Source organism: Mesorhizobium sp. WSM4311 (assembly GCF_002295115.1).
Taxonomy (GTDB): Bacteria; Pseudomonadota; Alphaproteobacteria; order Rhizobiales; family Rhizobiaceae; genus Mesorhizobium.
In genome coordinates, this window is record NZ_NSFV01000002.1 from 452,223 (window position 1) to 682,908 (window position 230,686).

Below are 230,686 nucleotides of genomic sequence, written 5' to 3' on the forward strand. Positions count from 1 at the left end.
GCAACCGCATCGTCGCGGCTGTCTGCCTTGCCTTCTTCACCGGCATGATCGGCATGGCCTATGCCGCCGTGCCGCTCTACAAGATGTTCTGCCAGGCGACCGGCTATGGCGGCACGACGCAACGTGTCGAGAAGCAATATGCCGGCCGTGTGCTCGATCGTGAGATCACCGTGCGCTTCGATGCCAACATTGCCGGCGTGCCGTGGGAATTCCAGCCGGTCCAGCGCTCGATGACGATGAAGATCGGCGAGACCGTGCAGGCGCATTATCAGGCGACCAACAAGTTCGATCGCGCCGTAACCGGCCGCGCCACCTTCAACGTGCAGCCGGAACTGGCGGGCCCGTATTTCAACAAGGTCGAGTGTTTCTGCTTCACCGATACGTCGCTGAAGCCGGGCGAGACGCTGGACATGCCGGTCCTGTTCTACGTGGACCCCGATATCGTGAATGTGCCGGAACTGAAGGACGTGAAGACGATCACGCTGTCCTATACGATGTTCCCGGTCGAGAAGAACAAGCCGGTTGCCTCTTCGGAGCCGGTCCAAGGCACTAGCAAGACAATTTCAGATACCGAAGCAAATCTCGGGGGTTGATATGGCAGACGCGCACGCAAAACCACAGCATGACTATCATCTCGTCAACCCGAGCCCATGGCCTTTCCTGGGCTCGATCGGGGCGCTCGTCATGGCCTTCGGCGGTGTCTGCCTCATGGAGTATTTGAAGGGCGGCTCCTTCCCGATCTTCGGCCACAACATCGCCAATCCGTGGCTGTTCTTCATCGGCCTGGTGATCGTGCTCTACACCATGTTCGCCTGGTGGTCGGACACGATCAAGGAAGCGCATGAGGGTCATCACACGCGCGTCGTGTCGCTGCATCTGCGCTACGGCATGATCATGTTCATCGCCTCGGAGGTGATGTTCTTCGTTGCCTGGTTCTGGGCCTATTTCGATGCCAGCCTTTTTGCAGGCGAGGTGCAGAACTATGCGCGCCACACATTTACCGGTGGTGTCTGGCCGCCGAAGGGCATGGAGGTTCTCGATCCCTTCCACCTGCCGCTCTACAACACCATCATCCTGCTCCTGTCGGGCACCACGGTCACCTGGGCGCACCATTCGCTGATCCATGGCGATCGCAAGGGCCTTGTCAACGGCCTGGTGCTGACCGTCGGCCTCGGCATGCTGTTCACCATGGTGCAGGCCTATGAGTACATACACGCTCCGTTCGGCTTCAAGGATTCCATCTACGGCGCTACCTTCTTCATGGCGACCGGCTTCCACGGCTTCCATGTCATCATCGGCACCATCTTCCTGCTGGTTTGCCTGATCCGCGCGATGAAGGGCGATTTCACCCCCAAGCAGCATTTCGGCTTCGAGGCGGCTGCCTGGTACTGGCACTTCGTCGACGTGGTCTGGCTGTTCCTGTTCTCGGCGATCTATGTCTGGGGATCGGCTGGTGCGGTGATCGAAGGCCACTGATCCGGCCTTTGCGATTTGGATTTCAGGGAGGGCGGCCGCGGCGACGTGGCCGCCTTCTTCTTTTCGGCGCAATGATTGCCGAATGGTGTCGGCTGATGGGGCTGGCTGCTTCAATTGGTCGACTGGACTGATGGCTGCATTGCCGTTACGGACTCCGACATGGACGAAATCTGGGCATTGGCGGCCGATGGGACACCGATAGAGATCGAGCGGTAGCGATGAGTGAAGACAAGGCGATCTGGCCTCCGATCGAACCGATTTCGGCCGGCCTGCACGGCCGCTGCCCGCGCTGCGGCGAAGGGCGGCTGTTTTCCGGTTTCCTCACCGTCGGCAAGCGCTGCGTCAATTGCGGCCTCGATTATTCCTTCGCCGATGCGGGCGATGGACCGGCGGTCTTCGTCATCCTGATCATCGGCTTCATCATCGTCGGCCTGGCGCTCTGGGTCGAGGTGACGCTGAGCCCGCCGCTTTGGCTGCATCTGCTGGTCTGGATCCCGCTGGCCCTGGTGCTGTGCCTGACGGCGCTGCGGCTGATCAAGGGTGTGCTGCTGACCCTGCAATACCGCAACAAGGCGGCCGAAGGCCGGCTGGACCGCGGCGAATGAGCGAAGCAACCATCAAAGGTGGCGGCCGTTCGCGGTCACGATCGGCATTGCTGCTCGGCCTTGGTCTGGTGCTGCTTTTGATCCTGCTGGCGCTCGGCACCTGGCAAGTCCAGCGCCTGCACTGGAAGGAAGGTCTCCTGCAGACCATCGACCAGCGCACGCATTCGGCGCCGCTGCCGCTGGCCGAAGTCGAGAAGGAATTCGCCTCGACCGGCGACGTCGACTACACGCCGGTCACGGTCTCCGGCACGTTCCTGCATTCGGGCGAACGACATTTCTACGCGACCTGGGAAGGTGACGCCGGCTTCAACGTCTACACGCCGCTTGCCCTCGACGATGGCCGCTTCGTGCTGATCAATCGTGGTTTCATACCCTATGATCTGAAAGACCCGGCCAAGCGCGCCAAGGGGCAGATCCCAGGCAAGGTGGCCATCACCGGGCTTGCCCGCAATCCGCTGCCCGCAAAGCCGTCGATGATGCTTCCCGACAATGACGTGGCGAAGAACATCTTCTACTGGAAGGACCGCGACGCCATGGCGGCGAGCGCCGGCCTGCCGGCCGGGTTCACGCTGGTGCCGATCTTCATCGATGCCGACAAGACGCCGAATCCCGGCGGTCTGCCGATCGGCGGCGTCACCATCATCGACCTGCCGAACAGTCATCTGCAATATGCTGTCACCTGGTATGGGCTTGCCGCGGCACTTGCCGCAGTGCTCATCCTGCGGCTTCGCCTTCCCGCGAAAGAAGAATGACCACGCGCGATGCCCCCTTTCTACCGACGCCCCCTTTCTACCGACGCCCTTGACAGGGCAGGGCTAGGCACCTCATTTCGGCGCTGACGAACCGGCCAGGATTTAATGCATAAGACAACCAACAAGCCTCCGCTGACGATCCGGCTCTGCCAGCCGCGCGGTTTCTGCGCCGGCGTTGACCGTGCCATCCAGATCGTTGTGCTGGCGCTGAAGAAATACGGCGCACCGGTCTATGTCCGCCACGAGATCGTGCACAACCGTTACGTTGTCGAAGGGCTGCAGAGCCTTGGCGCCGTCTTCATCGAAGAACTCTCCGAGATCCCGGCCGAACACCGGCAGTCGCCGGTCGTCTTCTCGGCGCATGGCGTGCCGAAATCGGTGCCGGCGGACGCGCAGGCGCGCAATCTGTTCTATCTCGACGCTACCTGCCCGCTGGTCTCCAAGGTCCACAAACAGGCGATGCGCCATCAGCGGCTTGGCCGCCATGTGCTGTTGATCGGTCACGCCGGGCACCCCGAGGTGATCGGCACGATGGGGCAATTGCCGGAGGGCGCTGTCACGCTGGTCGAGACCGAGGCCGATGCCGCCAGGCTCGTGCCCGCCGATCCGAAGGCGCTTGGCTTCGTCACCCAGACCACGCTGTCGGTCGAGGACACCGCCGGCATCATCCGTGCGTTGCGGGAGCGCTTTCCCGATCTGCAGGCGCCGGCGGCGGAATCGATCTGCTACGCCACCACCAACCGCCAGGAGGCGGTCAAGGACACCGCCCCGGGCGCTGATCTCTATCTGATCGTCGGCGCTCCCAATTCCTCCAATTCGCGGCGCCTTGTCGAAGTGGCCGAGCGTGCCGGCGCCACAATGTCGCTTCTCGTGCAGCGCGCCGCCGAAATTCCGTGGAATGACATCGGCACCATTTCAACGCTTGGCCTGTCGGCCGGGGCATCGGCGCCGGAGATCATCGTCGACGAGATCGTCGACGCGTTCCGCCAGCGTTTCGATGTCACCATCGACCTGGCCATCACGGCCACCGAAACAGAGGATTTTCCGGTCATGCGGGTATTGCGCGATGTCGAACTGACGCCGGCCGACATGGCCTTCGTCAATGGGGCCGCGTAAGGCAGATGGCGGTCTATACCGACGTTGCGGAGGGCGAACTCGGCGCTTTCCTGAAGCACTATCCGGTCGGCGATCTGCTGTCCTACAAGGGCATCGCCGAAGGCACTGAAAACTCCAACTTCCTGCTGCACACCTCCAGCGGCTCCTACATACTGACGCTCTATGAGAAGCGGGTCGAGAAGGCGGATCTGCCGTTTTTCCTCGGGCTGATGGGCCATCTCGCCCACAAGGGCGTGTCTTGCCCGCTGCCGGTGACCGCGCATGACGGCAGCGTCATTGGCACGCTGGCCGGCCGGCCGGCGGTCATCATCACCTTTCTCGAAGGGCTTTCGCTGCGGCGGCCGACGGCGACGCACTGCGCCGAGGTCGGCAAGGCGCTGGCCGCCTTGCACCTGGCCGGCGCCGATTTTCCGATGACCCGCCCGAATGCGCTCGCCATCGACGGTTGGCGCAAGCTGTGGAACGCGGCCCGCGACCGGGCCGACGAGGTCGAGCCAGGCCTGGCGGCCGAGGTCGACGCCGACTTCGCCGATTTCGAGCGCAACTGGCCCAAAGGCCTTCCGGCAGGCATCATCCATGCCGATCTTTTTCCGGACAACGTCTTCTTCCTGGGCGAAAAACTGTCCGGCCTGATCGACTTCTATTTCGCCTGTGACGACCTCTACGCCTACGACGTTGCCACCTGCCTCAACGCCTGGTGTTTCGAGAAGGATTTCTCCTTCAATCTCACCAAGGGCAAGGCACTGCTCGCCGGCTATCAGAGCGTGCGACCGCTGAGCGAAGAGGAAAAGGCGGCACTGCCCATGCTGGCTCGCGGTTCGGCGCTGCGTTTCATGCTGACCCGGCTCTACGACTGGCTGACCGTTCCCGATGGCGGCCTGGTCATGAAACGCGACCCGACCGAATATATCAGGCGGATGCGGTTCCATCGGGCGATCAAATCTGCTTCGGAATATGGATTGGCCTGATATGGGTGTCATGAGCAAACAGGTTGAAATCTTCACCGACGGCGCCTGTTCGGGCAATCCCGGCCCTGGTGGCTGGGGTGCCATCCTGCGCTTCAACGGCACCACCAAGGAGCTTTCCGGTGGCGAGGCCGAAACGACTAACAACCGCATGGAGTTGTTGGCGGCCATATCGGCGCTGAATGCGCTGAAGGAACCCTGCACGGTCGAGCTTCACACCGACAGCAAATATGTCATGGACGGCATTTCCAAATGGATCCATGGCTGGAAGAAGAACGGCTGGAAGACCGCCGACAAGAAGCCGGTCAAGAACGGTGAGCTGTGGCAGGCGCTGGATGAAGCCAACCGACGCCACAAGGTCACCTGGAACTGGGTGAAGGGCCATGCCGGCCACACCGAGAACGAGCGCGCCGACGAGCTCGCGCGGGAAGGCATGGCGCCGTTCAAGAAGGGCTCCTTCAAGCCGGCAGTATCAGCGCCGAAGCCGGATGCCCAGCCGAAGCAGCCGATGGCCGCGAGGGCGCGTCGGTCGACCCAGAGCTATTGAGTTCCGGCAGCCGGTCCACTTTCAGGCAGGAACCTCGATCGTGCCGATCCTCTACTATGTCACGCATCCCCAGGTTCAGATTGATGCCGCCATTCCCGTGCCGGAATGGGGGCTGTCCGACGTCGGGCGGGCGAGAGCCGTTGCCATGCTCGATCAGCCATGGGTCGGTGCAGTCCGGCGCATCGTGTCGTCGGGCGAACGCAAGGCAATAGAAACGGCCGAAATCCTGGCAAGCCATCGCCGCCTTGCGGTCGAGGTCAGGGAGCGGACGCATGAGAATGACCGGTCCGCGACCGGCTTCCTGCCGCCGCCGGAGTTCGAAGCGGTCGCCGACCAGTTCTTCGCCCACCCGCGCGAAAGCATTCGCGGGTGGGAGCGGGCCATCGATGCTCAGAACCGTATCGTGAGCGAGGTCGCGGTCGTGCTCGACGGCAATGACGCCGATGACATTGCGTTTGTGGGCCATGGAGGCGTTGGAACGCTCCTGCTGCTGTCTCTTAGCGGGCGGGAGATCAGCCGCGAGGCGGACCAACCGGCCGGCGGCGGCAACTATTTTGCCTACGATATCGGCGCCCGCCGCGTCATCCATGGATGGCGGCCGATCGACAGGCTGGAACAGCCCTAGACTCTCAGCGTATCAGCAGCGCCGTTCCCCAAAGTCCGAGCGCGAAGACCGTGTGCGCCACCAGGTTCAGCGCCCGGATCCGCATCGGATTGGGCCGCCTCGAGGCTGCCCATCCGGCACCCATGCCGGGCGCCAGCAGGAACCAGCCGGCGCCGACGGTGACGATCCCAAGGATAAAGGCCGGCAGGAAGGTCGGCGCGGCAAGCCAGTCCGTTCCAGCCAGCACTACCAGGATGATGGCGTAGACGATGCCGACGAAATAGTGAAACGCCCAGCCCAGCGCCACTTCGTGCGCGTAGGCTGCCGCGTCGCCGATATCATCGTGAAAGACCTTGTCGGTGAGATGCCAGACCCAGCGACCGACCGGTCCCCAGTTCGGCCGTGGCTGGCCAAACGCCTTGTGGAGCAGGATGGCCCAGAGATCCATCAGCACCGTGGCGCCGATGCCGATCACGACGGCGCGCCAGAAGACGTCAAACATCCTTGGGATCCCCCCGAAAGCCGGCAGTTCTGGGGTGCAAGCGGTCCTCGGGCGAGGTCAGCCTTGCGGCCCGCCCGACGCGACCGTTGAAGCCTAGAGCTGTCCGAGAATATGAGCCGCGCCCGACTCGTCGACGCCGGGCTTGGTCTCGACATTGATCGCGGTGACCTTGTCGTCGTCGACGATCATCGAAAACCGCTTCGAGCGCAGGCCCATGCCGGCGGCGGAAAGGTCGTTGTCGAGGCCGACCGCCTTGGCGAAATCGCCGCTGCCGTCGGCGAGGAACAGGATCTTGCCCTCACCGCCGGTGAAGCGCGCCCAGGCGCCCATGACATGGACGTCGTTGACTGACACGACGGCGATGGTGTCGACGCCGCGGGCCAGGATGGCGTCATGGTTTTCGAGATAGCCGGGCAGATGGTTGTTGCTGCAGGTCGGCGTGAAGGCGCCGGGAACACCGAACAGGACCACTTTCTTGCCCGGAAAAATCTCGGCTGAGGTGATCGTCTTGGCGCCGTCGTCGGTCATCGTCTTGAACGTTACCTCGGGCAGCTTGTCGCCGACGGAAATGGTCATGAGTTCCTCGCTTGGGGAATGGGAAGGATGCATGCTTGCGTAGCGAACTCGGCGGCGTCCTGCAACCGTTCGGGCAAGCTGGATCAAGGGAAAGGCAGCAGCCCTTCGACGGCACCGGCCGAGCTCGTCAGCGTGTAGTGAAGTCCGCCATCCGTTGGCGTTGCCGAGGGGCGGTCGAGGATCGGCACGGTGAAGATCAGCTTGCCGTCCTTTTCGCTGCGGGAAGGAGCGCCGAACATGTAATCCCGCTCGCCGGCGACGAAGAAATCCGCCGCGTCGGGGTCACCGGGAAAACTCGCCTCGACAACCAGCGTCTCATGATCGCCCGGCAGGACATTGATGCCGAAATCCGATCTCGCGGGCGCCGGCAACGCCGCGAAACTGGCCTTCACCAGCGCTGCATCGTCCGCATTGTCGGGGTCGGAACCAGGGTCGACCGTCAGCCGGGTCTGCACCGGTATGCAGATCGTTTCGCAAATGCCGAGGAAGACGTCGGCGTCGATGACGGCCGAATCCTTCGCTGCCGACAATTTGAACACCACCGGCAGCGAAACCGGATAGTTGTAGCCTGCCCATTTGCCATAACCATCGTCGTGGCGTTGCGGTGCCGGAAACGAGAGTGTGGCATCGGCAATATTGGTGCTGGCCGAAACATTGAGCTGCGGCGGCACGCCGGCGTCGCCCGGATCACGCCAATAGGTCTTCCAGCCCGGCTTGAGCGCGATGTCGAGAACGCCCTGGATGCGGCCGGCCTCGTCGGGTTTGCCTGATGTCACCAGCCGCACCTTGCCGCCTTCGCTGTTGTACCAGGCGGACGAGGAGGCGGTGGCGGGGAGAACGCTCGCCGACCCGATGGCGGTGCCGAGCAGCAGGATTTTCAAGCTTTGCATGGCGGTGATTTGATCGTCCGTTCGTGGCGGTGCAATGATTTCGTGGCCCTGCCGCCATCATATTTGCGTGACCCATGGTGGCAAGCCGTGGCGGCCTGGCACCATGGGCTTTGGTCGAATCCGGCGCGGCGCATCTTTTCGGCGCCCGGGAAACACGGTACCCTCCTGCCATGGATTTGTTGCGCCACAAAAAGACAGCTGCTGGACGCGGCTTTCTCGACGATCAGTTCCTGATTGCCATGCCTGGCATGAAGGACGACCGTTTCACGCGCTCGGTCATCTACATCTGCGCGCACAGCGACGAAGGCGCGATGGGCCTGATCATCAACCAGACACAGCAGATGCTGTTTCCGGATCTGTTGGTGCAGCTCGGCATCATGAACGAGCAGGAGGCGATCCGCCTGCCGGCGCAGGCGCGCGATTTCGTCGTGCGCAATGGCGGGCCTGTCGATCGCAGCCGGGGGTTCGTCCTGCATTCTGGCGACTACCGCGTGGAATCGTCGCTGACCGTTTCCGACGACATCTGCCTGACCGCGACGGTCGATATATTGCGCGCCATATCCTCGGGCCGCGGCCCGCGTCACGCGCTGATGGCGCTCGGCTATTCCGGATGGGGCGCCGGCCAACTGGAAACCGAGATCGCCGAGAATGGCTGGCTGACCTGTCAGGCCAGTCCCGAACTTCTCTTCGACGCCGACATCGAGCGCAAATACGATCGCATCCTCGCCTCGATCGGCATCGATCTCGCCCATCTCAGCCTGGCCGCAGGACACGCCTGAGCGCTTTTGCTGCCCGGGTCCTGTGGCTGGAAGCGGCGCAGCAGGACCAATGCATCGTAAACGCAGCAGTGCCATACGACGGCGCGCCGGAACTGTTCAGCCTGGAAGCGCGTAGACAGGCGAACCGGGTGTCCAGCTTGTCTATCCCCTATGCCGGCTCATAGCCGTATGCTTCGCCTTTACGCACGACGAGCCCGATACCTGGCCAACCAAGATGCGCTCCGGCAATCCACGTTCCAGCCTCGGCCGCGTCGTGGAAAACCTTCTGGCGTGTTGCACGTGCGGTCGATTGATCGTCGTCATAACCCCAACTCAATGCCGGATTGCCAAATTGCAAGACCGGCACATGAACGATGTCCCCGAAGAACAGGAAGCTGTCCTCGTTCGTGTCGAACGCGTAGCCGGTGTGACCGGGAGCATGGCCTGGCAGCGCAACTGCTCTCAACCGCTCAACCACCTGGTCGCCATCCCGCACAGGCTTCAGCAAGGATCGGAACCGCGCAAGACGTGTCTCGGCGAGAAAGCTTTTCATAGCTTCCTCGGCAATTGCGATCGCCTTCAAATTCGGGAAGAGCATCCGGTTGTCGCGGGTCAAAAGCCCGTACACATGATCCTGATGGGCATGGGTGAGCGCCAAGACCGTGATCGAGGCGGGATCGATGCCGGATTCGGTCAACGTCTGCTCGAGACGTCCTGTTGTTGGGGCCCAGCCTCCTCCGCCGCTGTCGATCAGAATGCCGTCAACGCCGGGACCTGCGAGGGCAAAGCAATTGACAGAGAGGCGTAGCGTCCCTGCCTGCGCGACTTGCGGTACCGGCTTGTTCTGCGAATCCCGCAGAAGGTCCGGCGGCATCTCAATATAGCCGTCCGAGAGCGACCAGACGCGCCAGGTGCCAGCCGTGCAGGCGAGGACGTTGTCGCCGCGGAATGTCACGATCATAAGGTACCTCAATCCACCGTTTCAGATCGAACCTAGGACAGAGCGGCTTATGAGGATAGGGCAGTTGCGTGACAAGGCCTCATGAGGGATATTCATAAATCATGAGAAATGAACTGAACGAACTCGCTACGTTCGCGATGGTCGCCCGGGAACGAAGCTTCACAATTGCCGCGGCAAAATTAGGCGTATCTCAATCTGCGCTGAGCCACACTATCCGCGGGCTTGAACAGCGGCTCGAGTTACGGCTTCTCGCTCGAACAACGAAGAGTGTCGCGCCAACCGCTGCAGGGGCCGCGCTTTTGAAAGATCTGTCTCCGGCGCTTGAGCAAATCGCTGCTGCCCTTGACGGGGCGCGAAGCCTCCGAAGCCGCCCCGCAGGCCGCCTTCGAATTATGATGTCACGCTCGGCTGCGGTAATGGTGTTGCTGCCGCGGTTCGCGGCATTCGCTGAGGCATACCCCGACATCGTTCTCGATGTGGTCACCGAAACAGGCCCTGTGGACCTCGTTGCCGACGAGTTCGATGCCGGAATCCAGCTTGGCGAATACATTCAGAAGGACATGATCGCGGTGCGCGTCACGCCGGAGTTGCGGCTGGCTGTGGTGGGGTCGCCTGACTATTTCTCGTCGCGAAGCATTCCGCAAAAGCCTAAGGATCTCAATGATCATCGATGCATAGCCCTGCGTCTTCCGGGCGGTCCACATCGGTGGGAGTTCGAGCGTGCACGAAAGTCAGTCACGATTAGCGTCAGCGGCCCGCTGATAATCGACGACACTCACTTGGTGATTCAGGCAGCGCTCGCTGGCGTTGGTCTCGGTCTCGCCTATGAAGAGCAGGTCGCGGAGCATATCGCACAGGGGCGGCTTATCCGTATCCTGGAGGAATGGACGCCACCAATTCCCGGCTTTTTCCTGTATTATCCCAGTCGTCAGCTCCAGCCGGCGGCGTTGTCCGCATTGGTCGACGCGTTGCGGCTCTCGCAGCAACAGTCGGTGCGCGACGGTCGAACCTCTCCATAACTTGCCTGAAAGCGGCCGGTCGTCACGAAGCGATGGACCTCTAAGCTTGAGTCAGCGGATACTGTTCCTTCAACGTCTTCAGCACCTGGTCGCCCGGCATCGGCGCGCCGAACATGAAGCTCTGCACATATTCGCAGCCCATCTGGCGCAGTTCCAGCGCATCGCGTTCGTCCGAGATGCCCTCCGCGACCACCGACAGGCCGAGCTCATGCGCCATGTTGACCATGGATTTGAGCAGCACGGCGCGCTTCGGCGTGCTGTCGTCGACAAAGCTCTTGTCGATCTTGATCGTGTCGAACGGGAACCGTGTCAGATAGGCGAGCGATGAATACCCCGTGCCGAAATCGTCCAGCGACAGGCCGATGCCGAGCTGTTTCAGCTTGGTCAGCACATGGGCGGTCTGCTCGGGATTGTCCATCACCAGCGACTCGGTGAGCTCGAGCCGGAAGCAACGCGGCTTCAGATTGGCCCGTGCGATGACCGAGCGGACATCGCTGACAAGGTCGCGGCGGATCAGCTGGCGGCTGGACAAATTGACCGAGACCGACAGTGGTGCGTCGCCGATCTGCTTCTGCCATCCGGCGAGGTCTTCCGCCGCCTGCTGCATGGCGAACAGGCCGAGCTGCACGATCAGCCCGCAGCTTTCGGCGACCGGAATGAAATCCGCCGGCGGGATCATGCCGCGGCGCGGATGGTCCCAGCGCAGCAAGGCCTCGAAGCCGGCGACGCTGCCGTCCTCCAGCCGCACGATCGGCTGGTAAGCCAGCGTGAATTCGCGCCGCTCGATGGCGCGCCGCAGGTCGGATTCGAACTGCAGCCGGTCGGTGCCGACGGTACGGAAGGCCGGGCGGAACGGCTCGATCCTGTCGCCACCAAAACGCTTGGCCTGGTGCATGGCAAGCTCGGCGTCCTTGACCATGTCCTCGGCCGAAGTCTGCGCCGAGGTCCATGTGATCAGGCCGATCGAGGCGGTCAGCACGATCTCGCGCTTGGCGAAGGTGATCGGGTTGTTGATCGCATGCTTGATGGCGTCCGCCACGCCGGCAATGCGGGCAGGGTCCTGTTCGGACAAAAGCATCAGCGCGAACTGGTCGCCGGCAAAGCGCGACAGCGAATCCTTCGGCTTCAACAGCCGGTGCAGGCGGCGCGCTATGGTGAGCAGGATGGTGTCGCCCGCCGAGATGCCGAGCCCGTCATTAACCTGCTTGAAGCGGTCGATGTCGATGACGAAGACGGTCGGACGCACCTTCTCTTCGGTGCGGGCGATCGAGATGATCGCTTCCAGCCGGTTCATGAACAGTTCGCGGTTCGGCAGGCCGGTCAGATTGTCGTGCACGGCGTCGTGCAGCAGCCGCTCCTCTGACTTCTTCTGCTCGGTGACGTCGACCATGGTGCCGACGCAGCGGATGACCTCGCCGTCCGATCCGATGACCGGCCGTGCCCGCAAGGCGAACCAGTGATAATGCCCGTCGGCGCCGCGCAGGCGGAAATTCTGCGCCACCCGGCCGCGTCGGTGCTCGAGCACCACATCGAGCGTCGTGCGGAACGTGTCGCGGTCGTCGGCATGCAGCACCGGCAGCCAGTTGCGCGCCGCACCACCAAGGCTGTTGGGCGCCAGGCCGAGCTGGATGCTCACGTCGGGTTTGGTGACGACGCGGTCGCGCAGCACGTCCCAGTCCCAAACCGTGTCGCCCGACCCGGCAACGGCCAGCGCCTGGCGTTCGAGGTCGGAGAACAGCCCCTGATGCAGTGCACCGCCGGCAAAGGCGTGCTGCATGACGGTGAAGCCGATCAGCAGGATGATCAGGATCAGGCCGCCGCCGAGCGCCGGCTGGGCGATGTCGTTGTCGAGCATGCCGGTGATCGCCATCCACGACCCGCATAGCCACAACAGCACCATGACCCAACTGGGCACCAGCATGATGGCGCGGTCATAACCACGAATGCCGAGGAAGATGATCAGGCCGAGCCCGGTCAACGCGGTGGCGGCAAAGGAGATGCGGGCGATGCCGGCGGCGACCGCCGGATCGACGATGGCCACGCCTGCAATCAGCACCAGCCCGAGGATCCAGACCAGCGCGCCGTAGCTGAAATGGCCGTGCCAGCGGTTGAGGTTGAGATAGGCGAACAGGAAGACCACGAAGGTCGCCGCAAGCGCCACCTCTGTTCCCGCCCGCCACATCTGCTCGTTGCCGGGCGAGATCTCGATGACCTTGTTGAGGAATCCGAAATCGACGCAGATATAGGCAAGCACCGCCCAGGCGAGGGCCGCGGTCGCCGGGAACATCGAGGTTCCCTTGACCACGAACAGGATGGTCAGGAACAGTGCCAGAAGGCCTGCAATGCCGATGACGATGCCGCGAAACAGCGTGTAGGAGTTGACCGAGTCCTTGTAGGCCTCGGGCTCCCACAGATAGACCTGCGGCAGCTTGGGCGAGGCGAGTTCGGCGATGAAGGTGATCACCGTTCCCGGGTTCAGCGTCACCCGGAACACATCGGCGTCGGGGCTGGTCTGGCGGTCGAGCGCGAAGCCCTCGCTGGGCGTGATCGCCGCAATGCGGGTGGCGCCGAGATCGGGCCAGAAGATGCCGGAATTGACCAGCCGGAAATGCGGCGCCACGATCAGCCTGTCGAGCTGCTGGTCCGTGGTGTTGGCCAGCGCGAACACCGCCCAGTCGCCGGTCGAGCGCGCGTCATTGGCCTCGACCTCGATGCGCCGCACGATGCCGTCAGGCCCGGGCGCGGTCGATACCTGGAAGTTCTCACCCTGGTTGCGGTAGATCTCGAAGGCGCGCGACAGGTCGAGCGCGACGTCGTCGCGGGCAATCTTGATCGGTTCGACGGCAAGGGCCGACGAAGCCGCGCACAGCGTCAGGATTGCCGCGAGGACAAAGGCGAACAGCGGCCCGTTTCGCAGGAAATTCGTCAAAAATCAGTCCTTCGTTCCTGCGTCCAGCGGATCGTCCGCGATCCGGGCGTAGAGGTAATGGTCCTGCCAGATGCCGTTGATCCTGAGATAGGATCTTAACAATCCTTCGCGCCGGAATCCGGCTTTTTCAAGCACGCGGATCGACCGGATGTTGTCGGGAATACAGGCCGCCTCGATCCGGTGCAACCTCAGCGTATCGAAGGCGAAGCGGGCCACGACCTTGACCGCGTCGGTCATCAGGCCACGCCCGCCGAAGCGCTCGCCGATCCAGTAGCCGACATGGCCGCTTTGCGAGACACCGTGGCGTATGTTGCCGAGCGTGATGCCGCCGGCCAGCTTGCCGCTCGACTTCTCGAAGATGAAGAAGGCGATCGCGGTTCCCTGCGCATAGTCTTCGCGATAGCGGCTGATGCGCAGCCGCCATGCCGTGCGGTCGAGCTCGTCGGGGGTCCAGCGCGGCTCCCACGGCTCCAGGAAGGCCCGGCTTTCGCCGCGCAATGTCGACCATTCCCGATAGTCGTTGGTGTATGGCACGCGCAGCGTGACGAGATTGCCCTTCAGCGCCGGCAGATCACGGCGAAAGAAAGCGAGCGCGAACACGGCGCTTTGGGGACTTAGACGGCGAGTCTGCGGGCCGTGGTCTGCGTGCCCGGAAGCGAATCGAGGATCGCCTCATATGGTGCCAGCGTACCCACGGGCCCGACAGCGGTAAGCGTCGGCTTGGTCGAGAACATCCGCGACGACAGGTCGGTCAGCCGCTCCACCGTCAGCGCCGACAGGCGCTCCATCAATTCCTCCTTGGCGATCGGCCTGCCGAACAAAAGCAGTTGCCTCGCGATCTGCGAGGCGCGGCTGGCCGGGCTTTCGGCGGACATGATCAGCCCGGCGCGATACTGGGCGCGAGCGCGGTCGAGTTCTTCCTGCAGGATGTTCTCGCCCGCCTTCTGCAACTCGTCGATGATGACAGGCACGAGTTCGGCGATGTCGCTCTGGCCGGTCGCGGCATGGACGCCGAAGACGCCGGTGTCGGAAAAGCCCCAGTGGAAGGCATAGACCGAATAACACAGGCCGCGTTTCTCGCGGACTTCCTGGAACAGGCGCGACGACATGCCGCCGCCGAGGATCATCGACAGCACCTGCGAAGCGTAGAAGTCGCGCACATGGTAGGCGCGGCCTTCGAAGCCCAGCACGATCTGTGCATCCATCAGGTCGCGGTCCTCACGAAAATCGCCGCCGACATATTGTGCATATTGCGGGATGGTGCTGTCGGCCTTGCTGCGGAAGCCGCCAAGCTGCTTCTCCACCTCGCGCACGAAATTGTCGTGCTTGATGTCGCCGGCGGCCACGATCACCATCCGCTCGGCGCCATATTGGCGTTCGATGAAATCGTGCAACTGCTTGGAAGTAAAGGATTTGACGGTTTCCGGCGTGCCCAGGATCGAGCGGCCGATGGTCTGGTGGCGAAAGGCCGTCTCGGTGAAACGGTCGAAGACGATATCGTCTGGCGTATCGTGCGCGGCGCCGATCTCCTGCAGGATGACGTGCTGCTCGCGCTCGAGCTCCTGCGGGTCGAATTCGGACTCCTGCAGGATGTCGGCGAGTATGTCGACGGCCAGCGGCACGTCGTCGGAGAGCACCCTGGCGTAGTAGGAGGTGGTCTCGACACTGGTGGCGGCGTTGATCTCACCGCCGACATCCTCGATTTCCGAGGCGATTTCGAAGGCCGTCCGCCGCTTCGTGCCCTTGAACGCCATGTGCTCGAGCAGATGGGCCATGCCATGCTCTTCATCACGCTCATTGCGGGCACCGGACTTGACCCAGGCACCCAAGGCAACCGACTCGATACTTGGAAGGGTTTCGGTGGCGACTGTCAGGCCGTTCGACAGACGGCTTACCTCAACACCCATATGGCTCGTACTCCCTAACGCGCCGCTCGCGCACGGCGGCTGACGTAATCTTCCACCATTTTCAGGTCGGATGGAAGTACCGTGTATTTTTCCTCAAATGTCATCAATCCACCTAGCCATGCGGGCAGGGCCGGCGAGACACCGCTGGCGGCCTCGACGGCGGCCGGAAATTTTGCCGGATGGGCGGTGCCCAGCACCACCATCGGCACGGCGCCCGATGCCTTGCCGGCCGCGACATGCATGGCCGCCGCGGTATGCGGATCCAGAAGATAATTGCTGGCCGCGAGCGTCGAACGGATGGTGGCGGCGACTTCGTCCATGGTGGCGCGGCCGGCGTCGAATTCGGACCGCATCCCATTGATTTCGCTGGCTTCTATGGTGAAGGCCCCGGACTGTTTCAGGCCGTCCATGTAGCGTCGCACGGTCGCCGCGTCGCGGTTGGAGGCTTCGAACAGCAGGCGTTCGAAATTCGACGAAACCTGGATGTCCATCGACGGTGAGGTGGTCGCAAAGACACCCTTGGTGCGGTACTCGCCGGTGGCGAAGGTGCGCGCCAATATGTCGTTGTCGTTGGTGGCGATGACCAGCCGTTCGATCGGCAGGCCCATCTTCTTGGCGGCATAGCCGGCGAAGATATCGCCGAAATTGCCCGTCGGCACGGTGAACGACACCGGCCTGTCCGGCGCGCCGAGCGACAGGGCCGAGGAGAAATAGTAGACGATCTGGGCCATGATGCGCGCCCAGTTGATCGAATTGACCCCCGACAGCGCCACCCGGTCGCGGAAAGCGTGGTCGTTGAACATGTCCTTGAGCAGGCCCTGGCAGTCGTCGAAATTGCCTTCGATCGCCAGCGCGTGGACGTTTTTGGCCTTCGACGTCGTCATCTGGCGCTGCTGCACCGGTGAAACGCGGCCATGCGGGAACAGGATGAAGATGTCGGTGCGGCTGCGCACGGCAAAGGCGTCGATCGCCGCGCCGCCGGTGTCGCCCGACGTGGCGCCGACGATGGTGGCATGCTGGTCGCGTTCGGCAAGCACATGGTCCATCAGCCGGGCGAGCAGCTGCATCGCCACATCCTTGAATGCCAGCGTCGGCCCATGGAAGAGTTCGAGGACAAACGTGTTGGGGCCGGTCTGGACAAGCGGGCAGACCGCCTCGTGGCGGAACGTGGCATAGGCTTCGCGCACCAGGCGCTCGAAAACCGGCGCCGGAATTTCGCCGTCAAGGAACGGCGACAGCACGCGGATCGCGAGATCGGGATAGGCAAGGCCACGCATGGCGCGGATCTCGGAAGCTGAAAACTGCGGCCACTCGCGCGGCACGTAAAGCCCGCCATCGCGCGCCAGCCCTGCCAGCACGGCATCGGAAAATCCAAGCGCGGGTGCTTCCCCGCGCGTACTCACATATTGCATGTCTCAGTCCCGTTGCCGCTTGGCTTTTGCGTTCACCACAAGGTGGTTAATTTCTGTGCCGGCTCCAGTCGCATTTTTGCCGCGCCGTTGATATACGTCACCAGCTTTACGAGAGGGAAGTGCAGTTTCATGGCGTTTCGTACATCACGTGGCCGCTTTTTGGCGGGTCTTGCGCTCACCGGCTTTATGCTCGCCGCCGCCGGCTGCCAATCGGGCGACAATGGCATCCTCAACCTCGGTTTCGGCAAGAAGGACCCGACGGCGCCTCCGCCTCCGCAGGATCCCAAGATTCTGGCCAGCCAGCTGAACGCCTATTGCCCGCGGGTGACGGTGCGCGACGGCACGGCCTTTTTCAACACCTATGCCAACGAGGTCAAGAAGGCCAAGCCGAAGCTCAAAAAGACCGGCGATGCCGCTGCAGATGCCGCAGCCCAGGCTGCGGCTGACGCCGCCGCCGCCACGCCGCCCGATGATTCCGCGAGGATCATCTACCAGGCGTCGATTTCCGACGTGACCCGCGATTGCAGCCGCGCCGACGGACAGCTGACGATGAAGATCGCGGTTGCCGGCAAGATCGTGCCGGGAGCGAAGTTTACGCCCGGCACCATCACCATGCCGATCCGCACCGCGGTGATGCACGGCACCGACGTGCTTTACTCGCAGATTCACCAGTACCAGGTCCAGGTAACCGATCCGTCGGTCGCCACCCAGTTCGTCTTCACCGATTCCAATGTCGTCGTGCCAGCACCGACGGCGCAGGATTATCAGGTCTATGCCGGCTATGACGAAACCGCGCCGAAGGCGACGACGGACAAGCCGAAGAAGACTCGCAGGAAGAAGGCCGCTGCGACGAACTGAGCGGTCATCGATACAGCGTGCGCCCGGCCGGGCGCGCGTCTCAGGCGTCGGCCGACCATTCCGACAGCGCCGCGATCACGCTTTTCAGCTCTGCCCAGCGGCGGATCACCGTTTCGGCGCCGGCCTCGGTCAGCGCGTCGGCATGGCCGGGATAGGTGTGACTGGCGCCGGTGAAGCCGATCACCCGCATGCCGGCTGCCCTGGCGCCAGCGACGCCGTGCACGGAATCCTCGATGACGAAAGTGTTGGCCGGGTTCGCGCCGAGTCTTTCCGCCGCGAACAGGAACACGTCCGGCGCAGGTTTGGTCTTTTTGCTCGGTATTTCCAGTGCCGAGAAGATGCGGCCGGCGAAGAACGGCAGCAGATGCACTTTCTCCAGCATGAATTCTATCCGCTCCGAGCGTGAGTTGGAGCAAATACAGCGTTGCGCAGTGACCGATACGACCGCTTCGCGCACGCCCTCGATGGCACGCACATCGCTGCGCAGTTTGCGGTCGACGAGTTCTTCGGCGCGGTCGATCAGCGACGCCTGGAACGGAATCTTGGACTTCTCCTCGATCCGCATCAGTATGTCCTTGAACGTCAGGCCCGCATAACTTTCGGCAATCTCCTCGGCCGAGATTTCATATCCGGCGAGCGTTATCAGCTCGGCCTCGACCCGCGCGGCGATGATTTCGGAATCGACGAGCACGCCGTCGCAATCGAAGATGACAAGGTCTGGCTGGGGCATGGTGATCCGGACAAGGAAAGGATGAAGCGGCCGTGAGGGCCTCGGGCGGCGCGGCATACACCAATGGCCCGGCCTTCGCAAACCTGGCAGGCCTATCCGCGAGCCTTCACCGAATATTTACGCTGATCGGTAACCATAACGGGGAGTAAACAGTAACGCGTGCCTTGGGTGTAAAAATGTCTGCCGTGCGTCTTCTCCACGAGTTGTCCCACGCTCCCCAGCAATCCGAATGGCTGGACACGATCCTCAAGGGCGACTGCGTGGCGGCCCTCGACCGGCTGCCGGAAAAGTCGGTCGACGTCATCTTCGCCGATCCCCCCTACAATCTGCAACTCGACGGCGATCTGCACCGGCCCGACCAGTCCAAGGTCGACGCGGTCGACGATCACTGGGACCAGTTCGAGAATTTCGAGGCCTACGATGCCTTCACCCGCGCCTGGCTTTTGGCGGCGCGCCGCGTGCTGAAGCCCAACGGCACGATCTGGGTCATCGGCTCCTATCACAACATCTTCCGGGTCGGCGCCAAGATGCAGGATCTGGGCTTCTGGATCCTCAACGACGTGGTCTGGCGCAAGACCAACCCGATGCCGAATTTCCGTGGTCGCCGTTTCCAGAATGCGCATGAAACGATGATCTGGGCTTCCCGGGACCAGAAGGGCAAGGGCTACACCTTCAACTACGAGGCGCTGAAGGCGTCCAACGACGATATCCAGATGCGTTCGGACTGGCTGTTCCCGATCTGCACCGGCGGCGAGCGGCTGAAGAACGACAATGGCGACAAATTGCACCCGACGCAGAAGCCTGAGGCGCTGCTCGCCCGCATCATGATGGCCTCGACCAAGCCGGGCGACATCGTGCTCGACCCTTTCTTCGGCTCCGGCACGACGGGTGCGGTCGCCAAACGCCTCGGTCGCCATTTCGTCGGCATCGAGCGCGAGCAGGCCTATATCGATGCCGCCAACGAACGCATCGATGCGGTGCGGCCGCTGGAGGATGCCGATTTGACGGTATTGACCGGCAAGCGCGCCGAGCCGCGCGTCGCCTTCGTCAGCCTCATCGATACCGGGCTGATGACGCCGGGCGCCACGCTTTACGACGCCAAGAAGCGCTGGGCGGCCAAGGTGCGCGCCGACGGCACGGTGGCGATCGGCGACAGCGCCGGCTCGATCCACAAGATCGGCGCCGAAGTGCAAGGCCTGGACGCCTGCAATGGCTGGACCTTCTGGCATTATGAGCGCAGCGGCGGGCTGACCCCGATCGACGAACTGCGCCGCATCGCCCGTCTCGGCATGGAGCGGGCAGGGGGCTGACCCCCTGCCGATTATCGCGTATCGCGTTGAATCAAAATCTCAGCGGATCGCCGCAAGCGATTCAGATCGCGCCTTGATTCCCAAGCGTTCAAGATCTGCTTGAAGCGTCCTGGCACCGGTGAACAGCACGGCTTGCCAGCCCGCGGCCTTGGCGCCGTCGACATTCTTCTGGCTGTCGTCGATGAACAGCGTTGCTGATGGTTCGAGGCCGAACGCAGCCACGTGATGGTCATAAATGTCCCGATCCGGCTTGATCTTGCCGATCTCGCCCGAGATGGTCACCCCGCGTGGCCGATTGAGGAAATCGAAGCGTTCGCGGGCTTCCGCCAAAGTGTCGGAGGCAAAATTGGTCAGCATGGTCACGTCGTGGCCGCTTTCGATCAGGCCAAGCATGATTGCGACGCTGTCGTCATAGGCGTGCGGCACCATGTCGTGCCAGTGGCGGCGGAAGTTGCGGATGTTTTCCGCATGGTCGGGATGCTCGGCAATCAGCAGCGCCTCTGCCTCCTCCCAGCTCCGGCCGCGATCCTGCTCGATGTTCCAGTCATGCGTGCAGACATTGTCGAAGAACCACTTCCTCTCTTCGGCATCGGGAATGAGGCGGCTGAACGGAATGTTCGGGTCGTAGTGGATCAGCACGCGGCCGATGTCGAACACGATGTGGCGGATCTCGGTCATGAAGCCTCTTTCAATGCGGGCGTTGCTTTTTCGTCGCGCCGGGTATCGCAGCCTCGATTGCCTTTTTCATGACAGTGGGCAGGGCCTCACTGGAAATTTCATGGGCCAGCGACCAGAAATGCCCAGCCGGCGCATCACCTTTGACGTGGGCGTGAAAGACTTCGAGCTCGAGCGCGAAATGGGTGAAGACATGCGTGATTTTTCCGGCGCGCAGCCAGTCGCCGGGAAAGGGCGCCGCCGCCTGCGTGGTGGCTCCGTCCACCCGCGCGGTCCAGCCCGTTGTCGGCACCTCGGTCATGCCGCCAAGCAAACCTTTCTCCGGCCGTTTGCGCAGAAGAATGGCACCATCCTCACGCATGGCGACGAAAGCAGCGCCGCGTCGCTGCGGTTTGTCGGCTTTGGGCAGCCGCACCGGGAAGTTTTCAGGGTCGCCCGAAACGACGGCACTACAGCTCTCGCGCAGCGGGCACAGCATGCAGCGCGGCCGGCGCGGGGTGCAGATCGTGGCGCCGAGATCCATCATCGCCTGGGCGAAATCGCCCGGCCTCGCCGTCGGCACCATGGCCTCGACATGGGCGCGTATCTCGGTCTTGGCTTCGCTGAGCGGCGTGGTGATCGAAAACAGCCTCGATATGACGCGTTCGACATTGCCGTCGACTACGGCGGCGGGGCAGTCGAAAGCGATCGCCATGATCGCCGCCGAGGTGTAGGCGCCGATGCCGGGCAGGTCTCTCAACCCGGCCTCGGTGTCGGGGAACCGGCCGCCACGCGCCGCCACCAGATCGGCGCAGGACTTGAGGTTGCGGGCGCGGGAGTAATAGCCGAGCCCCGCCCAGGCCTTCATGACGTCCTCGGTCGGTGCCGCTGCCAGTGCCTCGACATCGGGCCATTTCTCGACGAAGACGCGGAAATAGGATTTCACCGCCTCGACGGTGGTCTGCTGCAGCATGACTTCGGACAGCCAGATGCGGTAGGGGTCGGGCCGCACGCCGCGTGCATGCTCGCGCGGGCTCACCCGCCACGGCAATTCACGATGATGCACGTCGTACCAGGCAAGCAGGCGCGACGCGGTATCATCCGGCATTGCCTTGCGTGTCTGGGCCTTGCGGGTCTGGTCTGCTGGTGCCATTGATCGTGTATTGGCCTGGCCGGTAATCTGCTGGGGTCGTGGCTGGAGAACGTACATGGCAGGGAGAACGCCCTACGGCAATCCCGTCCCGGTGAGCGATCTTGCCACCAAAATCCTCGACCCGGTGCTGCGCAAGCGGGCAGGCATCTCGATTGGTCTCGTTCAGTCCTGGGAAGAGATCGCTGGACCGCGCCTCGCCAGCCGCTCGCGGCCGGAGAAAATTCAATGGCCGCGCCGCCTGCATGAGGACGATCCGTTCGAGCCGGCGGTATTGGTCATTGCCTGCGAAGGCATGGCGGCACTTCATCTGCAGCACGAGACCGGCGAGATCATCAACCGGGTCAACGCCTTCCTCGGCTTTACGGCGATAGGCCGCATCAGGATCGTGCAAAAACCGGTGACGACGGACAAGGGACGGCCTAAACCGACCTTCAGGCCGTTGACGGTGGCGGAGCAGACCAGATTGTCCAATACGGTCGAGCTGATCGAGGATGACGGCCTGCGTGCCTCGCTGGAAAGGCTTGGCGCAACCATTTTGGGTGAAAGGAAGCCAAAAACCCCTTGAAGACAGTCATGGATTTGTCGTCAACATCTCGCATTCGTGATCGCCTTTGTCAGGTTTCGCGATTGGATTGGGGATGGAGATGCCTTAATTCGCGCCAACTCTCGCCTTTTCGTGCCTTTGCATTGCAAAATTCAAACCTTGTCAGGTGATTCGTATGAACCGTCCTCCGTTCGGCAAAAGTCTGTCTCGCAGAAACGTCCTGTCTTCGCTGGCCGCCATTCCGGCGGTGGCCCTGCTCGCCGCCTGCAGCGACTCCGGCGAACAGGCCAAGGCGGCGGATGTGAAGCCCGCGGATCCGGCCGCCCCCGCAAAGCCGGCCACGCCGGCTGCCGCTCAGGTTCCCGAGTCCCAGGGCAATGTCGACATGGCGGAACTGCTGAAGCCGGGCGCACTGCCCGACAAGCAGCTTGGCAAGGATGACGCCAAGGTCACCATCGTTGAATACGCCTCGATGACCTGCCCGCATTGCGCGCATTTCGCCGAAACCACCTTCCCGGACCTGAAGACGAAGTACATCGACACCGGCAAGGCGCGCTATATCCTGCGCGAATTCCCGTTCGATCCGAGCGCGGAAGCCGGGTTCATGCTGGCGCGCTGCGCCAAGGATAACTATTTCCCGATGGTGGACGTGCTGTTCAGGCAGCAGGCGAACTGGGTTGGCGTGTCGAACACCAAGGATGCGCTGCTGCAAATCTCGAAGCTCGCCGGTTTTACACAGGAGTCCTTCGAGGCCTGCTTGACGGACCAGAAACTTCTGGACGATGTGAGATCGGTCCAGAAGCGCGGCGCCAATGAATTCAAGGTCGACTCGACACCGACCTTCTTCATCAACGGTAAGACCTACAAAGGGGCGATGTCGATTGAGGAAATGTCGGCCATCATCGACCCTCTGCTCTGACATCAGTTCAGCGCTGAAGCGGCAGTGCTCCGGCGCTGCCCTGCCTTTTGTCTTGCCGCGGGTTCTCTCCGCAAAGCCGCGGAACACTTTTGCTGAACACGCCTATGAGGCGCGCGAATGAGGTTTTCGCGCCTTCGCCTCCTCGGTTTCAAGTCCTTCGTCGAGCCCGGCGAGTTCGTCATCGAACGCGGCCTGACGGGTATTGTCGGGCCGAACGGCTGCGGCAAGTCGAACCTTGTCGAGGCGCTGCGCTGGGTGATGGGCGAAAGCTCCTACAAGAACATGCGCGCGTCTGGCATGGACGATGTCATCTTTTCCGGTTCAGGCACACGGCCCGCCCGCAACACCGCCGAAGTCACGCTTTTCCTCGACAACAGTGATCGTTCGGCGCCCGCTGCCTTCAACGACGCCGACGAGTTGCAGGTGTCGCGCCGCATCGAGCGCGAGGCGGGCTCGCTCTACCGTATCAACGGCAAGGAAGCGCGCGCCAAGGATGTGCAGCTTCTGTTCGCCGACCAGTCGACCGGCGCGCGCTCGCCCTCGATGGTCGGGCAGGGCCGTATCGGCGAACTGATCCAGGCCAAGCCGCAGGCGCGCCGCGCCCTGCTCGAAGAGGCGGCCGGCATTTCCGGCCTGCACACCCGCCGCCACGAGGCGGAACTTCGGCTGAAGGCGGCCGAACAGAATCTGGAACGCCTGGACGACGTCGTCGGTGAACTGGAAAGCCAGATCGAAAGCCTGAAGCGCCAGGCGCGCCAGGCCTCGCGCTTCAAGAACCTGTCGGCCGATATCCGCAAGGCCGAAGCGACGTTGCTGCATCTGCGCTGGACGCTGGCCAAGACGCAGGAAGGCGAGGCACGTTCTGCGCTGGCTGTTGCCACGGCACTGGTCGGCGACCGCGCCGCCGCGCAGATGAACGCGGCCAAGGAACAGGGCATCAGCGCTCATCGCCTGCCCGATCTGCGCGATGCGGAAGCCGCCGCCGCCGCCGCCTTCCAGCGCCTGTCGATCGCCAGGTCGCAGATCGAGGAGGAGGCCGGCCGCATTCGCAACCGCCAGGCTGAAATCGAGCGCCGCCTGCAGCAGCTCGACGGAGACATCGCCCGCGAAGAGCGGATGGTGCGCGACAATGCCGATGTCCTCGAACGGTTGCGCACCGAGGAAGCCACGCTGAATTCCGAAAACGCTGGTGCGGCCGAGCGCGAGGCCACCACCCGCGCGGTGTTCGAACAGGCGGCATCGACGCTGGCGCAAAGCGAAGCCAGGCTCGCCACGCTGACCGCCGAACGCGCCGAGGCCGCCGCTTCGCGCCATCAGATCGAGCGCACGCTGCGCGAGACCGCCGAGCGCCGCGATCGCTTCGCCCGCCAGCTCGCCGAGGTCGACCGCGAATTGTCGGATATCCTCTCCAAGGTCGCCGGCCTGCCGGATCCGGCTGAAAAGCGCGTCCTGGTCGAGCAGGCCATGGCACTGCTGGAAGAATCCGAGGCCGCCGTGGCGCAGGCCGAACAATCGGTCATCGATGCCCGCGCCGCCGAAAGTGCTGCCCGCCCGCCGCTTCAGGATGCAAGGGCCGACCTGGCGCGGATCGAGACCGAAGCACGCACGCTGGCCAAGATACTCAATGCCGCCAGTGGCGATCTCTTCCCTTCGGTGCTGGAGCAGATCAGCGTCGAGCGCGGCTTCGAGACGGCGCTGGGTGCTGCCCTTGGCGAAGACCTCGACGTGCCGCTCGACCGCAGCGCGCCGGCGCATTGGGGCGAAAGCCAGATCCAACCCGGCGACGCGGCCCTACCGGAAGGCATCAAGAGCCTCGCCAGCGTGGTTCGTGCCCCGGCGCAGCTTGCCCGCCGCCTGGCGCAGATCGGCATTGTCGAGGCCGCGGACGGCCGCCGGCTGCAGGCGCTGCTTGCGCCTGGCCAGAGGCTGGTCAGCCGCGAAGGCGCGCTGTGGCGCTGGGATGGCCTGACCGCCAGCGCCGATGCGCCGACGGCCGCCGCACAAAGGCTGGCGCAGAAGAACCGGCTTGCCGAACTCGACGCCGAAGCGGTGCAGGCGACGCTCGTCCTGCGCCAGGCCGAGGAAGCGCTGGCACGGGCCGAGCAGGCGCTTCGCCAGGCGAGCGAGGCCGAACGCAACACACGCCAGGCCGGACGCGATGCCCAGCACCGGCTGGACGCGGCCCGCAATGCGCTGGCCGAGGCCGAAAAGGCTGGTGGCGAGCTGGCGAGCCGGCGCGCGGCGCTGGATGAGGGGCGCGCGCGCATCGTCGACAGCCATGAGGAAACCTCGGCGGCTTTCGTCGAGGCCGAAATGCTGCTGCAGGACGCGCCGGATCTCGGCGACCTGCAATTGCAGCTCGAACAGTCCTCGGCCAATGTCTCCCGCGACCGCGCCACGCTTGCCGACGCGCGGGCCGTCCATGAAGGGCTGCGGCGCGAGGCCGAGGCGCGGACGCGCCGGCTCGATGCCATCGGCGCCGAGCGCAGCAACTGGCTGGTACGCGCCGAAAACGCCTCGACCCAGATCGCCTCGCTCGGTGAACGCAAGGCCGAGGCCGAGGCCGAGCGCGAACGACTGGCCGACGCGCCCGATGAGATCGACGCCAAGCGGCGCGCGCTGCTGTCGCAATTGACCGAGGCCGAGACCTTGCGCAAGGCGGCCGCCGACCGGCTGCAGGAAGCGGAAAACAGGCAGGCCGATCTGGACAAGGCGGCCACATCAGCCATCCAGTCACTGGCCGAGGCGCGCGAGACCCGTGCCCGTGCCGAGGAAAGGCTGACGGCGGCCGACGAGCGCCGGCTGGAGGTCGAGGCGCGTATCCAGGAAACGCTGAACACGCCGCCGCATCTGGTCATCCGCCACACCGGCCTGGAAGCCGACGACCCAATACCCGAAATGGCCGAAATCGAACGCCAGCTCGACCGGCTGAAGATCGAGCGCGAACGGCTCGGCGCCGTCAATCTGCGCGCCGAGGAAGAGCAGAAGGAGCTCTCCGACCGGCTCGAAGCGATCGTTACCGAGCGCGAGGACATCATCGAGGCGATCCGCAAGCTTCGGCAGGCGATCCAGAGCCTCAATCGCGAAGGCCGCGAGCGGCTTCTGGCCGCCTTCGACGTCGTCAACAGCCACTTCCAGCGTCTGTTCTCGCATCTGTTCGGCGGCGGCACGGCGGAATTGCAACTGATCGAATCCGACGATCCGCTCGAGGCAGGCCTCGAAATCCTTGCCCGCCCGCCCGGCAAGAAGCCGCAGACCATGACGCTGCTGTCCGGCGGCGAGCAGGCGCTGACGGCGATGTCGCTGATCTTCGCCGTCTTCCTGACCAACCCGGCGCCGATCTGCGTGCTCGACGAAGTCGACGCGCCGCTGGACGATCACAATGTCGAGCGCTTCTGCAATCTCATGGACGAGATGGCCAAGACCACCGAGACGCGATTCGTCATCATCACCCACAACCCGATCACCATGGCGCGCATGGACCGGCTGTTCGGCGTGACCATGGCCGAGCAGGGCGTCAGCCAGCTCGTTTCGGTCGACCTCCAGGCCGCCGAGGCGATGCGCGAGGCGAGCTGATCCATCCGGGCTGCCGGATCGCCGCTGGCAGGATTCGTCTGGCGACAAAAAAATCTCATCCTGCTCCAACGACAATCTGGAACCGCCGCACACGCGGCATGCCGGCCGCCTAGAAATAGGTTCTCGGCGCGATAAGGTTGTTCTGCTGGCGCAGATAGAAACAATAGAAGCCGAATGCGGCAGCAAACCACATGAAGGCCTCGCCCATCGCCAGCCGGTTGTTCGAATTGCTGAGGATGGTGAGGGCAAAGAAGACCAGCGTCGAGATATAGCAGGGCCAGGCGACCGGCGCGATGAGCCTGGCCCGCGCGGCCAGCAGGACCTGCCTGGCCGACCAGATGTAGAGAAAGGCAAAGAAGGCCAGCCCGACCACGCCATAGCGCACGGCTATCTCCAGATAACCGTTGTGGAAGACGTTAAAGATCATCGGATGATAGGTTCTGTTCTGCCATTCGGTGAGCCAGCTGGAACTGGCTCCGAAGATCGGGTGGCGTTTCCAGACCTCGATCGCGTCGTACCACAGCATGAGCCTTTCCCTGGCCGCGAGCGGGACCGTACTGCTTGCGATGGCGCGGTCGAAGGCCGGCAAGACGCCATGGCTCAAAACATCCGAAACCAGCCCCCTGACGAAGATCATGGTGTCGCCGGCCGTGGACCAGAAGATGTCGTGTGCGGCGACAACGCCGGCTGCCACGATTGCCAGCACACCGCCCCCGACCATCAGCTCGCGGCGATGGCCTCTCGTCAGCGTCATGACTGCCAACACGAGCAGGGCGAGCGCCAACGCGAGCCAGACCCCCTTTGATCGCAGCGCAATGATGTTGACGAGAGCAAACACAAGGACGGCTGTCGATAGCGCCCAGTGCAGGCTCCTGGTCACTTTGTCCAGGTCGGTTCTTTGGGCCGTGTAAGCCATGAACTGCAGCGTGCACAAGAAGATGAAACCAGCCGACACCGACGCATGGATGGGATTGTTGAAAAGCCACGGCTCCGGTCTGGTGCCGTGAAGCATGTCCGAATAGCCGGTGTCAGCCGCCAGGAAGACAAGGCTGAGGATCATGAACCAGAGGACGAGCCGCGCCGGCCGCCTGACAAACAGCAGGAGGGCGAAGCCGGTCGTCGCATAAAACAGCGGAAACAGATAGATGCCTTCGGCGCTGCCCAACTGGTGGGTGCCTAAATAGACGATCGCCAGTCGGATGAAGGCATAGAGCGACCAACCCATGCACAGACCGCCGACCCAACCGATCAGTGGCTTGCTGTAGGTCCACAAATCCACCCTGAACCAGCGGATGAGCGCGACCAAGGCCAGGGCCAGGCCCGCATAGCGATAGGTGTGGCCTTCGCGCCAGACCGCCGAGACCAAAGCCAGAATGGCGAGTGCCGCAAGCAACAGAAGCAGGGTGTTGCGCGGCGTGTCCTCCCTGGCGTAGTCCACGGTTTCCCGCGGCAAGGGCGGCCGCAGCAGCACGTGGTGCAGGCGGCGCAGCTCGTCGATGGCTCGCAATGCCCCGGCACTTAGCCGACTCGGCCCGCGAAGCCTTGCGGATTTATAGCTGCCCGAAGGGCCGGCTATGTCGGAAATCGCGCTGCTCCTGGCAAAGCCAAGCACGTTTTGGCGAGCCGAATAGACTTTCAGGCCGGTATCCCAAAATCGTTCGAGTGCGACGTCCCACGGCATTTTCATCACCGCGAGCGCCGACAACAGCCCCTGTGCCCCCTCCCGTGTCACCAGATAGGCGGCGGCCGAGCCTTGTGGGCCATGCAGCGCTCGACCAATCTCGTCGCCTTGCGTCGTCGCCACGGCACGCATGAAGAAGCTCATGCGATGGTTGGTCAGCTTTATGACGTCGAAATCCGGCACCGCGGCAATGATGGCCTCGATGCGCCGTATGGTGTTTTCGCCGAAGAAGACGTCGTCCTCGACAATCAGGCCATGGGCGCCGCCGCCGGCCAGGAACGTTTCCAGCGCTTGGATATGGCTGCGATAACAGGCATATTCGCCGGGCAGGATGTCGCGCCCGCTCAGCTTGCGCGCCGTTGGAAGATCGATCTCCGTCCAGTCCTCCTTGGCGAGCGCCCGGCCGTCGATGGCGGCAACGCGCTGCAAGGTGAGCCCGGCCGCCTCGGCGCTGGCGCACAATTCGCTCCAGCGACCGGTTTGGCGATCGAGGTTGATGGCGAAGATAGGAAGGTTCATTGAAATTCCACGTTGGACCGCCACCCCTTCGATGACCTTGTATGGAAAGGGGGAGATGTTCAAGGCGATACTGTTCAGGCCATGTGCAACATGGCGGCCCCGATTTGCCGGCCCTCATCTGTCCAGAACGGACCTTGTGCGCTTGGCTGGGGCGCCAGGATTCGAACCTGGGAATGTCGGTACCAAAAACCGATGCCTTACCACTTGGCGACGCCCCAATAGCCGTCAGAGTCGCTTGTGCGGCGCGTTATTAGCAGAGCAGCCGAAAAGCACAATGCTTATGCGAGGGCAGGAACGCCCCGATCGAGCAATCCACAAGGCAGCCGGATCCCATTCGGGTGGGCTATTGCCCCCAGACAGCCAGCTCATTTCCGGCCGGATCGACGAAGTGGAAGCGCCGGCCGCCGGGAAACGGGAAGATCGGCTTGATGATCGTGCCGCCTGCACTTTCGACGGCGCCGAGGGTTTCCTCGAGGTCGTCGCTATAGAGCACGGGCAGCGGCTTGGCTGGTGCTTCCGCGGCATCGGCCTGAAAACCGCCATCCAGGCCCTCGGCAAAGGCCGAATAGGTTGGCCCGTAATCGGTGAACGACCAGGCAAAGGCGGCACTGTAGAAAGCCTTCAACCGGTCCAGCGTGCCGCCGGTCGCCGGCATTTCCAGATAGTCGAGTTTTCCGGTCAGTTGCATGGAGCACCTTTGTTCTCTTTATGTTCTAGTCATCAAGTCGTGAGGTGGCAAGTCTTTTTGACGCATGCCCAAGCGAGGCTTTTTCTTAATCGATTGTAGCGGCGGGACGGCTCCGCCGGCGCTTGCCTTTCGCACTGCAGCATCATATCGGTCCAAAGTCGGACCAGGGTGGAACCTTCCGTTTCGCCAATCTTTCCAATCTCCTGCAACCGGAGAGCAAAGCATGACCAAATGGGTTTTCACCTTTGGCGATGGTGCGGCGGAAGGCCGTGCCGGCGACAAGAATCTGCTGGGCGGCAAGGGCGCCAACCTGGCCGAGATGTGCAGCCTGGGCCTGCCGGTGCCGCCAGGCTTCACCATCACCACCGAGGTCTGCAATGCCTACTATGCCAATGGGCGCGCCTATCCGGCGGGGCTGGAAGGCGACGTCGCGGTCGCGCTCGATCACATCGGCCGGCTGACCGGGCGCCGGTTCGGCGATCCGTCGAAGCTGCTGCTGGTGTCGGTGCGCTCCGGGGCTCGCGCCTCGATGCCGGGCATGATGGACACTGTGCTCAATCTTGGCCTCAACGACGAAACGGTCGAGGCGCTGGCCACCGATTCCGGCGATGCGCGCTTTGCCTATGACAGCTACCGCCGCTTCATCCAGATGTATTCCGATGTCGTCATGGGCCTCGATCACGAGGTGTTCGAGGAAATCCTCGAAGACCAGAAGGCAAGCCTCGGCCATGAGCTCGACACCGAGCTGACGGCCATCGAATGGCAAGGCGTGATCGCGCTCTACAAGGCCAAGGTCGAGGAAGAGCTCGGCAGGCCGTTCCCGCAGGATCCGCAGGAGCAGCTCTGGGGCGCCATCGGCGCGGTGTTCTCGAGCTGGATGAACAACCGCGCCATCACCTACCGGCGCCTGCACGACATCCCCGAAAGCTGGGGCACGGCGGTCAACGTCCAGGCCATGGTGTTCGGCAATATGGGCGAGACTTCGGCCACCGGCGTCGCCTTCACCCGCAACCCATCGACCGGCGAAAAGCAGCTCTATGGCGAATTCCTGGTGAACGCACAGGGTGAGGATGTCGTCGCCGGCATCCGCACGCCGCAGAACATCACCGAGGCCGCCCGCATCGCCGCCGGCTCCGACAAGCCGTCGCTGCAGAAGCTGATGCCGGATGCCTTCCAGTCCTTCGTCACCATCTCCGACAGCCTGGAAAAGCACTATCGCGACATGCAGGACCTCGAATTCACCATCGAGCGCGGCAAGTTGTGGATGTTGCAGACCCGCTCGGGCAAGCGCACCGCCAAGGCGGCACTGAAGATTGCCGTCGAAATGGCAAGGGACGGCCTGATCACGAAGGAGGAAGCCGTCGCCCGCATCGACCCGGCCTCGCTCGACCAATTGCTGCACCCGACCATCGACCCGAAGGCCGCGCGCGACGTCATCGGCGTCGGCCTGCCGGCATCGCCGGGCGCTGCCACCGGCGAGATCGTCTTTTCCTCCGGCGATGCGGAGGACCTGAAGGCACAGGGCCGCAAGGCGATCCTGGTGCGCATCGAGACCAGCCCCGAGGATATCCACGGCATGCATGCGGCCGAGGGCATCCTGACCACGCGCGGCGGCATGACAAGCCACGCCGCCGTCGTCGCGCGCGGCATGGGCAAGCCTTGCGTCTCGGGCGCCGGGTCCCTGCGCGTCGACTACAAGGGCGGCACGCTGCTCTCGATGGGACAGACCTTCCGCAAGGGCGACATCATCACCATCGACGGCGGCAACGGCCAGGTGTTGAAGGGCGCCGTGGCGATGCTGCAGCCCGAACTGTCGGGCGATTTCGCCGCGATCATGGAATGGGCCGACGCGGTGCGGCGCATGAAGGTGCGCACCAACGCCGAAACGCCGCTCGATGCCCGCATGGCGCGTTCCTTCGGCGCCGAGGGCATCGGACTTTGCCGCACCGAGCACATGTTCTTCGACGGTGCCCGCATCGTCGCCATGCGCGAGATGATCCTGGCCGACACCGAGAAGGACCGGCGTGCCGCCCTTGCCAAGCTTCTGCCCATGCAGCGCTCGGATTTCCTGGAACTGTTCGAGATCATGGCCGGCCTGCCGGTGACGATCCGCCTGCTCGATCCGCCGCTGCACGAATTCCTGCCCAAGACCGAGGCCGAAATCGCCGAGGTCGCGGCCATCATGAATGTGTCGCCCGACAAGCTCAGGCAGCGCACCGAGGCCTTGCACGAATTCAATCCGATGCTTGGCCATCGCGGCTGCAGGCTGGCCGTCTCCTATCCCGAGATCGCCGAGATGCAGGCACGCGCCATTTTCGAGGCTGCAGTCGAGGCCGGCCAGAAGGCCGGCGCGCTGGTTGTGCCCGAGATCATGGTGCCGCTGGTCGGCCTGGTGAAGGAACTCGACTACGTCAAGGCGCGCATCGATGCGGTCGCCAAGAGCGTCATGGATGAGAGCGGCGTCAAGATCGATTACCTGACCGGCACCATGATTGAGCTGCCGCGCGCGGCGATCCGCGCCCATGTCATTGCCGCTACAGCCGAGTTCTTCTCCTTCGGCACCAACGACCTCACGCAGACCACGTTCGGCATCTCTCGCGACGATGCGGCCTCGTTCCTGGAGACCTACCGCCAGAAAGGCATCATCGAGCAGGATCCGTTCGTCTCGCTCGACATCGATGGCGTCGGCGAACTGGTGCGCATGGCCGCGCAGAAGGGCAGGGCGACACGCCCCGACATCAAGCTCGGCATCTGCGGCGAACATGGCGGCGACCCGGCATCGATCCGCTTCTGCGAGGAGGTCGGGCTCGACTATGTGTCGTGCTCACCCTATCGCGTGCCGATCGCCAGGCTGGCGGCCGCGCAGGCCGCGGTACAGGTGGCGAAAGCGGAGCGCGGATAGGGAGATCAAGGCATTGCGCAATCGCACCGAGATGAAGCGGGAGCGTGCTGTCTGAAGGACGACTGATCATCAGGCTACCGAATGGCGCTTGCACCAGTGCGGTCAAATTGCCGCGCCATGCATTTTTCTGCTATCCATCGTCCGATTTCCGCCTTCATGCGGGTCTTTGGATGCCGGCTTGAAATCGCCAATCAGGAATTCGGTTGATGCGTCTGCTGCAAAGACATCTCTGCACGATCGCCATGTCGTTGGTGGCTGTATGCACCGCCCATGCCGCGACGCTGGTCGAGCCCACGCTGCACATCAAGCCCGCGGCGAGCGGAGCGGGCCGCGTTGCGCTCACGCTCGACGCCTGCGACGGACAGACCGACACGCGCATTCTCTCGGTGCTGGTGGAAAACAAGATCCCCGCCACCATTTTCGTCACCGGAATCTGGCTGAAGCGCAATGCGGCGGCCGTCGAGATCATGCGGGCGCATCCTGACCTTTTCGAACTGGAAAATCACGGCGGCCACCACATTCCGGCGGTCGACTCGCCGCAAAAAATCTATGGCATAAAGAGCGCCGGAAGCCCGGATGCCGTGCTGGCCGAAGTCGAGTCAGGGGCCGCGGCGCTTGCCAGGACCGGTGAGCCGGCGCCCAAATGGTTCCGCGGTGCAACCGCCGAATATAGCCCCTCGGCGATCGCGATGATCCGCAAGCTCGGCTTCAAGATTGCCGGCTTCTCGATCAATGGCGATGGCGGTTCGCTACTCGGCGCCAAGGAAACCGCCAGGCGCATCGCCGCGGCCAAGGACGGCGACGTCATCATCTCACACATCAACCAGCCGACCCACGCCGCCGGCGAGGGCGTGGTGCAGGGTCTGCTGGCGCTGAAGGCCAAAGGCGTGACCTTCGTGCGCCTCGACGACGCCGACGGCACGGGCAATCACGGTACCACGGACTGATCCCGCAGCACGTGCTGGAGCTGACTCTTGCTCAACCCGGCTTGGCTTCGATCGTGACCTTGCTGGCGTAGAACGCACCGTGGTCGCGGATTTCGGTCATTTCGTCGAAAGGCCGCTCGTAAGCCCACATCGCATTCTGACCGGTTTCGCCGGCAGGCAGCACGCTCCAATAGCTGGCATCGCCCTTGTAGGGGCAATGGGTCGAGTGTTCGGTGCCGCTCAGCCTGTCGAAATCGATGTCGGCGAACGGAATGTAGAAGACGGCGGGATAGGGCGCTTCGGTCAGCACCTTGGCCTTGGTGGACGACGCGATGACCGTATCGCCGGCGCGCACCGTGACGGTGCCGATATAGGGCTCGATGGTGATGATCTTGTCGGGGTTGCGCTGGAAGCCGGGGGCCGGATTGGCGATCTTGTCCATGCTGGTTCTCCTTGCGTGGCCCCTTAAAGTGTGGCGGGCACAGCTGTTGCGCAAGGTGGGTTCGGATCACGAAAACAGGCGCGCCAATCGCCGAGGCGTGGCACGACAGGGCTTTCGAGCGTCAGCCGAGGCTCAGGCGGCGGTCTTGAATGCGTCCATCAGTCCGGCATAGGCGGCCGCGATGCCCGCAACCGGGTTGCTGCTTCTGGAAACGGTCTCGACTTTCAGCGAGCCGCCGCCGGTCGGCAAGGTGAGCAGCAGGAACTGGCGATTGCCTCCAGCGCCGACGGATGCGGCCGCGACGTGCTGGCCTTCCCCTTCGTTCTGGACGCACATCTTGAACAGCAGCGTGCCGCCGACCGCTTCAAGCGCGCCGCCGACAACTTCAACAAATTCGTCTTCGGAAACAGTCTTTTCGTCCGGCACCAGATCGGCCAGGCTTTCGGCAAGTGTGCTCTCAAGGGCTTTTTCGTCGAGCTGCGTGTCCATGCGAACCTCTTTCAGTCGCCAATCGCCCCCTTTACCCGTTAACGAAGCTTAACGCCGACGATGGCCGGATTGTGGCGGATTTCCCGGTCATTTCGTGGGATAGGACACCGTCGCGGCTGACATGTTTTTGACCCTCCTGCCATCGCGGTGGCACGAATGCCCAGCAGTCCAAAATCCAAAACATGTCAAAATTCAACTGCTTGCCGTTGCGGCACGGGTCCCGAAATTCGTGTCCCGCGCGAGCGGGTGACTGGACAATCCGCCGGTTCGCTTCACAATGCGCCAAAGCTACGACGCAAAATGCGCGAGGGAGGAAACCGGATGCTGGGGCTGATGCAGGAATGGCCGCTGCTGTGCCACAAGCTTATCGACAACGCCGAACGGCAGCATGGAGTGCGCGAGATCGTGTCGCGCTCAATCGAGGGGCCGATCGTGCGCACCACCTATGCCGACCTCCATCGTCGTTCTCTCAAGGTCGCCCAGCGGCTGGAGCGGGACGGTTACGGGTTGGGCGACCGCATCGCCACACTGGCCTGGAACACGGCGCGCCACCTCGAGGCCTGGTACGGCATCATGGGGGTCGGCGCGATCTATCACACGCTCAATCCGCGCCTGTTTCCCGAGCAGATCGTCTGGATCATGAACCATGCCGAGGACAAGGCCGTCTTCGTCGACCTCACCTTCATACCGCTGCTGGAGAAGATCGCCGGTGCCGTCAAATCGCTGAAGAAGGTGATCGTGCTGACCGACAAGGCGCACATGCCGCAGACGACCTTGCCCAATGCCGTCGCCTATGAGGACTGGCTTGACGAGGTCGATGGCGACTTCGCCTGGAAGACTTTCGACGAAGGCACCGCAGCCGGCATGTGCTATACATCAGGCACCACAGGCGATCCCAAGGGCGTCGTCTACAGCCACCGCTCGAACGTGCTGCACGCCATGATCGCCGCCATGCCCGACGCGATGGGCCTGTCGTCGCGCGACACGATCCTGCCGGTTGTGCCGATGTTCCACGCCAATGCCTGGGGCCTTGGCCAGAGCGGGCCGATGATCGGCGCCAAGCTGGTCATGCCCGGCTGCAAGATGGACGGCGCCTCGATCTATGAATTGCTCGACACCGAGAAGGTGACCTTCAGCGCCGCCGTGCCGACCGTCTGGATGATGCTGCTGCAATATCTGGAGGAGACCGGCAAGAAGCTTCCCTATCTGAACAAGGTCGTCATCGGCGGTTCTGCCTGTCCACGCGCGATCATGACCAAGTTTCAGGAGAACTACGACGTCCAGGTCATCCACGCCTGGGGCATGACCGAAATGTCGCCGCTCGGCACATTGTGTACCTTGAAGCCGGACTATGCCGGTCTCCAGGGTGAAGCCCGGCTCGATGTGCAGCAGAAACAGGGCTACCCGCCCTTCGGCGTCGAAATGAAGGTGACCGACGACGACGGCAACGCGCAGCCCTGGGATGGAAAGACATTTGGCCGTTTGAAAGTGCGCGGACCGGCCGTTGCCCGCGCCTACTATGGCGGTGTTGGCTCCGAGCAGTTCGACGAGGACGGGTGGTTCGACACTGGCGACGTCGCTCACATCGACGCCGGCGGCTACATGCAGATCACCGATCGCGCCAAGGACGTCATCAAGTCCGGCGGCGAATGGATTTCGACCATCGAGCTCGAGAACCTGGCCGTCGGCCACCCGGACGTCGCGGAAGCCGCGGCCATCGGCGTCCATCATTCGAAATGGGGCGAGCGGCCCTTGCTGGTCGTCGTCGCCAAGCCGGGCAAGGAGCCGACCAAGGCGGATATTCTCGGCTTCATGGACGGCAAGGTGGCCAAGTGGTGGATGCCCGACGATGTCGCTTTCGTCGGCGAAATACCGCATACCGCGACCGGCAAGATCCAGAAGATCACCTTGCGCCAGCAGTTCAGGGACTACCGCCTGCCGACGGATTGAGGGGATGTTGCGTGTTTCGGCTTCAAGCCGCCGCGAAAAGGCACTAAACCTCCGTCCGGGCTGGGGCAACGCAGAGAACCATGGTTAGCATTCCCGAACGGCGAACGTCGAAGGCTGCCGGCTGGTCGCGCCGCACGGCCGCGTTTTCAGCGGTGCTTTTGCTGACCGACTTCGTCGGCCACCGCTTCGATCTCGTCGAAACGCCGGTGTTCCTGTGGGTGCTCGGCATCGTCGCGTTGCTGGCGGCGCTGGCGCTGCTGTTCGCCGCCTTCGCCTTTTCGAGACTATGGAAATTCGGCGATCGCGGCGGCCGCGACCTGACCGTCGGCGCCTTGCTGGCAATGCTGGTGCTGGTTCCCTATGGCGTTGCCGCCTACTGGGCGACGATCTACCCGCCGCTCAGGGACATTTCGACCGATTTCGATGAGCCGCCCGCGCTCGACGTCAGCGAGCGGACCAAGGACATGAATGTGCTGTCCCCATCGACGCCGGGCGAACAGAGGCTGCAGGCCGACAGCTATCCGCTGGTCACCGCGCGCAGCTACGACCTGCCATTCGAGACCATCGTCAATGCCGTCGAAACCGTGCTCGACCGGCGCAGCTGGGATCTTTCCGAACCCTATCCCGACCTTGCCGGGCAAAGCGACGTGACCATTACCGCTGTCGCCAAGGGCTTCGTGCTCGGACTTCCGGCCGATGTGGCGATCCGCGTGACGGACAATGGCGATAGCGTGATCGTCGATATGCGGTCGGCTTCGCGTTACGGCCGCTACGACCTCGGCGACAATGCCTCGCGCATCACCGATTTCCTGGCGGAACTGGATCAGGAAGTCGCCGGCCAGGTCGGGGCGGCGCCTGCCGAGTGAAGTCCAGAACATCTTGGGCCAGGCGGATTTGCGCCGTGCCGCACAAATGTGGCTTCAGTCTGCGAACGGACTATTCGGCCGGCTCGAACCTGCCTTGCAGCAAGATCGTCGCGACCGGACCAAGCGGATTGGCGATCCGGCTCTCGAGGACTTCGATAAGTTTGTGCCCGACGTCTGCCATGTCTACCGAATGAACGCCGATCTTCGCCGGCAGGAAGCGCGCAAGACGCGTGTTGTCTCGGGTAACGATGTGGACGTCGCGGCCAGGCTCAAGACCGCGCCTGCCGAGAGCGTGCAATGCTCCCAGCAGGCCCAGTTCGTTGGCGCATGCCAGGCCGGTCGGCGGATCTGACGACGCCAGCAGGTGATCGAACCATGCAGCGCTCGATTCCATCGTGAGCGTGCCATGACCGATCAGCGATGGGTCGAGCGGAATACCGGCCTCGGCCATCGCCCTTGCATAGCCTGCAAGACGCATGACACTCGCCTGATCCTCCGGAACGAGAAGCTGCAGCGCAATGCGTTGACAGCCCTTGTCCATGAGCCGTCGGGTGGCCTCGTAGGCAATCTGTTCATTGTCGATATCGACGTAGGGATACGCGATGTCCAGGTCGGTTCTTCCAAACGCCACGAACGGGATGCGTTCATCCAGCAGTAGCTTGACGCGCGGATCGTCCGAGACCATGCGCGTGATGATCAGGCCGTCCGCGCTGCGCGCCTGAAGCAGACGCTGCACGCTTTCGACGGGATCGTCGTCGGGCGTGGTGGAATAGATGGATAGACTATAACCCGCTCTCCTCGTCGCCAGCGTCATGCCCTCGATCAAGGGAAGCTTCGCCAGGTCGGAGAGGTAGTCGCGCGTTTCCATCGGCAGCACTGCCGTCAGCGTCAGGGTTCGTCCGGTTTTGAGCGCGCGACCGTGATGATTTGGGACATAGCCGACCCGCCTTGCCACCTCCTTGACGCGCGCCATGGTCGAGGGATGCACTTCCGGCCCGTCCTTGAGAGCGCGCGACACCGTGGTCACCGAAAGGGAAAGTTCCGCCGCGAGCTGTTTTAGATTGGCCATTGTCGCCTGACTTCATTTGCGAATGCGCCGGCTGATTTTGCTGACCGTCGCAACGTTACCGGATTCCACCTCACGGTCAATCCAAGCTCTTGCTAAAGCGCCTTGACTCTGGCGCCTTTGGATGCAATCGTAACGTTACGATTAAAAGAAAACAGCTCTTTTGAGCGACATTTCGATGAATCCTAGGAGGAGAACCTATGTCCTGGCTACGCATTTCCTTGGCCGCAATCGCAGTCACCGCTGCCTTGCCCGTCTGTGCTCAGACGGTAACCATCACGACCGCGGGCGGCGATTATGGCAACGCCGTGAAAACGGCTATGTGGGGCCCCGCTGCAAAGGAGCTTGGCTACGACGTCCGCGAGGAGACGCAGAGCGACGGCCTGGCTGCCCTGAAGATGCAGGTCACCTCGGGTGCGGTCTCGACAGACATCATTCACCTGGGCTCACCGGAAGGCGCGCAGGCGGCCGCACAGTCTCTGCTGGAGCCGCTCGACTACAAGATCATCGATCCAAAGTCCGTGCCGGACGGCGCAAAGTCCGACTACTGCTATCCGTTCGACTCCTATGGCACCGTCATGTCGTGGAGCACCAAGACCTATGGCCAGAATCCACCGAAGACCTGGGCTGAGTTCTGGGACGTCGCCAAATTCCCGGGCCGTCGCGCCCTGCGCGCCAACGCGCAAGACTTGATCGAGATCGCGCTGCTCTCCGATGGCGTGGCGCCGGCGGACGTCTATCCCACGCTCAGCACGCCAGAGGGCCTGGCGCGCGCCATCAAGCGGCTTGAGGCGATCAAACCGAATGTCTCGGTCTGGTGGACTTCGGGAGCCCAGTCAGCGCAATTGCTGAAAGACGGCGAGGCGGATCTGGTCGTGACCTGGAATGGGCGAGCCCAGACGGTGAAGGCGGATGGTGGCGCGGTCGACTATACATTCAAAGGTTCCGTAATCGGCACGGACTGCCTTGGGGTGCCGAAGGGAGCGCCCAACAAGGAAGCGGCCATGAAGCTGATCGCTGCGATGACGCAGCCCGCACGGGTGGCGAAGCTGACCGACTTCATAGCCTATGGTCCGGTCAATCCTGCGGGCTATGAGGGCGGTCTTATCCCCAAAGATCGTCTGAAGACCTTGGCGACGGCTCCTGAAAATGCCGGAACTTCGGTGTTCTCGAACGCGGATTGGTGGGTCAAGAACGGCGAGGCCGCCCAAAAAGCCTTCGATGAAATGATGAACCGCTGAGCCTCGAATTCGTCAACTCTAGGGTTGCAGCACATGATGAAGTCGCTCCCGATCACCATCGACAGCGTGCGCAAGGCCTATGGGTCTTACGTCGCGCTGGATGATGTCTCACTCGACATTCGGGCTGGCGAATTCCTCACATTGCTGGGGCCATCCGGGTCGGGCAAGACCACGCTGCTCATGGCTTTGGCCGGTTTTGTCCGACCCGATCGCGGTAAACTCTTGTTGGGGGATCGCGACATCACTCGCCTGGCCCCCAACAAGCGGGACATCGGCATAGTCTTTCAGAACTATGCCCTGTTTCCACACATGAACGTCCTGGCGAACGTCGAGTATCCGTTGGCACTGCGCAAGACACCGAAAGCGGAGGCGCGTCGGCGAGCGCTTGACGCCTTGGCCCGCGTCAAGCTGGACGGTCTGGCGGAGCGCGACATTGCCGCATTGTCCGGCGGCCAGCGCCAGCGGGTGGCGTTGGCGCGGGCGATCGTCTTTGAGCCACGCGTGATGCTGATGGACGAGCCGCTGTCGGCGCTCGACAAGAATCTGCGCGAAACCATGCAGTACGAAATCCGGCGTCTGCACGATGATCTGGGGATCACCACGATCTATGTGACGCACGACCAGCGCGAAGCACTGATCATGTCAGACCGGGTTGCGGTGATGAACTCCGGCCGCATTCAGCAGATCGATACGCCACAGCAGATTTATGATCGTCCATCGACCCGCTTCGTCGCGGAGTTCATGGGCGAGGCCAACATTGTGGGCCCAGGAGCAGCACGCAGAATCGACGGCGCCGATGCGTCGCACGAGACCCTGATGATCCGCGCGGAAAGCTTCCATCTTGATGCGAAAATCGTCGGACGAGACGGGGTGGCGCTTGAGGGAACGCTGCGTGCCAAGGCGTTTCGCGGCGAGAACTGGCTTTTGACTCTGGCGCTTGATGGCGGCCAGGAGATCCTGGTCTGCATACCGTCCGCACTTGCCGGCGGCTGCGCCGAACTCGCCACCGGTCAGCGGGTGACCGCCTATGCGCCAGCAGCGAAAGTTCACCCGATACCGGGAGCGGTAGCGTGACCGTCCTTGCCGATCCTGCGCTGGCGGCAGACGCTCGACGCGAGCGGCGGTTCTTCCTCTCGCTTTCACTGCCTGCGCTTTTCATCGTCGGACTGGCGGCGATACTGCCTATCCTATGGATCATCCGGCAATCCTTCCTGACCACGGGCGGCGACTATACCGTCGGCAATTACGAGAAGGTGCTGTCGAGCGGGTTGACATGGGCGGCACTCGTGACAACCGTTGAGCTGTCCTTTGGAACGCTGGCGTTCTGCATTCTTCTAGGCACCCCGCTGGCGCTCGCCCTCGCCAGCGTCAGGCCAAGGGTGGCCAATTTGCTGATGGCCTTCGTCATGCTGCCGTTGTGGACCTCCATTCTGGTGCGCACCTATGGCTGGCTCGTGCTGTTGCGGCGCGAAGGCCTGATCAACACGGCCTTGACAGGTTCGGGCCTGACAGCGGAGCCATTGCCGCTGGTCTACAATTTCACCGGAACGCTGATCGGCATGGTTCACTACATGCTGCCGCTCTTTCTGCTTCCCGTTTATGCCGCGATGCGCGATATCGACGCCAACCTTGTTCGCGCCTCGGCGAGCATGGGAGCCACACTTGCGCAAACGATCCGCACCGTCATCCTGCCCCTTTCGACCGGCGGCATCTTCTCGGGCTCATTGATCGTCTTCATCTACACCATAGGCTTCTTCATCACGCCGGCGGTGCTGGGCGGCGGCAAGGTAAATCCTCTCTCCATCCGCATCGAGCGCACGCTGTCGACCTTTCAGGACTGGGGGTCGGCGAGCGTCCTGGGCATTCTGCTCCTCGTTCTTATGGCGCTGATCGGCATGATGTTCCTGGTGGCGCGCCGACTGATGGCGCGCAACAAATTCGGTACGGCCCATGCTTGAAGCCTATCCAGACAACAGGCTGGCCCGCATTCTCCTATGGAGCTTTTGCGCGCTCGTATTGGCGTTCTTGATGCTGCCGACGCTGGTGGTAGTGCCGCTCTCCTTTTCAGCGTCCGATCTTCTCGAATTTCCGCCGCGCGCATACTCGTTGCGCTGGTACGGGAATTTCTTCGGTTCGGCGACATGGATGGCCGGGCTCAGGACGAGCCTGATCCTTGGGACATTGACGGCGATGGTCGCAGTGCCCCTGGCGCTGCTGGCCTGCATCTCGATCAACCGGCTCGGAGGAAGGACCGCCTTGGCCATTCAGGGCGCTCTGCTCACCCCGTCCATCGTGCCGGGCATCCTGCTTGCGATCGGTCTCTTCTTTGTGCTGGCGGCGCAACGTCTGGTCGGAACGCTGTTCGGCGTGCTGGTCGGGCATGTGGTGCTGGCCATTCCAGTCGCCTGCATTGTGTTGTTGCCCGCTCTGGCCCGCTTTGACTGGAACCAGGTTCAGGCGGCGCGCAGCCTCGGCGCAAACTGGGCGAGAGCTATTGGCGGGATAATCGTCCCGCAACTTCAGATCAGTCTGTTGTCGGCAACGTTGATGGCCTTCCTGACGTCACTCGACGAGTCCGTCATTTCGATCTTCGTCGCCAGCGGTCAAAACAGCACGCTGCCGAAGCTCATGTTCCTGTCGCTGCGCGACCAGATCGATCCGACCATTGCGGCAATCTCGACCTTGTGGACCGTCATCGTCCTGGTCGCCGTCCTGATCGTGAGCCTTCGCCAAAAATCCTGACAGAGACTGGAAACATGCCTGCAGATCGTCAAGCAGCCGGTGCTGCCGCGGATCAATCAACGGAAATCCCTCAGGTGGGGTTGGCCATCATCACCGGCTCGGCAAACTGGGGGCTTGCCTTCCCGGAAGATGTTGAATTCGAGGGTGTGCGCACCTTGCGGCGCGACATGAGTTTTGAAACGCCTTTCGGCCGCACCGACAATTGGAAGCTGCTCGAGTTCGATGCGTCGATCACCGTCGAAGGTGAAGCAAAACGTGCCTTGTGCATGTATTCGCACGGCAATCCCCGCGACCATATCGACCATTCCTGTCATCGCCGCGCGTTCTGGGTCTTGATGCAAGCGGGTGTAAGGCAAGTGCTGTCCTGCTCGACCATCGGCGCCGTCAACAAGGCGATCCAGCCCGGCGACATGGTGGTGAATGCCGATATCATCGAACTGACGCAGACCCCGTTCTCACTGCTTCCCGGCCGGCAGAGCTTCGACTGCTCGGGCAAGCAGATCGTATGTCCAAGATGTGCGGCGGTTCTGGTCGAAACAGCCCGCCGTCATTGGCCGGCCGAATGCCGCGTTCATGGCATCGAGCAGCAGTTGGTGGCTGGCCACTGTTACGGTCCGCGGCTGACCACCCCGGCCGAAGCCTTGGCGTTTCGAAGCATGGGGGCGGACGTGCTCAACCATTCGATCGCGCCTGAGGCAACCTTGTCGCGCGAGATTGGTGCGTGTTTCGTGCCTCTTGCGTTCGTGACGGCAGGTTTCAACGACTATATGGACCGCAATCGCCAGAAATTGCTGCAGGAGGACGTGTTGCCGAGCCTCTCCATGACAGCCTCGCGGGTCGCGCTGGAGACCGCGGCACGACTTCCGGTCAATCCGGAATGCTCTTGCCATGGTTTGAAGTCGCCTCAACCGGAAGAGCGCGCCAGCCGGTTCTGAGGCAGGGCAATTGCAAGGTCGTGGCGAGGTCTTGGATTAGCCAGCCGGCGTGAAAATACCGTCGATGGCGGGGGCGGCATCCGTCGACACCACGCCGCGCGCCACCAGGTCCTCGAGATGGGCAAGCACCGACAATCCTGCGGCGCCATGCAACCGGGGATCTGTATCCCTGTAGATCGCCTTGACCATGTCGGGAACCGTCCGGTCCCCGGCTCTGACCCGCTCCAATATGGCCCGCTCGCGCATTTTGCGATGCGTCTTCAATCCCCGCATGAAAGCGCGCGGCTTGGCGACCGGCCCGCCGTGCCCAGGCAGCAGCAGGCGGTCGTCGCGCTCGATCAGGCGGTCCAGCGATGCCATGTAGTCGGCCATGGCCCCGTCCGGCGGCGCGACAATCGATGTCGCCCACGCCATGACATGATCGGCCGAAAACAGGATGCCGGTTTCTTCCAGCGCGAACACCGCGTGATTGGCGGTGTGGCCGGGGGTCAGAACCGTACGGATCGCCCACCCGTCGCCGGCCACCAACGCGCCGTCCGGCAGTGCGATGTCGGGAATGAAAGCGGTGTCGGCGCTGGCGTCTAGCGCATTGGTCTCGCCGATATGCAGTGGCCTCGCCGGCCGGTGCGGCCCTTCCGCCATCACCAAGGCGCCGGTGCGCTCCTTCAGTCGGGCCGCCAGCGGGGAATGGTCGCGATGCGTGTGGCTGACGAAGATATGGCTGACCGGCCTGCCGGCGATCACGCCGAGCAAGGTCTGAAGATGCGCCTCGTCATCTGGCCCGGGATCGATTACCGCCAGCGTGTCGCGCCCGACGACATAGCTGTTGGTGCCATGAAAGGTGAAGGGGCTGGGGTTCCGGACCGTGACGCGCTGCACGTCCGGGCCGACGTTCACGCCCTGGCCGTAGTGCGGATCGAAGCTGGTATCGAATTTGAGAGCCATGTCGGCACATTGTTCCCGGAACGGCAAAACCGATTGCCGCATAGCACGCAAGCCAATATAGGAAAACGCAGGATCGCGATTATCGGATCGCGCTGGACCGGATTGGGGAAGACCATGGCAACTGCAACCACGATGCGCCCGCTTGTTTCTCTGGCTTTGCCGCAGGAAGGCGCGGCGCGGCTGGCAACACAGCTTTTCCTGGCGATCGCCGGAACGCTACTGCTGACCCTGTCGGCCAAGACCAAGGTTGTGCTGGGGCCGGTCGACATCTCGATGCAGACGCTGGCCGTCTTGCTGATCGCCGCCGCCTTCGGCCTGCGCCTCGGCGTCGCCACGCTGCTGCTCTATATGGCGGAGGGCGCGATGGGCTTCCCGGTCTTCCAGGGCACACCGGAGAAGGGCATTGGCCTTGCCTACATGGTTGGTCCGACGGGTGGCTATCTCGCGGGCTTTGTCGTCATGGCGGCGATTGTCGGCTGGGCCGCGGATCGCGGCTGGGATCGCCACCCGATCAAGCTTTTCAACGCTATGCTGGTTGCCGAAGTGGTGATGATGGCGATGGGCTTTGCCTGGCTGGCGCTGCTGATCGGCCCGGAAAAATCCTGGCAGTTCGGCGTCGTGCCGTTCATCGTTGGCGATCTGATCAAGGTCGCGCTGGCGGCAAGCCTTGTGCCGGCCGTCTGGTCGCTGCTGAAGCGCTCCTGAGGCCTGTAGGAAGATTGGCGTGCCATAGACGTCAGGGATCCATTCCCGAGGATGGGCGCTTCCGATGAAGGTTCTGGTCACCGGCGCCGCCGGCTTCATAGGCTATCATGTCGCCAGGCGGCTCCTGGAGCGTGGCGACGAGGTTGTCGGCATCGACAGCGTCAACGACTATTATGATCCGCGGATCAAGCAGGCGCGGCTGCGGCTGCTGGCCGAAGCCAGCCAAGGCACCAATGCCGGCTATCATTTCATCCATGGCAATCTTGCCGACAGAGAAATCGTGGACGGCTGCCTTGCCGATCATGGCTTCGACCGGGTGATCCATCTCGCCGCCCAGGCGGGAGTGCGATACAGCCTGGAAAACCCGCGCGCCTATGTCGAAAGCAACATCGTTGCTTTCACCAACATGCTGGAGGCCTGCCGCAATGCCGGCATTGCGCACCTGACCTATGCCAGCACCTCGAGCGTTTACGGCGCCAACACCGACATGCCGTTTTCCGAGCACCGCCCGGCCGATCATCCGCTGCAGTTCTACGCCGCGACCAAGCGCGCCAACGAACTGATGGCGCACAGTTACAGCCATCTGTTCGGATTGCCGACGAGCGGGCTGCGGTTCTTCACCGTGTACGGGCCTTGGGGGCGCCCCGACATGGCGCTGTTCCTGTTCACCAGGAGCATCCTGGCCGGCGAGCCGATCAAGCTGTTCAACAATGGTAACCACACGCGCGACTTCACCTATATCGACGACATCGCCGAAGGCGTGATCCGGACCAGCGACAGCCCTGCAGCCAGCAATCCCGCCTGGGATTCCGGCCATCCGGATCCGGCAACGAGCAGCGCGCCCTGGCGTATCTTCAACATCGGCAACAACAATCCGGTGAGGCTGACCGCCTATGTCGAGGCGCTGGAAAGCGCGCTTGGCCGCAAGGCCGTCATCGAGCTCTTGCCGCTGCAGGCCGGCGACGTGCCGGACACCTTCGCCGACACTTCCGCGCTGCAGGAGGCTGTTGGCTACCGCCCCGGCACGTCCGTGTCAGACGGGGTAGGGCGGTTCGTCGAGTGGTACCAGGCGTATTTTGGGTAAGGTGGCTGAGGTCATGTCCTGGCGTGCGGAACAGGCCTCTGCTGTGTCGCGTGCCGCATTGACAAGCCATTGAATGAAACCTAAGCACGGTCGATCAGGGCCGGGGGGCTTCGGCATGTCAAGGAGAGCTTCTTGAAAGGAATTATCCTTGCTGGAGGCAGTGGAACGCGTCTTTATCCACTGACATTAGCAGTCTCTAAGCAAATCCTTCCGATATACGACAAGCCGATGATTTATTATCCGCTGAGCGTACTGATGCTCGCGGGAATCCGTGAGATTCTGATTGTTTCGACACCGCGCGATCTGCCGGCTTTTCGTGATTTACTCGGCGACGGATCGGAGTTCGGGCTGGCGTTCTCCTACGCCGAGCAGCCGCAGCCCAATGGTCTTGCGGAAGCTTTCATTATCGGCCGGGATTTCATCGGCAAAGACAGCGTCGCGATGATTCTTGGCGACAACATCTATTTCGGTGACGGCCTGTCGCAGCTTTGCCGCGCCGCCGCTGCGCGCGAGGCGGGTGCTTCGGTGTTCGCCTACCATGTAGAGGATCCCGAGCGCTATGGTGTCGTGTCCTTCGACAAGGCGACCGGAACCGCGCTGACGATTGAGGAAAAGCCGCAGAAGCCGAAGTCGAACTGGGCTGTCACCGGTCTCTATTTCTACGACAATGACGTGGTCGACATCGCCCCGACGATCCTCCCCTCGGCGCGTGGCGAGCTCGAGATCACGGCGGTCAACAATGTCTATCTCGAGCGCGGCAAGCTGCACGTGCACCGTTTGGGGCGTGGCTATGCCTGGCTCGACACCGGCACGCATGACAGTTTGCACGAAGCCTCTTCTTTCGTGCGCACGATCGAACATCGGCAGGGCATCAAGGTTGCTTGCCCTGAGGAGATCGCCTTCGAGCAGGGCTGGCTGACGGCAGAGCAAGTGCTGCAACGCGCAACCCGGTTGGGCAAAAATGAATATGCCGCCTATCTGCGGCGGCGCGTCGCCGATCTGTTGGAGGGCTAAGCTTTGGAGATCAGGTCCCTCGGCATCGATGGCGTGCTGGAAATCGTCCCCAAGCGACATGGCGATGCACGCGGCTTCTTCATGGAAACCTACAATGCCGAGCGGTTTTCGCAGGCAGGCATCGACTTGGTTTTCGTGCAGGACAACCACTCCTATTCCGCGACGGCAGGCGTGTTGCGAGGGCTTCACTACCAGCTCGAGCCGCGGGCCCAGGACAAGCTGCTGCGCGTCATCAGGGGCGCGCTGCTGGACGTCGCGGTCGACATTCGCCGCAGCTCGCCGACTTTCGGAAAATGGGTTGCGCTCGAAATTACCGCCGAAAAGGGCAATCAGATCCTGGTGCCCAAGGGTTTCGCCCATGGCTTTGTGACGCTCGTGCCCGACACCGAGGTTCTCTATAAGGTTACCGACACCTATTCGCCCGAGCACGATCGGTCTGTCCGCTTCGACGATGCCGTCATCGGCATCGAATGGCCTTCGGTGGCTGGCGGATACCAGCTTTCGGACAAGGACCTCAAGGCGCCGGTGCTCGCCGAGGCCGAAGTGTTTGCCTGATGGGCATGAAGGATGGCGGCATGAATTTTCTGGTGACAGGCGGGGCTGGCTTCATCGGTTCGGCGGTGTGTCGGCATCTGTGCGCCAATCCGGCCTACAGGGTGACCAATCTCGACAAGCTCACCTATGCCGGCAACCTGGCCTCGCTGCGGCAAATCGAGAACGCGCACAATTATCGCTTCGCACAGGCCGATATATGCGACGAGAAAGCGGTGCTCGACATAATGCGCCGTGACGATATCGACATCGTCATGAACCTTGCCGCCGAGAGCCATGTCGACCGCTCGATCGATGGGCCTGGCGCCTTCATCGAGACCAACATCGTCGGCACCTACCGCATCCTCAATGCGGCGCTCGAATACTGGCGCGGCCTTGCCGACGACAGGAAAGGCCGGTTCCGCTTCCATCACGTGTCGACCGATGAAGTGTTCGGCGACCTGCCTTTCGATGGCGGCATGTTCGTCGAGGAGACGCCCTACGCGCCGTCCTCGCCCTATTCGGCTTCGAAGGCGGCCTCGGACCATCTGGTCCGCGCCTGGCACGAGACCTACGGCCTGCCGGTCGTGCTCTCCAACTGTTCGAACAATTACGGCCCCTATCATTTTCCCGAAAAACTGATCCCGCTCGTCATCCTCAACGCGCTCGACGAAAAGCCGCTGCCGGTCTATGGCGCCGGCGCCAATGTGCGCGACTGGCTGTTCGTCGAGGACCATGCGCGCGCGCTGGAGCTGGTTGCAACCAAAGGCACGCCGGGCGAGAGCTACAATGTCGGCGGCAATTCGGAGCGGACAAACCTCAGCGTCGTCGAGACGATCTGCGACCTGCTCGACAGCAGGCGCCCCCGGGCCGGAGGCAAGAGCTACCGCGACCTGATTTCCTTCGTCACCGACCGCCCCGGCCATGACCGCCGCTATGCCATCGACGCATCGAAGATAAGCCGGGACCTCGGCTGGGCGCCCAACGAGAATTTCGACAGCGGCCTGGCCAGAACCGTGGACTGGTACCTCGACAACAAATGGTGGTGGGGGCCGATCCGCGAGCAGAACTATGCCGGCGAAAGACTGGGCGAAGCCCGCAAGGGGGCCGCGTGAGGCTCGTCGTCACCGGACGCGAAGGCCAGGTTGTTTCGAGCCTTCTGGAAGCCGGCCAGCTTGCCGGCGTGGACGTCATCGCCATTGGCCGTCCGCAGCTCGACCTGGCAAACCCCGACACCGTGATCGAAGCCATTGCTGCGGCCAAGCCTGACATCGTCGTGTCGGCTGCCGCCTACACGGCCGTGGATCAGGCCGAGGATGAGCCCGATCTGGCATTCAGGGTGAATGCCGTCGGCGCCGGCAAGGTGGCGGAGGCCGCGGGCCGGCTTGGCGTTCCCGTAATCCACCTTTCGACCGACTATGTCTTCGACGGCAGCGCTTCCGGTGACTATGTCGAAACCGATGCAACCGCGCCGGCCAGCGTATACGGCGCCTCCAAGCTCGCCGGTGAACAGGCGGTGGCATCAGCCAATCCGCGCCACCTGATCCTCCGCACCGCCTGGGTCTACAGTCCGTTCGGCAAGAATTTCGTCAAAACCATGCTTCGGCTTGCGGCCGACCGCGACGAGATTGCAGTGGTGGCCGATCAATGGGGAAACCCCACATCAGCGCTGGATATCGCCGACGCTGTCCTGCATGCCGCGGCACAGCTGCATGGCAACAAGAGCTTTGCCGCTTTCGGTGTCTATCATCTGGCCGGCACCGGCGAGGCCAACTGGAGCGGCTTTGCCCGCCATATCCTGGACACAAGCCTGGCGTTTGGTGGTCCCTGGGCGCGGGTGAGGGACATTGCTACGATGGACTATCCGACCAAGGCACGCCGTCCGGCCAATTCCCGGCTATCGAGCGCGAAATTCGCCTCCGCCTTCGGCTGGAACGCGCCGGACTGGCGGCAATCGACGGAAGCGGTGGTGCGATCTCTTACTCGGCACCCTTGATGACGTCCTTGGCTTTCGTGAACCCCGCGTTTGCCTGGACCTGAGGGACGGCGATGGTTCCTTTTACTTCGACGGCGTTCCGATCCCCTGATCTGGAAGCTCCGTCCGCATGGATCGAACATGTTCCTTTCATGTTCTGGCTGATCGATTCGCTGCGGCCGCACCGGTTTGTCGAGCTTGGCACGCACACTGGAGTTTCCTATTGTGCCGCCTGCCAAGCCATTGAACTGCTGGGTCTCTCCTGCAGTTGCTACGCGATCGACACTTGGAAGGGTGATGAGCACGCGGGTTTTTACGATGAGGGCGTCTATGCCGGCCTTGCCACCTATCACGATGCAAAGTATTCGGCCTTTTCGCGTCTAGTACGGTCGACTTTCGACGAGGCAGTTGGCCATTTCGAGGATGAGAGCATCGACCTGCTGCATATTGACGGTATGCACACCTATGATGCCGTTCGCCATGACTTCGAGACGTGGCGACCGAAGTTGACGAAGAATGCAATTGTACTCTTTCACGACACGAATGTACGTGAGCGCGATTTCGGAGTCTTTCGCCTTTGGAGCGAGGTCTCGGCCGGCCGGCCGCATTTCGAGTTCCTTCATGGGCATGGCCTGGGCGTTCTAGCGATGGGCAACAGCTACCCGAAAGCGGTCGAGGCGCTTTTCACCAGCGGCGAACAAGATCATGGCCAGGAAGCTGTACGAACCATTTTCGCCCATCTTGGACAAGCAGTCGCCCAGCGTGGGAATACAGCCAATGCGATAAGGCAGGCGGAAGCGCGGTTTGCGCTGAGCCTTGAGGACTGGCGGCGACAGGTCGAGCAGCGCAACAGCGAGATCGAGGCACTGACAGCTAAGGGCGAACAGGCGGAAGCGCGGTTTGCACAGAGCCTTGAAGAACAGCGGCAACAGCACGAAAGCGAGATTGCAGCGCTTGAGAGCGAGCGTGCCGAGAAAGCAGAAGAATTCCGGGGGTTGCAGGGAGAAATATCGGCTGCCAACGCAACCGCGAGCGCACTGCGGACCGAGCGCGACAAAGAGATCGCACGAGCGCGAGCGCAGACGGCCGCGCTCCAGGCAAAAATAGAGCAAGGTCAGCGCGCTGTTCAAGAGTTCAAGGACTCAACAAGCTGGCGGATAACCAGTCCCCTGCGAGCGCTGTTGAATGGCAGGCGGTTACTGAAAAGGGTCGCCGCAAGGTTTCAACGGGTCGTCGCCGCAAAGTTTCGTTGAGAGCGAAATTGAATTGGGCATGGGCAGCCCTGCTCTTGTCCTCTCCATCAGATATCCGCTTCCCTGAGCGAATTCGCCTGAACGCCATGAACTCGGCGCCGCCCGGAGCCTCCTCGCGCCGTTGTTGGCAGCCACAAAAACAGCTTATTTTGCCGAAGCAGGTAGCGCGCGGAAGCAAAGTTCTTTAGGTCCATATGGAACACGGCAGCCGATCAGCCTTGCGGAAAGAAGAGGGTGGATTGTCAAAGCTTATTATTCAAATCCCATGCCTGAATGAGGAGGGGACGCTCGCCGTTACGCTGGCCGATCTGCCGCGTCAGGTCGCGGGTTTCAGCACGGTGGAATGGCTCGTAGTCGATGATGGCTCCACCGACCGAACAGTCGAGGTTGCCCGGGAAAACGGCGTCGATCACGTGGTCTCGCTGCCCCACAATCAGGGGCTTGCCAAAGCGTTCATGACCGGCATCGAAACCGCGCTGAAACTGGGCGCGGACGTCGTCGTCAACACCGATGCGGACAACCAGTACGATGCCTCCTGCATTCCCGATCTCGTCCGGCCCATACTGGAGAAAAAGGCTCAGATCGTCATCGGCGCAAGGCCGATCAGCGAGATAGAGCATTTTTCACCGGTCAAGAAATTTCTGCAGAAGCTTGGCAGCTTCGTCGTCAAGCTTGCCAGTGGCACGACGGTCCCTGACGCCCCGAGCGGTTTCCGGGCCATTCATCGCGACGCGGCGATACAGCTCAATGTCTTCAATCGCTATACCTATACGCTGGAAACGATCATCCAGGCGGGACGCAGGAACATCCCGATCACCTCGGTGCCGATCCGTGTCAACGGCGATCTTCGACCCTCGCGGCTGGTCAAGAGCATACCAAGCTATGTTCGGCGCTCGTTGATAACGGTCGTGAGGATTTTTGTCGTCTATAGCCCGCTGCGCTTCTTCTCGACATGTGCGGCAATCGTCGCCGCGCCGGGGTTGGTCGGGGTTGTCCGGTTCCTTGTCCACTATTTGTTGGGCGAAGGCAGTGGCAACATCCAGTCACTCGTTCTGTCCAGCGCCTTGCTCGCGCTTGCCGGCATTCTTGCGATGAGCGGCATCATTTCCGAGCTCATAGCGGTCAACAGGCAATTGCTTGAAGAAATAAGGATCAGGCAATTGCAGCAAGAGTATGGTGCAAGGGCCAGGATCCGGTCGTTTGCGATGGAGAGCAAAGAGTCAAAAATTGAGAAAATAGTGTAGGCGGCGGCAGTCATGTCAACCTGCGGCGCCCGCATCGACAATCTGCCAATAGATATTTTGGTGAATCCGGTCTCGCATATCCAGATGAACGGCGAGTTATTTTTATCCGCCATTGTTCTCTTTGGCGTTGCCGCCGAGTGTGCAGGTGGGAAGGTGGCAAGATTGCATTTCAAAGAACACCAAGATTGAGCATGGGGCGAACGCTGAAGGTTCTTTTGTGGGGCACCTATGATACCGGCAAGCCCAGAATCCGGATTTTGCGGAAAGGTCTTCGAGAGGCGGGAGTCAACGTCGACGAACTGCATTTCCACGTTTGGCGCGGCATCGAGGACAAGAGCCAAGTTTCCTCGGTGTGGTCTGCTTTTCGTCTGATAGGCACAGCTGCGATTTGGTACCCCATACTTCTGTTTCGGTACGTCTTCTCCGCTCGTCATGACTTTGTTGTCTGCGGCTACTTTGCTTATCTCGATTCCTTGCTTATCTGGCCGCTGGCGAAGCTGAGGCGTGAAAAGGTAGTCGTGGATGCGTTCCTTCCGATCTTCAACACGGTTGTTGAAGATCGGAAGTTGTTTAAGGTTGGCTCCCTCCCGTCGCGCCTCATTCATTGGTTGGAGAGAATATCGCTTAGATCGGCAGACGTTGTGCTGGTCGATACGGATGCACATGGCAGATACTACGCCGACACGTTTTTGGTTGATCCGAGGAAAATAGTTAGGGCCTTTGTTGGAGTGGAGAGCGAGAATTTTAGCCCAAAGGATGCAGTCGACTCCGGACCTATAGCCACCGTTTTGTTTTATGGGCAATTCATCCCACTTCATGGTATTGAAACCATAGTGGAAGCGGCTCGTTTGTTGTCTGATACGGCGATCAATTTTCGAATCGTCGGAACGGGTCAAGAGGCATCGAAAATTCGCGATATGATTGCAGAACGCAATCCTGGAAACCTGGATTGGACCGAGTGGGTCGAGTATGAAAAGCTCCAGATTGAAATCGAGAAAGCGACTGTCTGCCTTGGGATATTCGGGACGTCTGATAAATCGGGCAGGGTAATTCCAAACAAAGTCTTTCAGATAGTCAGTGCGGGCAAACCCCTTATCACTCGTGATTCTCCTGCCATTCGAGAGCTGTTTGGAGACAACCCGCCAAGAGGTGTAACTCTGATCGAGGCGGGCAAGCCGCAAGCGCTCGCGCAAGCCATCGTTCAAGCGATCGGCGCGACCGACACCGGGTATTCGGACAGGATCATTGCCGAAATTGCGCCTTCCAAAATCGGTCAGCGGTTGCGCGACGACCTATTGCAACGGATAGGAGTTTGAAACGTGTTCAAGCATTTTCTTTACGGGACCGCGGCCCCCGAACTGGGCTGGGTGCCGGCGCCAAGATACATATTGCGCCGGTCACGAGTCCTTCATCATTTGAAGATCGGTAAAGGTCGGCGTTCCCTGGATATCGGGTGCGGCGCCGGTGCGCTGCTGGTTGATCTTTATGACCGAGGATTCGAAGCTAGCGGTCTTGAATCTGGGCCAGACGCCGTGTCGGTTGCGAAGGCGCTGACTGTTCAAACAAGCGTCAATATCCTTTCTGATCCTGACCCTCAGTGGCGCAGCACTTTCGACGTGATTTCCGCCTTCGAGGTCCTGGAGCACATCAAAGAGGATCATGAGGCGCTCGGCCTCTGGGTCTCATGGCTAAAACCGGGCGGTCTGTTTCTCGCATCCGTGCCGTGTCTTATGAAGCGCTGGACTGTTTCCGACGACTGGGCTGGCCATGTGCGCCGCTACGAACGACAAGAACTAGAGGACCTTTTCGACAAGGCGGGCCTCGATATTGTTGCATTCGAATCCTACGGGTTTCCACTTGCAAATCTATTGTCTAGCCAGCGTATCAAGTACTATCAGGCGGAAATGGACAAGCGAAGCGCAGTCAAGGGCCTCGATCAAAGCACGGCATCTAGCGGCATCGATAGGAGTGGTCTTATTAGCGTATTCAACAAGATGTGCACTTGGCCGGGTCTCTTGGCCATGTGGCTATCAATCCAGTTGCAACGACCGTTCCTGCGCACGAACCTAGGCGATGGATATTTCGTGGTAGGGCGCTTTCGCGGTGACAAGTAGTTCGTGGGTCGCAATTGGAAAACGCGCTGCAGGTTACGTGGGTGCGGTACTCACGGTTGCGGCAATCGTTTACGTAGGCAGAGCCTTCTGGATCAACAGAAGCGTAGTTCTTTCGCAGCCGCCGTCATTCTATTTTGAACCGTCATTTCTAACGGCATTACTGATGTACATGCTGAGTGTGATGTCCGGTGCTCTGGCCTTTGGAATGTTTTCAAAGGCTTTTGGTGTGCGTCTTCCACCGTCTCGTCTCTTGTATATTTTCCTTGTCTCTCAAATCGGCAAGTATATCCCGGGCAATGTAGGTCAATATGTTGGCAGATTTTATCTGTCTGGGAAGCATGGCGTATTACATAGAGCGACGGCGTCCATAATAATAATGGAGATAATATCCATTGTCGTATCATCTCTAGGAATAATTACCTATTCATCACGGACCATTGACTTCACATTGCTGCCCGCGTGGATCAGAAATGACGAGGCCGCTGCAATTTATGAATACAGAATGCCTATCATGGCTGCCGTTCTGATAATTTTCGTCGGCGCAGGCTTGGCTTTCGGGGGATTAAGAGGGAAATTAGCTGCGTTTTTTGCATCAATATTATCTGGAGTTCCTTGTTTTATTTTTCTTGCACTTAGCTTGAGTTATTTGCTCAAGGCCCTCGGTGCGGATGCAGATTTTTCGAGCCTGGTTGTTTGGACATCGATCAGTTGGTTGCTGGGATTTGTTACCCCCGGCTCGCCCGCAGGCGTAGGCATTCGGGAGTATCTGCTTATACAGTTCCTGTCACCGGTATACGGGGCCGGTTCAGCTACTGCGGCAGCCTTGCTTTTTCGGATCATCTCTTGTGCCGGCGATTGCCTGTTGGCGTTGCTCGGCCTCTTGTTTGGCAGGTATGCCGCCACCCGCCATGCAGAAGATAAAAGTTAGCGCGTAGGTCACCAAAAGGGAAAAGTGTATGGACACGCAGATGACGGGAACGTCCGTGCAGGACAACCATGTACCGGAGCAGGCGCCATTTTTGCGGCACGTCATTTCGCTGGTGCTTCTTTTCGTTCTCGTCCTGGGGATTGTGGGCGTCAATCCTTTTCGGCAAACGCTGGCACCGATGGATCTGCTGTTGGCCTATCCGGGATGGGACAATGCCGGGATCGACACTCCACTTGTCAACATGGAGCGTTCCGACATATTGGATAGCCGGCTGCCAAACTGGCGGGAGTTCAGGCGAGAGTTGCGGGAAGGGCACATCCCGCTATGGAACCCACTCAATCAGCTGGGTACGGCCGGCATCCAGGCGCCGATTTACGAAGGCCTGTCGATACCCTTCCTGGTTTATGCCCTCACGCCCAATGAGGCCATGGGCTACACGTTCGCAATTTTATCAAATTATCTGCTGGCGGCTTTCGGTACCTATTGCCTGCTGTTTTTCATGTTTAGAAATCATGTGGCCGCGGTTTTCGGCGCCATTACATTTGCATTTTGCGGCTTCAACATCGCTTGGGCGCATTGGCCTCATCTGACCACGAGCGCTCTTATTCCATGGGTTCTGGCTACTCAGCTTCGTTATTGGCAGACAGGCCGTCTCGGTTGGGCTTTTGGGCTCATTTTCAGCGTCGCCCTGATGGGGCTGGGCGGATTTCCATTTGTCGCCCTGCTTGGGGCTATCGCGTCCCTTATGCTAGGGGCCGTACTGCTTTTTGTCGAGTTCCGGAGCGCGGGCATCAATCAGCTCGCGGTCAGGCGAACCATCGCGCTGGGCTGCGCCGGCGCTGCAGGGGCGCTGCTGGCTCTTCCAGGTCTTTTGCAGGTTAAAGACATTCTCGATTCAACCGATTTGTCGATTCGAGACGGTAGGGCGATCTTCACGCCCTATGACATCGTCAACATGTTCGGTTCGGACTTTGTGAATCATCTCGGCGTCGAGCGGACCTTTTCCGCTGGCGTACCCGCGGCCGTCCTGGCCCTTCTTGCGTTAGTTTTCGTTTTTAAAGCACCCAACCGGTTTGCCGCTTTTGGGTTGCTGCTGGCAGCGTTCACGCTGGCGACTGCGTTTGGCGCGGCTCCCGCCGACATCGTGAAAATGATTCCGGGATTTGGCATCAATGGATGGGGCAGGGTTGTAATATTATTTGGATTGTCCCTGGCGATATTGTCGGCCTATTCTATAAATTTTATATTGTCATTGAAATTTAAATCGGTAACGTCGCTGCATTCAATGTCAGATTACAAATTCTATATCGTTATATTTCTATGCGTATTGCAAACAATTAATCTTGGGTATTGGTTTAGGCAGTTCAATGCGCGTCCAGATATTGAAACTTTTTTTCCAAAAACGCCATCGATATCCTATGTATTATCTGAAATTCTGCCTGGGCAAAGTATTATTGCCGGAGATATATTCAACTTCTCGGGCGTCTTGTCAAACTATAGGTTGCCTGAGTTGTTTGCTCATGGATTTCGCACCGATGCTCAAAAGAAGATAGTCGATGACATAGCGCCTTCTCATGAGGTGTCCTATACGGCCTCTCTCATCCAATGCTCGGATATCAATTTCTCCAGCCCAGGGATTGTCTACGCTGCCGTCCGCTTCTTCATTGTCAGGGACTTTTGCATTGCTTACGAGACCGACGGCGTTGGCCAGCGGCCGACGGCTGCTCTTAATGGTGGTGCCCTCCAGGGTGGGCTGTCAATCGACAAGCCCATGGACGCCACGAACGTGCAGGTGCTGTTCGGAACCTATGATGAGGATTACGCCCCTTCGGCATTGACCTTCGATCTCTACCAAAATGAACGCCTCGTGGCTCACGCGGAATTGCCGCCGGAGGCGATACGCAACAACCTGTACGCTACCTTTGCTTTCAATCGGAACGTTCCACTCGATGCCGGCACGTATCGGTATGTCATTGCAATGACCAAGCCCGACAGCAAGAAGGCGATCAGTGCATGGGCCTTCGAAACCGCTGGTGGTGCGACCTATCAGATCGGGTCGAGGACATTTCCCGGCATGCCAAAGATGAAGATTGGGGCAAAGCCCCGGCTTCCGCAGAATTTCTCGGTCGCGTCGGTAGAGCCGGGCATCGACGTGATCGAAAATAACGCGGTTTCGGGGTCCGGCTATTATGTGAATGGGCTGAGCGGGCAACCGGAGGCGGATTATGGGCCGGTGCGCCTTGCGTCTTATCTTCCGGATGACCTGACGGTGGGCTATTCGGGCGCGACCCATGGATGGGTCGTTTTGCCTATCCGCGTCAATAAATACTGGCGAGCCACACTGGATGGAAAGCCAGTGAAACTAGACAAGTTTCTGGATTTCTTCCCTGCCGTAGAGGTGACCGGACCGAGCGAGATTCATTTCTACTACGACAGCAGTCACTTGTTGAAGACGCTGGAATTCTGCCTTGTCGGTTTCGCGGCGGCAACCATTCTCCTGATCGTGGCCAATGGCAGACGCCCGCGAACGGCCGCTGTCTGACGGGAAGGAACAGGATTTCTGCCGGCTTGCGGCCTTAGGTATAAGGGCGAAAAAGGGGCGGATATCGGCATGGGTTCAATGCCCGTAAATCAGAAATGCTGCGGCATCGCCGATTTGCCGCCACTTGTGCAGATGCAAGCTGGCTCGGGTGCCGAAGATCGCATCGGACCCGAAACCGAGCCCATTTATACCTATTCAAACGAGATTGACGCTGGTAACGAACAGCCAGCTGATGAAATGCAAATGGCTGCTTGATGTCCAAAACATGTATGGTGACTGGCGGAGCCGGATTCATTGGGTGCGCGTTGTCTCCCAGACTGGCAAACCGCTTCGAGCGGGTCATTGTCATTGACAATTTGCATCCGCAGATTCATGCCGGGCAAAAGCGTCCTGCCGAACTTGATCCTCGCGTTGAGCTCATGGTTGCGGATGTTGCCGAGCCTTCCACCTGGACGCAGTTGTTGGAAACCGCTCGACCTGAAGTCGTGATTCACCTGGCGGCCGAGACGGGAACGGGTCAATCGCTCACGGAAGGTTCCCGCCATGCGATGGCAAATGTCCTTGGTACGACCCGGATGTTGGATGCCTTCGCCACCGTATCGCATGTTCCCGACCGTTTTGTCCTGTCTTCGAGCCGCGCCGTCTACGGCGAAGGCGCATGGCGGTCGACGAACGCAGGAGAGGTCATATATCCGGGCCAGAGATCGAAGCAGCAGCTTGAACGCGCCGAGTGGAGTTTTCCCGGTTTAGAGCCTCTGCCGATGGACGCGGAAAAAACGATACCGAATCCAACCAGCATCTACGGCGCAACGAAGCTGACCCAGGAGCAGATATTGCGTGCCTGGGCTCTTTCGTTCGGAACCTCCGTCAACGTCCTTCGCCTTCAGAATGTCTACGGTCCCGGCCAGTCGCTGACGAACAGCTATACGGGTATCGTGTCACTGTTCATCAGGATGGCCAAGGAAGGCAAAAGTATCCCGATCTACGAGGATGGAGACATCGGCAGGGACTTCGTTTTCATCGACGACGTGGCTTCGGCGATCGACACGGCAACGCGAATAAATTTGTCGCAGTCGATCGCCTATGATGTCGGTACAGGGTCCAGAACAACGGTTCTTGAACTGGCGAGGATCGTTGCAAAAAGATACGAGGCACCGGAACCAAGCATCAACGGCATGTTCCGCAACGGCGACGTGCGCTCCGCGGTTGCCAGCATTGACAGGACGGTGCGCGATCTGGGATGGCGACCGCAGGTCGATGTCGAGCAGGGAATCGAGAAGCTTTGCAACTGGATCGACTCACGCCTTGGTTAGGACGACGAAGACAGTTTTTCAGCGAACTTGATATTTTAGTCAGGAGCACGAGGTGCATCGTATTGCGGTGTTTTCTTTCTACAACGAGCGTGGGATTGCGGATGACTATGTCATCTTTCTGCTCGAAAAACTGCGAGAGGTCGTCGACAAGGTCATTGTCGTTTCCAACGGTGATCTGTCCAAGCATTCGGAAATAGCGGTCAAGGCCAGTTGCGATCAGCTGCTGGTGCGGGAGAACAAGGGGTTCGACATCTGGGGTTATAAAGCCGGAATTGAAGCGATCGGCTATGATGCTCTGTCCGAGTACGACGAACTGATCCTGCTGAATGACACCTGTTACGGCCCGCTTTTTCCTTTCTCCGAAATGTTTTCTGAGATGGAAGGTCGCGAAAATGATTTCTGGGGCGCTGCCGCCCACAAGGAAATGACGCCAAATCCATTCACCGGAACGGGTCATCTGCCTTGGCATCTCCAGACGTATTTCATCGCCATCCGAAAGGACATACTGAAATCGGCTGACTTCAAGAAATATTGGGTGAATTTGCCGGAAATAAAAACGTATACGGATGCCGTTCTGCTTCATGAATCGCAGTTCACGAGGTATTTTACGGATCTCGGCTATTCGGCGGAAGCCTATATCGATCCAGAGAAATATGGTTCCCACTATCCAGCGTTTATCAATATCGATGAAGCTATAATCAACCGCTTTCCGTTGCTGAAGAGGCGGCTATTTTTTCATGACCCAACATTCCTTGAGCATAATGCTATCGATTTACCACGCGCTTTGCGTGTTCTGGAGGAAACATCCGATTACGATATGAATTTGATTTGGCGCAATGTTCTGCGCGTTTCGGAATTGCGCAGTCTCAACAGCAATGCGGCACTCATGAGTGTGCTGCCGGACAAGCGGATCAAGGGCGCTGGCGCCCCTGCCGACTACGGCAATGTCGCCGTTTGTGCGCATATCTACTACACCGATATGCTCGACGAGATGCTGGATCTGACCGGGAACATTCCCGTACCATATGATTTCATTGCCACCACGGATACGCCGGAAAAGAAGGCTGACATTGAAGCCGCCTTGGCGAAACGCGCTGGCATAAACAAGGCCATCGTCCGCGTCGTGGAGCAGAACCGCGGCCGGGACATGTCGGCGTTTTTCATATCCACGCGCGATCTGTTGGTTGACGATCGTTATGACCTTGTCTGCCGCGTTCACAGCAAAAAGACGCCTCAGGTGCAGGCATCGAAGGGTAACCTGTTCAAGCGCCACATGTTTGAGAACCTGCTGAACAGCCGTGGTTATGTTCACAACGTGCTGGACATGTTCCACGACAATCCTTCGATCGGGTTCGCCATCCCGCCGATGATTCATATCGCCTTTCCAACCATGGGGCACTCATGGTTTGGCAACAAGCCGAGGGTTGCGGAAACCGCGCGCCTGTTGAACATCGACGTCAAGTTCGACGACACCACTCCGGTGGCTGCCTATGGCGGCATGTTCTGGTTCCGGCCCCGCGCCCTTCGCAAAATATTCGCACACACTTGGAAGTGGGAAGAGTTCGATCCCGAACCGTACTTTGACGATGGCGATTTGGCTCATGCGCTCGAGCGCTTGATGGCCTACGCGGCCCAGGATGCTGGATACACCACACGGCATATTGCGTGCTCGCACCAGGCTGCGCACGCCTACGCCATGTTGGAATTCAAGATGCAAAAGCTTGCAAGCGTGATGCCGTCGGGCGACTTTCTCTGGCACGGCCATGTATTGTCCGAGTGGAAAAAGGCCGGCTATCCACTGGAGGCGCCGCCACCCCCAGCGCCACCACCGCCATCGGTAAAGCGTTCTTTGGCTGACCTCAATCTGGCGATCAAAAGCTCTTTGAAATTTAGAGTGCCAATCCTGTTTACGATATTGAGGCCGTTTTATCGAGGCACGAGGGCAGTTTTGCAGCCGGTTTCTCGGCGCAATGAACAGCGCACATCATGATTGCAGAAGCAGCGATGTTCACGGTCTAGTTAGCAGGAGCATCCAAGTGCGTCGTATTGCTGTGTTTTTTCTCATCAACGAGCGTGGCGTTGCGGATGACTATGTCATCTTTCTGCTCGAAAAGCTGCGAGAGGTCGTTGACAAGATTGTTGTCGTTTCCAATGGCGATCTGTCGAAGCCGTCGGAAAAAGCGGTCAAGGCAAGCTGTGATCAACTGCTAGTGCGCGAGAGAGAGGGATTGGACCTCTGGGGATATAAGGCTGGAATTGAAGCGATCGGCCATGACGCTCTTTCCCAGTACGACGAACTGATCCTGCTGAATGACACCTGTTACGGCCCGCTTTTTCCTTTCTCCGAAATGTTTTCAGAGATGGAAGGTCGCGAAAGTGATTTCTGGGGCGCCGCCGCCCACAAGGAAATCGCGGCAAATCCATTTACTGGAGCAGGTTATCTGCCTTGGCATCTCCAGACATGCTTTATCGCCATCCGGAACGACATGCTGAGATCGCAAACCTTCAAGAGATACTGGGCAAAATTGCCGGAAACAAAGAGTGACCCAGATGCCTTTCTGATTCACGCCTCGCAATTCACAAAACATTTTACAGGTCTGGGCTATTCGGCGGAAGCGTATATCGACCCGGAGAAATACGGCTCGCACGATCCCGCGTTCATCAATGTTGATGAAGCAGTCATCAATCGTTTTCCACTGCTGAAGCGAAGCTTGTTGTTGAACGAACCAACTGTCCTTGAGCACAATCCTGTCGATTTACCGCGCGCTTTGCGCGTTATCGAGGAAACGTCCGACTACGATATGAATTTGATTTGGCGCGATGTTCTGCGCGATTCCGAATTGCGCAATCTCAGCACCAACGCGGCTCTGACGAGTGTGCTGCCGAATGAGCGCATCAAGGACGATGATGCTCCTACCGACTACGGCAAAGTGGCGGTTTGCGCACATATTTACTACATCGATATGCTCGACGAGATGCTGGATCTGACCGAGAACATCCCTGTTCCCTATGATTTCATTGCCACGACGGACACGTCGGAAAAGCAGGCCAAGATCGAAGCCCTCTTGGCAAAGCGCCCCGGCATTAACAAGGCGATTGTCAGGATCGTGGAGCAGAACCGCGGTCGGGACATGTCTTCGCTGTTCATCTCCTTGCGTGACCTGCTGGTCGACGATCGTTATGACCTTGTCTGCCGCCTGCACACGAAAAAGTCACCTCAGGTGCAGTCATCGAGGAGCAACCTGTTCAAGCGGCATCTGCTCGAGAACCTGCTGAATACCCGTGGTTACGTTCACAACGTATTGGACCTGTTCCAGGACAACGCTTCGATCGGTCTCGTCATTCCACCGCTTATTCACATCTCCTATCCAACCATGGGGCGCGTCTGGTTCTCCAACAGGCCCAAGGTTGAGGAAACCGCGCGCCTATTGAACATTGATGTCAAATTCGATGACACCACTCCGGTGGCTGCCTATGGCACCATGTTCTGGTTCCGGCCCCGCGCCTTACGAAAATTATTCGAACATCGGTGGAAGTGGGAAGACTTTAATGCCGAACCACATCATGTCGATGGCGGCCTGGCTCATGCGCTTGAGCGCCTGACGGCCTACGCGGCCCAGGATGTGGGCTATATCACCCAGCACATCATGTGCGCTCATCAAGCGGCGCACAACTACGCCATGCTGGAATTCAAGATGCAAAAGCTTGTCGGCATGCTGCCGATGAACGACTTTCCATTGCACTATCAGATGCTGTCTACGTGGAAAAAAGCTGATTTTCCCCTGCTTGCACCAGCACCGCAATTGCCAGCGCCGCCACTGTCGGTGAAGCGCTCTCTGGCTGAACTCAATTTTGCCACTAAAAGCTCCCTGAAGTTCAGGGTACCTATCCTGTTCAAGATTCTAAGGCCGTTCTATCGCTGCGTCAGGGCGGTCTTAAAACCAAATTCTCGGCGTAATAGCGCATAACCTGGAATGACTCGTCTGAGGTCCCAACCCACTCATCCATCAGTGGAATTTTCAGCCTTAAGCGGCCGCTGCTGCAATGCCAAGCGCGCCACATGAAGCCGAACCAACCGAGGATTTTTACATGGATGCCGCTCCGCCAGAATTCAGCAGAAATGAGCTTGCCGCTCTTGTCGGTCGCAAATCAACCCTCGAACTGGGGCCTTTCACGAATCCAACCCTGCGTGGCCGAAATATTAAATATTTCGACGTCATGGACAAACACGGACTGATCAAGAGGGCGGATGCGATCGGCTATGCCTACTCCAGCCCCGTCGATATTCATTATGTCTCCAGCAATGGCGACTTGAGTATCGTCGACGAAAAGTTTGATTTTTGCCTGAGCGGTCACTGCATCGAGCATCAACCGGATCTGATCTATCATCTGAACCAGGTGGCGAGAATTCTCGTGCCGACGGGCAGATACCTCCTGATTATCCCGGACAAGCGCTACTGCTTCGATCATTTCATTCCAGAGAGCTCAATTGCGGATTTCATCGGCGCTCGGGGCAACAAGGTTCACACCGCAACGAGCGTTATCGAACACATAGCTCTAACCACGCATAATGACGCGGCACGCCATTGGGCTGGAGATCACGGGGTCGCAAAATTTCGGCAAGATATGACGACTGTCTCGCAGGCAATGAGCGGGTACGACAATTCCGGCGGGGCCTACATCGATGTGCACGCCTGGCAATTCACCCCGCAGAGTTTCCGCTCCGGAATAGAGGTACTTGCCAATCTCGGCCTCATTGGGCTTGACGTGGAGCAAGTCTATGCCACGCCGCACAACACTTTTGAATTCTGCGCGATTTTGAAGCGACGGCTGGGGACTAAAAGCTGACTGGATGTACCGCCGGGACAGATTTAACTGCTGCCAATCTGCTGCTAATCATAGCCCCCGCAGGGTCGATGGTGGTGCCAGCCTAAAGGTGGCGCCGTGCCGGAATGATGCCCTTTCAAAGCCGACAGGTTGCGTAACCGCGGTGTTCGAAGTAGGTGCTGCTAGAATTCCGTGAGGTACCAAATTGGCCGGCAGCTACAACGCAAGTCTGAACCGAGTGCCCTTCTTGGATGCCTTGCGTGGGCTGGCGGCCATTTGGGTCGTCGTTGTGCACGTGGCGATGCTTCCATCTCCGCGTCTTCCAGTTGCACCGTTTCTCGATCTGTTCGTCGTAAACGGCACCATGGGGGTGGATCTGTTTTTCGTGGTGAGTGCGTTTTCACTCTGCCTCAGCATGCCGGTTCATGATCGGGAAGTTCGCCCGATATTAGGGTTCGCACTGCGGAGATTTTTCAGGATAGCTCCGCTATTTTACCTAATTATCCTGGTCATGTGCATTCACAATTTCAGCGGTGTAAAGATCGATGGAAAATCGATCCTGTTGAATATGACATTTCTGTTTAATCTGGTTCCAGGTTACCAGACGTCCATCGTTCCGGCGGGTTGGACGGTTGGCGTGGAAATGGTATTTTACATGATATTCCCCTTTTTGTATCGATTTTCTAAAGGTGTAATTCTGTCGGTTTCGGTATTTTTTGCCTCTATATGCATAGCTGCCCTTTTCTTTATGAATATAAATTTATTTGTTGCTGATCCATTCAATTACTACCTGTATTCAATTCTTTATCGAGCTCCGATTTTTACCTTCGGCCTTATCGCTTTCTATTTGTTGCCGATATTGGAAAAGCATCCGGAAGGAAAGCGGATAGGTTTGGCTCTTCTGACGTTTGTGCCTGTGATGTTTTTTGCCATCACGGCAAATAAGGTTGCGATATTCGACAAATATTATTGGGAAGGGGTGATGTTTGGTGCGTTGGTGGTCGGGCTCGGCCTTCTCCCCGTTGCCGTGATCGTCAATCCTGTTTCGGCGTGGCTGGGGAGAATCAGTTACTCGGTCTATCTGCTTCACAGCCTTTTTATCGTCGTGCTCATTCCGACCATGAGGTCGATCCAGGGGATGGTCGAGAGTCCAACGATTGCTTTCATGCTCAGCCTGACGCTGACTCTAGCCTTGGTGATCCCGTCTGCCTTCCTGCTCAATTATTTCGTTGAAGATCCAGTCAACAAATGGGGCAAGCGCTTTTCGTCTCGGGTCGCCGGCCGCAAAAACGTCGGCGCGCTTGCGACGGGGGAACCGGTTCTCGCTGAGTCTTCAATGGGTTAGGCCGCTTGTTCATTCCCAAGGCTTCTTTCGGGGTAACTCTGGTTACCTTCTGCATGGCCAATGTGAGGGGTCAGTTGGCACGCCGCATGTCGGCACGGAACAGGATCGCGTCCCTCCGGCCTTTTTTATCGGCATCGAATGGTCTAATGCGTGCACCTGATGTGCTCTGCAGGATAGTGCCGATATCACGGACTTTGACGAGACGACCCGGAGACATCATCCCTCGATGACGTCTGGGTGGCAGGATGCGGCCAACGTCTCTTTCGATCCCGTATCGGGGCGCGCGCCAATTTTAAGTTCCATATGCACCAGAGAGAGATAGGCCGATGAGGCGCCTGGCAATCGCATTTTATTACGATCAAGATGGCAAGATAGATGAGTATTATTTTCACCTGATCGCATCGATAAAGCCTTTTGTTGAAAAACTGCTGGTGGTTTGCAACGGTCCGGTGGACGAAGCGGCCGAATCTCGCCTTTCCGAGGCCGCCGCCGACGTCCTGGTCAGGGAAAACAAGGGGTTCGATGTCTGGGCCTATCGGGCTGCCCTCGAACATATCGGGTGGGATGAACTTTCACACTTCGACGAGATATTGTTTTTCAACCACACTTTCTACGGGCCGATTTTCCCCTTCTCGGAAATGTTCTCGGAGATGGACCGGCGTCACTGCGACTTTTGGGGAATCTCCGCCCACAGGGCGTTAAGACCCCATCCGATCGACGTCACAAAATCCGAACTGCCTTTCCATCTCAACTCCCATTTCATCGCAGTGCGGCGGTCCTTGCATCAGTCGAAGGCGTTTCGTGACTATTGGACCCGGATGGTGTCCATCAACTCGTATATGGAGTCAGTTGCGAAGCACGAGATGGTGTTCACAGCGCATTTTCAGGCTTTGGGCTACACCTGTTCGGTATTGCTCGATCCGGAGCGATACAAGACGCCATACCCGGTTTTCATGGAGCCGGACAAAACGCTGGAGGACCGGAGCCCGATCCTGAAGCGTCGCCTCTTCTTTCATGACCCGCTGTTTCTCGAGCGCGAGGCGATCAATCTGCCGCGAGCCTTGGAGATAATCGAAGAGCGATCGGACTACGATTTGTCGCTGATATGGAGAAGCGTCGGTCGCCTGGGCCCACCCCGAACGCTCAATAGCAACGCCGCGCTGCTCTCCGTCCTGCCAGATGTGCATATTGGTGCTCGAAGAACCCGGTTTCGGGTAGCTGTTCTTGCCCATGTCTATCACGCCGACATGATCGATGAGATTCTGGGCTACACCGAAAACATCCCGAAGGGTTATGACCTCATCATTACGACCGACAATACCAACAAGCAGGCGTTGATCCAGCAGGCAATCACCAAAGCACCGAACTGCAGAAAGGCCGTGGTTCTGGTCGTCCAGTCGAATGACGGCCGGGATACTTCAGCCCTTCTCATCGGGTGCCGTGACTATGTGCTCGAGGACCGCTACGATTTGATATGCCGGATACATTCCAAGCGATCTTCCCAAGACGGCACAAAGGGAGATTTGTTCAAGCTTCACATGTTCGAGAACCTTCTCCACAGCCCTGATTATGTTCTAAATTTGCTTGATCTTTTCGCCAAGAACCCCGCACTTGGTCTCGTTATTCCTCCGATCATCCATATTGGATATCCGACCATGGGAAACTCATGGTTCGGCAACAAGCCCAATGTTGCAAAATTGGCCAAAAAACTGGGTCTGAATGCCCATCTGGATCACAGTACACCTGTCGCGCCTTACGGTGGGATGTACTGGTTTCGCCCTGCAGCTCTAAGGAAGCTTTTCGAAGAAGAGTGGGGCTGGAACGATTTTGCCAATATGGATTATCGGGATGGGAGTTTGGTCCATGCCATAGAGCGGCTCATAGCCTATGTCGCAATCGACGCCGGCTATAGCTTCCGGCACGTGATGACCACAAGGAATGCTGCTCACAACTACGTAATGTTGGAAACCAAATTGATATCATTGCTGGAGAATGCATCGCCGGCGGAATTCGGAAACCTCGGCGTGAAAAGATCCTTTCACGGCCTCCTCTTCTCGATCAAGAGGTCGATCGTGTTCAGATCGCCACTAGCGTTCAGGATTCTCAGGCCACTCTATCGCGGCCTGCGAAGAATAATCGCGTTTGGGGATTAGCCAGATGGCGATGCAACAAACAGAGCACTCTCACGTGGGCAAGTCGCTCGTGAGGGCGCCAACTGCCTCTCGCCGCGCGTTTGCTGTCCGCGCATGCATCAGCCACGGGCGAACAAGCGACGTATCAGCCGCAAAGGTGCGGTCAGCCGCCAACTGCGCGACGTGAGCAGCGCGTCGCGCTCATTGGCGATGCAGTTCATGTCCCGTAGGAGCGCATCGCGTTCGGCGATTAAGCTAGCTTGGGCATCTACGAGGGCATCCCGTTCAGCGATTGAGCTGGCTTGGGTATCTACGAGGGCATCCCGTTCAGCGATTAAGCTCGCTTGGGTATTTACGAGCGCATCCCGTTCAGCGATCAGAGTGTCGCGAAATCCGACGAGGGCATCACGTTCGTCAGCCAAGCCGCGGACTTGAACGGATTGCTGTTCCAAGAAGCTCGCAAGCTTCGAATTCTCTTGACGGACCCACTTTATCTCGGTGCTGCGCGCGCCAAGCTCACCATGCAATTGCGCAACCGCCAATTCCTCCGTCGCCATGGCCGCCGAAAATGTTTCGCAGGCTTCGTCGAATCTCGTCCGCATCATATCCAGCTGAGCAAGCAAGCCATCGTCTTCATCGCCGGCGGCGATTGCGGTCAGAATTTGATAGCTCTCACGGACCAGCGCCGTAACATCCGGATGATTACGCACATCTTCCAGCGTGGACCTTTCATGATAGAGGTCTGTCGTCAGAAACTGTTCGATCTTGACGTCCGAGTGGTCGGGCTGAGCTGGCCAGGCGACACCGGTTTTTTCAGCTGCGCGGTCCATATGCTTTCGCCAGTCGGCTAGGAACCCTTCATATGACAGAATATATCGCGGCATGTGTCGTGAATGATATTCAGCTTCGAGCACATGCCTGAGCCACAACAGCAGGGACGCTGGCAGCGCTAAATTATGTCGCCGGCGCAGCGAATATGCGACCTCAAGAGGATTGCGTACGGGCAGAAGGGCGACAGGGCTGACATTCATTTCGTCCAAGATCGACGACATGAACGGAACAAATCTGCATGTCCGTGGGTCTTTGATAACGATCAACGGTTCGTCGCCGAACTCATCGATGAGCAGCTGTTTTATTTTCTGGCGACACGGTTCTGTTGCCTTTGAGTTCATCCTTTGCTGATCGAGTTGACGCCAGTCAAGCCAGGACGAGCCTGCCGATGCGAGCAGTTCGTCGTGGGCAAGGGCAAGGGGCGCACTCTCGAAGAATCCGCGCGGATTGGCCGCGTGCGACGGCATCGGGGTCTTCGGGCCGGCTGCTCCCAATGCATTGATTACGCCCCCAAGCGCCGAGGTTCCGCTCCTGTGCATTCCCAGGATTAAGATGGCTTGACGCCTCGGTGCCTGTGGCAATCCGGCTGTTGGGGTTATCAAATTGAGGTGCTTTTCGGTCCGGTTGGTCAACTTTCAGTACGCTTAGACCAGCCTCTATCAAAACGTCAATCTATGAAGATCGCGACGGACGCAACTCTTGGTCGGGTTGCGGGGCTGACAGGGCGGGCCGATTTCTGTCGTTCGGCCGCGACTTCGCGAGTGGTTTTGGACCGTTGACGGCCTGCGGAAAAGGATGATGCTACGACTATCGAGCCCTTGCTCGATCTCGATATCGAATATCGCGAGACGCTTTAAGCCAGCGACTCCACCCGGCCACCTCTAAGTGTGAGTTTCTTCGTGCAAACGCGCTGGATGAGCGCATCGTCGTGGCTGGCCAGCACGATGATGCCGGCCTTTTCCGCCAGTTCGTCCATGCGTCGTTTGGCTTTTTCCTGGAACGACGCGTCGCCGGCGCCAATCCATTCATCCATTAGCAGAATTTCAGGCTCGAGAGTGGTCGCTGCTGCAAACGCCAAACGTGCCGCCATGCCTTGGCTGTACGCCTTGAACGGCAGGTCGATGAAGTCGCCCAGTTCGCTGAAATCGATTATTTCTTCCATCTTCTCTTCGATCTCGGCCGCCGTCCAACCGCTGATCAACCCTCTCAGCACGATGTTTCTGCGCCCGGTGGCCTCGGGACGAAACCCTATGTGGATGTTGAACAGGGCATCGACCTTGCCTGCGATCGATATCGTGCCACCCGATGGCTGGTAGATTCCGTATAGAACCTTGAGCAGGGTGGTCTTGCCGGCGCCATTCGGGCCGACAAGCCCTAACCGGTCGCCCGCCTTGAGCTCGAAGCTGACACCGTCGAGCGCCTGCACGACCTGTTTGGTGCCCGACTTGGCTATATTGCCGCCGAGAGCGCTCCGACGCCGGCCGGGCGCCGAAAGCGTCAACTTTTCAAACAGGCGATAGACGAGGCTGACATTGTTCAGGGTGATGGAGGTCATGGAACTCAGATCAGGAAAACGATGCGCTTGCGATAAAGGCCCAGCAGCAGCAGCGCAATAGCCCAGAGGCCGAGGCAGAAATAACCTGTCACCGCCAAGGAATGCCCCGGAAATATGCCCGCCGTGATCGGCTCGCGCACGCCCTCCAGGAAATAGGTGAACGGGTTCCAATGATAGGCATATTCTTGAACGCCCTCTTGCCCACTATAGACCCAGAAGACCGGCGTGAAGAACATGCCCACCCGCATCAGGTTGCCGACGATGAATTCGCTGTCGGGAAAGAATGCGCCCAGGAACGCAAAAACCACCACAAATGCAGGGGTTGCCAGGATGAGGAGCAACAATCCCAACAAGGACAGCAGCCAGTTCGTGTTGATGCCGTAACCGCTCAAAAGCAGAATGAGAACGCAACCCGCCAGCGAATAACCAGCCCGAATGATGCATTGCATCGTCAATCGCATCACATACACGAACAACGGCAGCGTCGTGCCCTGAATGAAGCTCGCTTCGCGCTGGAAGAGAGACACGCTCATGGTGATGGTCTCGGTAAGATAGAACCACACCAGCATGCCGATGGCCACATAGGCTATATAGCTGGGGTTGCTTGCGTCCTTGGTCACGAAAACAAAGGCAAATGTGCCGACGAAAGCGAAATAGTTGACCAGCATCCAAAGCGGGCCGAGCGTCGTGCGTCTGTGCTGGTCGCCGATGTCCTCATGGGCAAGCGCGATCCAGACCCGGTGTAATCTCATGGCTTTTGAGATGTCGTCAAAAGCGCCGTTTAGTGCCGCAATCATAGCTGGGAGTATCGCAATCCGTTGTTCTGGCGCATTGTCCTTCGCTGGCCATGGCGAACCACCACACCCATCTCTAATAGCCATTTCGACAGGCATATGGCAACGCATTGCGTCGTAACGAGGTCAAGAGCAGAGTCAACTGCGGCAAAACTGGACACGGGCTGATGCCATGCGGCTTTCTTCGTTAGCCGAGACTAATGTCAGGCTCGCGGCAATCTCCCAAGGATGATGCGCCACGCTTCTCTATTGACCGTCGGCTCTTCCCGAAAAAACCTCTGGCTATGACTTCGAGCCCACAGTATGCGATACAACGCGACGGGCCGGAAATCGCCCTTTGAGGAAAGAACGGCCATGAGCGATTTTCGTGTTCGCACTGTGCTGGTGTTCACGTCCACGAACCTGGAGCTGGTGCCATCCGATGAAGCTGGAATCTGTATTCGGACTTCGGCCACAGATGCACCTCGCCTTCATGAACTCAAGTAAGGTGTTCGACATTCGTGGATAGGGCAGATCTGCGCATAGCGGTGCTGATGGGCACGAAAGACGGCGCCGCGTTCATTGATGAGCAGTTGCAATCCCTGCTCGCACAGTCGCATCCGCTCATCGACCTCTGGATCTCCGACGATGGCTCCGTCGACGGCACGGTTCCCATCATCGAAGCCTGGAAGTCCCGCTGGACAAAGGGTCGAGTGACGTTGGTCGAGGGGCCGCACCGAGGGTTCGCGGCCAATTTCCGTTCGATGATACTCGACCGGCGTATCGATGCCGACTTCTATGCCTTCAGCGATCAGGACGATGTCTGGGAGCCGGACAGGCTGGAAAGTGCCATCCAATGGATGCAGGCGTTCGGCGCGGAAACGCCGTTGATGTTCTGCTCGCGAACCGCGACCATGACCGAAACGGGAAGCCTTGTCGGCCAGTCGCCATTGTTTCGGCGGCCGCCGTCCTTCCGCAACGCGCTCGTGCAAAGCATCGCCGGCGGCAACACCATCCTGCTCAACTGTGCGGCACGCGATCTGTTGGCAAGGGCTTCGGCACGCACGGGCTTCGTCAGCCACGACTGGTGGGCCTATCTGATTGTCACCGGCGCCGGCGGCGTTGTCCACTACGACCCGCGGCCGCTGGTGCACTACCGGCAGCACGCGGCGAACCTTGTCGGTGCCAACGTGTCATGGCGGGCAAGAGTCTCGCGGCTTGGGCGCCTGTTCAAGGGCGAGTTTGCCGACTGGACCGATGTCAACCTTGCCGGCCTGGCGGTCAATCGCGACCTCCTTACGCCGGATGCCGCGGCGTGCCTCGACCTGTTCGCAAGCGGTCGGCAGGGCAGTCTTTTCCAGCGTTTGCGCACTCTGCCCGCAAGCGGTGTCTATCGGCAGACCCTTGCCGGGACCTTGGGGCTCTATCTCGCATTCATCCTGGGTCGCATCTGAAATCGAATTGCTTCAAGGCGCGTGGTCGAGCGGTGCCTCCGTGCTCTATCGGCTGAGCGCTTCTTCGCCGGCACAATTTGACGGCGATACGTCGGGGAGTTCCCGCATGAGGCCAGCGAACGCAGTGACCCGTCGGAAGGGGGCTTGCGCCAGTGCGATAACCATCTTCATGAGACGGCCGCTGTTCAATCCGCGGACGTGATCGCCCGCGCCCTTTCAAGCGTCAATGCCACGATCGCGGCCGCTCTGTCCGCGTTTGCAGCCTCCGAATAGCAGCGAAGTTCAGGTGCGTTGCCGGAGGGCCGCAAATGGATGATCTCACCAGTTTGCATTCGCATCCTGAAGCCGTCGGTCTCGTCGACTTCGGCAACGGTCCCGAAAGGCGCCAGGAATTGCTGCAACGCATCCCGATCCGCGAGGCGGTGCATCAGGCTGTGCGAGCTTTCCACCGGGAAGTTTTCAAGTCGCTCGCTTGCGCAAACCGGAAGCTTCCAAACCGCGCGCAGCTGCGACAGCGTTTTTCCTGTCGATGCAACCAGACCCAGGACGGCGAGGATCGGGAGTAGGGAATCCCGTGTCGGCAATGCCGCCAGTGTCTTTCCGCGCAGGGAACAATCCGATCCCAGGAGAACGCCGCCATTGGCCTCGAAGCCGACGACGATGCGGCCGGCATGGTATGATGCTTCCATCCCTTCGATGACAAAGGGAGATCCGACTTTCGTTCTCACGACCTCGAAACCGAAAGCTTTCGAAATGCCCGAATTGGAAGTCACCGGCGTCACGACGACGTCTGCCCGCAAGAACAAGGCGGTGGCGAGGCCGATCAGGTCGCCGCGAAAAAGATCGCCATTCTCGTCGGCGATAAGCGGACGATCGGCATCGGCATCTGTCGACACGATGGCATCGAGGTTGAATTCCCCAGCCCAACGTTTGAATTTGGCAAGTGTGGTCGGGCTGACGGCTTCGGTGTCAACGGGCACAAAGGTACCGGATTTCCCGACAGGCGTCACATGAGCGCCAAGGGATTGGAGAATCTCGACCAGCAGATCCGCCGCCACCGAGCTGTGCTGATAAACGCCGACCCTCATGCCGGAAAGGGAATTGGGCTGCAATATGATCTCGGCGCGCGCGCGATAGGCGGCGATCGCCTGATCATGGCGTGTTGGCAAGGCCGTTCCTGGCGGAGGCGGAGGGCGATAGGCTCCCGATCTTCCAGCGGCGTATTGTGCCATGGCGGCTTCATCCGCCTTGCTGATCTCGCCGTGCGGGCCGTAAAATTTGATACCGTTGCGGTCAGCGGGAATATGCGAACCCGTCACCATAAGTGCCGCTGCGCCATGCTGCTGGCCGTACAGCGCCAAAGCCGGTGTTGGAATGGCGCCGCAATCGACCGGTTGAAGCCCGCTTGCCGCCAGGGCTGCCATGCAGTTGGCGGCAATGGTGGGGCTGCTGTCGCGTAAGTCACGACCCACCAGCACCATGGCATTCGGCTGAATCCCGCCGGCAGCCACGCGCCAGGCGAAAGCCTCAGTATAAAGCCCACTCGGGTTCCCGACCAATTCCGAAGCCAGGCCTCTGAGGCCACTCGATCCAAATTTCATCACTTCGCTTTGGCTGATGAGAGGGAAGGCTGTCATATCGAGGTAGGTTCCCCTGTTAACCGAAAAGCGCTTCGCCGCCCACCAGAGGTTTTCCCCGAGATCTTGAAAAATAGTGCGTCGCGATGAACGAACGGGTAACGGCAGCGCTGTGGAAAGTGCGTCAGACGCCAGCCAATCGCACCGCCTGACCTGCTCCTGGCAACAGCGTGAACCTTAAACCTCTCCGCCGGTTGCGCGATATCTGGTCGGCACTTGATCGCAATCGAACTGTCTGTGAAAAAATCTCTGGCGATGACCTCACGTCCACGCTATGCGGTAGCGATGGCGGGGGCCGAGGATTTGACGCTGAGAACAGGTGGCCGGTGACGGATGGTGTTCGATCTGACGCCGCATTAGTGTTGAAGTTCTCACGCCTGGAGTTCAATACTCGCCAATGACTTCCTTTGCAGAAGCCGTGTTCGGATTTCGACCGAAGATACGGCGCGTCATCATCATGGTCCAGGACCTGCTCATGGTCCTGGTTGCGGTGGCGCTTAGTCTCGTCCTCTCCCGGTCAGACCTTTCGTTCGATGCATTCTCCTACCAAGGCCTGGTCGCCTGGGCCGGGATCGTTCTCATCAGCCACCTGCTGTTCAGATATTGTGGTCTCTACACCACGATCTGGCGCTTTGCCTCGACCCCGGACTTTTTCAACATTCTGAAGAGCTGTGCGATTCTGACGGTCGTGCTTTATGCTGTTTCGCGGATGTTTCGTCTCATCCAGCCCGTGGCTGGCCTCAACGAACGCCAATTCATCGTCTTTTTCCTCGTTTCCTTCACCATCATATCGGCGCCGAGGCTGTTCTACCGATTTCTTCGCGACGGCGCGAGCTGGGGCATCCTCACCCTCAGGGTCGATAAGGTGCAGGCCAGGCGGGCGCTGTTCGTCGGTCGGCTTGGTGAGGCCGACCTGATCATTCGCTTCACGCGCACGGCAGAGCCGACCGACTATTCCATTGCCGGCATCATGGCGACCGAGCGCGGCGCACCGTTGGGCACACGGATTCAAGGTGTTCCCGTGGTGGCGTCCCGGCCACGCCTGATCGATGTCCTGGAGGACTACGCCGCCGGCACCAGGAGCATCGACCTGCTTATTTTCGGCAGCGGCGTCGAGCATGAGATCGAGGAATATTCCGAGCTTGTGCGTGTCGCCCGGCATGGCGGCATAACCGTCTTGCAGTTCTCGAGCCTTTCGCAGCTTGGGCAGGAGGGAAAGATCGTTCTCGACGAAGTCGAGATGGAAACGATCCTGCGCCGCCCGACCGTGCCATCCGATATCGCGCGTATTGGCGCCTTCGTCGGCGGCAAGCGCGTCCTGGTGACGGGAGGCGCCGGATCTATCGGCCGCACGCTGGTCAAGCGGTCGCTGGAGCTGGGAGCAGGGGCGGTGCTGGTCGCCGACAATTCCGAGTTCGGCATCTTCCAGTTGAGCCAGTATGTCGACGAAAAGCACCATGATCGCCTGAAGGTGCGCATTGTCGATGTCGCGGACCGGCGTCAGATGACTCGTGTCGTCACGGAATTCAAACCGGACATCATCTTTCATGCCGCGGCGCTGAAGCACGTTCCGCTGCTCGAGGAGAACTGGGAATCGGCTATCCAGACCAATGTTTTCGGTACGCTTGTCTGCGCTGAGGTTGCCGCCAAATGCGGTGTTCCGCAGTTCCTGCTCATATCGAGCGACAAGGCCGTGGATCCGACCTCGGTGCTTGGCATCACAAAGAGAGCCGCCGAGCAACTCGTCAGTTCCTTGCACGAAAGCCACGCAATCGCGCCGGACGGGCGCCGTACGGGCACCAAATTCATAGCCGTGCGGTTCGGCAACGTGTTTGGCTCCAATGGTTCGGTGGCGACCATCTTCCAGGCACAGATCGAAGCCGGCGGCCCGGTCACGATTACCGATCGACGCATGACCCGCTATTTCATGACGGTGGCGGAAGCCGTCGATCTCGTCATCATGGCGGCCGCCGACGCCCAGTCGCGTAACGGCAAGGACGACTATGCCATCTATATGCTGGACATGGGCAAACCCGTGCCGATTCTCGAGGTCGCGGAGACCATGATCCGCATGGCCGGCAAGACGCCCTATGCGGATATCCCGATCCGCTTCACCGGCATCAGGCCCGGCGAGAAGCTGCATGAGACGCTACAGGGCGCCAACGAAGAGATCATCATGCTCGACATCGCCAAGATCTTCGGTCTCAGGACCGATGTGGTGGCGTGGCCTACGGTTCAGGCTGCGCTGGCCGCGTTGCAGGCGGCAATGAAGAGCCAGGACAAGGCTTCCGCCCTTGCCGTGTTGGCGCAACTCCATCTGCCGGAGACGCCGGCGCCCGACACGCAGCAGGAAACTGGCCCGAGAAGGGTCGGGCAAGCAGGTTAGATACGTTGCGGCTGACGGTTGAATGGCGGGATTTTGCCTGGATATCGATTCCGCGGCCGGCGGTGTCGGAGCAATTTCCGCCGGGAAAGCGCTCCTGGCCTTTGCCGGGAAAACCGTTTCACACTCTTCCTGGAATGGCGCTAGCGATGAGGGGACGGCCGTGAAGGGACTGAAACGTGCCTTCGATCTCGTCGCGGCGGTCTTGCTGTTGTTGGTGACATCCCCTGTTCTATTGCTCTGCATGCTTGCGGTGCGGGCATCGTCGCCCGGTCCGGTGATTTTTTCCCAGACGCGGGTCGGCCGCGATGGTGTGTTGTTTCGCTGCCACAAATTGCGGACGATGTATCAGGGCACGCCGTCCTTGCCCTCGCACGAGGCGCCAGCAAATGCCGTGACCGCGGTCGGAAGGACCTTGCGGAAGTTCAAGCTCGATGAGCTGCCGCAATTCTGGAATGTTCTTCGGGGCGAGATGAGCCTGGTCGGGCCGCGCCCTTGCCTGCCGACACAGACGGAACTGATCGAGCGTCGCCGGCAGCTGGGGGTTTTGGCGGCACGTCCGGGCATTACCGGCATGGCCCAGATCAGGGGCATCGACATGTCCAACCCGCGGCTTCTGGCCGAAACGGATGCCGCCTATCTCAGGAGGGCGTCGTTCTGGCTCGACCTTCGCATCCTGTTTGGAACGCTCTATCGCAACTGAGGCGATTGAGCGTCTCCGAGCCGCGCTATTTCGGCCAACCGCTCCAGCGTCCCGGTCTCCGGCAGCCAGCCTTCGGATACGAGCAGGGAAGGGTCGCATATCTGTGTCGCGGTCAGACTGTCCCAGGACGCCCGCTTGCCCAACAGGATCGCGGCCGCCCGCAACGGCCTGGCCGGCACGTCCACAAGGCGCCTCGGCCGTCCGAAACCGTCGCGAAAGGCGCCGACAATGTCGGCGATCGAAACCGGCGGCACATCGCTGGCGACATAGATCGATCGCAGCCGCCCCGAAAGGCTGAGCAGATGCCATACCGCACCTGCCGTCGATTGCGATGACAGCAGCGAGCGGGTTCCCGTCAGGGCACCTGTCGGCAGCGGCAGGCCCGTATCGGCCAGGCGCATCAGCGCCGCCAGGTTTCCTTTCATGCCGGCTCCGTAGACTGGCGGCAGCCGCAGCACGGTGGCGTCGGAACGGCCATGCGACGCATAGGCATCCAGCACCCTGATCTCTGCTTCGCGCTTCGAGCGCCCATAGGCGCATTGCGGATCGGGAATCGTGTCCTCGTCGATCGTTGCACTGACGCGCGCGCCGATCACGGCCCGGATCGAGGAGAGCTGGATGAACCGTCCGCTTGCCTGTTCGGCCGCCGCCTGCGCCAGCCTTGCGCTCAATTCCGCATTGGCCGCCCGAAAATCGGCTTCGGCGGCGTTGCCTTCATCATTGTTCAGACCCGCGCAATGAACGACATCGGTAACACCCCCGGCAAGCGCCAGGAAGGCAGCCGTCGGCGCATCGACATCGGGCATCTGCATGGCCTCATGCCCCCGACCAAGCCTCTCCGGGTAGCGGGACGCGAGGCGAAGCTCGGCGCCCGCCTCATGAAGCCGATGCACCACTCGACGGCCGATGAAGCCTGTCGCGCCTGTGACCAGGACTTTCATTGGTCTTGCCCTAAACCGCTATTGCGTGAATCGAAGCGCCCGATCTTCATCCCTGGACGAAGGGCGTCTTCCGTCACCGGCGGAAGCACTCGCTCTTGCGTCTCGGGCGGAAACGCCTGGTCTTGCGGCAACGGAGCCTGGCGGCCCGAGGCGAGATACGTTCCCGACACCAGGAAGACCATCAGCACCGAGTCCAGAATGTCGTGGCCAATCAGGATGCCTGTCATCCCGGACGTGAGATAGGTGATCACCACGATGACAATCATGGTAGCGCCAAAACGCTCGATCGGATCGGTGCTATTTCGCAAAACCACGGCTGCGTTCCTGGCGGCAACGACGAAGATCGCGGCCAGCGTCAAGGCGCCCAGGAGTCCTGCCTGCACCAGGGCGGTCAGGAAGCCGTTGTGGAAATGATTGAAGCCTGCATCCATCCCGAACTGATCGTGGAAGCCCTGTTTTATCAGGGCCTGGGTGGCACCCACTCCATGTCCGAACAGCGGCATCCCACGAAACGCCTTCAGGCCAATATCCCACACGGCCAATCGCAATCCTGTAGCCGTCGTGTGGTCACCGTTGAGGGCGAGCGCGTCCAAGTCGGAACGCAGAAAGTCGACACGCCCGGATATTGTCTGGAAGCCGACAGCCGCGATGACGGCGCCGGCCGCCAGCAGCAGCACCAGCAGGCGAATGGCGTTCCTTCCCTTGAGCCTGTGCTGGTTGATCAGTAGAACGGCGATACCGGCAATCAGCAGTGCCAGCCAGACAATGCGGGTGCCGGAGTAGATGATGGCGATCGTCCCGCCAAGTGCCGCGCAAATGAGGGCGATCCTGTGTCTCTCTATATCCGACAGGGCGCCGGCCACGCAGACCGCCACGGCAAGGCAGAGGACCTCCGCGAACACAATTGCATTCCCGGCCCCCCCCTCGGCGCGGATACCAAGCCAATGTTGTTGGAAGACCGCCAGAAGCAGCGCGACAAAACAGGTCGCCATGCTGCTCAGCACGATGATACGGACAAGCGTCGTCTTCCGCGTAATGCTCCAGGTCGAATAGGAGATGGGGAAAAACAGGAAGGTGACTAGCGGGATCAGGTGCAATGCGTCCCTGGCGATCGCATGGTTGACGATGGACGCCACCAGATTGGCCGCGCAATAGGCATAGATCGCGATCGTCATCGCCATCATCGCCGGGTCGGTATTGAAGCGCCTTTTCTTGAGGGCGATCAACAGGACGGACGACAGAGCGCCGCCGTTGAATACGAAGCTGACCACCGATCCCAAAACCGGCGGAAAAAAGAAGCAAAGAATGGAGAAGTAGATATTGATCCGCGACGGCGTGAGTTGCTGACTTGCAGACGAAAGCCGGGTCAAGTTTCGGGCTCGCTATTCTCGAGTAGCTCTATGCGGCACATCCTGTTCGGCCGACCGAGTGTGCTCGCGTTGAAATTTGCCCGTGCCTGATGACGCATCTTGCCCGCTTCCGGGGGTTGTATAGCGGCTGGGCTGTCTTTTCGATAGTGCGGTGGAGCTTGTCGTCACCTAAAATCGGCGGCCGGTGCCCGACGATTGGGAATCGGCTCAAGGGGCGTCCGTCAACATGGTCTGCCGAGTAATTTTTTCCTAGCCTTTTCCCGGTTGCAAGCCTTGCGAACAGAAATTTCCGGGTTTTGGCGAAAACATGGAAAAATCATTCCCGAACTGACTGCTGCCGGGCTCGTCTTGCATTGTTTTGCCGTGCGCCGATCTGCTAGAACGCCCGCACGAAACACTTTGTCCAGAAGCGACGCTTGAACCGGGCACAAAAGCTCGATGATTTGACGCAAGGTCTTCTGTCGCAAGGCACGAGAGAACGCTCACAGTCTATGACAATCGCGCTTACGCATCTGCAGCGGCTTGAAGCCGAGTCCATCCACATTTTTCGCGAGGTTGCGGCCGCCTTTGCCAAGCCGGTCATGCTCTATTCGGTCGGCAAGGATTCATCCGTGCTGATGCATCTGGCGATGAAGGCGTTTTATCCCGCCAAGCCGCCTTTCCCGTTCCTGCATGTCGACACGACCTGGAAGTTCCGCGAGATGATCGCTTTCCGCGACCAGATGGCGCAGAGACTGGGCTTCGACCTTTTGGTTCATGTCAATGAAGACGGCGTGCGCGACAACATCAATCCGTTCGACCACGGCTCGAACACCCACACCCATGTCATGAAGACCGTGGCGCTGCGCCAGGCGCTCGACAAGTACGGTTTCGATGCCGCCTTTGGCGGCGCCCGCCGCGACGAGGAAAAGTCGCGCGCCAAGGAGCGCATATTCTCGTTCCGCAATGCCCAACATGTCTGGGATCCGAAGAACCAGCGCCCCGAAATGTGGAAGATCTTCAACACCCGCATCGCATCGGGTGAATCGATCCGCGTCTTCCCGCTGTCGAACTGGACCGAGCTCGATATCTGGCAGTACATCCTGCAGGAGAACATCCCGATCGTGCCGCTCTATTTCGCCAAGGAACGGCCGGTGGTGGAGCGTGACGGGATGCTGATCCTCAAGGACGACGACCGCATGAAACTGCGCCCCGGCGAGACAGTGGAGAACCGCGTGGTGCGGTTCCGCACTTTGGGCTGCTATCCGCTCACCGGCGCCATCGAATCCGATGCCGACACGCTCGAAGCCATCGTCGGCGAGATGCTGACTGCGCGTACATCCGAGCGGCAGGGCCGCCTGATCGACCGTGACGAAGCCGGCTCGATGGAAAAGAAGAAGCGCGAGGGATATTTCTGACCATGCGTCACATCATGGCAAAAAGCCTCGCCCCCACCGACAGCATCCGCGACTACCTGGCAGCGCAGGAGAAGAAGTCGCTGCTGCGCTTCCTGACCTGCGGTTCGGTCGACGACGGCAAGTCGACGCTGATCGGCCGCCTCCTGTCCGACACCAAGCAGATTTTCGAGGATCAGCTTGCGGCGCTCGAACGCGACTCGCGCAAACATGGCACCACGGGCGATGACATCGATTTCGCGCTGCTGGTCGACGGTCTCGAGGCAGAGCGCGAGCAAGGCATCACCATCGACGTCGCCTACCGCTTCTTCGCCACGCCGAAGCGCAAATTCATCGTCGCCGACACGCCCGGCCACGAGCAATACACCCGCAACATGGCGACAGGCGCCTCGACCGCCGATCTGGCGATTGTGCTGATCGACGCAAGGCAAGGGGTGCTGCGTCAGACAAGGCGCCATTCGATCATCGCCTCGCTGCTCGGCATCCGTCACATCGTGCTGGCCGTCAACAAGATCGATCTCGTCGATTTCGACCAGGCGGTCTTCGACCGGATCGTCCAAGACTATGCACAATTCTCGCGCGATCTCGGCTTCCAGACCATCGTGCCGATCCCGATGTCGGCCCGCTACGGCGACAATGTCAGCGGCCGCTCCGACAACATGCTATGGTATTCCGGTCCGACGCTGATCGAGCACCTCGAGATCGTGTCGGTCGAAGAAGCCGCCGTCGAGCAGCCGTTCCGTTTTCCGGTGCAGTACGTCAACCGCCCCAATCTCGATTTCCGCGGCTTTGCCGGCACGATCGCTTCCGGCGCCATCGCGCAAGGCGACGAGGTCGTCGTCGCCAAATCCGGCAAGTCCTCGCATGTCAAACGCATCGTCGCTCATGGCGGCGATCTCAAACAGGCAGTGGCCGGCCAGGCCATCACGCTTGTTCTCGACGACGAGGTCGAAGTCTCCAGGGGCAATATGCTGGTTTCGCCGGCCGCCAGGCCGCAGGTCGCCGATCAATTCGCCGCCAACATCGTCTGGTTTGACGAGCATGCGCTGCTGCCGGGCCGCTCCTATATCCTGCGCACCGAAACCGACCAGACCAGCGCCACCGTCACCGACCTGAAATACCGCATAAACGTCAACGACTTCGCCCATGAGGCGGCCAAGTCGCTTGAAATGAACGAAGTCGGCATCTGCAACATCTCGACACGGGCGCCGATCGCCTTCGATCCCTTCGCCGAAAACCGGACCACCGGCGCCTTCATCCTGATCGACCGCATATCGAACGCCACCGTCGGCGCGGGCATGATCGTGCACTCGCTGCGTCGTGCCGAGAACATCCATTGGCAATCGCTCGATGTCGGCAAGCGCGTGCGCGCCGACATGAAGAACCAGCGCCCTGCTGTGTTCTGGTTCACCGGGCTTTCCGGCTCCGGCAAGTCGACCATCGCCAACCTGTTCGAGAAGAAGCTGTTCGCCACCGGCCGTCACACCTATATTCTGGACGGCGACAATGTCCGTCACGGTCTCAACCGCGATCTCGGCTTCACCGATGCCGACCGCGTCGAGAACATCCGCCGGGTCGCCGAAGTGGCCAAACTAATGGCCGATGCCGGGTTGATCGTGATTGTCTCCTTCATTTCGCCGTTCAGCGCCGAACGGCGCGTGGCGCGCGAGTTGATGGCCGATGGCGAGTTCATCGAGGTGTTTGTCGACACGCCTTTCGAGGAGTGCGCCAGGCGCGATCCGAAGGGCCTTTATGCCCGCGCGCTGAATGGCGAGATCAAGAATTTCACCGGCGTGGATTCACCTTACGAAGCGCCGGAAAACCCGGAGATCCATCTGAAGACGCTCGGCAAATCGGCGGAAGAGATGGTAGATGCCCTGGAACATTGGCTGAATGAGCGCGACATTGCCGAAGACCAATATGAAAGTGGCGGCGGTATCTGACGACAGATCGATGCTCGACATCTTCGAGCGGCTGGCCCTGGCGGCTGGACGCGAGGTGATGCGCGTCTTCCACGCCGGCTGCGCCGTCGACCGGAAATCAGACGCCTCGCCGGTGACCGAGGCGGACCGCGAGAGCGAGAAGATCATTCTCTCCGGCCTGCGCGCCGCATTTCCCGAGATTCCCTGCGTGGCCGAAGAGGAAGCGGCGTCTGGAATCATGCCGACCGATCTTGGTGAGGCCTTTTTCCTTGTCGATCCGCTCGACGGCACCAAGGAATTCGTCAATCGCCGCACCGACTTCACCGTCAACATCGCGCTTGTCCGCCATGGTGTGCCGGAAGTCGGCGTCGTCTTCGCGCCTTGCACCGGCCGCTTCTTTTCGGGACGGCCGGGCCGCGCGGAAGCCCTGGAAATCGATGACGACTATCAGATCGTCGGCCGCCGGCCGATTTCGGTGAGAGCGGCGACATCACCACTTGCCGTGGTTGCCAGCCGCTCCCACAACACGCCTGAAACCGAAGCCTATATTCGCGACCTCGGCGCAGCCGAGATCGTTTCCGTTGGCTCTTCCTTGAAATTCTGTCTTCTCGCCAGCGCCGAGGCGGATGTCTATCCTCGCTTTGGACGAACCATGGAATGGGACACCGCCGCGGGGGACGCGGTGCTGCGCGCGGCGGGCGGTACGACACGAACGCTCGATGGCAAGCCCTTGGCTTACGGCAAACGCGATCAGGCCGATGACGAGGATTTCGCCAACCCGCATTTCATTGCCAGCGGCAGGGCAGGGGCGAGCCCCGCCTGAGAGCTGCTGCCGATTACTCGGCTGCGGCCTGCGCCGAGTTCGAGCCGATATAGTTGCGGATCGTCTCGATGATCCGGTCCTGGTCAGCTTCGCTGAGATAGGGGTGCATCGGCAGGCACAGGATGCGCTTCGGCAGTTCCTCCGAGACGGCAAGACCGGTCGGCGTGCGCGGGTAGTCGCTATAGGCGACCTGCGCATGTAGCGGCTTGACGTAGTAGATGACGGACGGAATGCCCTTTTCGCTCAGATGCACCTTCAGGCCGTCGCGCTTGGTCGTCTCGATGGCGTACTGCGCCCAGGCCGAACGGCTGCTGTCGAGGTTGCGGGCTGCGGTGACGATGTCGCCCAGCCCTTCGGCATAGCGGTTTGCCACCAACTGGCGCGCCACCATCTCGTCTTCGAGAATGGCGAGCTTTTCAATGAGGATCGCCGCCTGCAGCGTGTCGAGCCGCGAATTGATGCCGACGCGGATGTTGTCGTACTGCGTCTCGCCCTTGCCGTGGAAGGCAAAGGAACGCAGCTTGTCGGCCATCTCGTCGTCGTTGGTGAACATCGCGCCGCCGTCGCCATAGCAGCCAAGCGGCTTGGCGGGATAGAAGCTGGTCGAGCCGACATGGCCGAACGCACCGCACATCTTGCCGTCGAGGACGCCGCCCATCGACTGGGCGGCGTCCTCGATCACCAACAGCCCTTCGCGGTTGGCGATCGCCATGATCGCATCGTAGTCGGCGGCGAGGCCGAACAGGTCGACCGGGATGATCGCCTTCGGCTGCAGCCGGCCTTCTTTCTTGATCATGGCGATGGCCGCCTCGAGGCTGGCGATGTCGATGTTGTAGGTCACCGGATCGACATCGACGAACACAGGTTCCGCCTTGGCCAGCGCCACCACTTCGGCGGTGGCGGCAAAGGTGAAGCTCGGCACGAACACCGCGTCGCCCGGGCCGATCCCGGCGGCGAACAGCGGCAGCAGCAGCGCATCGGTGCCGTTGGCGCAGGCCACGACATGTTTGGTGCCGATATAGGCCGCAAGCTTCTTCTCGAACTCCGCGACCTGCGGGCCAAGGATATAACGGCCGTCCTCGACGACATGGTCGATCGCGGCCTTCAGCCGGTCGCGAATGCGTTCGCGCTGTGCGCCAAGATCGATGAACTGCATGTCAGCCTCAAAAACGATTTTTAACCAGGCGGTTTAGCCAAAGGACGGCCCGCTGGTACCAGAGTTGTGCTTGCCGAGAAAGCCGGACAGCCAGAGCCGCCAATTGCCTGGGTGTCGCAGTCTGTTACCTCCGATTTCCGGCGTATCTTCACAAGATGCCGGAAATCCGGGCTTCGTCAGGCGCGCTTGCGTCTTTATAGTCCCGCTGGGCGGCCCCGCGAAACATAAAGTGATCGGCTGGCTCAACTTAAATTGAGCGTTACTCAGGCGATTTCATGCCGCCATGGCGGATTGGCGCCCGCGCGCGACACGGTCACTGCCGCTGCCTTGGCACCAAGCGCCAATGCCTTGCGAATGGCGTCTTGCGGAAGGCCGCCGATGGCCGCCTTCGTCAGCAGGCCCTGTTCATGCAGCGAGGCGAGAATGCCGGCGTTGAACGTATCGCCCGCGCCGACCGTATCGACCACCTCGACCTTTTCCGGCATCACGGTGACGGTGTGGTCCTTGGTGTAACCGACGGCACCTTCGCTGCCATGGGTCACGACGATCAGCTTGGGTCCTCGATCGAGCCAGTTGCGGATGACATCCTCATGCGAGCCGGCTTCGCCGAACCAATGGAGGTCTTCGTCCGACAGTTTCACGATGTCGGCCATCGCCATCATCTCGCGGATGCGCTTGAGGTGCTTGGCCTTGTCCGGGATGAAGTTCGGCCTGATGTTGGGGTCGAGCATCATGACGCGGCTTGCGTGCTCGCGCCGCATGAACTCTTCATAGGCGCCGCCGGCGGGCTCCGAGATCAGGCTGATGGCGCCGAACAGCATGGCTTCGATCTCGTTGCCGAGCGACGGCAGGTCGTCGATCGTCAGCATGCGCCCCGCGGTGTTCTCGTCGTAGAACGTGTAGGTCGCCTGGCCATTGGTCAGCCGCACGAAGGCGAGCGTGGTCGGCCTGGGCGAGGTGTGGGCATAGGTGGAACTGACCTTGCTCGCGCCCAGCGCATCCCTGAACTGGCCGCCGAAAAGATCCGACGACAGGCCCGAAAAGAAGCCGGCCGGCGCACCCAATCGGCCAAGCGCGATCGCCGTGTTGAACACCGCGCCGCCGACATAGGGGGCAAAGGCCGGCTCGCCCTGCGTCGTGATGCGCGGCAGCATGTCGATCAGGGCTTCGCCGCAGCAGAGGATCATGGCGTCTTGGTCTCCGGCGGATAGATCACGCCCTTGCGGATGATGATGTTGGCGTAAAGCCTGGGCTCGCTTGTCGCGACGATGGCATGCGCCGACTTGACCCGTGCATAGAAGTCGGCGCCGGCCAGTGCAACCACCTTGCGGCCCGGCGCGTGCTTGGCGCAGATCGCCTCGATCTCGTGATGGACTGGATCGGCAATCGAGGGATTGCCTTTGACGGAGGCGCGAAACAGGGCTTCCGGAACGGCGTCGTCGACCGGCAGCACGCTCAAGATCGCATCAAGCACCGGAATGAGAAGATGACCATCGGCCCGGATCAGGCGCTTTGCCTGCTCCTCGGCCGGATAGTTTCCGTCGACCAGGGCGATCTCATCGCCATGGCCCATGGCGCGCAGCGTCGCCAGAAGGTCCGGACCGAGCAGCGCCGGGATTCCGATAAGCATTCAGGCGCTCCTGGAAATCGTCGTCGAGCCGATCAGGAAGCGCTCGGAAAGCGGCAGGCTGGCCCCGCCGAGCGCCCGGGCATGAATGCCGACGGTGCCCTCGCGAACGGCGGGAAGTTTCAGACCTTCGCCGTCGATTGTCGCAATGGCCGCGATGATGGCATCGACCAGCCTGCGGCGCACCGCCCGCGGCATCCAGCCGTCGACCACCGCCGCCTCGAAATCGATGACCGAGGACGCCGCGACGATGGCATAGGCGAGCGCCTGTGAAGCGCTGGCGATCCAGTCGTCGAGTTCGGAACCGATCTCGCCCCAATCCTCGGGCGACGTCCATAGGTGCGAGGCCTCGACGCCGCGGGCATTGAGCGCTTTTTCCAGCATGGCGATCGACGCCACGTCGATCAACTGGGTCGGCTTGCCGTCCGGCCCGGGCACCGGCATGGAGCCGAGCGCGCCGGCATTGCCGGTTGGCCCGCCGAACAGCCGGCCGTTGAGCACGATGCCGCCGCCGGCGAAGGCGCCGATATAGAAATAGACGAAGTCACGTGCGCCGCCCGCCTGGCCGAAGACGAGCTCGGCGCCGCAGGCCGAGGTGGCGTCGTTCTGCAGATAGACCGGAAAATCGCATTGCGACTGGATATCGGCCCTGATGTCGCGGTGGCGCCATTCGTCCATGACGTCGCGCGGCGCACCGGCGGTGTCGGCCCAGTTCCACAGTTCGAACGGCATGGCGATGCCGAGCCCGGCGATGCGCTTGTCCTGCGCCGGTGTCAGTTCGCCGCGCATCTTCTTCATCCCTGAAGTGACGAATTCAACCGTCTCGCGCGGTGCCGGATAGCGATAGGAGTGCTGCAGCATCGAGCGCACGTGCCCAAGAAAATCGATCAGCACCAGTTCCGCGCTGCGGCGGCCGATCTTGAGGCCGATGAAGAAGGCGCCCTCCGGATTGAGCGCCATGGGTATGGAAGGCTGGCCGATCTTGCCGCGCAGCGGCGCCTGGCGCACGAGCAGGCCTTCTTCCTCGAGTTCGCGCATGATGACCGAAACCGTCTGCGCCGAAAGTCCGGTCATGCGGGCGATGTCGGATTTCGCCAGGCTGCCTTGCTGGCGCACCAGCGAGAGCACCAGCCGCTCGTTGTGATCGCGCATGCCACTCTGGTTGGTGCCGCGGTGAATCAGGCTGTCATTCGCTTCGGGCGAACCGTGCCTCGCAGTGGCGGTCTCCACCCTGTTCCTCCCATCGTTTCCCCTCAAGGCTTTTGGGCCAGAATGAGTGAACGACGCAAGGCTGTCAATAATAAATAAGAGTGATTTAATTATTGACAGCAGCTGCGGTCTGGTGTCTGTTGAGGCGGCGTCCACGCTGGGAGAATTCGTAGGATGCGCCGTAGATGCCGGTGGCCGGCATCCGGAATGGTTCCACTGGGAGGAAGATCGTGACCAATACAAAATTGTTGAAATCGACCGTGTTTGCCGCGGCTGCCCTGGGTCTGATGGCGTTTGCGTCGTCCGCCTCCGCAGCCGGCGTCGGCGCTTGCCTGATCACCAAGACCGACACCAATCCCTTCTTCGTCAAGATGAAGGAAGGCGCGACCGCAAAGGCCAAGGAACTCGGCGTCGACCTCAAGACCTATGCCGGCAAGATCGACGGCGACAGCGAAAGCCAGGTGGCGGCGATCGAAAGCTGCATTGCCGACGGCGCCAAGGGCATCCTGATCACCGCATCCGACACCAAGGGCATCGTGCCGACCGTGAAGAAGGCGCGTGACGCCGGCCTGCTGGTGATCGCGCTCGACACGCCGCTCGACCCGATCGACGCGGCCGACGCGACCTTCGCCACCGACAATCTGGAGGCCGGCAAGCTGATCGGCGCCTGGGCCGCCGCGACCCTCGGCGACAAGGCCAAGGACGCCAAGATCGGCTTCCTCGACCTGACGCCGTCGCAGCCGACCGTGGACGTGCTGCGCGACCAGGGCTTCATGATGGGCTACGGCATCGACGTGAAGGATCCCAACAAGATCGGCGACGAAACCGATCCGCGCATCGTCGGCCACGACGTCACCAACGGCAATGAGGAGGGCGGCCGCAAGGCGATGGAGAACCTTCTGCAGAAGGACAACACCATCAACGTCATCCACACCATCAACGAGCCCGCCGCGGTCGGCGCCTACCAGGCGCTCAAGGCTGTCGGCCTTGAAAAACAGGTGCTGATCGTCTCCGTCGACGGCGGCTGCCCCGGCGTAAAGTCGGTGACGGAAGGTGTCATCGGCGCGACGTCGCAGCAGTACCCGCTGCAGATGGCGGCGCTCGGCATCGAGGCGATTGCCGCCTTCGCCAAGGATGGAACCAAGCCGAAGCCGACCGAAGGCAAGAATTTCTTCGACACCGGCGTCAACCTGGTGACCGACAAGCCGGCCAACGGCGTGAAGTCCATCGACACCAAGGAAGGCCTCGCCAAGTGCTGGGGCTGATGCCGGCCTGACCGGCAATTACCGAACTCGTGCGGTCGGGGGCTTGATCCCCGACCGCTTCGGGTGGACGATGGGTCGCGTGACCGCGAACAATCCCGGCGACAGACCGGAAAGACGTGGACGGGCGTCGGCGCTAGGCTGACCCCTCACGGGGAGGAAACATGGCTCAAACTCAGGAATTCGAGAAGGTTCTCTCGGGCAGCGACACCAGCGTTGCCGCGTTCGACGAACACAAATCCGCAGTCAGGCGCGTCCAGCATTTCCTGCATTCGACGCCGGCGGCGGTGCCGCTGATCGTGCTGGTCCTGTCGATCATCATCTTCGGCATCACCATTGGCGGGCGCTTCTTCTCGTCCTATACGCTGACGCTGATCCTGCAGCAGATCGCCATCGTCGGCATTCTGGGCGCTGCGCAGACACTGGTCATCCTGACTGCCGGCATCGACCTGTCGATTGGCGTCATCATGGTGATCTCAGCAGTGATCATGGGCAATTGCGCCGTCAGTTACGGCTTGCCGAGCGTAGTGGCAGTGGCGCTCGGGCTTGCCGCCGGTGCAGCCTGCGGGCTGCTCAACGGGTTGCTGGTGGCTTACATGAAGCTGCCGCCTTTCATCGTGACGCTGGGCACGTGGAACATCGTCATGGCCACGAACTTCATCTATTCGGCCAATGAAACGATCCGTGACACCGACGTCGACACCCAGGCGCCGCTGCTGCATCTGTTCGCCATGAGCTTCAAGGTCGGTACCGCGGTGCTGACGCTCGGCGTCATCGCCATGGTCGCGCTGGTGCTGCTGCTCTGGTACGTCCTCAACCACACCGCCTGGGGCCGCCATGTCTACGCCGTCGGCGACGATCAGGAGGCGGCCAAGCTGTCGGGCATCCAGACCAAGAAGGTGCTGGTGACGGTCTACACCCTTGCCGGGCTGATCGCCGCTTTCGCCGCCTGGGTCTCCATCGGCCGCAACGGTTCGATTTCGCCGTCGGCGGCCGTCACCGACTACAATCTGCAGGCGATCACCGCGACGGTGATCGGTGGTATTTCCCTCTTCGGCGGGCGCGGCTCGATCCTGGGCACGCTGTTTGGCGCGATGATCGTCGGCGTCGTCTCCATGGGCCTCAACATGCTGGGCGCCGACCCGCAGTGGAAAGTGCTGCTCACCGGTGTGTTGATCATCGGCGCCGTGGCGGTCGACCAATGGATCAGAAAGGTTTCGGCATGACCCAGGACCCCATTCTCACCGCGCGCGGCCTGGTCAAGCGCTATGGCCGCGTCACCGCCCTCGACAATGCCGACTTCGACCTCTATCCCGGCGAAATCCTCGCCGTCATCGGCGACAACGGTGCCGGCAAGTCGTCGCTCATCAAGGCGATTTCAGGCGCTGTCGTGCCCGACGAAGGCGAAATCCGGCTTGAAGGCAAGACCGTTGCCTTCAAGTCGCCGATGGAAGCCCGCGAGGCCGGTATCGAGACCGTCTACCAGAACCTCGCGCTGTCGCCGGCATTGTCGATCGCCGACAACATGTTCCTCGGCCGTGAGATCCGCAAACCCGGCTTGCTCGGACAATGGCTGCGCATGCTCGACCGCCCGGCGATGGAAAAGCGCGCCCGCGACAAGCTCACCGAACTCGGCCTTATGACCATCCAGAACATCGGCCAGGCGGTGGAAACGCTCTCGGGCGGCCAGCGCCAGGGTGTCGCGGTGGCGCGCGCCGCTGCCTTCGGCAGCCGCGTGGTGATCATGGACGAGCCGACGGCGGCCCTTGGTGTCAAGGAGAGCCGCCGTGTGCTCGAACTGATCCTGGACGTCAAGAAGCGCGGCCTGCCGATCGTGCTGATCTCGCACAACATGCCGCATGTCTTCGAGGTGGCCGACCGCGTCCACATTCATCGCCTCGGCCGTCGCCTCGCCGTCATCGATCCCAAGCAATATACGATGTCCGACGCCGTCGCCTTCATGACCGGCGCCAAGGCGCCTCCTGAGGCTGCGCTGGCCGCCTGATTGTCAAATTGCCGCAGGGTAAGCTGGCGGGCGTTCATCTAAATCGATTGAATATATGTTGCAACGCGGTAACATGGGCTGGGATGAATGGTGAAAGCCGGTATGATCGTTGCAACCGCACGAGAGGCAGCATGACGCGCGCAATGACATCCGAAACCCTTCCGCCCCTGCTCGAAAATCCTGATCCGAAGACGCTCGCAAGGGAAGTCTTGGTGGCCCTCAAATACCGGGTCGGCAAGGACACCACCGTTGCGACCCAGTACGACTGGCTGACTGCCTCGATCAAGGTCGTGCGCGACCGCATCGTCGATCGCTGGATGCAGGCAACCAAAGAGGCCTATGACCAGCAGGAAAAGCGCGTCTACTATTTGTCGCTGGAGTTCCTCATCGGCCGCCTGATGCGCGACTCCTTCTCCAATCTTGGCCTGATGGCCAATATGCGCGAGGCGCTGTCGTCGCTCGGCGTCGACCTCGATCTCATCGCGGCGCTGGAACCCGACGCGGCGCTCGGCAATGGCGGCCTTGGCCGGCTTGCCGCCTGCTTCATGGAAAGCATGGCGACCGTCGACATTCCCGCGCATGGCTACGGCATCCGCTACGCCAACGGCATGTTCCGTCAGGAGATCCACGACGGCTGGCAGGTGGAACTGCCCGAGACATGGCTCGATCACGGCAACCCCTGGGAGTTCGAACGGCGCGAACGCTCCTTCGAAGTCGGCTTCGGCGGTTCGGTGGAGTCCATCACGTCGAAGGACGGCCGGCTCGAGCGCCACGTCTGGAAGCCGACCGAACATGTCCTGGCTGTCGCCTACGACACGCCTGTCGTCGGCTGGCGGGGCAACCGCGTCAACACGCTGCGGCTGTGGTCGGGCATGCCGGTCGATCCGATCCTGCTCGACAAGTTCAATGCCGGCGACCACATCGGCGCGCTCGCCGAAAGCAACAAGGCGGACGCACTGTCGCGCGTGCTTTACCCCGCCGATTCCCACATGGCCGGGCAGGAGCTCAGGCTGCGGCAAGAGTATTTCTTCTCGACCGCCTCGCTGCAGGACATCGTGCAGCGCCATCTCAGCCAGTATGGCGACCTGAAGTCGCTGCCCGACAAGGCGGCGATCCACTTGAACGACACCCACCCGGCGATCGCCGTGCCGGAGCTGATGCGGCTCTTGATGGATGTCCACGGCATGGACTTCGACCTCGCCTGGGACATCACCAAACGCACCTTCGGCTACACAAACCACACGCTTCTTCCCGAAGCCCTGGAAAGCTGGCCGGTGCCGCTGTTCGAGCGGCTTCTGCCGCGCCATATGCAGATCGTCTACGCCATCAACGCGCAGGTGCTTCTGGAGGCACGCGCCACCGACCAGTTCTCGGGCGAGCAGATCAGCCGCATTTCGCTGATCCAGGAAAATGGCGACCGCCGCGTGCGCATGGGCAATCTGGCCTTTGTCGGCTCGCATTCGATCAACGGTGTGTCGGCGCTGCATACCGAGCTGATGAAGGAAACGGTGTTTGCCGACCTGCACAAGCTCTATCCCGATCGCATCAACAACAAGACCAACGGCATCACGCCGCGGCGCTGGCTGATCCAGTGCAACCCCGGCCTGACCTCGCTCGCCCGCGAGGCGATTGGTGACCGTTTTCTCGACGATATCGACGCCATCAAAGGGCTCGACGGCTTTGCCGATGACAGCGCGTTCCGGGAGAAATTCGCGGGCGTCAAGCGCCAGAACAAGGCGCGGCTGGCCAATCTCGTCGCCGACCGGCTCGGCATCAAGGTCGACCCGTCGGCGCTGTTCGACATCCAGGTCAAGCGCATCCACGAATACAAGCGCCAACTCCTCAACATCCTCGAGGCGATCGCGCTCTACGACCAGATCCGCTCGCATCCCGAGCGCGACTGGATGCCGCGCGTAAAATTCTTCGGCGGCAAGGCGGCGCCCAGCTACCACAACGCCAAGCTGATCATCAAACTCGCCAATGACGTCGCCAGGGTCATCAACCGCGATCCGGCGGTGCGCGGCTTGCTGAAGGTGGTGTTCGTGCCGAACTACAATGTCAGCCTGGCCGAAGTCTTGATGCCGGCCGCCGACCTGTCCGAGCAGATTTCGACCGCCGGCATGGAGGCGTCGGGAACCGGCAACATGAAGTTCGCGCTCAACGGCGCCCTGACCATCGGCACGCTCGACGGCGCCAATGTCGAGATCAAGGAATGCGTCGGCGACGACAACATCTTCATCTTCGGCCTGACCACGGCCGAGGTCGCTGAACGGCGCAGCAATGGCTACAACCCGCGTGCCGTGATCGAGGGCTCGCCCGAACTGTCACAGGCGGTCGCTGCCGTTTCCTCGGGCGTCTTTTCGCCGGACGATCCGGACCGTTACCGCGACCTCATCAACGGCCTCTACACCGGCGACTGGTTCATGGTCGCCGCCGATTTCGACGCCTACGCCGCCGCCCAGCGTGATGTCGACGCTGTCTGGCGCAACAGCCCGGACTGGTATGCCAGAGCAATCCGCAACGTCGCGCGCGTCGGCTGGTTCTCGTCCGATCGCACCATCCGCCAATACGCGAAAGAAATCTGGAACGTACCTGCCTGATGTGATTGCATGAGGCCACGAACAATGTGGTCCCGGTGATTTGGGTTGAATGCGAACTCACATCACCAGAAATAGACACCTGGTGCCCTGGGAGGGACACTGCCTGATGAGGAAGCCGCGCGTGACCGCTGCGACAAGCGGGCCGGACGGACTGGCGCCAGCCAGCGATGTTACGGCGATTGTCGCCGGCACGCACGGAGATCCGTTCGCGGTCCTCGGTGTCCATGAGGTCGGCAAAAGCCTCTTTGCCCGTTGCTTCGTTCCACATGCCGAGGCCGTCACTGCCTATACGCTGACGGGCATCGAGGCCGGTGCGTTGTCCAGGCGAGACGATGCCGGCTTCTTTGAAGGCAGGCTGTCGATTAAGAAGCGGCAGCCGCTGCGCTATCACGCGCGCAACGCCGGCGGTGACTGGTGGCTGACCGATCCTTATTCGTTCGGCCCGGTGCTGGGGCCGATGGACGACTACTATATCGCCGAAGGGTCGCATCTCAGGCTGTTCGACAAGCTTGGCGCGCACGTCATCGAGCACGAAGGCGCCACCGGCGTGCATTTCGCCGTCTGGGCTCCCAACGCAAGACGCGTCTCGGTGGTCGGCGATTTCAACGACTGGGATGGCCGCCGCCACACGATGCGCGATCGCCGCGACACCGGCATATGGGAGGTGTTCATCCCGGACATCGGTGCCGGGCGACCCTACAAATACGAGATCATTGGACCCGATGGCGTCAGGCTGCCGCTGAAGGCCGATCCGTTTGCGTTCAAATCCGAACTGCGTCCCGCCACCGCTTCGGTTGTTGCCGTGCCGCCGGCGCATGAGTGGGGCGACGAGGCGCATCGCAACTACTGGCGCAATGCCGATCCCCGGCGCGAGGCCGTCTCGATCTACGAAGTCCACGCCGGATCCTGGCAGCTTCACGACGACGGCACGTTCCTGTCATGGGACGAAATGGCCGACCGGCTGATCCCCTATGTGGTCGAGACCGGCTTCACCCACGTCGAGTTCATGCCGATTTCCGAGCATCCCTATGACCCGTCCTGGGGCTATCAGACGACCGGCCTCTACGCGCCGTCGGCCCGCTTCGGCGATCCGGACGGCTTTGCCCGTTTCGTCGATGGCGCGCATCGCGCCGGCGTCGGCGTCATCCTCGACTGGGTGCCGGCGCATTTCCCGGTCGACGCGCATGGCCTGGCCCATTTCGACGGCACCGCGCTCTACGAACATGCCGATCCGCGCAAGGGTTTTCATCCCGACTGGAACACAGCGATCTACAATTTCGGCCGCCGCGAGGTGGTGTCGTTTCTAGTCAACAATGCGCTGTTCTGGGCCGAGAAATATCATGTCGACGGTTTGCGCGTCGATGCGGTCGCCTCGATGCTCTACCTCGACTATTCGCGCAAGGCCGGCGAGTGGATCCCCAACGAGAAGGGCGGCCGCGAGAACCTCGAGGCGGTCTCTTTCCTGCAGAAGATGAACAAGGAGGTCTACGGCCACCATCCCGGCGTCATGACCATCGCCGAGGAATCGACCTCATGGCCGAAGGTTTCGGCGCCGGTGCATGAAGGCGGGCTGGGCTTCGGCTTCAAGTGGAACATGGGCTTCATGCATGACACGTTGGAGTATTTCTCCAAGGAGCCGATTTTCCGCAAGCACCACCACAACGACCTGACCTTCGGCCTGACCTACGCCTTCTCGGAGAATTTCGTGCTGCCGCTCTCGCATGATGAGGTCGTGCACGGCAAAGGCACGCTGCTGGGCAAGATGGCCGGTGACGACTGGCAGAAATTCGCGACCTTGCGCGCCTATTACGGTTTCATGTGGGGCTACCCCGGCAAGAAGCTCTTGTTCATGGGACAGGAATTCGCGCAGCGCCGCGAATGGAGCGAGGCGCGCGCTCTTGACTGGAATCTGCTCGATTTCCGCCCGCATCGCGGCGTCTGGCAGACCGTGCGCGATCTCAACTATCTCTATCGGTCGCGCCCGGCGCTGCACGGCCGCGACTGCGAACCGGAAGGGTTTTCCTGGCTGATCGTCGACGACAGCCAGAATTCGGTTTTCGCCTGGGTGCGCAACGCGCCGGGCGGCAGCCCGGTGGCCGTCATCTCCAACTTCACGCCGGTGCCGCGCGACAATTATCGCGTGCCGCTGCCGAAGGCCGGCAAGTGGCGCGAGATCATCAACACCGACGGATCCGAATATGGCGGGTCCGGCATGGGCAATGGGGGCATGGTCGAGGCAAGGGCGGAAGGCAAGAGCATCTCGGCGACGATGCTTCTGCCGCCGCTGTCGACAATCATGCTCGAACTCGTGGCCGAGGCCGACGAACAGGGCGAGACTTGAGTAAATTGGGAGGGTAGAAATGGCAGACTTGAAACGGACCCAGCCGCTGGCGCGCGATGCCATGGCCTATGTACTGGCCGGCGGCCGTGGCAGCCGCCTCAAGGAACTGACCGACCGTCGCGCCAAGCCGGCGGTCTATTTCGGCGGCAAGACGCGCATCATCGACTTCGCGCTCTCCAATGCGCTCAACTCCGGCATTCGCCGCCTCGGCGTCGCCACCCAGTACAAGGCGCATTCGCTGATCCGCCACCTGCAGCGCGGCTGGAACTTCCTGCGGCCGGAACGAAACGAAAGCTTCGACATCCTGCCGGCCAGCCAGCGCGTCTCGGAAACGCAGTGGTATGAAGGTACGGCTGACGCCGTCTACCAGAACATCGACATCATCGAGGCCTACGGCCCCGAATACATGGTCATCCTGGCTGGCGACCACATCTACAAGATGGACTACGAGATGATGCTGCGTCAGCATGTCGACGCCAATGCCGACGTCACCGTTGGCTGTCTCGAAGTGCCGCGCATGGAGGCGACGGGCTTTGGCGTCATGCATGTCGATGCCAAGGACAACATCATCGCCTTCGTCGAAAAGCCGGCCGATCCGCCCGGCATTCCGGGCAATCCGGACTTCGCCCTGGCCTCGATGGGCATCTACGTCTTCAGGACCAAGTTCCTGATGGAGCAGTTGCGCCGCGACGCCGCCGAGCCGGGCTCAAGCCGCGATTTCGGCAAGGACATCATCCCCTATATCGTCGAGCACGGTAAGGCGATCGCGCACCGTTTCACCAAATCTTGCGTGCGCTCGACCGCCGAGAACGAAGCCTATTGGCGCGATGTCGGAACGGTCGACGCCTATTGGGAAGCCAATATCGACCTGACCGACGTGACGCCGGAGCTCGACCTTTACGACCGTGACTGGCCGATCTGGACCTACGCCGAGTTGAAGCCACCGGCAAAATTCGTCCATGACGAGGATGGCCGGCGCGGCTCGGCCGTTTCCTCGCTGGTCTCGGGCGATTGCATCGTCTCCGGCGCGACGCTGAAGAAGAGCCTGATCTTCACCGGCGCGCGCATCAATTCCTATTCGACGCTGGAAGAGGTGGTCATGCTGCCCGACGTTCATGTCGGCCGGAACGCAAAGTTGAAGCGCGTCGTCATTGACCATGGTGTTAGGATACCGGAGGGGTTGGTCGTCGGCGAGGATCCCGTGCTCGACGCCAAGCGCTTCCGCGTTTCGGAGAAGGGCATCTGCCTGGTCACGCAGGACATGATCAACAAACTCGGGCTCTAGAGCAATTCCGCGAAAAGTGCGAAACGGGTTTCCGTGCGGGAATTGCCTGGAAACAAAGAATTGGACAGGATCGGGATAGACGCATGCAGGTTCTGTCGGTCACGCCCGAGATCTTCCCGCTGATCAAGACCGGCGGGCTTGCCGACGTGACCGGTGCGCTGCCCGTCGCGCTGGCGGCCAAGGGTGTGACCATGCGCACGCTCATTCCAGGCTTTCCCGCGGTGATGGAGGGCTTCAAGAAACGCAAGGCCGTCTACCAATATCCGCTGTTGCAAGGCGGCAAGGCCTCTATCCATGCCGTCGAGCTTGCCGGGCTCGACCTTTTCGTGCTCGACGCGCCGCATCTGTTCGACCGTCCCGGCGGTCCCTACGGCAATGCTTCGGGCGCCGACTGGCCGGACAATTGGCGGCGTTTCGCGGCCCTGAGCCAGGCCGGCGCCGATATCGCCGGCGGCGCCATCTCGGGCTACCTGCCCGACATCGTCCATGCCCATGACTGGCAGTCGGCGATGACGCTGGCCTATATGCGCTACGGCAAGGCGGTCGGCACGCCGTCGATGATGACCGTCCACAATCTCGCCTTCCAGGGACAGTTCGGCGCCGGCATCTTCGGCGAACTCGGCCTGCCGGCAGTGGCGATGGCGCTTGACGGCGTCGAATATTATGGTGGCGTCGGCTTCCTCAAGGCTGGCCTGCAGGCGGCCTGGGCGATCACCACGGTGAGCCCGACCTATGCGCAGGAGATCCGTTCGCCGGAATTCGGCATGGGACTCGACGGCCTGATCAACATGCGCTCCAGCGATCTCTATGGCATCGTCAATGGCATCGACACCGCCATCTGGGATCCGGAGACGGACAAGCATCTGGTGTCGAACTATACGGCCGCAACGCTCAAGGCACGGGCGCGGAACAGGGCGGCCGTGGAGGAGCGTTTCGGCCTCGACCGCGACGACAGCCCGATCGTCTGCGTCATCAGCCGGCTGACCTGGCAGAAGGGCATGGACATATTGGCGACGGTGATCGATGGCATCGTCGCGACTGGGGCGCGGCTGGCCATACTGGGCTCCGGTGACGCGGGCCTCGAAGGCGCGCTGCTTGCCGCCGCCGCACGCCACCGTGGCCGCATTGGCGTGGTCATCGGCTATGACGAAGGGCTGTCACACACCATGCAGGGCGGCTGCGACGCCATCATCATCCCGTCCCGCTTCGAACCCTGTGGACTGACGCAGCTCTACGGCCTGCGCTACGGCTGCGTGCCGGTGGTCGCCCGCACCGGCGGCCTTGCCGACACCATCATCGACGCCAACGAAGCGGCTATGGCGGCCAGCGTGGCGACTGGGTTCCAATTCGCTCCCAACAATGGCGGCGCGATGCTGCACGCCATACGCCGCCTGGTCGATGCCTACGCCGATCCCGCGGCCTTCGAGACCATCCAGCGCCAAGGTATGAAGGGCGATGTGTCATGGGACAAGAGCGCGGAAAAATATCTTGAACTCTATCGCCTGCTGCTTTCGAAAAGGGTTGCCTGAAGCATGATACGGACCGTCCCCACCAAGCCCTATTCAGACCAGAAGCCCGGCACGTCGGGCCTGCGCAAGAAAGTGCCCGTGTTCCAGCAGGAGCACTATGCCGAGAACTTCATCCAGTCGATCTTCGACGCGCTTGACGGCTTCAAGGGCAAGACGCTGGTGATCGGCGGCGACGGCCGCTTCTACAACCGCGAGGTCATCCAGACGGCAATCGCCATGGCGGCCGCCAACGGCTTCGGCAAGGTGATGGTCGGGCAGGGCGGCATATTGTCGACACCGGCCGCCTCGCATGTCATCCGCAAATACAAGACCTTCGGCGGCATCATCCTGTCGGCCAGCCACAATCCCGGCGGCCCGCATGAGGATTTCGGCATCAAGTACAATGCCGGCAATGGCGGCCCGGCGCCGGAAAAGCTGACCGATGCGATCTTTGCCAAGACCAAGGCGATTGCGAGCTTCAAGATATCGGACATCGATCCGATCGACATCGATACGATCGGCACCGTCACGGCCGCCGGCATGACGGTCGAGATCATCGATCCGGTCGCCGATTATGCCGAGCTGATGGAAAGCCTGTTCGATTTCGACGCGCTGCGCAGACTGTTCAAATCGGGCTTCCGCATGCGCTTCGACGCCATGCATGCGGTGACAGGTCCCTATGGCAAGGAAATCCTCGAGAACCGGCTTGGCGCGCCCAGCGGCACCTGCCGCAACTTCAAGCCGCTGCCGGATTTCGGCGGCCATCATCCGGATCCGAACCTGGTGCACGCCAAGCATCTCTATGACGAGATGATGGGGCCGGACGCGCCGGATTTTGGTGCCGCTTCCGACGGTGACGGCGACCGAAATCTGATCATCGGCAAGGGCATTTTCGTCACCCCGTCGGATTCGGTGGCGATGCTTGCCGCCAATGCCCGTCTGGCGCCCGGCTACAAGGACGGGCTGAAGGGCATCGCCCGCTCGATGCCGACCAGTGGCGCCGCCGACCGTGTCGCCGAAAAACTCGGCATCGCTATCTACGAGACGCCGACCGGCTGGAAGTTCTTCGGCAATCTGCTCGATGCCGGCATGGCGACGATCTGCGGCGAGGAGAGCGCCGGCACCGGCTCCAACCATGTGCGCGAAAAAGACGGCCTGTGGGCGGTGCTGCTCTGGCTCAATATCCTCGCCGCGCGGGGCGAAAGCTGCAAGCAGGTCGTCACCGAGCACTGGGCGGCCTATGGGCGCAACTACTATTCCCGCCACGACTATGAGGAGGTCGAGAGCGACCGCGCCAACGCTCTGGTCGATGAACTGCGTGGCAAGCTCGGCTCGCTGCCCGGCACCAGCGTGCGCGGCCTGAAGATCGCCAAGGCCGACGATTTCGCCTATCACGACCCGGTCGACGGTTCGACCAGCGAGCATCAGGGTATCAGAATCCTGTTCGAAGGTGGCTCGCGCGTCGTCTTCCGGCTTTCCGGCACCGGCACGTCCGGCGCGACTTTGCGCGTCTACATCGAGCGCTACGAGCCGGACAAGGCCAGGCACGATCTCGACACGCAGGCAGCCCTTGCCGACCTCATCGCGGCCGCCGACGACATTGCCGGGATCAAGAGCCGCACCGGCCGCAACAAGCCGAGCGTGATTACTTGAGGGTGGAGGCGGAGGCTCCCCCTTCTCCCCTTGTGGGAGAAGGTGGCCGAGCGAAGCTCGGACGGATGAGGGGTGCTCCAGCTTGGCGCAAACCGACGCCCAGAACACCGGCGCCTTATTCCTTCCAACACCCCTCATCCGTCTCGGCGCTGCGTGCCGATCCACCTTCTCCCACAAGGGGAGAAGGTGAGGCGCTCCCATGACCCAACTCGGCGCCACCGTCACCCGCGAGGGCATCCGCTTCGCAGTCTGGTCCTCGTCGGCGCGCCGCCTCTGGGTGTCGATCTTCGACGGGCAGGGAAACCGCGAACTCGACCGGTTGGAGTTGCAGCCGGAAGGCGAGGGGGTGCATGCGCTCTTCGTTCCCGGCCTTGCCTCGGGGACGCGGTATGGCTTCCGCGCCGACGGTGACTATGCGCCCGAGCGCGGGTTGTGGTTCGACCCCGACAAGCTGCTTACCGATCCCTATGCCGTCGAAATCGACCGGCCATACGCCTATCACTGGCGGCTCGCCGCGCGGCGCAACGAGGGCGCAGACACCGCGCCGCTGATGCCCAAGACCCTGGCGAGAGCCTTGCCCGAAGCGGTGTCTGTGTTGCCGCCGCTGTTTCGACCGGGCGGCCTGATCTACGAGGTGCCTGTGCGCGCCTTCACCAAGCTGCATCCCGACATTCCGCCAGCGCGGCGCGGTACGATCGCGGCACTTGCTCATCCTGTCGTCATCGAGCATCTGCAAAGGCTCGGCGTGTCGGCCGTTGAACTGATGCCGGTGACGGCGTCGATCGACGAGCGGCACCTGCCGCCGCTGGGCCTGAGCAATGCCTGGGGCTACAATCCCGTCACCTTCATGGCGCTCGACCCGCGTCTTGCGCCCGGCGGCCTCGGGGAATTGCGCGACACCGTGGCGGCGCTGCGCAAGGCCGGCATCGGCGCCATCCTCGACCTCGTCTTCAACCACACGGGCGAAAGCGACCGGCTGGGGCCGACGCTGTCGCTGCGCGGCCTCGACAACCAGGCCTACTATCGGCACCAGCCGGATGGCAGGCTGGTCAATGACACCGGCACAGGCAACACCGTCGCCTGCGATCATCCGGCGGTGCGGGACATGGTGCTCGACACCCTCCGGCATTTTGTCTGCAATGCCGGCGTCGACGGCTTCCGCTTCGATCTGGCGCCGGTGCTGGGCCGCGTCGACGGCGTGTTCGATCCCGCGGCGCCCTTGCTCGCGGTGATCGCCGGCGATCCCGTCCTTGCCGATCGCGTGTTGGTCGCCGAGCCCTGGGATATCGGCCCTGACGGCTACCAGCTCGGCAACTTCCCGCCGCGCTTCCTCGAATGGAACGACCGCTATCGCGACGACGCCAGGCGCTTCTGGCGAGGCGATGCCGGCGCGGTAGGAGCGCTGGCGACGCGGCTTGCCGGTTCGTCCGATGTTTTTGGCAAGGCCGGCCAGCCGGCCAGCCGCACGATCAATTTCATCGCCGCCCATGACGGCATGACGCTGGCCGACATCGTCGCCTATGAGCGCAAGCACAACGCGGCCAATGGCGAGCAGAACCGCGACGGCCACAACGACAATTTGTCCTGGAACAATGGCGCCGAGGGCGAGACGGACAGTACGGCGATCACCAGGGCGCGCTTCGACGACCAGTGCGCGCTGCTCGCCACGCTGTTTGCCTCGCGCGGCACCATCATGCTGACAGCAGGCGACGAGTTCGGCCGCTCCCAGAAGGGCAACAACAATGCCTATGCGCAGGACAATGCCATCACCTGGCTCGACTGGGCCGGCCGCGACCAGGCGCTGGAGCGCTACGCATCGGCGCTCGGCATGCTTCGCCGTACCGTCCCCGCTTTGTCGGATACCGATTTCCTGACGGGACAACCGGCCGATGCGACAGGCATCCCCGACGTCGCCTGGTTGACCGAAACCGGTATGCCGCTTGCCGAGGCGGACTGGAACGACCCCGCGCGACACCGCCTCGTCATGCTGTTGGGTGATGCAGGCGGCGACCACATTGCCGTCATGATCAATGGCGATCGTCGCCAATGCGTCTTCACCTTGCCCGCGCGGGAAGGTTTCCGATGGCAGCCGGCGATCGAGACGCAGGCGATCGACCTTGCGCGGCCGCTGCCGGGCCGCAGCGTCCATTTCATGGCAGAGCATCGGACCGAAAAGTGGCAGCCGGGATTCGGGCATTCCGATGCGAAAAAAACCAGTTCGCGCCCGACCGCCAAGGGTCGCCCCAGGAAGGGTTCGTGATGGCCGACAACAATGCCGACCCTCGGGCGGGGCAGGGGGCCGAATGGTGGCGCGGCTGCGTCATCTACCAGGTCTATCCGCGCTCCTTCCAGGACACGACCGGCGACGGCAGCGGCGATCTCAAGGGTATCACCGCGCGGCTTGCCCACATCGCCTCGCTCGGCGTCGATGCCGTCTGGCTCTCGCCCTTCTTCAAGTCGCCGATGGCCGACATGGGCTACGACGTGTCGGACTATCGTGACGTCGATCCGATGTTCGGGTCACTGGAGGATTTCGACGCTCTGGTCGCCGAGGCGCACCGGCTGGGCCTGAAAATCGTCATCGACCAGGTCTTGTCGCACTCATCCGACAAACACGAATGGTTCATCGAGAGCCGCGCCAGCCGCGACAATCCCAAGGCCGACTGGTACGTGTGGGCCGATACGAAACCCGACGGCAATGCGCCCAACAACTGGCTGTCCGTCTTCGGCGGCCCGGCCTGGGAGTGGGATTCGACCCGCCGGCAATATTACATGCACAATTTCCTCGCCTCGCAGCCCGATCTGAATTTCCACAATCCGGAGGTCCAGGACGCGCTGCTGGACACGGTGCGCTTCTGGCTGGAGCGCGGCGTCGACGGTTTCCGGCTCGACACCGTCAACTATTATGTCCACGACCGCTGGCTGCGCAGCAATCCACCCCTGGCGTCGAGCGTCGCCGGCACCAATGGCGAGACCAACACCTACCTCTACCAAGAGCATTTGTTCGACAAGACGCAGCCGGAGAACCTGGCTTTCCTCAGGCGTTTCCGGGCGCTGCTCGACGAATATCCAGAGCGCGCCGCCGTCGGCGAAATCGGCGATGAGAGCCGCTCGCTGCAGACGCTGGCCGCCTACACCTCCGGCGGCGACAAGCTGCAGATGTGCTACACCTTCGACCTGCTCGGTCCGCGGTTCTCGGCGGCGCATGTGCGCGGCTGCGTCGAGGCCTTCGAACATGCGGTTGCCGAAGGCTGGGTCTGCTGGGCGTTTTCCAACCATGACGTGGTGCGCCATGTCAGCCGCTGGACAGCGCCGGATGGCGATGCCGAGGCGGTGGCCAGATTCTCGATCATGCTGCTCGCCTGCCTGCGCGGTTCGATCTGCCTCTATCAGGGTGAGGAACTCGGCCTGGAGGAGGCGGAGCTTGCCTATGAGGATCTGCGCGATCCCGTCGGCATCCGTTTCTGGCCCGGTGTGAAGGGCAGGGATGGCTGCCGCACGCCGATGGTTTGGGAAGCCGGCGCCGACAATGCGGGTTTCTCGACGGGCAAACCCTGGCTGCCGGTCCCCGCCAGCCATCGCGCCCGCGCCGCCGATGTGCAGAACGGCAGCGAGCAATCGGTGTTGTCCGCCTACCGTTCGACGCTCGCCTTGCGCAGGCGCCATCCGGCGCTGGTCAACGGTTCGATCCGCTTTCTCGACGCCGAAGGCGACGTGCTGGCCTTCATCCGCGAAGGCGGCGGGCAGAGACTGCTCTGCGTCTTCAATTTCGCTGGAGAGCAGGCGAATTGGCCCTTGCCGCCGGATATTGGCGCTGTCGCCGCTGTCCTGGCTGGCAGCGCTGCCGGCGAGGAGGAAGCGCTTTCGCTGCCGGCTGTCGGTTGCTTCCTTGGCCGGCTCGACTGACTGGCCGTTCGACCGCGCCTTGGCCAGGCGACCCGCTTGGCCACGAAGACCTTACTGAACGAGCACCGCCCGACCGCAGGTCGCTCCGGTGACGCGTATGTCGGCCTGGCCGACGCCGACACCCAGCGCGGACAGCACATTGTAGAGCAAGTCGTCGACGGGCGCCGTTACGGTGTTGAGCAGGGTCACCACTGCCGGTTTGACCGTTCCGATCAGGGAGCTGAGATCGATACCGAGACCAAGCACATTGGCCGAAAGCGACAAGTTGTTGACCAGCGACGTGGTGAGCGACTGCGAGATGTTGCGCGTCGAAACGGTTTTGACGGTCTTGTTGGCGATGTCGGTCGCATTGAACGTCAAGGTCTGCGGATTGTTGTTGGTGATGGCGGTCGCGGCCGAACCCATCACCTGGATCAGCGGTATCAACAGCAGCTTCACATCGGCGATGTCCGCATCGGTGAAGGTCTGTGGCTGGCTGAAATCGGCGAAGCCGGAGGGATTGTTGCTGTTGGCCAGGTTAAGCTGGGCAACGCCCGGGTGCGCGGCGATCGAAACGCTGATGCTGGAAGGCCCTGTCGGACAGCTGATGTCGGTCAGCTTGGCTTCGGCATAGGCGACTTCGACATTGAGCGGCAGGTTGACGGCGAGCAGGCTGATGCCGCCGCCGAGGCCCGGCGTGCCGACACCGACGGAGGCCGTCAGTTTGATGCGCGTCTGGGCGGTGCGCACGACAGTGCCGATGCCGTCGACCGCGAGCCAGGGCGAGGATTGCGGCGGCTGCCCGATGGCGATGTTGAGCTTGGTCGAGAGCAATCCCGGAATGGTGGCGCCGAGATCGACCGCAGCCTGGTTGGTGCCGTTGGCGAGCACGGCGGCGTTGGTCAGCATTCCCATGGCGCTTGCATCGACGCCGAAGCCGGACGGCTGTTGCCCGAGGCCCAGGCTGCCGACGGAGCCGAGGTCGACAAGGCTGCTGAGCGGGATCTTGACCGTGCTGGTCGACTTGGAAGCGATGGTCTGCAGGGCGACCTTGGCCGTGTTGCCGAGGCCGGGGACGTTGGCGATGGCGGTGGCGATCTGGCCGACAGTCGCTTTCGAGGCCAGTACGTCCGAATAGGTGCCGGCCGTGATGTTCAATTGTATGGCGAGCGCACTGATGAAGGACAAGACGCTGACATCGGCCGAGATCAGCCCGTTATAGTCCATGACACTGAGCGAAATGTTGCCGCCGAGGAGCCCGCTCAGCAAAGCATTGAGGACGCCGCCATTGACGCCGAGCAGTCTCGACCCCACCGAGAATGCCGCCTGCGGCGTCATGCTGGCCGTGGCTTGGGTGCCGATGACCGGAGTGGGGATGAGCGAACTTGCAAAATAGCGGGTGGGGACTTTCGCCAGCGTGACACGTACCGCATTGTAGGGTGTCACGCCCGCCTGGAAGCGTTGGGTGACGTTGGTGGTCGTCGAGGCATATCGGCCCTGCGTGACCGTCACCACGGTCTTGCCGAGGGCCGCGGCAATGGTCTGGCCCGAGGCTTGAACGACGACACCCGGCATGCCGTTGTCGGTGAGCGTGGTGACGACCGCCGTGTTGACATTGTTGATGTTCGAGGCTGCGGTGATCGCCGCCAGATCGACCATCGCCTGGGCCTGCCGGCGCTCCGAGTAGATGGAGGCTTCATCGATGGCCACCGCGGCCAGCGCCAGGGCGACCGGCGCGCTCAGCGCGGTCATGACGGCGAAATTCGCCTTCCTGTCCTCCATCATAGACCGTGCAAGCCGGCCGATGCCCTTGCCCGCACGCTGCAGCATTCAGATACCCCCAACCCTGATCGTTGACTGACGCTTGATGGTGGTCCCTGGCATGGCTATGCCCGGGAAGAGATTCCAGATCGGCAGGTTGTGTGCATCGTACGAGACCGACACCACGAACTGGCTGCCGTCGGCCACGCTGTCATTGGCCTGGTAGGTCAGTTTGCTGGCGTCCACGAAGGGGTAACCACCGGCATTGTTGGCGAGGAAGGCGGCAACGAGCGTCTGCCGCTCGGTCTGATTCAACCCGGCTATAGCCGTCCGGGCGGCATCCGCCGCGATCTGCTGGATCGAGTTGGCAGCACCAAAATAGATACCGTACGCAACCATTCCGAGCAGAAGAAGGATAAAAATCGGCGACAGCAGGGCGAACTCGACCGCCGACGTTCCCGAATTGTCTGTTCGGAACGCACGTCTTCGGAGCCTGGAAATGAGGTTCTGTACCATGATACCAGCTTGCCAAAGTTCGCATGCAGAAAGCGAAAACTCTGGGTGCAACCTGGGGATGCGCGCGATTGAAAATGCCGTTCTAATTTAGCTGTTGCTTCTTCGTTTTTGAGGATTGACTTAGGGTCAATCAGTACTCGGTTGAAAAGAGCTTACCTCCTGTCTAGTCTCCTGCCACCAGCTGCCGGGGGGAACCGGCGGCACGCTCAAAGGAACCAGGCATCGGTTCCGGGGCGTCAACACTCAAAGGCGCGCCGCGGGCAGCGCCGACAGGGAGAACTTCATGCTGAAAAACATGCTGAAGGCGACGGTATTCGCCACCACCATGGCGGTAGCCGCCGGCGCATTCTACTCGCCGGCGTTCGCCGAGAGCGTCTATAACAGGGGCACCGCCGCCGAATCGGAGTCGGTCGACCCGCACAAGACCTCGACGGTGTATGAAGCCAACGTGCTGCGCGACCTGTTCCAGGGACTGGTCATGCAGGACGAGAAGGCAAACCTCATTCCGGGCGCCGCCGAAAGCTGGACGGTGTCGGATGACGGCACCGTCTACACCTTCAAGCTGCGCAAGGACGGCATGTGGTCGGACGGCAGCCCGGTGACGGCGGACGACTTTGTCTACGCCTTCCACCGGCTGGAAGATCCGGCGACTGGGGCCGAATACGCCTCGATGCTGTATCCGGTGAAGGGCGCCGAGGACGTCAACACCAAGAAAGGCAAGCCCGAGGACATGGGCGTCAAGGCCATCGACGCCAACACCCTGGAAGTGACCCTGAAGGCGCCGACGCCCTACTTCCTGGAGATGCTGACCCACCAGGCGACCTATCCGGTCAGCAAGGCTTCGATTGAGAAACTCGGCGCCGACTGGATCAAGCCCGGCAAGCTCGTCTCGAACGGCGCCTACACGCTGGCCGAATGGGTTCCCAACGACCACATGAAGCTGGTCAAGAATCCGAAATTCTGGGACGCCGCAACTGTCAAGTTCGACGTGGTCAACTATATCCCGACCGAAGACCGCTCATCGGCGATGAAGCGCTTCGAGGCAGGCGAACTCGACAGCTATGACGATCTGCCGACCGAACAGCTTGCCGACCTCAAGTCCAAGTTCGGCGACCAGATCCATGTCGGCCCCTATCTCGGCACCTATTATTACGCCATCAAGACCGACAAGGCGCCGTGGAACAACCCTGAACTGCGCAACGCCATCTCGATGGCGATCGACCGCGACTTCATCGCCGAAAAGGTCTGGCAGAACTCGATGCTGCCCGGCTATTCGATGGTGCCTCCCGGCATCGAGGGCTACACGCCCGCAATGGCCAAATATGCCGAGATGCCGCAGATAGACCGCGAGGACGCGGCCAAGAAAATCCTCGAGAAACTCGGCTACACGCCCGAACATCCGCTGAAGATGGAAATCCGCTACAACACCTCGGAAAATCACAAGAACACCGCGGTCGCCATCCAGGAGCAACTGAAGCCGCTTGGCGTCGACGTCACGCTGCTCAACACCGACACCAAGACGCACTACTCCTTCCTCGAGCAGAAGGGCGACTATGACGTGGCGCGTGCCGCCTGGATCGCCGACTACAAGGATCCGGAAACCTTCCTTGGCATCTCGCGCAAGGCGAGCGGCAACAACTACTCGAACTACAACAGCCCGGCCTATGAAGCAGCGATGGACAAGGCAGCCGCCGCCGGAGGCAAGCCCGAGGAGCGCATGAAGGAACTCTCCGAGGCCGAACGCATTCTCGTCGACGATGTTGGCCAGATCCCGCTGCTCTACTACAGCTACCACGACATCGTGTCCTCGAAGCTGCATGGCTTCGTCGACAATGTGATGGATGTCCATCCGTCGCGTTTCGTCAGCAAGGACTGATCCCTGGCCAAGCCGCCGCGCACTTCGTGCGCGGCGGTGCTGGTTTGCCATCGCATCGGCCGGGAAGCGCAATCGATTTTCGGAAAATCCGGTGCGAAGATTTGAAGGCTGGAGCACAATGGTCCCATCGGACAGGCGTGTTCCGGATCAAGTGGGGCACCGATGCTGCGATACGTATTCCGGCGGCTTTTGACCGCCATACCGACGCTGTTCGTCATCGTGACGATGGCGTTCTTCCTGATGCGCGTCGCGCCAGGCGGGCCATTCAACCAGGAGCGGGGGCTGAGCCCCGAGATCAAGGCCAACCTTGAAGCCCAGTTCGGCCTCAACGATCCGCTCTGGCTGCAATATGTCCACTATCTCGGCAATCTCTTGCGCGGCAATTTCGGCCCGAGCTACAACATGCCGGATTTCACCGTCACCGAACTGTTCGCAAAGGGCCTGCCCATTTCGATGCAGCTCGGCGCCTCGGCCCTGATCCTGGCGCTGCTGCTCGGTTCCGTGCTCGGCTCCATCGCCGCGCTCAACCAGAACAAGCTTGGCGACTATACGGTGATTGCGCTGGCCACGGCCGGCAGCACCATCCCCACCTTTGTCATCGCGCCGGTGATCCAGCTTCTCTTCGGCCTGACCTGGAAACTTCTGCCGATCGGCGGCTGGGGCGATGGCGCCTTCATCAACAAGGTCGGCCCGGTGCTGACGCTTGCCTTGCCGCAGATCGCCATCGTCGCCCGCCTGATGCGCGGCTCGATGATCGAATCGCTGCGATCCCATCACATCCGCACCGCCCGCGCGCTCGGCCTTTCCGACTGGTCGGTTGTGGTCAAACACGCCTTGCGCGGCGCCATCCTGCCGATCGTTTCCTTCACCGGCCCGGCGGCGGCGGCCCTTTTGACCGGCTCCGTCATAGTCGAGACGATCTTCTCCATTCCCGGCGTCGGCCGCTACTTCGTCGATGCCGCGCTCAACCGCGATTACACGCTGGTGATGGGAACGGTGGTGGTGATCGCCATCTTCACCATCGTCTTCAACCTGGTCGTCGACGTCATGTACGCGGTCGTCGACCCGAGGGTGCGCTATGACTGACATCGCAGCCACTGCTCCCGCTATCGTCGGCCGCTCGCTATGGGGCGATGCCTGGGCGCGTCTCAAGGCCAACCGCGCCGCCATGTTCAGCCTCTACTACCTCGCCTTGATCGGGCTCGTCAGCGTGTTTGGCCCCTGGTTCGTGCCGCATCAGTACACGACCATCTATGCCGACTATGTGCGCATGCCGCCAAGCCTGACAGCCTATCCGAAGCCCGACATGATCGAGTCCGCGCTCAATGATGCGATCAAGCGCATGCGGGTCGATATCAAGGAATGGCACCAGGAGGGCAATCAGGTCTTCGTCACAGTCAAGTCGACCAAGCCGATCGATGACCGCAACATCCGCTACCTCGACCGCTCCGATGCCTTTGACGACACCAAGATCGAGAGCAAGTCGCCCGACGGTCTGGAAGTGACGATGAGCGCGTCGGTCAAACAGCAATATTTTCTGTTCGGCACCGACAACACCGGCCGCGATCTGCTCTCGCGCACGCTGATGGCCGGTCGCATCTCACTGGCCATCGGCCTGCTCGCCGGCGTCGTCGCGGTGGTGATCGGGGTGGTCTATGGCGCCGCCGCGGGTTTCTCCGGCGGCAGGATCGACGAGGTGATGATGCGCATCGTCGATGTGCTCTATTCCTTGCCGTTCATCTTCTTCGTCATCATGCTGGTGGTGTTCTTCGGCCGCAACTTCGTGCTGATGTTCCTGGCGGTTGGCGCGGTGCTGTGGCTCGACATGGCGCGCATCGTGCGCGGCCAGGCGCTGTCGATCCGCCGCCAGGAATATGTCCAGGCGGCGGAAGCCATGGGCGTCGGCCAGCGCGGCATCCTGCTGCGACACGTCATCCCCAATCTGCTCGGCCCGGTCGTCATCTACATGACCTTGCTGGTGCCGCAGGTCATCATCCTGGAGAGTTTCCTGTCGTTCCTCGGCCTTGGCGTGCAGGAGCCGATGACCAGCTGGGGCGTGCTGATTTCGGTCGGCGCCAAGAACATCGGCACCGCCAACTGGCTGCTCCTGTTTCCTGCTTTCTTCCTCGTCTCGACGCTGTTTGCGCTGAACTTCGTCGGCGATGGCCTGCGCGACGCGCTCGACCCGAGAGATCGATAAAGATGGGCACCGCTGACATGGCCACTCCCGAAACGATCCTCAGCGTCAAGGACCTGCGTGTCCGCTTCCGCACGCTCGACGGCGCGGTCGAAGCGGTGAAGGGCATCAACATCCACGTCAATGCCGGCGAGACCGTCGCCGTGGTCGGCGAGTCCGGCTCCGGCAAGAGCCAGACCATGATGGCGGCGATGAGCCTGCTCGCCTCGAACGGCGAGGCCACGGGCAGCGTCGACTATCGCGGCCGCAACCTGCTGACGCTGAGTAAATCCGACCTGAACAAGGTGCGTGGCGCCAAGATCAGCATGATCTTCCAGGAGCCGATGACCTCGCTCGATCCGCTCTATTCGATCGGCAATCAGCTGATCGAACCGATCCGCCGGCATCGCGGCCTGAATGCCGCCGAGGCGCGCGAAGAGGCGCTCAAGCTCTTGCGGCTGGTGCACATTCCCGATCCCGAACGGCGGATGAAATCCTACCCGCACGAAATGTCCGGCGGCCAGCGCCAGCGTGTGATGATCGCCATGGCGCTCGCCAACGATCCCGACATCCTGATCGCCGACGAGCCGACCACGGCGCTCGACGTGACCATCCAGGCGCAGATCCTGATGCTGCTCGCCGAATTGCAGCGCAAGCTCGGCATGGCCATCGTCTTCATCACCCACGATCTCGGCATCGTCCGGCGCTTCGCCGATCGGGTCTATGTCATGCGCCAGGGCGAGGTGGTCGAGGAGGGCGAGGCGGGAGCGATCTTCGCCAACCCGCAGCACGCCTATACCAAGATGCTGCTGGCGGCAGAGCCGACGGGAAGCAAGGCGCCGCCGCCCGCCAATGCACCCGTGGTGCTCGAAGGCAGGCATGTCGAGGTCACATTCAGGATCGGCGGCGGGTTTCTGGCCGGCGAGCCGCTGATGCTGCGCGCCGTCGACGACATTTCGATCCGGCTGCAGCGTAACCAGACCATCGGCATTGTTGGCGAATCCGGCTCGGGAAAATCGACGCTTGGCCGCGCTCTGCTGCGGCTGCTGCCGAGCGACGGCTTGATTCGTTTTGGCGATCGCGACATTTCGACAGCCGACCGCCAGGCGATGCGGCCGCTGCGGCGCCAGATGCAACTCGTCTTCCAGGATCCTTTCGGCTCGCTGTCGCCGCGCATGACCGTCGGCCAGGTCATCACCGAAGGGCTGCTGGTGCATGAGCCCAATCTTTCGGGCAAGCAGCGCGACCAGCGCGCGGTCGAGGCCTTGCGTGAAGTCGGCCTCGATCCCAACGCCCGCAACCGCTACCCGCACGAATTCTCCGGCGGCCAGCGGCAGCGCATCGCCATTGCCCGCGCCATGATCCTGAAACCAAAGATGGTCGTGCTGGACGAACCGACCTCGGCGCTCGACCGCTCGGTGCAGAAACAGATCGTCGAACTCCTGCGCAAGCTGCAGGCGGACCATGAACTGTCCTACCTGTTCATCAGCCACGACCTCGCCGTGGTGCGCGCCATGGCCGACTACATCATCGTCATGAAACAGGGCAAGATCGTCGAGGAGGGGCCCACAGAGGCAATCTTCAGCAACCCGCAGCACGTCTACACGCAGACGCTGATGGCGGCGGCGATCGATGTCACCCGATTCCGGCTAAGCGCCTGAGACGTTTCAGGTAAGGCAATCATCTTGGCGGCGTCCGTTCGCTCAGCCCGCTGACTTGGGACAATTGCGCGCGCGCGCAGCGGCGATGGCGTCCTGCTGCTGTTTCAGCCGGTCGATCCGGGCAGTCTCACGGTTGGCGACAGCGGTCTTCACGCGCGAAACACCAAGCAGCCAACGCGGAACACTGGTGTTGACGACCTTGCCCCGGGTGATGGCGGTCTGTGAGATTTCGGTGGCCTTTTCGCCTAGCGCGCTGTTGAGTTCGGTGCAGCTCATTCTGTCGTACGTCGCCGGATCGGCGGTCCTGCCGATCGACGAGCAGCCGGTAACGAGAAGCGCCGCAATCACAAGAACCGGTGTCGAGGTCGTCGTCGCGATCAAATTCATGTCCACACCGGCTCACCGTTTCACTGGCTTCATCATATCCACCGAACTATCTGGAGCCGACGATTATTTCGTCAAAGATTGGGCTCGCGAAAGAGCCCTACGGGCATGGACCACAGAGGCCAGCCGATATGGGAACGTTCCCGGTCCCTCGAAGTTGGTGTCCGTCGCGTGTCTTGATGCAATCACTGGAAACGAAGAGGGGCCGCCTCGGCTGATGCCGGGGCGGCCTTCCGTCGATTCTTGGCCGACGGTGCGACCTCGGCGGCTCGCGCTGGTTGTGGCGCCCAGCCTTCGTGCCGCCGTTCGTTCAGCCTGCCTGAAATTCAGGCTGCTTCGGCGATGAATGCGGTGGGAGCGCAACCGTCCAGCACTGCCTGGGCGATGCCGGTCTCATTTTCATCGACATGCGCCGTCACCAAGACGATGCCCTCGGCAACGCTGCGATCATCCGACCTTGCCGCTGTGGTCATGAAGGCACCGAGCAGCCCGCCGGCACCGCCGCCACAGACCGCGCAAACCAGTGCTGTTGCCGGCAGTCCGGCCGGAGGAGAACTGACGCCGTAGACCGCGAGGGCGCTCACGCAAGCCAATGCCGCACCGACGGCACAAAGGATGACGCCTGGAGACCTTAGGACTGTTAGTTCGTCCTGGTAGGGCCCGATAATGGCAATCTGAACGCGCGGAACACCGACCGCCACCAGCTCTCCAGCAACCCGGGCGGCTTCGGCGTGGGAATCAAAAAGCTTGCTGATTGTCCGCATGGTTTCAGAGCGTTTTCTCGTCCAGGAATGTGTCCGCAACGAAGGACGCGGCGATCAAATCGTCGCCATCAATGCTGCCTCGTCCGCCGACCATCATGGCCGCGACCTTTTGGAAGGTCTTCATTTCGCTCATGGTAATCCGGGCCTGCCGCATTCTGGCCTCGAGGTCAGCTACGCGCACCCCCAAGACATCGGATTGTATGGCCTCGCTGTTAGACATGGTGACGTTCATCCAGTTTCGCTTCCTCGTTTGATCGTCCCCGCGCCCAACCACTCGAAACTGAGCCGCAGCGAAAACGTTCCCTGGCTGGGCTTCGGTCCGGCGGAGCGCCGGACCTTGGTCTGGCCGCAAAATGCAATGGTCCTGCCTGTGGTGCTGCTCGGAACGGCCACCGTTCGTAGCCGTTGTCGCCTACACGTTCGGGAGGAAGCTGATGGACAAGAGTGTTCGCCAGGCACGCTGGTTGCTTGCAGTGATCTTCGCCATGCCCATCACCTTCATGGCGATTGGAATAGCCTTTGGCTGACCATCCGACGAGTACGAATATTTGGCAGATTGGCGCAGCTACGTCCCTTCCTGCGCCGATAGGGTTCGTCCGCTGCGCTGGCGTGGTGGGCGAACCCAAATATCTGCAGGCGCCGGTAGCCGGCATCCCAGCCTACAAGGCGAGATTTCGCGAGGCCGAATGGCATCGTAATCGCGCGGCCGTTCGTCGATGATGCCTTGTGCGGCACGCAGATCGCCCAGCGGCATTTCAGATTTCATGCAGAAGGCCCGGCTGTAACGAGCCGGGCCTTAGGGCCGATCAATAGTCGTTGTTTTGGATCACCACGGGGCGACGGTGATGGTGCTTGGAGACCGAGCTCGTGACAATGACGGCATCTGGACGATGGTGCCGGCGGCCATGATCGTAGAACGCTACCGTACCGTGGTGGCGGTGATGCAGGCGCTGGCCGTACTCGTTGATGATCTTGACGTTGCTGTGGTGGCGATGGTGAGTCCTGATGATGACGTCGGCTTCGGCCGCCGAAGCGACAGCCGGCAATCCGATGGAAAGCGCCAAGGCGCACATGATAATTGATTTCATTGGAATTTCTCCATTGCCTTGATTAGCCCTTCGTTGGATAACTGCCGCTAGGCCCTTTGGTTCCGGGGTGTCCCAGGACAGTCGGACCGCCTCCAGCAAACCGAATGGGCCAGCCGTAGGGCTAAGGCTGAGAGGGGGCCGCCTCTCGCTGGCGGTACTTGCAAAGAACGAAGTGGCTCGATGCATCGGACGCGCTCGCGACGGGCAGCACGACGATCTGTGCCCAAAAATCGCAATACCTGGCTATCGCTTCCGGCACCTCTTTGGCGGTGACGCCGGCGATGGTGGCGATGTCGCCGTCTCTGCAGTTGGTCTTCCCGGAAAGCAGGGTTGCGGCTGCCATGATCTGGCATGACCGCTCATCGTCCGCCTGAGAGGGCGCGCAATGGCAGGCAAATGCAAACACCACCGCTGCGAAAACCAGTCTTTTCATATTGGCTCCGATGCCACCGGCATTCTGGCATTCCTCGGGAAAACATGCCGACGAGCTGTGAGCTTTCAGGAGGTTGTCCATTCGGACCGGACCGAGGAGACTGGAGTTACCAGGCTTCAGCACTCATCGGAGGGTCCGAATGAACATTCACAAGAATGCCCGTCTCACGCCGCTGCGTCGAGAGGAGATGGCGATTCGGACATGCGTTCCATCGAGCACGATCGTGTCGCCGTCCAGAACGACCGGCCAATTGGCGAGCAGCATCGCAGGAAGCAGGAAGGACATAGGGCTACGCTCCCGCTGCGCGTAAAACGCGATCCCAAACCGTGGGCATCGGGAGAACAGATATTTAAGTATCTGTTTTTTCTGGTCGGAGTGGCAGGATTTGAACCTGCGACCCCCTCGTCCCGAACGAGGTGCGCTACCAGGCTGCGCTACACTCCGTGACCAGACGGCGGGCTTATAGCCGCCACACTTCATTCCTGCAAGCGGCAATGGCAGCGCTTCTGTCGCATTTCATCAGCTTTCGCCGCGCAGGCCGCTGGCGCCCCAGTCGAACGCGTGCGCCCAGTCGGCAAAACCACGCCACCGCACCTCGGGAAATTGCCTGCGCAAGGCCGCGATATCGACAGCGTAGCCGACCCGGTCGAACCATTCGAACATCAGTGCCGCGTCGTCGCTCTGCTGTTGTCTGGAGCAAAATTAGGCTCTATCTCGTTGATAATTGCCTATAATTGGAAAAAATTGTCCCACAAATAAATACAATGATCGATCTCAACGATGTCGTCGTGTTTGCCCGCGTCGTCGAAGCCGGCAGCTTCACCGCTGCCGCGCGCCTGCTGGCTATGCCCAAGACGACCGTCAGCCGCCGTGTCGACAAGCTCTACCTGATCGAGGACGGCATCGACCTTGCCTTCCGCACCGGAAGGCTCGAGGATTCGACGCTCATCGCCCGCAAGCTGGGTTCCACCCACAGGCTGCTCTGCGCCAGCCATGATTATCTCGCACGCTACGGAATGCCGGAAGGCCCGGCCGATCTTGCCCGCCATCGATGCGTCATCGCGGGCCTGTCGGCCTCAGGCGCTCATTGGGTGCTGGATGGACCACAAGGCCAGGAAACTGTCGTGGTCGCCGGGCGCTTCGCCGCCAACGAGATGCAGGCGGTGGTGGCGGCCGCGCTCGCGGGTTTCGGCATCGCCCAATTGCCCCAGCCGCTGGCCGACGGGCTGATCAACGAGGGGCGGTTGCGGCGCGTTCTGGACGGCTACACGACGCCGGCCGGCGGCCTGCACGTTCTCTTTCCCAGCAGCCGGCACCTTTCACCCCCGGTTAAGGCCTTCATCGACCTGGCGGTCGAGCGGATTTCCAATCGGGCAAACACGGCTTAAGGCATGTCTGCTACTTCCGACCAACTTCTCAGCGAGACCCGAATGAGTCAGCGCATCGTCAGTTTTGTCATGAGCGGCGGCGTCGGCTCGCGGCTCTGGCCGTTGTCGCGCGAGGACAATCCGAAGCAGTTTCACGATTTTTCGGGTGATGGCTCCATGCTGGCCAAGACCTTGCGCCGCCTGGCGGTAAGGCCCGACGGTAAAACTCCGATCTTCCTGATTGCCTCGGAGCGCCACGCCGAACGCGTTCATGCCGATCTCGCCGGCCTCGATCTTGCCGGTGGCGGTCCGCTGTTCGAACCCACAGGGCGCAACACCGCCGCGGCGGTGGCCCTTGCAACGCTGCGCACCTTGTCCGAATTCGGCGACAGCCTGATGCTGGTGGTGCCGTCGGACCACGAAATATCGACGGCAGGGCAATTCTGGCAGAGCGTCGAGGCAGGCGCCGAGGCGGCGCGCGCCGGCCGGCTCGTTGTGTTCGGCATCAAGCCGACACAGCCCGAAACCGGCTATGGCTATATCGAGGTCTCCGCCGAGAAGGGCGGAGTGTTCGACGTTTCGCGCTTCGTCGAAAAGCCGGACCTGGCGACCGCGCAGGGCTATCTCGAAGCCGGAAATTTCTATTGGAACACCGGCATCTTTCTGTTTCGCGCCGGTGCCATGCGCGACGCTTTCGCTATGTTCCAGCCGGACATCTGGCAGTCGACCGAAGCGGCCTACACAGCGGCGACATCGGATCTGTCCGGCCTCTATATGCCGCTCGAGCTCTACGCAGCCATCCCGTCGAATTCGATCGACTATGCCATCATGGAGCGGGCGAGCGACATCGCGATGGTGCCGGCGGGCTTCCGCTGGAACGATCTCGGCTCCTGGCAGTCCCTGCTCGATGTCGGCCCTGCCGATGACCAGGGCAATGTCATTGTCGGCGATGTCGTCGCCATCGATTGCGAGAACTCCTACATCCGCAGCGACGGCCGCCTTTTGTCGGCGATCGGCATGAAAGATGTTGCCATCGTCTCGACATCGGACGCCACTTTCGTCGCTCCGGTAAGCCACAGCCAGCACGTCAAGAAGGTGGTCGAGCAGCTCGAGAAATCGGGCCGGCTGGAAACCAGATTCACCCCGGCGCATGATCGCGTCATCGAAAGCGGCGCCTGGCGGCGGCGCGTGCACCACTGGCTGTTCCAGGAAACCTTGCCGCTGTGGTCGACATCGGGCGTCGACGAGCGCTATGGCGGCTTCCATGAAGCGCTTGGCTTCGACGGCTCACCGCTGATAAAGCCGAAGCGCATGCGCACGCAGGCCCGCCAGGTCTATGCCTTCGCGGTTGCCAAGGAGCGCGGCTGGACTGGCCCGGCCGAGCGGCTGATCTCGCATGGCATCGACTTCATGGCAGGAAAGGGTCGCACCCAACGCGGCGGTTGGGTGCGCACGCTGAATGTCGACGGCGCTGTCGCCGACGCCACGGAAGACGCCTACGATCATTCCTGCGTGCTCTTGGCGCTGGCGCATGCGCATATGTCAGGCAATCCCGATGCCTTGCGGCTCGGTGAGGAAACCTTCGCCTTCCTCGACGCCCATCTCGAGGATCATCGCATGACTGGCTTCCTCGAGACATCGGACGGTGAGGGCGAGCGTCGCTCAAATCCGCATATGCATTTGCTGGAAGCCTTTCTCGCCTGGTATCAGGCGACCGGCGAGCGCGCCCATCTGCGCCGCGCGGCGCGCATCATCGACCTCTTCCGCAGCCATTTCTTCGATGCCGAGAGCTGGACGCTCGGCGAATATTTCGATGCCGAATGGAAGCCGGCCGCAGGCGAAAAAGGCGGCTGGACCGAGCCAGGCCATCACTTCGAATGGGCTTCGCTCCTGGTCGATTTCGCCGGACGCAGCGGCCAGGCCGAACTGAGCGGCTTCGCCCGGAAACTCTACGCCTCGGCCATCGCCAACGGCCTCAACCGGGCCACCGGCCTTGCCTATGGCGCCGTCTCCAGGCAAGGCCTGCCGCTCGACCTGATCTCGCGCAGCTGGCCGCAGGCCGAAGCCATCAAGGCGGCGATCGCGTTGGACGGCTCAGGCGGCCCCGACCTGAAGCCCGAGATCGAGGCCCGTGTCGGCCGGCTGTTCCGCTGGCACATCGACCCGGCCCCGCTCGGCCTGTGGATCGATCGCATCGACGAACGCGGCCGCTCGCTGGCGTCAGATGTTCCGGCCAGCATTTTTTATCATCTGGTCTGCGCACTGACGCAGTATCTGGATGGGACGGCGGCGGAGGCGGTCTAGGCTCGGCTCAATACGGGCTCGCCACGTCCCCGGTCTCGACATAGATCGACTTCAGTTGCGAGTAGAGCGCCAATGCCGCCAGAGAATTCTCGCGGCCGATGCCGGACTGCTTGAAGCCGCCGAAGGGGATTTCCACCGGCGTCAGATTGTAGGCGTTGATCCAGCAGGTGCCGGCCTGCAGCTCGGCGATGACACGGTGGGCGCGCGGCAGGTCGCGGGTGAAGACGCCGGCGGCAAGGCCGAATTCGGTGTCGTTGGCGCGGTCGATCACCTCGTCCTCGCCGTCGAATTTCAGCACGCTCATGACCGGTCCGAAAATCTCCTCGCGGGCGACGCGCATGGTGTCGGTGACACCGGTGAACACCGTCGGTTCGACGAAGAAGCCGCCCTGGAAACCCTGCAGCGACGGCACGTTGCCGCCACAGGCGAGAACAGCGCCATCCTGCTTGCCGACCGCGATATAGCCGACGACCTTGTCGTGCTGTGCCTTGGAGACCAGTGGTCCCATCTGCGTTTCGGGATCGAGCGGGTCGCCGATGCGGATTTTCTTCGTCCGCTCGACCAGCCGCTCGACGAAGCGGTCGTGGATGCCGCTCTGCACGAAGACCCGCGTGCCATTCGAGCAGATCTGGCCGGTGGAGTAGAAATTGCCGAGCATGGCGCCGCCAATGGCGTTTTCGATGTCGGCATCGTCGAAGACGATCAGCGGCGACTTGCCGCCGAGCTCCATCGTCGCATGCTTCATCTTCGAACCGGCAAGCGACAGCACCTTGCGCCCGGTCGGCACCGAGCCGGTGACCGAAACCTTGGCGACGACATCGTGGCCGACAAGGCCCGCGCCAACATCGCCATAGCCCTGAACGACGTTGAACAGCCCGTCGGGCAGGCCGGCCTCGCTGTAGATTTCGGCGAGCGCCAGTGCCGAAAGCGGCGTGTTTTCCGACGGCTTGAAGACCATGGCGTTGCCCATGGCGAGCGCCGGCGCGGATTTCCAGCCGGCGATCTGGATCGGATAATTCCAGGCGCCGATGCCGACGCAGACGCCAAGCGCCTCGCGCCGCGTGTAGGCGAAGGGCCCGCCGAGATCGACGGCCTCGCCATTGTAGGCGGCAATCGCGCCGCCGAAATATTCAAGGCAGTCAGCGGCGGAAGGCGCATCTGCCACCAGCGTCTCCTGGATCGCCTTACCGGTGTCGAGCGTCTCGATGCGGGCGAGGTCGGCATTGCGGGCACGCAGAATGTCGGCGGCGCGGCGCAGGATGCGGCCGCGCTCGACCGGCTTCAGCCGCGCCCAGGCCGGCTGCGCGGTGCGTGCGGCCTCGATGGCGAGTTCCAGCACATTCGGCGTCGCCGAGCGCAGCATGGCGATGGTCTCGCCGGTTGCCGGATAGATGACCGGCAGCGGCGCTCCTTGCTCGTCGTCGATATAGCGTCCGTTGACATAGTGCGATGCCGTCGGCTGGGCGCGCATGGGTAGTCTCCGAATGTCTGCGCCCCAAGAATGGGCGGCTCGATCTAGGGACGGTTCAATCTGTCGGGTGGATCATGCTCTATCTGTCCGACTGCTGCCAGCGCGGATTGATCCAGGGCTCCTGGTTGGACGGCGCCAGCGGCGTGCGGCCGAGAATGTGGTCGGACGCCTTCTCGCCGGTCATGATCGACGGCGCGTTGAGATTGCCGTTGGTGACGCGCGGGAAGATCGAGGAATCAGCGACCCGCAGCCCGTCGACGCCGATGACCCGGCATTCCGGATCGACAACACTCATCAGATCATCGGCGCGACCCATCTTGCAGGTGCCGCACGGGTGGTAGGCGCTCTCGGCATGGTCGCGAATGAAGACATCGAGATCGTCGTCCGACCGCACATGGCTGCCCGGCGAGATTTCCTGGCCGCGAAAGGCGTCGAACGCCGGCTGGCCGAAGATCTCGCGGGTCAGCCGGATGCAGTGGCGGAACTCCGCCCAGTCGTCCGGATGCGACATGTAGTTGAAGCGGATCACCGGCTTCGCTTTCGGGTCCGGCGAACGCAGCGTCACCGAGCCGCGCGACTTCGAGCGCATCGGCCCGACATGCGCCTGGAAGCCGTGCGACTTCGCCGCCGCCTTGCCGTCATAGCGCACCGCCGCCGGGATGAAGTGGTACTGGATGTCGGGATAATCGACGCCGGCGCGCGAGCGTACGAAGGCGGCGGCTTCGAAATGGTTTGTGGCGCCGAGGCCGGACTTGAAGAACAGCCACTGCGCGCCGATCAGTGCCTTGGAAAACGGGTTCAGCACGGAATTCAGCGTGATCGGCTTGGTCGATTCCTGCTGGATATAAAGCTCCATATGGTCCTGCAGATTGCGGCCCACGCCGGGCCGGTCGGCGACCACGGCAATGCCGTTTTCGCGCAAATGCTCGGCCGGCCCGATGCCGGACAGCATCAGGATCTTGGGTGAGTTGATCGAAGACGCGGCGACGATCACCTCACGTCGCGCCTTAACGACCTGAATCTGTTTGTGAGCCTCGATCTCGACGCCGACGGCCCGTTGATTCTCGATGATCACCCGACGGGCAAAGCCCTTGACCAGACTCACGTTTTTCCGGTTGAGCGCCGGCTTCAGATAGGCTGATGCCGCCGACCAGCGGCGGCCGCCGCGGATGGTCTGTTCCATCGGCCCGAAACCTTCCTGCTTCGAGCCGTTGTAGTCGTCGGTCAGTTCGAACCCGGCCTGGCGGCCCGCTTCGACGAAGGCGCCGTAGAGCGGATTTTTACGCGAACCGCGCTGCACATGCAGCGGCCCGCCGTGTCCGCGCCAGCCGTCCTCGCCGCCGTCATTGTCCTCCATGCGCTTGAAGTAGGGGAGCACGTCGGCAAAGGCCCAACCCGTTGCACCTTCTTCGGCCCAATGGTCGAAGTCGCGGGCATGGCCGCGCACATAGACCATGCCGTTGATCGAGGACGAACCACCGATCACCTTGCCGCGCGGCGTCGCCAGCACGCGGCCGCCGAGATGCGGTTCCGGCTCGCTGGCAAAACCCCAGTCGTAAAGGCTCATATTGAGCGGGATCGACAGCGCCGACGGCATCTGGATCAGCGGTCCGATATCGCTGCCGCCGAATTCGATGACGATGACCGAATGCTTGCCGTCTTCCGACAGGCGGTAGGCCATGGCCGAGCCGGCGGAGCCGGAGCCGATGATAACGAAATCCGCTTCAAGCATGGTTCATATGCGCCATAAAATCGGCGAGCGAGACATTGCCGCCGGTAGCCACAACAAGGACGGTTTTACCCGCCACATCCACCTTGCCGCCGAGCAGCGCCGCCAGCGACGCAGCCCCGGACGGCTCCAGCACCAGCTTCATCCTCTCGAAGGCGATCCGCATGGCACGCCGCACCGATTGGTCGTCGACGGTGATGCCGCGAACACCCGCGGTCCTGACCGCCGCGAACGGCGCGTCGCCCGGCCGCCGCGACATCAGCCCGTCGCAGATCGACTTCGGGCCGATCGGCATGGTCTCGATGCTGCCATGCGCCAGCGACGAGCCCATGCCATCAAAACCTTCCGGCTCGACGCCGATGATCTCTGTCGCCGGCGACAGATAGTGGAAGGCCAGCGAAACGCCGCCGATCAGCCCGCCGCCGCCGACCGCGCAGAACAACAGGTCGGCGCTGGCACCCTTGGCCTCAAGCTGGTCGAGCGCTTCGAGGCCGGCGCCAGCTTGGCCGGCGACGATCTCCGGATCGTCGAAGGGATGCAGCAGGGCCAGCCCTTCCGTCTCGGCGATCTCGCGCGCCTTGGCCGCGGCGACCTCTTCACGCGCGCGCTCGCCATGGTCGGTCAGCACCACGCGCGCACCATAGCCCGCGGTCGCGTCACGCTTGGCGGCCGGCGCATCGATCGGCATGACGATGGTGACGGGAATACCGAGCGCCTGGCCGGCGGCCGCCAGGCCTTGCGCGAAATTGCCGGAGGAATAGGCGACGACGCCCTTCCTCGCCTCGTCGGCCGACAGCCGCTTCAGCCGCCAATAGGCGCCGCGTATCTTGAAGGATCCGGCCCATTGCAGCGATTCCGGCTTGATGAAGACGCGCGCCGCACCGGTCTCCCGGGCCAGTGCGGTCGATTCCAGCAGCGGCGTGATCTGCGTCGCCCTGGAGGTGACGGCATAGGCCCGCTTGAGATGATCGAGGGAAGGGACGAGAAGGTCTGTCATCATTCGCCTCGCGGAAAGCGTTTCTGCTCTTCGAGCACGTTGAGATCCATGTGGTTGCGCATGTAGCGTTCCGAGGCCTTCTGCAGCGGCTGGAACTCCCAGGGGTAGTGCGTGCCGTTGCGCAGCGCCGGATAGACCACCCAGCGCCGCGCCTGGCTGGCCCGCACTGCCGCGTCGAAGGCCGCCATGTCCCAGCGTGCGCGCACCTTTTCAGTGAAAGCCGCCACCAGATCGGCATGCGCCGGATCGGCGGCGAGATTGCTCAATTCATGTGGGTCGGCTTCGATATCATAGAGTTGCGGCGGATCGATCTCGCAATGGACGAACTTGTAGCGGCCGTCGCGGATCGCCACCAACGGTGCGTTGGACCCCTCGGCCGCGTATTCCATCAGCACCGGCGCGGTGCGTGGCTTCCCATTCAGCAGCGGCAACAGCGACTGGCCGTCGGTCCATGGCGCGATCGCACTCATGTCGATGCCGGCGAGATCGCACAGCGTCGGCGTCACGTCGAGATTGGAGACCGGCGCTTCGATCATGCCGGCGGGAATGTCCTTGCCGGCGATCATCAGCGGCACCCGCGCCGAGCCCTCGAAGAAGCACATCTTGAACCACAGGCCACGCTCGCCGAGCATGTCGCCATGGTCCGAGCAGAACAGGATGATCGTGTCGTCGAGCATGCGTGTGCGCTCGAGCACGGACAGCAGCTCGCCGACCTTGTCGTCGAGATAGGAGATGTTGGCGAAATAGCCGCGCCGCGAGCGGCGGATTTGCTCTGCCGTGATGTCGAAACTGTCGTAGTCGGAAGCCTTGTAGAGCCGCTGCGAGTGCGGATCCTGGCCGTCGTAGGGGATGAAGCCCACTTCCGGTTCGAGCGCTGGGCAATCCTCATAGAGATCCCAGTACTGCCGCCGCGCCACATAGGGGTCGTGCGGATGGGTGAAGGAAACCGTCAGGCACCAGGGCCGGTGCGTCGCATCGTCGGAGATGCGCGCGAAGTCGTAGAGTTTTTGCACAGCGTGGAAGGCGACTTCGTCGTCATATTCCATCTGGTTCGAGGTTTCGGCGACGCCGGCGCCGGTCACCGAGCCCAGATTGTGATACCACCAGTCGATGCGCTCGGCGGGCTTGCGGTAGTCCGGCGTCCAGCCGAAATCGGCGGGATAGATGTCGGTGGTCAGCCGCTCCTCGAAGCCGTGCAACTGGTCCGGTCCGACGAAATGCATCTTGCCCGACAGCACGGTGTGATAGCCGTCGGCGCGCAGGTGATGGGCAAAGGTCGGGATCGACGAGGCGAATTCGGCGGCGTTGTCATAGACCTCGGTGCGCGACGGCAACTGGCCGCTCATGAACGAGGCGCGGCCCGGCGCGCAGAGCGGCGAGGCCGTGTAGTTATTCTTGAAACGGGCCGAACGCGCCGCGAGCGCCTTCAAATGCGGCGCACGCAGGAAGCCTGCCGGGCCATCGGCGAAAAAAGTGCCGTTGAGCTGATCGACCATGACGATCAGGAAATTGGGTCGCTTCGCCGTCACTGTTTTTGCCGCTCGCCGAGTTTGGTTTCGAGATAGTCCTCGACCAGCGCGATCGCGGTCGCGGCGTTGGGCACGCCATCCTTCAGCGCACGCCTGATGTAGAGCCCGTCGATCATCGCCGCTGTCGCTTCGGCGGCGCGGTCGGCCTCTGCCCTGGGCAGGATGCCGGTCAGCCCGCTCATCAGGTTCGAATGCAGCCGCCGCGCATAGATCTTGAGCAATCGGCGCAACGCCGATGATTTCTGCGCCTCGACATAGAAGGCAAGCCACGCCGCGATGGTTTCGGCCTGGAACTGGATGTCGGAGAAGTTGACGGCGACCACGGCGGCGACGCGTTCGCGCGGGGACCTGGCGGATTGCAGGGCGCGGCGCATGTCGATGGTCAGTTCGGCGAGGATGTGCCGCATCGTTGCGAACAGCAGTTCGTCCTTGGCGCCGAAATAGTGATGGGCAAGGGCCGAAGACACGCCGGCGCGCCCGGCGATCTCGGACATGGTCACGTCAAGCGAGCCGCGCTCGCCGATCGCCGAGATCGCAGCGTCGATGAGCGCCTTGCGGCGCAGTGGCTCCATTCCGACTTTTGGCATGCTGTTCCCGATTTTTGCCGGAGGTTATTTTTTATTGACGCGTCAATCAACAAAAAATCGACGTGAGCACGACCTGTACCAAGCGATTGTCCTGTTCCGGCCCTTCACGGTCCGGCTGAGAATGTTTATCTTTGAACAATAAAGGCGAAGTGCGCCATGAGCCCGGTATGCTAAGGTGTGTTGAGCTTCAGGTGAGGCCGAGCCGAAAACGGTGGTTTTCGAGAACCGGAGCGGAGCGGACATTCAAGTCCGTGAGCACCGGAAGCGCAGAAAGCCGCCGTTTGCAGGCCGGCATCATCTGAATCCCAATACACCGTTGGGTGGCGCCAAGGATGGAGATTGCCATGACCGCATGCATCGTTGGCTGGGCGCATTCGCGCTTCGGCAAGCTCGAGGGCGAGACGCTCGAAAACCTCATCGTCAAGGTCGCGACCGATGCGCTCGACCATGCCGGGATCGGCCCGGACGAGGTCGACGAGATCGTGCTCGGTCATTTCAACGCCGGCTTCTCGGCGCAGGATTTCACCGCGAGCCTGGTGCTTCAGGCCGACGACCGGCTGCGCTTCAAGCCGGCAACGCGTGTCGAGAACGCCTGCGCGACGGGATCGGCGGCGGTCCGGCAAGGCATCCGTGCCATCGACGCCAACGCCGCCCGCATCGTGCTGGTGGTCGGTGCCGAGCAGATGACGACGACGCCGGGACCGGAGATCGGCAAGAACCTGCTGAAAGCGTCCTATCTACCTGAAGACGGCGAGACACCGGCCGGCTTTGCCGGCGTCTTCGGCAAGATCGCGCAGGCCTATTTCCAGCGCTATGGCGACCAGTCGGACGCGCTGGCGATGATCGCCGCCAAGAACCACAAGAACGGCGTCGACAATCCCTATGCACAGATGCGCAAGGATTTCGGCTATGAATTCTGCCGGCAGGAAAGCGAGAAGAACCCCTTCGTCGCCGGTCCTCTCAAGCGCACCGACTGCTCGCTGGTCTCGGACGGCGCCGCCGCCCTTATCCTTGCCGACACGGCGACCGCCCTGAAGATGCGCCGCGCCGTCGCCTTCCGCGCCAACGAACATGTGCAGGACTTCCTGCCAATGTCGAAGCGCGACATCCTGGCCTTCGAGGGCTGCGAACAGGCCTGGACTCGCGCGCTGAAGAACGCCGGCGTGACACTCGACGACCTGTCCTTTGTCGAGACGCACGACTGCTTCACCATTGCCGAACTGATCGAATACGAGGCGATGGGCCTGGCCAAGCCCGGCGAGGGCGCGAAGCTGGCGCTTGATGGCACGACGGCCAAGGACGGCCGCCTGCCGGTCAATCCCTCCGGCGGGCTGAAGGCCAAGGGCCACCCGATCGGCGCCACCGGTGTCTCCATGCACGTCTTGACCGCCATGCAGCTTGTCGGCGAAGCCGGCGGCATCCAGGTCCCGGGTGCGAAGCTTGGCGGCATCTTCAACATGGGTGGCGCTGCGGTCGCCAACTACGTTTCCATTCTCGACCGGATCAGGTAAACCGCCCCGACACTACAGCGCCGCGCGCCTTTTGGGGCGTGCAAAGGACGCTGTAACACTTTGGTTTTGCGCATGACCCCGCGATCGATTTCGATTTTCGAGGTCATGCGCTGCGGGAGGTGGCATGGCAAATCCGGTTCTGATCGAGGTCCTGCGCGGCGCGATCGTCGAGAGCGCGCATCGCGGTGCAGTCGCGGTTTTCGACGCCGACGGCAAACCGGTGTTGGAGATCGGCGACACCTCGAAACCAGTGTTCCCGCGTTCGGCGGTCAAGGCCATCCAGGCCTTGCCGCTGGTCGAAACCGGTGCCGCCGATGCCTATGGCTTCGGCAACCGCGAGCTGGCGCTGGCCTGCGCCTCGCATTCGGGCGAACCGGAGCATGTCGAACTGGCGCGGTCCATGCTGGCCAGGGCCGGCCTCGACGGGTCCGCGCTCGAATGCGGCGCGCACTGGCCCTCGAGCCATGCCGCCGAGATTGCACTCGCGCGAGCCGGCGGTTCTCCAAATGCGCTGCACAACAATTGCTCCGGCAAACATTCCGGCTTTCTCTGCACCTGCGTGCATTCCGGCATTGCGCACAGTGGCTACGTCAAGGCGGGCCACGCCTTGCAGGAAATGGTGCGCGACGCGATGCAGTCGGTCACGGGTGCTATCCATGGCGCCGATGAGCGGGCGACCGACGGCTGCTCGATCCCGACCTATGCGGTGCCACTCAGGAGCTTCGCGCTCGGCTTTGCCCGCATGGCCACGGCAAATGGATTCGGCCCCGAGCGGGCCAAGGCGGCAAAGCGGCTGCTGGCTGCCTGCATGGCGGAGCCTTTCTTTGTCGCCGGCACAGGCCGCGAGGACGTCGCGCTGATGGAGGCAGCACCTGGGCGGATTTTTGCGAAAGGCGGCGCCGAAGGTGTCCACTGTGCGGCAATTCCGGAACTAGGCCTCGGTATTGCGCTCAAATGCGATGATGGCGCCCACCGCGCCAGTGAAGCCATGGTCGCCGCCGTCCTCGCCAAGCTGCTGGGTTCGGACAAGGCCCTGGCGGCGAAACTCATCGAACTGGCAAATGCGCCGATCCAAAGCCGGATCGGAGCCAAGGTAGGCGCGGTGAGGCCGACTGCCGCCCTCAACTGACGCGGTTGCGCTCAACGGTCAAATGCGCAAAGCCGCTGCTGCTTAGCTGGGTGAGGTCTGACGTCACCGGCTCGGCCCAGCGCTGGCCGATCACGGCGCCGTTCAACGCGCCGTCGATGACGTTGTCGGAGATGACGGCCGTGCCCGCACCCTCTACCACGCTGACGACGATGCCTGTGCCGGCCTTGCGGATGATGTTGCCCGTGGCCACGACATTGCGCAGATACGGTCCCCAGCCGATCGACATGCCGTAGAGCGGCGCGTTCTCGATGACGTTGTTGGAAGCGATGGTGTCTGCCTCGACGCCGATGCCGACGCCGAAGCCTGGCGGATCGGCGGTGTAGGGCCCGCTGGTCGACAGATTGCGCACGATGTTGCCTGAGCAGACACCCATGCGGCCGCCTTCGTTGAAGTTGACGATCGAGATGCCGTTGGCCGCGCCGTCGACGATGTTGTTGCTGATGACCGCACCCTCGAACGAGAATTCGGAATAGACCGCGGTCTCGCCCGAGCGCGAGCAGGTATTGCCGGAAATCTGCAGATTGCTGGAACTGTTGGCGCGGATCGCCGAGAAAGCGCAATCCGAGACGACATTGCCCGAAATGATGACGTTGCCGGCACGGAAGGCGTTGATGCCATTGCCGTTCTGGCCGGTCCCGCCGCTGCGCGCGCCGATGCGTTCGACACGGTTGCCCGTGACCATCGTGCCGTCTTCGGCCGCCTGCCAGCGATGCACGAGGATGCCGCCATTGGCACAGTCGGAGACCGTGTTGGCTGATATCGTCAGTCCAGCCGCCTCGACCGAATAGATGCCGGCGTCCGCCGCGCCCGATATGGCGGAGCGCTCGATGCGGCCTGTCGCATGTTCCAGCGCCAGCCCGTTCTTGCCGCTGCCGGTTATCTGGCAATTGTCGAAAACGAGATGGCCGACCCGTCGAAGATCGAGTAGTCCTTGCGCATAGTCGCCCATCGAGCGGTTCGAACCGTCGAAGACCAGCCCGCTCAGTTCGATATGGTCGGCCTGTTCGGCCATGAAGAGATGACCGTCGCCGCCATAGACGATCCGCGTCGCGCCCGGCACGCCGGAAAGGCGCACTCGGCTGGGCAGCGAGAGATTGGATACCACATAGGTGCCCGCCGGCAGGAACACCGGCATGTCCCGGTTGTTCGCGTCGCGCAGCAGCTTGGCGAAGGCCTTGCTCTGGTCGTCGAACGTGCCGGGCTGCACGCCCAGTTCGGTGGCATTGATGGAACCGCGCATCGAGGCTTTTTCGATACCGGTCAGGCCGGCGGCCGCCGCCTTGCCGAGCGCGAGGCCCACAACGGCAAAGCCGGCGGTTCCGGTTAGCAGCGTTCGTCTGTTCAACATCGGCACAGAATCCCAGCGTTCAACCTGACGTCGCAGGAATCGTGCCAAACGTTCTGTTCGTTTTCACAATGACTTGTAGAGCAGGCGCTCAAGGCCTAGGTTCAGCCAATGAGCAGAGCTTTTACCCGCGAAGAAGACAGCGAGAATGCCATCGCCGGCGTCGGCGAGCGGCCGATCAGCACGCATCGCAATCTTGTGACGGAACGCGGCCTGGCGCAGATCGAGGAGAATCTGGCCGATCTGCGCGACGTTCTGGCGAAAGCCGAGAAGAAAGCCGATCGCGAGCGCATCGCGGTGGTGTCACGCGATCTACGCTACTGGACGGCGCGGCGCGAAAACGCCGAGCTTTCCGTGCCGGAGCCCGGCAGCGACGTCGTCCGCTTCGGCATGGGCGTCACGCTGGAAGGCGACGATGGCAAGAAAGTGCATTGGAAGATTGTCGGCGAGGACGAGGCCGATCCTACCAAGGGAAGCATTTCGCATGTTTCGCCCATGGCCGTCGCGCTGTTCGGCAAGAAGGTCGGCGACGTGGCCGCGGTCAACGGCAAGGAATGGGAAATCGTCAAGCTTTCGGACAGTTAGGGCAGCATAGCCTAGTTGGCTGCCAGCAGCCTATCCATCAGCCGATCCGCTGCTTCCGGAATAACGGTTCCCGGCGGGAAGATTTCCGCGGCACCCGCCTGCAGCACCGCGTCATAGTCCTGCGGCGGGATGACGCCGCCGGCGACGATCAGCATGTCGTCGTGGCCGAGTTTCTTCAGCGCATCGCGCAATTGAGGGATCAGTGTCAGGTGTCCCGCCGCCAGCGATGAGGCGCCGATGATATGGACGTCATGCTGGACCGCCAGTTTGGCGATCTCTTCCGGTGTCTGGAACATCGCGCCGACAGTGACGTCGAAGCCGAGATCGGCGAAAGCGGTGGCGATCACCTTTTGCCCACGATCGTGGCCATCCTGTCCCATCTTGGCAACGAGGATGCGCGGCTTGCCGCCGTATTTCTTCTCGAAGGCGCTGATCTTGTCCTGCACCCCGTCGACCAAGGGATTGTCGCCAAGCGCCTTGCGATAGACGCCGGAAATGGTCTGCACCGTTGCGACGTGGCGGCCAAAGGCCCGTTCCAGCGCAAACGAGATTTCGCCGACCGTGGCATTGGCCCGCGCGGCGCGGACGGCGAACTCCAGGAGGTTCTCATTGCCTTGCGCGGCGCGGGTCAGCGCATCGAGCGCGCTTTCCACCGCAGCGACATCGCGCGTGCCCTTCAGCCGTTGCAGCTTCGACAGTTGCCGGGCCCTGACCTCGGCATTGTCGATCTTGAGCACATCGACCTCGATGTCGTTCTCGGGGCGATGCGCGTTGACGCCGACCAGCATCTGCTCGCCCGAATCGATGCGGGCCTGCGTGCGCGCCGCCGCTTCCTCGATGCGCAGCTTCGGAATGCCTTGTTCGGTCGCGGCGGCCATGCCACCGAGAGCCTCGACTTCCTCGATATGGCTCAGTGCGCGCGCTGCCAGATCATGCGTCAGCCGTTCCAGATAGGCCGAGCCGCCCCACGGATCGATGATGCGCGTGGTGCCGGACTCCTTTTGCAGGATGAGCTGCGTGTTGCGGGCGATGCGCGCCGAATGGTCGGTCGGCAGCGCCATCGCCTCGTCGAAGGAGTTGGTGTGCAGCGACTGGGTATGCCCCTGGGTCGCCGCCATCGCCTCGATCATGGTGCGGATGATGTTGTTGTAGGGGTCCTGCGCCGTCAGCGACCAGCCGGACGTCTGGCAATGGGTGCGCAGCGACAGCGAGCGCTCGTCCTTCGGCGCGAAATTCTTCTTCATCAGCGTCGCCCACAGCAGGCGCGCGGCCCTGAGCTTGGCCACTTCCATGAAGAAGTTCATGCCGATCGCCCAAAAAAAGGACAGGCGTGGCGCGAAGCGGTCGATGTCGAGGCCCGCCGCGACACCGGCGCGGGCATATTCGATGCCGTCGGCGATCGTATAGGCGAGCTCCAGGTCGGCTGTCGCACCGGCTTCCTGCATGTGATAGCCGGAGATCGATATCGAATTGAACTTCGGCATGTTCTTCGACGTGTAGGAGAAGATGTCCGACACGATCCGCATCGAGGGTTTTGGCGGATAGATGTAGGTGTTGCGGACCATGAACTCCTTCAGAATGTCGTTCTGAATGGTGCCTGCCAGATCCTTCTGCGCAACGCCCTGTTCTTCCGCCGCGACGATGTAAAGCGCCATGATTGGCAGCACAGCGCCGTTCATCGTCATCGACACCGTCATGTCGCCGAGCGGAATGCCGTCGAACAGCTGCCGCATGTCGAGGATGGAATCGATGGCGACGCCCGCCATGCCGACATCGCCGGCAACGCGCGGATGGTCGCTGTCATAGCCGCGATGCGTGGCGAGATCGAAGGCGACCGACAATCCTTTCTGGCCGGCGGCAAGATTGCGCCGGTAAAAGGCATTGGACTCTTCGGCCGTGGAGAAGCCGGCATATTGCCGGATCGTCCAGGGCTGCTGGACATACATGGTCGGGTAGGGGCCGCGAACGAAGGGCGGCAGGCCCGGATAGGTGTCGAGATGCGGCAGGCCCTTGAGGTCGCCCTGATTGTACAGATGCTTGACGACAAGCCCTTCCGGCGTTGTCCGCTGGCCCTTGACCTCGACAGGCGCGCGGCGCGGCGGCGCCCAGCCGATTTGACTGAAATCCGGAATCAAGAGGCGGCCCCGATGGATTGGTCGATGCGGACCGGAAACAGCGGTTCGCACAGCACGACGCCTTCGGTGAAGGCAGGCCGCTGCTTTGCATCCAGCGTCTCGACCGGGCGCTCGCTCTTCTGCGGATAAAGTGTGGTGCCGATGATGGCCCGCTCACCCGCCTTGAAGGCGGCGTCGCGCCGGGCGGCCGCGGCGTGAACGCGCTGTTGGATGTGTCCGTCCCGAAGGCTCGACAATACGCCTCCTTCGGCCTCGATCGCCTGCAGCTCCGCCCAGGCGGCTTCGCAAAGGTCTGCCGTAAGCGCTTCGACCGCGCCGGACCCATAGGCGGGATCGGCGACGTGATCGACATGGCTTTCATTGGCTATGATCAACTGGGCGTTGCGCGCGACGCGGCGGGCAAAAGGCGCCGGCAGGCCGTGCGCCATCGTGTGCGGCAGGATGGAGATCGAATCGGCTCCTCCAGCCGCCGCCGCGAAGCAGCTGATCGTCGTGCGCAGGATGTTGGTTTCGGGATCCAGCGCCGTCATCATGCGGAATGATGTCTCCGCATGGATGTTGGCCGTGGAGTTGGGGATCGAGCAGGTCTCCTGCACACGTGCCCACAGAACGCGCAAGGCCCGCACTTTGGCCATCGAGAGGAACTGGTCCTGGTCGACGCTGAGCGCGAAGCCGATATGCGGCGCGGCATAGACCAGCGGTTGCCGTGCCTTCTCGAACATTCTGAGATATGAGACCGCCGAAGCCAGCATGATGCCGAGTTCCTGCGCTTCCGTGGCGCCGGCATTGTGGAAGACGCGACCGTCCGCTTCCAGCAGCACGCCGGGAACGCCCATCGAGAAGAAATGCGCCAGCGACTGGGGCATCGATTCCTGCAGCGCCTCGATCGACATGCGCAGCCGGCCGGTGCCGGCAAGGATCGCCGCCGGATCGATGCCGAAGGACAGGTTGAGCTTTGCCGGATCGGAGCGGCGTTTGCTGAGGAACGCCACCAGCCAGTCGGCCATGGGGCGGCTCCACGGGTGCGTGTCGATGCGGATCTGGATCCGATTGAGAGGCACGCCCTCCAGCACTGTTTCCAGCGCCTGAGCAGTCCTCGGCAGGCCGTAGCCGAATGCGTTCGGGGCGCCTTCGAAGACGAGCGACAGTCCTGTCGCGCCCTGCGCGATATCGTCCAGAACCTGGGCCTTGGCGCGATCGACGTTGGGATCGTCGACGCGTTGGCTGACAATCCAGGGCGATCGGGGATTCGTGCGCACGAGCGGTTCGGCCCCGGTCGCGCGGTCATAAAGGGGCTCGATGCGGATGGCGTCGTCGGTGTGCGAAACCAGCTTTTCCTCGAAGGACGCGCCTGCCAGTGCCTTTTCCGCCAGGGCCAGCCATCGCTGGCGCTCGGCGCCAACTGGTTCAATATCCTTGGTCAAGGCTCCGGCGCCCATCCATCTTCCTCGTTCATATGGCCGCACCAGCCGGGCGGTTCAGTCTACGGTTCCCGGTCGGTTATCGCAATGCGCATCCCGAGCCTGAATTCGATCCACCTGATATAGGTCGGCTTGCATGGACGAACCATGAACGATTGCCAAACACCAGCAAAATCCGCAAGTTCCAAAATCCGATTTCGACGATAGGCCTGATCGGGACGGTTGGCCCCGCTCTGGACAATTGGCATTGTCGCTGTGCAACAGCCTCACTATACCTTCGGGCAAAGGCTGGCTTTTGACACATCAGTTTGCGGAGACCCGACATATGGCTGACGACACCAGTATTTTCATCGGCGCCAGCCGCAAGCCCGACGACAGCTATCAGCGCCCGGAGCAACTGCTGCTGCAATATGGGAATCGCCACGGCCTGGTGACCGGTGCCACCGGCACCGGCAAGACCGTCACCTTGCAGATCCTGGCCGAAGGTTTTTCGAATGCCGGCGTGCCGGTGTTTTGCGCTGACATCAAGGGCGACCTGTCCGGTATCGCGATGATGGGCACGGCGCAGGATTTCCTGGTCAAGCGGGCCGCGCAGGTCAAGCTCGACCCTTACGACTTCCAGGAATTCCCCGTCATCTTCTGGGACCTGTTCGGCGAGCAGGGCCACCCCATCCGCGCCACCATTTCGGAAATGGGACCGCTTCTCCTGTCGCGGCTGATGAACCTGACCGACGCGCAGGAGGGCATCATGAACATTGCCTTCCGCATTGCCGATGAAGAAGGCCTGCTGCTTCTCGATCTCAAGGACCTGCAGGCGTTGCTTGCCAACATCGCCGAGCGCGCCGAGGAGATCAGCGCGCGCTACGGCAATGTCACCAAGCCATCGGTGGGTGCCATCCAGCGCACGCTGCTGGTGCTGGAGCAACAGGGCGCGGCCAACTTCTTCGGCGAGCCGGCCCTGCGCATCTCCGACATCATGCGCACCACGCGTGACGGCAGGGGGGCCGTCAGCGTGCTGGCCGCCGACAAGCTGATGATGAACCCGCGCCTCTACGCGACCTTCCTGCTCTGGCTGATGTCGGAGCTGTTCGAGGAACTGCCCGAGGTCGGAGATCCCGACCAGCCGAAGCTGGTGTTCTTCTTCGACGAGGCGCATCTGCTGTTTGACGAGGCGCCGAAGGTGCTGATCGACCGCGTCGAGCAGGTGGTCCGCCTGATCCGCTCGAAAGGCGTCGGCGTCTATTTCGTCACGCAGAACCCCCTGGATATCCCGGAAAAGGTGTTGGCCCAGCTCGGCAACCGCGTCCAGCACGCGCTGCGCGCCTATACGCCGCGTGAGCAGCAGGCGGTTCGGACGGCGGCGGAAACGTTCCGCCCCAATCCGGATTTCGACTGTGCCATCACCATCACCCAGCTCGCCACCGGCGAGGCGCTGGTCTCGACGCTGGAGGCCAAGGGCGTGCCGTCCATGGTCCAGCGCACGCTGGTCCGGCCGCCATCCTCGCGGCTTGGACCCATAACCCCCGCCGAGCGGCAAAAGCTGATCGCGGAAAGTCCGGTCACTGGCCAGTATGATCAGGTCATCGACCGCGAATCGGCCTTCGAGATCCTGCAGAAAAAGGCCAAGGACGCACAGGACGCCGAGCAGCAGGCGCAGCAGGCAGGCACAGGCGGCTCGCGCTGGACCATACCGGGTTTCGGCAATGACGATCCCACGCCGCAGTCCGGTGGCCGACGCGCGCCGGCGCCGCGCCCCTCCAATCGCCAGACCGTGGCGGAGGCAGCGATCAAGTCGGTGGTGCGCTCGGTCGGCTCGTCGGTCGGACGCGCGATCGTGCGCGGGATTTTGGGAAGCCTATCGAGAGGCCGTTAGACCTTAGCGCCGCGCGTTCTCTTGAACGCGGGGCCCTAAGCATCTGTATAGGCGATGTCGGATCAGAAGATCGCGTCCGTCACCGCCTTGACCGGGCCGAGCAGCACCGATCCGTCCGGCACGCCGGCGTCGATCGGGATCGCCTTGTGGTTCGCCGTTGCCGCCGCCGCCATTGGCTGGCTGGCATCGCTGGTCACGATCACAGGGGTTTTCGAGGGCACGCGGTCATAGAGGTCGATGATGTCCTGGTTTATCAGGCGCACGCAGCCCGACGACACCGACTTGCCGATCGACTTCCATTCCGGCGAGCCGTGTAGGCGGTAAAGCGTGTCCACATTGCCCTGGAAGAGATAGAGCGCGCGCGCGCCGAGCGGGTTCTTCAGCCCGCCAGGCATGCCGCCATTGTCGGCGCTGTATGGCTTCAATTCCGGCTGCCGGGCGATCATCTCATCCGGCGGCGTCCATTTCGGCCATTTCTGCTTCCACTGGACGACGGCGTCGCCCGACCATTCGAAGCCGGCACGGCCGAGACCGACGCCGTAGCGGATGGCCTGGCCGCCCGGACGAACCAGATAGAGGAAATGGCCCGTCGTATCGACGACGATGGTTCCCGGCTTCTGCCCGGTCGGGTCGGGAACGATCTGGCGCAGGAACTGCGGATCGATCCTGTCGAAGGGGATGGCCGGCAGGTCGAAGCCGCCATCGCTGACGGCCGCGTACATCGACGCATAGTCGGCGAGCGGCGGCTCGACATAGGTTGGCGGCGGAGGCTCGACCGGTCCCGGCCCGGTGGTGGCGCATGCAGAAACCGCGATCGATGCGGCGCCCAATGCTGCGGCGTTGAGAAAGCCGCGACGGCTCAGGCGATAGGATTCGATTTCGGTTATGGACATGGCTGCCTTCTTTAGGACTCAAATTGCAACAAAGCGTGAATACGCTTGCCGCCACGCGGGTGCCTGACAACACCTGAGGCGATAGGCGGTTCCGATTCTGGCCCGAACGTGGACAAACAAAGGCGAAGCTGTGACTGCGCCGCCACTGTGGCGCCTGGGTCACAGCTCGACAGCTCAGGCGGTGACCAACGCCTCGAGGGTCGGCAGGATCAGGGCCGGCGGAAAATCCCGGTATTCCTCGGGCTGGTTGGAGCGGTTGATCCATACGGTGCGGAAGCCGAATTTGGTGGCGCCGGCAATGTCCCAGCGATTGGAGGACTGGAAGGACACCGCGCCGGGATAGAGGCGCCAGCCTGTGGCAACCATGTCATAGACCGCCGGGTCGGTCTTGAAGCGCCGCACCGTATCGACCGAATAGATGTCGTCCAGAACCTGATCGAGCGCGGCCGATTTGACCGCCGCTTCCAGCATTTCGGGCGAGCCGTTCGAGAGGATCGCCAGTCTGGCTCCGGAGGCCTTGAGTGCCTTCAGCACTGCCGGTACCTCCGGGTAGCAGTCCAGCCGCCAGTAGGCTTCCAGCAGTTTTGTCCTGAGGCCGGGATCGGCGGAGGGGACCTTGCGCAAGGCGAAGTCGAGCGCCTGCTCGGTCAGCTGCCAGAAATCGGCATAGGCGCCCATCAGCGAGCGCACCCAGGAATATTCGAGCTGTTTGGCGCGCCAGATTTCGGACAGCAATTGGCCGTCCGGGCCGATCCGGTCGGCATGCCGGCGCACGGCGGCATGCACGTCGAACAACGTGCCGTAGGCGTCGAAAACATAGGCGGCGTATTGCATGGCGACAGTTTTGAGGCGAGGCGAGGCAAGGTGCAAGCCTTGATTGCACCGCTGCGCCGCTGGCATCAACAAAACTCCCCAATGCCCGTTGACGGCGACGGCCAAAGCATCATCCAATGTTGTCACACAAGATTGATCGGAACGGGATAACGCGATGACACTGGCGGCAGCGGCGCAATCCGCGACATGGACTTTCGTCGACGGCGACTGGTACGAGGGCAATGTCGCCATTCTGGGCCCGCGCAGCCACGCCATGTGGCTCGGCACCAGCGTGTTCGACGGGGCACGCTGGTTCGAGGGCGTGGCGCCCGACCTCGACCTCCATGCCAGGCGGGTGAACGCCTCGGCGATCGCGCTCGGCCTCAAGCCGAACATGTCGCCCGAACAGATCGTCGGGCTGACCTGGGACGGATTGAAGAAGTTCGACGGCAAGACGGCGGTCTATATCAGGCCGATGTATTGGGCCGAGCATGGCGGCTACATGGGCGTGCCGGCCGATCCCGCTTCGACCCGTTTTTGCCTCTGCCTCTATGAATCGCCGATGATCTCGCCGACCGGGTTTTCGGTGACGGTGTCGCCGTTCCGGCGCCCGACGATCGAAACCATGCCGACCAACGCCAAGGCCGGGTGCCTCTATCCCAACAATGGCCGCGCCATCCTCGAAGCCAAGATGCGCGGCTTCGACAATGCTTTGGTGTTGGACATGCTGGGCAACGTCGCCGAGACCGGAAGCTCCAACATCTTCCTGGTCAAGGATGGACACGTGCTGACGCCGGCGCCGAATGGCACCTTCCTGTCCGGCATCACACGCTCGCGCACGATGACGCTGCTGGGCGAGTACGGATTCAAGACGACGGAAAAGACGCTGTCGGTGCGCGATTTCCTTGAAGCGGACGAAATCTTTTCGACCGGCAACCACTCCAAGGTGGTGCCGATCACCCGCATCGAGGATCGCAATCTGCAACCCGGCCCGGTGGCCAAGAAGGCGCGCGAGCTTTATTGGGATTGGGCGCATTCGCCGTCGGCCGGCTGACGCGCTGGTTCGGCCTTTTTGTGGCTGCGCGCTTCGCCGCAGGAAAACCGTGTGACAGTTTTCCGGAACCCGCCTAGAAAGGGAACCGGCGCTTCACTTCCGGAGTTGTTCCAGCTCAATCCAGTCCTATCTTAATCCGGTATCCACACCGGATTTTTTCCACGAGGGAGTACTACCCATGGCTTTTGAATTGCCCGCTCTGCCCTACGACTATGAGGCCTTGCAGCCTTACATGTCGAAAGAGACGCTGGAATATCACCACGACAAGCATCACAAAGCCTATGTCGACAATGGCAACAAGCTGGCTGCCGAGGCCGGAATGGGCGATCTGTCGGTCGAAGAGGTGGTCAAGCAGTCGTTCGGCAAGAATGCCGGTCTCTTCAACAATGCCGCGCAGCACTACAATCACATCCATTTCTGGAAGTGGATGAAGAAGGGCGGCGGCGGCAACAAGCTGCCGGGCGCGCTGCAGAAGGCTTTCGACAGCGATCTCGGCGGCTACGACAAGTTCAAGGCTGATTTCATCGCAGCCGGCACGACGCAGTTCGGTTCGGGCTGGGCCTGGGTTTCGGTCAAGGACGGCAAGCTGGCGATCTCGAAGACCCCGAACGGCGAAAACCCGCTCGTTCATGGCGCGTCGCCGATCCTCGGCGTCGACGTCTGGGAACACTCCTATTACATCGACTACCGCAACGCCCGCCCGAAATATCTCGAGGCATTCGTCGACAGCCTGATCAACTGGGATCATGTGCTGGAGCTCTACGAAAAGGCGAAGTAGTCGACAATCAGAAAGGCCCCGGCAATCCCGGGGCTTTTCTTTTTCTGTGCCGATATCAGTGGCTGCGAAGGCCCGGAAAAACCATCCAAGCAGAGGGAATATTCCCTCCGCCGCATCCGTTAACGTCGTGTCCCAAATACCTTCATCACGGAGCCAAATGAATGAGAAAGCTTGTCATCGCCATCTCAATGCTCGCCTTCGCCGGTTCGGCGGCCTTTGCCGATCCGATCATCGACCGGCAGGCTCTGATGAAGGAACGCGGAAAGATCGTCGGCGGCTTGGCGAAGGTCGCCAAGGGCGAGGACTCCTTTGATGCCGGCGCCGTGCTGACGCAGCTGCAGGCGTTGCAGGCGAATGCCGAGAAGTTCGACGTCGATGCGTTGTTCCCGAAAGGCAGCGATGCCGGCGACACCACGGCGGGGCCGAAAATCTGGGAAGACACGGCCGGCTTCAAGGCCGCCGAGGACAAGTATCTGTCCAACGTCAAGGCTGCGGTCGCGGCGGCTCCCGCCGATGTCGACGCGCTGAAGGCGCAAGTCGGCGCCATCGGTTCGGATTGCGGCACCTGCCATCAGGGCTACAGGGTCAAGAAGGGCTGATTGCCTGATATGGCATGGCTGAAGAAGCTCGTCGGCACGGCCATCATTCTGGGCGGCGTCGGCGCGGTCGGCGGTTGGCTGCTGTCGGCGTCGGTCAAGCTCGATGCCGCGGCCCTGGCGCAACTCGGGCCGGGCGACGCGATCAAGGGCAAGCGCATTTTCTATGCCGGCGGCTGCACCTCCTGCCATGCGAAGCCGGGCTCGCAGGGCGATGCCCGGCTTCAGCTGGTCGGCGGCCTCCAACTCAAGACGCCGTTCGGCACCTTTGTCCCGCCCAACATTTCGCAAGACCCCAAAGATGGCATCGGTGCGTGGTCGGTCGACGATCTCGCCAACGCCATGCTCAAGGGCGTTTCGCCGTCCGGCGAGCATTTCTATCCGGCCTTTCCCTACGCGTCCTATGCCCGCATGAAACCGTCGGACATTGCCGATCTCTATGCCTTCCTGAAGACGCTGCCCGCCGTCGCCGGCAAGGCGCCGGACAATTCGCTCAGTTTCCCCTTCAACATCCGTCGCGGCATCGGCCTGTGGAAACGGCTCTATCTCAACAACCAGCCTGTTGTTGCGTTGGCCAGTAGCGCACCTGATCCGGTGGTAGCCGGCCGCTATCTGGTCGAGGGGCCGGGTCATTGCGGCGAATGCCACACGCCGCGTGACTTCGCAGGCGGGACGAAGAAAGGCGACTGGCTGGCGGGTGCCGTGGCGGCCGAGGGCTCAGGCATCGTGCCCAACATCACATCGGGCAAGGGCGGCCTCGCCAATTGGTCGGAAGCCGACATCGCCAACTACCTCGAAACCGGCTTCACGCCCAATTTCGATTCCGTCGGCGGCGCGATGGTCGACGTCCAGCGCAACATGGCCGAGCTGACAGCAGGGGACCGGGCCGCGATCGCCGCCTACCTCAAGGCTGTGCCGCCGCATCCAAACGGTTATCCCGCGCGCAAGCCGGCGAGTTGATTGTCGATTAGAGGTGCCGATCGCCGAGGAAATCGAATCCCGTCTCGAAGAAGTGGTTGTAGTTGCAGGTCAGTTCCTCGCCGGGTGCGATGTCGCGCAAGGCATAGGTCTCCTCGGGTGAGGAGACATCGCAATTCGGCTCGTCGTCATGGTTCATGTAGCGGGCGTCGTCGGCTTCGAAGACGATATAGGCCGGATCGCGCCGGTCCGGGTAGGAATAGCGGTCGAGATAGTTCTTCACCGGCCCGCTCTCGCCCTCATAGGTTTCGACGTCGATGATCCGGTCGAAGCGGGGGTCGAGCTTCCAGATCAGCGTGCCCTTGGGGATGGGGTGCTTGGCAAAGACGCCGATGCCCTGGATCGGCGATTTGTCGAGATAGACGTCGACGAGCAGCATAATGGACCCTTGTGCGAGTGCGGGCTTCGTCGCCCGGGAAAGTCGTACCTTGGGTTAACGCGCGACCATCGCAATTGCGAGTGGAAATGAGCAATGCGGAATTCAAAAAGTCATGATTGCCAAATCCAAAAGTGAACGTGCTATCCGGAGCCTCAGCGTTGCTGCAAGGCCAGGCGGACGCCCAAGGCACAGTAGATGCCGCCGACAACCTTGCCCTGCCATTTCAGCACGGTCGGATTTCTTCGCAGGAAACTGCCGAGGCGCCCGGCGCTCACGGCAAAGGCGACCGTGCTGAAAAGACCCAGCACAACAAAGATAATTCCCAATACGGCCATTTGAAGCATCACCGTTCCGTTTTCGGGCCGCACGAACTGAGGCAGGAATGCCAGGAAAAACAGCGCGGTCTTGGGGTTGAGCACTTCGGTCAGGACAGCCTGCCGAAACGCCTTGCCGGCCGAGATCGCGAGCGCGCCGGCGGAGGGGTCGGTCGGCGTTTTCTCGATGATGGCGCGAATGCCGAGGTAAACGAGGTAGGCCGCGCCGATGTATTTTACGATGCTGAAAAGCGTCGCCGACGTGGCGATGATCGCCGAAATGCCGACCATCGCCATGACAGTGTGAAATATGTCGCCAGCGGCGATCCCGGCGCCGGTCGCGATCCCGACCTTCGTTCCCAAACTCGTCGCCCGGGCGATCGTCAACAGCGTGGCCGGACCCGGGATAAAGACAAAGCCGAGCACGACGGCGATATAGGCAATCAACGTGGACAGATCGATCATTTGAGCGTCTCCTCGGCAAGCCGCGCCTTTCCCGTCACCTTCAGCGCGAAGGAATAGGTATAGGCGATTTCTTCCAGGCGTGAGAACCGGCCGGACGCGCCGGCATGGCCGGAATCCATGTTGATCTTGAACAGCACCGGATTTTCGCCGCTCTTGCGGTCGCGCAGCCGCGCCACCCATTTGGCCGGTTCCCAATAGGTGACGCGCGGATCGGTGAGGCCGGCGAGCGCCAGGATCGGCGGATAGTCGAGCGCCGCGACATTGTCGTAGGGCGAGTAGGCGGCGATGGTGCGGTAGTCATCGGCCGACGCGATCGGATTGCCCCATTCCGGCCATTCCGGCGGCGTCAGCGGCAAGGTCGCGTCGAGCATGGTGGTGAGCACGTCGACGAAGGGAACTTCGGCGACGATGCCGCCAAAACAGTCCGGCGCCATATTGGCGATGGCACCCATCAGCATGCCGCCGGCCGAGCCGCCTTGCGCGACCATGCGGTCATGCGCGGTATAGCGCTCGGCAACGAGATGGCGCGCACAGGCGATGAAATCCGTAAACGTGTTCATCTTGTGCGCCCGCTTGCCGTCATCATACCAGCCGTAACCCTTGTCCTTGCCGCCGCGGACATGAGCGATGGCGTAGACGAAGCCGCGGTCGACCAGCGACAGGCAGTTGGTGTTGAAGGCGGCCGGCACGGTGATGCCGTAGGAGCCGTAGCCGTAAAGCAGGCAAGGTGCCGATCCATCGAGCGGCGTGTCGCGATGATGCAGAAGCGAGATCGGCACCAACTCGCCATCGGCGGCGGGCGCCATCAGCCGCCTGGTGACATAATGGTCCGCATCATGGCCGGATGGGACTTCCTGGGTCTTGAGCAAGGCCCGTTCGCGGGTGCGCATATTGTAGTCGAACACCTGCGCCGGCGTCGTCATCGACGAATAGGAAAAGCGCATGATCTCGGTGTCGTATTCATAGGAGCCCGACAGGCCGAGCGAGAAAGCCTCCTCATCGAGAGACAGAAGATGCTCTTCGCCACTGGTGCGGTCGCGCACGACAATGCGCGGCAGTCCCTCTTTGCGCTCGAGCCGGACCATATGGTCCTTGAAGCCGATCACCGACAGGATCAGCCGGCCCGGTTCATGCGGCACCAGCTCCCGCCAGTTGGCGCGGACCGGATCGCTTGCTGGCGCCGTCATGATCTTGAAGTCCTTGGCGCCGTCCGCATTGGTCAGGATGAAGAAGATGTCGCCGCCTTCCTCCATCTCATATTGAAGGCCGGTCTCACGCGCCGCAACCAGTCTGGGTTCGGCAAACGGATCGCTGGCGCTCAACAGGCGATATTCCGAGGTCTCGTGATCGTTGATACCGATCATGATCCATTGGTTGTCGCGGGTGCCGTCAACATTCATGAAGAAGCCCGGATCGGTTTCCTCATAGATCAGGCGGTCGGCTTCAGGGTCTTGTCCAAGCGCGTGGAACAGCACCTTCGAGGGCCGGTGGTTGGGGTCGAGGCGCGTATAGAAGAACCCGTCATTGCCAGCGTCCCACACGCCCGAGCCGCCTGTCGCGGGAATCCGGTCCGCCAGGTCCTTGCCATCGGCAAGGTCGCGCACGCGCAGCGTGTAGAACTCGGAACCCTTGTCGTCGAAGGCCCACAACAGCCTGCGGTGATCGGCCGAATGGTCGACACCGCCGAGCCGGAAATAGGGCTTGCCTTGCGCCTCGAGGTCGCCGTCGAGCAGGATCTGCTCGGTTCCGCCCGCGCGCGGCATGCGGAAATAGCGCGGCTGCTCGCCGCCGAGCTTGAAGGAAGACCCATAGGCATAGGCCCCGTCCTTCATCGGAACGGAAGAATCGTCTTCCTTGATGCGGCCCTTCATCTCCTTGAAAAGCTGCTTCTGCAGGTCTGAAGTATCGGCCATCAACTTTGACTGGTAGGCATTCTCGGCTTCGAGTTCGGCGCGGATGCCGGCATCGAGCAGGGAAGGGTCCCGAAACATCTCCTGCCAGTTGTCGGCCCGCAGCCAGGCATATTCATCGGTTCGCGTGATGCCGTGATGCGTGTCGTAAACCGGCCGCTTCTGCGGTGTCGGCGGGCTGACGATCGGAAATCGGGAAGTCTCGGTCATTGCGTCTCGCTTGGGAGCTATCTTGAATGATGAATGAACACGCCGATCAGCGTGGGTTCAAGGGTCCGTAACGTGGAGGTGTGTCGGCTCCATGAGGTGGGCCGGGAGGAAGGATGATGACTATTCGATCTCGGATCGCTGCGACTTTCGCCGTTGCTTCGCTGACTCTGGTCTTTGCCGGCCAGTCTCATGCGACCGTATTCGCGGCTTGGCAAGTGGCCAATGTGCCGTTCGGCGACACGCTCAACGTGCGCAAATATCCCTCCGGCATCTCCCAGAAGCAGGCCGCATACCCGAACGGGGTCATCCTGCAGATGACCGGGCGATGCACCGGCGGCGTAAACCTGCTCGACATCGCCAATCAACCGGCATGGAAGCCACCAGACGGTTCGCTATCGCTGGTGCGAGGTCTGGCACGACCCGGCCAAGAACGGCGCTTTCGTCATCGGCTGGGCCTATGGCAAGTACATCGCCCCGTATTGATCGACGGTCGTCGATTGATCGTGATGCGGCCGGCGGGACATGTCGCCTGGTTGTCCGCGAAAAAGATGAGAGGCAACCTATGGTTTTGTGGACAGATGTGAACAACCAAGATTGACGGCGCCCTGGCAAAGCAAACCAGAGCATTGAAAATTGCTTTGTGAGTTATCGCGAATGTAACGCTCAGCTGACGTAACGTCAGGCGGAACCGGTTTGGCGAACGAAATATCGAAAAATTACATGATGCACGAAAGATTGAAGCTGACTGGCGAATAGTTGATCAACTTTCCTAAATATAATGCAAAGGGAGAATTGACTTACTTGCTCCATGGTCGCATTGATGTGCCCACGACACGAATCGTAGAAACACTACCTGCTCAAAATTCGTGCGATGCCCTGCCTGTAAAAAAGGGCGCATACCGACGTAACTCTTGTTGGGGCCTGAAGATCATGGATATTGTCGAAACACCTTCCAGAAACAACGATGCGCTGATCGAGCTGACCGCCGATGTGGTGGCCGCTTATGTCAGCAACAACCCCGTGCCGGTCGGCGAATTGCCGAACCTCATATCCGATGTCCATGCCGCTCTCGGGCGTGTGGGCGGAATCGCCGAACAGCCCCCTGCCGACAAGCAGAAGCCGGCAGTCAACCCGAAGCGCTCGGTTCATGACGATTACATTGTCTGCCTTGAAGACGGCAAGAAATTCAAGTCGCTCAAGCGTCACCTGATGACCCACTATGATCTGACGCCGGAGCAGTATCGCGAAAAGTGGAATCTCGACCCGAGCTATCCGATGGTTGCTCCGAACTATGCGGCAGCCCGCTCGCAGCTCGCCAAGAAGATGGGCCTTGGCCGCAAGCGCAAGGCGCGGTAGTCGCTGTTCCCTCAGGTCGAACCGACATCGACGGCGCCTTCGGGCGCCGTTTGATTTTGCGGAACAGGCTGGCCGGAGGGCGTCAGGCGGTCTGCTTGAGTGCCATCTCGGCATCGCGCTTGATGCGCTTGACCATCGAGCGAAGGCCATTGGCGCGCTGCGGCGACAGGTGCTCGTCCAGGCCAAGTGCCTTCAGCGTCGCTTCCGCATCGGTTTTCTGGATTTCGCTGGCGGTCCGTCCGGAAAACAGCGCCAGCATGATGGCGACCAGACCGCGCACGATATGAGCGTCCGAATCCCCCGTGAAGGTGATGACCGGATCGCTGCCCGGTCCCTGTTCGGTGGTCAACCAGACCTGGCTGACGCAACCCGGGACCTTGTTGGCGGCATTGCGCTCCTCATCGGGAAAGGGAGGCAGCGCCTCGCCGAGCTCGATGACGTAGCGATAGCGGTCCTCCCACTCGTCAAGGAAGGAGAAGTCGTCGCGGATCGTCTGGATCGTGGTCGTCATAACCCGGATATAGTCACGCGGCGGCCCCGCGTCACGGAAAAAACAAGGACACCGCGGGCGTCGAGAGGGCAGACGGCCCGCGGTGCGCCGCCAAGACGGCTTAATTCTTGACCGGCAGGTTGACGGTCTCGGGCAGGACGATTTCTTCCGCCACGCTGCCCGTCATTGTCGAGGTATCGGGGCCGGTGGACTTGTCGTCCAGCATGGCTGCCGCGATCTTGGCGGTTTCCTTGGCACGCGCGGTGATGGTGTGCATCGCCGACTTGCCCGTCTCACAGACGTCGGGCTTGCGCTCGCAGATGCCGGCAATGTCGCCCACCGCGTCGCGTGCCGCGAACAGGGCCTGGATCGGCCCGACGCTTTCCTGCCCCGGCTCGTCGGAACCGACACTCAGCGGCAGCGCCAGCAGCACCAGTGAAAACCAGAAAGCCATTCTTATCAGGAAGAACATGCCTTGCCTCTCGTCGTGACCGGATCATGCATCATATGGCATGACCTCTTTTATGGGCAGGATGTTGGCACACAGGCGCAAAGGACGGCTTGCGCGCACAGCGACAATTTTCCTCAAATTTTAGGCAAATTCGAAACGAAGCGTTTTGCCATGGATTTGTTTCATATCGGGACGATTTTGGTTACCTCTTGATAACTATGTATCCTGCTGTTTCCATTGGATTCTTTTGGAATTCGGCCGGTTCTCTTCTAGTCCATGATCCGGTGACGGCAGGCGTTCGCAGATAACCCTCCATTTACTATGGCGGCATTTGCCCGGGTTTTCGGCCGCCGCGATCCCGATATTTGCCACGGGCCGGGCTTTGGTCGGCCCTGCCTTATCCATTCCTTAAACGCTGGATGAGAGTTTCGGAGCCAATCAAAACAATCTGCATAAGCAGAGCTGTTCACGACGAGTGCGAGTGCGTTGAGTTGATGCCGATCAAGGCCAGATACGCTGAATTGCCTGGCGCGATTGCCGCCGGTTGCGAACGTATGGTCCATCCCTCCATTCTCGGGCAGAGCGGCCGCGAGCGCCAACGCCGTTTCATCGGTGTCATGCTGGCAGCGCCATTCTTCGCCGCCGGTGCCGCTGTCACGCTGGTCACATCAGGCATGGGCGCCGCTGTGACCATGGCCGCCATCTTCGCCGCCTTCGGTCTGTGCTGGTTCGTCGCCTTGCTGGTGGCGGCTACCGGCAAGATGCCCGTGGCGGCACCGATCGTCCTGGCGATGGCGGCTGTTGCCCTTGGCGGTCTGATCGCGGCCGCCGGCGGGTTGAGTTCTCCCGTCGCCGTGCTTGCCGTGGCGCTGCCCTTCGAAGCTTGGTGGATCGGCGCTTCGCGGCGTGCGGCCCTGTGGGGAGCGGTCTCGGCCATTGCCGCCATTGCCCTTCAGCCTCTGGCTGCGGCCTTCTTGCCCTTCGCGGGCGCGCAGATCGCGGCCTGGCACTGGCTGGTGCCGCTGGCCTGGGCGCTGACGCTGATCCCGCGCCTGTCGCCGTTTCGCGATGGCGCCGGTGCGGCCGATACACTCGATACCGGCGATCGGCTGGAAGACATCATCGACGCGGTGATCCTGCGGGTCGCCCGCCATGGCGAGGTGCTCGATGCGTCCGCCAAGGCACGCACGCTTTTGAAACTGCCGCCGGAACTGCTTTCCGGAACCGGCTTCTTCGACCGTGTCCATCTGTCGGACCGTGTCTCCTATCTCAGCGCCCTGGCCGACATGCGCGATGGTGCTGCTGCGCGCCGCCTCGAGTTGCGCGTCAGGCTGCCCCAGAACGGCAATGGCCAGAATGACACGCGCTCGATGGCCGACAATTACCGGCCATTCCTGCTCGAACTGCTGCGTGGCGAGGAGCAGAGCGACGTCTTCACGCTGGTGCTGCGGGAGAATGACGAGACTGCCCGGCTGCGTGAGGAACTGGCGCAGGCCAATGAGGCGGCGGCCGCCGCGGAAGTGGCCAAGGGCCGGTTCCTGGCGGTGGTCAGCCATGAGTTGCGCACGCCGCTGAACGCCATCATAGGCTTCTCGGACATGCTGCTGCATGAGATGTTCGGCGCCTTCAAGGATCCGCGCCAGAAGGAATATGTCACCCTGGTGCGGGATTCAGGGCAGCATCTTCTGGCCGTCGTGACATCCATACTCGATGTCTCGAGGATCGAATCGGGTGCCTACACGGCGGACCCGGAGCCATTCCGGTTCATGGAAGCCGTCGACATGTGCCAGTCGATGATGCGGCTGCAGGCGCAGGCCAAGAACATCGACCTGCAGACGCAGATCGCTCCCGACGCCGGCGACATCAATGCCGATCGCCGCGCCGTGCAGCAGATGCTGATCAATCTCGTCTCCAATGCGATCAAGTTCACGCCCGACGGCGGCAATGTCGTCGTTGGCGCCAAGCGGATCGGTTCGCGCCTGCATTTCTGGGTCAGGGACACCGGCATCGGCATTGCCGAGGAGGATTTCGCCAATCTCGGCAAGCCCTTCACGCAGATCCAGAACGACTATACGCGCCGTTTCGAGGGGACCGGGCTTGGCCTTTCACTGGTGAAGGGGCTGGTGGCGCTGCACGAAGGCACCATGTCGATCGAAAGCATGCCGGGCGAGGGCACCACGGTGACCATCAGCCTGCCGGTCAACGGGCCGAAGGGTCGCCCGGCGAACGAGGCAGGGGTGCTGACGATGCCGGTGACGAGGGCGAAAGGGGACAGAAATGGCTCGCTCCGCAAAACAGCCTAAACCGGTCAAACGCCGCAGCAACGCCTTCCAGGACGGCGCCATAGCCGTCGGCGGGATGATTTCGCGCAACCCCGTCCTGGTGGGCGGATCGACGGCATTCCTGGTGACGCTGTTCTATGTCTCGGCGAATGCGCTGTGGTATCAGCCTTTCCCGCATGCCGGGGCGTTCTTCGCCACCCGCAATTTCCAGGGGTTTCCGCACACTGCCTCCGACGAGCCGGAGACGACGATCAACATCGTGCGGCCCAATGCGGTGCCCGCACCGATGAAGGGCGATCCGGTGGTCGAGCAGGTGCAGGGCATATTGAAGGACCTCGACTTCTATTCCGGCACGGTCGACGGCATTTCCGGCCCCAACACGCGCAAGGCCATACAGGCCTACCAGCAGAAGGTCGGTCTCAACGCTTCGGGCGAGATCGATGCCCTGTTGCTCGATCAGCTTGGTGCAACGCCGAAGACCGCCTCCGTGCCCAAACCGCAGCCGCGCCCCGATACGCAGGCCGCCGTTCCGGTGTCCCTGCAGACAAATTCTGGACAAACGAATTCCGGGCAGGCGAATTCCGGGCAGACGGATGCCGCCCAGGCCCAGGGACCGGACCCGCGCATCGTCAAGATCCAGGCCGGGCTCAAGGCGTTCGGCAATGACGACATGCGGCTGGATGGTGTCGTCGGCGCGCGCACCAAGGCGGCGATCAAGGAATTCCAGTCGCTGTTCGGCCTGCCGCAGACCGGCGAGCCCGACGAGATCGTCTACGTCAAGATGCGCGAGATCGGTCTGACCAATTGAGGTCCGACCAACGAGGCCGAAACGACGGCTCGCCGAGCGGCGGAATTATCGCTAGATAGCCCGCACGCTTTCGGAGCTTTCTCATGCGCGTCACATCGGATCTGTGGGTTTCTGCCTTGCTGCGCCGCGTTTTCGGCGCCGGCGGATTTGCCGCCGTGGTCAACCGCGGCGCGACCGAGGCCGGTGCTGTTTTCGTGCTGACGCGGGGTAGGCTGGGTGACGTCGCCCTCTACGGGCCGGCGCCGCAGACAAGCTACGATTCGGCCAAGCCCGACGACCGTTTCTTCAGCCTTCTCACCGCCGGCGATGATCCGGCCGTGCTCGATGCCCGGCTTGAAAGGGAAAAGAAATTCGATCCCGATATCTGGGTGGTGGAGATCGAGGCCGGCACCGTTCCCGTCGAGGAGCTTATTTCCGTGAAGACGCCCTGAGGGTGGGAGCGGTGGCATCGTCGCTGTACGACGCCTGGCGGCTGTCGCTGTTTGCGGGCGACGCATCACGAACCATTCTGGAGAGGGCCTCGGCCTTCCATCCCCGTACCCGGTCCAGAGCCACATCGCGATGTAGCAGGCGATAGCGGTCGAGATAGGTACGGATGGCCTGGGGATGCGGGAACAGGCTGGGATAGATGGCAACCGTGATCAGGAAGGCCCTGTCTTCGCTGAAGTCGAGCGAGCGCAGCGCCGCGAGCAATGATGCATAGTTCTGGCCGGCAGTCAGCGAGCGTGCGGTCGAGAAATCAATGTCGAGTGCGTCCGCAAGCGCGGTCTGGAAAAACGCGGCGTTTCCCGTCAGCGCCGTCTCGCGCAGTTTGACATAGGTATCCGAGCCGGGAAACGCATCGACCCTCGCCGCCGATGCTTCGTCGCCGGTGCGCATCATCGAGCGCAGCCTGCGCCGCGCATTCTCGGCGGCAATGCCGGGAGACTGTTGGCTTGAAGCATTGTCCTCGGCAGCTTCCGCATCCGCGGCTGCGACGGTTGGCGGCGTCGAGGCTTGCACGTCCGGTTCTCGCACCCGCACCAGTGTCGGCCGTTCGAGCGCCCTGATCAGGTCGGCAATGGTCGGGTTCAGGCCCTTGCGGCGCGCTATGGCGCGCGCATGCGGCAGGCCGTGCCTGCCGATCAGCGCGATGAGGTCGATATCGCTGACGGCGCGTGAGCGGATCAGCAGCGGCGCGGCAATGTCGACCGGTTCCTCGCAGAGGCGCCGCACGAGTGCTGCGGGCGCATATTCGCATTCGGAAAGGGCGGCGGCGACGTACCGTCGCGATTCGACGGACACATCGTCGAACAGCGGCAGCGTCAGGTCTTCGAGCTGGCCGATCTCGCGCCGTGACGGGCGGGTCAGCGAGCAGAACGCCGACACCGCGGCGCGGAACAGCCTCTCGGCCTTGCCCGATTCCGTCCGTATCGCGATTTGCCTGAAGTCCGAAGATGACACGAAGGATACCCGATACTCGATACACAGCCTTGGCCACGCTCAACCGGGACCGTGTCGGTTTCGCGATTGCTCCGGTCAGAACCGCCTGACCTCAAGACAAAGTTCAAGTTAGCGGTGATCCGTTAGCGCTCCGTTAACCCTCTGCCGGCCTTAATGATATTTGGAGGCGTTGCGTTGTGCTCCGGGGAAACCGAGAGGAATGCGCGAATCATGGGCATGGTACTGTCTTTCGTGCCGCGTGCGGCACCGACCAATCGAGCCAAGCAAACCACCGAAATACCGGCGGCGGTGATCATCTTTCCCGGCATCCGTTATGAGCGGTCCAGCACCGGCGAAGTTCGGCCCGCCGGCCCCGACAAGCCGGGATCGCCACGGACGCCGGTGCCGCACCACTGAAGCCGCGGCCTAGTCCGTCAGGCCGTCAGTTCTGCGCCTCTGGCCAGAGCAATTCCAGGAAAAGTGTGAAGCGGTTTTCCCGGGAAAAGCGCGCAGTGCTTCCCTGGGGAATTGCGCCAAAGACAAAGGGTCTAGAAATCCTGCAGCTCGCAGGAACTCTGGTCGAGAAAGCGTGACACGATCGGCTTCCAGCTGTCGTCCGGAACGAAGCTTCGGATGACGAAGATGCCCTCGTCGATCGGCGCTTCGACGAAGATCGCTCCCTGTAGGTCCTCGGGCAAATCCTTGCGCACATCGATCATCTGCGCCGGCGTCAGCACCACGGCATCAAGCTTGCCGTCGCTCGCCGTATGATCGTTGAAGGAATAGATGTTGTGGCCGTTGCGGTCATAGACCGACACCGACCAGAAGGGGACGTTCCCCGGCGCCTTGATCCGGACCATGCCTTCCTCGAGATCGAACCGGCAGGCCGCGGCGTAGAACAGCGGGTCGACCGATTTCACCACCGGCGCGCCGCCCGCCTCGGCATCGAGCCGGTTCATCCGGTAGAGGTCGGATGCCATGGACAGTCGCGACCAGGCATCGCGTTCCGAAAATTCCGGCACCAGAAGCAGCACCACGATGTGGACGATGCCGGCACCGACCAGACCGAGCAGGACGGCGTGAAAAAGACGGCGCAGCGCGGCCAGGACATTACGCATCGCAGCCGGCCTTCACGATCCTGGGCAGCGAGACGTCCGACAGGCCGGTGCTGCTGGCGATCGGCGTGTCGTAGAAGGTCAGGACGAAATACATCCGTCCGGAACCATTGGTCAGAAGCCAGTTGCCGGGCATGGGGTGATGGCCGACCGAGATGGTCACCGAATTGTCGGCCTGGCGCAGTACCTCGTAGGATTGAAGCGCGGCAAGCCGCGGCTTGCCGGTTTCGACGACGCCGAGCGATTGATCGGCGGCATAGAGCGTCCAGAAGCGGGCGGTCGGGAATCCACCCTCTATCCTGTAGCTGCATTCCCGCTTGAGCTGGTCGCCGGCAGCGTCATTTTCCGCGACGAAGGACAGGCCTTCGGCGCGGCCGAGCGCAAGCACGCCCTCGCGCGCCACGCGAGCCTTCGAATAGGGATCGGCTGCTGGCGTGCCGATGTCGGGGAAGGCCGTCCATTGGCCGATGCGGATGGCGCCGACACCGTCCTGGATCTTCAGCGCATACCAGACGCTGGCGCCGCCGCCGCCAATGGCTATGGCAAGCGAAAGCAGCATCAGGAAGGCGTTCTTGAGCATGAAGGGCCGCGTGCGCGAAGGATTGCCGTTCGGGGATATCGCGGCGCGGGGCCTCGTGGCAAGCGGGCGCGATGGATTTGCCTGTTGGCTTGCTCTGCGCCGAGGCCGAAGTCACAGCGCCGAGAGCGTTTCGGGCGAGGCGGCGTCGAGTTTGGGCGCGGATTGGAACAACTGCGTCATGTCCCTCAGCGTCTGCGTGGTCCGGCTGGACAGCACCGCCGGGCGTTCGGCGGCCGCGTCGGCCGCGGCCTGTTCCTCGCCCTTCTTCTGCGCTTCGGCCGCCTTGGCCGCGATCTCCTCGTCGATGAACGGCTTGTCGATGCCGGGGATCGGCTTCAGGTCGATGTTCTGGTGCGCGTAGACCATCAGGCGCTGCCACACCATCGCCGGCAGCGAGCCGCCCGTCATGTTCTTGGTCGGGGTGAAATCGTCGTTGCCCAGCCACACGGCCGCCGTGTAGTTGCCGGTGAAGCCGACGAACCAGGCATCACGATAGGATTGCGTCGTGCCGGTCTTGCCGGCGACGACGATGTTGGGAATTTGCGCGCGCCGCGCCGTGCCCATCACCGGCACGGCCGCCAGCATGGTGTTCATGGATTTCAGCGCCTGCTCGGACAGCACCCGGTGCGGGGGCGGCGCATCCTTGGTCCAATCATACACCACGTCGCCGGTGCGGGTGACAAGCTGGGTGATGCCATGCCTGGAACCGACGAAGCCGTTCTGGGCGAACACGCTGTAGCCCGTCGCCTGGTCCATCACGGTCATGCCCGAAGTGCCGAGCACCATCGTCTTGTGCGCCTCGAGCGGCGATTCCACGCCCATCGCCTCGGCCATCGCCTTGATCGGCGCGATGCCGAGATGGTCCTTGGCCAGCCGCACCGGTACGGTGTTGATCGACTTGGCCATCGCCATGATCAGCGTGATGTTGCCGGCCGATTCGCCGCTGTAATTGTGCGGTGACCAGTTGCCCCAGCTGATTGGCCCGCCTGAAATGATAGAATTGGGCGTAAAGCCGTGTTCCATCGCCGTGGCGTAGACATAGGGTTTGAAGGACGAGCCGGTCTGACGCAGCGCCTTGGTGGCGCGGTTGAACTGGCTGGCGCCGTAGTCGCGGCCGCCGACGATGGCGCGGACCGCGCCATTGGTCTCGATGACCACCACGGCACCTTCGGTGACGTTGTACTCCTTGCCGAACTGGCGCAGGTGGAACTCGACGGACTCTTCCGCGGCCTTCTGGATGTTGGCGTCGAAGGTGGTGTGGGCAACCAGCGAATGCTGGCCGGGCTTGGCGATCTTCTTGACCTCGTCGAAGGCCCAGTCGAGGAAATAGTCGGGGCTTTTCTGTTCGCCGCGGTCGACGACGTCGGCCGGATGCAGCCTTGCCTGCAGCACCTGGCCCTCGGTCATGAAGCCGGAATCGACGAGGTTCGACAGCACCACATTGGCGCGTGCGCGCGCCGCCGGCAGGTTGATGTGTGGCGCGTATTTGGTCGGCGCCTTGAACAGGCCGGCCAGCATCGCCGCCTCGGCGAGATTAAGATCCTTGACGCTCTTGCCGAAATAGAAGTCCGCCGCCGCCTCGATGCCGAACGTGCCGCCGCCCATATAGGCGCGGTCGAGATAGAGCTGCAGGATTTCCTTTTTCGACAGATTGGCTTCGAGCCACAGCGACAGGAAGGCTTCCTTGATCTTGCGCTCGAAGGTGCGCTCATTGGTCAGGAACAGGTTCTTGGCCAGCTGCTGGGTGATACTTGAGCCACCCTGGACGACCGAATTCGCCCGCACATTCTCGAAGATCGCGCGTGACAGGCCGAGTACGTCGATGCCGTAGTGGTCGAAGAAGCGCCGGTCCTCGGTGGCCAGCACCGCCTTGATGACATGGTCCGGCATCTCGTCGACCGGCACGGAATCGCGCTGGATGATGCCGCGCTGGCCGATCTCATTGCCATAGCGGTCGAGGAAGGTGACGGCGAAGTCGCCTTGGGCGCGCCAGTCGCCGGCCGTGTCCTGGAACGCCGGAATGGCCAGCGCCAGCATCACCACCACGCCGCCGGCGCCGAGCGTGAAACCCTCACTCAAGATCTCGATGATGCCGCGCCGCCAGCCCTTGAGACGGAAGCGCCGCGAGAAGATCGTCGCCGCTTCCCAGAACTGCCGCGCCTTGAACCCGATCTCGTAGAGCGAGGAATCGATCCAGGCGTCCAGCGCCAGAAGGCGCGACGCGATCGGACCTCTTCTCTTGCGCGGTTCAGGGCTGACCATTCAAAAACCCGGCTCGGCTGTGGCGTGACCTGAAAACCGCAAGCCGGCAATTTCAGGGCAGCGCCCTGTCCCGACTATTCATCCATTTTGTGGGTGCCACAAGGGCTGCGAGGACACAGCTGCGAGGTTTGTCGACGAGAGGGCAGGGCAGCCATGATTGGCGACGGTCGCCACCTCGAAACCGCGTTTGGTCGACTGACTGCGATCAGCCTGTCAGAGACGGGTGCTATGAATGGTCATCGCGGCGAGGCGGCCATGATGGCCGTCCGCAGCAGGACGTGCGCGCCGATCACTGCGTCGCCAGGTTCCACATACTCCGCCTCGTTGTGGCTAAGCCCGTCACGGCACGGCACGAATATCATTGCGGCGGGCGCGACGCGGGCGAGGAACAGCGCATCATGGAAAGCGCCCGATATCATCTGCTTGTACTGAAGCTGCAGGGACCTGGCGGCCTCCTCGACGGTGTTGACCATATCCGGCGAGAAGGCCGCCCCGGGCATATCGAACGATCGCTTGATCACTGCCGTGCAATGCTGGGCCTCTGCTTCCGCCGCGCAGACCTGGCGGACCTCGGCTTCTATGACATTGAGCTGCTCTGCCCGCGGATGCCTGATATCGACGGTGAAGGCCACCGATTGCGGTATGGCGTTGATCGATCCCGGCCTGGCGGCGATCCGGCCCACCGTCAGCCGCGCGCTGCTGTCGAGCGGCATGATTGTCGTTTGCAGCCTGTGTATCGCGGCAATCGCGGCGACCATCGGATCCCTGCGGTAGGCAAGGTCTGTCGTGCCCGCATGACCGGAAGTGCCCTGGATGGAGACTTCCAGCCAGCGCGTACCCTGGACGGCGGTCACGACACCGATCGGCAACTGCTCCTTTTCCAGTGATGGGCCCTGTTCGATATGCAGCTCGACATAGCCTGATATCGGCATGCCGGTTGGACGAAGGGCAGCCTCCGGCAAGGCGGTGATCGTCGCCTCCAACTCAGCTGCGAGGAGTGCACCGTCGGCGCCGACAATGGATTTCCACGCGGCGGTATCCGCACCGGTGAAGGCCATGGAGCCCATGACGCCCGGCGCGAAGCGGCTGCCTTCTTCATTGGCCCAGGCGACGACCTCGACCGGCATTCGGGTTTCAGCCCGTGCGTCCTCCAGCGCCTCGAGCACCTCGAAGGCGGAAAGCGTGCCGAGCGCACCGTCGAAGCGCCCGCCTGTCGGCTGGCTGTCGAGATGGCTGCCGATCAGGAACGGTGGCAGCGTGGCATCCGTGCCCTCGCGGCGAATGAAGAGGTTCGCGATACCGTCCTGAAAGACCGTGAAGCCGCGCTCCAGGGCCAGCTCCGCCAGGAGGCGCCGGGCCCTGCGATCCTCGACGCTGAACGCCTGCCGGTTGACACCGCCGGCTGGTGTCGCCCCGATCCTGGCGAAAGCGTCAAGCCGCCCGAGCAGTCTGTCGCCGTCAATCCGAGGCGTCAAACTCATCGCTTGAGGCCGCTGATGAAGGCCTTCACCCGCAGCGGATCGACTTGGTTCCACCAGACGCCATCATGTTTCAGCGAGCTGGCGACGATGACGCCGTCGACAATGTCGAGAATGTCGTTGGCATTTTCGGGCGTCACGCCGCTGCCGACAAGCGTCGGCAGCCCGGCCGCGTCCTTGATCATCCTGATGTAGCCGAGGTCGGCGGCGTGGCCGGTGCGCTGGCCGGTGGCGATCACCGCATCGGCATCGAAGAACACCAGGTCCTTGACCTGTTCCTCGACCGGCCGGTCGCCGACGATCGCATGGGCGCCATGCTTGACATGCGCATCGGCGAAGATGCGGATGCCGTTGGCGCGAAGCCTGGCACGGAAGCGCATGGCGCGCGCCGCCTCGCCTTCGATAAAGCCCTCATTGGCGACATAGGCATTCGCCCACTGATTGACGCGCACGAAGGAGGCACCCGAGGCGCTGGCGATCGACAGCGCGGGGATGGAGGCATTGGCGAGCACATTGATGCCGATCGGCCGGCCGAGTTCCCTGCGGATGCGGTCGGAGACGACGGACATGTAAGCGGAGGTCTCGGGGCCGATATCGTCCGGCTTGGCAAAGGGCACGTCGCCATGGTTCTCGACGATCACGCCGTCGCAACCGCCATCGAGATAGGCTTTGGCATCGTCGAGGCCGCACTGGTAGATGGCCTCGACCGCCTCGCCATCGTAGCGCGGCGCGCCCGGCAGGGGCGCCAGATGCACGACGCCGATCACCACTTTCTTTCGACCGAAGATCGATTGCAGCGCGTCATCGGCGACCTGCTTGGAGCCGATGGAGTTGGGGGATCTTGTCATGCGGTTTCCGCTTCCGTCGTTTCCATGAGTATCTTCATCTCTTGCCTGTCGGGGCAGGAGCCGAGCGTGCCGGGGCGACCGACCGAAATGGCCGCGGCTCGTACCGCGATCCGCGCTGCCGCGGCGAGGCCGATCCCGGCCGCAAGGCAGCCTGAGAGGCAGCCGCAAAAGACATCGCCCGCGCCGCTGGTGTCCACCACGTCCGTCTTGGGCGCCGCGAACCGGTCGATCCGTCCTTCACGGTCGGCAACCAGGCAGCCGGCCGCGCCAAGTGTCACGATCGCGCTGTCGGCGCCTTGACGGATCAATTCGCGGGTCGCCGCGGCTGCATCGCCGGTTCCGGTCAGTTGCTCTGCTTCGCCTGCGTTGACGATAGCGAGGCTGACGGCACCCAGACACGGTGTCGAACCGACCGCAAGCGGGCTCGGATTGAGGATTGTCATGGCGCCCGCGCTGCGCGCCGCTTGCAGGCAGGCTGTCGTTATATCGGGAAGAAGATTGCCTTGCATCACCACGATGTCGCCGCGTTCGATCGACGTCGCGAAACCGCTGTCGGCCAGCGGATCGAAGGCGGCGGCGCAGCTGGCGCCGGTGACGATGAGGTTTTCGCCCCGCTCATCGACGATGATCGTCGACCGGTCGCTCGGCAGCGCCAGCATTGTCAGATGGCTGGCGTCGAGGTCGCGGCTCAGCTGTTCCCGTATCCAAAGGCCGGCGGCATCGTCGCCGATCGCCGCATGGAAACGGACATCGGCTCCGGTGCGGGCGGCGGCCACTGCCTGGTTCGCCCCTTTGCCGCCAAGTCCGTCAACATGACTGGACGCGTTCAACGTCTCGCCAGGCCGCGGAAAGCGGCCCAGCTGAAACGTCGTATCGACGCAGGCATTGCCGACGACATGGACGCGCATGGCTAATCCCTGGCTGTCGCCCAGCCCAGCATCTGTTCGAAGAGTGTCTTGTAGCCATTCCAGGCGATGAAGCCCGGCGGCAGCCAGTGCGGCCCGACATCCGATGTCCAGGCGACGGTGCGGCCCTTGCCATATTTGCCGGTCACCAGCAGGGGCATGGATTGGTAGTCGGAAGACACGGTGGCGAGGATTTCGGCGCCCTCCTTGACCGTGACCTCGTTGAAGCCGAGCAGGATCGGCCAATCCTTGCCCAGGCCCTTCAGGATCGGATGGCTTTGAGGGCCGACAACGACCGGCGCATAGCCCTCGGGCACCTCGACGCGATCGTCCACCGGCAGGCAGGTCACCGGCAGAACATCCTCGACCGGCGTCTTGTGGTAGCGTGCGCCGCCATTGATGCCCTGGAAGCTGTAATAGCCGCCGAACATCAGGAGGCCGCCGCCATTGCCGACATAGTCGCGCAGCAGCCGCAGCCGGTTCGGCGTCGGCTTGGAGTGGACCCAGGTGTCGGGGTGAAGCAACAGCGTATTGGCGCCAAGGTCGGAAAGCACCACGGCGTCATAGGCCGAAAGCGTCTCCATGGTCTGGGGAAAATTCCGCTGCGCTTCGTGCGCCGGCATGAAGGTGACGTCGAACGGACCATCCTTCAGCGCCGCCAGCAGTTCATCGGCGCCGGTGTGATAGGTCACGGTCGGGAACTGGTCGAAGCCTTTGATGTGGGTCGCGGTCGAGACCCAGGACTCGCCGGCGAGAAGAACTTTCTTCCTGGACATGTAAACTCCCTGTTTTTTGCTGTGGCCGGCAGCTCAGAGGCTCGCGGCGAACACGGTCTTTGGGTTGTCGATGAGCATGCGGTCGATTGCCGATTGCTCGACACCATGGCGTTTCAGCCTTGGCACGAAATGCTTGAGGATGAAGCCGTAGCCGAAGCCGCCGAAGCGCGTCAGCATGATCTTCAGGAAGACGTCCTGCGACAGCAGGATCCTGTCGACCAGCCCCATGTCGATCAACGAACGGATCGCCTGCGCATTCTGCTCGTCGGAAGGCGATTGCGCATCCTGGTCGGCATAATAGAAATCCATGCCGATCATGTCGTATTCCAGGAAGGCGCCACGCGCGGCGAGGCTTGTCTGATAGCCAAGATCATTGTGGCTCGGATTCATATGGCAAAGGACCGTGTGTCTCAGATCCGCGCCTTCGGCCTCGACCACGTCGAGCACGTCATGCGCCAGCCGTTCCCAGCCGGGCAGATGGATGGTCAGCGGTACGCCGGTGATCCTGGCCGCGCGCGCTGAAGCCCGCAGCGACTTGCGTTCCTCTTCGGTGAAATCCTTGCTGACGCCGACTTCGCCGATGATGCCGGCCATGATTTCGGGCTGCGTCGAGCCGCCGCCGACATCGTTGACGAGAAATTCCGTGACGGCATCGACGTCCATCGCCTTCAGCCAGTCGGGATGGGTGTGCTGCAGGTAGAAGCCTGTGCCCATGACGATGCGCAATCCGGACGCGCGGGCAATACGCGCCAGTTTCACCGGATCGCGGCCGATGCCGATATTGGTCGCGTCGACAACCGTGTGGCCGCCCAGCGCCCGGTACCTGGCGAGCTCGGAAAGCGCCAGGTCGCTGTCGTCGAGCGAGACATTGTCGCGGTTCATGTAGGGGTTCATCCGCAACTCGCCGATGATCTCCATGCTGACCGGCTGCTCGGCGATCTTCCTGTCGTCGGGATGGCAGGGGCATTTCCAGGATGTCGAGCCATCGAGCAGGATATGCTCGTGCATCAGCGTCACGCCCATGTCGGCGATCGCGACCGGGCCGGTAACGGTCATCACGGTCCCGGAGCGAACACCGATCGGCACCCTTTGCCTTGGCGTGTTGTCGAACAAATGATCCATGTCAGCGGCTCCGCGTCGCGCCCTTGAACAGGCGGAAATTCAGCCAGATGGCAACGAGGATGATAGTGCCGGTGACAATCGGCGTCAGGAAGGGCGACATGTGCGCCAGGATCAGGCCGTTGCCGATGACCGCGACGGTCAATGCACCGAGCACGGTGCCGATGATCGTACCGCGCCCGCCGAACAGGCTGGTGCCGCCAAGCACCACGGCGGCGATGACATCGAGCTCGAAACCCTGGCCGGAATTGGACGAGCCGGAGCCCAGCCGCGCGGCCAGAATGACGCCGGCCGACGCTGCCGCCATGCCCGATAGGACATAGACGAAGAGCGTCATGAAGCGCGTATCGACGCCGGCGCGGCGCACAGCCTCGGCGTTGGCCCCGATGCCGGTCACATAGCGGCCGAACGGCGTCTGGTTGAAGGCGAGATAGGCGATGGCCAGGACGACAAGGGCGAGCAAGGCGGGCACAGGCACACCGAGGAACCAGGCCCTGCCGATGTTGACGAAGAAGCTCGTCGGCTCGACCGGGATCGAATAGCCGCCGGTGATCAGCAGCGCCACGCCACGGATGACCGAGAGCCCGGCAAGCGTGACGATGAAGGCCGGGATGCGCTCATAGGCTATGAAGAAACCCTGCAAGGCGCCGATCGCCGCGCCAAGCGCCAGCATGCCGACAACGACCAGCGGCCATGGCAAGCCGGCCTGCAGCGCAACGGCCGAAAGTGTCGCCGTCAGTGCCAGCACGGACCCAACCGAAAGATCGATGCCTCCGGTGGTGATGACGAAGGTCATCGCCGCCGCAACGATCAGCAGCGGCGCCGATTGGCGCACGATGTTGAGCAGATTGGGCGTGGTCAGGAAGGATCCGGTGACCAGCGAGAAGACCACGCAGACGACGATGAAGAACAGCGCGATGGAAACGACGCTGCCATTGGCTGCCGCCACATCCTTCCAGGTGCTGTTGTGGGCGCGTTTGGGCGGCGAGGCGCCAACACCGGCGGAGGTGACGTTCATGGCTGTACCCCCTCGTCGCGGCTGGCACGCGCCGATCGTGCGGTGAATTTCCGGCCGACGATCAGGTTGACGACCTCCTCGATGCTGGTGTCGCCGATCCTGCGTTCGGCGACGTTGCGGCCCTCATACATGACCTGGATGCGGTCGCAGACCAGGAACAGGTCTTGCAACCGGTGCGTGATGAGGATGACGCTGACGCCGCGGGCGCTGACGGCGCGGATGAGGTCCAGCACCGCCTCGACTTCCGCCACCGCGAGGGCGGCTGTCGGTTCGTCCATGATCAGCACCGATGGATCGAAGGAGGCGGCGCGGCCGATGGCGATCGACTGGCGCTGGCCGCCGGACAGGTTCTCGACCTTGAGCCTGGTATCGGCGATGACGATGCCGAGCCGGTCGAGCATCTCGCGCGTCTGTTCATGCATGCGCCTGTTGTCGAGAAAGGGGACGCCGAGCACGTGGCGGCGAGGCTCGCGGCCGAGGAAGAGATTGCCGGCCACATCCACCGTGTCGCAGAGCGAAAGGTCCTGGTAGACCATCTCCACCCGTGCCGCGCGGGCATCGGCCGGCGAGGAAAAGGACACGGCCTTGCCATCGATCTCGATCGTGCCGGAATCCGGAATGACCGCGCCGGACAGAACCTTGCTCAAGGTGGATTTGCCGGCGCCATTGTCGCCGACCAGGCCGAGCACCTCGCCAGGTTTCAGGTTCAGCGAAACATCATCCAGCGTCTGGATCGGGCCGTATCGTTTGGAAATACCGGTCATCCTGACGCGGCAGGTTTCGCCATCGCTCATCATGGTTCCAGTTCTCATGCGGCATGTTCAATCGGTCGCCGGGCTGCGCGACGACCACAAAGTCGATGCGCGGCCCGGCGGTCTGGGGAGGATCTTACTTGAACATGTCCTTGAACTGGCCGACATTTTCCTTGGTTACGATGGTGATCGGAACGTTGATGATCGGATCGATCTTCTCGCCCTTCTTGAGTTTGCCGAAGGCTTCGATGGCAGCCTTGCCTTCACCGGCCGGATCCTGCTGGACGACGGCGATTACCCAGCCCTCTTCGAGGCCTTGCACCGCGGATTTGGTCAGGTCCCAGCCGAACACCTTGACGTCGCCGGTACGGCCCTGGCTGGTGACGGCCGAAACGGCGCCGAGCAAGGCCGGCTCGCCGGTCGCATAAAGCGTCGTCATGTCGGCATTGGCCGTCATCAGGTTTTCGGAGGCCGACAGCGCCACGTCCTGCACGTTCTGGCCATCGACCGTGTCGAGGAAAGTCACCTTCTGGCCGCTCTCGGTGACAGCCTTCTTGAAGCCGTCCAGGCGCTGATTCTGGATGAACGAATTGAGCGCGCCGACAACGCCGATCTTTGCGGTTCCGTTCAGCTTGGTCTTGACGTATTCGGCGTAGAACTTGCCGATATCCTCGCCGGCCTTGGTGTTGTCGACGCCGACGAAGGCGACATTGTCGCCATTCGGGATCTGCGCGTCGATGGCAATCACTGGAATACCGGCGGCCTTGGCCGCGGTGATCGCGGGCTTCACGCCGTTGACATCGATGGCGACGAGAATGATGCCGTCGACCTTCTGGGTAATGTAGTTCTCGATCGCGTCGTTTTGCGCGCTCGGCACATTGTTGGCGTTGAAGATGACGAGGTCGACGCCGGCGGCCTTTGCCGCGGCCTTGGCACCGTCATTGATCTGGTTGAAGAACAGGGCCTGCTGGTTGATGGTGACCAGCGCATAGGTTTCGGCCATGGCCGAGGCGGAGCCAAGCGCGAGGGTCATGGCGATGGCTGCGGCGCAGCCTGAAAGGATCTTGGTAAGACGCATTCCGGTTCCCCTTGGTTTTGCGGAAAAGGCCCTTGATCGGGCTCATCTGGCGCTGGGCGCAGACGCATAATTCAAGATACTTGATTTCTTGTCAAGTGACTTGAATTGGCGCTGCCGAAAGGAGATGGGGGCCGGCGAGATCAGAATGTCGCCGGCGTATTTACCCAGAAAATGCTGGCGCGTTCGTCGCCGACATTGCGGTACCAGTGCGGCAGTTCGGAGTTGAAAACGAAGGAATCGCCGGCGGACAGGCGAAACGTCTTTTCACCGACCATCAGTTCAATGGCGCCTTCCAGGAGATAGCCGACTTCCTCGCCGGCGTGCTGGATCGGGCCGGCGCTTTCACCGCCCACCTCGATATGATGGATATTGCACTGCAGAAGGTGGCCCGGCGAATAGGGAATGACGCGCTCCAGCGATATGCCTTCGCCGCGCCTGAGCGGATCGAGCGCGATCAGCGGCCGTGCTCCGGCGCGAAAGACAATGCCTTCCTCGCCATCGGCTTCCTCGAACATCCAGCCGATGTTGGTGCCGAGCACCTCGACCAGCCGGTGAAGCATGGGCAGCGAGGGTGAGACCTTGCCGTTCTCGACCTTGGAAAGCAGGCTTTCAGAGCAGTTGGCGGCAGCCGCGAGCGCCTTCAGGGTCAGGCCACGCGTCTGCCGGGAGAGCTTCAACCTTGTGCCGAGCCGCAGCAGGCTGGTTGCGGTAGAGCGCTCGTCGGCGCCCTTGCTGTTGTGGCTATCGATCTTGTTCATTGGGGGGCGCGAACATCTCCGCTGGTTGGGCTGACTCGTAAAACCGATCCCGGGCGTTGTCCATCCTGTGAAAACGGACGATGCATCGGATCGAGCCTAGAACCCGTCCAGGGCAGTCTCCGCGCCCCGCCGTATAACACCGGCGGGGCGGTGATCTCCTACGCTGCTTCGCGCTTCAAGGCCTGCGCCATGCAGTGGATGCCGCCGCCGGTCTTGGAGATCTCGCTCATGTCGACGGCCGCGACCTCGAAGCCGCGCGCCTTGAGCTGGCCGATCAGCGTCTGGCTGGAGGTCGGCGCGATCACCCGGTCCTTGCCGAGCGACATGAAGTTGCAGCCGAGCGCCATCGTGTCCTGGAAGGGAACATCGATGATCTCGTGGCCCTTGCCCTTCAGCCAGTCGACGATGCCGGGCTCTGTGCAGGCGAGGCACACTGCAGTGAGCTTTTCGGCGATCGGCACCACCATCAGGTCGATATGGACATAATATTCGTCGATGAAGGCGATGCGGGTTTCCCAGCCCTCCTTCTCGAACCAGGCCTGCACCTGGCGGGCGCCTTCTTCCTGGGTGCGGGCGCCGCCGCAGCCGATCAACACCACGCCGTCCTCGATGACGTTGAAGTCGCCGCCCTCGAATGTGCCTGCCGTGACCATGTCGTAGATCGGGATGCCGAGCTTCTCGTAGGTGCGGATGGCGGCATAATTTTCGCCGCGCCGCCACCAATTGGCCATGGCGGTAATGATCGCACCGTAGGGCGTCATGACGCTGGAATCGCGGGAATAGACCTGCATCGGCAGTTCCGGCGTCGGCTCGTGCCAGTGGATGTTGACGCCGAAATGCTCGTAGGCGGCGACCAGGTCCTTATGCTGCGCCTGCGCGATCTGGATGTTGCAGGGCGCCTCGCGCAGGTGCTTGCGCGACAGCGAGCTGGTCGACAGATGCCGCAGGAAATTCGGCGATCCCAGCAGCACGTCGGTCAACATGTCGGTTTCGTTGGCGAAGCCCCACGATGTCAGCGGCTTGGTGCCGCCGGCCGGATTGCGGCGCTGCAGCGAAAACGGCTCGGCGACGATGCGATCATGAACGGTCATGCGGTTCTCCTCGTGGGCTTGTTCTCAAGAGTTGGTCGGGACCTGTCTTGCTTGGGATCCACCAGTCGCGGCCGCGCGCCGTGGTGACATATTCCGGCCAGCGGAAGTTGATTGGCGGTTCGTAGTCGCAGAGCGGTGCGATCCAGTTGGTGCCGCCAATGCCGCCTCCGGTGCGGGTGACGAACTCGTCCATCGCCGCATCGCGGGCTTTTTCGTCCTCGAGCAGGCGCAGCGCCGCCAGCGCGACCGTCTTGGCCGCACAGGCAACCATCGGATCGATCGTCGCTGAAATGCCGCCCAGCGCATTCATCACCCAGGAGGGATAGGCATGGCCTTTGGCCGAACGCAGCGCCGGACGGGCGACGTAAAAGCGTGCTGTCGGCGCGTGCCAGCTCATGTCGGTGTAGTCGTCGGAGGTCGAATTCAGCTGCGAAGGCGGCAGGTCGCGGCGCAGGATCGCTTCCGCCTCCTGTGGTGCGATCAGCCGCTCCAGCTCGTCGATGAACGGGTTCTCGGTCGCGGTACCACCGGCATTGACCTGGATTTCGCGCCCGATCGCCCTGGCGGCCTCGTCCCAGCATGGCGGCCCGACCGTCGACAGCGCTTCATAGGCGATCTCGGCCATGGCGTGATTGGCCAGCCCGGGCCGCGACTTCGATACCCAGTGGCGCTCATAACGGCAGCCGCCGATCGCGGCCGCCGCCGCCGCATTTCGGTCCAGCACGGCGGTGACCTGCTCGGCCATCCGAAGCGTCGGCACGCGGATCATGTACTGGATCTCGGCCAGCCCTGCCGGCAGATTGTCGGCCGTGGCCTGGCCCGCCGTCAGGATCGCCTCGCTGATCGACCAGCCGCCCTGATGCGGCAGCATGGAATCGCGCAGCGCCTTGGACGCCATGTACATCGTCATCAGCGCGTCGTTGGCGCCCGGCGCGCGGACCGCCGAATGCGCCTGCGGGATCGGTGCGCCATCGCCTGCGCGAACCCAGTTTTCGGGTTCGTCGCAAACAAAGCGGTAGATCATGGCGTAGGCTGCTCCACAATGCGTGTCCCAGCGCGCGGTGTTGCAGAGCGGCAGCATGTAGAAGGGATGGAAGGAGATCATGCCGGCAAGGCCGTCATAATAACCCTTGGCCGCATGGATAGGTTTCGAGCCGCGCACCTTTTCGGCCGGCTCGCCGGTAAAGCGCAACGTGCCTGGAATGCCATGGTGCTGCATCGCCGCCTTGGTGGCCAGCAGGCCGCCGAGGCTTGCCATGCCGAGCCCCGAATGCGGGTCGGTGTGGCCGCCGGCCTCGACGCCAAGGCCGGGCCGCGGCTGCTTGACCGTGACCGCGTCCTGGCAGTTGCCGGGAACCGCGTCATATTCGGCATACAGGCCGACCGTCGGCCCGGCGCCATTCGTCCAGTGGGCGCAGAAGGCGGTCGGCATGCCGCCGGAACCTTCCTCGACGGCAAAGCCTTCCCGCTTCAGTCGCTCCACATACCACGCGGCGGACTGATACTCGCGCCAGGCGGTCTCGCCGAAATCGAAGATGGTGCGCGTCCACGCCGACAGCAGCGGCTGGATGCCGTCGAGGCAGGCAAGGGCGGTCTCTTGCGCCGATGTCGTCACCGGTTTGTCCATGCATCAAAGAAAGCAGTGAAGCGGCTCGCCAAAAAGTGATATGTTTTCCCGGTTCATGCAAATTCGGTTCACCTCTTGAGAATTCCATCCACACAGGCGCTGCGCGCCCTCGACAGTTTCGCCCGCCACGGCAGCGTCTGGCGTGCCGCCGACGAACTGCACCTTACCCGCAGCGCGGTAAGCCACCAGCTGCGGCTTTTGGAACGCGATCTCGGCTTCGATCTGCTGCAGCGCATCGGCAAGGGGGTGGCGCTGACGCCGCGTGGCCAGCGCTACGCAGCCGATGTTAGGAAGGCGCTGACCGTGCTCGGCGACGCGGGAGCGCAGACGAACGGCGCCGGCGTCGGCGGCTCCTTTGCCATCTCCTGTCCGCCCGGCTTCGCCTCCATGTTCCTGTGCACCCATATCGGCGAGTTCCAGCAGATGTACCCTGACGTGGCGCTCTCGGTGCTGACGCCGCGCCGGCTCGATGACGTCTCGAACCCGGACGCCGACGCCTTCATCGCCTTCGGCGTCGGCAACTGGCCGAACCGGGTGGTGGAGCTGCTCTGCGAAGTCCACTTCACGCCGCTCTGCAGCCCGACATTGCTCAACAAGGTCGGCGGCTTTTCCAAACCGGCGGACGTCCTGCGCGCCAACCTGCTGCATCTCTCCGACACCGAGGACTGGGCGCGCTGGCTGGCGCTGTCCAAGGTGGAAAACCCGGATACCGAAGGCGGTATCTTCTTTTCCGACATGAACCTCGTCTTCTCGGCGGCGGTCGCCGGCCAGGGAATTGCCATGGGCGACGAGCTGACCGGCCGCCGGGCGCTGAGCGAAGGCCGGCTGGTCAAGCCGTTTGAAGCGTCAGTGCCCTCGCCACGCTCCTATTTCCTTGTTTTCGAGCACGCCAAGGCCGGTCATCCCGTGCTCAACGCCTTCAGCGACTGGCTCAGGGCGAAGCTGTCGGAGAACAGACTCTGATCTGTCCCTCTTAAGGGACCCTCGATGCGGAGATTTGGCGCGTCCCGACTGCCAGACGTGAATCAAATTTGCCGATCAGGCGAAAACTATTCGGTTGCGGTGAGCCGCCAGCCTGCCTACGATTTCACCTGGGACTGAGGAAGAGGCAGGATGCAGCAACCCGGCCGGGCCGCAGAGATCAAGGCAATTGGAATCGGCAAGAGCTTCGGCTCGTTCCGTGCGTTGGACAATCTGTCGCTCAATATCGGCCGCGGCGAATTCCTGACGCTGCTCGGCCCTTCCGGTTCGGGCAAGACCACCTTCCTGATGATCCTGGCCGGCTTCGTGCAGCCGACAGACGGCAAGCTTTTCAGCGACGGCACCGACATCACCGACCGCCCGGCCGAGCAGCGCGCCGCCGGCATGGTGTTCCAGGGCTATGCGCTGTTCCCGCATATGAGCGTCGAGGCCAACATCGCCTTCCCGCTCAAAGTGCGCAAGAAATCGGCCGCAGACATCAAGAAGCGCGTCGGCGAGATGATCGAGCGCGTCGGCCTGATCGGCCATGAGAAGAAACTGCCCTCGCAGCTCTCCGGTGGCCAGCAGCAACGCGTGGCGCTCGCGCGCGCACTGGTGTTCGAGCCGGGGGTGCTTCTGCTCGACGAGCCGTTCTCGGCGCTGGACAAGAGCCTGCGCGGCCAGATGCAGGCCGAGATGAAGCGCCTGCACCAGGAAACCGGCACCACTTTCGTCTTCGTCACCCACGACCAGAGCGAGGCGCTGGCGCTGTCTTCCCGCGTCGCCATCTTCAACCACGGCAAATTGCTGCAGGTCGGGGCGCCGGATGAAGTCTACGACCGGCCGGACAACCGCTTCGTCGCCGAATTCCTTGGCGAGATCAACATGCTGCCGCTGAAGGGGGTCAAGCCTGCCGACAATGGCTCGACGGGCCTTTGCGAAGACCGCGCGGTCAATATGCACTGCAAGGCCGAGAAGGTCCGTGGCGACGCCATCCTGGCGATCCGGCCCGAGCATATGTCGATCGCGCGCGAAGCGGCCGCCGGTGAAAACGGCATCGCGGCGACCGCCATTGCCTCGACTTATCTGGGCGCCGCCACAAAGCTCGATCTGACCACGCGCCAAGGCGCGAAGGTGACCGTCTCGGTGCCGAACGAGGTTGCCGCTGCGGCACTGAGCAAAGGCAATTCCGTCTGGCTGACCTGGCCGGCGGAAAAGGGTTTCCTCCTTCCGGACGGAGGACAATGAGCACCGGCGCGGCCTGATCCGCCGCACCGGCTTCCGGACTGAAATCAACGAAAAACAAAGGGGAACTGACATGAACGACACCAAGAAACACGCCATCGAGACGCTGTCCGAAAGGACCAGACGCGGCGAGATCTCGCGCCGCCAGTTCACGCAGCTGGCAGCCCTCGTGCTTGCCGGCACGCCGATGCTGCTGCGCTCGACCGGAGCCTTTGCCGCGGCCAAGGAACTGGTGCTGGTCAATTGGGGTGGCGACGCCATCACCGCCTATGATGCGGCCTATGGTCAGGCTTTCACCAAGGACACCGGCATCACCGTCAAGATGGACGGCTCGGGCCCGACCGAAGGCGCCATTTCGGCGCAGTTCAAGAGCGGCGCGCCGACCTGGGACCTGGTCGACGTCGATCCGTTCTCGGCAATCACCCTCGGCGCCCAGGGTGCGCTCGAGCCGATCGACTACAACATTGTCGACAAGAAGAAGATGCGCCCCGGCTTCGGCTGGGAATATGCCGCCTCGACCTATTTCTTCTCCTACGTCATCGCCTATGATTCCGAGAAATACGGCAAGGACGCCCCGACCGGCATGGCCGATTTCTTCGACGTGAAGAAGTTCCCCGGCAAGCGCTCGCTCTACAAATGGGGCGTGTCGAGCTGGGAAGCGGCGCTTTTGGCCGACGGCATCGCGCCGGCTTCGCTCTACCCGCTCGACCTCAAGCGGGCGCATGACAAGATCGCCGCCTTCAAGGAAAACGTCGTCGCCTACTGGGGTGGCGGCGCCGAGAGCCAGAGCGTGCTGCTCAACGGCGAAGCTTCGATGGCCATCGTCTGGTCAACCCGCGCGTCGCTGATCGAGCAGGATTCCGGCGGCAAGATCAAGTTCATCTGGGACCAGGGCCTGATCTCGCCCGGTGCGCTGGCCGTGCTCAAGAACAATCCCGGCGGCAAGGACGCGGCGATGAAGTTCATCGCCAGCGCGCAGGATCCGCAAAAGCAGCTCGTCATGTTCGACAAGCTCGGCCAGGGTCCGGCCAACCCGGCGGCCGACGCGCTGATCCCGGCCGACAAGAAGCGCATCAACCCCGTCGATCCCGAAAACATGAAGAAGCAGATCGCGCTCGACATGGACTGGTACGCCAAGAACTACGGCGCGGCGCTCGACGAATACACCAAGATCATCTCCGCCTGATCGGCAGCGATGATCTGAGATGAGAGGCGTTCTCTCAGACAGGATGGGCGCGGCGCTGTTGATGGCGCCGCTGCTCCTGTTCCTCGTCCTGGCCTATGCCTGGCCGTTTCTCGGCGTGGTGAAGTGGAGCTTTACTCTGCCGACGCCGGGGCTTGGCCAGTATGATGCCTTGCTTACCGACGATCTGGTGCAGTCGGTGTTCATCCGCACGCTGCGCATCGCGGCGATCGTCACGGTTGTGTCGGTCGCCGCCGCCTACGCCATCACGGTCGTCTGGGTGCGCGGCAGCCCGGCGCAGCGTCTCATCGCCGAATTCTGCATCCTGGTCCCGTTCTGGATCTCTGTGCTGACGCGCGCCTTCGGCTGGGTGGCGCTTTTGTCCAATCGCGGCCTGATCAACACCTGGCTGCAGTCGATCGGTTTCATTTCCGAACCGCTGACCCTGGTGCGCAATGAGTTCGGCGTCGTCGTCGGCATGACGCATTTCCTCATTCCTTTCGCTGTCTTTCCGCTGGCGTCCGCCATGCGCAGTCTCGACGACCGCGTGCTGCTTGCGGCGCGTGGGCTTGGCTCCAGCCGCACGCGCACATTCTGGACGGTGTTCGTGCCGATGACACGCTCCGGCATCATCGGTTCGGCGCTGATCGTGTTCGTCTTCTCGCTCGGCTTCTTCGTCACGCCGGCGATCCTTGGCGGCGGCCGCAGCGTGATGATCGCCGAACTGATCTATCTCAGGATCTTCCAGAGCCCGGACTGGGGGCTGGGAGCTGCGATCAGCGTCGTGCTGGTGGTGTTCGTCGGGGCGCTGATGGGGCTGCTGTTCCGCTATGTCAGACCCAAGCAGTTGATCTGATGCCGACCTATCGCCCCGGACCCGTCTCGCTGATCCTCGCCGCCCTTGTGGCGCTTTTCCTGCTGATGCCGCTGCTTGCGGTCATCCCGGTGTCGCTGACGCCGAGCCGCATGCTGGCGATGCCGACAGGCGAACTGTCGCTGCGCCACTATCGCTCGCTGATCGAGGATCCTCGCTGGCTCCAGTCGATCCTGTTGTCGATCCGCATCGGTATCGTCAGCAGTGCGATTTCCACGGTGCTGGCGCTTTGCTTCAGCCTCGGTGTCTGGATGTTCCAACCGCGCTTTACCGCAGCACTGGTCGGTTTCGTGCTGTTGCCGATGGTTGTGCCGCCGGTGGTCTCGGCGATCACGCTTTACTTCCTGCTGACCTCGATCTCCGGCTTCAGCTCGTTCTTCGGCTACGACACCTGGCTCGGCGTCGCCATGGCCCATTCGGTCATGACGGTGCCTTTCGCCACGGTGCTGATCCTGGTCTCGCTCAGCCAGCTCGACCGCCGCATCGACCTTGCCGCGCGCGGCCTTGGCGCAACTGTCTGGGAGCGCGCCACCCGCATCATCATGCCCAACATCAAGTTCGGCATCATCACAGCAGCGCTTTTGTCCTTCGTGCTGTCATGGGAAGAAATCGGCGTCACCCTGTTCATCACCTCGGTCAACGCCATCACGCTGCCCCGCCTGATGTGGATGGGCCTGCGCGACAATATCGACCCGGCGATCGCCGCCCTCTCGGTGATCCTGATCATCATCACGGTGCTGGTGCTGGCGGTGCGCAGTGTGATGACCAGGCAGAGTGCAGGGCACTAGACAAACCGCACTGAGGCGCAGCCGAGCCTGGCTCGTCTCCTCGACTTCATTCACGATGCGGCGCTAAATATACAAAGCACTGGCGTTTTCGTGGGAGGTGATGATGTCGGTGACGTATGATTTTGCGGGCCGAACAGCAATCGTCACAGGCGGCGCCCGTGGTATCGGCCGAGCGATAGCCCACAAGCTCACTTTGAGTGGAGCGGACGTCTGGATCTGGGATATTGAGCCCGTCGAGCTTAAAGGCACACGCTCTCTTTCAGTGGACGTGACGAAACGCGAGAGCATCATCCAAGCGCTGACCATCATGGGTGAAGTCGGGGTCGACATTCTCGTCAACAATGCGGGGTGGCTGGGTGGCTATAAGCCGTTCGAGGAATTCGAACCGGCGGAATGGCAGAGAATCCTGCAGGTCAACCTTCTTGGTACGTTCGAGGTAACGCATTGCGTGCTCCCGCTTATGCGACAAGCGGGCAAGGGTCGTATCGTCAACATGGGATCCCTTGCCGGGAAAGAGGGACTGCCGAGCCTTGCGGCCTATTCCGCGGCCAGTGCCGGTGTCATCGCTTTTACCAAAGCACTGTCGCGTGAGGTCAGCGATACCGATATTCGCGTGAACTGCATCGCCCCGGGTCCGATCGATACGCGCCTTATCCGGGACCTCGGAAATGAGACCGTCGACGCGATAATATCGGCAAGTCCGCTGAAGCGGCTCGGCGATCCGAACGAGGTAGCGGCGCTCGTGGTGTGGCTTTGCTCGGATGCCTGTGTGTTCAACACCGGCGCTGTTTTCGATATGTCGGGCGGCCGAGCTCGATACTGACAGAGATTGCGGAAATCAAAGTCTTATTTTCGAGATCATCGGCGTTCATCATCGCGCCGGGGCGAATCATGCGATATGGCGCAGGCTTGACGAGCGGGTACGCCTCGCGTGAATTTGCCAGTATGACGAAACGCTTGCACAAGGCATAACAGGCGAGGGGGGACGATAAATGACCGCGCCCGGCGATTTGCTGCAGGCACTTTTTCTAAGGCTCAAAAGCGATAAGGCGCTGTCTGCCCTGCTTGGTGGCGCCGGGCTGCTCGAACGGGCGACGGAAAATGCCGCTTTTCCCTACGTGACCTTTGGTCAGACCACCGCCTTCGACTGGGACACCGGCGCCGAGAACGACGACGATCAGTTGATTACGCTGCATGTCTGGTCGAAAGCCCATGGTGACGACGAAACCCTTGCCATCATGGCCGCCATCAAGGCCCGCCTTGCGAACGCCGCACTGGTGGTCGGCCGGCGCGGCAAGACGCGGCTGTCGCTTGAATTCACCGAGGCCCGTTACGACGAGGATCTCCTCGTGCATCACGGGCTGCTGCGGTTTCGCGCGCTGACGCAGGAAAATGCCTGACACGCTTTCAATCCGGCCGAAACGGAGTCTAGACTGGCGTCTGCGGGATTTCGTCGCGTCGGGGCGTCGAAATCACGGTCGGTCGTTTCGCGTTCATGGGGTGTAGCGGCATGGTTTTCGCATCGATCACCGTTCATTTCACGTTCAGCACCGATGCGTTACAACGCGGACCATGAAAACGCTTCGCTCCCACTTTCGAACCGCGACCCTGGCGCTCTGTGCTGCCGGGCTGTTTGCGTCGCAGGCGACGGCGATGTCGGTGATCGCGCCCGAACAGTCCAGCCCGATCGTCCTGGCCGCATCCGACTGCTACGCGATCGGCCAGCAGGTGGCCGAGCAGAATGGCGGGACGTTGGCCAAGGCCTCGCAGTCGACACGCGGTGGCCAGCCGGTCTGTGTCATCGTCGTGCTGGTGCCTGGCAAGGACGGGCAGCGTCCGCGCCGTTCCGAAATCGTCGTTCCGCAGAACTGACCCACCGTTTCCCAGGCTGCCGGAATCGGCCTATATCTGAACCAGTCCTTCAAAAGGTATCGATCTCCGCATGCGCGTACTCGTCGTCGAGGATGACAAGGATCTCAACCGGCAGATAGCGGACGCGCTGGTCGACGCCGGTTATGTCGTCGACCGTGCCTTCGACGGCGAGGAAGGCCATTTCCTCGGCGACACCGAACCCTACGACGCCGTCGTGCTCGATATCGGCCTGCCGCAGATGGACGGCATCAGCGTGGTCGAGCGCTGGCGCCGCGGTGGCCGCAAGATGCCGGTGCTGATCCTGACGGCGCGCGACCGCTGGAGCGACAAGGTCTCCGGCATCGATGCCGGCGCCGACGACTATGTCACCAAGCCGTTCCACATCGAGGAAGTGCTGGCGCGGCTCAGGGCGCTGATCCGCCGCGCCGCCGGCCATGCCTCGTCGGAACTCACCTGCGGGCCGCTGCGCCTCGACACCAAGGCCTCGAAGGCCGATGTCGACGGCGTGCCGCTGAAGCTGACGTCACACGAATTCCGCCTGCTTGCCTATCTGATGCACCATATGGGCGAGGTGGTCTCGCGCACCGAACTGGTCGAGCATCTCTACGATCAGGATTTCGACCGCGATTCCAACACCATCGAGGTCTTTGTCGGGCGGCTGCGCAAGAAGATGGGCATCGACATGATCGAAACCGTACGTGGCATGGGCTACCGCATGCGCGAGCCGGAGGCGTAACTCGGAACCGCTCAAACCAACCGCAAGGGCGCCGCTTTCGCTGCGTTTGTGGCCGCGTTCGCTGACGTTCCGCGTGATCGCTTTTTCCACTGTGTGGGCGATCCTGACCCTTGTCGTCATTTTCACCCTGATCACCACGCTCTACCGCCAGGCCAGCGAGCGCGGCTTCGACAGCCTGCTTTCAGCGCATCTGTTCAACCTGATCGGGTCCGTTGGCATTTCCGACACGGGTGCGCTTACCGGCGCCCCGGACCTTGGCGACCTCCGCTTCTCCGAGCCGAATTCCGGTTGGTACTGGTCGGTCGAGCCTGCCTCGGAGGGCGTGCATGGTGACCTTCATTCGTCGTCGATGACGAGCAAAATTCCGTCGCCAAGCGTCGCCGAGGTGCCCTTCAATGCCAGCTTCCAGCGCAGCTATTCGGCCGAAGGCATAGACGGCGAGCAGCTCGAAGTGTTCGAGAGCGAATTCGTGCTCGATGCCAAGAACCGCGCCGCGCGTTTTCGGGTGATGGGCAACCAGAGCGAACTCGAACAGGAAATCGCCACCTTCCAGCGCCGCCTGCTGACTTATCTCAGCCTGTTCGGCGTCGGCATGATCGCCATCAACGCCATTGCCATCCTGCTCGGCCTGCAGCCGCTGCGCCGGGTGCGCAACGCCCTTGCCATGGTGCGCGAAGGCACCGCGCAGCGGCTCGACGGCCGCTTTCCTGCCGAGATCGAGCCGTTAGCCAACGAAACCAACGCCTTGATCGAAAACAACAAACGCATCGTCGAGCGCTCGCGGACCCAGGTCGGCAATCTCGCCCATTCGCTGAAGACGCCGCTTGCGGTGCTGCTCAACGAAGGCAGGGCGCTTGGCGGCGCCAAGGGACAATTGATCGCCGAGCAGGCCGCCTCGATGCAGAAGCAGGTCGACCATTATTTGCAGCGCGCCCGCGTCGCGGCGCAGCGCGACAGCGTCGTCTACCGTACGCCGGTGGCGCCGCTGGTGCAGCGCATGGTGCGGGTCCTGCAGAAGCTCAATCCGCAGACCAGCCTGTCGCTGTCCCTGCCGGCCACCGAGATCGTCTTTGCCGGAGAGCGCGAGGACCTCGAGGAACTGCTCGGCAATCTTCTCGAAAATGCGATGAAATGGGCAAAAAGCGCGGTCTCGGTCACGGTGGCCCCCCTGGCCGGCAAGGACGACAATCTTTTCGAGATCAGCATCGACGACGACGGTCCCGGCATTCCCGAGGACAAGGCGCGCGACGCGCTGAAGCGTGGAAGGCGCCTGGACGAGACAAAACCGGGAACAGGTCTGGGACTTGCCATTGTCGCCGACCTCGTCAACGAGTATGGAGGCGTTCTCGCGCTCGAACGGTCCGGCCTGGGTGGATTGAAGGCAGTGGTGCGCTTGCGGAGCCTTCAGTGACGCTTCCCCGGACCAACCGACAGCGATGGAAGGCGTTTGTTATGGCGGCATATGGATTGATCCCGGAGCAACGCCGATTGCTCTCGAACTTGCCGGCAGCGGCCAAATTTCCGACAAATATCAATACTATGGCCACGCCTACTTCTCCGATGACGCGGCCCCCGGCGCATCCATGGCAGGCTCCAACTCAAGAAAACCGGTTGTTGGCATGAAGATTCGCGTCGCGCTCGTTTCCGCATTGCTGGCCGTCTCCGGCTGCACCACCTTGAGCGGCAAAGGTCCCACCGTGACGCCGACACCGGCCTCGACGCCTCCGACAAGCGGTAAGGTCACTAAGTCGATCATTTCGGCAATGGACGGCGGCCTCATCGGCGGCTCGATCGGCAATGGCCTCAGCGACGCCGAGAAGCACAGCGCGCTCGAGGCTGAATACAAGGCGCTCGAATATACGACGAGCGGTCAGAAGGTGGCGTGGAAGGGCGATCAGGCTTCGCACTATGGCGAGGTGGTTCCGGCCCAGCCTTATCGCGTCGGTTCGCAGGACTGCCGCCAGTACACGCAGACGGTGTTCACCGGCGGCGCCGGGGTGACGGCGCGCGGAACCGCTTGCCGCAATGCCGATGGCAGCTGGACGCCGCTGACCTGACAGCTCGCATGTCGCCCAAACTGCGCAGCGGTTTTGGGACAACGACATGCACAAACAAAGACCGAACCGGCTTCGATTGGAATCCGGCCGGTTGATGTCGATCAAGGACGTCAGGCGCGCTGACCGTCAAAGCGTCGCAGGATGCCTGTGTTGGCAGGGCAGGGCTCTGTCGTTATTGGAAGAACCATGCTGTTCTGGGTCATAGCCGCGATACTGACGCTCGGCGCGAGCCTGGCGGTGCTGCTGCCGCTGGCCGCGGGAGCCAAGGGCGCGTCATCGAGTGGCGATCACGATCTGGAAGTCTATCGCGACCAGTTGTCCGAGCTTGACCGCGACGCCGGGCGCGGCTTGATCCAGCCGGCCGAAGCAGCCGAGGCGCGCGCTGAAATCGCGCGCCGCATCCTGCGCCTCGACAATGCCGATACGGCCGGCAAGGCATCGGCGCGGCAGGCGTCGGTCACAGCGCGGCTTGTCGCGACCGTGGCCGTGCTGGCGGTGCCGTTGGTCAGCTGGGGTGTTTACAGCCAGATTGGCTCGCCTGACTTGCCGGCGCAGCCGCTCAGCCAACGGCTGGCCAAGAACCCGGCCGACAGTTCGGTCGACGAATTGGTTGCACGGGCCGAGGCTCATCTTGCCGCCAACCCGTCCGACGGCAGGGGATGGGACGTGCTGGCCCCGGTCTATCTGCGCATGCAGCGCTTCTCCGACGCGGTCGCCGCGTACCGCAATGCCATCCGCCTCGACGGCGACAGCGCTGTTCGCCAGGCCGGCCTCGGCGAGGCGATTGCCGGTGCGGCGGGCGGCATTGTCTCCGCCGATGCGCAGGATGCCTTCGAGGCGGCGCTGAAGCTCGATCCCGCCAACGCAAAAGCCAGCTTCTACCTGGCCATGGCCTTGGCGCAGGAGGGACGCAACAAGGACGCGACCACGGCCTGGCAGGCGATGCTGGGCACTTTGCCGCCGGATTCGCCATGGCGCAGCGCCGTCGAGCAGGCACTGGCCAAATCCGCCAATCCCGAAGTCGCTTCCGGTGCGGCCGCGAAGGGCCCCGATGCCGCGGATATCGACGCCGCATCCTCCATGTCGCCGCAGGATCGCGAAGCCATGATCAACACCATGGTCGCGGCTCTCGACGAAAAACTGCGGCAAAATCCGCGCGACGCGGAAGGATGGATGCGGCTCGTTCGTTCCTATGTCGTGCTGGGCAAGGCCGATCAGGCGCGCGAGGCGCTCGGTCGCGCCATTGCCGTCTTTGGCCCGGGCAGCGACGAAGCCAAGAAATTCACCGCCCTCGCCGCCTCGCTCGGCCTGACGGCGACGGAGTAAACGTGTCATGACACGCAAGCAGAAGCGATTGTCGGTCATCGTGGGCGGATTGGCCTTCCTGGGTGCCGCCACCGGGCTGACCTTCTACGCGCTTGGCCAGAAGGCTTCCTATTTCTACATGCCGGCCGACCTCACCACGGCGAGTGTCCAGCCCGGCCAGCGCATCAGGCTCGGCGGTTTGGTCGAGAAAGGCACCATCCAGCGCGGGCAGGGCGCGACGGTCGCCTTTTCGGTCACCGACACGCACAAATCGGTCAAGGTCACCTATACCGGCATCCTGCCCGACCTCTTTCGCGAGGAGCAGGGCGTCATCACCGAAGGCAGTTTCGGTCCGGGCGGCGTCTTTGTTGCCGACAGCGTGCTTGCCAAGCATGATGAGCGCTACATGCCCAAGGAAGTGGCCGACGGGCTGAAGGCCAAAGGTGTCTGGCAGGAGAGCAAAAGTGAGTGAGGGGCATGGTTGAAACTGGACATTTCGCCCTAGTCCTGGCGTTCGCGCTTTCGCTGGTGCAGACGATCGTGCCGCTGTTCGGCGCGCGCCTCGACAACCAGCGCCTGATGGCTGTCGGCGGTCCTGTCGCCGTGACTGGTTTCGCCTTGACGGCGCTGTCCTTTGTCGCTTTGGCGAGCGCCTATGCGAACTCCGATTTCTCCGTGGCGAGCGTCTGGGAAAACTCGCATTCGCTGCAGCCGATGATCTACAAGATCACCGGAACCTGGGGCAACCACGAAGGCTCGATGCTGCTCTGGGTGCTGATCCTGACCTTCTTTGGCGCGCTTGTCGCCGCTTTCGGCTCCAATCTGCCGGCGACCCTGCGCGCCAATGTGCTGGCCGTGCAGGGCGCCATCGGCGCTGCCTTCTTTCTGTTCATCCTGGCGACGTCCAATCCTTTCATCCGGCTCAACCCGGCGCCGATCGAGGGCCGCGACCTCAATCCGGTCCTGCAGGATCTCGGCCTCGCCATTCATCCGCCGCTGCTCTATCTCGGCTATGTCGGCTTCTCGATCTGTTTTTCCTTCTCGGTCGCCGCCCTTATCGAGGGGCGCATCGACGCCTCCTGGGCGCGCTGGGTGCGGCCATGGACGCTGGTCGCCTGGATGTTTCTGACTGGCGGCATCGCCATGGGGTCGTACTGGGCCTATTACGAACTCGGCTGGGGTGGCTTCTGGTTCTGGGATCCGGTCGAGAACGCCTCCTTCATGCCGTGGCTGGCGGGCACCGCGCTGCTGCATTCGGCGATCGTCATGGAAAAGCGCTCGGCGCTGAAGATCTGGACGCTGCTGCTCGCCATCCTCACCTTTTCGCTGTCGCTGCTCGGCACCTTCCTGGTCCGCTCGGGCGTGCTCACCTCGGTGCATGCCTTCGCCACCGACCCGGCGCGGGGCGTCTTCATCCTGTGCATCCTGACGCTGTTCATCGGCGGCTCGCTGGCGCTGTTTGCGCTGCGCGCCTCGCGACTGACGGCCGGCGGCCTGTTCCATCCAATCTCGCGCGAAGGTGCGCTCGTTCTCAACAATCTGTTCCTGACCACGGCGACCGCCACGGTGCTCGTCGGCACGCTCTATCCGCTGGCGCTGGAGGCGCTCACCGGCGACAAGATCTCGGTCGGGGCGCCGTTCTTCGACCTGACCTTCGGCCCGTTGATGCTGCCGCTTCTGGTCCTCGTGCCGTTCGGCCCGCTGCTGGCCTGGAAGCGCGGCGACGTCATCGCCGCGTCGCAGCGCCTGATGGCGGCCTTTGCCACGGCGCTGGCGGCAATGCTTGTCACCGGCCTGTTTATCGACGGCGCGTCGGTGTTCGCGGCCCTCGGTATCGGCCTGGCTGTCTGGCTGGTCGCCGGTGCGCTGACCGACCTTGCCGTCAAGTCCGGCGTCGGATCGGTCGCGCCTTCCGTCATGCTCAGGCGCTTCGCCGGACTGCCGCGCTCGGTCTTCGGCACGGCCCTGGCCCATCTCGGCCTTGGCCTGACCTTGCTCGGCATCGTCGCCACGCTCTCTTTCGGTACCGAGAAGATCCTCACCATGCGCGCCGGCGAGACGGTGGAATTGTCTGGCCATACGCTGCGTTTCGTCGGGCTCTATCCGGCGCAGGGGCCAAACTACAGCGAGGACCGTGGCCGCTTCGAGCTGATCGGTGTCAGCGGCAGTCCTGTCGGCGAAATCAGTTCCGCCAAGCGTTTCTATCCAGTGCGGCAGACGACGACGACGGAGTCCGGCATCAAGACCCTTGGTCTTTCCCAACTCTACATCTCGCTTGGCGACGAAGCCAAGGACGGCTCGGTCGTGGTGCGCTTGTGGTGGAAACCGCTGGTGACACTGATCTGGGGCGGCGGTCTGGTGATGATGGCGGGTGCGGCCATGTCGCTGATGGACAGGCGTCTGCGTGTCGGCGCGCCGTCGCGTCGGCGCAAGCAGGCGAGCGCAGAGGCGCCCGCGGTCCTGCCATGAAGGCCAGGTTCTACGCCGCGTTGCTCGTCCTGATGCTGGCGCTCGGCTTTGCCGGCACGGCACTGGCGGTGAAGCCTGACGAGATGCTGGCCGATCCGGCGCTCGAGGCGCGGGCGCGGGCGCTGTCGGAAGGCCTGCGCTGCATGGTCTGCCAGAACCAGTCGATCGACGAATCCGACGCCGACCTTGCCCGCGACCTGCGCATCCTGGTGCGCCAGCGCCTCGTCGCCGGCGATACCGACCAGCAGGTCATGGACTATGTGGTTTCGCGCTACGGCGAATTCGTGCTGCTGAGGCCGCGCTTCGACCTGCGCAACGCGCTGCTTTGGGGCACGCCTGTGCTGTTGCTGCTGGTCGGAGGCGTGTTCATCGTGCTGACCGCGCGCTCGCGCCGGACCCTGGCGACAAAGACCCTGTCGGCCGACGAGCAGGCGGCATTGGACGCTATCCTGCACCGCGACTGACGGCTGCCGTCGCCGCCAACATTACCAAAGTTTCATGTGTCGGAAATGGCGCGGTAATGTGCGTCGCTCTAATTCTCCTTGCCTGAGGATGCCGATCAAGGCGCGTCCCTTTGAAAGAGGATACGAGACCCCATGAATATTGCCCCCAATTCATATTCCCGCACCCGCAAGCGTCTCCTGGCTGCCGCCGCTTCCGTCGCCGTTGCCGGCGTGATCGGCGTTGGCGCGCTGACCAGCGGAACCAGCCCCGTTCTGGCCGATGCCGTACGCGTCGAGGCGCCGCAGGTGCAGGGTTTCGCCGATGTCGTCGAGCGCGTTTCGCCCGCCGTGGTCAGCGTCAAGGTGAAGGCCAAGATCCAGCCGACCGCCGATGATGGCTCCGATGGCCAGGACGGCTTCGACAATCTGCCCAACAATCCGCAACTGCGCCGCTTCTTCAAGGAATTCCGCGGCTTTGGCGACCAGGGCGGCCAGGATGACGAAGGCCATCGCCGCTTCGGTCACCGCGACCGCGGCAATGACCAGCCGCGCCCGGTGGCGCAGGGCTCCGGCTTCTTCATTTCCGAGGACGGCTACCTCGTCACCAACAACCACGTCGTCGAAGAAGGCACCGCCTTCACCGTGGTGACCAATGACGGCAAGGAACTCGACGCCAAGCTGGTCGGCACCGACCCGCGCACCGATCTCGCCGTCCTCAAGGTCGAAGGCGGTGGCAAGTTCACCTATGTCGACTTCGCCGATGATTCCAAGGTCCGCGTCGGCGACTGGGTCGTTGCCGTCGGCAATCCGTTCGGCCTCGGCGGCACCGTCACCGCCGGCATCGTGTCGGCGCGCGGCCGTGATATCGGCGCCGGCCCCTACGACGATTTCCTGCAGATCGACGCCTCGGTCAACCGCGGCAATTCGGGTGGCCCGACCTTCAACCTCAATGGCCAGGTCGTAGGCATCAACACGGCGATCTTCTCGCCCTCGGGCGGCAGTGTCGGCATCGCCTTCGACATCCCTGCCTCGACCGCCAAGCAGGTTGTCGAGGACCTGATGAAGAGCGGCGCGGTGCAGCGCGGCTGGCTCGGCGTCGAAATCCAGCCGGTCACCTCCGACATCGCCGAATCGCTCGGGCTGAAGTCCAACAATGGTGCGTTGGTGTCGAGCGCCCAGGACGATGGCCCCGGCAAGAGAGCCGGCATCACGGCTGGCGACGTCATCACCCAGGTCGACGGCAAGGATGTTGCCTCGCCGAAGGAACTCGCCCGCCTGATCGGCGCCTATTCGCCCGGCAAGTCGGTTGATGTCACCGTCTGGCGCGACGGCAAGAGCCAGGCGATCAAGGTCGATCTCGGCAAGCTGCCGGCCAGCGACAAGCAGGCCTCGAACGACCAGCAGCAGCAGCCCGCGGCTCCGGCAAAGCCTGATACGCTGGCCGATCTCGGCCTCACCGTCACCAAGTCCGAAAACGGCAAGGGCCTTGTGGTGACCGATGTCGATCCCGACAGCGCCGCGGCCGACCGCGGCATCCAGCCGGGAGACATCATCACCGCGGTCAATTCGAACGAAGTGAATGGCACCGAGGATGTCACCAAGGCGATGACCGACGCGGTGAAGTCCGGCCGCAAGGCGGTGCTGATGCAGGTCACCCGCGACAACAACAACCGTTTCGTCGCGCTGCCCGTCGCCAAGGGCTGACAACGACTTTTCCGGTGCGGCGGTGTCAAACACCCCCGAGCCGCCGCATGGGAAAGCATGGAGCCGGGTACGTTAGTCAGTCATCGTGCTCTCCTCCAGCGGCAGCGGGCCTCCCATCGCCCGCTGCCGCACATTTTGAAAGCCGCCCGAAAACGCTGCCTCGGGCATGGGCCGTGAGAATGTGATGATTTGCCCGATCATGCCCCGAAGCAGGCATGTTCGGGATGAAGACAACCAGAGAACAAGATTTTATCGCGCGAGACCTCGATCATCTTGATCGCGGCGCGCTTTGGCAAAGGCTAAAATGCAGATGCCGGCTACTCAACCTTCCAGCGAAATCGCGTATAACGGCCCCATGAAGATTCTCGTCATAGAAGACGATCGCGAGGCTGCCGATTATCTGCAGAAAGCCTTCACCGAGGCTGGTCATACCGCTCATGTCGCTGGTGACGGCGAGACCGGTTTCGCGCTTGCGGATGCCGGCGACTATGATGTGATGGTCATCGACCGGATGATGCCGCGCCGCGACGGTTTGTCTGTGATTGCCGGTCTTCGCTCAAGGGGCAACACCACGCCCGTGCTGATCCTGTCGGCGCTGGGCGAGGTGGATGACCGGGTCACCGGCCTGCGCGCCGGCGGCGACGATTATCTGACCAAGCCCTATGCGTTTTCCGAACTTCTGGCTCGCGTCGAGGTGTTGAACCGCCGTGCTAGTGCCAAGGAAGCCGAAACCGTCTACCGGGTTGGCGACCTTGAACTCGACAGGCTGTCGCATTCGGTGCGCCGGGCGGCGCGCGAGATCACCCTGCAGCCGCGCGAGTTCCGCTTGCTCGAATATCTGATGCGCCATGCCGGCCAGGTGGTGACGCGCACCATGCTGCTTGAAAATGTCTGGGATTATCATTTCGACCCGCAGACCAATGTCATCGACGTCCACGTCTCGCGGTTGCGCGGCAAGATCGAAAAGGGCTTCGACAAGCCGATCCTGCATACGGTTCGCGGCGCGGGCTACATGTTGAAGGGCGGCTAGAGCATGATCCCGAAAAGTGGGAACCGGTGTTCTCGGACAAACGGTTTCCGTTTGTCCAGAGATCATGCTCCAACAAAGAGCTGGATCAGCGTGACGATTCGACTAATCGTCACGCTGATCTAGGCGACAGCATGGCTCTTTCCGTGCCGGCCATCATGAAGACGACGGCAGCGCGACTTTCGGCGCTCTACCTTCTGCTCTTCGCGCTTTGCGCCGTGCTGCTTGTCTTCTATATGACCTCGCTGTCGGCGCGCATGCTGACGGCGCAGACGCAGGAGACCATCAACGACGAAGTGCTGGGCCTCGCCCGCGCCTATCAGCGCGGCGGCCTGCCCGTGCTGGTGCGCGTGGTCGAAAACCGCTCCCGCCAGCCCGGTGCCAACCTCTATCTTATCGCCGATGCCAACGGCCAGATCCTGACCGGCAACGTGCAGAGCCTCGAACCGGGGGTGATCGACACGGAGGGCTGGACGACAGAGCCGTTCTCCTACAAGCGCTTCGGAGAAGGCGAGCTTGACCGCCTGCGCAGCGGAACGTCCGACCAGACGACAGCTCCTGCAACTGGCGACAACGCGGCACGGCAATCCGAAGGCGAGCAGGGCCACAACGCCATTGCGCTGGTGCTGCGGCTGCCCAACCAGATGATCATGCTGGTCGGCCGCGATCTTGGCGAACCGGAGCGCTTTCGTGCCGTCATCCGCCGTGCGTTGACGCTGGCGCTCGGCATGATGGGGCTCGGCGGACTGCTAATCTGGTTCTTTGTTGGCCGCGCCGCGCTGAAGCGCATCGACAGCGTGTCGGAGGCCAGCCGCCGCATCATGGGCGGCGATCTCTCGGGCCGGCTGCCGGTGACCGGAGCCGGCGACGAATTCGACCGGCTTTCGGAAAATCTCAACTCCATGCTGGCCAGGATCGCCACGCTCAACGAAGGCCTGAAGCAGGTTTCCGACAACATCGCGCATGATCTGAAGACGCCGCTGACCCGGCTGCGCAACCGCGCCGAAGCGACACTTTCGGGCAAGCACAAGCCCGCCGATTACCGCCAGGCACTGGAAGGCACCATCGCCGAGTCCGACCAGCTCATAAAGACCTTCAACGCCATCCTGATGATCTCCAGGCTCGAGGCTGGATATTCGTCAGAGCACACCAACCGCGTCGATCTGGCGGCGGCCGTGCGTGATGTCGCCGAGCTCTACGAGCCGGTGGCGGAAGAGGCCGGCGTTTCGCTCCAAGCCGAAGTGAATGGTGCTTTTCTCGTCGACGGCAACCGCGAGCTGATCGGCCAGGCGCTGTCCAACATCGTCGACAACGCGATCAAATATTCGACGGACTCCACGTCCAAGCCGGCCGTTCGCGTGACGCTCGAGCGGACCCATGGCGAGATCAGGCTTTGTGTCGCCGACAACGGCCAGGGCATTCCGGACGATGCCGACCGGGCCCGGGCGACCGAACGTTTCGTTCGACTGGAGAAAAGCCGTTCTCAGCCGGGCTCCGGCCTTGGCCTCAGCCTCGCCAAGGCAGTCATGACTTTCCACTATGGGCAGCTTGATCTCCTGCCTGGCAATCCGGGACTATCCGTGGTCATGAGTTTCCCCGCACGGGAGGATCACTGATGGCTGCGGTTGCGAAACGGACGGCCACGGACTGGTTATTGAAGCCGGTGGTTGGGCTCGCCCCTCTCGACGAAGGCCGGTCGCGGCGGGAACTGGCCGAAATCGCCGCGGCGGCACGCGAAGAAGGGTTGACGCGGCTGGCCAAATTCCTGGCCGGCAAGGGGGAGGGGCAGGATTTCCTGGCCGCCGTCTTCGACCTCTCGCCGTTTTTGCGCGACACGGCGCGTCGCAGGCCTCGTATCCTGGATGCTCTTTTCGAACAACCGGTCGAGGCGCGCCTGGAGGCGATCACCGCCGCGATCGAACAGGCGCCGTTGGCCGACACGGTCTCCGAATCCAGCGTGATGATGGAGCTGCGCCAGTGCAAGGCCGAGGCACATTTCCTGATCGCGCTGGCCGATCTCGCCGGTGAAGCGGAAACGTCGCTGAGCGTGCGGCGGCTGAGCGATCTTGCCGATGCCTGCACGCGTGCGGCCGTCGACTTCCTGCTGCGCGACGCGCATGGCCAGGGCAAGCTCAAACTGCGGGATCTCGACAACCCGTCGCTGCAATCGGGCTGGATCCTGCTCGGCATGGGCAAGCTTGGCGCGCATGAGCTGAATTTCTCCTCCGACATCGATCTTGTCGTCTTCTTCGATCCGGATGCGCCCGCCGTGGTCGACCCCCTCGACGCCACGGAGCTGTTCTCGCGGCTGACGCGCCGCTTGGTGCGCATCCTGCAGGACCGCACCGAGCACGGCTATGTCTTCCGCACCGATCTCCGGCTGCGTCCCGATCCCGGTTCGACGCCGCTGGCGATCCCGGTTGAAGCGGCTCTGCGCTATTACGAAGCGCGCGGCCAGAACTGGGAACGCGCGGCGATGATCAAGGCGCGTCCGGTGGCCGGCGATCTCGCCGCGGGCGCCGCCTTTCTCAAGGAATTGCAGCCCTATATCTGGCGAAAATACATGGACTACGCGGCGATTGCCGACGTCCATTCGATCAAGCGCCAGATCCACGCCCACAAGGGCCATGGCGAGATCGCCGTGAAGGGCCACAACGTCAAGCTCGGCCGTGGCGGCATCCGCGAAATCGAGTTCTTCGTCCAGACCCAGCAGCTCATCGCCGGCGGCCGCTTCCCCGAACTGCGCGGCCGCGAGACCGTGCCGATGCTCGGCCAGCTCGCCGCGCGCGGCTGGATCACCGCCGATGCGCGTGACGCACTCGCCCGCCAATATTGGTTCCTGCGCCGCGTCGAGCATGCCGTTCAGATGGTGGCGGACGAGCAGACGCACACGCTGCCGGAAGACGATGAAGGGCTGGAGCGGATCGCCCGCATGCTTGGCTTTGCCGATGCGGCGGCGTTTTCCCTGGCATTCCGCGCCTCGCTGCAGCAGGTCGAGCGCCATTATGCAGCGCTGTTCGAAACGGCCCCGGAGCTTTCGGCGGGCATCGGCAATCTGGTCTTCACCGGCGATGTCGATGACCCCAACACGCTGCAGACCTTGCACGGCCTCGGCTTCCAGCGGCCGAGCGACATCTGCCGCGTCATCCGCGGCTGGCATTTCGGCCGCTATCGCGTCACCCAGTCGGCGGAGGCGCGTGAGCGGCTGACGGAGTTGACGCCGGCGCTGCTCAAGGCCTTCGGCCAGACGCGCCGGGCGGACGAAGCCTTGATCCGTTTCGACGAATTCCTTGCTGGCCTGCCTGCCGGCATCCAGCTGTTCTCGCTGCTGCAGTCCAACCCGGCGCTGCTCAAGCTGATGGCGACGATCATGGGCGCCGCGCCCCGGCTGGCGGCGATCATCACGCGCCGGCCGCATGTTTTCGACGGCCTGCTCGACCCGGCCCTGCTGACTGAACTCCCCGACCGCGCCTATCTCTCGGCACGGCTTTCCGCCTTCCTGGAAGGCGACAGGGCCTATGAGGAGGTGCTCGACCGGCTGCGCATCTTTGCCTCTGAGCAAAAGTTTCTGATCGGCGTGCGGCTGCTTGCCGGTTCGATCGATCCGGCCCGCGCCGGCCGCGCCTTTTCCGATCTCGCCGATCTCACCATCGAGGCGGCGCTGCAAGCCGTGACCGCCGAATTCGCGGCGCGCCACGGCATGATCGCCGGCGGCGTGGTTTCGCTGCTCGGCATGGGCAAGCTCGGCAGCCGCGAATTGACCGCGGGGTCGGACGTCGATCTCATCCTGCTTTACGACCATGACGCGGACGCCGAAGACTCCGACGGCGACAAGCCGCTGGCGCCGTCCCACTACTACACCCGCATGACGCAGCGGCTGATCTCGGCCGTATCGGCGCCGACGGCGGAGGGAGTGCTCTACGAACTCGACCTGCGGCTTAGGCCGTCCGGCAACAAGGGGCCGGTGGCCACCCACATCGATGCCTTCAAGAAATACCAGCGCCAGGAGGCCTGGACGTGGGAACACATGGCGCTGTCGCGGGCACGCGCCATTGGCGGCGATGCCGGCCTGTGCGCCGAGGTCGAAGCGGAAGTCGCAGCCGTGCTTGGCCAGCCGCGCGACGCGGCAAAGGTCAAGACCGAGGCTTCGGACATGCGCGCCATGATCGAGAAGGAAAAGCCGCCGCGCGATCTCTGGGACATCAAGCTGATCCCCGGCGGGCTGATCGACCTTGAGTTCATCGCCCAGGTGGCTGTCATCACCGGGCAGGCCGAGGCCGGGCCGCGTGTCACCGGTACGGCCGAGATTTTGTCCCGCCTCGCGCCTGGCTTCGCTGGTGCCGGCGTCAGGCAGGAGCTTGGTGCCGCCTTCGCACTCTATCTGGCGCTGACCCAGATGACCCGGCTGTGCCTCACCGGCCCGTTCGAGCGCGACGACGTTCCGCCTGGGCTTTCGGATCTGCTTCTGGCGGTCACCGACCTGCCGGATTTCGGTGTACTGGAAGCACATCTCAAGGAGACGTCGCAAAAGGTCAGGAAGGACTTTGATCTTTTGCTTCGTGCCGGACGACCATGAAACAGCTGTCGAAGCATCGGACCCAAAAGTGGAAGCCGGTTTTGGGAAAATCCGATCCTCGAACAAAGAGATAGAGCGGCAACAGGATCGAAGATCCGCCGCTCTCGCATCGGGGGTGACGATGCAACAGGAGAAGACCATGAGAAAGTCAACCAAGCTTGCCCTTGCCTTCGCAGCACTTGCCGGCGCCGTCGGCACCACCGCCTATGCCGAAAACAATGCCAGCGCGAAAATGCGCGACGGCATGATGGCCCGCCTCGACAAGGCAATGACCGCGTCAGACGGCGCCATCACCTTCGACCAGTTTTCCGACGCCATGAACGCGCGGCTGAAGAAGCTCGTTGCCGACAATGGCGGCAAGCTGACCGTCGCCCAACTCGCCGACGCACTGGAGAAGGCGCGCTTCGAGCGGATGGCCAGGCGCATCATCGCCCGCTATGACACCAAGGGCGACGGCACGCTGACCACGGATGACATCACCGGTCGCGAGAAGAAGGTGTTCGCCATGCTCGACAAGAACAATGACGGCAAGATCGAGAAGAGCGAACTGCCGAAGGGCCATCGCTTTGGCCATCACGGCCAACCGGATGATGACGACAGCGTCCAATGAGATTGTTTGATCCAGGCTCCGGCGATATCGCTCGGAGCCTGCCGCTCAAGCGGCCGCCTTGACCGCCGGCGGCGCCTTCTTCACCGGAATGCGCACCGACACGATCGTGCCGACACCTTCGGTCGAACGGATCTTCAGCGCGCCGCCCTGGAGCTCGGCCAGCGAGCGTGAGATGGCAAGGCCGAGGCCTGATCCGGCATGGTTCTTGGAGAACTGGTTCTGAACCTGTTCGAAGGGTCGGCCGAGCTTGCCCAGCGCCTCTTTCGGGATGCCGCAGCCATTGTCCTCAATGGTCAGCACCAGCGCGCCGGACGTGTTGCGGGCCCTGACCGATATATGGCCGCCCTGGCCGGTGAACTTCACCGCATTGGACAGGAGGTTGATGACGATCTGCTTGATCGCCCGGCGATCGGCGAACAGACTCAGCGCGTCGGCGATGCGCGTTTCCACGGTGATCGCCTTTTGCGCGGCCTGCAGCGAGACGACGCGCACCGTCTCGCTGATCAGCGGACCGAGGTCGATCTGCTCCTGGTCCAGCGAGAATTGGCCGGCCTCGATCTTGGACATGTCGAGAATATCGTTGATGACGCCGAGCAGGTATTTGCCGCTGCTGTTGATATCCGTGGCGTACTCCTCGTAGCGCGACGAGCCCAGCGGGCCGAACAACCCCTGTTCCATCAGCTCGGAAAAGCCGATGATGGCGTTCAATGGCGTGCGTAGTTCATGCGACATGTTGGCCAGGAATTCGGATTTGGCCCGGTTCGCCGCCTCGGCGCGCTCGGTTTCCTTCATGTATTTGCGATTGAGATCGACCAGTTCGCGCGACCGTTCCTCTTCGGCGCGCCGCGCGAGGCTGAGATCATGGATCGTCGCCATCAGCCGGCGCTCGCTGTCGACCAGCTTCTCCTGGTGCAGCTTGATCTGGGTGATGTCGGAGCCGACCGAGACGATGCCACCATCCCTTGTCTTGAGTTCATTGACCTGCAGCCAGCGGCCGTCGGACAGCTGCCGCTCGAAAGTGGCGCCGCCTTGCGGACCATTGGTGTTGGCAAGCCGGCGTTCGGACGCAAAGGCCAGCATCCGCCCTTCCAGCGAAGCGCGTGTCATACCCGGCATCACGTCGCGATCCGACAGCCCGTTGTCCTGCTGGTATTTGGAGTTGCACATGATCAGCCGCTGCGCCGAATCCCACAGCACGAAGGATTCGTTGATGTTCTCGATCGCCGTCCTGAGGCGAAGGTCGGCAGCCTCGGACCGCAGCGCCAGATGGCGCTGCTCGGTGACGTCGACGGCGATGCCGATCAGCTGGATTTCCGGCGCCTCCGGATCCATGACCTGCGCGCGAGCACGCATCCACACCCATTGGCCATCGGCATGCCGCATCCGGAACACCTGGTCGATGTGGTCGATTTCGCGGGCGACAATTCTGTTGGCGAGCTCGAACAGGTCGCCGTCTTCGGGATGGATGATCTCGTCGACCTCGCCGAAGGACAGCATCGTATCGCAGGGCTCGTAGCCCAGCATATCGTACATGGAACGCGACCAGTACATCTTGCCGCGCACCATATCCCAGTCCCACAGGCCGCAGCGGCCGCGCACCAGCGCCATATCGATGCGCTGATGCGCCTCGAGGTAGATGCGGTCGGCGGCCTGGGCGCGCGCCGCCTGTCCGAAATAGGCGTAGAGGATGATGATCAGCACGCCCGCCGTCAGCACGAACAGGGTGACGTTGAGCGAGACAGTCTTGCGCCACGTGTCGAACACTGCCTCCTGCGGCACCAGCGCCGCTGCGGCTCCCTTCCGATCCTTGGCCACGCTGACCGCGGCGTACCAGTCCCGGCCGCCGATGTTGACCTCCATGACGCCGGCGCGGTCGCCGAACATGAACAGCGGCTGGCCGCCCTGGACGAGGCCGTCGAGCGAATGGCCTTGCCAGGGCATCGAGCGCGGCGTCACCGCGGTGATCCTGAAAGCGCTGTCGGTGATGACGAGCACATGGCTGCGGCCCATCGCGCCCTGGCGGCTGGTGGTCTCCAGCAGGTCCTGGACGGCGCCGGGCACGGTGTCCGAGGTGGTGGCCAACGAACTGGCCAGTTGACCCGCCGCCAGCGTCAGGATTGCCTTGGCGTCGCGTTCGACATCGTCACGCTCATTCATGAGCGACAGCACGCGCAGCGCCGCGATGACGAGCAGGAAGATGATGATCAGGGCCGGTATCGACCGGCGCAGCAGCGGTTCGGCGGCCAGAAGCCGCTTGTAGGCCGGTTCGGCAATGAGCCGCGTATTCCCGGCAAGGCCGTCGCTGCGCGCCTCGCGACGCGCAAAAACCATCCCACCGGGCGCGCCCCACGCGTCCGCCTTTGCCATAAATGGCACTCCCGAATTTGCCTATGCTGCTTTGTGATCCGGCAAACGCCGCACTTCCGAATCGTCAGTAAAGAATCAAACGTGATTCGCCTTGTCCAGTGGCCCGGCGAAAAAAGATTAAAAATCGACTAAAATAATGCGCGTCTGGAGGTGCGGCGGCTGTACCTTCTCCCACACGGGAGAAGGTAAGGCGCGTTTAGGCCAGCGTACGCTCGACAATATCGCGCAGGTCCGCCGACAGGTTTTCGGCATTGGCGATCGAAAGCAGCGCTTCCCTGGCCTTGGCCTGCCGGCCCGGTTCGAGCGAACGCCACGACCGCAATGCCGTCGCCAGCCTTGCCGCCACTTGCGGATTGCGCTTCTCGACCTCGAGCACCGTCTGCGCGAAGAACCTATAACCCTCGCCGTCGGCGCGGTGGAAGCCGGTCTGGTTGGCGCTGGAGAATGTGCCGATCAGCGAACGCACCCGGTTCGGATTGGCCATCGAGAAGGCAGGATGGGCGGTTAGCGCGCGGACCGTGTCCACAGCCTGCGGCCCTGGCACGCTGGCCTGGATCTGGAACCATTTGTCCATGACCAGCGGGTCGGACGCATAGGTCTTTTCAAAAGCCGCCAGCGCCTTGTTTGCCTCCGGCGAAGCATGGTGGCGATGCGCGAGCACGGCAAGGGCGGCCGCGCGGTCGGTCATGTTGGTCGCGGACTGGAAATGCCTGGCCGCCAACGCCGCTCCGCCTTGCAGCAGCGAGAGATAGTCCAGCAAAATGTTGCGCAGGGCGCGTCGTCCTGCGCTCGCCGCGTCGGGACTGAAGGCCGCCTTGTCGGCGAGCCTGTGGTAGAGGCTGGAAAACGCCTCGGCATTGGTCGTGGCGATCGCCAGCGCAAAGCCCTGCCGGGCTGCATGAATGGCATCGGGGTCGATGTTCTTGCCGATGTCGCGGGCGATGTCGGCATCGCCCGGCAGTGCCAGCGCAAGCGCCCGGTAGGCAGGCTCCAGCGTCTCGTCGCCGGCGATGCTGCCGGCGAGTTCGGTCAGCCGTGTGGCGAAGACCGGCTGCCTGCCGCCAAGGAACTCGCGGAAGGCAGCGATCAGCGCATCGGTGAGCAGCGTGTTGAAGGCTTGCCAGCGCGAGAAGGCATCGCTGTCATGGCGGGCAAGGAAGAACTGGTCGTCGGCCTTCTGCTCGACCGACAGCGTCACCGGCGCCGAAAAGCCGCGGTTGAGCGACACCGCCGGACGCTCAATCACACCCGAAAAGCGCACCATATGGCGGCGCTTGCGCAGATGGATGACGCCGTCCTCGACGCTGGCGCCCTCGACGCCGCTATAAGCGACAGGCTTGCCGCCGGCGCCGATCAGCCCGAAGGCGAGCGGAATATGCATCAGCCGCTTGCGGCTTTCGGAGGGTGTCGGCGGCACCGACTGCTCGATTTCGAGCGTGAATTCCCGCGCGGACTGATTGTGCGTCGAACTGACCGTCAGATTGGGCGTGCCAGCCTGATGATACCAGAGCGCGAACTGCGACAGGTCGCGGCCCGAGGCATCCTCGAACACTTTGATGAAATCCTCGATGGTCGCCGCTTCGCCGTCATGCCGTTCGAAATAGAGGTCCATGCCGGCGCGGAAGGCATCTGCCCCCAGGATGGTGCGGATCATGCGCACCACTTCGGAGCCCTTTTCGTAGACCGTCGCCGTGTAGAAATTGTTGATCTCGCGGTAGCGGCGCGGCCGCACCGGATGCGCCAGCGGACCCTGGTCCTCGGGAAACTGGTGGGCGCGCAGCGTGCGCACCTCGGCAATGCGCTTGACCGCGCGCGAGCGTTGGTCGGCGGAGAATTCATGGTCGCGGAACACAGTCAGGCCTTCCTTCAGGCAAAGCTGGAACCAGTCGCGGCAAGTGATTCTGTTGCCTGTCCAATTGTGGAAATACTCATGTGCGATGATCGCCTCGATATTGGCGAAATCGGCGTCCGTCGCCGTCTCCTCGTCGGCCAGCACATATTTGTCGTTGAAGATGTTGAGGCCCTTGTTCTCCATCGCGCCCATGTTGAAGTCGGACACGGCGACGATGTTGAAGACGTCGAGGTCGTATTCGCGGCCAAACGCCTCCTCGTCCCATCGCATCGACCGCTTCAGCGCGTCCATGGCGTAGCCGGCCAGCTTCTCCTTGCCGCGCTCGACATAGATGCCGAGTTCGACCTTGCGGCCGGACATTGTGACGAAACTGTCGGCGACCCGACCGAGATTGCCGGCCACCAGCGCGAACAGGTAGGATGGCTTGGGGAAGGGGTCATGCCAGACGGCATAGTGCCAGCCGTCCCTGATATTACCTTTGTCCCCCGGATTGCCATTGGACAGGAGCAGCGGCGCCTCGTCGCGCAGCGCCTCGATCCGCACGGTGTAGACGGACAGGATGTCCGGGCGATCGAGGAAATAGGTGATGCGGCGGAAGCCCTCGGCCTCGCATTGCGTGCAATAGACATCGTTCGAGCGATAGAGACCCATCAGGGCCTCGTTGCCCGCCGGGGCCAGTTCGGTCTCGATCAGCAGTTGGAAGCGGCGCGCGGGCGGCTTGAGAATGGTGAGCTGGTCAGGTGTCACCAGCAGGTCCGCCGGTTTTGCCTTCTTGCCGTCGATCTCGACGCGCTTGAGCGTCAGCCCGTCGCCGTCGAGCACCAATGGCGCCGCCGCGGCTACGCCGTCGCGACGTTCGACAGTCAGTATCGCGGTGACGATCGTGGCCTCGGGCGAAAGGCGGAAGGTGAGGTTGGTCCGCGGAATGAGATAATCGTTGGGGCGATAGTCTTCGAGCTTGAAGACCTGGCCGGTGTCCGTGCGCATTCCGTTGTTTTTCCTGTCGATCGCGTTGGACGCGGAGTTCCCGCTGGTCCAAGAAATTTGAAGTCCGCGCTCTTTACACGAAATGGTCCCTCGACAAAACTCGGACGATGCCTATTTCAGGCATTCGTTCTCCACATCCCGCGAGGCAGCCATGACCGTCGTCACACCGAAATTCGGCATGGGCGCTTCCGTGCTGCGGGGCGAGGATACCGCCTTCATCCAGGGGCAGGGCCGCTACACCGACGATATCCAGCCAGACGGCGTCCTGCACGGCTATGTCCTGCGCTCGCCGATCGCCAAGGCGAGCTTCACCATCGGCTCGACCGAGGCGGCGAAGGCGGCACCTGGCGTCCATCTGGTGCTGACCGGCAAGGATCTCACCCATCTGCGCGATCTCAAGTCCGGCGTCATGCAGGCACAGCCGGACGGCACCAAAGCGCCGACGCGCGACATTCCGATCCTGTGCCGGGATCGAGTCAACCATGTCGGCGATGCGGTTGCCTTTGTCGTCGCCGACAGCCGCGCCTTGGCGCAGGATGCCGCCGAACTGATCGAGGTCGATTATGACGGCGAGGACGCTGCCTCCGGCACCGCGACGGCGCTTGCCGAGGGCACGCCGCTGGTCTGGCCGGAACTCGGCTCCAACCGTGCCTTCACCTATCATATCGGCGACAAGAAGAAGACGGACGCGGCTTTCGCGGGGGCCGCTCACGTCACGCGCATCGAATTCGTCAACAATCGGCTGGTCTGCAACTACATGGAGCCGCGCTCGGCGATCGGCGAATGGAATGTCGGGGAAAACCGCTTCGTGCTGACCACAGGGTCGCAGGGCGTGCATTCCATGCAGTACATCCTGGCCAGCGTGTTCAAGATCAAAAAGGACCAGCTGCGCGTCATCACGCCCGATGTTGGCGGCGGGTTCGGGCCGAAGAGCTTCGTCTACCGCGAATATCCGCTGGTGCTCGAGGCGGCGAAGCGGCTCGGCCGTCCGGTGAAATGGGCCGGCGACCGCACGGAACATTTCCTCACCGACGCCCAAGGCCGCGACAATGCGGTGACGGCCGAGATGGCGCTCGACAAGGATGGCCGATTCCTCGGCATGCGGGTCGACCTGCTTGCCAATATCGGCGCCTATGTCTCGCAATATGGCCCTTTCATCCCCTATATCGGCGTCACCATGTCGACCGGCGTCTATGATATCAGGGCGCTCGATGTCTCGGTGACCGGCCTCTACACCAACACCTGCCCGGTCGACGCCTATCGCGGCGCCGGGCGACCCGAGGCTGCGTTCCTGTTGGAAAAGCTGGTCGATGCCTGCGCGCATGATCTTGGCCGGCCCGTCGAAGAGATCCGCCGCCGCAATTTCATCCGGCCCGAGCAGTTTCCTTATCGCACGCAGACAGGCCGGCTCTACGACAATGGCGAATTCGAAGGGCATATGGACCGCGCCATCGAACGGTCGCAGTGGAAGGCGTTTCCGCAGCGGCTGGAACAGTCCAAAGCCGGTGGCAAGATCCGCGGCATCGGCATGGCGACCTATATCGAGGCCTGCGCCTTTCCGGGCTCCGAACCGGCCTTTGTCGAGCTCAATGGCGACGGCACGGTGACGCTGAAGATCGGCACCCAGACCAACGGCCAGGGGCATGCTACCGCCTATGCGCAGTTCCTGTCGGAAAAACTCAATCTCGACATCGACAAGATCCATGTCCGCCAGGGCGACACCGACGAATTGAAGGCGGGCGGCGGCACCGGCGGCTCGCGGTCCATTCCGCTGGGAGGTGTGTCAGCTTCCCGCGCGGGCGAGGATCTGGCCAACAAGATCAAGCGCATCGCCGCCGACGAGCTTGAGGCCTCGGCCGGCGATATCGAATTGTCCGATGGCGTTGCGCGCATCGTCGGCACAGACCGGAGCATCGATTTCTCGAGCATCGCCAAGGCCGCGAGGACGCCGGATGACCTTAAGGGGTTCGGCGAGTTCGTGCAGGACGAGTGCACCTATCCGAACGGCACCCACATCTGCGAGGTCGAGATCGATCCCGACACCGGCGCGACCGAGATCGTCCGCTACACCATCGTCGACGATTTCGGCGTCACCGTTAATCCGATCCTGCTCGCCGGCCAGGTCCATGGCGGCGTCGTGCAAGGCATCGGCCAGGCGCTGACCGAGAACACCATCCATGGCGAAGATGGGCAGCTCTTGACGGCGAGCTTCATGGACTACGCCATGCCGCGCGCCGACAATTTTCCGTTCTTCCATTTCGAGACCCGCAACGTGCCTTCGACCACCAATGCGCTGGGCATCAAGGGCGCGGGCGAGGCCGGCACGATCGGCTCGACACCGGCGGCGCTCAATGCCGTCACCGATGCGCTGTGGCGCGCCTATGGCATCAGGCATATCGAGATGCCGGCGACGCCGGCGCGGATCTGGGCCGCGATCAGGGGCGCATCGCCGACGTGACATCAGGGGCGGAACCAGGAACGACGGCAGGCCACGGCACGCTGAGGGGCATCGCGCTGAAGATCGTGTCCGTCGCGGTCTTTGTCGGCATGCAAACCTGCATCAAGGCGGCCGGCGACGTGCCGGCAGGGCAGATCGTCTTCTTCCGCTCCTTCTTCGCCATCTTCCCGATCATCGCCTTCCTGGCGGTGAAGGGACAGCTGCCGACGGCATTCGTCACCAAACGCCCCTTCAACCACGTCGCGCGCGGCGTCGTCGGCGTTGGCGCCATGGGGCTGGGCTTCTTCGCGCTCACCAGGCTGCCGTTGCCGGAGGCGATCACCCTGAACTATGCGCAGCCGCTGCTGGTCGTGGTGTTCTCCTCGGTCTTCCTTGGCGAGTCGATCCGCGTCTATCGCTGGAGCGCGGTCGCCGTTGGTCTTGTCGGCGTGCTCATCATTTCCTGGCCGGAGCTGACGCTGCTCAACTCGGATGAAGGGCTCGACGACCAGGAGGTCCTGGGCGTCATGGCCGCGCTGGTGGCCGCGGCGATCTCGGCGGTCGCCATGCTGCTCGTGCGCAATCTCGTGCAGACGGAGAAGACGGCGACCATCGTCCTGTGGTTCTCGTCGACCGCCAGCGTGCTCTCGCTGCTGACACTGCCTTTCGGCTGGCAAGCTCTGACGCCGACGCAAGCCGCGCTGCTCGTCATGGCCGGCTTCTGCGGCGGCCTCGGCCAGATCCTGATGACCTCCGCCTATCGCCATGCCGAGGCCTCGGTGGTTGCGCCCTTCGAATACACCTCGATGATCCTCGGCGTCGTCGTCGGCTATTTCATTTTCGGCGACGTGACCTCGCTCAACACGCTGGTCGGCGGCGTGATCGTGGTCGCCGCCGGCATCTTCATCATCTGGCGCGAGCGGCAGCTCGGCCTGGAGCGCACGCGCACCAGAACGGCCGCGCCGCCGCAGGGGTGATCAGGACCGTTCCAACCGCTCCCTCGCCAGCCGCACCAGTACCGCACGAGTCTGCTCGTCGGCGGGGAAGAAGGACTCGATCGCCAGTTCCGACAAGGTCACGTCGAGCGGCGTGCCGAAAACGGTGATTGTGCTGATGAACGACAGCACCTGATCGCCATGCGCGAGGCGCAGCGGATGCACGATGGCATTCGGCTCGACGGGCGTTGGCCTGCTGCCCTTCAGCCCGGACGGATAGGCGCGCAGCTCGCCCTCCAGTTCGACCAGCACCGGATCGCCGCTGGCATCGTTCTGGTGCTTGAGACGCTCAAGCAGGTGCGTGCGCCATTCCGCGAGATTGACGATGCGCGGTGCGATGCCGCCGGGATGCAGGGAAAGGCGAAGCACGTTGACCGGTGGCGCCAGCAGCGAAGCCTCGGTGACATCGGCGAGGAAGGGAGCAATCGCGGCATTCGCCGAAACCAGGTTCCAGTGCCGGTCCACGGCCAGCGCCGGGAAGGGCTCATGTCCCTTGAGCACGATCTCCACCGCCGCCATCGCTGGCGCCAGCGTCGTGTCGCTGAGCGGCCGTTCGCTGAAGCTCGGTGCAAAGCCAGCAGCGAGCAGCAGCTGGTTGCGCTGCCTTAGCGGGATCGAAAGCTGCTCTGCAAGATGCAGCACCATGTCGCGCGAGGGCGCGGCGCGCCCGCTCTCGACAAAACTCAGATGCCGCTGGGAGATTTCGGCCTCCATGGCGAGGTCGAGCTGGCTCATGCGGCGGCGCGTGCGCCATTCGCGGATCAGACTGCCGGCGGAGGTTTGGGCGGATGTCATGGCAGGATGGTTAGGCTGACAGGGGCGGCATTTCAATTACCTGCGGGGTTATGGCGATCTACGAGAGTGCCCGCAGCTTCGCCTTCACCTCGAGAAAATCCCGCCATGCCAGCTTCTTGTGCGCCGGCGTGCGCAGGAGATAGGCCGGATGCAGCGTCGGCATGGCCGGGATGGCGATGCCGGAGGCCGTGGTGTGGACGCGCCAGTTGCCGCGCAGCCGCAAAATGCCTTCCGAGGTGTTGAGCAAGGTCTTGGCCGACGGGCCGCCGAGGTTGACCAGCACCTTGGGATTGACCAGTTCGATCTGCCGCTCGATGAACGGCCGGCAGATCTCGGTCTCGTGCGGCGTCGGCGTGCGGTTGCCCGGCGGCCGCCACGGGATGACATTGGCAATGTAGACCGAAGTGCGGTCGAGCCCGATTGCGGCCAGCATGCGGTCGAGCAGCCGGCCCGAGCGGCCGACGAAGGGCAGCCCCTCAATGTCCTCGTCGCGGCCCGGTGCTTCGCCCACCAGCATCACCTCGGCGTCCGGGTTTCCGTCGGCGAAGACCAGGTTCTTGGCGGTGGCCTTGAGATTGCAGCCGTCGAAGGCAGCCATGTGCTGGCGCAACTCCTCCAGGGTCGTTGCCGTTGTCGCCAACTGGCGCGCAAGCGCCGCCTGGGCTTCGTCTGGCACCGCGGCGACCGATGAACGCGCCGGGGGCGCATCAGGCACCTTGCTTGCATCCAGTCCGGGCGGTGCCGCTGGCCGCTCCGGCGCCTTCTCTTCGGGAGGTGGCGCCACCAGCGCCGGCGCGCGCTCGACAGGTCTCGGCGCCGCCTCGGCGAAGCGATTTACCGGGGCGTCTTCCAGCGCCTCGTCGACGCCGGCGCTGGCATAGAAGGCCAGGATGTCGGCAATATCGGTCGGGCTGTTGGGGGACGCGGCAGTCATGGCGCGCACATTCGTCCGCATGACTGCATTTTGCAAGACCGGCCGCTTGCCCTATCCGGTCGGGATGCGCGGATCCTGCACCAGATAGAAGGTCCATCGCGGCGTGTAATCGGTCATCAGGAACTCGAAGCTGACGGTCTTCAGCGGGTCGACCTTGCCGTCCTTGAACAGCAGCCGGTCGTAAGGCTCGAACTCCCGGTCGAAATCGGCGAAATTGCTCGACCAGATATTGTCCGGCGTCTTGTTGCGTTGGTCGAAGGAAAGCCCGTCTCCAAACACGCTCGGCTGATCCAATACCTCCTGGAGCTCGAACTGGAATTCGATCCAGGCCTGGCCGCTGTTGTTGAGCACGTTGATGCGCATATACATGATGCCATTGGCGAATTCGCCCGCCTTGCCGAATGTCTGGATCGGCTTTGTCGTGCGGATGGTCAGCGTCACCGGTGTTGCCGAATTCAGCTCTTCGGTGATGACCAGCGGATCGTCCTTGGTTCCGATGCCGGAAGCTCCGGTGATGCGGAAGCCGCCGAGCTCGTCGGAGAAGGAATAGGCACCTGTCGCCCAGACCTTCACCTCGTTCGCGGCGGCGTGACCCGGTGCCGCCACCAGAAGGGCCAGAAGAATCGCCCGGCGGACCCGGCCGGGCGGGAAAAGAAAGCGCGTCGAAGAAAAGCCCGCTGGCCCAGGAATGCGCATGGCCGGAAGTATGGCCGATAAGCAAGCCGCCGAACAATCAAAAAACGCAGGCGTGGCCGGTCTTGCCGGGCGCAAATGGTTGCCCTGCCGCAAGATGCGCGACTTTTTGGCCAAATCCGCATTGTCACGTCTGCGCCGGTTTCCTGTCGCCAATTGATGCGCTATGCAGCGCAAGAGCCAGCAAGATACGCGACAGCGGCAAGCCAGTGCGGAGGGGTTGATGAGCGATATCGAACGCGAAAGCATGGAATTCGACGTGGTCATCGTCGGTGCCGGTCCGGCCGGCCTTGCCGCGGCCATCCGCCTCAAGCAGGTCAATCCCGAGCTTTCCGTCGTCGTGCTGGAAAAGGGCGGCGAGGTCGGCGCCCATATCCTCTCCGGCGCCGTCGTCGATCCGATCGGCATCGACCGGCTGCTGCCCGGTTGGCGCGAGGAAGAAGGTCACCCGTTCAAGACGCCGGTCACTGCGGATCATTTCCTGGTGCTCGGCCCTGCCGGCTCGTTCCGCCTGCCCAACATATTGATGCCGCCGCTGATGAACAATCACGGCAACTACATCGTCTCGCTCGGCAATGTCTGCCGCTGGCTGGCTGGCAAGGCCGAGGCGCTCGGCGTCGAGATCTATCCGGGCTTTGCCGCTGCCGGCCTGCTCTACAATGAGGAGGGCGCCGTCACCGGCGTCGTCACCGGCGACATGGGCGTCGAGAAGGACGGCACGCATGGCCCGGGCTTCGCGCCGGGCATGGCGCTGATGGGCAAGTACGTGCTGATCGGCGAAGGCGCGCGCGGCTCGCTCGCCAAGCAGTTGATCGCCAAGTACAAGCTTTCCGACGGCCGCGAGCCAGGCAAATACGGCATCGGTCTCAAGGAACTCTGGCAGGTCAAGCCGGAGAACCATCGGCCGGGCCTGGTCCAGCATTCCTTCGGCTGGCCGCTCGACATGAAGACCGGCGGTGGCTCCTTCCTCTACCATCTCGAGGACAACCAGGTGGCGGTCGGCTTCGTCCTCCACCTCAACTACAAGAACCCGTATCTGTCGCCCTTCGAGGAATTCCAGCGTTTCAAGACCCATCCGGCGATCGCGGGCACGTTCGAGGGCGCCAAGCGGATCGGCTATGGCGCGCGCGCCATCACCGAGGGCGGCTGGCAATCGGTGCCGAAACTGTCCTTCCCGGGCGGCGCGCTGATGGGTTGCGCTGCCGGTTTCGTCAACGTGCCGCGCATCAAGGGCTCCCACAATGCCGTCCTGTCGGGCATGCTGGCGGCCGATCATGTCGCCGAGGCAATCGGCGCCGGCCGTGCCAATGACGAACTCACTTCCTACGAGCAAGCCTGGCGCGCGACCGATATCGGCAAGGATTTGAAGAAGGTTCGCAACGTCAAGCCGCTGTGGTCGCGCTTCGGCACCATCGTCGGCGTCGGTCTTGGCGGCCTCGACATGTGGCTGAACACGCTGTTCGGCATCTCGCCCTTCGGCACGCTGAAGCACGGCAAGGCCGACTATGCCACGCTCGAGCCCGCCGCCCAGCACAAGAAGATCGCCTATCCGAAGCCCGACGGCGTGCTGACCTTCGACCGCTTGTCCTCGGTGTTCCTGTCCAACACCAATCACGAAGAGAACGAGCCGGTCCATCTGCTGGTCGGCGATATGGAACTGCAGAAGCGGTCCGAGCACGATGTCTTCGCCGGGCCTTCGACACGCTATTGCCCGGCCGGCGTCTATGAATGGGTCGACAAGGACGGCAACGCCGTCGCCGATCCGGCGGCGAAAGACGTCCGCTTCGTCATCAACGCGCAGAACTGCGTCCACTGCAAGACTTGCGATATCAAGGATCCGAACCAGAACATCAACTGGGTGCCGCCGCAAGGCGGCGAGGGTCCGGTCTACCAGGGCATGTGACGTCGCGCGGCCGGCGGTTTCGGCCTCGGCGGCAGAAAATGTGGGTGGGGGGCCGGCTGCGAGGGCATGCAGGTCAGCAGACCGTTGAAACGGCCGCCGGTCTATGGTTCCCTTCTCCGGGGATAGGGAGAAGGCCGATGCGCCGCATAGTTCTGACATGCCTCGTCGCCATTGGGACGCTGTGTGCGCCTCAGGCCTCGGCCGGCACCAGGGCAGTCATCCAGACGCGGACCTACGACGTCACGGGAGGCTCGGGCGCCGCCCTCATCGACGCGATGGACAGACAAGGCCCCCGGCACGGCTTCATGACGCACGCCATCGCCACAACCTCCTATACCGTCGACTGGGATCTCGACGCCGGCCAGGGCAACGGCTTCTGTCGGATGCGAGGGGGCAATGGCACGCTGAATCTTTCCTACACCTTCCCGCGCCTTGCCTCACCCGCGACGCCGGCCCTGAGGAGGCGCTGGAACAGGTTTTTCGCAGGTGTTCGCGCCCATGAGGAAACACATGGGCGCATCGCCAGGGAGATGATGCGCGCTACGGAAAGGTCGATAACCGGCCTGCGGGTCGCCAACGACCCGTCCTGCCACAAGACGCGCCGCGAGGCGCGGCTGCGCATCCAGGCGATCTATGCCGAATATGAGGCCAAACAAAACGCCTTCGATCGGCGTGAACACCGCAATGGCGGCCATGTCGAGCATCTGATCGCTGCCTTGACCGGAAAACCTTGAACCAGGGCAATTCCAGGAAAAGTGTAAAGCGGTTTTCCCGGGAAAGCGCCGCAGCGGTTTCCCTTCGGAATTGCGTTGGAACAAGGGACCAGAGCCCTCGCCATCGCGGGACCTTGCCGCCAGCCCCGCTCGATTGGCGTGTCAGCTTTGCGGCTTCACCGACAAGTCGCTCGCCGCGAGCGCGGTGGCGTGGTCATTCTCAGGCTGCTTGTCGTCTGGCCTTAGCGTGAACTCGACAAGCACCGGCAGATGATCGGAGCCGGTGTCCTCCAGCCGCTTCGAAGATAGGATCGTCAAGCCGCCCTTGCTGAACACCTGGTCGATCGGCAGGCCCGCATAGCGGCGCAGGACGTCGGGCAGTGTCCGGTGGATCCAGGTCGGCCCGGCCGAAGGCATAAGAGTCAGCCCGCCGAAAGCCGCGACCCGCCGCACCGCCGCACTCCACGGCACGGCGTTGCAATCGCCGGCCATGATCGCGGTCTCGCCCAACCCGGCCAATGTCTGCGCCAGTTCGCCGATCTGCCAGTATTGCTCCTTCGGCCACGGCCAGCTCAAATGGATCGCGGCGACATCGACGTCGATCCCGCCGAAGTCGATGGTGGCGGTTGCCATCGCGCCGCGCGGCTCGCAGCGCGGTGTGGTGCCGGCCACGAACGGCCGGCGCGACAGCAACGCCACCCCGAACATGCCGTTCGGGTAGGGGCACAGGATACGGTAGGGATAGGCGCTGGCGATGTAGCCAAGCTCGGTCGTCCACATCTGCGACACCTCATCGAGGGTGATCACGTCCGGGTTGGCGCGGCCGATCAGGGAGAGCACTTTCTTCGGCGTCGGGTTGTTGAAGCGCAAATTCATCTGCAGCAGGCTGTAGACAGCCTGATCGGCGGGCTTGGCAACCGCCGGCTGCGGCCAGAGCCTCGGCAGGGCGCTTGCCGTCGTGGCCAGGCAGGCGATGGCAAACAGCAGCCCCGCTGCCGCTTGCAGCCGAAACGAGCTGGCAAGCAGCGGCAGTGCCAGAAGCGCCATGAGCACGCTGAAGTGAATGCGGAAATGCGAGAAGGAATCGAAGGCCGGATGCAGCGTGCCGAAGAATCCGGCCAACAGCGCGGCCGATAGCGCGGTCATCGCCAGGAATGCCAACCCAGCCATCATTTTCAAGCGCGCGCCTGTCATCATCGAGGTCGTGTCTGCCGAATGCCGCCTGACGATCCGTTCCATCTGCTTATCGGCCCAATTGTCGCCCGGGCAAGACGACGAAATGCATCGCCCAGGCGCTGCGGCGGCCTATTGGAACGCTGTCTCCGAAAAGCTCCGGAGCTTGCGCGAATGCAGCCGCTCCATCGGCATCTCGGCCAGCTTCTCCATCGCCCTGATGCCGATGGTAAGGTGCTGCGCCACCTGGCGCTTGTAGAACTCGGTCGCCATGCCAGGCAGCTTCAACTCGCCATGCAGCGGTTTGTCGGAAACGCACAGCAGCGTGCCATAGGGGACGCGGAAGCGGAAGCCATTGGCGGCGATCGTCGCCGATTCCATGTCGAGCGCGATGGCGCGCGACTGCGACAGGCGCTGCACCGGTCCACGCTGGTCACGCAGTTCCCAGTTGCGGTTGTCGATGGTGGCGACCGTGCCGGTGCGCATGATGCGCTTCAGATCGTAGCCGGACAGGCCGGTGACTTCGGCGACCGCTTCCTGCAGGGCAACCTGGATTTCCGCCAACGGCGGAATCGGCACCCAGACCGGAAGGTCGTCGTCCAGCACGTGATCTTCGCGCACATAGGCATGCGCCAGCACATAGTCGCCGAGCGCCTGGGTGTTGCGCAGCCCGGCGCAATGGCCAAGCATCACCCAGGCATGCGGCCGCAGCACGGCGATATGGTCGGTGATCGTCTTGGCATTGGAAGGGCCGACGCCGATGTTGACCATTGTGATGCCGCCATGGTTCGGCTTTTTCAGGTGATAGGCCGGCATTTGCGGCAGGCGCTGCGGCCCAACGCCTTCGCTGGGCGCGTTCTGCCCGGCTTTGGTCACGACATTGCCCGGCTCGACGAATTCCGCGTAACCGCCGCCGCCCTTCTCCATCAGGTCGCGGGCGCGGGCGACGAACTCGTCGATGTAGAACTGGTAGTTGGTGAACAGCACGAAGTTCTGGAAATGCTGCGGGCTGGTGGCCGTATAGTGGGTCATGCGGTGCAGCGAATAGTCGATGCGCTGCGCCGTGAACGGCGCCAGCGGCCTTGGTTCGCCGAAGGCCACTTCGAACGTGCCGTTGGCGATCTGGTCGTCGGTGCCGTCGAGATCCGGCACGTCGAACAGGTCGCGGATCGGCCGCTCGATGCGCTCCGCGGCGGCTCCGTCGACGTAAGTTCCCTCCAGGAAGGCGAAATGCAGCGGAATGGGCGTGGTCGATTCCGAGACCGTGACCGAGACACCGTGGTTGCGCATGATCAGGCGCAGCTGTTCGACCAGATAGCTCTCGAACAGGTGCGGCTGCGTGATCGTGGTGGCGAAATGGCCGGGTGTCGGCATATGGCCGTAGGCTTGGCGCGAGTCGACCTGGGTAAAGGAACTCGTGGTGACGCCGATCTCGGGATAGAAGGCGCGGTAGCGCTTGCTGCTGTCGCCGCCGGCGGCCGCCAGGGCCGCGAAGGCGTCGCGCAGGAACTTGGTGTTGCGGTCGTAAAGCAGCTGCAGTGCGGCAACTGCTTTTTCGGCGCTGTCGAAGCTTTGCCGGCCAAAAGGCTCCGGCATGACGACAGATTCGATGGCTTGGGGGTAGATTCGCTTTTCCATGGCTCAATATAGAGACTTGGACGAGCGGTTGGGAGGGGTGTCGCTGCCGAAGGCGCTCAAAGCGGAATTTTTCTTTATCCCCGCTGCAGGCTGACCAGCAGAACGAAACCCACGCCGGACTTCCTCAGGGCCGGCGCCTCGATCGTCGAGCCGGTGCCGCTACGCATCATCGGCACCGCCAGGACCGGCGCGGCCAGGAGCACCAGGATAAGCGCCGCCCGCGGCAGGAGCCGAAGGGTCTTGAGAGTGTTGGCGGCGATGCGGGTCATGATGTCTGAGCTTTCGAGGTCCGGGTTTCTTTGTTTCAGTGGCGAAGGTTGGTCGGGCAGGCGAGGCGGCATAGTCTGGTGGCTTCATCCCAGGAGCGGGGCGAACGGCCCGCTTCGGCGACGAGGATGGCGAAGAACATTCCAAACAGGCTCATCAGCAGGCAGACGATGGCGAAGCGGCGAGCAAGCATTGGGTCGTGTCTCCTTCAACGCGCTGGAGAATGCCCCAATGCCTCTGAACCGGCTCTGATGCCGGTGTTCATCTGCGGTTCAAATTGATTGACGGGATCTGGGCGGGTCGCCGGCGTGCGCGGCTACCGGCAGCGGGGGGCAAGAGCCCAGGGCTTGACGTGCCGGTGAAACGAAAACGGGGCCCGTCGGGCCCCGTCAGGATGTCACAAGGATAGGCTGATCAGAGCCTGTGCCAGGTCTGGCTCTTGCAGATCAGTCCGCCAAGCACGCAGCCGCTCATCTTGAGCGCGGTGCCCGACAATGTCGCCTTGCCCGAATAGGTCTTGTCGTTTGCAGGATCGGTGATGCTGCCGGCATATTTGTTGTCGCCCGCCGCCTTGAGCGAGCCGATCGTCTTGCCGGCATATTTGCCCGATTTGAGCGTGATGGAAAACGAGTCGCTGCCTGAAATGGCAGCGGTATCCCCGGCTTGCGTTTTCCAATTGCCCTCGATCGGATCGGCCGACGCCGCACCCGCCATGATCAATGTGGCTGCAAGAGCCAGGCTCACTTTTCGAAACATATCTTGCTCCCTTTGGATAGCCGGCCGAATTCTCCGCCTCGCCGGTCTGCCGCTTACGCAAACGTAAGCTAATCCAGCTCCTGGCAAAACAAAAGCGGTGCCGCTGCGGAAGATCTTGGCATTTCAAAGCCCCCTGAATTGACGCCGTCGGCGAGGAAATGAAAACGACCGGCGCGTCCTGTTTGTTTCCCGTGGTTAGCGGAGTGTTGATCGAGGCTCGGAAAATTTTCGTCGAATTTGACGAAAATCGGCTGAATTGCTGGCTTCGTATCCTTAACGAATTTCCACGTTTACCTATTGTTTTAGCTTTGTTTTCCTCAAATTAAGCACGCCATTTAACGGCGGATTCAAGCCTGATCGGCATTCTCGAAAGCATCGAAAGAGCGGCCCGGACAAGACGAACGGAGGCAGCTCTCGGGAGCCAAACAGGGGACTAAAATGGCACGTTTTGAAATGCTTGAAGCAGGTTTCGGCGCCATGGGAGCAACTGCCCAGGCCGACATTCTTTTCGAACTGGGCATGATGTATGCGACCGGTCGCGATTGCGAAACCGACGTCGTTGCCGCCCACAAATGGTTCAACATCGCCGCCATCAAGGGCTCGGCCCGTGCCGCGGAACTGCGCTCGGAACTGTCGGCCGCCATGTCGAAGGTCGAGATCGCCAAGGCGCTGCGCGAAGCCCGCGAATGGATGACCATGCACTAGATTTCCGGCAGGCGGGGACGCTCCGGCCAAGACCGCTCCAAGACGGTCGGGCCAAAACAGGGACAAGGCTGCGCAGACAGCCAGGCCACAGGCCATGAACGACAAGAATGCGGCAGCCGGACAGGCCCAAGCCGTGCGACGGACCATGATCCCGAAAAGAATCCGTTTCTTCGGATCATGGCAGGGACGACAGGGAAGGCCACGTTGGGGTTCGCGGCGCGGGGGCGCTGGGGAAACAGCCCGATAGGCAAACAGCCACGACCAGCCGGAACAAGGCTGGCGTGGCTTTTTGCGTCGATGAGGGTCCGCAGGCCCAATCGAGTGGCGCCAATGCGCCTAGACAGGCCCAATGAAGGATGAAATTGTCCCGCCTCTGGAAGAAGCGCGGCCGGGGCGGCCGCGCGTGAGTGGAGGAGTTCTATTGCCATGAAAAAAATGAGTATTTTGAGCGCGGCCATTTTCGGCCTGATGATGAGTGCGCCGGTGGCATTCGCCGACGACATCACCGTTTCGGTGGTCGGCCCGATGACCGGACAGCTCGCCACCATCGGCGACCAGTTCAAGCAGGGCGCACAGGCCGCCGCCGACGCCATCAACGCCGCCGGCGGCGTCAACGGCTCGATGATCAAGCTCGACATCGAGGACGACCAGTGCGATCCCAAGCAGGCCGTGTCGGTCGCCAACCGCATCGTCGCCAACGGCGTCAAGTTCATCGACGGCCATGCCTGCTCGGGCTCGAGCATTCCCGCTTCGGCCGTCTATGCCGAGGCCGGTGCGCTGATGATGAGCCCGGCTTCCTCGAACCCGGTGCTGACCGACGCGGCCGCCAAGGCCGGCTGGCCGACCATCATGCGCCTCTATACGCGTGACGATGCACAGGGCGCCTTCATCGGCCCGTGGATCGCCAAGAAATATGCCGGCAAGAATGTCGTCATCCTGCACGACAAGAGCGCTTACGGTCAGGGCGTGGCCGATGCCGTCAGGGCGACCATGAACACTGGCGGCCTCAAGGAAGTCTATTATGACGCCATCAATCCCGGCGAGAAGGACTATTCGGCGCTCGTCACCAAGCTGAAGGATCTCAAGGCCGACGTCGTCTATTTCGGCGGCTACCATCCTGAAGCCGGCCTGATCCTGCGTCAGTCGGCCGAACAAAACCTGAAGTTCCAGCTGATCATGCCGGACTCCATCGCCTCGCCGGAATTCTGGCAGGTTGCCGGCCCGGCTGGCGAAGGCACCATGTTCGTCTTCCCGTCGGACCCGCAGGCAAAGCCGGAAGCCAAGGCCGCTGTCGAGAAGATCAAGGCCGGCGGCTTCGTGCCGGAAGGCTTCACGCTGTTCTCCTACGCCGTGGTCCAGGCTTTCGCCGAAGGCATCAAGCGTGCCGGCAGCGACGATCCGGCCAAGGTTGCCGAGGCGTTGAAGAACGGCACGCCGATCAGCACCGTTGTCGGCGACGTCACCTTCGACGAGAAGGGCGACCTCAAGAACGCCAGCTACGACATCAACCAGTGGCATGACGGCAAGTACGCGCCGATCGCGCAGTAATCTCGGGTAATGATGTAATCCAAGGAAATGGCCGGGGTTTCCACCCCGGCCATTTTGTTGCCATTCGCGAAGCGTTCCGCTTATCGGCCCGCGGCAGCGGTCTGGGCGCTCTGTTCCTCTACGAACCGCACCAGCACAGTCCCGTCGGTGACCTGCGCCCCTTCCGCGGCGATCTCGGCAACCACCGCGTCATGCGGGGCGGCAATGGTGTGCTCCATCTTCATCGCCTCGAGGATCAGCAACGGTTGCCCCTTGATCACCGCGTCGCCCTTAGCCACGCGCACCAGCTTGACCAGCCCGGGCATCGGCGCGCGCAGGCTGCCGGAAGCGGCGGCCGCGTCGTCGCTCCGTGCCAACGGGTCCGTCACCGCGAATGTGTAGCCGACGGCGCCTTCGAACACCGTGATGTGGCCAGGCCAGCGGGCAAGGCGCGGAGCGGCGCGAAAATCATGCGAATTGGTGCTGTCATAGGGCGCATCGAGCGCCACCTGGAAGCGCCCGTCCGGCCGCACTGAAACCTTTGCCAGTATATCGGCCTCGCCGAACTTCAGCCGCGTGCGCCGCGCCACGCCGTGGAAATGCGCGTAGCCGGAAAGCGACGACCATGGGTCGTTCGATGGCGGCAAGGCTGCTGCGCCGGAGGCGGCAAGGGCTGCTGCCGAGACAATTTCGCCGGTCGGCAGCGCGACGCCGGTCAGTGCCGCCTGATGTCTGCCGATCAGGCCGGTGTCGACATCACCAGCACAAAAGTCGGGATCGGCGGCAAGGGCGGCAAGGAAACCGGTGTTGACGGTGGAACCGGCGATTTCGGTCCGCGACAGCGCCGCGCCGAGCGCTTCCAGCGCTGCTTGCCTGTCCTTTGCATGAACCACCAGCTTGGCGATCATCGGATCGTAATAGGGCGAGATGGCATCGCCGGCCCGCACGCCGGTCTCGACGCGCATCGTGGCGCCCTCGCAGGCCGCCTCAGGGAACTTCAGATGATGCAGCGTGCCCGTTGCGGGCAGGAACCCCTTTGCCGCATCCTCGGCATAGATGCGCGCCTCCAGGGCATGACCGCTCAGCGCGATCTCGCTCTGCGTCTTCGGCAGCTTTTCGCCGCTGGCAACCCGCAGCTGCCACTCGACCAGATCGGTGCCGGTGACCATTTCGGTGACGGGATGCTCGACCTGCAGGCGGGTGTTCATCTCCATGAACCAGAAGCGGTCGGGCTTGAGGCCTTGCGAGGCATCGACGATGAATTCGATGGTGCCGGCGCCTGAGTAGCCGATCGCCTTGGCGGCCTTCACTGCCGCTTCCGTCATCGCCTTGCGCAGCGCCGGCGTCATGCCGGGGGCAGGGGCTTCCTCGATCACCTTCTGGTGGCGGCGCTGCGCCGAGCAGTCGCGTTCGTAGAGATGCACCGCGTTGCCGAAATTGTCGCCGAACACCTGCACTTCTATGTGCCGTGGCTTGTCGACATATTTTTCGACAAGCACGCGGTCGTCGCCGAAAGCAGCCTTTGCCTCGCGCCGGGCGCTGGACAGCGCCTCGGAGAAATCATCGGGATGCTCGACGCGCCGCATGCCCTTGCCGCCGCCGCCGGCGCGCGCCTTGATCAGCACGGGATAGCCGATCTCGCGTGCCTTGGAGGCGAGCAGCACGATCTCCTGCGCTTCGCCATGATAGCCTGGAACGACGGGAACGCCGGCTTTCTCCATCAGCCGCTTGGCGGCGTCCTTCAGCCCCATGGCGCGGATCGAGGCCGCCGATGGGCCGATGAAGGTGAGCCCCGCCGCCACCACCTGGTCGACGAAATCAGGATTTTCCGACAGGAAGCCGTAACCGGGATGGATGGCCTGCGTCCCCGTCGAAAGCGCCGCCGCAACAATCCGGTCCCCCCGCAAGTAACTCTCACCGACCGGCGAGGGGCCGATGTGAACGGCCTCGTCGGCCATCTCGACATGCAGGGATTTCGCGTCGGCGTCAGAATAGACGGCGACGGTGTGCACGCCCATCTTGCGGGCCGTGCGGATGACACGGCAGGCGATCTCGCCCCGATTGGCGATCAGGATCTTGCTGAACATGGAGCCTCCGTAGCCAGGCCTTGCTGAAAGCGACGCAGGCGTTCCTTCGCGCCCCCTCTGGGTCGCAAACCTATATGGATAGGCTTTCCGTTTGCCGGATGCTGCCTTGCAGTTCGGCACTTGATATAGAGCGCCCCCTTACCAAGGGAGCGCTCTACGAGCGAAGCGCATGTGCCTATTTCGATGCCGAGATCGCGCAGCCGCCACTTGCGGTCTTTAGCTTCCAACGCGTCAATCCAGCCTGGCAGTTGCGCAGCGCCATCTCCTCCGCGGCCTTCTGGGAAGGTGCGTTGAGCTTCGTCCCGCAGATGATGTAGAGGTCGACGACTCGCGAATAAAAGGTCGCGGCGTAGGCCGAATGACCGCTCGCCGCAACGTAGCCCTTGTAGGCAACGTTGCATTCGCCCGAGCCCACGGTCGGCGGAAAACGCACGTCTCCCTTGCTTCCTGCGAGTGATCCGGCCTGGCCGGCGCCAGCTGTGGTGAATATTAGTATGGATGCAAGTATCGAGGCAGCCATCCCCCGGCAATATTTCAGTTCCATTCCCACCCTGTCCCCATTGCATTGCACGGGACAAGCAGTAGCGAATATTTTGTCTCGACGCCAGTTCGCCAGCGGAGATTCGACGCTGCCTATGCTGATGAATCGATTGGTCCATACAGTTCAACCCTTCCGGAGCGCAGCAACGGTTCGCCGGTATAGTTCCGCCGTATGCTCGTCGAAGCAGCAGAAGATGACGGTTTCGGGCATGGGTTTCTCTTCAATGATCATGCTGACAGTACCGACGGCGATTTCGGTCGCCTCAGCCCTGGGGTAGCGGTAAACACCGGTCGAGATCGCGGGAAACGCCACCGAATGGCAATCATTGGCGGTCGCGAGTTCCAGCGACCTGCGATAGCAAGAGGCCAGCAGTTCGGCTTCGCCCTTGCCGCCGCCCTGCCAGACCGGCCCGACCGTGTGGATGACATGTCGAGCCGGCAGCTTGTAACCCTTGGTGATCTTGGCGTCGCCGACCCTGCATCCGTTCAACATCCGGCATTCGACCTCGAGCTCACGACCCGCCGCGCGGTGGATGGCGCCATCGACTCCACCGCCGCCGAGAAGCGAGGTGTTGGCGGCATTGACGATGGCGTCGACATCCAGCTTCGTGATGTCCCCGGTGTGAATGCGGATCCTGTCCAACGCCTTGCTCATCTCACATCCTGAACACGCCGAAGCGCGTGTCCTCGATCTCGGCGTTGAGCGACGCGGAAAGGCTGAGCGCCAGCACCTCGCGCGTCTTCGCCGGATCGATGATGCCGTCGTCCCAGAGGCGGGCCGACGAGTAGAGCGGATGGCCCTCATGCTCGTATTTCATCAGGATCGGCTTCTTGAATTTCGCTTCCTCCTCGGCGCTCCACTCGCCGCCCTTGCGCTCGATGCCTTCGCGCTTGACCATGGCGAGCACGGTTGCCGCCTGTTCGCCGCCCATCACCGAGATGCGCGCATTCGGCCACATCCACAGGAAGCGCGGCGAGTAAGCGCGGCCGCACATGCCGTAATTGCCGGCGCCGAACGAGCCGCCGATGATCACGGTCACCTTCGGCACCCTGGCGGTGGCAACCGCCATCACCAGCTTGGCGCCATCCTTGGCAATGCCGCCGGCCTCGTATTTCCGGCCGACCATGAAGCCGGTGATGTTCTGCAGAAAGACCAGCGGGATCCCGCGCTGGCAGCACAGCTCGATGAAATGCGCGCCCTTCAGCGCGCTTTCGGAAAACAGCACGCCATTGTTGGCGATGATGCCGACCGGCATGCCGTGGAGATGGGCAAAACCGGTGATCAGCGTCGTGCCGTAATTCTGCTTGAACTCGTCGAACTCGGAACCGTCGACGAGGCGCGCGATCACCTCGCGCACGTCATAGGGCTGGCGCAAATCGGTCGGCACGACGCCGTAGAGTTCATCCGCCGGATGAAGCGGCGGAATCGATCTCTGTAAGTTCAGGCTTACGGTCTTGTTCCGATTCAGGTTTTTGACTATGCGCCGGCAGATGGCGAGCGCATGTTCGTCGTCCATCGCATAGTGGTCGGCAACGCCGGAGAGCCGCGTATGCACATCCGCGCCCCCCAGATCCTCGGCGCTGACGTCCTCGCCGGTGGCCGCCTTCACCAGCGGTGGGCCGCCGAGAAAAATGGTTGCCTGGTTGCGCACCATGATCGTCTCGTCCGACATCGCCGGCACATAGGCGCCTCCGGCCGTGCAGGACCCCATGACACAGGCGATCTGCGGGATGCCGGCAGCCGACATGTTGGCCTGGTTGTAGAAGATGCGGCCGAAATGCTCGCGGTCGGGAAACACCTCGTCCTGGTTGGGCAGATTGGCGCCGCCGCTGTCGACCAGATAGATGCAGGGCAGATTGTTCTGCAGCGCGATTTCCTGCGCGCGCAGATGCTTTTTCACCGTCAATGGATAGTAGGTGCCGCCCTTCACCGTGGCATCGTTGACGACGACCATCACCTCGGTGCCCTCGACCCGGCCGACGCCGGCGATCATGCCGGCCGAGGAAATCTCCTCGCCATACATCGACCACGCCGCGAACTGGCCGATCTCGAGGAAGGGCGAACCAGTGTCGAGCAATTGTGCCAGGCGTTCGCGCGGCAGCAGCTTGCCACGCGAAATATGGCGCTCGCGCGCCTCCTCCGAGCCGCCGCGCTCGACGGTCACGGCCTTTTCGGCGATGTCGGCGACCAGCGCGCGCATGCGATCGGCATTGGCGCGGAAGATGTCGGAGGAGGGGGAGATCTGAGTCTGCAGGACGGCCATGCTCACACCCCCTCCGCCATGATCTCGCGGCCGATGAGCCAGCGCCGGATTTCGCTGGTGCCGGCGCCGATCTCGTAAAGCTTGGCGTCGCGCAGCAGCCGGCCGGTCGGATAATCGTTGATGTAGCCGTTGCCGCCCAGCAGCTGGATGGCGTCCAACGCCATCTGCGTCGCCTTTTCGGCGGCGAACAAAACACAGCCGGCGGCGTCCTTGCGGGTGGTCTGGCCGCGGTCGCAGGCGGCCGCGACGGCGTAGACGTAGGCGCGCGCGGCGTTCATCACCGTGTACATGTCGGCAAGCTTGCCTTGCACCAGCTGAAACTCGCCGATCGGCTGGCCGAACTGCTTGCGTTCGTGCACATAGGGAATCACCACGTCGAGGCAGGCTGCCATCAGGCCGATCGGGCCGCCGGCGAGCACCGTGCGCTCATAGTCTAGGCCCGACATCAGCACCTCGACGCCGCGTCCTTCCTCATGCAGCAAATTGTCGAACGGCACCTCGACATTTTCAAACACCAGTTCGCCGGTGCTGGAACCGCGCATGCCGAGCTTGTCGAGTTTCTGCGCCACGGAAAACCCTGCAAAAGCCTTTTCGACGATGAAGGCGGTGATGCCGCGCGATTTCCGCTCCGGATCGGTCTTGGCATAGACAACCAGCGTATCCGCGTCCGGGCCGTTGGTGATCCACATCTTGGTGCCGTTGAGCACATAGCGGTCATTGCGCTTTTCGGCGCGCAGTTTGAGCGAGACGACGTCCGAGCCGGCGCCGGATTCAGACATCGCCAACGCGCCGACACGCTCGCCCGAACACAGCGGCGGCAGGAACTTTTCCTTCTGCGCCGGCGTCGCCCAGCGGTTGATCTGGTTGACGCAGAGGTTGGAGTGGGCGCCGTAGGAAAGACCGACCGAAGCCGACGCGCGGGAGATTTCCTCCACCGCAATCACATGGGCGAGATAACCCATGCCGCTGCCGCCGAAATCGGGATCGGCGGTGATGCCGAGCAGGCCGAGTTCGCCGAGCTCGCGCCACAGATGCACCGGAAATTCGTTCTGGCGGTCGATATCGCCGGCGATCGGGGCGATCCTGTCCTGGGCGAAGCGCCGCACCATATCGCGCAGCGCCTCGATGTCCTCGTCATGCCCGAAGCTGAGCGTGTTGGTGTACATGGCGTTCCTCCCGCCGCATGACCTCGAAAATCGACTTCGATTTTCGGAAAGGATCATGCGCAAAATTCAAGTGCTACAGCGTCCTTTGCACGTCCGAGGGACGTGCGGCGCTGTCGGTATCCATCCTCGCGCCAACCAGGCGCATTGTCATCGAAAGATATGTCGCCGTCACTTCAGTGACCGACAGCCGCTCGCCCGGGCGAAACCAGACGATGACGCCGGTCATCATCTGGATCAGCGCCATGGCCGTCAGACCGGTGTCCTCGATGCTGAAGTCGCCGGCCTCGGCGCCTTCGCGCAGGATGCTGCGCAGTTCCTTTTCGTAGGCTGTGCGCATGCGCAGGATCTGTGTCAGCCTGTCGGGCGACAGGCTGCGCAGTTCCATGTTCGACACATGCGTGGCATGCCGGCGCTCGATGTGGAAGGCGATGTGGTTGCGCACATAGGCCGCAAGCTGCTCCGCCGGATCTGCATCGGTTGGCCTCGCGTGTTCCCAGGCCTGGCGAAGCCCCTCCATGTGCTCGCGCATCAGCGTGAACAGCAGGTCTTCCTTGGTCGGGAAATAGCGGTAGAGCGCGGCCGCCTGCACGCCGACCTCGGCCGCCAGCCGCCGCATCGACATCGCCTCGTAGCCATGGCGTGCGATCAGGTTGACCGCCGCTTCGCGGACTGCCGCCTCGGTTCGCTCGCCGTCGGATCCCGTGGTGCGCGCCATGTTCGCCTCGTCAAGCCGACAATAATAAAACGAACGTTCAATTAATTCAAGAGTGTCGGGCTAGTCAAGTAATGCGCATGCGCCTATGCGACGATTTTGAAATCTCCAGGCGCGGTCCAGGTCTCGATCTCCTCGACATCGACCCGCGAGACTGAAGCGCCCACCGGGCCCTGCCAAAGCCGTTCGATCATGGACGAAACCGCCGTTTCGGCGCCGGCGAGCCATGCCGTTACCGTGCCGTCTCTTTCGTTGCGCACCCAGCCCACCAGCCCAAGCCCTGCCGCTTCGCCTCTCGCCCAGATCCTGTAGCCGACGCCTTGCACCCTGCCGTGTACGCGGGCCTGCACGGCCCTTTTCCGATCGTTCATCGTGCGCTCCCTTGCATAGAGTCTGGCGCAGGATCGAGCGAAGGCAACTGGCTTGAGGGGGACTATCGAACAGAAGCCGAGGCTTGCTCGCAAGATGGATGACTTGATCCAATAAAAAGTTGACTTGATCAACTTTTACGCAATGATCCATCGATGTGGAATCTCAGGGAGGGCGCATGACATGCCAGCCGATCGGAGTGCCTTGGTCCGCGATCTCAGATGCTTCAACCGGTTCTATACCGGCCTGGTCGGGCTGCTCGACGAAACCTTGACGCACAGCGCCTTTACGCTGACCGAGGCGCGGGTGCTGTTCGAACTGGGCCGTCGACCTGGCCGTATTGCTGCCGCCCCTGGCGGCAAGGCAGGCTTTCTGGCACGGGCGTTTCAAACCGATTTCGGGCCAGCAGCGTCCGGCATTGCCAGGGAACTCCAACTGGATCCGGCCTATGTCACGAGAATCCTTAGAAAACTCTTTGCCGCGGGCTTCACCGAAATGCGCACCGGCCCTGGGGCTCTGCGCGGTCGCGTCCTCTCGCTCACCGTTCGCGGCCAGGCCGCGCTTGCCACACTCCAGGCAGCCGCGGATCGCGATCTCACCCGCCTGACCGTGGACCTGGGCGACGAGGAAGCGGCCGAGTTGTCGGATATATTGGCACGCGTCAGGCATCTGCTAAGCGCAGCGCCAGCATCCGAACGCAGCTGAATTGCCTAGTTCCCCCGCGCCGCCGCCAGCGCGCCCGGCAATTCCTCGGCAAAGATATCCAGTTCGTGGTCGAGGCCGACGCTGACGCGAATGCAGCGGTCGAGTCCTGGCGCCATCGGCTTGCGGATGAACACATCACGTGACAGCAGACCTTGCAGCACTTTCAGCGCGAAGGGGCCGTCATGGCCGCAGTCGATGGTGACGAAATTGGTCGCCGAGGCCAGCGGCTTCAACCCGTTCTGCTCGGCGATATCAGCGATGCGCCGGCGCCCGGCAGACACCCGCGCCACCACCGTCTCGAGATAGGGCTGGTCGGCGAGTGCCTCGACGCCGGCGATCTGCGCCATGCGGCTGACGCCGTAATGGTTGCGGATCTTCTCGAAGTCGCGGATCACCTGCGCCTCCGCAATCGCATAGCCGCAGCGTATCCCGGCAAGCCCATAAGCCTTTGAAAAGGTTCGCATGCGGATGACATTTGGTCGCGAGATATCGATCGGCGGCAGGGCCGAGGCCGGCCCCAATTCGCCATAGGCCTCGTCGAGCACCAGCATGGTGGTCTCAGGCAATGCCTCGATGAAGCGGATCACCTCGTCCGCTTCCCACCAACTGCCCATCGGATTGTCCGGGTTGGACAGATAGACCAGCGGGGCCTTCTCCTTGACGACCGCCTTAAGCAAACCATCCAGGCTTTCGCGGTCGTTCTCGTAAGGGACTGTCACCAGCCGCCCGCCGACGCCGGCAATATGGAAGTTGAAGGTTGGATAAGCGCCGAGCGAGGTGACCACGGCATCGCCAGCCGCCACATACATGCGCGCCACCAGGCTGAGCAGCCCGTCGATGCCTTCGCCGACAACGACGTTCTCGATCGCCACGTCATGATGCGCGGCAGCCGCGACCTTCAGCTCGTAATTGTCGGGATCGCAATACATCCACTGATCGCGCGCCACGCGCTCCATGCGGGCGATGACGCGTGGCGATGGGCCAAAACTGCTCTCATTGGCGCCGATGCGGGCACGAAAAGCCCGCCCGCGTTCACGCTCCTGCGCTTCCGGGCCGACAAAAGGCACGGTCGAGGGAAGTGCTGCGATAAGCGGCGAAAGGGCAGGGCGCAGACGCATGGGGGAAGCTCGCTTGGAAAGGGCCTCCTTGCTAGCGTGACCAGCCTGGCCGTGCAAGCACCCTGCGATCTGCAGCCGTAACGCCGGATTCCGTCGCCTCTTTTTGCTAGCGAAGGACCATGAACAATCGTCTGCCGCCCGCCTGGTCGAAGCATCAGAAAATTTCGTCCGGACCGAAATCACCCATCCGAAAGCAAGCCCACTACCCGTGCACAGGCTGATGATGCATTGCTCAGGCAGGCTGTCGAATTGCATCGGGCAAATCGGTTGCTGGATGCGGAGGCACTTTGTCAGCGCGTATTGGCTCATAAACTGGACATCCTTTGCGCTCGGCCTAGACCAAATGGCCATTCGGTTTGTTGAGCGAGTGGTAAAAGAGGTCCCTCAAAATCTGCACTACCATTTGACACTGGGTGAGACCTATTTGAAGGTCGGCGAGCATGTGCATGCGATGAGGCATTTGAACGTGCTTGCGAGCTGAATGCCGACTGGGTTGAGGCGCTTTGCGCGCTGGTCGCGCCTACGCCGAATTCGGCAAGGCCGACATCGTGGCGCCGCCTTATGAGAAAGCGCTCAAGATCGACGGCGGCCGTCCCGCTATCCGGATGGGGCTGGCCAATGCGCTTGTGAGTCTCGGCCGGATGGTTGAGGCGACATGGCCTGATTGATGTGATTCGAAGTCTGCAGGGCATAGGGTGGCGGAGAGGATGGGATTCGAACCCACGAGAAGCTTTTGACCTCTACTCCCTTAGCAGGGGAGCGCCTTCGACCACTCGGCCACCTCTCCGTTGCGCCGCTGGATAAAGAAAAGCGCCGGCACAATCAACAAGCCCCGGCCATTATCTCGGAAAAAGAAGTCATTCTGTCGAAAAATAATCGCATGCCGCGCCGTGGCTTTCCCAGCGGCGGCGGTTCTGCGGCGAATCCCTGGCACGTGATTCGTCGCCTCGCCTTGATTCCGTCAGCCGGTTGCCGGATGTGCCCGTGAATATGGGGGTTAGGGCGGCCCTGATGGTTAACGAGTGCTTTCTGAGTTGGGCCAAGTCGCGTCATTTGTGCAACAACGCTGGGGGATAGCAGCCGAACAGCCCTTTCGTCCGTAGGCCAGGCTGTTCGCCGCCATCAGGAGCCGCAGCGAGGATGCCTACAGGCTTTCAGTCTTCCTGGTCGACAGCGGCTGCCGTCTCGGCGGGGCGCTCGGACTGATCTTGAACGACATCCAGGAACATCGCGTTTCCTTCTGGATCACCAAATCCGGCCTCAGCCGCGCCATTCCGATGACCGAACGGGGTCAGGCCGGCGCGGCGAAGCCAGCGAAAGCGTCAGGGAAAAGCTCAAAGGCCAAATAGTTCCAAAGGCCTGTATATACTGTCATGGTGACCTCAGGACCAGATCTGGTCTTAGGGTTTACTTTGTTTGGTGTCTGCGCTCAGCCCGATCGAGGAAGGTCGCTATATCGCCGGGCAAGCTGCCAGTTTCGAGGAAAGGGGCGTGGCCCTGGCCCTCGACCGCGATCGCTTCGATCATCGGATGGCGCTGGCGCATCTGCTCCAGAGTTTCAGGCGACAACAGCCTGGAATTGGCGCCACGGATAGCGAGCAGGGGAATGGCTACCAACGCCTCGAACTGCGGCCACAGCGCCGGCAATGGCTGTGACAGGTCAAGATTGGCGACCATATCGACCAGTTTCGGATCAAAATCCGGCAACAGCCCTTGATCCGTCTCACGGTAGAGCGCTCCCACCATCCGCGTCCAGTCGGCGTCGGTGAGCTTGGAAAAATCCTTGCCGTGAACGCTGCGCTGGGCATCCATCGCCTCGGTGAAGGTTTTCGGCTTCGACGTGCGTTCGAGATAGGACTGGATGTGGGCGAGGCCGGCCGGCTCGATCACCGGCCCGATGTCGTTGAAAACAATGGCTTTCAGCACGGCCGGGCGCAGCGCGCCAAGCACATGGATGATCAGCCCGCCGCGTGAGGTGCCGATGAAGGCCGCCCCCTCAATGCCAAGCGCGGCCAGCCCGGCAAGGATGTCGCTGGCCTCGACGCCGACATTGTAGTGGCTGACATCGGGATCGTAGGCCGACTGTCCGCGTCCGCGATAGTCGAAGGCAACCACTTGGCGCGGTACCGGCGATCGCGTCGAAAGATAAAGTGCCAGCTCATGAAAATCCCGCGCGTTGCGGGTCAGGCCGGGCAGGCAGATGACCGGCCAATGTCCGGGCTTCGCTTCGCCATAGAGGCGGGCATGAAGTCTCAGCCCGTCTGGCGCTACGTAGAAGAAGTCGGGAAAACCTCCGGTGCTCGACATCTGAAAGGACTCCCTGTCTGGATCGTCTGCGACTGCTACAGACGAGGGCAGGGATGGTCAAATAGAAGGAGCGACGCTCGGTCGCCTCTCAAGCCGTCAGCGTCCTCAGTTGCGCCCGTTCACGAGGTCGCCGACAATGTCGTATTTGCCGGAAATACGCATCTTGTAGACCTCGTAATTCTCCATCACGCGCTGCACGTAACTTCTTGTTTCCGTGTAGGGAATCCGCTCGATCCAGTCCACCACCGCATCGATGTCCTTGCCGCGCGGGTCGCCGTATTTCGCCACCCACTGGCTGGCCCGGTTGGGGCCGGCATTGTAGCCGGCGAAGGTCAGCACGTAGGAGCCGTTGAAGCGATCGAGCTGCTCGCCGAGGAAGGCCGAGCCGAGTGTGGCGTTGTAGCCGGCGTCGGTGGTCAGCCGTGCCTGCGAAAACTGCAACCCGGCCTTCTTCGCCAGTTGCTTGGCGGTTCCCGGCATCAGCTGCAGCAGCCCGCGCGCGCCGGCGCTGGATACGGCACCGATGTTGAATTCGCTCTCCTGGCGGGCAATCGCATAGGCAAGCGCCTTGCCCGAGCCGGAAATATTGGCCGAATCAGGAATGACGCCGAGCGGATGCGACAGCGCGCCGACATCGATGCTGCGCGCGCCGGCGATCTTGCCGACCTTCAGCGCCATGAAATGGTTGCCCTGCTTCTCGGCAAGGACAGCAAGCAGCGCCAGTTCGCCTGGGCTGGTCAACTGGCCGGCGAGGTCGCGATAGAGCGTTTCGGCATAGCGATCATAGCCTGCCTCCTGCAGCCGCTTGATCGCGCTGACCGCCTCGCGGCCGGCAAAATTCTGCCGGTCGGCGGCACTGGGCATGGGATAGACGATGTTGAGCGCCTGCCGGCCGACACGTTCGGCGGCAAGCTGCCCGTAAAAGGTCGTCCCATAATTGGCGGCGCGCCCAAAATAGTCCTTGGCGCTGCCGGGACCGCCGACTTCCGCGGCACGGCCGAGCCAGTAATAGGCGCGCGACAGGGTCATCGGCCCTTGGGCAAGGTCGGCGATGCGCGAAAAATGCGTCGCGGCAAGCTTGGGGTCGTTGAGGCCACGCAGCGCATACCAGCCGGCATGGAACTCGGCCTCGGCCGCATTGGCTGCACTTTCGGCGGCATGCGTGGCGACAATCGTGTACGCCGTCTTCATGTCGCCTTGGTCAACCAGTTCGCGCGACAGCACCCGGCGCTCGACCCACCAGGCGTCCGGGTCGACCAGAGCCTCGCGGTCCGTCGGCGCCTTCATCACCACGGCGGCGGCGCCAGCAAAATCCTCCTGCTTGCGCAGATACTCGGCCTGCGCGAAGAAATAGCCGGCAGAACGCTGGGATGCCGGGACCGCCTTCAACAGCTTCAACGCATTCCTGTCGCCTCTGTCGGCCGCGGCCCAGGCCTCGGCAAACTGCTGGGCGCCGGCAAGACCGGCAATGCGCAGCGCGGAATTCACCCGGTCGGCATAAAACATACGGTCCATGCGAAAACGGTGGTCGGCGGCAGGGATAAGACCGCCGAATTCCTTGATCAGCGACGTCTCGTCCTTGGCTTCCAGGACCGTGGTGCGCCAAAACGGCGACAGCACCGAGCGTGCCGCCTTGAGATTGCCCGTCGCCACATAGGCGCGGGCGAGAACCATGACGCCTTCGAATGTCTGCGGCTGGCTGCCATCGAACGCCGCAATGACGATGTCGGAAGCGGGGTTTTCTCGATAGAGCGCCCGCTCGCTGTTCTTGCGCAAGGCAATGGTGCCCGGCCAGTTGGGCAGCATCTTCGCGGCGGCGGCGATGTCGCCGCTCGGAACCTTGTCGCCGCCGTATAGTGCGATCGCCCAGGCCAGTATGTGCTGGTCGAGCGATTGAGCGGGAAGCGCATCGCGAACACCGCGAGCGCCGGGAATATCACCGGCCGCCAGCGCGTCCAGCCCGCTCTTCAGCAGCAAGACGCTGGGCGAGGGGCCCTGCTGCGCGCTGTCCTGCGGGCTCGGCATCGGGATCGCCGCGGTGGCCCGCGCATCCACGCTGCCGCTGATCGCCACACCGGGCATCAGCGCGGCGATGGCGCCAAGCAGCGCGAAGAGGTGAGGCCGACGGGTCGGCATGGTCTCGTGTCTTCCTTGGTTCAGCATTCTACCAGCAGGCGAAGATACCTCGAAGCCTAGACTTAGGTCGTGAAGGGCTCGTAAACAAAGAGTTATCAAGGCTGTTCGAATTGCGCTTGCTGGCACCATGGCAATGCTTGCCGCGCAACCATGTCGAGACTATGGTGCGCCGCTTCGCTTTCGGTTAGAAGGCGCGCACGACAAACTGATCGACAAACACCGATGCATGTCGCCCAAAAGTGGATACCGGTTTTGGGACAGCGACATGCATAAACAAACAAGTCCCAAGGAGTTGGACGACATGCTGAGAGGCTCGCTTACTGCGCTCGTGACACCGTTCGAAAAGAGCGGACGTTTCGACGAGAAAGCCTTTCGCGCCTTTGTCGAATGGCAGCTCGCGGAAGGCACGACGGGTCTGGTTCCCGTTGGCACCACTGGCGAGTCGCCGACACTGTCGCACGATGAGCATCGCAATGTCGTCAAGGTCTGCATCGAGGTGGCCAAGGGCCGTGCTCCGGTCGTCGCCGGCGCCGGTTCCAACAACACGGCGGAAGCCGTCGGCCTCGTGCAGTATGCCGAAAAGGTTGGCGCCGATGCCGCCCTGGTCGTCACGCCCTATTACAACAAGCCGACGCAGCGCGGCCTCTACGAGCATTTCGCCGCCGTCGCCAGGGCGACCAAGCTGCCGATCATCATCTACAACATCCCGCCGCGTTCGGTGATTGACATGATGCCGGAGACGATGGGGCGGCTGGCTCACGACTTCAAGAACATCGTCGGCGTCAAGGACGCGACCGGCAAGGTCGAGCGTGTGTCCGAGCAGCGCATGACCTGCGGCAAGGATTTCATCCAGCTTTCTGGCGAGGACGCCTCGGCGCTCGGCTTCAACGCCCATGGCGGTGTCGGCTGCATTTCGGTGACTTCGAACGTCGCGCCGCGGCTGTGCGCCGAATTCCAGGAGGCGACGCTTTCCGGCGACAGCGCCAAGGCGCTGGAATTGCAGGATCGTCTCTTGCCCCTGCACAAGGCGATCTTCCTGGAGCCCGGCGTGTCCGGCGCCAAATACGCGCTGTCGAAGCTGGGCAAGGTCGAGAATGTGCTGCGGTCGCCGCTGGTCACGGTCGAGGAATCGACCGCGGCGAAGATCGATGCGGCCATGAAGCACGCCGGCTTGATTAATTGAGGATGAGGCGCCACCTCTCCACATCATGAATCAAGTCAGAAAAGCCGATCCCAACAACAAGACCGTTGCGGAAAACCGCAAGGCACGGTTTTCCTATGAGGTGCTCGACACGATCGAGGCCGGCTTGGTCCTGACCGGCACCGAGGTCAAGTCCCTGCGCCAGGGCCAGGCCAATATCCAGGACAGCTATGCCTCGGTCGAAGGCGGCGAGATCTGGCTGATCAATTCCTATCTGCCCGAATATCTGCAGGCCAACCGCTTCAACCACGAGCCCAGGCGGCGGCGCAAACTCCTGCTCAACAAGCGCGAGATGGCCAAGCTGTCGCAGAGCGTCGACCGCGAAGGCATGACGCTGGTGCCGCTGAAAATCTATTTCAACGACCAGGGCCGCGCCAAGCTGCTGCTCGCCGTCGGCCGCGGCAAGAAATTGCACGACAAGCGCGAGACCGAGAAACAGCGCGACTGGTCGCGTGAGAAGGGCCGGCTCTTGAAGGAGCGTGGGTGAGAGACATCAGGCGGTAGCCCTCGAAAAGCCAGTTTGGCTTCCAAATTTCGGGCAAGCGCAATCGGCAGATACCAGAGGGGATCGCTTTGAAGAACCGGATCATCCTCTGGGGATTGATGAGCCTGGCGTTTGCAGCGATGGCGGTGGCCGGCGGCTTCTTCTACTTCCACACCTATTCTCCCGACCGTAGCAAATATCCGGTCAGAGGCATCGACGTCTCGCATCATCAAGGCCAGATCGACTGGCGGCGCGTTGCCGCCGACGATGTCGCCTTCGCCGTCATCAAGGCGACCGAGGGCGGCGATCATGTCGATCGTGCTTTTGCCACCAATCTACGTGAGGCCCGCGCGGCCGGCCTTGCCGTAGGCGCCTATCATTTCTTCACCTTCTGCCGGCCCGGCGCCGACCAGGCGAAGAATTTCATCTCGGTGGTACCGCACGATCAGCCCTTGCTGCCGCCGGTCGTCGATGTCGAGTTCGGCGGCAACTGTCCGCAGCGCCCATCGCCCGAGCAACTGAATGCTGAACTCCAGGCTTTCCTCGGACCTGTCGAGCAGGCATTCGGCAAGACGGCGATCGTCTATCTGACCGATGAGGCCGAGGCTGCCTATGCCGGGCAGATCGCCGCTCGCCCGCTCTGGCTTCGCTCGCTGCTGGTGGAACCTGACCGCCACGACTGGATCTACTGGCAGTACCACAATCGCGGGCGCATAGACGGTATCGAGGGTGACGTCGACCTGAACGTTCTGCAGGGCGGGCCGGAGAAATTGGCGGCGCTGCTTGCGCCGGCGCATTGAGGAGTGAATCTATATCTTCAGGAACGCCGCGATCTCGCTGAAAACGCTGACGAACATCGCCTCGGTCAGCACGCCCGTATTGGTGTTGTAGCGTGAGCAGTGATAGCTGGAAAACAGCGTGATGCCAGCGGCCGGCAACTGCCCGCCATGCCTGAATGGATAGGCGGCGACGCGCTCGCCGAGCGCCCGCACGGTCGACTGGTGCGCGATCGATCCGAGCGCCAGCACCGCGCGTAGCTTGGGAAAGCGTGCAATCGTCGGCACCAGGAAGCTGCGGCAGGTCGAGATTTCGGCGCCGACAGGCTTGTTCTCCGGCGGCACGCAGCGCACGGCATTGGTGATCGCCGTGCCGACAAGCTCCAGCCCGTCATCGGGCCGCGCCTTGAACTCACCGCGTGCAAAGCCGTGCGCGATCAGCGTCGAGTAGAGCAGGTCGCCGGCATAGTCGCCGGTGAAGGGGCGGCCGGTGCGGTTGGCGCCGCGCAGACCAGGCGCCAGCCCGACGATCAGAAGTTGGACGGTGTCCTCACCCTGCGGCGGCAGGAAGGTCGGCACCGGCGCGTTGAACCATGACGGCTCGCGTTGCCGCCACTCGGCGATGAAGTCATGCAGCCGCGGGCAGAGCGGGCAGTCGCGGCTGGGTTCGGAAGCGGCGAGGGCGGTCAAGGTGCCCGGCCTCAGTAGTCGTCCTCATCGACTTCCGCCGGTTCGGGCCGGCGCACGGGCCGCTCGGAAGGATCGCGGCCGACTTCGTTCTTCAGCGTCGTCAGGTCGATGAAATGGTCGGCCTGGCGGCGCAGATCATCCGAGATCATCGGCGGTTGCGAGGCCATGGTCGAGACGATCGACACCTTGCGGCCGCGCCGCTGCAGCGCCTCGACCAGCGTGCGGAAGTCGCCGTCGCCGGAGAAAATGACATAGTGGTCGACGACATCGGCGAGCTCCAGCGCATCGACCGTCAGTTCGATGTCCATATTGCCCTTGATCTTGCGGCGGCCGGTCGAGTCGGTGAACTCCTTGGCCGGCTTGGTCACCACCTTGAAGCCGTTATAATCGAGCCAGTCGATCAGCGGGCGGATCGAGGAGTATTCCTGATCCTCGACCAGCGCCGTGTAATAATAGGCGCGCAAGAGATAGCCGCGCTTCTGGAAACTCGACAACAGCTTGCGATAGTCGATGTCGAAGCCGAGCGCCCGCGACGTAGCGTAGAGATTGGCACCGTCGATGAACAAGGCGATTTTTTCACGTGGGTCGAACATGGAAAATATTCCTTTTCGAAAAATGCGGCCGTCTAAACGAAATGCGGTAGCGACTATCGGTCGGGCTCATAATAAACCGGCTGACCTTGTCCATCCGAGATAACGCCAGTTTGGTGGCAATCCAAGGCGTGATGGGGCAATGCAAGCAATTGTGATCGCGGCGTCGAGCGAACGACGCGGGCGGTTTGCCAAATCCGGTGTTTAGGCAGGGATTGGGCGCCAACAGTCCCGCCAATGCCATGATGCTTGTATTTTGGCGGCGTTCGGGTTATGGACCGCGCCTGTTTTCCATCAAATCCAGGCATGAAAGGGGCAGTCCATGGCCCGCGTAACCGTTGAAGATTGCATCGACAAGGTCGACAACCGCTTCGAGCTGGTGCTTTTGGCCGGCCATCGTGCTCGCCAGATCAGCCAGGGCGCGCAGATCACCGTTCCTCGCGACAACGACAAGAACCCGGTCATTGCCTTGCGCGAGATCGCCGACGAGACACTGTCGCCCGACGACCTCAAGGAAGATCTGATCCATTCGCTGCAGAAGCATGTCGAGGTCGACGAGCCCGAGGCCGATGGCGAGGTGATCGCCGACCAGACCGGCGGCGCTGTCGCGGCCACCGAAACCGACGAAGCCGAGGACAACATCACCTTCGATCGCATGACCGAGGAAGACCTGCTGGCCGGCATCGAAGGTCTGGTACCGCCGGAAAAGAGCGACGACTACTAAGAGAGTTTTCTGGACCTGCCCGGAACACGTTTCCGGCACTTCCGTCCCGGCAGTTTCGTGGCTATCTATGACATGCGCCGTACAGCAGTGCGGCGCATGATTCATTTCATCGCTGAGAGATTCCGCCCATGATGCGTCAGTATGAGCTTGTCGAGCGCGTCCAGCGCTACAAGCCTGACGTCAACGAGGCGTTGCTCAACAAGGCCTATGTCTATGCCATGCAGAAGCATGGCCACCAGAAGCGCGCTTCCGGCGATCCCTATTTCTCGCATCCGCTCGAAGTCGCCGCCATCCTCACCGAAATGCACATGGACGAGGCGACGATCGCCGTCGCTTTGCTGCACGACACGATCGAGGACACCACGGCGACGCGGGCCGAGATCGACGATCTGTTCGGCCCCGAAATGGGCAAGCTGGTCGAGGGCCTGACCAAGCTGAAGAAGCTTGATCTCGTTTCCAAGAAGGCAGAGCAGGCGGAGAACCTGCGCAAGCTGCTGCTGGCGATCTCGGAAGACGTCCGCGTGCTGCTGGTCAAGCTCGCCGACCGGCTGCACAACATGCGCACCCTCGACCACGTGCCGGAAGCCAAGCGCCTGCGCATCGCCGAGGAGACGATGGACATCTATGCGCCGCTGGCCGGGCGCATGGGCATGCAAGGCATGCGCGAGGAACTGGAGGAGATCGCCTTCCGCTACATCAATCCGGAAGCCTACCGTGCCGTCACCGCGCGGCTCGCCGAGATCTTCGAGCGCAACAAGGGCGTGCTGACCGATATTGAAAAGGCGCTGTCGGCGCTGTTTGAAAAGCATGCCATCAACGCCGGCGTGAAGAGCCGCCAGAAGAAGCCCTGGTCGGTGTTCCGCAAGATGGAAGCCAAGGCGCTGTCCTTCGAGCAGCTGTCCGACATTTTCGGCTTCCGCGTCGTCGTCGATACGGTCGAGGACTGCTACCGCGCGCTCGGTGCCATCCATACCACATGGTCGATGGTGCCCGGCCGCTTCAAGGACTACATCTCGACGCCGAAGCAGAACGACTACCGCTCGATCCACACCACCATCGTCGGCCCCTCGCGCCAGCGCGTCGAGCTGCAGATCCGCACCCGCGAAATGAACAAGATCGCCGAATACGGCGTCGCGGCGCACTCGATCTACAAGGACACCGGCGGCAAGACGAACGGCGCCGGCCATGCGATCTCGAAGGAGACCAATGCCTATGCCTGGCTGCGGCGCACCATCGAGCAGCTTGCGGAAGGTGACAATCCCGAGGACTTCCTCGAAAACACCAAGCTGGAACTGTTCCAGGACCAGGTGTTCTGCTTCACGCCCAAAGGCATGCTGATTGCCTTGCCGCGCGGCGCCACGCCCATCGATTTCGCCTATGCGGTGCACACCGATGTCGGCGACACCTGCGTCGGCGCCAAGGTCAATGGCCGCATCATGCCGCTGATGACGGAACTGAAGAATGGCGACGAGGTCGAGATCATCCGCTCCAAGGCGCAGGTGCCGCCGGCGGCGTGGGAATCGGTCGTCGTCACCGGCAAGGCGCGCGCCGCCATCCGCCGGGCCACCAAGAACGCCATCCGCAAGCAGTATTCCGGTCTCGGCGCGCGCATTCTCGAACGCGCCTTCGAACGGGCCGGCAAGAATTTCACCAAGGAAAGCCTGAAGCCGGTCCTGCACCGGCTGGCACGCAAGGACATCGAGGACGTGCTGGCGTCCGTCGGCCGTGGCGAACTGGCTTCCACCGACGTCATGAAGGCGGTCTTCCCCGACTATAAGGACGAGCGTGTCACGCCGGCAGCGCCCAAGCAGCGCGAGGAGGGCTGGTCGAAGATCCGCAACGCCGCCGGCATGCTGTTCCAGATTCCGGGCCGGGCCGCGCGCAAGGACAAGGACCAGCCGCGCGACGGCGCCGTGCCGATCCGCGGCGTGCGCGGCGACCTGCCAGTGCGCTTCGCGCCGGAAGGCGCGGTGCCGGGCGATCGCATCGTTGGCATCGTCCAGCCGGGCACCGGCATCACCATCTATCCGATCCAGTCGCCGGCACTGCAGGCTTTCGATGACCAGCCCGAGCGCTGGATCGACGTGCGCTGGGACATTGACGAGCGCACCAAGGAGCGCTTCCCCGCGCGTGTCTCGGTCACCGCCATCAATGCGCCGGGCTCGCTCGCCGATATCGCCCAGGTCGTTGCGTCCAACGACGCCAACATCCATACGCTGTCGATGGTGCGCACCGCGCCCGACTTCACCGAAATGCTGATCGATCTAGAAGTCTGGGATCTGAAGCATCTCAACCGGCTGCTGTCGCAGCTCAAGGACAATTCGAGCGTCAGCGACGCACGGCGTGTGAATGGCTGACATGGCTGATCTATCTGGGGGCAGGCGCAGATGAAGACCGATGAAGTGCTGGGCATTTTCCGCGAGGCGGGTGCTGTTCTGGAGGGGCATTTCATCCTGACGTCGGGCCTGCGCAGTCCAGTCTTCCTGCAGAAGGCGCGGGTGTTCATGCATGCCGACAAGACCGAGCGGCTTTGCAAGGCGCTGGCCGAAAAGATCCGGACAGCGGTGCCAGGCAAGATCGACTATGTCGTCGGCCCGGCGATCGGCGGCCTGATCCCGGCCTACGAAACCTCGCGCCATCTCGGCGTGCCGGCGATCTGGGTCGAGCGGGAAGGGGGCGAGTTCCGCCTGCGCCGCTTCGAGATCGCCAGGGGCGCGCGCGTCGTCATCGTCGAGGACATCGTCACCACCGGCCTGTCGATCCGCGAAACCATCGAGTGCCTGCGCGAGCTTGGCGCCGAGGTGGTGGCTGCCGCCTGCATCATCGACCGTTCAGCTGGCAAGACCCATGTCGGCGTGCCGTTGATCGCGCTCGCCGAATACGAGGTTCCGGCCTATCCGCCCGACCGGCTGCCGCCGGAGCTTGCGGCGATACCGGCGGTCAAGCCCGGCAGCCGCAATATCTGACGATGCCTGTCGCCCAAAAGTGCGCGGCGGTTTTGGGAGTGACGACATGCGTGAAGGCAAATTCGAAATGATCGTCGGGATCGATCATTTCGTGCTGACGGTGGCGTCGCTCGAAGCGACCTGCGCCTTTTACCAGCGCGTGCTGGGTTTCGAGCGCATCGACACGCCGGGCCGGCCGACGGCGCTGGCTTTTGGCGGCCAGAAGATCAATGTCCACGAGATCAGCCGCACCTTCGAGCCCAAGGCGAAGGCGCCGACGCCAGGGTCAGGCGATTTCTGCCTGATCACCGAACGACCGCTCGACGAAATCCGCGCCCGTCTTGAAGCCAATGGCGTTGTGCTCGAACTGGGGCCGGTCGAACGCATCGGGGCGCGCGGTCCGATGATGTCTGTCTATTTCCGCGATCCGGACGGCAATCTTGTCGAAGTCAGCCGGTACTTGCGGTGATGTCTCAGGCATCCGGCTGCGACCATAGGCCGAAGCCATTCTCAAATTCGCCGCGATTGTCAGGTGTTGAAGACGTGGACCTTACCAAAGATCATGGCGGCGCGGCCGCTGTACAGGTACCGTTCGGTTGTTGTCGGGCTTGCGGATCGCTATATCAAAGTCGCGATTGCCTTCGGGTGACCGTAAAGCGCAAGATGTGGCGGTTGAAGCCCGGCTGAAGATGGCCGGCACGCAAGCTGTAAAGTATCGGGAATAGGAAGAGAGTGCTTTTTCGTCGCCGCAAGCCTGATGGCCTTTTGGAGCGGGTGCGCACCTATCTGTGGCCGCGCCGGTCGTTCACGCGCTCGCTGCAGTATTTCTCCAAGCGCATCCTGCGGCTGAAGGCCACGCCGCACGCGGTGGCAGCCGGTGTGGCGGCTGGTGTCTTCGCTTCGTTCTTTCCCGTGGGCTTCCATTTCATCATTGCCGCCGTTCTGTGTTGGGTGATCGCCGGCAATCTGGTGGCGGCGGCACTCGGCGCTGTTTTCTTCGGCAATCCGCTGACTTTTCCCATTCTGTGGGGCGCATCCTGGGAAACCGGCAAGCTCATCCTGCACGATCGCCTGCCGGCGCATGGTCCGCCGGCGCATCTGGGCGAGATGCTGCACACGCTTTCCTTCGCGAAACTATGGCATCCCGTGCTGGAACCCATGCTGATCGGCGCGGTGCCGCTCGGGCTGGTGTTTGGCCTCCTGTTCTACGGCGTCACGCGCTGGGGCATGAATGTCTTTCGCGAGCAGAGGCGCAAGCGGCTGGCCGAGCGCGCAAGCCGCCGCGAGCAACCGCCTCATCCCGGAGCAAGCATCGGTTCCGCTACGCGATGATCATCGGCATCGGCAGCGATCTGATCGATATCAGGCGCATTGAGAAATCGCTGGAGCGTCACGGTCGGCGTTTCATCGAGAGAATCTACACCGAGGTCGAACAGGCGCGTTCGGAGAACCGCCGTGCCCGCGCCGCTTCCTACGCCAAGCGCTTCGCCGCCAAGGAGGCCTGCGCCAAGGCCCTCGGCACGGGTCTGGCGCAAGGTGTGTTCTGGCGCGACATGGGCGTCGTCAACCTGCCCAGCGGCGCGCCGACCATGGCACTGACCGGCGGGGCGCTGGCACGGCTCGAAAAAATCCTGCCGCCGGCGCACAAGGCGGCGATCCACCTCACCATCACCGATGATTTCCCGCTCGCTCAAGCCTTTGTGATCATCGAGGCGCTGCCCGTCGAACAAGCGCCACATTGATTGCATCTGACGGACCGGCATTGACGTTGCCCAGCGCGCGCCGAGACTCTATACATCCAACGCACAATCGAGGACGACATGAGCGTGGCTGAAAAATCCCAGAAGAAATCCGGCGGGCTTGGCGAAACCGTCAGCGTCATCGTCCAGGCGCTTTTGCTCGCGCTGGTCATCCGCACGCTGCTGTTTCAGCCCTTTTCGATCCCGTCGGGATCGATGCGGCCGACACTCCTGGAAGGCGACTATCTGTTCGTCACCAAATGGTCCTACGGCTATTCGCGCTATTCGCTGCCGTTCGGGCCCGATCTCTTCTCGGGCCGCATCTGGGGCTCCGAGCCCAAGCGCGGCGACGTTGTGGTGTTCAAGTTCCCGCCGGATCCGTCCGTCGACTACATCAAGCGCGTGGTCGGCCTGCCCGGCGACAAGATCCAGATGAAGAATGGCCAGCTGTTCATCAACGGCGTCGGCGTGCCGCGCGTGAAGACCGGCCAGATCGACAATCCCGATATCACTGAAATGCCTCAGCCGATCGACGTCTACCGGGAAACCCTGCCCAACGGCGTCAGCTACGACACGCTCGACCTCAATCCGAATTCGATCGGCGACAACACGCGCGAATTCGACGTGCCGCCCGGTCACTATTTCATGATGGGCGACAACAGGGACAATTCCGCCGACAGCCGGTTCACCGTCGGCTACGTTCCGGCCGAAAACCTGGTTGGCCGCGCCAACCTTGTCTTCTTCTCGATCGCCGGCAAGGCCAGCCCTCTCGAAATCTGGAAATGGCCGTCGCTGATGCGCGTTTCGCGCCTGTTCCATTTCGTCAACTAGGGTCATGGCGGCAACAAAACGGTTGACCGCCGATGCGCTCGCGCAAGCGCTGGTGGAACGCACGGGCCATGCTTTTGCCGACCGCCAACGCTTGCAGCGCGCGCTGACCCACGCCAGCGCCCGCGGCGCCAATGCCGGCACCGATTACGAGCGTTTCGAATTTCTCGGCGACCGGGTTCTCGGCCTGGTCGTTGCCGATATGCTGCTGGCGGCGTTTCCTGACGCGGCGGAAGGCGAATTGTCGCTGCGGCTCAATGCGCTGGTCAATGCCGAGGCGCTTTCCGAGATCGCCGAACATATCGGGCTGCCGGATCTGATCCGCGCCGGATCGGATGTGCGCGGGCTCGAGGGGCGCAAGCGCGTCAATCTGCGCGCCGATGCCTTGGAATCGCTGATCGCCGTGCTCTACCTCGACGGAGGGCTGGAGGCGGCACGCGCCTTCATTCACAAATACTGGCAGCCGCGTTCGCAGGCTTCCGGTGCGGCGCGCCGCGACGCCAAGACCGAATTGCAGGAATGGGCGCATCAGGCGGCAAGTGCGGTTCCCGCCTACCAGATCGACAGCCGCGAGGGGCCGGACCACGATCCATTGTTCACCGTCAGCGTCAGGGTCGGTGCATTTCAACCGGCGACCGGCAGTGGCCGTTCCAAACGTGAAGCGGAGCAGGCAGCCGCGGCTGCCCTTCTGCTGCGCGAAGGTGTATGGAACGCGGCATGACCGATATTGAAACTGCCGAAACCCCCACCACGCATTCCGGCTTCGTCGCGCTGATCGGCGCGCCGAATGCCGGCAAGTCGACCCTGGTCAACCAGTTGGTCGGCGCCAAGGTGTCGATCGTCACCCACAAGGTGCAGACGACGCGTGCCATCGTGCGTGGCATCGCCACCCATGACAATGCGCAGATCGTCTTCGTCGACACGCCCGGCATCTTCAAACCCAAGCGGCGCCTCGACACCGCGATG

Annotated in this window: 207 protein-coding genes, 3 tRNA genes and 4 pseudogenes (2 of these 214 only partly in view); 123 read left to right on the forward strand and 91 right to left on the reverse strand. The window is 62.3% G+C overall.

What is annotated here, in order from left to right:
• The 9 genes and pseudogenes from CK226_RS05970 to CK226_RS06010 form a co-directional block, all read left to right on the forward strand.
• Positions 1-593, forward strand: the 3' portion of a protein-coding gene (locus CK226_RS05970; protein ID WP_095771028.1) for a cytochrome c oxidase assembly protein. Its footprint begins 40 nt before the window's first position; 593 of the gene's 633 nt are visible here — the last part of the coding sequence; the start codon falls outside the window, past its left edge; its stop codon occupies positions 591-593.
• Between the two features lies 1 nt (position 594).
• A complete protein-coding gene (locus CK226_RS05975) occupies positions 595-1,476 on the forward strand; it encodes a cytochrome c oxidase subunit 3 (RefSeq protein WP_095771027.1) in 882 nt (293 codons plus the stop codon).
• Between the two features lie 78 nt (positions 1,477-1,554).
• Positions 1,555-1,692 (forward strand): annotated as a pseudogene (locus tag CK226_RS36150) (L,D-transpeptidase family protein); the annotation flags it as partial.
• Positions 1,693-1,694: 2 nt separating this feature from the next.
• Positions 1,695-2,081, forward strand: coding sequence for a DUF983 domain-containing protein (locus CK226_RS05985; RefSeq protein ID WP_095786606.1), 387 nt, complete (start codon positions 1,695-1,697; stop codon positions 2,079-2,081).
• Positions 2,078-2,833: an SURF1 family protein gene (locus CK226_RS05990; protein WP_179300973.1), complete on the forward strand. Its 756-nt coding sequence runs from the start codon at positions 2,078-2,080 to the stop codon at positions 2,831-2,833. Before CK226_RS05985 ends, CK226_RS05990 begins: the two co-directional genes overlap by 4 nt.
• A gap of 105 nt (positions 2,834-2,938) precedes the next feature.
• Positions 2,939-3,949, forward strand: a complete 1,011-nt coding sequence (gene ispH, locus CK226_RS05995; RefSeq protein WP_095771025.1) for a 4-hydroxy-3-methylbut-2-enyl diphosphate reductase — start codon at positions 2,939-2,941, stop codon at positions 3,947-3,949.
• 5 nt (positions 3,950-3,954) lie between these two features.
• Complete coding sequence (locus tag CK226_RS06000; RefSeq protein WP_095791313.1) at positions 3,955-4,917, forward strand: homoserine kinase; 963 nt, start codon at positions 3,955-3,957, stop codon at positions 4,915-4,917.
• A gap of 10 nt (positions 4,918-4,927) precedes the next feature.
• A complete protein-coding gene (gene rnhA / locus CK226_RS06005) occupies positions 4,928-5,461 on the forward strand; it encodes a ribonuclease HI (RefSeq protein ID WP_095786884.1) in 534 nt (177 codons plus the stop codon).
• A 40-nt stretch (positions 5,462-5,501) separates the two neighbouring features.
• Positions 5,502-6,086 (forward strand): histidine phosphatase family protein, encoded by a 585-nt coding sequence (locus tag CK226_RS06010; RefSeq protein WP_095771023.1) that lies wholly within the window; start codon positions 5,502-5,504, stop codon positions 6,084-6,086.
• A gap of 4 nt (positions 6,087-6,090) precedes the next feature.
• On the opposite strand, the gene CK226_RS06015 is transcribed toward CK226_RS06010, so the two are convergent.
• The 3 genes from CK226_RS06015 to CK226_RS06025 form a co-directional block, all read right to left on the reverse strand.
• Positions 6,091-6,567: a DUF2938 domain-containing protein gene (locus CK226_RS06015; RefSeq protein ID WP_095786602.1), complete on the reverse strand. Its 477-nt coding sequence runs from the start codon at positions 6,565-6,567 to the stop codon at positions 6,091-6,093.
• A 93-nt stretch (positions 6,568-6,660) separates the two neighbouring features.
• The gene (locus tag CK226_RS06020; RefSeq protein ID WP_095791314.1) at positions 6,661-7,143 is read right to left on the reverse strand and encodes a peroxiredoxin; all 483 of its coding nucleotides are present in this window, start codon (positions 7,141-7,143) and stop codon (positions 6,661-6,663) included.
• An 83-nt stretch (positions 7,144-7,226) separates the two neighbouring features.
• Entirely contained in the window at positions 7,227-8,033 is an 807-nt protein-coding gene (locus tag CK226_RS06025; protein WP_095791315.1) for a protein-disulfide reductase DsbD domain-containing protein, read from the reverse strand.
• Between the two features lie 170 nt (positions 8,034-8,203).
• Between CK226_RS06025 and CK226_RS06030 the strand changes: the two genes are divergently transcribed.
• The gene (locus CK226_RS06030; RefSeq protein ID WP_095791448.1) at positions 8,204-8,812 is read left to right on the forward strand and encodes a YqgE/AlgH family protein; all 609 of its coding nucleotides are present in this window, start codon (positions 8,204-8,206) and stop codon (positions 8,810-8,812) included.
• 148 nt (positions 8,813-8,960) lie between these two features.
• Here the strand turns inward: CK226_RS06030 and CK226_RS06035 are convergent, their stop codons facing one another.
• Positions 8,961-9,752, reverse strand: coding sequence for an MBL fold metallo-hydrolase (locus tag CK226_RS06035; protein ID WP_095791316.1), 792 nt, complete (start codon positions 9,750-9,752; stop codon positions 8,961-8,963).
• Between the two features lie 98 nt (positions 9,753-9,850).
• Here CK226_RS06035 and CK226_RS06040 point away from each other — a divergent pair, with 98 nt between their 5' ends.
• Complete coding sequence (locus CK226_RS06040; RefSeq protein WP_210202226.1) at positions 9,851-10,771, forward strand: LysR family transcriptional regulator; 921 nt, start codon at positions 9,851-9,853, stop codon at positions 10,769-10,771.
• Positions 10,772-10,811: 40 nt separating this feature from the next.
• Here CK226_RS06040 and CK226_RS06045 read toward each other — a convergent pair whose 3' ends face one another.
• Genes CK226_RS06045 through thrC form a run of 4 tightly spaced genes read right to left on the reverse strand, consistent with a single transcriptional unit; the run spans position 10,812 to position 17,019 of the window.
• Entirely contained in the window at positions 10,812-13,700 is a 2,889-nt protein-coding gene (locus tag CK226_RS06045) for an EAL domain-containing protein (protein WP_095771018.1), read from the reverse strand.
• Between the two features lie 3 nt (positions 13,701-13,703).
• Positions 13,704-14,300: a GNAT family protein gene (locus CK226_RS06050; protein ID WP_095771017.1), complete on the reverse strand. Its 597-nt coding sequence runs from the start codon at positions 14,298-14,300 to the stop codon at positions 13,704-13,706.
• A 14-nt stretch (positions 14,301-14,314) separates the two neighbouring features.
• Entirely contained in the window at positions 14,315-15,607 is a 1,293-nt protein-coding gene (locus CK226_RS06055) for a pitrilysin family protein (protein ID WP_095771016.1), read from the reverse strand.
• A gap of 14 nt (positions 15,608-15,621) precedes the next feature.
• Positions 15,622-17,019: a threonine synthase gene (gene thrC, locus CK226_RS06060; RefSeq protein ID WP_095791318.1), complete on the reverse strand. Its 1,398-nt coding sequence runs from the start codon at positions 17,017-17,019 to the stop codon at positions 15,622-15,624.
• A 129-nt stretch (positions 17,020-17,148) separates the two neighbouring features.
• On the opposite strand from thrC, the gene CK226_RS06065 reads away from it, so the two are divergent.
• Entirely contained in the window at positions 17,149-17,877 is a 729-nt protein-coding gene (locus tag CK226_RS06065; RefSeq protein WP_095771014.1) for a hypothetical protein, read from the forward strand.
• 40 nt (positions 17,878-17,917) lie between these two features.
• On the opposite strand, the gene CK226_RS06070 is transcribed toward CK226_RS06065, so the two are convergent.
• A complete protein-coding gene (locus CK226_RS06070; RefSeq protein ID WP_095771425.1) occupies positions 17,918-18,607 on the reverse strand; it encodes an HAD family phosphatase in 690 nt (229 codons plus the stop codon).
• Between the two features lie 176 nt (positions 18,608-18,783).
• Between CK226_RS06070 and CK226_RS06075 the strand changes: the two genes are divergently transcribed.
• Positions 18,784-19,917, forward strand: coding sequence for a site-specific DNA-methyltransferase (locus CK226_RS06075; RefSeq protein ID WP_095771013.1), 1,134 nt, complete (start codon positions 18,784-18,786; stop codon positions 19,915-19,917).
• A 39-nt stretch (positions 19,918-19,956) separates the two neighbouring features.
• On the opposite strand, the gene CK226_RS06080 is transcribed toward CK226_RS06075, so the two are convergent.
• Positions 19,957-20,595, reverse strand: a complete 639-nt coding sequence (locus CK226_RS06080; protein ID WP_095791319.1) for an HAD family phosphatase — start codon at positions 20,593-20,595, stop codon at positions 19,957-19,959.
• Positions 20,596-20,605: 10 nt separating this feature from the next.
• Positions 20,606-21,724 (reverse strand): A/G-specific adenine glycosylase, encoded by a 1,119-nt coding sequence (gene mutY / locus CK226_RS06085; protein ID WP_179300974.1) that lies wholly within the window; start codon positions 21,722-21,724, stop codon positions 20,606-20,608.
• A 55-nt stretch (positions 21,725-21,779) separates the two neighbouring features.
• Here mutY and CK226_RS06090 point away from each other — a divergent pair, with 55 nt between their 5' ends.
• The 3 genes from CK226_RS06090 to smc all read left to right on the forward strand — a co-directional run bounded on the left by CK226_RS06090 (position 21,780) and on the right by smc (position 26,763).
• Positions 21,780-22,289, forward strand: coding sequence for a DUF721 domain-containing protein (locus CK226_RS06090; protein ID WP_095791321.1), 510 nt, complete (start codon positions 21,780-21,782; stop codon positions 22,287-22,289).
• 154 nt (positions 22,290-22,443) lie between these two features.
• Complete coding sequence (locus tag CK226_RS06095) at positions 22,444-23,187, forward strand: DsbA family protein (RefSeq protein ID WP_095786596.1); 744 nt, start codon at positions 22,444-22,446, stop codon at positions 23,185-23,187.
• 117 nt (positions 23,188-23,304) lie between these two features.
• Positions 23,305-26,763, forward strand: coding sequence for a chromosome segregation protein SMC (gene smc / locus CK226_RS06100; RefSeq protein WP_095791322.1), 3,459 nt, complete (start codon positions 23,305-23,307; stop codon positions 26,761-26,763).
• Positions 26,764-26,872: 109 nt separating this feature from the next.
• On the opposite strand, the gene CK226_RS06105 is transcribed toward smc, so the two are convergent.
• The 3 genes from CK226_RS06105 to CK226_RS06115 form a co-directional block, all read right to left on the reverse strand.
• Positions 26,873-28,963 carry an O-antigen ligase family protein gene (locus CK226_RS06105; protein WP_095791323.1) on the reverse strand — a complete coding sequence of 697 codons (2,091 nt, stop codon included), beginning with the start codon at positions 28,961-28,963 and terminating at the stop codon, positions 26,873-26,875.
• A 143-nt stretch (positions 28,964-29,106) separates the two neighbouring features.
• Positions 29,107-29,181: transfer RNA gene (locus CK226_RS06110), tRNA-Gln, on the reverse strand.
• A gap of 125 nt (positions 29,182-29,306) precedes the next feature.
• Positions 29,307-29,651 carry a VOC family protein gene (locus CK226_RS06115; protein WP_095770963.1) on the reverse strand — a complete coding sequence of 115 codons (345 nt, stop codon included), beginning with the start codon at positions 29,649-29,651 and terminating at the stop codon, positions 29,307-29,309.
• 223 nt (positions 29,652-29,874) lie between these two features.
• Between CK226_RS06115 and ppdK the strand changes: the two genes are divergently transcribed.
• Positions 29,875-32,553, forward strand: a complete 2,679-nt coding sequence (gene ppdK / locus CK226_RS06120) for a pyruvate, phosphate dikinase (protein WP_095791324.1) — start codon at positions 29,875-29,877, stop codon at positions 32,551-32,553.
• A 206-nt stretch (positions 32,554-32,759) separates the two neighbouring features.
• Positions 32,760-33,500, forward strand: coding sequence for a polysaccharide deacetylase family protein (locus CK226_RS06125; protein ID WP_095791325.1), 741 nt, complete (start codon positions 32,760-32,762; stop codon positions 33,498-33,500).
• A 31-nt stretch (positions 33,501-33,531) separates the two neighbouring features.
• Here CK226_RS06125 and CK226_RS06130 read toward each other — a convergent pair whose 3' ends face one another.
• Both CK226_RS06130 and CK226_RS06135 read right to left on the reverse strand, forming a co-directional pair.
• Positions 33,532-33,921, reverse strand: coding sequence for a DUF427 domain-containing protein (locus CK226_RS06130; RefSeq protein WP_095770961.1), 390 nt, complete (start codon positions 33,919-33,921; stop codon positions 33,532-33,534).
• A gap of 132 nt (positions 33,922-34,053) precedes the next feature.
• On the reverse strand, positions 34,054-34,410 hold the full coding sequence (locus tag CK226_RS06135) for a hypothetical protein (RefSeq protein WP_095770960.1): 357 nt from the start codon (positions 34,408-34,410) through the stop codon (positions 34,054-34,056).
• A 321-nt stretch (positions 34,411-34,731) separates the two neighbouring features.
• On the opposite strand from CK226_RS06135, the gene CK226_RS06140 reads away from it, so the two are divergent.
• Positions 34,732-36,360, forward strand: a complete 1,629-nt coding sequence (locus CK226_RS06140) for a fatty-acid--CoA ligase (protein ID WP_095791326.1) — start codon at positions 34,732-34,734, stop codon at positions 36,358-36,360.
• 80 nt (positions 36,361-36,440) lie between these two features.
• A complete protein-coding gene (locus CK226_RS06145) occupies positions 36,441-37,226 on the forward strand; it encodes a DUF1499 domain-containing protein (protein ID WP_095786592.1) in 786 nt (261 codons plus the stop codon).
• Positions 37,227-37,296: 70 nt separating this feature from the next.
• Here the strand turns inward: CK226_RS06145 and CK226_RS06150 are convergent, their stop codons facing one another.
• A complete protein-coding gene (locus tag CK226_RS06150; RefSeq protein WP_245437668.1) occupies positions 37,297-38,253 on the reverse strand; it encodes a LacI family DNA-binding transcriptional regulator in 957 nt (318 codons plus the stop codon).
• Positions 38,254-38,492: 239 nt separating this feature from the next.
• On the opposite strand from CK226_RS06150, the gene CK226_RS06155 reads away from it, so the two are divergent.
• The 5 genes from CK226_RS06155 to CK226_RS06175 all read left to right on the forward strand — a co-directional run bounded on the left by CK226_RS06155 (position 38,493) and on the right by CK226_RS06175 (position 43,210).
• Positions 38,493-39,533: an ABC transporter substrate-binding protein gene (locus tag CK226_RS06155; RefSeq protein WP_095770956.1), complete on the forward strand. Its 1,041-nt coding sequence runs from the start codon at positions 38,493-38,495 to the stop codon at positions 39,531-39,533.
• Between the two features lie 36 nt (positions 39,534-39,569).
• On the forward strand, positions 39,570-40,607 hold the full coding sequence (locus CK226_RS06160) for an ABC transporter ATP-binding protein (RefSeq protein WP_095771417.1): 1,038 nt from the start codon (positions 39,570-39,572) through the stop codon (positions 40,605-40,607).
• Positions 40,604-41,491, forward strand: coding sequence for an ABC transporter permease (locus CK226_RS06165; RefSeq protein ID WP_095791327.1), 888 nt, complete (start codon positions 40,604-40,606; stop codon positions 41,489-41,491). Before CK226_RS06160 ends, CK226_RS06165 begins: the two co-directional genes overlap by 4 nt.
• A gap of 70 nt (positions 41,492-41,561) precedes the next feature.
• Positions 41,562-42,275 carry an ABC transporter permease gene (locus CK226_RS06170; protein ID WP_245437669.1) on the forward strand — a complete coding sequence of 238 codons (714 nt, stop codon included), beginning with the start codon at positions 41,562-41,564 and terminating at the stop codon, positions 42,273-42,275.
• The gene (locus CK226_RS06175; protein ID WP_245437670.1) at positions 42,218-43,210 is read left to right on the forward strand and encodes a 5'-methylthioadenosine phosphorylase; all 993 of its coding nucleotides are present in this window, start codon (positions 42,218-42,220) and stop codon (positions 43,208-43,210) included. Before CK226_RS06170 ends, CK226_RS06175 begins: the two co-directional genes overlap by 58 nt.
• 36 nt (positions 43,211-43,246) lie before the next feature.
• Here the strand turns inward: CK226_RS06175 and CK226_RS06180 are convergent, their stop codons facing one another.
• Positions 43,247-44,155, reverse strand: a complete 909-nt coding sequence (locus CK226_RS06180) for an MBL fold metallo-hydrolase (RefSeq protein ID WP_095786586.1) — start codon at positions 44,153-44,155, stop codon at positions 43,247-43,249.
• Positions 44,156-44,269: 114 nt separating this feature from the next.
• Here CK226_RS06180 and CK226_RS06185 point away from each other — a divergent pair, with 114 nt between their 5' ends.
• From CK226_RS06185 to CK226_RS06270, 20 genes are all read left to right on the forward strand, one after another.
• Entirely contained in the window at positions 44,270-44,860 is a 591-nt protein-coding gene (locus tag CK226_RS06185) for a biotin transporter BioY (protein WP_027046626.1), read from the forward strand.
• Positions 44,861-44,924: 64 nt separating this feature from the next.
• Positions 44,925-45,944, forward strand: coding sequence for an NAD-dependent epimerase (locus tag CK226_RS06190; RefSeq protein WP_095791330.1), 1,020 nt, complete (start codon positions 44,925-44,927; stop codon positions 45,942-45,944).
• 132 nt (positions 45,945-46,076) lie between these two features.
• Entirely contained in the window at positions 46,077-46,958 is an 882-nt protein-coding gene (gene rfbA, locus CK226_RS06195; RefSeq protein ID WP_095791331.1) for a glucose-1-phosphate thymidylyltransferase RfbA, read from the forward strand.
• A 3-nt stretch (positions 46,959-46,961) separates the two neighbouring features.
• On the forward strand, positions 46,962-47,513 hold the full coding sequence (gene rfbC / locus CK226_RS06200) for a dTDP-4-dehydrorhamnose 3,5-epimerase (RefSeq protein ID WP_095770851.1): 552 nt from the start codon (positions 46,962-46,964) through the stop codon (positions 47,511-47,513).
• Positions 47,514-47,533: 20 nt separating this feature from the next.
• Positions 47,534-48,604, forward strand: coding sequence for a dTDP-glucose 4,6-dehydratase (gene rfbB / locus CK226_RS06205; protein WP_095770953.1), 1,071 nt, complete (start codon positions 47,534-47,536; stop codon positions 48,602-48,604).
• Positions 48,601-49,485: a dTDP-4-dehydrorhamnose reductase gene (gene rfbD, locus CK226_RS06210; RefSeq protein ID WP_095791332.1), complete on the forward strand. Its 885-nt coding sequence runs from the start codon at positions 48,601-48,603 to the stop codon at positions 49,483-49,485. The genes rfbB and rfbD overlap by 4 nt, the downstream gene beginning before the upstream one ends.
• Before the next feature lie 131 nt (positions 49,486-49,616).
• A complete protein-coding gene (locus CK226_RS06215; RefSeq protein WP_245318020.1) occupies positions 49,617-50,717 on the forward strand; it encodes a class I SAM-dependent methyltransferase in 1,101 nt (366 codons plus the stop codon).
• 239 nt (positions 50,718-50,956) lie between these two features.
• Entirely contained in the window at positions 50,957-51,961 is a 1,005-nt protein-coding gene (locus CK226_RS06220; protein WP_348628937.1) for a glycosyltransferase family 2 protein, read from the forward strand.
• A gap of 12 nt (positions 51,962-51,973) precedes the next feature.
• Positions 51,974-52,150 carry a hypothetical protein gene (locus tag CK226_RS34750; RefSeq protein WP_179295762.1) on the forward strand — a complete coding sequence of 59 codons (177 nt, stop codon included), beginning with the start codon at positions 51,974-51,976 and terminating at the stop codon, positions 52,148-52,150.
• A gap of 2 nt (positions 52,151-52,152) precedes the next feature.
• Positions 52,153-53,277 carry a glycosyltransferase gene (locus tag CK226_RS06225; protein ID WP_095791333.1) on the forward strand — a complete coding sequence of 375 codons (1,125 nt, stop codon included), beginning with the start codon at positions 52,153-52,155 and terminating at the stop codon, positions 53,275-53,277.
• A gap of 3 nt (positions 53,278-53,280) precedes the next feature.
• Positions 53,281-54,075, forward strand: a complete 795-nt coding sequence (locus tag CK226_RS06230) for a class I SAM-dependent methyltransferase (protein ID WP_095770847.1) — start codon at positions 53,281-53,283, stop codon at positions 54,073-54,075.
• 37 nt (positions 54,076-54,112) lie between these two features.
• The gene (locus CK226_RS06235) at positions 54,113-55,003 is read left to right on the forward strand and encodes a lysylphosphatidylglycerol synthase domain-containing protein (RefSeq protein ID WP_142887632.1); all 891 of its coding nucleotides are present in this window, start codon (positions 54,113-54,115) and stop codon (positions 55,001-55,003) included.
• A 28-nt stretch (positions 55,004-55,031) separates the two neighbouring features.
• The gene (locus CK226_RS06240) at positions 55,032-57,545 is read left to right on the forward strand and encodes a hypothetical protein (RefSeq protein WP_142887631.1); all 2,514 of its coding nucleotides are present in this window, start codon (positions 55,032-55,034) and stop codon (positions 57,543-57,545) included.
• Between the two features lie 69 nt (positions 57,546-57,614).
• Complete coding sequence (locus CK226_RS34310; protein WP_142875425.1) at positions 57,615-57,800, forward strand: hypothetical protein; 186 nt, start codon at positions 57,615-57,617, stop codon at positions 57,798-57,800.
• A 14-nt stretch (positions 57,801-57,814) separates the two neighbouring features.
• Entirely contained in the window at positions 57,815-58,858 is a 1,044-nt protein-coding gene (locus CK226_RS06245) for an NAD-dependent epimerase/dehydratase family protein (protein ID WP_280951471.1), read from the forward strand.
• Between the two features lie 52 nt (positions 58,859-58,910).
• A complete protein-coding gene (locus CK226_RS06250; protein WP_095791337.1) occupies positions 58,911-60,848 on the forward strand; it encodes a rhamnan synthesis F family protein in 1,938 nt (645 codons plus the stop codon).
• Positions 60,849-60,894: 46 nt separating this feature from the next.
• Positions 60,895-62,826, forward strand: coding sequence for a rhamnan synthesis F family protein (locus CK226_RS06255; RefSeq protein WP_095791338.1), 1,932 nt, complete (start codon positions 60,895-60,897; stop codon positions 62,824-62,826).
• Between the two features lie 121 nt (positions 62,827-62,947).
• Complete coding sequence (locus tag CK226_RS06260) at positions 62,948-63,706, forward strand: methyltransferase domain-containing protein (protein ID WP_095791449.1); 759 nt, start codon at positions 62,948-62,950, stop codon at positions 63,704-63,706.
• A 184-nt stretch (positions 63,707-63,890) separates the two neighbouring features.
• Positions 63,891-65,030 (forward strand): acyltransferase, encoded by a 1,140-nt coding sequence (locus tag CK226_RS06265; RefSeq protein WP_095791339.1) that lies wholly within the window; start codon positions 63,891-63,893, stop codon positions 65,028-65,030.
• A 326-nt stretch (positions 65,031-65,356) separates the two neighbouring features.
• The gene (locus CK226_RS06270; protein ID WP_095786574.1) at positions 65,357-67,183 is read left to right on the forward strand and encodes a rhamnan synthesis F family protein; all 1,827 of its coding nucleotides are present in this window, start codon (positions 65,357-65,359) and stop codon (positions 67,181-67,183) included.
• A gap of 98 nt (positions 67,184-67,281) precedes the next feature.
• Here the strand turns inward: CK226_RS06270 and CK226_RS06275 are convergent, their stop codons facing one another.
• The 3 genes from CK226_RS06275 to CK226_RS06285 all read right to left on the reverse strand — a co-directional run bounded on the left by CK226_RS06275 (position 67,282) and on the right by CK226_RS06285 (position 70,345).
• The gene (locus tag CK226_RS06275; RefSeq protein ID WP_245437671.1) at positions 67,282-68,460 is read right to left on the reverse strand and encodes a sulfotransferase family protein; all 1,179 of its coding nucleotides are present in this window, start codon (positions 68,458-68,460) and stop codon (positions 67,282-67,284) included.
• Between the two features lie 386 nt (positions 68,461-68,846).
• Positions 68,847-69,548 carry an ATP-binding cassette domain-containing protein gene (locus CK226_RS06280; protein ID WP_095770837.1) on the reverse strand — a complete coding sequence of 234 codons (702 nt, stop codon included), beginning with the start codon at positions 69,546-69,548 and terminating at the stop codon, positions 68,847-68,849.
• A 5-nt stretch (positions 69,549-69,553) separates the two neighbouring features.
• Positions 69,554-70,345: an ABC transporter permease gene (locus CK226_RS06285; protein ID WP_095770836.1), complete on the reverse strand. Its 792-nt coding sequence runs from the start codon at positions 70,343-70,345 to the stop codon at positions 69,554-69,556.
• 497 nt (positions 70,346-70,842) lie between these two features.
• Between CK226_RS06285 and CK226_RS06290 the strand changes: the two genes are divergently transcribed.
• A complete protein-coding gene (locus tag CK226_RS06290; protein WP_095791341.1) occupies positions 70,843-71,775 on the forward strand; it encodes a glycosyltransferase family 2 protein in 933 nt (310 codons plus the stop codon).
• 185 nt (positions 71,776-71,960) lie between these two features.
• Here CK226_RS06290 and CK226_RS06295 read toward each other — a convergent pair whose 3' ends face one another.
• The gene (locus CK226_RS06295) at positions 71,961-73,412 is read right to left on the reverse strand and encodes a phosphomannomutase (RefSeq protein WP_095791342.1); all 1,452 of its coding nucleotides are present in this window, start codon (positions 73,410-73,412) and stop codon (positions 71,961-71,963) included.
• A 397-nt stretch (positions 73,413-73,809) separates the two neighbouring features.
• Here CK226_RS06295 and CK226_RS06300 point away from each other — a divergent pair, with 397 nt between their 5' ends.
• Positions 73,810-75,798 carry a nucleoside-diphosphate sugar epimerase/dehydratase gene (locus CK226_RS06300; protein WP_095791343.1) on the forward strand — a complete coding sequence of 663 codons (1,989 nt, stop codon included), beginning with the start codon at positions 73,810-73,812 and terminating at the stop codon, positions 75,796-75,798.
• Positions 75,799-75,958: 160 nt separating this feature from the next.
• Positions 75,959-76,498, forward strand: a complete 540-nt coding sequence (locus tag CK226_RS06305) for a sugar transferase (RefSeq protein ID WP_095791344.1) — start codon at positions 75,959-75,961, stop codon at positions 76,496-76,498.
• On the opposite strand, the gene CK226_RS06310 is transcribed toward CK226_RS06305, so the two are convergent.
• Positions 76,486-77,439 carry an SDR family oxidoreductase gene (locus CK226_RS06310; RefSeq protein ID WP_095791345.1) on the reverse strand — a complete coding sequence of 318 codons (954 nt, stop codon included), beginning with the start codon at positions 77,437-77,439 and terminating at the stop codon, positions 76,486-76,488. The two genes, CK226_RS06305 and CK226_RS06310, sit on opposite strands and share 13 nt — an antisense overlap.
• Positions 77,436-78,809 (reverse strand): O-antigen ligase, encoded by a 1,374-nt coding sequence (locus CK226_RS06315; RefSeq protein WP_245437672.1) that lies wholly within the window; start codon positions 78,807-78,809, stop codon positions 77,436-77,438. Before CK226_RS06315 ends, CK226_RS06310 begins: the two co-directional genes overlap by 4 nt.
• A gap of 491 nt (positions 78,810-79,300) precedes the next feature.
• Between CK226_RS06315 and cysD the strand changes: the two genes are divergently transcribed.
• The 3 genes from cysD to cysQ are packed head-to-tail and all read left to right on the forward strand — an operon-like array spanning position 79,301 to position 82,948.
• Positions 79,301-80,206: a sulfate adenylyltransferase subunit CysD gene (cysD, locus tag CK226_RS06320; protein ID WP_095791346.1), complete on the forward strand. Its 906-nt coding sequence runs from the start codon at positions 79,301-79,303 to the stop codon at positions 80,204-80,206.
• Positions 80,207-80,208: 2 nt separating this feature from the next.
• Entirely contained in the window at positions 80,209-82,146 is a 1,938-nt protein-coding gene (gene cysN, locus CK226_RS06325) for a sulfate adenylyltransferase subunit CysN (protein ID WP_179300975.1), read from the forward strand.
• A 10-nt stretch (positions 82,147-82,156) separates the two neighbouring features.
• Positions 82,157-82,948: a 3'(2'),5'-bisphosphate nucleotidase CysQ gene (cysQ, locus tag CK226_RS06330; protein WP_179300989.1), complete on the forward strand. Its 792-nt coding sequence runs from the start codon at positions 82,157-82,159 to the stop codon at positions 82,946-82,948.
• A gap of 13 nt (positions 82,949-82,961) precedes the next feature.
• Here cysQ and CK226_RS06335 read toward each other — a convergent pair whose 3' ends face one another.
• The 4 genes from CK226_RS06335 to CK226_RS06350 all read right to left on the reverse strand — a co-directional run bounded on the left by CK226_RS06335 (position 82,962) and on the right by CK226_RS06350 (position 86,961).
• Complete coding sequence (locus tag CK226_RS06335) at positions 82,962-84,104, reverse strand: DegT/DnrJ/EryC1/StrS aminotransferase family protein (RefSeq protein ID WP_095791348.1); 1,143 nt, start codon at positions 84,102-84,104, stop codon at positions 82,962-82,964.
• Positions 84,105-84,367: 263 nt separating this feature from the next.
• A complete protein-coding gene (locus tag CK226_RS06340) occupies positions 84,368-85,291 on the reverse strand; it encodes a carbohydrate kinase (protein ID WP_095786565.1) in 924 nt (307 codons plus the stop codon).
• On the reverse strand, positions 85,288-85,734 hold the full coding sequence (locus tag CK226_RS06345) for an RbsD/FucU domain-containing protein (RefSeq protein ID WP_095791349.1): 447 nt from the start codon (positions 85,732-85,734) through the stop codon (positions 85,288-85,290). The genes CK226_RS06340 and CK226_RS06345 overlap by 4 nt, the downstream gene beginning before the upstream one ends.
• Entirely contained in the window at positions 85,735-86,961 is a 1,227-nt protein-coding gene (locus CK226_RS06350) for an ROK family transcriptional regulator (protein ID WP_095786564.1), read from the reverse strand. It abuts the gene before it with no gap.
• Positions 86,962-87,188: 227 nt separating this feature from the next.
• On the opposite strand from CK226_RS06350, the gene CK226_RS06355 reads away from it, so the two are divergent.
• The 10 genes from CK226_RS06355 to CK226_RS06400 all read left to right on the forward strand — a co-directional run bounded on the left by CK226_RS06355 (position 87,189) and on the right by CK226_RS06400 (position 103,500).
• Positions 87,189-88,205: a sugar ABC transporter substrate-binding protein gene (locus CK226_RS06355; protein ID WP_179295792.1), complete on the forward strand. Its 1,017-nt coding sequence runs from the start codon at positions 87,189-87,191 to the stop codon at positions 88,203-88,205.
• Between the two features lie 161 nt (positions 88,206-88,366).
• The gene (locus tag CK226_RS06360; protein ID WP_095791350.1) at positions 88,367-89,428 is read left to right on the forward strand and encodes an ABC transporter permease; all 1,062 of its coding nucleotides are present in this window, start codon (positions 88,367-88,369) and stop codon (positions 89,426-89,428) included.
• Positions 89,404-90,207 carry an ATP-binding cassette domain-containing protein gene (locus CK226_RS06365; RefSeq protein ID WP_245437673.1) on the forward strand — a complete coding sequence of 268 codons (804 nt, stop codon included), beginning with the start codon at positions 89,404-89,406 and terminating at the stop codon, positions 90,205-90,207. The genes CK226_RS06360 and CK226_RS06365 overlap by 25 nt, the downstream gene beginning before the upstream one ends.
• A 131-nt stretch (positions 90,208-90,338) precedes the next feature.
• Entirely contained in the window at positions 90,339-92,807 is a 2,469-nt protein-coding gene (locus CK226_RS06370; protein WP_095791351.1) for a glycogen/starch/alpha-glucan phosphorylase, read from the forward strand.
• A 106-nt stretch (positions 92,808-92,913) separates the two neighbouring features.
• Complete coding sequence (gene glgB / locus CK226_RS06375; RefSeq protein ID WP_095791352.1) at positions 92,914-95,148, forward strand: 1,4-alpha-glucan branching protein GlgB; 2,235 nt, start codon at positions 92,914-92,916, stop codon at positions 95,146-95,148.
• A 19-nt stretch (positions 95,149-95,167) separates the two neighbouring features.
• On the forward strand, positions 95,168-96,433 hold the full coding sequence (glgC, locus tag CK226_RS06380) for a glucose-1-phosphate adenylyltransferase (protein ID WP_095770822.1): 1,266 nt from the start codon (positions 95,168-95,170) through the stop codon (positions 96,431-96,433).
• 83 nt (positions 96,434-96,516) lie between these two features.
• A complete protein-coding gene (gene glgA / locus CK226_RS06385; protein WP_095791353.1) occupies positions 96,517-97,962 on the forward strand; it encodes a glycogen synthase GlgA in 1,446 nt (481 codons plus the stop codon).
• A gap of 3 nt (positions 97,963-97,965) precedes the next feature.
• Positions 97,966-99,594, forward strand: coding sequence for an alpha-D-glucose phosphate-specific phosphoglucomutase (locus tag CK226_RS06390; protein WP_095791354.1), 1,629 nt, complete (start codon positions 97,966-97,968; stop codon positions 99,592-99,594).
• Positions 99,595-99,793: 199 nt separating this feature from the next.
• Entirely contained in the window at positions 99,794-101,854 is a 2,061-nt protein-coding gene (gene glgX, locus CK226_RS06395; protein WP_095791355.1) for a glycogen debranching protein GlgX, read from the forward strand.
• Positions 101,854-103,500, forward strand: a complete 1,647-nt coding sequence (locus tag CK226_RS06400) for an alpha-glucosidase family protein (protein WP_095791356.1) — start codon at positions 101,854-101,856, stop codon at positions 103,498-103,500. Before glgX ends, CK226_RS06400 begins: the two co-directional genes overlap by 1 nt.
• Before the next feature lie 51 nt (positions 103,501-103,551).
• Here CK226_RS06400 and CK226_RS06405 read toward each other — a convergent pair whose 3' ends face one another.
• Positions 103,552-105,309, reverse strand: coding sequence for a TadG family pilus assembly protein (locus CK226_RS06405; protein WP_095791357.1), 1,758 nt, complete (start codon positions 105,307-105,309; stop codon positions 103,552-103,554).
• A complete protein-coding gene (locus tag CK226_RS06410; protein WP_095770816.1) occupies positions 105,310-105,756 on the reverse strand; it encodes a TadE/TadG family type IV pilus assembly protein in 447 nt (148 codons plus the stop codon). It lies immediately after the preceding gene.
• Between the two features lie 283 nt (positions 105,757-106,039).
• Between CK226_RS06410 and CK226_RS06415 the strand changes: the two genes are divergently transcribed.
• The 4 genes from CK226_RS06415 (at position 106,040) to CK226_RS06430 (ending at position 111,469) form a co-directional block, all read left to right on the forward strand.
• Positions 106,040-107,632 carry a peptide ABC transporter substrate-binding protein gene (locus CK226_RS06415; RefSeq protein ID WP_095791358.1) on the forward strand — a complete coding sequence of 531 codons (1,593 nt, stop codon included), beginning with the start codon at positions 106,040-106,042 and terminating at the stop codon, positions 107,630-107,632.
• A gap of 162 nt (positions 107,633-107,794) precedes the next feature.
• Entirely contained in the window at positions 107,795-108,718 is a 924-nt protein-coding gene (locus CK226_RS06420; RefSeq protein WP_095791359.1) for an ABC transporter permease subunit, read from the forward strand.
• The gene (locus CK226_RS06425) at positions 108,711-109,832 is read left to right on the forward strand and encodes an ABC transporter permease subunit (RefSeq protein WP_095770813.1); all 1,122 of its coding nucleotides are present in this window, start codon (positions 108,711-108,713) and stop codon (positions 109,830-109,832) included. The genes CK226_RS06420 and CK226_RS06425 overlap by 8 nt, the downstream gene beginning before the upstream one ends.
• Before the next feature lie 17 nt (positions 109,833-109,849).
• A complete protein-coding gene (locus CK226_RS06430; protein ID WP_095770949.1) occupies positions 109,850-111,469 on the forward strand; it encodes an ABC transporter ATP-binding protein in 1,620 nt (539 codons plus the stop codon).
• A gap of 42 nt (positions 111,470-111,511) precedes the next feature.
• On the opposite strand, the gene CK226_RS06435 is transcribed toward CK226_RS06430, so the two are convergent.
• The 8 genes and pseudogenes from CK226_RS06435 to CK226_RS06465 form a co-directional block, all read right to left on the reverse strand.
• Positions 111,512-111,856, reverse strand: coding sequence for a hypothetical protein (locus CK226_RS06435; RefSeq protein ID WP_095770812.1), 345 nt, complete (start codon positions 111,854-111,856; stop codon positions 111,512-111,514).
• A 323-nt stretch (positions 111,857-112,179) separates the two neighbouring features.
• Positions 112,180-112,617 (reverse strand): hypothetical protein, encoded by a 438-nt coding sequence (locus CK226_RS34755; RefSeq protein ID WP_179300976.1) that lies wholly within the window; start codon positions 112,615-112,617, stop codon positions 112,180-112,182.
• A gap of 4 nt (positions 112,618-112,621) precedes the next feature.
• A complete protein-coding gene (locus CK226_RS06445; RefSeq protein ID WP_095770948.1) occupies positions 112,622-112,837 on the reverse strand; it encodes a hypothetical protein in 216 nt (71 codons plus the stop codon).
• A 586-nt stretch (positions 112,838-113,423) separates the two neighbouring features.
• Positions 113,424-113,705, reverse strand: a complete 282-nt coding sequence (locus CK226_RS35330; protein WP_095770810.1) for a hypothetical protein — start codon at positions 113,703-113,705, stop codon at positions 113,424-113,426.
• A gap of 121 nt (positions 113,706-113,826) precedes the next feature.
• Positions 113,827-114,219: a hypothetical protein gene (locus CK226_RS06455; RefSeq protein ID WP_142887630.1), complete on the reverse strand. Its 393-nt coding sequence runs from the start codon at positions 114,217-114,219 to the stop codon at positions 113,827-113,829.
• A gap of 66 nt (positions 114,220-114,285) precedes the next feature.
• On the reverse strand, positions 114,286-114,423 hold the full coding sequence (locus tag CK226_RS34765; protein WP_179300978.1) for a hypothetical protein: 138 nt from the start codon (positions 114,421-114,423) through the stop codon (positions 114,286-114,288).
• A gap of 82 nt (positions 114,424-114,505) precedes the next feature.
• A tRNA-Pro gene (locus tag CK226_RS06460) sits at positions 114,506-114,582 on the reverse strand.
• A 75-nt stretch (positions 114,583-114,657) separates the two neighbouring features.
• Positions 114,658-114,834, reverse strand: a pseudogene (locus CK226_RS06465) (NmrA/HSCARG family protein); the annotation flags it as partial.
• A 68-nt stretch (positions 114,835-114,902) separates the two neighbouring features.
• Between CK226_RS06465 and CK226_RS06470 the strand changes: the two are divergent.
• Entirely contained in the window at positions 114,903-115,526 is a 624-nt protein-coding gene (locus CK226_RS06470; protein ID WP_095791361.1) for a LysR family transcriptional regulator, read from the forward strand.
• Positions 115,527-115,568: 42 nt separating this feature from the next.
• The gene (locus CK226_RS06475) at positions 115,569-117,809 is read left to right on the forward strand and encodes a mannose-1-phosphate guanylyltransferase/mannose-6-phosphate isomerase (RefSeq protein WP_095791362.1); all 2,241 of its coding nucleotides are present in this window, start codon (positions 115,569-115,571) and stop codon (positions 117,807-117,809) included.
• 7 nt (positions 117,810-117,816) lie between these two features.
• Here the strand turns inward: CK226_RS06475 and betB are convergent, their stop codons facing one another.
• From betB to betI, 5 genes are all read right to left on the reverse strand, one after another.
• The gene (gene betB / locus CK226_RS06480; protein WP_095791363.1) at positions 117,817-119,280 is read right to left on the reverse strand and encodes a betaine-aldehyde dehydrogenase; all 1,464 of its coding nucleotides are present in this window, start codon (positions 119,278-119,280) and stop codon (positions 117,817-117,819) included.
• A gap of 79 nt (positions 119,281-119,359) precedes the next feature.
• Positions 119,360-121,012: a choline dehydrogenase gene (gene betA / locus CK226_RS06485; RefSeq protein WP_095791364.1), complete on the reverse strand. Its 1,653-nt coding sequence runs from the start codon at positions 121,010-121,012 to the stop codon at positions 119,360-119,362.
• On the reverse strand, positions 121,005-122,009 hold the full coding sequence (locus tag CK226_RS06490) for a threonine/serine dehydratase (protein WP_179300979.1): 1,005 nt from the start codon (positions 122,007-122,009) through the stop codon (positions 121,005-121,007). The genes betA and CK226_RS06490 overlap by 8 nt, the downstream gene beginning before the upstream one ends.
• Complete coding sequence (gene betC / locus CK226_RS06495) at positions 122,006-123,535, reverse strand: choline-sulfatase (protein ID WP_095791365.1); 1,530 nt, start codon at positions 123,533-123,535, stop codon at positions 122,006-122,008. The genes CK226_RS06490 and betC overlap by 4 nt, the downstream gene beginning before the upstream one ends.
• Positions 123,532-124,122, reverse strand: a complete 591-nt coding sequence (gene betI / locus CK226_RS06500) for a transcriptional regulator BetI (RefSeq protein WP_095791366.1) — start codon at positions 124,120-124,122, stop codon at positions 123,532-123,534. The genes betC and betI overlap by 4 nt, the downstream gene beginning before the upstream one ends.
• A gap of 344 nt (positions 124,123-124,466) precedes the next feature.
• Here betI and CK226_RS06505 point away from each other — a divergent pair, with 344 nt between their 5' ends.
• Complete coding sequence (locus CK226_RS06505) at positions 124,467-125,633, forward strand: acetyl-CoA acetyltransferase (protein WP_095791453.1); 1,167 nt, start codon at positions 124,467-124,469, stop codon at positions 125,631-125,633.
• A gap of 124 nt (positions 125,634-125,757) precedes the next feature.
• Complete coding sequence (locus CK226_RS06510) at positions 125,758-126,762, forward strand: asparaginase (RefSeq protein WP_095791367.1); 1,005 nt, start codon at positions 125,758-125,760, stop codon at positions 126,760-126,762.
• Here the strand turns inward: CK226_RS06510 and CK226_RS06515 are convergent.
• Entirely contained in the window at positions 126,755-128,131 is a 1,377-nt protein-coding gene (locus tag CK226_RS06515) for a TIGR03808 family TAT-translocated repetitive protein (RefSeq protein ID WP_095791368.1), read from the reverse strand. The two genes, CK226_RS06510 and CK226_RS06515, sit on opposite strands and share 8 nt — an antisense overlap.
• 108 nt (positions 128,132-128,239) lie before the next feature.
• Between CK226_RS06515 and greA the strand changes: the two genes are divergently transcribed.
• Entirely contained in the window at positions 128,240-128,713 is a 474-nt protein-coding gene (gene greA, locus CK226_RS06520; RefSeq protein WP_064982947.1) for a transcription elongation factor GreA, read from the forward strand.
• An 11-nt stretch (positions 128,714-128,724) separates the two neighbouring features.
• On the opposite strand, the gene scpA is transcribed toward greA, so the two are convergent.
• Together scpA and CK226_RS06530 are read right to left on the reverse strand one after the other, a co-directional pair.
• Positions 128,725-130,848, reverse strand: a complete 2,124-nt coding sequence (scpA, locus tag CK226_RS06525) for a methylmalonyl-CoA mutase (RefSeq protein WP_095791369.1) — start codon at positions 130,846-130,848, stop codon at positions 128,725-128,727.
• Complete coding sequence (locus tag CK226_RS06530; protein ID WP_095791370.1) at positions 130,845-132,287, reverse strand: methylmalonyl-CoA mutase; 1,443 nt, start codon at positions 132,285-132,287, stop codon at positions 130,845-130,847. The genes scpA and CK226_RS06530 overlap by 4 nt, the downstream gene beginning before the upstream one ends.
• A 307-nt stretch (positions 132,288-132,594) precedes the next feature.
• On the opposite strand from CK226_RS06530, the gene CK226_RS06535 reads away from it, so the two are divergent.
• A complete protein-coding gene (locus CK226_RS06535; RefSeq protein ID WP_095791371.1) occupies positions 132,595-134,142 on the forward strand; it encodes a helicase HerA-like C-terminal domain-containing protein in 1,548 nt (515 codons plus the stop codon).
• A 62-nt stretch (positions 134,143-134,204) separates the two neighbouring features.
• Here CK226_RS06535 and CK226_RS06540 read toward each other — a convergent pair whose 3' ends face one another.
• The gene (locus tag CK226_RS06540) at positions 134,205-135,035 is read right to left on the reverse strand and encodes a L,D-transpeptidase (protein ID WP_095770796.1); all 831 of its coding nucleotides are present in this window, start codon (positions 135,033-135,035) and stop codon (positions 134,205-134,207) included.
• 174 nt (positions 135,036-135,209) lie between these two features.
• On the reverse strand, positions 135,210-135,869 hold the full coding sequence (locus CK226_RS06545; RefSeq protein ID WP_095770795.1) for a haloacid dehalogenase type II: 660 nt from the start codon (positions 135,867-135,869) through the stop codon (positions 135,210-135,212).
• Between the two features lie 154 nt (positions 135,870-136,023).
• Here CK226_RS06545 and CK226_RS06550 point away from each other — a divergent pair, with 154 nt between their 5' ends.
• The 4 genes from CK226_RS06550 to CK226_RS06565 all read left to right on the forward strand — a co-directional run bounded on the left by CK226_RS06550 (position 136,024) and on the right by CK226_RS06565 (position 139,236).
• A complete protein-coding gene (locus CK226_RS06550; RefSeq protein ID WP_095770794.1) occupies positions 136,024-136,902 on the forward strand; it encodes a branched-chain amino acid aminotransferase in 879 nt (292 codons plus the stop codon).
• A 178-nt stretch (positions 136,903-137,080) separates the two neighbouring features.
• A complete protein-coding gene (locus CK226_RS06555; protein ID WP_095786539.1) occupies positions 137,081-137,680 on the forward strand; it encodes a superoxide dismutase in 600 nt (199 codons plus the stop codon).
• Between the two features lie 161 nt (positions 137,681-137,841).
• Positions 137,842-138,279 carry a cytochrome c gene (locus CK226_RS06560; protein WP_095770792.1) on the forward strand — a complete coding sequence of 146 codons (438 nt, stop codon included), beginning with the start codon at positions 137,842-137,844 and terminating at the stop codon, positions 138,277-138,279.
• Between the two features lie 9 nt (positions 138,280-138,288).
• Positions 138,289-139,236, forward strand: coding sequence for a cytochrome c (locus CK226_RS06565; protein ID WP_095791372.1), 948 nt, complete (start codon positions 138,289-138,291; stop codon positions 139,234-139,236).
• Positions 139,237-139,243: 7 nt separating this feature from the next.
• Here CK226_RS06565 and CK226_RS06570 read toward each other — a convergent pair whose 3' ends face one another.
• The 3 genes from CK226_RS06570 to CK226_RS06580 form a co-directional block, all read right to left on the reverse strand.
• A complete protein-coding gene (locus CK226_RS06570; protein WP_095791373.1) occupies positions 139,244-139,633 on the reverse strand; it encodes an SET domain-containing protein-lysine N-methyltransferase in 390 nt (129 codons plus the stop codon).
• A 152-nt stretch (positions 139,634-139,785) separates the two neighbouring features.
• Positions 139,786-140,412, reverse strand: a complete 627-nt coding sequence (locus CK226_RS06575) for a LysE family translocator (RefSeq protein ID WP_095791374.1) — start codon at positions 140,410-140,412, stop codon at positions 139,786-139,788.
• Complete coding sequence (locus tag CK226_RS06580) at positions 140,409-142,532, reverse strand: S9 family peptidase (protein WP_095786535.1); 2,124 nt, start codon at positions 142,530-142,532, stop codon at positions 140,409-140,411. Before CK226_RS06580 ends, CK226_RS06575 begins: the two co-directional genes overlap by 4 nt.
• A 116-nt stretch (positions 142,533-142,648) precedes the next feature.
• On the opposite strand from CK226_RS06580, the pseudogene CK226_RS06585 reads away from it, so the two are divergent.
• Positions 142,649-143,015, forward strand: a pseudogene (locus CK226_RS06585) (SH3 domain-containing protein).
• Between the two features lie 447 nt (positions 143,016-143,462).
• Complete coding sequence (locus CK226_RS06590; protein WP_095791375.1) at positions 143,463-143,888, forward strand: MucR family transcriptional regulator; 426 nt, start codon at positions 143,463-143,465, stop codon at positions 143,886-143,888.
• Positions 143,889-143,970: 82 nt separating this feature from the next.
• On the opposite strand, the gene CK226_RS06595 is transcribed toward CK226_RS06590, so the two are convergent.
• Entirely contained in the window at positions 143,971-144,399 is a 429-nt protein-coding gene (locus tag CK226_RS06595) for a SufE family protein (RefSeq protein ID WP_095770788.1), read from the reverse strand.
• Between the two features lie 100 nt (positions 144,400-144,499).
• Entirely contained in the window at positions 144,500-144,850 is a 351-nt protein-coding gene (locus CK226_RS06600; protein WP_095791376.1) for a DUF5330 domain-containing protein, read from the reverse strand.
• A 533-nt stretch (positions 144,851-145,383) separates the two neighbouring features.
• On the opposite strand from CK226_RS06600, the gene CK226_RS06605 reads away from it, so the two are divergent.
• The 3 genes from CK226_RS06605 (at position 145,384) to CK226_RS06615 (ending at position 148,350) form a co-directional block, all read left to right on the forward strand.
• Positions 145,384-147,132, forward strand: coding sequence for a HAMP domain-containing sensor histidine kinase (locus CK226_RS06605; RefSeq protein ID WP_095791377.1), 1,749 nt, complete (start codon positions 145,384-145,386; stop codon positions 147,130-147,132).
• Positions 147,107-147,919: a peptidoglycan-binding protein gene (locus tag CK226_RS06610; protein ID WP_095791378.1), complete on the forward strand. Its 813-nt coding sequence runs from the start codon at positions 147,107-147,109 to the stop codon at positions 147,917-147,919. The genes CK226_RS06605 and CK226_RS06610 overlap by 26 nt, the downstream gene beginning before the upstream one ends.
• Before the next feature lie 83 nt (positions 147,920-148,002).
• Positions 148,003-148,350, forward strand: coding sequence for a DUF1491 family protein (locus CK226_RS06615; RefSeq protein ID WP_095770784.1), 348 nt, complete (start codon positions 148,003-148,005; stop codon positions 148,348-148,350).
• On the opposite strand, the gene CK226_RS06620 is transcribed toward CK226_RS06615, so the two are convergent.
• Entirely contained in the window at positions 148,328-149,362 is a 1,035-nt protein-coding gene (locus CK226_RS06620) for a hypothetical protein (protein ID WP_095770783.1), read from the reverse strand. The two genes, CK226_RS06615 and CK226_RS06620, sit on opposite strands and share 23 nt — an antisense overlap.
• A 210-nt stretch (positions 149,363-149,572) precedes the next feature.
• Here CK226_RS06620 and CK226_RS06625 point away from each other — a divergent pair, with 210 nt between their 5' ends.
• On the forward strand, positions 149,573-149,758 hold the full coding sequence (locus tag CK226_RS06625) for a hypothetical protein (RefSeq protein ID WP_095770782.1): 186 nt from the start codon (positions 149,573-149,575) through the stop codon (positions 149,756-149,758).
• A gap of 131 nt (positions 149,759-149,889) precedes the next feature.
• Here the strand turns inward: CK226_RS06625 and CK226_RS06630 are convergent, their stop codons facing one another.
• From CK226_RS06630 to CK226_RS06695, 14 genes are all read right to left on the reverse strand, one after another.
• Positions 149,890-150,459, reverse strand: a complete 570-nt coding sequence (locus CK226_RS06630; protein ID WP_095786531.1) for a DUF1254 domain-containing protein — start codon at positions 150,457-150,459, stop codon at positions 149,890-149,892.
• The gene (locus CK226_RS06635; RefSeq protein ID WP_095770780.1) at positions 150,452-151,036 is read right to left on the reverse strand and encodes a DUF1214 domain-containing protein; all 585 of its coding nucleotides are present in this window, start codon (positions 151,034-151,036) and stop codon (positions 150,452-150,454) included. Before CK226_RS06635 ends, CK226_RS06630 begins: the two co-directional genes overlap by 8 nt.
• A 111-nt stretch (positions 151,037-151,147) precedes the next feature.
• On the reverse strand, positions 151,148-153,298 hold the full coding sequence (locus CK226_RS06640) for a penicillin-binding protein 1A (RefSeq protein WP_095770779.1): 2,151 nt from the start codon (positions 153,296-153,298) through the stop codon (positions 151,148-151,150).
• Positions 153,299-153,534: 236 nt separating this feature from the next.
• The gene (locus CK226_RS06645; protein WP_095791379.1) at positions 153,535-154,779 is read right to left on the reverse strand and encodes a Zn-dependent hydrolase; all 1,245 of its coding nucleotides are present in this window, start codon (positions 154,777-154,779) and stop codon (positions 153,535-153,537) included.
• Entirely contained in the window at positions 154,776-155,624 is an 849-nt protein-coding gene (locus tag CK226_RS06650; protein WP_095791380.1) for a BtpA/SgcQ family protein, read from the reverse strand. Before CK226_RS06650 ends, CK226_RS06645 begins: the two co-directional genes overlap by 4 nt.
• Positions 155,621-156,532: a ribokinase gene (locus CK226_RS06655; RefSeq protein WP_095791381.1), complete on the reverse strand. Its 912-nt coding sequence runs from the start codon at positions 156,530-156,532 to the stop codon at positions 155,621-155,623. The genes CK226_RS06650 and CK226_RS06655 overlap by 4 nt, the downstream gene beginning before the upstream one ends.
• A gap of 2 nt (positions 156,533-156,534) precedes the next feature.
• Entirely contained in the window at positions 156,535-157,305 is a 771-nt protein-coding gene (locus CK226_RS06660; RefSeq protein WP_095791382.1) for a glutamine amidotransferase, read from the reverse strand.
• A gap of 33 nt (positions 157,306-157,338) precedes the next feature.
• Positions 157,339-158,427 carry a phosphotriesterase gene (locus CK226_RS06665; RefSeq protein ID WP_095770774.1) on the reverse strand — a complete coding sequence of 363 codons (1,089 nt, stop codon included), beginning with the start codon at positions 158,425-158,427 and terminating at the stop codon, positions 157,339-157,341.
• Position 158,428: 1 nt separating this feature from the next.
• Positions 158,429-159,442, reverse strand: a complete 1,014-nt coding sequence (locus CK226_RS06670) for an ABC transporter permease (RefSeq protein WP_095791383.1) — start codon at positions 159,440-159,442, stop codon at positions 158,429-158,431.
• Positions 159,439-160,236, reverse strand: coding sequence for an ATP-binding cassette domain-containing protein (locus CK226_RS06675; protein ID WP_095786876.1), 798 nt, complete (start codon positions 160,234-160,236; stop codon positions 159,439-159,441). Before CK226_RS06675 ends, CK226_RS06670 begins: the two co-directional genes overlap by 4 nt.
• Before the next feature lie 94 nt (positions 160,237-160,330).
• Positions 160,331-161,272: a substrate-binding domain-containing protein gene (locus tag CK226_RS06680; protein WP_095770772.1), complete on the reverse strand. Its 942-nt coding sequence runs from the start codon at positions 161,270-161,272 to the stop codon at positions 160,331-160,333.
• Between the two features lie 140 nt (positions 161,273-161,412).
• Positions 161,413-162,030: a cupin domain-containing protein gene (locus CK226_RS06685; protein WP_095786523.1), complete on the reverse strand. Its 618-nt coding sequence runs from the start codon at positions 162,028-162,030 to the stop codon at positions 161,413-161,415.
• A 158-nt stretch (positions 162,031-162,188) separates the two neighbouring features.
• A complete protein-coding gene (locus CK226_RS06690; RefSeq protein WP_095791384.1) occupies positions 162,189-163,121 on the reverse strand; it encodes a dimethylarginine dimethylaminohydrolase family protein in 933 nt (310 codons plus the stop codon).
• Positions 163,108-164,748 (reverse strand): amidohydrolase, encoded by a 1,641-nt coding sequence (locus CK226_RS06695; protein ID WP_245437674.1) that lies wholly within the window; start codon positions 164,746-164,748, stop codon positions 163,108-163,110. The genes CK226_RS06690 and CK226_RS06695 overlap by 14 nt, the downstream gene beginning before the upstream one ends.
• Before the next feature lie 75 nt (positions 164,749-164,823).
• Here CK226_RS06695 and CK226_RS06700 point away from each other — a divergent pair, with 75 nt between their 5' ends.
• From CK226_RS06700 to CK226_RS06795, 20 genes are all read left to right on the forward strand, one after another.
• Positions 164,824-165,711, forward strand: a complete 888-nt coding sequence (locus tag CK226_RS06700) for a LysR substrate-binding domain-containing protein (RefSeq protein WP_095770769.1) — start codon at positions 164,824-164,826, stop codon at positions 165,709-165,711.
• A gap of 150 nt (positions 165,712-165,861) precedes the next feature.
• A complete protein-coding gene (locus tag CK226_RS06705; RefSeq protein ID WP_095786521.1) occupies positions 165,862-166,956 on the forward strand; it encodes an ABC transporter ATP-binding protein in 1,095 nt (364 codons plus the stop codon).
• 70 nt (positions 166,957-167,026) lie between these two features.
• Complete coding sequence (locus CK226_RS06710; RefSeq protein WP_095770767.1) at positions 167,027-168,139, forward strand: ABC transporter substrate-binding protein; 1,113 nt, start codon at positions 167,027-167,029, stop codon at positions 168,137-168,139.
• A 19-nt stretch (positions 168,140-168,158) separates the two neighbouring features.
• Positions 168,159-168,992 (forward strand): ABC transporter permease, encoded by an 834-nt coding sequence (locus CK226_RS06715; protein ID WP_095786520.1) that lies wholly within the window; start codon positions 168,159-168,161, stop codon positions 168,990-168,992.
• On the forward strand, positions 168,992-169,798 hold the full coding sequence (locus tag CK226_RS06720) for an ABC transporter permease (RefSeq protein WP_095770765.1): 807 nt from the start codon (positions 168,992-168,994) through the stop codon (positions 169,796-169,798). The genes CK226_RS06715 and CK226_RS06720 overlap by 1 nt, the downstream gene beginning before the upstream one ends.
• Positions 169,799-169,901: 103 nt before the next feature.
• Positions 169,902-170,621 carry an SDR family NAD(P)-dependent oxidoreductase gene (locus CK226_RS06725; RefSeq protein WP_245437675.1) on the forward strand — a complete coding sequence of 240 codons (720 nt, stop codon included), beginning with the start codon at positions 169,902-169,904 and terminating at the stop codon, positions 170,619-170,621.
• 169 nt (positions 170,622-170,790) lie between these two features.
• Positions 170,791-171,198, forward strand: a complete 408-nt coding sequence (locus tag CK226_RS06730) for a DUF3168 domain-containing protein (protein ID WP_095791386.1) — start codon at positions 170,791-170,793, stop codon at positions 171,196-171,198.
• Between the two features lie 172 nt (positions 171,199-171,370).
• Entirely contained in the window at positions 171,371-171,670 is a 300-nt protein-coding gene (locus CK226_RS06735) for a hypothetical protein (RefSeq protein ID WP_095770762.1), read from the forward strand.
• 70 nt (positions 171,671-171,740) lie between these two features.
• Positions 171,741-172,406, forward strand: a complete 666-nt coding sequence (locus tag CK226_RS06740; protein ID WP_019857144.1) for a response regulator transcription factor — start codon at positions 171,741-171,743, stop codon at positions 172,404-172,406.
• A gap of 40 nt (positions 172,407-172,446) precedes the next feature.
• Positions 172,447-173,817 (forward strand): ATP-binding protein, encoded by a 1,371-nt coding sequence (locus CK226_RS06745; protein ID WP_179300990.1) that lies wholly within the window; start codon positions 172,447-172,449, stop codon positions 173,815-173,817.
• A gap of 208 nt (positions 173,818-174,025) precedes the next feature.
• Positions 174,026-174,463, forward strand: coding sequence for a hypothetical protein (locus tag CK226_RS06750; RefSeq protein ID WP_095786875.1), 438 nt, complete (start codon positions 174,026-174,028; stop codon positions 174,461-174,463).
• A 186-nt stretch (positions 174,464-174,649) separates the two neighbouring features.
• A complete protein-coding gene (gene ccmI, locus CK226_RS06755; protein ID WP_095770760.1) occupies positions 174,650-175,789 on the forward strand; it encodes a c-type cytochrome biogenesis protein CcmI in 1,140 nt (379 codons plus the stop codon).
• Between the two features lie 7 nt (positions 175,790-175,796).
• The gene (ccmE, locus tag CK226_RS06760) at positions 175,797-176,240 is read left to right on the forward strand and encodes a cytochrome c maturation protein CcmE (protein ID WP_095791388.1); all 444 of its coding nucleotides are present in this window, start codon (positions 175,797-175,799) and stop codon (positions 176,238-176,240) included.
• 5 nt (positions 176,241-176,245) lie between these two features.
• On the forward strand, positions 176,246-178,237 hold the full coding sequence (locus CK226_RS06765; protein ID WP_095770759.1) for a heme lyase CcmF/NrfE family subunit: 1,992 nt from the start codon (positions 176,246-176,248) through the stop codon (positions 178,235-178,237).
• Positions 178,234-178,701: a cytochrome c-type biogenesis protein gene (locus CK226_RS06770; protein WP_095791389.1), complete on the forward strand. Its 468-nt coding sequence runs from the start codon at positions 178,234-178,236 to the stop codon at positions 178,699-178,701. Before CK226_RS06765 ends, CK226_RS06770 begins: the two co-directional genes overlap by 4 nt.
• 132 nt (positions 178,702-178,833) lie before the next feature.
• Entirely contained in the window at positions 178,834-180,384 is a 1,551-nt protein-coding gene (locus CK226_RS06775) for a Do family serine endopeptidase (protein ID WP_095770757.1), read from the forward strand.
• 355 nt (positions 180,385-180,739) lie between these two features.
• Positions 180,740-181,414 (forward strand): response regulator transcription factor, encoded by a 675-nt coding sequence (locus CK226_RS06780; protein ID WP_027046649.1) that lies wholly within the window; start codon positions 180,740-180,742, stop codon positions 181,412-181,414.
• Positions 181,415-181,545: 131 nt separating this feature from the next.
• The gene (locus CK226_RS06785) at positions 181,546-183,027 is read left to right on the forward strand and encodes an ATP-binding protein (RefSeq protein WP_095791390.1); all 1,482 of its coding nucleotides are present in this window, start codon (positions 181,546-181,548) and stop codon (positions 183,025-183,027) included.
• Positions 183,027-185,987 carry a bifunctional [glutamine synthetase] adenylyltransferase/[glutamine synthetase]-adenylyl-L-tyrosine phosphorylase gene (locus CK226_RS06790; RefSeq protein WP_095791391.1) on the forward strand — a complete coding sequence of 987 codons (2,961 nt, stop codon included), beginning with the start codon at positions 183,027-183,029 and terminating at the stop codon, positions 185,985-185,987. Before CK226_RS06785 ends, CK226_RS06790 begins: the two co-directional genes overlap by 1 nt.
• Before the next feature lie 139 nt (positions 185,988-186,126).
• The gene (locus tag CK226_RS06795; RefSeq protein WP_095791454.1) at positions 186,127-186,597 is read left to right on the forward strand and encodes a hypothetical protein; all 471 of its coding nucleotides are present in this window, start codon (positions 186,127-186,129) and stop codon (positions 186,595-186,597) included.
• A 45-nt stretch (positions 186,598-186,642) separates the two neighbouring features.
• Here CK226_RS06795 and CK226_RS06800 read toward each other — a convergent pair whose 3' ends face one another.
• A complete protein-coding gene (locus CK226_RS06800; RefSeq protein WP_095791392.1) occupies positions 186,643-188,964 on the reverse strand; it encodes a PAS domain-containing sensor histidine kinase in 2,322 nt (773 codons plus the stop codon).
• 196 nt (positions 188,965-189,160) lie between these two features.
• Complete coding sequence (pepN, locus tag CK226_RS06805; RefSeq protein WP_095791393.1) at positions 189,161-191,803, reverse strand: aminopeptidase N; 2,643 nt, start codon at positions 191,801-191,803, stop codon at positions 189,161-189,163.
• A gap of 151 nt (positions 191,804-191,954) precedes the next feature.
• On the opposite strand from pepN, the gene CK226_RS06810 reads away from it, so the two are divergent.
• Together CK226_RS06810 and CK226_RS06815 are read left to right on the forward strand one after the other, a co-directional pair.
• A complete protein-coding gene (locus tag CK226_RS06810; protein ID WP_095791394.1) occupies positions 191,955-194,261 on the forward strand; it encodes a xanthine dehydrogenase family protein molybdopterin-binding subunit in 2,307 nt (768 codons plus the stop codon).
• Positions 194,258-195,217, forward strand: coding sequence for a DMT family transporter (locus tag CK226_RS06815; RefSeq protein WP_095786873.1), 960 nt, complete (start codon positions 194,258-194,260; stop codon positions 195,215-195,217). Before CK226_RS06810 ends, CK226_RS06815 begins: the two co-directional genes overlap by 4 nt.
• Here the strand turns inward: CK226_RS06815 and CK226_RS06820 are convergent, their stop codons facing one another.
• From CK226_RS06820 to CK226_RS06830, 3 genes are read right to left on the reverse strand one after another with little or no spacing between them, the layout of a single operon-like run.
• A complete protein-coding gene (locus tag CK226_RS06820; protein WP_095791395.1) occupies positions 195,218-196,030 on the reverse strand; it encodes a helix-turn-helix transcriptional regulator in 813 nt (270 codons plus the stop codon).
• Positions 196,031-196,088: 58 nt separating this feature from the next.
• The gene (locus CK226_RS06825) at positions 196,089-196,964 is read right to left on the reverse strand and encodes a uracil-DNA glycosylase (protein ID WP_179295756.1); all 876 of its coding nucleotides are present in this window, start codon (positions 196,962-196,964) and stop codon (positions 196,089-196,091) included.
• Between the two features lie 51 nt (positions 196,965-197,015).
• A complete protein-coding gene (locus CK226_RS06830) occupies positions 197,016-197,660 on the reverse strand; it encodes a hypothetical protein (protein ID WP_095770750.1) in 645 nt (214 codons plus the stop codon).
• Between CK226_RS06830 and CK226_RS34770 the strand changes: the two genes are divergently transcribed.
• The 3 genes from CK226_RS34770 to CK226_RS06840 all read left to right on the forward strand — a co-directional run bounded on the left by CK226_RS34770 (position 197,659) and on the right by CK226_RS06840 (position 200,294).
• The gene (locus tag CK226_RS34770) at positions 197,659-197,817 is read left to right on the forward strand and encodes a hypothetical protein (protein ID WP_179295755.1); all 159 of its coding nucleotides are present in this window, start codon (positions 197,659-197,661) and stop codon (positions 197,815-197,817) included. The genes CK226_RS06830 and CK226_RS34770 overlap by 2 nt on opposite strands.
• Positions 197,818-197,880: 63 nt before the next feature.
• Positions 197,881-199,560: an electron transfer flavoprotein-ubiquinone oxidoreductase gene (locus CK226_RS06835; RefSeq protein WP_095791455.1), complete on the forward strand. Its 1,680-nt coding sequence runs from the start codon at positions 197,881-197,883 to the stop codon at positions 199,558-199,560.
• 137 nt (positions 199,561-199,697) lie between these two features.
• Positions 199,698-200,294, forward strand: a complete 597-nt coding sequence (locus CK226_RS06840; RefSeq protein ID WP_095786506.1) for a DUF922 domain-containing protein — start codon at positions 199,698-199,700, stop codon at positions 200,292-200,294.
• A 141-nt stretch (positions 200,295-200,435) separates the two neighbouring features.
• Here CK226_RS06840 and CK226_RS06845 read toward each other — a convergent pair whose 3' ends face one another.
• The 5 genes from CK226_RS06845 to CK226_RS06860 all read right to left on the reverse strand — a co-directional run bounded on the left by CK226_RS06845 (position 200,436) and on the right by CK226_RS06860 (position 204,107).
• A complete protein-coding gene (locus tag CK226_RS06845; protein ID WP_179296343.1) occupies positions 200,436-201,446 on the reverse strand; it encodes an endonuclease/exonuclease/phosphatase family protein in 1,011 nt (336 codons plus the stop codon).
• 132 nt (positions 201,447-201,578) lie between these two features.
• Positions 201,579-203,042, reverse strand: a complete 1,464-nt coding sequence (locus CK226_RS06850) for an AMP nucleosidase (protein ID WP_245318004.1) — start codon at positions 203,040-203,042, stop codon at positions 201,579-201,581.
• Between the two features lie 116 nt (positions 203,043-203,158).
• Positions 203,159-203,353, reverse strand: coding sequence for a hypothetical protein (locus CK226_RS06855; protein WP_095770747.1), 195 nt, complete (start codon positions 203,351-203,353; stop codon positions 203,159-203,161).
• 35 nt (positions 203,354-203,388) lie between these two features.
• Positions 203,389-203,544 carry a hypothetical protein gene (locus tag CK226_RS34775; RefSeq protein ID WP_179300980.1) on the reverse strand — a complete coding sequence of 52 codons (156 nt, stop codon included), beginning with the start codon at positions 203,542-203,544 and terminating at the stop codon, positions 203,389-203,391.
• Between the two features lie 221 nt (positions 203,545-203,765).
• Complete coding sequence (locus CK226_RS06860) at positions 203,766-204,107, reverse strand: DUF2147 domain-containing protein (RefSeq protein WP_095770746.1); 342 nt, start codon at positions 204,105-204,107, stop codon at positions 203,766-203,768.
• 438 nt (positions 204,108-204,545) lie between these two features.
• On the opposite strand from CK226_RS06860, the gene CK226_RS06865 reads away from it, so the two are divergent.
• Together CK226_RS06865 and CK226_RS06870 are read left to right on the forward strand one after the other, a co-directional pair.
• Complete coding sequence (locus tag CK226_RS06865; RefSeq protein ID WP_010915070.1) at positions 204,546-204,812, forward strand: sel1 repeat family protein; 267 nt, start codon at positions 204,546-204,548, stop codon at positions 204,810-204,812.
• Between the two features lie 426 nt (positions 204,813-205,238).
• On the forward strand, positions 205,239-206,360 hold the full coding sequence (locus CK226_RS06870; RefSeq protein WP_027046653.1) for a branched-chain amino acid ABC transporter substrate-binding protein: 1,122 nt from the start codon (positions 205,239-205,241) through the stop codon (positions 206,358-206,360).
• An 80-nt stretch (positions 206,361-206,440) separates the two neighbouring features.
• Here CK226_RS06870 and CK226_RS06875 read toward each other — a convergent pair whose 3' ends face one another.
• The 7 genes from CK226_RS06875 to CK226_RS06905 form a co-directional block, all read right to left on the reverse strand.
• Complete coding sequence (locus CK226_RS06875; protein WP_095791396.1) at positions 206,441-208,426, reverse strand: acetyl/propionyl/methylcrotonyl-CoA carboxylase subunit alpha; 1,986 nt, start codon at positions 208,424-208,426, stop codon at positions 206,441-206,443.
• A gap of 175 nt (positions 208,427-208,601) precedes the next feature.
• The gene (locus CK226_RS06880; protein WP_095791397.1) at positions 208,602-208,970 is read right to left on the reverse strand and encodes a hypothetical protein; all 369 of its coding nucleotides are present in this window, start codon (positions 208,968-208,970) and stop codon (positions 208,602-208,604) included.
• Positions 208,971-209,090: 120 nt separating this feature from the next.
• On the reverse strand, positions 209,091-209,621 hold the full coding sequence (locus CK226_RS06885; protein WP_095791398.1) for an O-acetyl-ADP-ribose deacetylase: 531 nt from the start codon (positions 209,619-209,621) through the stop codon (positions 209,091-209,093).
• Between the two features lies 1 nt (position 209,622).
• A complete protein-coding gene (locus CK226_RS06890) occupies positions 209,623-211,230 on the reverse strand; it encodes a carboxyl transferase domain-containing protein (protein ID WP_095791399.1) in 1,608 nt (535 codons plus the stop codon).
• Positions 211,231-211,232: 2 nt separating this feature from the next.
• Positions 211,233-212,396: an isovaleryl-CoA dehydrogenase gene (locus CK226_RS06895; protein ID WP_095791400.1), complete on the reverse strand. Its 1,164-nt coding sequence runs from the start codon at positions 212,394-212,396 to the stop codon at positions 211,233-211,235.
• A 73-nt stretch (positions 212,397-212,469) separates the two neighbouring features.
• Positions 212,470-213,111: a TetR/AcrR family transcriptional regulator gene (locus CK226_RS06900; protein ID WP_095791401.1), complete on the reverse strand. Its 642-nt coding sequence runs from the start codon at positions 213,109-213,111 to the stop codon at positions 212,470-212,472.
• Between the two features lie 83 nt (positions 213,112-213,194).
• Complete coding sequence (locus tag CK226_RS06905; protein ID WP_095791402.1) at positions 213,195-213,479, reverse strand: acylphosphatase; 285 nt, start codon at positions 213,477-213,479, stop codon at positions 213,195-213,197.
• A gap of 181 nt (positions 213,480-213,660) precedes the next feature.
• Here CK226_RS06905 and CK226_RS06910 point away from each other — a divergent pair, with 181 nt between their 5' ends.
• A complete protein-coding gene (locus tag CK226_RS06910) occupies positions 213,661-214,182 on the forward strand; it encodes a MarR family winged helix-turn-helix transcriptional regulator (RefSeq protein ID WP_095791403.1) in 522 nt (173 codons plus the stop codon).
• 5 nt (positions 214,183-214,187) lie between these two features.
• Here CK226_RS06910 and CK226_RS06915 read toward each other — a convergent pair whose 3' ends face one another.
• Positions 214,188-215,300: a pyridoxal phosphate-dependent aminotransferase gene (locus tag CK226_RS06915; protein WP_095791404.1), complete on the reverse strand. Its 1,113-nt coding sequence runs from the start codon at positions 215,298-215,300 to the stop codon at positions 214,188-214,190.
• A 503-nt stretch (positions 215,301-215,803) separates the two neighbouring features.
• Here CK226_RS06915 and CK226_RS35460 point away from each other — a divergent pair.
• Complete coding sequence (locus CK226_RS35460) at positions 215,804-215,968, forward strand: hypothetical protein (protein ID WP_245318002.1); 165 nt, start codon at positions 215,804-215,806, stop codon at positions 215,966-215,968.
• A 28-nt stretch (positions 215,969-215,996) separates the two neighbouring features.
• On the opposite strand, the gene CK226_RS06925 is transcribed toward CK226_RS35460, so the two are convergent.
• A tRNA-Ser gene (locus CK226_RS06925) sits at positions 215,997-216,087 on the reverse strand.
• Between the two features lie 319 nt (positions 216,088-216,406).
• On the opposite strand from CK226_RS06925, the pseudogene CK226_RS06930 reads away from it, so the two are divergent.
• Positions 216,407-216,595, forward strand: a pseudogene (locus CK226_RS06930) (site-specific integrase); the annotation flags it as partial.
• A gap of 112 nt (positions 216,596-216,707) precedes the next feature.
• Here CK226_RS06930 and CK226_RS06935 read toward each other — a convergent pair.
• Both CK226_RS06935 and CK226_RS06940 read right to left on the reverse strand, forming a co-directional pair.
• The gene (locus tag CK226_RS06935; RefSeq protein WP_095791405.1) at positions 216,708-217,607 is read right to left on the reverse strand and encodes an alpha/beta hydrolase; all 900 of its coding nucleotides are present in this window, start codon (positions 217,605-217,607) and stop codon (positions 216,708-216,710) included.
• Positions 217,608-217,712: 105 nt separating this feature from the next.
• Positions 217,713-219,743, reverse strand: a complete 2,031-nt coding sequence (locus CK226_RS06940) for a lytic transglycosylase domain-containing protein (RefSeq protein ID WP_095791456.1) — start codon at positions 219,741-219,743, stop codon at positions 217,713-217,715.
• Positions 219,744-220,044: 301 nt separating this feature from the next.
• Between CK226_RS06940 and dapA the strand changes: the two genes are divergently transcribed.
• From dapA to CK226_RS06955, 3 genes are all read left to right on the forward strand, one after another.
• Positions 220,045-220,926: a 4-hydroxy-tetrahydrodipicolinate synthase gene (gene dapA / locus CK226_RS06945; protein WP_095791457.1), complete on the forward strand. Its 882-nt coding sequence runs from the start codon at positions 220,045-220,047 to the stop codon at positions 220,924-220,926.
• Between the two features lie 25 nt (positions 220,927-220,951).
• Positions 220,952-221,431, forward strand: a complete 480-nt coding sequence (gene smpB / locus CK226_RS06950) for an SsrA-binding protein SmpB (protein ID WP_006202221.1) — start codon at positions 220,952-220,954, stop codon at positions 221,429-221,431.
• Positions 221,432-221,517: 86 nt separating this feature from the next.
• The gene (locus CK226_RS06955; protein WP_095791406.1) at positions 221,518-222,228 is read left to right on the forward strand and encodes a GH25 family lysozyme; all 711 of its coding nucleotides are present in this window, start codon (positions 221,518-221,520) and stop codon (positions 222,226-222,228) included.
• A gap of 9 nt (positions 222,229-222,237) precedes the next feature.
• Here the strand turns inward: CK226_RS06955 and CK226_RS06960 are convergent, their stop codons facing one another.
• The gene (locus CK226_RS06960) at positions 222,238-222,894 is read right to left on the reverse strand and encodes a uracil-DNA glycosylase (protein ID WP_095791407.1); all 657 of its coding nucleotides are present in this window, start codon (positions 222,892-222,894) and stop codon (positions 222,238-222,240) included.
• Positions 222,895-222,905: 11 nt separating this feature from the next.
• Positions 222,906-223,487: an NYN domain-containing protein gene (locus CK226_RS06965; protein WP_010915096.1), complete on the reverse strand. Its 582-nt coding sequence runs from the start codon at positions 223,485-223,487 to the stop codon at positions 222,906-222,908.
• 319 nt (positions 223,488-223,806) lie between these two features.
• Here CK226_RS06965 and rpoZ point away from each other — a divergent pair, with 319 nt between their 5' ends.
• From rpoZ to era, 9 genes are all read left to right on the forward strand, one after another.
• Positions 223,807-224,208: a DNA-directed RNA polymerase subunit omega gene (gene rpoZ, locus CK226_RS06970; RefSeq protein ID WP_095770732.1), complete on the forward strand. Its 402-nt coding sequence runs from the start codon at positions 223,807-223,809 to the stop codon at positions 224,206-224,208.
• 128 nt (positions 224,209-224,336) lie between these two features.
• Positions 224,337-226,565, forward strand: a complete 2,229-nt coding sequence (locus CK226_RS06975) for a bifunctional (p)ppGpp synthetase/guanosine-3',5'-bis(diphosphate) 3'-pyrophosphohydrolase (RefSeq protein ID WP_095786495.1) — start codon at positions 224,337-224,339, stop codon at positions 226,563-226,565.
• Between the two features lie 30 nt (positions 226,566-226,595).
• Positions 226,596-227,174 carry an orotate phosphoribosyltransferase gene (pyrE, locus tag CK226_RS06980; RefSeq protein ID WP_095770731.1) on the forward strand — a complete coding sequence of 193 codons (579 nt, stop codon included), beginning with the start codon at positions 226,596-226,598 and terminating at the stop codon, positions 227,172-227,174.
• 46 nt (positions 227,175-227,220) lie between these two features.
• The gene (locus CK226_RS06985) at positions 227,221-227,622 is read left to right on the forward strand and encodes a VOC family protein (protein WP_095770730.1); all 402 of its coding nucleotides are present in this window, start codon (positions 227,221-227,223) and stop codon (positions 227,620-227,622) included.
• A gap of 263 nt (positions 227,623-227,885) precedes the next feature.
• Entirely contained in the window at positions 227,886-228,485 is a 600-nt protein-coding gene (locus CK226_RS06990; protein WP_095770729.1) for a DUF2062 domain-containing protein, read from the forward strand.
• Positions 228,482-228,895: a holo-ACP synthase gene (acpS, locus tag CK226_RS06995; protein ID WP_095770728.1), complete on the forward strand. Its 414-nt coding sequence runs from the start codon at positions 228,482-228,484 to the stop codon at positions 228,893-228,895. Before CK226_RS06990 ends, acpS begins: the two co-directional genes overlap by 4 nt.
• A 78-nt stretch (positions 228,896-228,973) precedes the next feature.
• Complete coding sequence (lepB, locus tag CK226_RS07000; RefSeq protein ID WP_010915103.1) at positions 228,974-229,723, forward strand: signal peptidase I; 750 nt, start codon at positions 228,974-228,976, stop codon at positions 229,721-229,723.
• Positions 229,724-229,727: 4 nt separating this feature from the next.
• On the forward strand, positions 229,728-230,441 hold the full coding sequence (gene rnc / locus CK226_RS07005; RefSeq protein ID WP_095791408.1) for a ribonuclease III: 714 nt from the start codon (positions 229,728-229,730) through the stop codon (positions 230,439-230,441).
• Positions 230,426-230,686, forward strand: partial view of a GTPase Era gene (gene era, locus CK226_RS07010; protein ID WP_095791409.1) — the start only. It continues 672 nt past the right edge of the window; 261 of the gene's 933 nt are visible here — the first part of the coding sequence; the start codon lies at positions 230,426-230,428; the stop codon falls past the right edge of the window. The genes rnc and era overlap by 16 nt, the downstream gene beginning before the upstream one ends.

Excerpts from the sequence above, each read along its gene's own strand:
- CK226_RS06830 (WP_095770750.1), bottom strand. The coding sequence starts at position 197,660 with ATGCGCATTCCTGGGCCAGCGGGCTTTTCTTCGACGCGCTTTCTTTTC.
- CK226_RS06295 (WP_095791342.1), bottom strand. The coding sequence starts at position 73,412 with ATGACAGCCTTCCCTCTCATCAGCCAAAGCGAAGTGATGAAATTTGGA.
- CK226_RS06530 (WP_095791370.1), bottom strand. The coding sequence starts at position 132,287 with ATGGGCGCCGGAGCCTTGACCAAGGATATTGAACCAGTTGGCGCCGAG.
- CK226_RS06400 (WP_095791356.1), top strand. The coding sequence starts at position 101,854 with ATGGCCGACAACAATGCCGACCCTCGGGCGGGGCAGGGGGCCGAATGG.
- CK226_RS35330 (WP_095770810.1), bottom strand. The coding sequence starts at position 113,705 with ATGAAATCAATTATCATGTGCGCCTTGGCGCTTTCCATCGGATTGCCG.
- CK226_RS06865 (WP_010915070.1), top strand. The coding sequence starts at position 204,546 with ATGGCACGTTTTGAAATGCTTGAAGCAGGTTTCGGCGCCATGGGAGCA.
- glgA (WP_095791353.1), top strand. The coding sequence starts at position 96,517 with ATGCAGGTTCTGTCGGTCACGCCCGAGATCTTCCCGCTGATCAAGACC.
- CK226_RS06915 (WP_095791404.1), bottom strand. The coding sequence starts at position 215,300 with ATGCGTCTGCGCCCTGCCCTTTCGCCGCTTATCGCAGCACTTCCCTCG.
- CK226_RS06875 (WP_095791396.1), bottom strand. The coding sequence starts at position 208,426 with ATGTTCAGCAAGATCCTGATCGCCAATCGGGGCGAGATCGCCTGCCGT.
- CK226_RS06825 (WP_179295756.1), bottom strand. The coding sequence starts at position 196,964 with ATGACTGCCGCGTCCCCCAACAGCCCGACCGATATTGCCGACATCCTG.
- CK226_RS06145 (WP_095786592.1), top strand. The coding sequence starts at position 36,441 with ATGGTTAGCATTCCCGAACGGCGAACGTCGAAGGCTGCCGGCTGGTCG.
- CK226_RS06715 (WP_095786520.1), top strand. The coding sequence starts at position 168,159 with ATGAGAGGCGTTCTCTCAGACAGGATGGGCGCGGCGCTGTTGATGGCG.
- CK226_RS06140 (WP_095791326.1), top strand. The coding sequence starts at position 34,732 with ATGCTGGGGCTGATGCAGGAATGGCCGCTGCTGTGCCACAAGCTTATC.
- CK226_RS06680 (WP_095770772.1), bottom strand. The coding sequence starts at position 161,272 with ATGCGTCTTACCAAGATCCTTTCAGGCTGCGCCGCAGCCATCGCCATG.
- CK226_RS06670 (WP_095791383.1), bottom strand. The coding sequence starts at position 159,442 with ATGAACGTCACCTCCGCCGGTGTTGGCGCCTCGCCGCCCAAACGCGCC.
- pyrE (WP_095770731.1), top strand. The coding sequence starts at position 226,596 with ATGAAGACCGATGAAGTGCTGGGCATTTTCCGCGAGGCGGGTGCTGTT.
- CK226_RS06075 (WP_095771013.1), top strand. The coding sequence starts at position 18,784 with ATGTCTGCCGTGCGTCTTCTCCACGAGTTGTCCCACGCTCCCCAGCAA.
- CK226_RS06880 (WP_095791397.1), bottom strand. The coding sequence starts at position 208,970 with ATGGAACTGAAATATTGCCGGGGGATGGCTGCCTCGATACTTGCATCC.
- CK226_RS06190 (WP_095791330.1), top strand. The coding sequence starts at position 44,925 with ATGAAGGTTCTGGTCACCGGCGCCGCCGGCTTCATAGGCTATCATGTC.
- CK226_RS06260 (WP_095791449.1), top strand. The coding sequence starts at position 62,948 with ATGGATGCCGCTCCGCCAGAATTCAGCAGAAATGAGCTTGCCGCTCTT.
- CK226_RS06985 (WP_095770730.1), top strand. The coding sequence starts at position 227,221 with ATGCGTGAAGGCAAATTCGAAATGATCGTCGGGATCGATCATTTCGTG.
- CK226_RS06280 (WP_095770837.1), bottom strand. The coding sequence starts at position 69,548 with ATGACCTCCATCACCCTGAACAATGTCAGCCTCGTCTATCGCCTGTTT.
- CK226_RS06055 (WP_095771016.1), bottom strand. The coding sequence starts at position 15,607 with ATGGGTGTTGAGGTAAGCCGTCTGTCGAACGGCCTGACAGTCGCCACC.
- CK226_RS34770 (WP_179295755.1), top strand. The coding sequence starts at position 197,659 with ATGGCCGGAAGTATGGCCGATAAGCAAGCCGCCGAACAATCAAAAAAC.
- CK226_RS06740 (WP_019857144.1), top strand. The coding sequence starts at position 171,741 with ATGCGCGTACTCGTCGTCGAGGATGACAAGGATCTCAACCGGCAGATA.
- CK226_RS06840 (WP_095786506.1), top strand. The coding sequence starts at position 199,698 with ATGCGCCGCATAGTTCTGACATGCCTCGTCGCCATTGGGACGCTGTGT.
- CK226_RS06580 (WP_095786535.1), bottom strand. The coding sequence starts at position 142,532 with ATGACCGAGACTTCCCGATTTCCGATCGTCAGCCCGCCGACACCGCAG.
- CK226_RS06270 (WP_095786574.1), top strand. The coding sequence starts at position 65,357 with ATGAGGCGCCTGGCAATCGCATTTTATTACGATCAAGATGGCAAGATA.
- CK226_RS06285 (WP_095770836.1), bottom strand. The coding sequence starts at position 70,345 with ATGATTGCGGCACTAAACGGCGCTTTTGACGACATCTCAAAAGCCATG.
- CK226_RS06390 (WP_095791354.1), top strand. The coding sequence starts at position 97,966 with ATGATACGGACCGTCCCCACCAAGCCCTATTCAGACCAGAAGCCCGGC.
- CK226_RS06975 (WP_095786495.1), top strand. The coding sequence starts at position 224,337 with ATGATGCGTCAGTATGAGCTTGTCGAGCGCGTCCAGCGCTACAAGCCT.
- CK226_RS06780 (WP_027046649.1), top strand. The coding sequence starts at position 180,740 with ATGAAGATTCTCGTCATAGAAGACGATCGCGAGGCTGCCGATTATCTG.
- CK226_RS06615 (WP_095770784.1), top strand. The coding sequence starts at position 148,003 with ATGCGCGTCACATCGGATCTGTGGGTTTCTGCCTTGCTGCGCCGCGTT.
- CK226_RS06605 (WP_095791377.1), top strand. The coding sequence starts at position 145,384 with ATGGTCCATCCCTCCATTCTCGGGCAGAGCGGCCGCGAGCGCCAACGC.
- CK226_RS06420 (WP_095791359.1), top strand. The coding sequence starts at position 107,795 with ATGCTGCGATACGTATTCCGGCGGCTTTTGACCGCCATACCGACGCTG.
- CK226_RS06035 (WP_095791316.1), bottom strand. The coding sequence starts at position 9,752 with ATGATCGTGACATTCCGCGGCGACAACGTCCTCGCCTGCACGGCTGGC.
- CK226_RS06650 (WP_095791380.1), bottom strand. The coding sequence starts at position 155,624 with ATGACAAGATCCCCCAACTCCATCGGCTCCAAGCAGGTCGCCGATGAC.
- CK226_RS06690 (WP_095791384.1), bottom strand. The coding sequence starts at position 163,121 with ATGACCGTTCATGATCGCATCGTCGCCGAGCCGTTTTCGCTGCAGCGC.
- CK226_RS06340 (WP_095786565.1), bottom strand. The coding sequence starts at position 85,291 with ATGATCCTCTGCTGCGGCGAAGCCCTGATCGACATGCTGCCGCGCATC.
- CK226_RS06565 (WP_095791372.1), top strand. The coding sequence starts at position 138,289 with ATGGCATGGCTGAAGAAGCTCGTCGGCACGGCCATCATTCTGGGCGGC.
- lepB (WP_010915103.1), top strand. The coding sequence starts at position 228,974 with ATGAGCGTGGCTGAAAAATCCCAGAAGAAATCCGGCGGGCTTGGCGAA.
- CK226_RS06885 (WP_095791398.1), bottom strand. The coding sequence starts at position 209,621 with ATGAGCAAGGCGTTGGACAGGATCCGCATTCACACCGGGGACATCACG.
- CK226_RS06215 (WP_245318020.1), top strand. The coding sequence starts at position 49,617 with ATGTTCTGGCTGATCGATTCGCTGCGGCCGCACCGGTTTGTCGAGCTT.
- CK226_RS06595 (WP_095770788.1), bottom strand. The coding sequence starts at position 144,399 with ATGACGACCACGATCCAGACGATCCGCGACGACTTCTCCTTCCTTGAC.
- CK226_RS06510 (WP_095791367.1), top strand. The coding sequence starts at position 125,758 with ATGGCAAATCCGGTTCTGATCGAGGTCCTGCGCGGCGCGATCGTCGAG.
- CK226_RS06900 (WP_095791401.1), bottom strand. The coding sequence starts at position 213,111 with ATGGCGCGCACCACGGGATCCGACGGCGAGCGAACCGAGGCGGCAGTC.
- CK226_RS06540 (WP_095770796.1), bottom strand. The coding sequence starts at position 135,035 with ATGTCCATAACCGAAATCGAATCCTATCGCCTGAGCCGTCGCGGCTTT.
- CK226_RS06665 (WP_095770774.1), bottom strand. The coding sequence starts at position 158,427 with ATGGATCATTTGTTCGACAACACGCCAAGGCAAAGGGTGCCGATCGGT.
- CK226_RS06020 (WP_095791314.1), bottom strand. The coding sequence starts at position 7,143 with ATGACCATTTCCGTCGGCGACAAGCTGCCCGAGGTAACGTTCAAGACG.
- smc (WP_095791322.1), top strand. The coding sequence starts at position 23,305 with ATGAGGTTTTCGCGCCTTCGCCTCCTCGGTTTCAAGTCCTTCGTCGAG.
- CK226_RS06030 (WP_095791448.1), top strand. The coding sequence starts at position 8,204 with ATGGATTTGTTGCGCCACAAAAAGACAGCTGCTGGACGCGGCTTTCTC.
- CK226_RS06720 (WP_095770765.1), top strand. The coding sequence starts at position 168,992 with ATGCCGACCTATCGCCCCGGACCCGTCTCGCTGATCCTCGCCGCCCTT.
- CK226_RS06630 (WP_095786531.1), bottom strand. The coding sequence starts at position 150,459 with ATGCGTAATGTCCTGGCCGCGCTGCGCCGTCTTTTTCACGCCGTCCTG.
- CK226_RS06730 (WP_095791386.1), top strand. The coding sequence starts at position 170,791 with ATGACCGCGCCCGGCGATTTGCTGCAGGCACTTTTTCTAAGGCTCAAA.
- CK226_RS06410 (WP_095770816.1), bottom strand. The coding sequence starts at position 105,756 with ATGGTACAGAACCTCATTTCCAGGCTCCGAAGACGTGCGTTCCGAACA.
- CK226_RS06775 (WP_095770757.1), top strand. The coding sequence starts at position 178,834 with ATGAATATTGCCCCCAATTCATATTCCCGCACCCGCAAGCGTCTCCTG.
- ppdK (WP_095791324.1), top strand. The coding sequence starts at position 29,875 with ATGACCAAATGGGTTTTCACCTTTGGCGATGGTGCGGCGGAAGGCCGT.
- CK226_RS06135 (WP_095770960.1), bottom strand. The coding sequence starts at position 34,410 with ATGGACACGCAGCTCGACGAAAAAGCCCTTGAGAGCACACTTGCCGAA.
- CK226_RS06225 (WP_095791333.1), top strand. The coding sequence starts at position 52,153 with ATGGGGCGAACGCTGAAGGTTCTTTTGTGGGGCACCTATGATACCGGC.
- greA (WP_064982947.1), top strand. The coding sequence starts at position 128,240 with ATGAGCAGAGCTTTTACCCGCGAAGAAGACAGCGAGAATGCCATCGCC.
- CK226_RS34775 (WP_179300980.1), bottom strand. The coding sequence starts at position 203,544 with ATGCTTGCTCGCCGCTTCGCCATCGTCTGCCTGCTGATGAGCCTGTTT.
- dapA (WP_095791457.1), top strand. The coding sequence starts at position 220,045 with ATGCTGAGAGGCTCGCTTACTGCGCTCGTGACACCGTTCGAAAAGAGC.
- CK226_RS06345 (WP_095791349.1), bottom strand. The coding sequence starts at position 85,734 with ATGCTTATCGGAATCCCGGCGCTGCTCGGTCCGGACCTTCTGGCGACG.
- CK226_RS06025 (WP_095791315.1), bottom strand. The coding sequence starts at position 8,033 with ATGCAAAGCTTGAAAATCCTGCTGCTCGGCACCGCCATCGGGTCGGCG.
- CK226_RS06360 (WP_095791350.1), top strand. The coding sequence starts at position 88,367 with ATGGCTCAAACTCAGGAATTCGAGAAGGTTCTCTCGGGCAGCGACACC.
- CK226_RS06240 (WP_142887631.1), top strand. The coding sequence starts at position 55,032 with ATGGACACGCAGATGACGGGAACGTCCGTGCAGGACAACCATGTACCG.
- rpoZ (WP_095770732.1), top strand. The coding sequence starts at position 223,807 with ATGGCCCGCGTAACCGTTGAAGATTGCATCGACAAGGTCGACAACCGC.
- CK226_RS06895 (WP_095791400.1), bottom strand. The coding sequence starts at position 212,396 with ATGTACACCAACACGCTCAGCTTCGGGCATGACGAGGACATCGAGGCG.
- CK226_RS06710 (WP_095770767.1), top strand. The coding sequence starts at position 167,027 with ATGAACGACACCAAGAAACACGCCATCGAGACGCTGTCCGAAAGGACC.
- CK226_RS06445 (WP_095770948.1), bottom strand. The coding sequence starts at position 112,837 with ATGTCTAACAGCGAGGCCATACAATCCGATGTCTTGGGGGTGCGCGTA.
- CK226_RS06890 (WP_095791399.1), bottom strand. The coding sequence starts at position 211,230 with ATGGCCGTCCTGCAGACTCAGATCTCCCCCTCCTCCGACATCTTCCGC.
- betI (WP_095791366.1), bottom strand. The coding sequence starts at position 124,122 with ATGCCAAAAGTCGGAATGGAGCCACTGCGCCGCAAGGCGCTCATCGAC.
- CK226_RS06855 (WP_095770747.1), bottom strand. The coding sequence starts at position 203,353 with ATGACCCGCATCGCCGCCAACACTCTCAAGACCCTTCGGCTCCTGCCG.
- CK226_RS06765 (WP_095770759.1), top strand. The coding sequence starts at position 176,246 with ATGGTTGAAACTGGACATTTCGCCCTAGTCCTGGCGTTCGCGCTTTCG.
- CK226_RS06300 (WP_095791343.1), top strand. The coding sequence starts at position 73,810 with ATGACTTCCTTTGCAGAAGCCGTGTTCGGATTTCGACCGAAGATACGG.
- CK226_RS06675 (WP_095786876.1), bottom strand. The coding sequence starts at position 160,236 with ATGAGCGATGGCGAAACCTGCCGCGTCAGGATGACCGGTATTTCCAAA.
- CK226_RS06475 (WP_095791362.1), top strand. The coding sequence starts at position 115,569 with ATGAGTCAGCGCATCGTCAGTTTTGTCATGAGCGGCGGCGTCGGCTCG.
- thrC (WP_095791318.1), bottom strand. The coding sequence starts at position 17,019 with ATGCAATATGTGAGTACGCGCGGGGAAGCACCCGCGCTTGGATTTTCC.
- pepN (WP_095791393.1), bottom strand. The coding sequence starts at position 191,803 with ATGCGCACGGACACCGGCCAGGTCTTCAAGCTCGAAGACTATCGCCCC.
- CK226_RS05975 (WP_095771027.1), top strand. The coding sequence starts at position 595 with ATGGCAGACGCGCACGCAAAACCACAGCATGACTATCATCTCGTCAAC.
- CK226_RS06000 (WP_095791313.1), top strand. The coding sequence starts at position 3,955 with ATGGCGGTCTATACCGACGTTGCGGAGGGCGAACTCGGCGCTTTCCTG.
- ccmE (WP_095791388.1), top strand. The coding sequence starts at position 175,797 with ATGACACGCAAGCAGAAGCGATTGTCGGTCATCGTGGGCGGATTGGCC.
- CK226_RS06870 (WP_027046653.1), top strand. The coding sequence starts at position 205,239 with ATGAAAAAAATGAGTATTTTGAGCGCGGCCATTTTCGGCCTGATGATG.
- CK226_RS06845 (WP_179296343.1), bottom strand. The coding sequence starts at position 201,446 with ATGATGGCTGGGTTGGCATTCCTGGCGATGACCGCGCTATCGGCCGCG.
- betA (WP_095791364.1), bottom strand. The coding sequence starts at position 121,012 with ATGCTTGAAGCGGATTTCGTTATCATCGGCTCCGGCTCCGCCGGCTCG.
- CK226_RS06550 (WP_095770794.1), top strand. The coding sequence starts at position 136,024 with ATGACACTGGCGGCAGCGGCGCAATCCGCGACATGGACTTTCGTCGAC.
- acpS (WP_095770728.1), top strand. The coding sequence starts at position 228,482 with ATGATCATCGGCATCGGCAGCGATCTGATCGATATCAGGCGCATTGAG.
- CK226_RS06180 (WP_095786586.1), bottom strand. The coding sequence starts at position 44,155 with ATGGCTCTCAAATTCGATACCAGCTTCGATCCGCACTACGGCCAGGGC.
- CK226_RS06470 (WP_095791361.1), top strand. The coding sequence starts at position 114,903 with ATGATCGATCTCAACGATGTCGTCGTGTTTGCCCGCGTCGTCGAAGCC.
- glgB (WP_095791352.1), top strand. The coding sequence starts at position 92,914 with ATGAGGAAGCCGCGCGTGACCGCTGCGACAAGCGGGCCGGACGGACTG.
- cysD (WP_095791346.1), top strand. The coding sequence starts at position 79,301 with ATGACAATCGCGCTTACGCATCTGCAGCGGCTTGAAGCCGAGTCCATC.
- CK226_RS06770 (WP_095791389.1), top strand. The coding sequence starts at position 178,234 with ATGAAGGCCAGGTTCTACGCCGCGTTGCTCGTCCTGATGCTGGCGCTC.
- CK226_RS06750 (WP_095786875.1), top strand. The coding sequence starts at position 174,026 with ATGAAGATTCGCGTCGCGCTCGTTTCCGCATTGCTGGCCGTCTCCGGC.
- CK226_RS06835 (WP_095791455.1), top strand. The coding sequence starts at position 197,881 with ATGAGCGATATCGAACGCGAAAGCATGGAATTCGACGTGGTCATCGTC.
- CK226_RS34750 (WP_179295762.1), top strand. The coding sequence starts at position 51,974 with ATGTCAACCTGCGGCGCCCGCATCGACAATCTGCCAATAGATATTTTG.
- CK226_RS06735 (WP_095770762.1), top strand. The coding sequence starts at position 171,371 with ATGAAAACGCTTCGCTCCCACTTTCGAACCGCGACCCTGGCGCTCTGT.
- CK226_RS06130 (WP_095770961.1), bottom strand. The coding sequence starts at position 33,921 with ATGGACAAGATCGCCAATCCGGCCCCCGGCTTCCAGCGCAACCCCGAC.
- CK226_RS06065 (WP_095771014.1), top strand. The coding sequence starts at position 17,149 with ATGGCGTTTCGTACATCACGTGGCCGCTTTTTGGCGGGTCTTGCGCTC.
- CK226_RS06490 (WP_179300979.1), bottom strand. The coding sequence starts at position 122,009 with ATGATGACAGACCTTCTCGTCCCTTCCCTCGATCATCTCAAGCGGGCC.
- CK226_RS06790 (WP_095791391.1), top strand. The coding sequence starts at position 183,027 with ATGGCTGCGGTTGCGAAACGGACGGCCACGGACTGGTTATTGAAGCCG.
- CK226_RS06545 (WP_095770795.1), bottom strand. The coding sequence starts at position 135,869 with ATGCAATACGCCGCCTATGTTTTCGACGCCTACGGCACGTTGTTCGAC.
- CK226_RS06590 (WP_095791375.1), top strand. The coding sequence starts at position 143,463 with ATGGATATTGTCGAAACACCTTCCAGAAACAACGATGCGCTGATCGAG.
- CK226_RS06515 (WP_095791368.1), bottom strand. The coding sequence starts at position 128,131 with ATGTTGAACAGACGAACGCTGCTAACCGGAACCGCCGGCTTTGCCGTT.
- CK226_RS06535 (WP_095791371.1), top strand. The coding sequence starts at position 132,595 with ATGGCTGACGACACCAGTATTTTCATCGGCGCCAGCCGCAAGCCCGAC.
- CK226_RS06080 (WP_095791319.1), bottom strand. The coding sequence starts at position 20,595 with ATGACCGAGATCCGCCACATCGTGTTCGACATCGGCCGCGTGCTGATC.
- CK226_RS06965 (WP_010915096.1), bottom strand. The coding sequence starts at position 223,487 with ATGTTCGACCCACGTGAAAAAATCGCCTTGTTCATCGACGGTGCCAAT.
- CK226_RS06625 (WP_095770782.1), top strand. The coding sequence starts at position 149,573 with ATGGGCATGGTACTGTCTTTCGTGCCGCGTGCGGCACCGACCAATCGA.
- CK226_RS06940 (WP_095791456.1), bottom strand. The coding sequence starts at position 219,743 with ATGCCGACCCGTCGGCCTCACCTCTTCGCGCTGCTTGGCGCCATCGCC.
- CK226_RS06370 (WP_095791351.1), top strand. The coding sequence starts at position 90,339 with ATGACGCGCGCAATGACATCCGAAACCCTTCCGCCCCTGCTCGAAAAT.
- CK226_RS06125 (WP_095791325.1), top strand. The coding sequence starts at position 32,760 with ATGCGTCTGCTGCAAAGACATCTCTGCACGATCGCCATGTCGTTGGTG.
- CK226_RS06505 (WP_095791453.1), top strand. The coding sequence starts at position 124,467 with ATGACCGCATGCATCGTTGGCTGGGCGCATTCGCGCTTCGGCAAGCTC.
- CK226_RS06660 (WP_095791382.1), bottom strand. The coding sequence starts at position 157,305 with ATGTCCAGGAAGAAAGTTCTTCTCGCCGGCGAGTCCTGGGTCTCGACC.
- CK226_RS06600 (WP_095791376.1), bottom strand. The coding sequence starts at position 144,850 with ATGTTCTTCCTGATAAGAATGGCTTTCTGGTTTTCACTGGTGCTGCTG.
- CK226_RS06705 (WP_095786521.1), top strand. The coding sequence starts at position 165,862 with ATGCAGCAACCCGGCCGGGCCGCAGAGATCAAGGCAATTGGAATCGGC.
- CK226_RS06785 (WP_095791390.1), top strand. The coding sequence starts at position 181,546 with ATGGCTCTTTCCGTGCCGGCCATCATGAAGACGACGGCAGCGCGACTT.
- CK226_RS06335 (WP_095791348.1), bottom strand. The coding sequence starts at position 84,104 with ATGCAGTTCATCGATCTTGGCGCACAGCGCGAACGCATTCGCGACCGG.
- CK226_RS06015 (WP_095786602.1), bottom strand. The coding sequence starts at position 6,567 with ATGTTTGACGTCTTCTGGCGCGCCGTCGTGATCGGCATCGGCGCCACG.
- CK226_RS06820 (WP_095791395.1), bottom strand. The coding sequence starts at position 196,030 with ATGACATCCGCCCAAACCTCCGCCGGCAGTCTGATCCGCGAATGGCGC.
- CK226_RS06455 (WP_142887630.1), bottom strand. The coding sequence starts at position 114,219 with ATGGACAACCTCCTGAAAGCTCACAGCTCGTCGGCATGTTTTCCCGAG.
- CK226_RS06425 (WP_095770813.1), top strand. The coding sequence starts at position 108,711 with ATGACTGACATCGCAGCCACTGCTCCCGCTATCGTCGGCCGCTCGCTA.
- CK226_RS06430 (WP_095770949.1), top strand. The coding sequence starts at position 109,850 with ATGGCCACTCCCGAAACGATCCTCAGCGTCAAGGACCTGCGTGTCCGC.
- CK226_RS06685 (WP_095786523.1), bottom strand. The coding sequence starts at position 162,030 with ATGAACAAGATCGATAGCCACAACAGCAAGGGCGCCGACGAGCGCTCT.
- CK226_RS06170 (WP_245437669.1), top strand. The coding sequence starts at position 41,562 with ATGCTGCCGACGCTGGTGGTAGTGCCGCTCTCCTTTTCAGCGTCCGAT.
- CK226_RS06725 (WP_245437675.1), top strand. The coding sequence starts at position 169,902 with ATGTCGGTGACGTATGATTTTGCGGGCCGAACAGCAATCGTCACAGGC.
- rnhA (WP_095786884.1), top strand. The coding sequence starts at position 4,928 with ATGAGCAAACAGGTTGAAATCTTCACCGACGGCGCCTGTTCGGGCAAT.
- CK226_RS06905 (WP_095791402.1), bottom strand. The coding sequence starts at position 213,479 with ATGAACGATCGGAAAAGGGCCGTGCAGGCCCGCGTACACGGCAGGGTG.
- CK226_RS06795 (WP_095791454.1), top strand. The coding sequence starts at position 186,127 with ATGAGAAAGTCAACCAAGCTTGCCCTTGCCTTCGCAGCACTTGCCGGC.
- CK226_RS06155 (WP_095770956.1), top strand. The coding sequence starts at position 38,493 with ATGTCCTGGCTACGCATTTCCTTGGCCGCAATCGCAGTCACCGCTGCC.
- CK226_RS06185 (WP_027046626.1), top strand. The coding sequence starts at position 44,270 with ATGGCAACTGCAACCACGATGCGCCCGCTTGTTTCTCTGGCTTTGCCG.
- CK226_RS06860 (WP_095770746.1), bottom strand. The coding sequence starts at position 204,107 with ATGTTTCGAAAAGTGAGCCTGGCTCTTGCAGCCACATTGATCATGGCG.
- CK226_RS06105 (WP_095791323.1), bottom strand. The coding sequence starts at position 28,963 with ATGAACCTTCCTATCTTCGCCATCAACCTCGATCGCCAAACCGGTCGC.
- glgX (WP_095791355.1), top strand. The coding sequence starts at position 99,794 with ATGACCCAACTCGGCGCCACCGTCACCCGCGAGGGCATCCGCTTCGCA.
- CK226_RS06310 (WP_095791345.1), bottom strand. The coding sequence starts at position 77,439 with ATGAAAGTCCTGGTCACAGGCGCGACAGGCTTCATCGGCCGTCGAGTG.
- cysN (WP_179300975.1), top strand. The coding sequence starts at position 80,209 with ATGCGTCACATCATGGCAAAAAGCCTCGCCCCCACCGACAGCATCCGC.
- CK226_RS06415 (WP_095791358.1), top strand. The coding sequence starts at position 106,040 with ATGCTGAAAAACATGCTGAAGGCGACGGTATTCGCCACCACCATGGCG.
- CK226_RS34765 (WP_179300978.1), bottom strand. The coding sequence starts at position 114,423 with ATGTCCTTCCTGCTTCCTGCGATGCTGCTCGCCAATTGGCCGGTCGTT.
- CK226_RS06850 (WP_245318004.1), bottom strand. The coding sequence starts at position 203,042 with ATGCCGGAGCCTTTTGGCCGGCAAAGCTTCGACAGCGCCGAAAAAGCA.
- CK226_RS06435 (WP_095770812.1), bottom strand. The coding sequence starts at position 111,856 with ATGAATTTGATCGCGACGACGACCTCGACACCGGTTCTTGTGATTGCG.
- rnc (WP_095791408.1), top strand. The coding sequence starts at position 229,728 with ATGGCGGCAACAAAACGGTTGACCGCCGATGCGCTCGCGCAAGCGCTG.
- CK226_RS06645 (WP_095791379.1), bottom strand. The coding sequence starts at position 154,779 with ATGAGTTTGACGCCTCGGATTGACGGCGACAGACTGCTCGGGCGGCTT.
- betB (WP_095791363.1), bottom strand. The coding sequence starts at position 119,280 with ATGCGCGCCCAGCCGACGGCATCGCACTATGTCAACGGACGCTATATC.
- CK226_RS34755 (WP_179300976.1), bottom strand. The coding sequence starts at position 112,617 with ATGCGGACAATCAGCAAGCTTTTTGATTCCCACGCCGAAGCCGCCCGG.
- CK226_RS06575 (WP_095791374.1), bottom strand. The coding sequence starts at position 140,412 with ATGATCGATCTGTCCACGTTGATTGCCTATATCGCCGTCGTGCTCGGC.
- ispH (WP_095771025.1), top strand. The coding sequence starts at position 2,939 with ATGCATAAGACAACCAACAAGCCTCCGCTGACGATCCGGCTCTGCCAG.
- CK226_RS06695 (WP_245437674.1), bottom strand. The coding sequence starts at position 164,748 with ATGGACAAACCGGTGACGACATCGGCGCAAGAGACCGCCCTTGCCTGC.
- CK226_RS06245 (WP_280951471.1), top strand. The coding sequence starts at position 57,815 with ATGGTGACTGGCGGAGCCGGATTCATTGGGTGCGCGTTGTCTCCCAGA.
- mutY (WP_179300974.1), bottom strand. The coding sequence starts at position 21,724 with ATGGCACCAGCAGACCAGACCCGCAAGGCCCAGACACGCAAGGCAATG.
- CK226_RS06405 (WP_095791357.1), bottom strand. The coding sequence starts at position 105,309 with ATGCTGCAGCGTGCGGGCAAGGGCATCGGCCGGCTTGCACGGTCTATG.
- CK226_RS05990 (WP_179300973.1), top strand. The coding sequence starts at position 2,078 with ATGAGCGAAGCAACCATCAAAGGTGGCGGCCGTTCGCGGTCACGATCG.
- CK226_RS06160 (WP_095771417.1), top strand. The coding sequence starts at position 39,570 with ATGAAGTCGCTCCCGATCACCATCGACAGCGTGCGCAAGGCCTATGGG.
- CK226_RS06115 (WP_095770963.1), bottom strand. The coding sequence starts at position 29,651 with ATGCAACTGACCGGAAAACTCGACTATCTGGAAATGCCGGCGACCGGC.
- CK226_RS34310 (WP_142875425.1), top strand. The coding sequence starts at position 57,615 with ATGGGTTCAATGCCCGTAAATCAGAAATGCTGCGGCATCGCCGATTTG.
- CK226_RS06560 (WP_095770792.1), top strand. The coding sequence starts at position 137,842 with ATGAGAAAGCTTGTCATCGCCATCTCAATGCTCGCCTTCGCCGGTTCG.
- CK226_RS06810 (WP_095791394.1), top strand. The coding sequence starts at position 191,955 with ATGACCGTCGTCACACCGAAATTCGGCATGGGCGCTTCCGTGCTGCGG.
- rfbB (WP_095770953.1), top strand. The coding sequence starts at position 47,534 with ATGAATTTTCTGGTGACAGGCGGGGCTGGCTTCATCGGTTCGGCGGTG.
- glgC (WP_095770822.1), top strand. The coding sequence starts at position 95,168 with ATGGCAGACTTGAAACGGACCCAGCCGCTGGCGCGCGATGCCATGGCC.
- smpB (WP_006202221.1), top strand. The coding sequence starts at position 220,952 with ATGAATCAAGTCAGAAAAGCCGATCCCAACAACAAGACCGTTGCGGAA.
- CK226_RS06635 (WP_095770780.1), bottom strand. The coding sequence starts at position 151,036 with ATGCTCAAGAACGCCTTCCTGATGCTGCTTTCGCTTGCCATAGCCATT.
- CK226_RS05985 (WP_095786606.1), top strand. The coding sequence starts at position 1,695 with ATGAGTGAAGACAAGGCGATCTGGCCTCCGATCGAACCGATTTCGGCC.
- CK226_RS06610 (WP_095791378.1), top strand. The coding sequence starts at position 147,107 with ATGGCTCGCTCCGCAAAACAGCCTAAACCGGTCAAACGCCGCAGCAAC.
- CK226_RS06910 (WP_095791403.1), top strand. The coding sequence starts at position 213,661 with ATGCCAGCCGATCGGAGTGCCTTGGTCCGCGATCTCAGATGCTTCAAC.
- cysQ (WP_179300989.1), top strand. The coding sequence starts at position 82,157 with ATGCTCGACATCTTCGAGCGGCTGGCCCTGGCGGCTGGACGCGAGGTG.
- CK226_RS06640 (WP_095770779.1), bottom strand. The coding sequence starts at position 153,298 with ATGGTCAGCCCTGAACCGCGCAAGAGAAGAGGTCCGATCGCGTCGCGC.
- CK226_RS06935 (WP_095791405.1), bottom strand. The coding sequence starts at position 217,607 with ATGTCGAGCACCGGAGGTTTTCCCGACTTCTTCTACGTAGCGCCAGAC.
- CK226_RS06655 (WP_095791381.1), bottom strand. The coding sequence starts at position 156,532 with ATGCGCGTCCATGTCGTCGGCAATGCCTGCGTCGATACGACGTTTCAG.
- CK226_RS06800 (WP_095791392.1), bottom strand. The coding sequence starts at position 188,964 with ATGGCAAAGGCGGACGCGTGGGGCGCGCCCGGTGGGATGGTTTTTGCG.
- CK226_RS06070 (WP_095771425.1), bottom strand. The coding sequence starts at position 18,607 with ATGCCCCAGCCAGACCTTGTCATCTTCGATTGCGACGGCGTGCTCGTC.
- CK226_RS06555 (WP_095786539.1), top strand. The coding sequence starts at position 137,081 with ATGGCTTTTGAATTGCCCGCTCTGCCCTACGACTATGAGGCCTTGCAG.
- CK226_RS06365 (WP_245437673.1), top strand. The coding sequence starts at position 89,404 with ATGGATCAGAAAGGTTTCGGCATGACCCAGGACCCCATTCTCACCGCG.
- CK226_RS06095 (WP_095786596.1), top strand. The coding sequence starts at position 22,444 with ATGAACCGTCCTCCGTTCGGCAAAAGTCTGTCTCGCAGAAACGTCCTG.
- CK226_RS06090 (WP_095791321.1), top strand. The coding sequence starts at position 21,780 with ATGGCAGGGAGAACGCCCTACGGCAATCCCGTCCCGGTGAGCGATCTT.
- CK226_RS06275 (WP_245437671.1), bottom strand. The coding sequence starts at position 68,460 with ATGCCGTCGCACGCGGCCAATCCGCGCGGATTCTTCGAGAGTGCGCCC.
- CK226_RS06570 (WP_095791373.1), bottom strand. The coding sequence starts at position 139,633 with ATGCTGCTCGTCGACGTCTATCTCGACAAATCGCCGATCCAGGGCATC.
- ccmI (WP_095770760.1), top strand. The coding sequence starts at position 174,650 with ATGCTGTTCTGGGTCATAGCCGCGATACTGACGCTCGGCGCGAGCCTG.